This window comes from Streptosporangium sp. G12 (genome assembly GCF_052983175.1).
In genome coordinates this window covers 1-230686 of sequence record NZ_JBRIQO010000011.1, presented here as the reverse complement: position 1 = coordinate 230686, position 230686 = coordinate 1, and the positions used below count along the sequence as shown (strand labels likewise).

Below are 230686 nucleotides of genomic sequence, written 5' to 3'. Positions count from 1 at the left end.
CACCTTGGTCAGGCACATCGGCGAGGAGAAGGCGGCTGCCGTCCTCCTGCCCGAATCGGTCCTGAACAGCCGCAGCGACATGCTGAAGGCGCCTTCACGGACCGGTACGTATAACGGGACTTCCGACATTGCTTCCTCCTGGTGAGAACTCGTACGAAAATGACGTTATCTCCCTTTCAGTGGATTTCGGTGTGATCTCTACGTGATTCAGACGGGGATGCCGGAAGCGGTGACGCCACGTTGACGCGCGGCGCGCCGCTGCCCGGGGCGTGCGGGAGGGCATCGCCTCCGGTCGGGGCCCGTTCGGGAGACGGTTCGCTGCTCCTGCTGCGCCCCTGCTGCGCCCCTGCTGCGCCCCTGCTGCGCCGCCGGCCGTTCCGCTGTCCCGCCCGCGGCCCCTGCCGTTCTGCCGGGCCGGGCGACCCGGTGCGGGATATGTCGCGCACCGGGCCCGGCGCGGTGGGCGGAGCGGGGTGGGCGGGGAATCCTCGTGCCCGTCGTCGGTGGTGTGGAACCGTACAGGGGTGCTCGCGGACCGGAAGACGCGTAGAGCTATAAAGCGATAAAATGTGAATCGTTGATATTTTTCCCGAACATCCGGACAGCGTGCGTTCCGGGACTACGAGGACCTTTCTTTCTCCGGTTCCTTGTCGTCGCGCCACGGGTGTTCCGGCCGCGGAGGCTTGGCGTAACGCGGACGGAGCCCAAGGGCGGCTGTCGACGCCGGCTGTTTTTCGTCGGATCCCCTCGGCGGTTCCCCCGTCGGGGACTTCTTTGTTCCTTGGTCGAACCCGGCGGTCCAGGACGAGCCCGCGACCTGTGCCGCCAGGCCGGAACGGGGTCGGTGCGACCGGCCGGTTCCCGTGGTCGGAATGCCCGCGGACCGGAAAAGGAATGACCGGGGAGAAGGAGATCGACTTTAGGTCCCCTTTGCTGATGAATGGCTTTATGGCGAAAGGAGGTGGCGTCCATGTTGATGTCAGTGGAAACGTTGACCTTGTCTGGCGAGAAACCAATATTCAGGATCATCGATGGGATCGGCGCCCACTGCTAGTGTTTCGCCCAACCGGCGGATTCGCCCAACCGGCGATGTGCGCCTATCGGGATAAGTCGCGTTTCTCTGCTTGAGCCGGGTTGATTCTGGTTAAAGGGGGTGTCTCATTTCTGGTCTGGATGGTGACGACTCCGAATTCCGGATGGGCGCGGGAAACGTCAGGACCGGTCTCTCGCCGTCCTCGAAGATCGAGTCGACCTACAACGAGCTCACGGCGCTGGTGGGCGGGATCGCGGGGCCCGACCGGCACCACGGCTTCCAGGGGGGTTCCCAGGACGTCGCGCCGATCCTGGAGGCCACGGAGCGGATGACCGACTTCGTGGTGGCCAGGCTGGGGGTGGGGCAGGGCTCCCGGGTGCTGGACGTGGGCTGTGGCAACGGCCGCCCGGCCGTGCGCCTGGCCCGGACCCTGGGCGCGCGGGTCGTGGCGATCGACATCGACCGGGAGGCACTGCGCGAAGGAGCCGAGCACGCCGAGGCGCAGGGCGTGGCGGAGATGGTGCGGTTCCGGCACGTCGACGCGATGGACCTGCCGTTCGCCGACGCCTCGTTCGACGCGGTGCTGGCCCTCGAGGTCACCCCGAACCTGGACGTCGCGGCCCTCTACCGGAGCATCGCCAGGGTCCTGCGCCCGGGGGGCCGCCTGGTGGTCGAGACGCCTTACCCGCGGGTTGCGATGACCGAGAAGGTCCGCGAGCGCGTCGGCCCCCACCTGGCCATGCCGAACGCCGTGTCGCTCGACGCGCCGGAAGACCACCTGTCGGCGGCGCGGCGGGCCGGGATGGCCGCCACGGAGCTCGTCGACATCACCGAGGACGTGCGTGACTCCTTCTCCCGGCTCGCGCGCGGGCCGCGGGAGCGCAGGGCGCGGCCGGAGGCCGGACGCGGGACGCCCGGCGCCGGGCGGCCACCCGCCGCCTTCACCGCGTGGGCGGACGCCGCCGAGATCGGCGGGGTGGTCATGACCTTCACCAGGATGGAGCACTGACATGACGGATGTGACGGTCATCGGGACCGGGGTGGTCGGTTCCGCGATCGTACGGGCCTGCGTCGACTCGGGCCTGGAGGTCTCGGTCTGGAACCGTACGCCGGAACGCTCGGAGAGGCTCGCGGGACGGGACGTCCACCTCCACGCGACGGCCGCCGAAGCGATCGAGGCCTCCCCGATCGTGCTGCTGTGCCTTCTCGACTACGAGATCACCCACGCGGTCCTCGACGAGACCGCGGCCGATCTCTCCGGCAGGCTCGTCGTCCAGCACGCCAGCGGCATCCCCGACGACGTCGCCCCCCTGCGGAAGCGGGTGGAGGCCGCGGGAGGCAGATACCTGGAGGCCGCGATCCTCAACTACCCGGACGCCATCGGCACCGAAGACTGCTTCACCGTCTACGGCGGGGCGGCCGAGGACTTCAAGGAGCTGGCGGGCGTGACCGAGGCGCTGTCCGGCAAGCAGGTGCGCCTGGGCCCCGACCCCGGCTACGCCAAGGCCTACCACGTCGTCTCCAGCGCCTTCTACTACGCCTTCGTCAACGGTTTCCTCGAATGCTCGGCCATCGCGGAGAGCATGGGAGTCCCCCTCAACGACTTCGCGGAGTCCGTGCCGCTCTACGACCCCGGTTTCCAGAACACGATCGGCGTCGGCCTCGGTCTCATCGCGCGCCGTGACTACACCTTCGAGCAGGCTCCGCTCACCTCGCACCTGGGCGTTCTCAACAACCTGGCGGACATCGCGGAGCGGGCCGGGATCGACCAGTCCTACCTCGGTGTGATGCGCGAGCGCGTGCTGAGGGCGATGGAGCAGGGCTACCGGCGCGAGCACGTGGCGGTGCTCACCGAACAGTTCCGCAGCCGCCGAGCGGCCTTCCATGACCGCTGAGGGGAAACATGCACGGTTTTGAACCGGTCGACGGCGAGCCACCTGACGGTCCTGATGGCCTCCGCGGTTCCGACGGCCCCAATGGCTCCGGCGACTCCGACGGCCTCGGCGGCCCTGACGGCCTCGGCGGCCCTGACGGCCTCGACGGCTCCGGCGAGGACGGTGGGACCGGCGGCGTCGCGAGACCAGGTTCCCCGAGGCCGGGCACTCCCGGTCCCGGCCTTCCCGACCCGGCCGTCCCCGGCCCCGGAATCCCCGGCCCTGGAGTTCCGGGTCCCGGCGCCCCCGGCCCCGGAGGTCCTGATCCCGGTCCCCGGGGTCCCGGCATGCCCGATCCCGGCGCTCCCGATCTCGGGATTCCGGGTACCGGCACCGCGGCCGCCGGCATCGCCTGCCGCTTCCCCGCGCCCGTCCCCGCCGTCCGTACGGGTGGCGACGTGGTGTTCATGTTCCCCGGCGGGGCGGCGCGGTATCCCGGGATGGGCCGTGAGCTCTACCGCGACGAACCGGTCTTCCGCACGGCCGTGGACGAGTGCCTGGACCTGCTGCCCGGCCGCTCCGCCGAGCGGCTGCACGCCCTGTGGGCGGACGCGGCACCGGCCCTCCCGGACGAGGCCGGCGAGACCGGTGTGTCCCCGGACGGGGCGGCGGGGGAGGAGACCGGGAAGGCCGATCCCTCGCCGGCGCCGGCCGTGTTCGTCATGGAGATCGCACTCGCCCGGCTCCTCATGACGCGGGGGGTGAGCCCTTCCCTGCTGATCGGCAACGGCCTCGGTGAGTACGCCGCGGCCTGTGTCGCGGGCGTCATGTCGCTGCGCGACGCCCTGGCCGTCGTGGCCAGGCGCGGAGAGCTCCTGGCAACCCTGCGCGACGGGGCGATGCTGGCGGTTCCGGCCTCCGAGCGGGAGGTCGAGCCCTTCCTCGGGGAAGGAGTGTGCCTGTCGGCGGTCAACGGTCCGGCGTCCTGCGTGCTCGCCGGTCCCGCCGCCCACGTCGCCGAGGTCAGGGAACTCCTGGACCGGCGCGGGATCGCCTGCCGCCTCCTGCCGCTCAGCACCGCCGCGCACTCGGCCCTGGTCGACCCCGTGATCGACGAGTTCCGCGACTTCCTCGACGGCGTCCCGCTGCGCCGCCCCTCGCTGCGCCTCGTGTCCGGCGTGACGGGGACCGGCGACGCCGACTTCGCCGACCCCGGGTACTGGGTCACCCATCTGCGGGCGACGGTCCGCTTCGACGCCGGACTCGGCCACGTCCTGGCCGGCGGTCCGAAGATCCTTGTCGAGGTGGGGCCGGGCACGACCCTGACCACGCTGGCCAGGGCGCGAGCGGGTACGGACTCCGTCGTCGTCAACGTGACCCGCCATCCGGCGGAGGAGCGAACCGACGGGGAGGTCCTGCTCGGCGCGCTGGCCCGGCTGCGGGAGGCGGGCGTCGAGGTCGACCTGCCCTCCTCGCGGCCGGAGCGGCGGCTCGGGCCGCCCGCGCCGCCCCACCCCTTCGCGCCGGCCGCCGTTCACCCGCCGGACCGGCCGACCGTCGCTCACCCGCCGGACCGGCCGCGCGTCACGGATCCCGCCGTCACCGGGCGGGAACGTTCGTCCGTCGGTCTGTACGGGATCACCTGGAAACGGGCCGTGAAGGTGCCCCCGGCCGATTTTGGCCCCACCGTGCGGGAACACCGCTGGATCCTGCTCTCCGACTCGTCACCCCTCGCCGAGGCGGTCACCGCGAGGCTGGAGGAGTACGGGGCCATGACCGTCGTCGTCACCCCGGGGCGCGCGTTCCACCACGCGGCCCGGGACCGGATCACGATCGACCCCCGGTGCGGGGAGGACTACGAGCAGCTCCTGAAGACGGTGGAGGGTGACGCGGAGGGGCCGTCGCGGATCGTCTGCCTCTGGGGAGCGTCACTGCCCGCACAGGTCTGCCCGCCGCTGGGCCACGTCGCCGGCCTGGCCCGTGCCCTGAGCGGCCGGCCGGAGACCGATCTCTGCCTCGTCACCCGGGGAGCCCTGGAGATCACCGGAGGCGAGCGGCTCGACCCGCGGGCGGCCCTCACGGTCGGAGCCGCCGGGCCGCTCCGCCACGAGCTGACCGGCACACGCGTCCGGCTCGTGGACCTGGACCCCGGCGACGACGGAGACCACGGGATCCGGGCCGCGGAGCTCCTGGCCGAGCTCTGCCGCCCGCCGCACGAGGACCCGGTCGGCCTGAGGGCGGGGCACCGCTGGCTGCGCGGGTTCGAGCCGCTGGACGTGGCGCCCGGCACGTACGGGAGTCCCTCGGTGCGCCGGGGCGGGACCTACGTGATCACCGGGGGGACGGGCGGGATCGGGCTGCGGCTGGCCGGACACCTCGCGGCCGTCCACTCGGCGCGGCTCGTCCTGATCGGACGTGAGGCGCCCGGGACGTTCCCGTCGTACGGCCCCGGCTCCGGTGGCGGGGAGGGTGCGGCGCTGAGGGCCCTTCTCGCGGAGCGGGGGGACGACCTGCTGGTGCGCGGTGCCGACGTCGCCGACGCCCGGCGTCTCAGGGAGGTCCTCGAAGAGGCACGGTCGCGGTTCGGCGAGATCCACGGGGTGATCCACGCCGCGGGCGTGCCGGGGGAGGGCATGGCGGAGTTCCTGACCGAGGACGGCATCGCCGCCGCCCTGCGGGCCAAGACCGAGGGGACCGCCACCCTGGTCTCGGTCCTGCGGGAGGTGGGCGCGCTTCCCGATTTCGTGGTGCTGTTCTCCTCGCTGGCGTCGTTCTCCGGGGCTCCCGGGCTCGCCTGCCACGGGGCCGCCGACGCCTTCCTCGACACGTTCGCCCTCGGCGCGCGGCGCGACGGCGGAGGCGTACCGGTGCTGTCGATCAACTGGGACCGGTGGAACGGCGTGGGAACGGCCCGTGACACGGAACGCCGCCACCGTGAGCTCACCGGGGAGGGCCTCACCGGAGGGCTGAGCCCCGAGGAGGGGCCGGCGTTCTTCGAGAGGTGCCTGGCCGTCCTTTCGCTGGGTCAGGTCGTCGTCTCCTCCCGCCCGCCGGGGGACACGGACCCCGCCCGGCGGGCCCCGGCGCCGGATGCCCGGTCACGGCCCCTCCGCCCGCGTCACCTCGCCGCGACCCCCACGGCGGGCGGGGAGTCTCGCGCGCACGGAGACGCGACCCCCCGGGCCGGGGGCGAGGGAGAACCGGAGGCGGCCGGCCCGTACGCGACCCCCGGAAGGAACGACCTCCCGTGACCGAGACGATCCCGGCCGACTCCCGCGTGTGGCTGCGCAGGGAGTGCTCGCTCGCCGAGCCTCGCGCGCGCCTCGTCTGCTTCCCCCACGCCGGGGGTGCCCCGATGTCCTACCGCGGGTGGCAGGACCGGTTGCCCGCCGATGTCGAGCTCTCCGCCGTGTGCTATCCCGGCAGGCAGAACCGCGTCAGCGAGCGGCCGATCGACCGGATGGAGACGCTCGTCGACCACGTCTGCCGGGCACTGGTCACCCTGGCGGACCGGCCGCTCGCCCTGTTCGGGCACGGCATGGGCGCCGTGGTCGCGTACGAGGTCGCGGTCAGGCTCGCCGGACGGTACCGGATCTCCCCGGCGGCGCTGCTGGTGTCCGCGCACGCGGCGCCGCACCTGTGCGCGGACGACGCGAGGAGGATCCCCGTCGGCGACTGCCGGCTCGCCGAGCAGGCCGCCGCCGCGAATCCGATGCTCCTGCGCCTCCCGGAGCTGATGGACCTGGCGATGATCGCGTTGCGGGCCGACCACGATCTCCTGCACGCCTACCGGCCCGCGTTCACCCCGCAGGTCACCGCTCCGATCATCGGCTACCTGGGGACGGACGATCCGCACGTGAGCCACGGGGAGATGCGTGCCTGGAGCCGCGTCGCGGGCTCCGGGTTCGAGCTGCGGACCTTCCCCGGGAGCCCCTTCTGCTCGATGGACGCGGAGGCGGCACTCGTCGCCGACATCGCGGAGCGCCTCGCCGGCGTCGGGGACGTCGACCAGGCGTGCCGTGAGGACTCACCCGCTTCCTCACGGCACGTGTGAGGTTCCCGGCACGCATGGAAGAGATGTCACGATCGTGATCGGCGACAGCCCGGCAGCGGGCGGTGGGACCGGAGGCGGGTCCCCCGACGTCGGTCATCCGGGTGTGCCGCCGGAACGGGCTCCTTGATCGAGGAGGGCGTCGACCATCTGCTGGAGCTGCGTACGCCCGGTGGGACCGAGGGCGCGGCCGAGGGCGTCGGCGAGTTTTTCGAAGGGGTCGACCACCGGCAGCTCCCTCACCCGCTCGGCGAGTTCGTCGACCGTCCACAGGCCGTCCTTGTGGACGTGCGCACCAGGCGACCATCCGTGGTTGACCGTGACCGATCCGCCTCGGATGGAGAGCACCTGACCGGTGAGCGGACACGCCGCGGTGGCCAGGTAGGCGGCGACGGGCGCGTTGGTGGAGGGGTGCAGCGGGTCGAACCGTCCTGCCGGCGGCTCCTCGCGCATGCCGGGGACCTGGAGGGTGAGCCGGGTGCGTGCCATGGAGGGCGAGACGCAGTTGACCCGCACGCCGTACCGGCCGAGTTCGAGAGCTCCGACGATGGTCATGGCCGCGACTCCGGCGTTCCCGGCGGCGTAGGAGGCCTGCGTGGGCAGCGGGTTGAGCAGGCCCGAGCCCGAGGAGGTGTTGACGACGGCACGGTCGACGCGGTCGCCGGCCTCGAACCGTTCGCGCCAGTGACGGGCCGCCCAGCGAGTGACCGCGAACGTGCCTTTCAGCTTCACGGCGACGACGTCGTCGAACTCCTCCTCGGTCAGGTCGGCCATTCCGCGGTTCCGTTCGATGGTCGCGTTGTTGACGACGACGTGGAGGTCACCGAAGGCCCGCAGGGCCGCGTTCACCATGCGCCGGGCGCCGTGCCAGTCGGCGACGCTGTCGGTGTTGGCGACCGCCTGCCCGCCGCGGGCGATGATCTCCTCGACCACCGCGGCCGCCACGTCGCCGTCGCCACCCGTGCCGTCGACGGCGACGCCGGGGTCGTTGACGACGACCCTGGCACCCTCGGACGCGAAGAACAACGCCTCTTCTCGCCCGATGCCGCGCCCGCCGCCGGTGATGAGGACGACGCGTCCGTCCAGACTCCCCACGTGCTCCACTCCCTCTCAATCAATACACTCGATGCATTAATACATTGCATGAAGCAATGCATGGAATGCAATAGGCTGGGGTCATGACGGAGAGCCCGGGGTTGCGGGAGCGCAAGAAGCGGCGCACACGGCAGGCGCTGATCGAGGCGGCGGTCCGCCTGTTCGAGCAGAAGGGGTTCGAACACGTCACGGTGGCCGAGATCGCCGAGGCCGCGGAGGTGTCCACCCGTACGTTCTTCCTCCACTTCCAGACGAAGGAGGATGTGCTCTTCGCCAACGCCGACGTGCGGATCGATCTGGCGCTGCAGGCGGTCGCCGAGCGCGGCGCCGAGGAGCGATTTCCCGGCGTTCTCGCGCGGGCGATGGAACAGATGATCGCCAACAGCTGGGACAGCGATCTGACCAGCGGGCTCGCGGCGCTCCGGGTCCGCCTGGCCGAGTCGGCGCCGGTGTTGCGGGCGCGGTTGTTGCAGGGGTATGTCACCGCGCAGACCGAGCTGGCCCGGGCGCTGCACCAGGCGTATCCGGACGAGCTGGACCCGATTGCCGCCGCTGCCCTGGTGGGCGCGATGGTCGGCGCGGTGAGCGCGGCGACACTGGCCAGCCTTCGGCGCGGCGACTCGCCCGAAGGGGTGCGGAACGCGATGCGGCAGGCCGTGGACCTGGTCGTGTGCTGCCGTCACCGGGCGAGCTGAGGCGCCGTCGCCCGGCCCTCCCTTCGCGTTCGCCGGTCACGCCGAAGCACGTCGCCCTGGAAACTGTCGGTGCCCGTTGTCAGAGTCACAAGGGTCAGCGGCAACGTTCCACCCTCGTCCCCCGGAGGTGCGCGATGGCACGGCGACGGACACCCGCCAAGGCGGTACGACGGCGGGCGTCCGGCGGGCGGAGGCCGCGCCGGCGCGAGGGCGACGGCGACCGGTCGCTGTGGGCGATCGCGGCCGTGGCCTTCTTCGTGGCCGCCGTGTGGCTCGCCGACGTCGTCGTCGCCAACTGGCCGCTGGTGATCGGCGGTACGGTCGTGCTGATCGCGGGTCTGGCAGGGGCGCTCCTGCTCCGCCATCGGGCGATCGAGGCCCGGGAGCGGGAATGGCTGGAGGACAACGCGCGCCTCGAACGCGTCGACCGCATGACCGGTGACCGGTTCGAAGCCCTCGTCGAGACCCTGCTGCGGCGCGAGGGCTTCCGCGGGGTGCGCAGGATCGGCGGCAGCGGTGACGGCGGCGTCGACGTCGTCGCGACCGCGCCCGGCGGCGAACGCTTCGTCATCCAGTGCAAGCGCTGGGGCGCCTCGGTGGGCTCACCCCAGATCCGCGACCTTCTCGGCGCGCTCCACGCCTATCCCGGCCACCGCGGCGTGCTCGTCACCTCGTCGACCTTCACGGCTCCGGCCAGGGAGTGCGCGGCGGGCACCGACCTGACGCTGATCGATCGCGCGCTGCTCGCCGCCTGGTTCACCGGGTCCTTCGCCCTCGCTCCGCGGGCACGCCGCGGGGCCGGTCGGCGGTTCCTGCCGGGACGCCGTCCCGCGATGCCCCGTCCGGACGGCGATACGGGCCTGGAGGGAGCGCTCGGCGACGAACCGGCCTGACGACCGGGCCGTCCGCCGGTGCGCGCCGGTGCATGCCGGGGCACCGCGGAGTATGTCGGTGCATTGCGGGGCCGGAGGACGCCGGGAGACGGCGACCGGCGAGTCTCCCGGCGAGCCGGTGCCGGACCCCGGGCTCGTTCGGCCGGAGGCGGCTCACGATCCCGTGATGTCGAGGGCCTTTTCGAAGGCGGCGTGGGCCTCCGGGGTGAACAGGACGAACCGCAGGTCCGTCACCTTTGTCGGAGTGGCCCGTACGGTGCCGACGGCGATGCGGGCGGCGTCGTCCATCGGCCAGCCGTAGACTCCCGCCGACACGGCGGGAAAGGCGACGCTGGTGGCGCCGAGTTCGTCGGCGACGCGGAGGGATTCGCGGTAGCAGGAGGCCAGCAGGTGCGTGCGGTCCTCGGTGCGGGAGTGGACGGGGCCGACGGTGTGGATGACCCAGCGGGCCGGGAGGTCTCCCGCGGTGGTGGCCACGGCCTGCCCGGTGGGGAGTCCCTTGCCGTACCGGGAGGCGCGCAGGTCTCGGCATTCGGCGAGGACGGCGGGGCCGCCGCGCCGGTGGATGGCCCCGTCGACCCCGCCGCCGCCCAGGAGCGAGGAGTTGGCGGCGTTGACGACGGCGTCGACGTCCTGCGTGGTGATGTCCCCCTGGACCAGCGTGATCCTCATGAGCCATGGCCTTCCTCGGCGGTTCGTCTTCTCGTATCGGGTCCTTCCCCGGTTTCCCGTGCTCTGACGTGTTCCCCGGCGTTCCGCCCCGGACCCGCGGCGGTTCCGCTCCTCGCCGTTCCGGGACGCCGCAGCCGTGCCACGTGACGGGTCGCTTCACCGGTCTGGCCGTACGCCGGGAGCGCGTCACCCGCGCCTGAGCCGTGATCGCCCCCGCCGCCCGCCGCCCGCCGCCGGAAGACCGGAAAACCGGAGAGGAACCGATTTCCGGAGGCGGCGGGCGGTGGGGGCCGTCTCAGACGCGGGTCAGGACACGGTGCCCGGGGTGCGGCTCGCGCCGGGAGCCCGCGTGGCCGGTGCTCACGTTCCCGCCGGGGGCGGGCCTTCCGCCCGGCGCGCGGTGAGCAGCAACCGTCCGGCACCGATCTCGAAGGGCGAGCCGTCAGGCCCGCCGAACCGTTCGACGCCGGTGAACCCGCCGTCGGTGAGGATCTGGCCCAGGTGGGCGCTGGTGTAGACGTGGTGGATCGCGGTGACCTCGAGCTCCTCCGCACCCCGGGTGAAGTGGTATCCACTGATCAGGCGGCTGCGGGCGACGTCGTACCCTGTCGTCGCCGTGACGGTGATGTCGCCCGTCCGCATCCGGCGTGGTTCACCCAGGTAGCCGGGCAGGACGGACTCGGCCGTCGCATTGAAGTCGACCACCAGCCCTCCGCCCGGCCGGACCGCGTCCGCCAGGGCGGCGACGAACTCGCGGGTTTCCTCGGGTTCGAGGTAGCCGAAGCTGTTGCCCATGCAGACGGCGGCGTCGAACGAGCCGTCACGCGGGATGTCCCGCATGTCGGCGATGCCGAGATCGACGTCGAGCCCGGCGTCGGCGGCGGCCCGCCGGGCGTACCCGACGGCCTCGGCCGAGATGTCCACGCCGGTCAGGCGGTGGCCACGCGCGGCGAGGGCCAGCGTGTGCCTGCCGCTGCCGCAGGGCACGTCGAGGATGCGGGCCCGGGGGCGCAGGCCGAGGTGACGTTCGACGAAGTCGACGTCCGCCTCGGTGGATTCCGGCGTCGCCGCGCGCCGCCAGAACTCGTTGGGAAGTTCGGTGAAGAAGTTCGCGTACCAGGTGGATGAGGTGTCGTGTGACATGGAAGAGCTCCAATGGTGTCGTGCGTCAACATGATCGCGACATCACCGGGGCACCACGGGAGAAGGTCGATCGCCACTCGGACGCCACTCGGGCGTCTCAGGCGTCGGTCTCGGTCGTCACCGCGCCGGAACGGCCGGTGCGATGCGGTGGCCCGGTGTCAGATCCCGGGCAGCCATGGCTTCCTCCACGTTCGTCGCCGGACCTCGCCCGGCGGATTTCCGTCAACGCTAACAGAGCAGACCGTCTCGCACCGCTGGGTTTTCCGCCGCGGCCGGTCAGCCCGCCGCCCCGCGACCGCCGTCGGGGATGTCGGGGATGTCGGGGATGCCGGGGGTGCCGGGGGTGTCGGGGGCGTCCCGCACGTTGTTCGCCATCGTCGCGAGCACTCGCTCGAAGGCGGCGACGTCCTCCTCGTCCAGGTCCGCGCGCAGCCGCCGGTCGAAGGCCGTCGCCGCCTCCCGTAGCCGGTGGAACAGGGCCTCTCCCTCCTGCGTGAACTCCACCATGTGGGCGCGCCGGTTGGCCGGGTCGCGGCGGCGGGTGAGCAGGCCCGTGCTCTCCATCGCGTTGAGGTGGTGGGTCAGCGTGGCCCCCTGGATGCCGACCGCGTCGGCGAGCTCGCGCTGGTTGCCCAGCCGGCGGGTCTTGAGGGAGATGAGGATCAGCCACACCGGCAACGACCCGCCCGCCGCGGCCAGCGTTTCGTCGAAGGCGCGGCTGACGGACTTGGCGGTACGGGTCAGGTGCAGGCCGATCGGCGGCCTGAAGGGCGGCGGCATTGGCCCACGGTAACATCGCGCTCTAATCATTTGACGTCTAATTATTAGACATCTATCTTTTGGCGGGACGGGCCGCCGGGGCGCGGCCGTCCACCTCGCCCATCACGCCTCGCCCCTCGCCCCTTGCCGGGAGCACGCGAGGGCCTTTTCCACGGGGAGCACGCCATGACCGCCACGACACACCCGACCGGAGACCGCCCGCTCGACGGCAGGGTCGCGCTCGTCGCCGGAGCCAGCCGCGGGATCGGCGCCGTCACCGCGCGGGCCTTCGCCCGTGCCGGTGCCGCCGTCGTGCTGGGAGCCCGCGACGAGCGGGCGGTGGAATCCGTCGCCGAGTCCATCCGCGCCGAGGGAGGCCGGGCGCTGGCGGTGCCCGTCGACGTCGGTGACGCCGCGTCGTCCGAGCGGCTCGTCCGGCACGCGCTGGACACGTTCGGCCGCCTGGACGCCGCCTTCAACAACGCCACCGACGGGCCCCTGCCCGCGCCACTGGCCGACATCGACCCCGACGACTTCGACCGGGGGATCCGCACCAACGTCCGGGGCACGTTCCTCGGGATGAAGTACCAGGTCCAGGCGATGCTCGGCTCGGGCGGCGGCGCGATCGTCAACATGGCGTCCATCGCCGGGATGCGGGGCACCGCCAATCTCGCCGCCTACGTGGCCGGCAAGGCGGGGATCATCGGCCTGACCCAGGTCGCCGCGCTCGACTACGCCGACCAGGGGATCCGGGTCAACGTCGTGGCCCCGGGGCCGATCCTCACCCACCACCTCAGGGCCGCGGGCGAGGAGGCCCAGCGCATGGCCGGTCTCGCCACCCCCATGCGCCGCGTCGGCCGGGCCGAGGAGGTCGCCGACGCCGTCGTGTGGCTCTGCTCCGACCGGGCGTCCTTCATCACCGGGGTGGTCCTGCCCGTCGACGGCGGCCAGTACGCCGGCAACAAGCCCCCGCGGATGTACCGCGAGGGCCGGCCCGCGCAGCCTCAGAGCCCGTGATCCGGTGCGCGGGCCGGGGGATCACCGCTCCAGCAGCTCGACCGTGCCGCGCTCGCCGTCGACCCTGATCCGGTCGCCGTCGCGCAGGCGCATGGTCGCGTTGCCGGTACCGACCACGGCCGGGATGCCGAGCTCGCGGGCGACGATCGAGGCGTGTGACAGGGGGGCGCCCATGTCGGTCACCACGGCGGCGGCGCGGGGGAACATCGGCGTCCAGCCGATGTTGGTCAGCGTCGTCACGAGGATCTCGCCGGGGGCGAGCCTGTCGCCGTCCTCGGGACCCGCGATGACGCGGACCACGCCCTCGACGACGCCCGGCGCTCCGGGGAAGCCGGTCACGGTGTCGCTCACCGGGGCGCCGCCACCCCTGGCGTCGAAGATGTCCCCGCGCCGTCCGGGATCGGCGGCCCATCGCTCCGGGTCGAACCGGCCGACGATCAGCGTGGGATAGGCGGGCAGGGCCGCGTACCGCTCGTACGTCGCCCGCCGGACCGCCACCTTCTCCGCCGGTACGTCGTCGCCGCGCAGGACGGCGAGGATCTCCTGGATCGACAGGAAGAACAGGTCGTCACCGTGGCCGGTGAGCTCCCCGGCCCGCAGGACGAAGGAGCGCAACGCCCAGAAGGCGCGAATCACCTCCGAGCGGGCCGACTCCCGGTCACGGACGATCGCGTTCCACCTCGCCACCCGCAGGCGGGTTTTAGCCGCCTTGCGGGGGTAACGCTCCTCGAAGCGCCTCCAGGCCGCCTCACGCGCCTCCCGCTGGTGGTCGAGCAGCGCGCCGGTGTGCCCGCCGCTCTCGGAAACGGCCGCGAGCTGCGCGTCGATCCACCGCGGGTCCTCGCCGGGCCGGGGGATGGAGACCTCGAACTCGTGCGCGCCCCGGTGCCCGTAGAGGCGGGCGAACGTCTCCCTGTCGATCTCCTTCGCGGCGAGCTTCTCCAGGCCGACGATCGTCCCGAGGCTGGCGAGTTCCCCGTCGGCGTTGGCGCCGGTGAGTATGGCCTCGGCGTCCCTCTCGCCCACCATCTCGCGCAGCCTGGCGCGGGTCATGACCAGGGTGTTGCCGCCCTGTCGCCCGGCGGCCTCCAGGGTCTGGCAGGCCTCGACGAAGTACGGGAGCAGCTCGGCCTCCCACAGCCCGGCCAGCTCGCCCGTGGTCGCGGTCGCGGCGATCCGCCCGCGCAGTTCCTCGCATCGCCGCCGCGCCGTGGCGAGGAAACCGGGCATCCTTTCCGCGTTGGCCGCGATCCGCCTGCGCAGGGTGAAGGCGAGCGGCAGCACGCTTCTGATGATCTGCCGGCGTGAGGCGGGAAGCAGCGGTACGTCCAGGTCACGCGGCAGCCTGCCGAAGACCTGCTCGACCGCGCCGAGCCGCCTGCGCATGCCCAGAGCGCGCGCCACCGAGAACACGACGCTCAGGTTCATGTAGAAGCGGCCGCCGATGTTGCCGACCATGGTGAAGCCCGGCAGCGCCGACGTCGACATCGCCTCCCCGATGAAGATCTGGACGAGTGACCACGTGGACGGCGTCATCACGTCGGGGATGGCCTCGCCGAGGTTGGCGCCGGTCCACAGGTAGTCGCCGGTCAGGCTGTCGTTCCACTCCTCGACCCGCTGCCTGAGCCGGGTGATCGGGCGGGCCTGCACGATGAGGAACGTCCCCTCGCGCCTGACCCACTCCACGTCCATGGGCGTCCCGTACAGTTCCTCGATCTCCGTCGCGAGCCGCGCGAGCCGGGTGACCTGGGCCGGGTCGAGTACGGGCCGGTGGCGCAGGTCCTCGGGCACGGGTGCCTCACGCGTGCCGCCGGGGGTGCGCACCGTCATGACGGTCTTGTCGCCGACGTGTTCCTCGACGATGTCGCCGATGCCGCTGTTCTCGTCGTGCTCGTCGTCCTCGTCTTTTCCGCCGCCGGTTCTGGCGACGATGACGGTGTCGGGTGTCACCTGCCCGCCGACGACGGCCTCGCCCAGGCCCCACGAGGCGTTGATCACGATCTGGTCGCGCGCGCCGGTGACCGGGTTCGCGGTGAACAGGACGCCCGCGGCGTCGGCGGCCACCAGTTCCTGGACCACCACGGCCAGCGTCACGTCGTCCTGCGGCACGCCGTTCGCGGCCCGGTAGGCGATGGCGCGCGCGGTCCACAGCGAGGCCCAGCAGCGCCGGACCGCGTCCAGCAGGCCGTCGCCCCGGATGTTGAGGTAGGTGTCCTGCTGTCCGGCGAACGACATGTCGGGGAGGTCCTCCGCGGTCGCCGACGAGCGTACGGCGACCGGCACGTCCTCGCCGAGCCTCGCGTGGGCCGCGCGGATCTCGGCGGCGGTCTCCGCCGGTATCTCCCGTTCCGAGAACAGTGCCGCGATCCGCGGCGACGCCTGCTCCGGGGGCATGCCGGAGACGGCCTCCATGATCTGCTCGTTGAGGCCGTCGCGCGAGACGAAGTCGCGGTAGGCGTCCGTGGTGACGTGGAAACCGCCGGGAACCGGCAGGCCCGCGCGGGCCAGCCGGGCCAGTGAGGCTCCCTTGCCGCCCGCCAGCGCGAGGTCGGCCGCTTCGTCGTCCAGGGGGAGGGTCTTCACCGCGTGTTCTCCTCGAACTTCTCTGACTTCTCGAACTTCCCGGACTCCCCGGACCTCCCGTTCTTCTCGAGGCCCAGGGAGACGCGCAGTTTTCGTTGCGCGGCCTCCACGGTGGCGTCGACGTACTCCAGGGTGGCCCGCGTCACCACCCGGGTGACGCCGGCGGGGAGCGGGCCCGCGTTCTCCGTCGCGCTGCCGCCGGCGTCGGCGATCAGCTCCGCCAGCCGCTCGTCGGACGGTCTGTACCCGCCCGGCATCATCGGCGAGACGAGCAGGAACCCGTACAGGACGGAGACGAGCATGGTCACGTGCTCGGCGGGCGACAGGTCGCTCCGCAGCGCGCCGTGTTCCCGCAGCGTGCCGAGGTAGGCCTGGAAGTCGCCGCCCAGCTCGGCGCCGGCCGCGCCGTCCCGCTTCTGGCGCGTGAGCCTGCCCAGCACCTCCGAGTCGCCCAGGATGCTCGCCCGCATCAGGGGCCTGCCGAGAACCTCCGAGGCGAGCGACCTGAGCAGGTCGCGGAGGGTGGCCGGGCCGTCCCCGAGCCGCCGCCGCACCTCGGTGATCATCTCGACCCGCTCACGGCGCACCAGCGCGGCGAACAACTCCTCGCGCGTCTTCCAGTGCAGGTAGATCGTGCCCTTGGCGACCCCGGTCCGCCGGGCGATGTCCTCGACGGTGGTCTTGTCGTACCCCCAGCGCAGGACGAGGTCGGCGGCGGTGTCCAGGATGCGGTGCGCCCGTGCGAGCCGGTGCGAGGCGTCCTGTGGCGGTCGACCCGCCTTCCTGCCCTCCGGCTTCATGGTCCCCACCATTTCCCGTAAATTTGACCAAATGTCCTCATTTGGTCATTTAATTAATACCACACCGCCGGGGAGGTGGCGGTACGGGGACGGGGTGTGAGGCGGGGCGTGGAAGCGGTGTCCGGGGTACGTCCGGGGCGTGCCGGTGAGCGGGGGCGGCGGGTGTGTCCGGGGGTGCGGAAGCGATGCCGGTGAGCGGTGCCCGGGGTGCTTTTCAGGGTGCGTGGAGGCGTGAAGGGCTACGTCCGGGGGCGGCGCGCGGGCAGGTCGAACCAGACGCCGGTCCCGATCTGCCCGGTGCCGCACAGCCGCGTCCAGTGCGCCCCGCAGCGGCCCGCGGTGAACTCGTCGACGATCCGCAGCCCCCGCCCGCCGAGCTCCAGATCGTCCACGCGGCCGGGCGCGGTGAACGGGCGGTGCAACAGGCGTTCGATCAGCGGGACCCCGCCGCCGGCGTCGGCCACCTCGGCCCTGATCGGCAGATCGCCGTCGTGCAGAATCCGAAGTTCGTACGGGCCCGGGGCGTAGCTGCTGGCGTTGGTGGCCAGCTCGGCGACCACGACCTCCATCTCGGCCACCTCGTGGGCGGCGAAAGGCGGCCGGGACAGCAGGTCGCGCAGCAGCTCGCGGGCGCGGCGGGCGGCGTTGCCCTGGGGAAGGCGCCAGGCGGTCATCCGGAAGCGGCCGCGGATTCCACCGTGCACGCCGAACTCCAGAGCCTGAGCGTGCTCGATGAGCATCGTCGCTCCTATCGCGTAGGGCACCAGGGACACGGTGCCGCCGGGGCTTTCCGGCCGCTCGCTGGTCTGAATTACCCATGGTGCGGGACAAGACCGATATACGGAGAGTCGCAGGGCCAATACTGTCCGCAGATCGGTCCGGTGATAGGCGAGACCGATCACCTTGCATGATCGGTCGTACCGATACGGCTTCGGCGGTGCCGGGTCGCCGGTTACCTTGGCGTCAGGGAACCCGTCAAGGCAACCCGTCAGGGGAATTCGGCCGGGAAGGTCGGCATGAACGTCAGCAGTGGGAACGCGCAGGAAATCGACCCCGCGCTCTGGGAACGCCCGCAGATGCGCCAGGCTCTGGCCGTCCGCGACATGGCCACCGTATACCGGTTACTCCAGCGGATCGGGGTCTCCCAGCGTCACATCGCCGCCCTCACGGCCCAGTCCCAGTCGGAGATCTCCGAAATCCTCAAGGGCCGCCAGGTGATGGCGTACGAGGTGCTCGGCCGGATCGCCGACGGTCTGGGAATCCCGCGCGGCTACATGGGGCTGGCCTACGACGCCTCCTCCGCGGCGCTGGCCGGTACGGCGGCGGACGACCACCGCGACGACCCCGGGGAGGACGAGCAGGTGCGCCGCCTCCTCGCGCACGCCGCGCAGGTGACCATCGGCGCGACGGTCGGGGACGCCGAGGAGTGGGCCGAGCCGCTGACGCCCACGGAGACCCCCGTCCCGTACCGCATCGGCATGGCCGACGTCGAGCAGATCGAGGCGGTGACCCGCACGCTGCGCGCCCTGGACTACCGGCACGGGGGCGGTGTCTGCCGCGACGCGGTGGTGGCGCAGCTGACCTGGTCGCAGCGGCTGCTGCGGGCCGCGTGCCCGGAGTCGGTCACCCTGCGGCTGCACCAGGCGCTGGCCGACCAGCACAACCTCGCGGGCTGGACCTCCTTCGACGTCGGCCTGTACGGGGCGGCCAGAGGTCACCTGGCCCGCGCGCTGGAGCAGGCCAAGTACGCGAGGAACTCCTCGCTCGCGGCCAACGTCCTTTACCGGATGGGACGTGTCCACCTCCACTGCGACCGCATCCTGGACGCGCTGCGGTTCTTCCAGCTCGGGCAGATCTGCGCGCAGGACGCCAGCTGCGAGCGGACCGTGGCGATGCTCTTCGCCAACGAGGCGTGGGCCTACGCGCTGCTGGGCGACAGCGACCTCGCCCTCAAGTCGATCAACAGGGCGAGTGACGAGCTGGCCCGCGCCCGCGACCGCGAGTCACCCGCCTGGGTGAGCTTCTTCGGCACCGCCGACCTCGACGCCACGAGCGGCATGGTCCACGCCGACCTCGCCGTGACCCATCTCGACAGTCACCTCGGCATCGCCGAGCGGTTCCTCACCGACGCGCTCGGGCAGCGCGATCCGAGCATGGCCAGAAGCAGGGCCTTCGAGCTGACGGCCCTCGCGACGGTGCAGCTCAGAGCCGGTGACATGACCTCGGGGCTCGCCAACGGCGACGAGGCCGTCACCCTGGCGACCGAGATCCGTTCGGTGAGGATCAGCGACCGCCTCGCGCCGCTGCAGGCCGTCGCCATGATGCGGGCGCACAGCGGCGACGCGCAGGACCTCGCCCGGCGGATCTCGGCGGTGCGCGCCGCATGACGATGACCACCGACCACGCCGGCGGGCTCACCCGCGACCGGCTCCACTCGCTGCTGGCGTCGGTCTGCGCCCGGGCGGGGCTCGTGCCCGGTGACGCCGAGCTGATCAAGTTCACCAACAACGCCGTCTTCCGCCTGCGGCGGGCGTCCGTCGTGGTGCGGGTCGCCGGTTCCTCGGCCGCCCGCTCCCGCGTGCCGACGGTGGTGCGGGTCGCCCGCTGGCTGGCCGACCACGACTTCCCCGCGGTGCGGCTGCTGCCCGGCTGCGAGCAGCCGCTCCAGGTGGAGGGCCACCTGGTCACCCTGTGGGAGAACACCCCCGAGGTGGGGCCGCGCCCCGGCGGCGGTGACCTGGCCGCCATGCTCAGGCGGCTTCACACGCTCGCGGACCCGCCGGTGGACCTGCCGGAGTGGGCCCCGATGACCGAGGTCCGCCAGCGGCTCGACGAGCCGGAGGACCTGCCCCCGGGCGACCACGCCTTCCTGCTCGACGAGTGCGACGAGATCGAGGAGCGGCTCGCCGCACTCGACTACGTGCTCCCCGCCGGGGTCATCCACGGCGACGTGTTCATGGGCAACGTCATCGCCGGTCCCGCGGGGCCGGTGCTGTGCGACTTCGACAGCACGGCGATCGGCCCGCGCGAGTGGGACCTGGCTCCCGTCGCGGTCGGACGCCTGCGGATGGACTATCCCTGGGACGAGCACACGCCGCTCGCCGAGGGCTACGGCTTCGACGTCACCCGCTGGCCGGGTTTCCCGGTGCTGCGCCGCCTCCGCGAGCTGAAGCTGGTCACCAGCGTCGTGCCCGTCCTGCGCAGCAACCCGGGCATCCGGCCGCAGTGGGAACACCGCATGCGCAGCTTCAGGTCCCGCGACCAGACGGTCAGGTGGCAGCCGTACCGGTGACCGGTGAACGGGCCCGGCGGAAACCGCGAACGGCCCCGGGGACACCGGGGCCGTCGCCGGCCGGAGGATTCCGGGATGTGGTCCGGGGGGACGGCAAGCGGTGGCAGGTTGTCGGGAAGCGACACCCGGTCAACGTTCGGGGTGGTCCCCACGGGGGACATAGGGGCTGAACTCCCGACCGTCGCTCGGAGGACATCGCATGCTCAGGATCGGCAAGCTCACCTCTTCGGACCGCCCTCAATGGGAAACCCTGTTCCGCGGCTACAACGACTTCTACGAGCGCACGCTCACGCCCCAACTGTACGACCGTGCCTGGGACGAGTTCCGGGAGGACATCCGGATGCACGCCCTCGGCGCGAAGCTCAACGGCGAGCTGGTCGGCATCGCGCACTTCCTCATCCACTCCAGCACCACGGCGCTGGACGTGTGCTACCTGCAGGACCTGTTCACCGCACCGCAGGCCCGGGGCAAGGGGGCGGGGCGGGCACTGATCGATGAAGTGACCGAGTGGGCACGCGCCCGCGACTGCAGCAGGGTCTACTGGTCCACCCAGGAGACGAACACCGCCGCCCGGCGGCTCTACGACAAGGTCGGCGTGAACAGGGGGTTCATCCTCTACCAGATCGACCTCTAGCCATCGGGCGGAACAGCCGGAATCGCTTCCCGGCCGGCGTCCTGGTGATCCGGTGGGGCCGACCAGGTGACCCGGGCCGGCGACCGGACCCGGACCGGTGCCGCTGGGGCACCGGTCACCGGTCTCACGCGGAGATGCGGTCGGTGCTGTCGGATCGTCGGTGGTCGTGGGCTTGCTTGAGCTCGGTGTTGATGCGCAGGGCCTCGGCGAGCTGGTCCTCCAGGATGATGATGCGGCAGGCCGCCTCCAGCGCGGTGCCCTGGTCGACCAGTTCGCGAGCGCGGGCGGCCAGGCGTAGCTGGTAGCGCGAGTAGCGGCGGTGGCCGCCCTCGGAGCGCTGCGGCTCGATCAGCTTGGCGGTGCCCAGGCTGCGCAGGAACGCCGGGGTGACGCCGACCATCTCGGCGGCCCGGCCCATGCTGTAGGCGGGGTAGTCCTCGTCGTCGAACCGGTGACCGGAGACGTCACCCGGGGTGGCGGGGAGCCCGTCGGCTCTGCCCGCGATGTCGGCCTCGCCGGCCGGTTCAGCCTTGTCGGCGGTGTCGCGGAGCCTGGGCTCCGAGCGGACGGCCGACGCCAACGGTGTTCGATCCATACAACCTTCCCGAAATGCCGACAGGGGCCCCGGCGCCTTGATGCGCCGGGGCCCACGAGGTTCAACACCATCTATCGGCCCTGGGGCCGATCCGTTTCTTCCGCACCGGCCGCCCGATGGGGACGGGGATGCGGGGATCGCGTGTGCGTGACCGTAGACCACCTTCCAATCCGTGGGACTGCGGTACCCGTGCGGCGGAACATCAGCCGTCAACGGGCGATCCTGATGGCGTTCAACACTCCCTTCGCTATCTCTGCTTCTTCGACCTCATGCATCACTGATCACCGCAGCTGCGCGTCCACGGCCGGAACCCTTGACCTGCTGTGCCGGTCCCGGCACGTCCGACGTCGTACCTCGTTACCGCTGTGGCAGCGCGTCCACGGCCGGGACCCTTTCGCCTGCTACCGGTCCCGGCACGTCCGACCTTCTGCTCGTTCGCTGTTCGCCGCGGCTGCGCGTCCACGGCCGGGACCCTTCCGCTGCTTCGGCCCTGGCACGTCCGACGTTGGTGCTTTTTCCGTTACCGCTGTGGCAGCGCGTCCACGGCCGGGACCCTTTCGCCTGCTACCGGTCCTGGCACGTCCGACCCGCTGCCCCTCTTCACTGCTTCGTCTTTGTCGTCCAGCTGTCCACGCTCGTCCGGGCAGTTCGTCGTGATGCCTACGTCCTGCTCTGCCCTCGTGGAACCGTTCCTTGCGATGTCAGGAACTCTATCCCCACCACCCGCGGATGTCTACTTCAGTCACTACAGATTTTCGATACCGAGGAAGTGAGGGCTTGCACTCGCGCGCCGCCCGGGATGTCAGCTGCGGCCGACAGGGGTGGTGCCGAACATCAGGGTGCGCCGCCGGACGTCATAGAAGACGGTCCCGGCGCTGGACAACAGTTCTTGAAGATTGTCGGCGTCGTCGGGATCCAGCGTCAGCACCTCTTCCCAGGCCCCCTGGTCCAGGACGAGTTGCAAGGTGTAGCTGCCGGGCCGGCCCGGCTCGCCGGCGATCCAGCTGAACTGGTAGTGGCTGAGCTGGCGGACGACGATGCTGTCATCGGTGACGGGCTGGCTGGGTTCGGGAGCCATCGGCTTCTCCTGGAAACGTCGTTCACTGGACGGTTTTAGGGGGCGCCATGGCGTCGGGACAGAGCCTGCGTGGCCGGGCTCCCCACCTGGAAGATGCCCGATCACTCCGCTGTCACTCCGTACGGTGACGCCGCTCTCCTTCAAGATCTTCTCGGCGCGCTTTACCGATTCCGTGCGGTCGGGCAGTGTCGGCGAAGCTCCCTGTGGAAACGGTTTGCGGCCCGTCACCCCGGCCAGCATGCTGGACGTCATGCTGATCAGAGACGCGACGTCCGCCGACTGGCCGCTGATCTGGCCTTTCCTGCGTCGGATCGTGGCGGCCGGTGAGACCTTCACCTGGGATCGCGACGTCAGCGAGGAGCGCGCCCGTGCGATGTGGCTTCTCGAGCATCCGGGACGCACGGTCGTCGCCGTCGACACCGGTGGGACCGTCCTGGGCACGGCCAAGATGAATCCCAATCACATGGGGCCCGCCTCACACATCTCCAGTGCGAGCTTCATGGTCCACCCCGATCACGCCGGACGCGGCGTCGGGCGGGCGCTGGGCGAGCACGCCCTGGACTGGGCGCGCGCCGAGGGCTACCGGGCGATGCAGTTCAACGCCGTCGTGGAGACCAACACCCGGGCGGTGGGACTGTGGCGCTCACTCGGTTTCGAAGTGCTGGCGACCCTGCCGGAGGGCTTCGACCACCCGGTCAAGGGCTACGTCGGGCTGCACATCATGTACCGGTCCCTCTGAACGTACCGGCTCGCCTGAGGGCACCGGCCTCGCCGATCGCCGGTACGCCGGTCAGCCACCCCCCGCTCCGGGGCCGGCGGCCCGGCCGCGCCGCCGGCCGGCCGGGACGACGCCGAGACACGGCGCCTCGACGTCCTCGATCGTCTCGGCGCGCCCGCCCGCTCCGGAGGGAGACGATCGCTCGGCCGTCAGCTGGGCGAGCGCGAACAGCAGGAGCTCGCCGCTGCCCCAGTCGGCGCGGTCGCCGCGCCCCAGCTCCACGACCCGCCGCATGACCTCGGCGGGGGTGAGGCCCAGCGCGACGGCGACGTGTCTGGCGGCCTGCAGCAGCTCGTGGTCCCGGGCCCCCATCAGACCCTCCCGAGAGGGCCGCCGCCTCCGGGCGACGGGAGGATCGGAAGCGGCGGTGCCGCCGGGGCCCGATCATGGTGTGACTCGCGCATCTCTGTCTCCTCGGCTCCGCGTTCGGGGGCTGAGGACATGTTCTCCGACGGCGCACCGGCTGGTCCGGTCCTCCCGGTGGCCGATTCCGCGCTCCCCGGCCCCGCGGCCGCACGCGACGCCGGGACGCGGGCCCGCAGCCGCCCTCCCACGCGGGTCAGGACACCCGGGACGGCGGGGCGGTCCACGTGTCGCAGGCGGCGGGGGAGACCGCCCGAAAGCCGCGTTCGAACCAGCGGAGCCGGTTGGCGCCGGTGCCGTGGGTATGGTGGCTGCCCTCGTCGCCGCCGGCGCGGAGCGCGCCGGAAAGCGCCTCCCAGTCCTGTTCGGTACGGGGCAGCGAGCCTCGTACGCTGCCCAGGAACACGCCCGCCAGGCAGTCGGCCTGGAGCTCGTAGCGGCGGCCGAGTTCGGCCTGGCGGGGACGGTCGGCGCGGGCGAGGGTCTCGTAGCGGTCCCTGACGCCGGTGAGGCTCTGCAGGTGGTGGCCGTACTCGTGGGCCGCCACCTTGAGGGGGTACAGGTCGGTCCGGTTCTCGATCCAGTGGCCGGTGAGCGGGAAGACCAGCGTGGCCCGTTCGGTGCAGTAGAAGGCGTCCGCGTTGACGGGCCAGCGCACCCCGCACACGCGCCGCGCCGGTTCCTCGTAGAAGCGGACCGCCGGCCTGCGGAATCCCAGCCCGGCGCGGGCGAAGTGGGCGGACCACGAGGTGTTCAGGCACCCCAGGGCCGCCGTCAGGTACTCGCGCATCATCGGCACGCCCCTGTCGACGATGGGTGGTTCCCGGCAGGAGGTGGCCGCCAGCTTCCCGCTCGTCAGCAGCGGGCTCTTGGGCGGGGCGGCCCGCGCGACCCCGGACGGCAGGACGGTGAGGCACACGGTCACCAGGAGGACCCACCGGGTGAGGGCGGCGGCGTGGAGGCGCATGGTCGGACAGCATAGGACTCCCGGCGCCGGGCCGAGGCGGTGTCGAGCCGGGGCGGCACCGGGCCGCCCGGAGGTCACGACCTCCGCGAGGGGTGGTCGGCGATCCGGTCGAAGACCAGCCCGCTGGAGGCCTCGCCGCGACCGGTCCGCTTGGTCGCGCCGAGCCAGACATGCACCCGGCCTCGCCGGTCGCGGGTGCGCCGGTAGGTTCGCGTCACCCGGATGCCCGCCCGGGGCACCTCCTCCTCGTGGACGTGCAGGCCGGGTGCCCCCAGCAACCAGGTGCGCGGCCGCACCGCGGCGGGCGGGGCCGGGTCGCCGTCGAAGGTGCGGGGCATGGCGGCCCGCCGCAGCTGGATCTCGCGGTTGTCGCCGGGGCGGTGCATCGGGATCATCGGGATCCAGTTCTCCGGCACCGAGGTCATCACCTCGTACCGGACGTGGGTGCCCTCGGCCGGAGGCGGTGGCGTGGGAGAGTGCCCGTGACGGCGCTCGAAGTCGCGCAGCAGGAAGTCACGCAGCTCGTGGCCGGCCTCCGCCCCCGGCATGCCGCCCCCGGCGGGGGAGGGGACGGTCCTCTCGACGGCCCACACGAGGTTGGCCATCTCGTCGCGGACGAACACGACCTCGTCCAGGGGCGCGCTCTCCTGGAGGTGGTCGGCCGTGTCGAGGACGGTGAGATCGTGGCCGGCGACACCTCCAGCGCCGCCGGCCACGCTGGTCCTGAACAGTTTCCAGTCCTCGGACACGGCCGGTTCGATCCAGGTGCGCTCTCCGAACACGTCGGTCACGACGAGGCCGCGCACGCTCGCCACGGTGCCGACCGGAACGGTGAACGGGACGACGAACCAGTCGTTCGCGTAGACCAGCCCGAACTCGATGAGCATCAGCGTGCCCAGGTCGGTGGTGTCGGGCCGGATGCCGCCGAAGTTCGTGTCGCCGTCCTCGAAGGCCCACCAGCGGGTGTTCGGCATGCCGTTGAACGACGCGGCGGTGGGCAGCGTGGTGAGCACGTGCCGGGTCGTCGCCGTCTCGTCGTCGCCCGGGTTCGGCGGGGTGGGGGCGGCGTCGAGGGTGTGCCAGTCGATCCGGCCGTGGAAGTACTCCTCGGCGACCAGGCCGGCCGGGGTGTCACGGGTTCCGGCGTCGGCGTGGAAGCCGTACTCCATCCGTTCCGGCCGCCAGGCGGAGACCTCCCCGGGCCGGCTGATCAGACGGTCGAACCAGGCCGCGAAGCGCACGCCGAGCGCGTCGACCTCGGGCTCGGCGCCGGCGACCCCGTCGATTCCGGTCGAGGCGGGGGTGCCGGACACGATCGACAGGTAGAGGGCGGCGCCGTCCATCAGCCGGTTCGCGGCGGCCCGGTGGGCGGACCAGACCGGGGGGTGGGCGCAGATCCCGGTGTCCCGCACGGGGTCGGGCCGGGGCACGGGGTAGGCGGCCCGGTAGGCACCGGCCGCGGCCGGGCGTACCGTGGCGAGCAGCTTCAACCAGTACCTGCCCATCAGTAGGCGCAGGTCGAGCGGGGTGTCGACGGGCAGGGGCAGCCGTTCCACCTGCGCCTGGGGCGGCAGGTCGGAGACCGTCCTGTCGGCGCCGGGGGCGCGGAACGCCCGTACCGGCGTGGTGTCGACGCGCACCTTCGCCTGGATGGGGGAGCCGGCGTCCTCGCCGCGCAGCTCGCCGACCTGCCACTGGCGGGTCAGCATCCAGAGCGCGTCGCGCACCTCCGCCCGCAGCGCGCGGTCGAAGGCGCGGGTGCGGGGCCGTCCCTCGAGCCGGTTCCAGAACGTCACGCCGGGCTTGCGGCGGGAGGCGATCACCGAGCCGAGTTGCGGGGTGATGTACTTCTCTGTCATGACGGGGCCCTTACGTCGGCGAGCACGTTGTTGAGTGCGAGGTCGGCGGCGATGGTGAGCTGCCTGACCTGACTGGCCATCAGGGTCGTCGGCAGGAAGGACGCGTAGGGGAGCTCACCGATGTGACGCGGTTCCAGCGCCCGCAGTTTGGCCAGGTCCACGGTGTCGCACACGGCGTCGACCAGGTCGTCCCACTGCCACGCGCCGCGGGTCAGGGCCGGCGTGACGAGCAGCATCGCCTGCGGCGCCTCGGTGCCGGGCCGGTCGCTGTGGAAGGCGATGCCGCTCTCCGCGGTGGCCGACGGGATCGTCTCGGTCCACTCGTCGAGCAGCAGGCCCCGCTGGGGCGCGCCCGGCACGACGCCGGACGGCAGGTGGGCGGTGTAGAGCAGCCGGTCGGAGTCGACCACCTGGTCCGGCCGGATGTCGAGGCCGAGCCAGCCTTCGCCGGTGACCGGCGGCAGCTGCAGCGCGTCGAGTTCCGGTTCGGGCCCGCCGAACGCGCCGGCCAGCAGTTGCAGCCGCTCCCAGTCGTGCAGCCGTTCCCGGACCCGCGCGGCCGAGTGCAGCCAGGTGTCCACCGGGAAGTCCACGTCGAGGTGGGCGAACGGTGTCCCGGAGCGGCTCGCCGCCAGCGCCGCCGAGACCTGGGCGGCGTGCCGGCTCTCCAGGGCGAACTCGGCGACGAGCCGGCACTCGTCGCCGAGCAGTGCCCTGGCCGCCTCCTGCAGCGCCGCCACCCGTTCGGCCGGTGAGTCGGTGCCGTCGTGCCGTTCGAACGCGGTTCCGGCCGCCGCCAGCCGCCGGTCGGTCTCGGCCAGCACGACGTCGAGCACCGACCGGGTGTCGGCGAGCAGCCGGGCCAGCCGGTCCTCGGCCGGTGCCAGATCGGGTACGGCCAGGTCGACCGGCGCGGCCGGGGGGAGGGCCATGATGTCGGCGCGCAGGCCCGACACCGTCGTCCGGGTGGTGGCCGCCACGGCCCGGTAGCGGTCCCCGGCCGCGCTCAGGTCGGCGACGGGGCCCGCCCGCAGGGCGGTCGCGTAGGCGGCCGGGGTGGCCGGCCGGGGCCGGATCGGCGTGGTGGAGACGGCCGCCTCGGCCCGGCCCAGGTGCAGGAACCGCTCCTCGTCCGACCCCTCCGCCGGCACCGCCAGGTAGCGGGCGAACTCCTCGGCGAACCGGTCCAGCCGGTCGCCGCAGCGCCCGGCGGTCTCGGCGCACGCCGCCAGCAGGTCCGCGTACGCCAGCCCGAGGGCCTCGTGGGCGAAGTCCCACCCGGCCTGGGGCAGCCCGAACAGGGCCGCGCGCGCGAGCGCGTCCACCGCGGACTCCACCTGGCCGTCCACGTCGGCGACCTGGCCGGGGGTGGCCAGGGCGTCCGCGACCGCGGCCAGTTCCGACCGCACCATCCGCAGCTCGGAGTCCACCGCGCCGACCCGCTTGCGGTCGACGAACGGCGCGGGCTCGTCGCCGGCGCGGGCGTCGACGGTGAGCCGCAGGTCGTTGCCGGTCAGCGGGCGTGACAGGGTCACCAGCCGGCGGGCCGCCCGCAGCAGGGGCAGGAGTTCGAACACGCTGACCCGGCCGGGGGCCGCCTCCTGGTGGTCGACGGTGACGGGCCGGTCGGGGCGAGGGTCGAAGGTCGCCCGGACGAACCGGCGCACCCGGGCGTCCAGCTCGGACAGGGCCTCGACGCGCCCGATCGCCACCAGGTCGGCGGGCTGCAGTCCGAGCGAGGCGAGGGTGACCTCGCGGGTCGTCTCGGTCCCGTCGCCGGCCGAGCGGAAGGTGACCGTGCAGCCGACCTCGTCGAGCGGGGGCAGCACCCCGGCGAGCCAGGCGTCGACCGAGGGCTCGATCCGGGCGCGCGGTGTCGAGCCGGTTCCCGGCGTCGTCGCGGGCGGCAGGTGCAGCGCCACCCGGTGGGTGAGGGTCACGCCGCTCGACGGCGTGCGCACGATGTCGGGCTCGGCGGGGCTCGTCCCCTTGGCGTAGGCGTCGTAGGTGCTCGCCACGCGGTCGTGGTTTCCCATCACGGCCTGGTAGACGCCCTCGGCCAGGGCCAGGTCGGCGACCGCGTCGTGGGTGTCGAGCAGTCGGTGCGCCTCGGCGTCGATCGCGGCCGCCTGGGCCGGGGTCGCCGCGGGCAGGTCCGCGACCCCGAACGGGTAGCCGCTCGCGGTGCGCAGCCGGTCCACCAGGGCCAGGCCGTCCAGCACGTTGCCGGCCTCGACCGCCTCGATCGGCACGTCACCGGCGGTACGGGTGGACGCCATCCGGTCGGCCCGCAGCGGGAACGCCTTGCGCAGCGGCGGGATGAAGGCGTCGACCTCGGCCGTGCCGTACCGGTCGTGCAGGCCCCGCTCGAACCGGTGACCGAGCAGGTCGCTCAGGCTCTGCCCGTCCCGGACCCCGTTGACCAGCGCCAGCGCGGCGCGTACCCGGGCGGAGGACAGGTCGACCGCGGGCCCCTCGCCCGGCGCCACGCCCGACAGGTAGCCGTTGCGCAGCACCGCGGCGGCGACCGCGTGGTTGAGCGAGGGGGTGTGCACGAAGCCCTGGTTGGCCGGGTCGAGTGTCAGCGGCCCGCCCCGGAAGTCGGCGGCGACGTCCTCGTCCTCCGGCTCGAAGCCGAGGCGCCCGGAGCGGCCGGGGCGCAGGTCCTCGACCAGGCCGTAGGCGCCCAGGTGCAGGCCGGTGGGCCGCTGCTCGCGCATCCGGGTGAGCTGGAGGTCGACCAGGCCGAGCAGCCACGCGTCGAGGCGGTAGGAGCAGATGTCGACGTGGTCGGCGAAGGCCCGTTCCAGCCGGGCGGTGGGCGCGTTCTCCAGCCGCGCCAGCGCGTCGAGCTGGGCGGCCAGCTCCGCGCTCTGCGGCGAGCCGATCGTCATCGCGATGTGGTCGCCGACCCGCCGGGTCGGGCTCCCGGTGATCGGCGGGGCGGTGGCGAACAGCGGCTGGTAGCGGCTCTCGCTCAGGGAGTTGCCCGAGGCGATGTGCAGGACGGGGTTGTCGGTCCTGGCGGCCCGTGCCTGCGCCGGCGTGTAGAGGCCGCCGGTCTCGTACAGCCGGACCGCGGCCTCGTGGTATCCCTGCTGCAGGGCGTGCCTGGCCAGGAGGTAGAGCAGTGACGCCGGCGGCCGGTCGCCGGCGAAGCCGTCCTGCTCGTAGAGCCGGTCCAGGCCGTTCCTCGCGGCCGACGCGAGCCAGGCGAGATAGTTGCGGCCGTCCGTGGTGGACGGCCGCAACGGCGCGGTCTCGGACGGTGGCAGCCCGTCCACCACCCCGCCGGTGAGCAGGTTCCGCCGGCCGGAGAACACCTGGTCGAGGATGGGCGGTACGGCGCCGTCGTACCCGTGGCGTCCCAGGAGATGGCGGGCGGCGACGCGTTGCGCGGCGGGCAGGACCTGCTGGATCGCCCCGGCGAGGTTCTGCAGGTTCAGCCGGTTGACCAGGGTGGTGAGGCTTTCCGCGTAGCGCTGCGACCACTCCACCGAGCCCGGGTGCAGCGCGAGCACGTCCAGGAGCGTCTGGTGCGGGTCGTCGGCCGGCCCGCCGAGGCGCGCGACCCGCTCGACCAGCGGCGTCCAGTCCCGGCGGACGGTGTCGAGCACCTGGTAGAGCGGCCCGGAGATCTTGTCCGCGCCGCTGTCGCGGTCCGGCCATTCCAGCCGGGAGAACGCGGTCGCGGGCAGGATGCCGTACGGCTGGGCGCCGAGGCGGATCGCCGGCACGGCGCCGCCGCCGAGCACGTGCCCGATGAGGAACTCGCCGACGCCGCCGGTGGCGCCGTCGTCGAACACCGGACCCATCATCGACCGCATCCAGTACCCGAAGGTGGCCGGCCACAGCAGCGTGTTCATGGCGCGGGCGGTGAGCCGGTCCGCCCCGGCGGCACCGCGGGTGTGGGCGAAGAAGTCGGCCGGCAGCCCGAGGTGTTCGGCCAGCCACTGCCCGTCCCGCTTCTCCTCGGGCCGGGGGGTGACCTCGTAGGCCGGCGCGCACAGGTCGTCGAAGGAGGCGTCGGGGTCGTCGCGGCGGCCGTGGCCCGAGACGGCGTCCTCGCCGTTGTTGGTGGGCGTGCCGTGGGCCACCAGGGCCACGCCGGTGCGGCTGTGGGCGTGCCGCTCCAGCAGGTCGCGCAGCAGGGCGGCGCCCTCCTCCGCGTCGGACCCGAGCCGCACGCCGAGCACCAGCAGCCGGTCGAACCCGCCCTCGGCCTGTTCCGGCGTGAGCGGGATCCGCAGGCCCATTCCCACCTCGACCGCCCGGTCGAAGTCCGACAGCCAGCGCAACCGGTCGGGCACGACCAGGTCGCCGTTCTCGTCGTGGTGCAGCTGGTCCTCGCCGGTGGCCGCGGGGTCCGGCCCGGCGAACAGCTCCTGGTCGACCTCGGCGCCGACCTCGACCAGCGGGTCCTCACCGGTGCGGAAGCCGACGACCACGAAACGCTGGGGCATCAGCAGCACCCGCGGCGCCTGGGACCAGGCGTTCTGCCTGGTGGTGACCTCGGGGAACTCCGGCGGCCCGGACAGGGCGGACGGGTCGAGGGGCCGGTGCGCGGCCCGCAGCCAGGTGGCCCGGCCCGAACCGTGCGCCGCGACCAGCCGCCGCCAGGCCGCCCGCCGCGGGGCCTCGTCCGGGCCGGCCTCGTGGACCTCGGTCCAGTAGCGCCGCACGTTGTCCACCTCCGACGGCGTCATCTCCGCGTCGAAGGTGGAGAGGTGGCAGTCGTCCGGGTACACGCGGACCAGGAGCGCGGGGTCCTCGGCGAACCTGGTCTCCAGGCGTACGGGCATCAGCAGGATCGGTGAGCCGTCGTCGAGGTCGCTGACACCCTCGCGAGGGTCGGTGGTGAACTGGCTCATGGGGATTCCTCGGAGGGTGTGTGGAGCATCTGCGCCGCGTGCACCCCGACCAGTACCGGGGCCTGGAAGAGGATGTAGGCGAGGTCGGCGGCGGTCATCGCCGGATCCCAGCCGACCTGGACGTCCTCGGCGTGCTGGACCGCCTCGGGGGGCCCGGCCGGCGCGGTGAGCGTCAGGGAGGCCGGGGCGGCGGCGAGGTCGAGGTGGCCGCCCGCGGGTCCGGGCCGGACCTCGGGCCAGGACAGGTCGTTCCACACCTCGCGGGGGGAACTCGGCTCGGTGTCCAGGCCGAACCGGGGCTCGCCCGGGCGTTCCTTGATGACGAAGTACCAGCCGGGATCGGCGTCGGGGGCGTCGCCGCCGATCGCCTCCTCCGCGGTGAGGTCGAACCCGAGGACGGTGATGTCCGGGTCGATCCTCGCGGCGTACCGTGGAGTGCGCACCGCGGCCGGATCGTCCGACAGCTGTCGCGGGCCGGTCTGGCCCGGCGCGGGCCACCGGGCCCGATGCGCGTAGACGACCGCGTTCGGGTAGCGCCTGAGCAGCTCGCCGCGGATCACCAGCACGAGCTCGTCCCGCCCGCCGCCGGTGTCGCGGTGGTCGTGGCTGCCCAGCGCGGAGGCGGGCGCCCACTCGTGCAGGGGCGGGATGTCCCGCAGCGACTCCCGCGCGTCGCCGGAGGCGGCGGCCATCGTGCCGCGCACGTCCCAGAACTGGCGGAACGGCGTGCCCCGCTGGTCGGTCGGGTACTCGCGCCAGAGCAGCTCGCGGGCGAACTCGTGGTTGGCCCCGGCCAGGTAGGACTCGACGAAGCGCTGGTCGGTCTCCAGCAGCGTCACCGTGTTGGGGGTGATCAGGCCGGCGTTCGGCAGGAACAGGTCGGCGCCCAGGTCCCGCAACGGCTCGTACATCGGCTGGTCGATCACCGGGTAGGCCATGGGCTCGACCAGCCCGGGGCCGATCTCGTCGCGGATCGCCTGGGGAATGTGGACGGTCGTCTCGATCCGGCGCGGGATGGTCACGTCGGGGCGCACCGCGTCCACCGCCGTCTGCGCCATGCCGTCGAGGTCGACCTCGTCCGGTTCCGGCGGGGTGCCCCTCTCCTCCGCCTCCTCGCGGAAGTCGAGGCTGTCCTCCAGCGCCTCCTTGAAGATGATCGCCTCCGGGCTGTCCTCGCCGCCCCGGCCGGGCGCGCCGGGCTCGGTGAGCGTGCCGACGGTGAAGCCGGAGGCGCCCGGCAGTCCCGCCAGCCACCCGGCGGTGAGGCCGGACTCCCCGACGGTGCCGGCCGCCCGGGGGTCGTCGACCAGCGTCGCGGCCACGTCGGCGGTGAGGACGCCGGGCGGCGGCGACTCCGGCGGCGCGGGGTCGACCTCGCCGGAGTTGACCCGGTCCAGCAGGCGCGCGGCCCGGTGATGGTCGTCGAACGGCAGCAGCCCGGCCACCCGGCCGCGCGGTCGCAGGACCCGCCGCAGCGGCGCCGAGAAGAGGGTCGGCGAGACGCGGGCGGTGGTCTGTGCCTGGCGCAGCGTCTCGCCCCCGGACAGGATCCGGCGGTGCAGCGGGGCGGTGAGGTGCAGCGCCCGCTGGGGCACCGGCACCGCGGAGGCCAGGTGCCGCTCGTGCCAGACCGTGCTCACCCGCAGGCCGAACTGGGCGTTGCGCACGCGCCGCCGGGCGGCCAGCACCTGGCCGATCTGGTCCCAGGCGGCCTGCGTGTAGCGCTCCTGGTTCTCCCGCACCACCCTGGCGCCGAGGCCGGCGGCGATCCGGAACCGGGGGTCGAGGTTCAGCCTCCGCACCCAGCCGTCGGCCGTCCCGTCGGTGCTCACCCGGGAGGTCAGCGCGTGCCACCGCCCGTACAGCGGGGGCGAGATCACCGGGTCCGCGCCGGCCTCGGTGCGGTAGTCGTCGGCCAGGTTGATCAGGCGGGCCAGGTCCTCCTGCAGCGGACTCGGGAACGGCTGGTCCCAGGACTCCCAGGGGTCGCCCGGCAGCGGGAGGTGGGGCGGCCGCAGCGCCCCGCCGAGGCGCAGCGTGCCGTCGAGCCCGGGCTTGTCGACGCCGCGCACGCCGGAACCGGGGTGCCGCACGTCGATGGCCCGGGTGCCGACCGCCGGGTCGACGGGGGCCGGGCGCAGCAGCCTGACCAGGGTCTCGAAGTCGCCCCTGGCGCCGGTCCTGAAGTACCAGCGGTGGTACACCGGGAACGACGAGGGCTGCGGTCGCGGGCCCTGGTCGGATGTCGACGCGGGCCACGCGGACATGGTGGCCGGGATGTCGCCGGGGTCGAGCCCCAGCCCGGCCCGGCGGCCGCCCTCGAACGTGGGCACCAGGAACGCGTGGTAGCCGGTGTCCGGCGCGAGCACGCGCGGGCACAGCAACCGGGAGCGGGCCAGGTCGGGATCGCCGGCCAGGGTGGCGGCGAGCCGGGCGGCCACCGCCGGGCCGTCGCCGGAGACGATCTCGCCGTCGTCGGCGCCGAGACCGCGGTCGACGTGCACGTGCGCCCAGGCCCACAACTGGTCGGCCCTGGGAAGCACGGCCAGGTCCAGGACGTCCACCCGGGGCAGCGGGGCGGCGCCGCCCGCCGGGCCGTCGCGGAACTCGTCCTCGGTCAGCACCAGCAGGGTGAGCCACGGCCGCAGCCGGCCGGCCGCCGGGGCCGCCGGGGTGTGGCGCCAGGGGAGGTCCTCGTCGTGGAAGTCCACGTGGGCGAGGAGGTTGGGCTCGGCGTTCGTGATCCAGGGGCGCGGCTCGGCCCGTACGATCGCGTTCGGGTCGATGCCCACGATGTCGGCCGGGCCGTACAGCGAGACCTGCCTGGTGACGGTCCGGTTCTGCACGGCCCCGCCGGGGGCGCGGCCGCTCGCGGTGAGCGAGACGGTCACCCGGGGGCGGAGCCGCACCGCCGGGTCGCCGTCGGCGGCGGTCACCTGGTTGGCCAGGCCCCGCCGCAGCCACGGCAGGAACGTGTAGGCGGGCGCGGTCATGGAACCACCTCGAAGCTCGGAATGACATGAACGGCGTCGGCCGCGGCCGGGTCGCCGGCGACCATCCCGGCTCTGAACTCGTGCGCGGCCGCGGCACTGGCGAAGGCCGGGGCGTGGGCGCGGTTGTCGGCCGTGTACGCCACGGTGTAGCTCTCGGCCGACACCGTGACCGCCTCCCCGGGCGGGCGCAGCAGGTCGCGGCCGGACCGCGACAGCGGGGAGCGCGCCACCGCGTTGTCACGCAGCAGGAAGGAGAACAGCTCCCCCTGGTAGGGGGTGAGGCGGCGTCGCCGCCTGGCGAAGGACCGGTCGTGCAGGATCTCCTCGTAGCGGACCACCCGCCTGGCCATCCCGCCGGTACGCAGGTCGGCGCCGGCCACGGCCAGGTCCACGCCGGAGCGCTGGGTCTCGAACGAGGGCCTGCTCAGCCTGTCCGCGTCGGACAGCTCCACGAACTGGGCCGGCGCGAACTCCTCGTGCGCGTCGGCCACCTTCACCAGGGGGCCGGTCGGGGTGAGCGTCAGGTGGTTCGCCCCGGTGGGCCGCTGGGTGCCCACCCTGTCGAGGGTGAGTCCCAGCGGCAGGGCCTTCTGCGAGACGCGCAGCACCCCGTTCGGGTGCAGCGTGATCCCGGCGGGTTCCCGTACGGTCACCGCCGTTCGCCCGCCCCCGGGGGTCACGGCGCTCCAGGCCTCGGGCCGCTCCAGCTCGGAGACCAGCGCGTCCAGCACGTCGATCAGCAGCTCCGGCTGGAACAGCGGGTCGCCGAAGGTGTGCTCGAACTCCACGTCCAGGTCCCAGAACAGCAGGGAGATCGCGCCGTGGCCCTTGAGGTGCCAGGGCGAGGGGCCGTCCAGGCTGCCCCGGATCTTCACCGAGAACAGGCCGGCGCCGAACGCCTTCACCGACATGGCGGCGGCGATCTCCACCTCCACGTGGAGCGGCAGGAGCCGCAGCAGCGCGTCGAAGGCGACGAAGCCGGTGACGCTGAACGCGGACACCCCGAAGTAGAGGTCCACCCGGGCGCCGAACTGGACCGTGTTGGAGGTGACCGCGAGGTATCCCTGCGCGGTCAGGCGGGCCACCGAGGTGTTGAGCAGGCTCATCGTCACCCGGCGCGGCGTCGGGAACGGCAGCGCGGGCGCCTCGAAGTTCGGATGGAACCCGCCGAGCGAGGCGACGAAGCCGGCGTCCTCGCCCCACGCGACGAGCAGCCCGAACTCCCCGTCGAGGGGGACGAAGGCGATCCTGGACTCGAACAGGGCGGCATGGAAGAACATCCGCCGTTTGCCGAACTCGATCGCGCCGGCGAACTGCGCCTGCAGGACCACGACCGGGGCGTCCTCGTGCGGCAGGGCCACTCGCAGCGCCCCCACCACCGCGACGTCGCCGGGGATCTCCACGATCACGCCCACGGTGAGGTGCATCAGCCGGGGCGTGCCCCAGGCCAGCTTCGCCATCGGGCCGACCAGGAACGTTCCAGGGCGGGCCGGGAAGTAGGCGCGCAGGTCGCTGATGATCTTCGGTGCGTTCGCCACCACGTCGTGGGGGAACATCAGCGACCCCAGCGAGCCCGAACGCACCCCCTCCATCAGGGCGGCCACGTTCATGCCCCGGTCGAGCCCGAGCAGCCCGCCCACCTCCAGCAGGGTGAACCCGAACCCGACCGGCAGCCCCTCGCCGAAGTCGGCGGTGAACAGCATCAGCAGGGAGAACGGCCGGGTGGTGAGGACGCCGAGGGCCTTCAGCGACAGGGCGTCGCCGAGGGCGAGGTCGAGCACGCCGGAGTACTCGCCGCGGTCGGTGTCGAACCGCAGGTAGCCGCCGCCGGAGGCGATGCCCGCGTCGACGGCCAGGCCCACGCCGGAGGGCGGCAGCGTGCCCGTCGAGAGGTCGATCGGGCCGAGGTTCCCGTCGAGGTCCGGCCGCGGCTCCAGGTTCACCGCGAGCCCTGCCCGGTCGACCAGCGCCCGCACCGGGCCCAGGGAGACGGCGAAGGTGGCGCCGAGGCAGACGGGCAGGCTGCCGCCGGACGGCATCGCGGAGATCGTCAGCGACCGCACCTCGACCGGGCCGATCCTGCGGTGCGCCGGGACCTGGATCTCCAGGTTGGAGGTGCCGCGGAACGCGAACCCGTCCCGGTGTGAGACCCCGATCGTCAGGTCGGTCTCGAAGGCGAACCCGTCCGAGGGCATGACGGCCGCGAGGAAACCGTCGGAGCCGTCCGGGACGAACACGAACTCCAGGCCCTTGAGTTCGAGCTCGACGTACGGATCCACGCCGCCCTCGGCGTCGACGCGCACGCCGCCCGCGCCGCCCAGGCCGCGCAGCCGCAACCGGGTGCGGTCCTCGGCGCCCAGCAGGACCCGCGGCGTGCCGGTGGCGCCGTCCAGCCTGACCTGGATCGAGCCGGTCGCGTGGGTGGGGGCCTCCTCCGACAGGAAACCGACGATCAGGTCCACGGGCTCGCCGGACCGTACCAGCAGGCCGACGCCGCCCTGAAGGTCGAGGTCGGCGCGCACCGTCGCGGTCAGGTCACCGCCGACCGGCAGGGCGGTGTCGAGCTCGCCGTCGAGGGCGGGCACGAGCGCGAGGCCGGGCCTGCCGGTCGCGGTGGCGGGCAGCGGCAGCAGCCGGACGCCGGCGGTTGTGACCGTCCCGTCCACGACCTGCTCCAGCAGGACGGCCTTGAGCCCGCGCGGTACGGCCCGCTCGATGGGCTGATCCTCCCCGGCGGGCAGTCCCAGCAGGCCGGTCGCCGTGGCGTCCTCCACCGGGCCGAACCTGACGTCGACACCCACCGACATGAGGAGGTCGTCCACGGCCGACAGGAAGGCGCTGTGGTCGAAGGTGTCCTCGCCCCAGCCGAACGCGTCGCGCAGCACCACCTCGGGGTCGCCGAGAGCCTGCGGGAGCCTCGCCAGGTCGAGTGTCGTCCCGCGGTGGGCGGGGCGGTCACCCTGCGCGGGCTCGCGGGTGGTGCGCAGGACGCCCAGGGCCCGCAGGGCGAAACCGACGCGTGGCCGGTGCCTGATCAGATAGGCGCCCACCAGGTGGTCGACGAGCTGGCGGGGGAACGTCTGGCCGAACCCGTCCTTCCGGAGGGAGGACGGGATGAGGTCGTCGGTGGCGAGGTCGCGGACGGCGCCGATGATCCGCCCGACGGCGGCCAGGGCGCGCGCCAGGTCGTCGGGCCGCGCGGCCGGGTTCACGGGCTCGGCCGGGCCGAACATCCTGCGCAGCGCCTCGTCCAGCACGTCGAGGTCGGTGCGCAGGTCGAGTAGGGGCTGCGGGACGTCGTCGACGACCCAGCCCAGCTCCCGCAGCAGGCCGCGCGCGGCTCTGGGCGACGACAGCGCCCGCGTGAGCGGTCGCAACGCGAGGGCCAGCTCGCACAGTACGCGGTCGAACGTGCTCGGCTCAGGCATGGGGCGTCCCCAACGAGTAGGTGAGGTCCAGAGTGCGGTGCAGGGAGGGATTCAGCCGGTTCACGATCAGCCACTGGCACACGAAGCAGAACTTGCCGTCGTCGCCGGACTGGTGCTGGTTGCGCATCTTGCAGGAGCCGGCCGGGCGGTAGATGCCCTGGGCGTATTTCAGCCCGCCCTCGTACACGCCGATCGTCTGGCTGGACGGGTTGGCCGGCGTGAAGGTGACCCTGCGACCGGGCGGGTTGCCCGGCGTGGAGGCGGAGATCTCTCTCGGCAGGTCGGGCCCGCTGTGGGGCCCGGGGCCGTTGGGGTCGTTCGCCACGTCGACGTTGAGCGGGCGCCCGGGCCGGCCCTCGGGATTCCGGAGGAAATCGAGCACGCGTCGTTCGGTGACGAACAGGGGCTCGTTTCTCGTGTTGCGTAACTGGCTGAGGAGGATGGAGTCCTTCCCGAAGGGGGTCGGGGGCCCGGTCAGGTCGATGGTCGCGGCCACCGGGTCGGGGCTGCTCCCCATGTGGAACTCCATCAGATTCCCGAACTCACCCGGGATCAACGGAATCTGGCCCATGCCGAGACTCAGGGCCCTCTGGAGAAGGACCGCGGGGTTCTCCAGGCGCACCCGCTCCCAGTGCGGGATGTCCTCCGGCGGCACGGTGACCCTGATGCCGTCGGGCAGCGGCTGCACGTCCCGTACCCGGGACGCGAACCTGATGCGTATCAGGCCCAGCCATTTCACCCTTTCGGGAAGGAAACGCCCGGGATTGGCGGGGTCAGCGATGGCTGTCCACGATGTGAGGTTGTCGAACCCGTCCCCCCCGACCGCGGGTGCCCGGCCGGCGTTCTCCTCGTACTCGTCGCCCAGCCTGAAACTGTGACCGAGCTCGTGGATCGCGAGGTCGCTCACGCTGGTCTTGTCGTAGGTGAGCGCCGACGCCCCCGTGCGCCGTCTCGTGTGAACGGAGGGGCTTCCGGAGGCGAACCCCGTCCGGTCCCGCGAGTTCAGGGTGAGGCAGGCGAGCCCGTGCTCGATGTTCTGCCCGCCGTGCATGAAGTCCTTGGCGATCACGATGATCAGCCCCCGGCTCAGTTTCAGGTTGACCCCGTCGGGGATCCACTCGGGCCCCACATGCCTGTGGGGTGGCAGCGACTCCGCGAGCCCGCGGACGAAGGTGCTCACCGAGGTGAGCGGGTTCTCCATGTTCTCGCCGTAGAGCTCCGGCGGATGCCGCCGGGGATCGAGCTGCATGTTGTGGGGCCCGCCGGTCTGATAGAAGGTGTAGAGCTTCCGGACGAACGCCGGCAGCAGTGCCTGGTCACCGTCCGCGCCGGGGTTGGGCACCGGGTGGTTGTCGGATTCGCGATCGGCCAGCCGCCGGCCGAGGTGGAGGCCGAAGAACGTGTCGTGGGCCTGGAGCGCGGCGGTGGACCCCTGAGCCCGCCATCTCTCCACCACGGGGGGATGCACCCTGGCGAGGTCGAGGCCGTCGAGGTGCTGGGTGCCCCAGTCGGTTCTCAGAGCTTCGACCGAGCGGTTCTCTCCCCGTTTCGGCAGACCCGCCAGGAGTGTCAACTGTGGCACCGTGTAGGCGTCCGCCGGTAAGCCCTTCATCTCGATCTGCAGCGGTACCGGCATGCCCTTGAGGTCGGAGTGGTCGACGACCCGGAAGCCGGGGGTGAGCAGGCCCTGGGTGGATCCGACGGGAGCCTTGTAGACGTTCATGCTCCTCATCAGCATGGGGAACGGCTCGTGGCGGGGCTTGATGAACATGTCCATGTAGACGTCCTCGACGATCTCGTCGAAGGCGATCTGGTCGGACGCGGTGAAGCCCTCGCCGAGGAACACCAGGTTGGGCGTGAGGAGGTGATCCCCGATCGGGTCGTGGACGACGGGTTCGAGGATGTCCCTGCGCCTGCGGTAGTCCACCACCCGTACCGGGAGCTGCCGCACCACGTTGAGGTAACTGCCGATCAGGTTGACCGGTTGGTCGCCGGTCTCCGCGATACCGCGCAGGCGCTGCAGCGGGTTCAGCTCGACCTTGCCCTCGTCGGACGACTCCAGCGCCACGTAGCCGTGCCCGGTGATGTCCCCGACCAGGTCGGTGCCGGTGTCGTCCGGGGTGAACCTGGCATAGATCGTCGGCTGCGCGTGGGCGACCGTGTCCACCGCCGTCGTGATCGAGTCGTTGCCGAACCACCAGTCGGTGATCGCCTGGTGCACCTGCAGCCGGCCGACGATCGAGCGGGTGTCGGCCGTGCACTGGAAGAGGTAGATCCCCGGTGTGGTGGCGACGACCCTGCCGTCCGGCTGGACGACGGGCAGGTTCTGATATCGCTGCCCCTCCGGTGCGTGGGGCGCGTAGAAGTCGAACCTCACGTCGGCGCCGGCGATCGGGACGAGGTCGTACGGCGACTGGAAGCCGGACATCGTGCGGCGGAAGACCTGGACGCCGAGCTCCGGGTCGTCGAGAGAGAGGTGCAGGTCGCAGTGCGGAAACAGGACAATGCCGGGAATCAACGCGTCCCCCGTGGAAGTCGGTCAGGCGCCGTCGTCCGGCAGAGCGTTCCGGACCGTGCCGCCCCGGGCCGGGGCCGACCTCGCGTCCGTTCGGAAGGCGTCCTGAATCGGTGGTGATGGTCACGCGAGCCAGACTCCGAAGTCCCCGATTCGAACCTCTGAGCACCGCGCGGAAGTGGTCAGGCAGCGCGTGCGCGCCCTCGCTGACGGCGATGAACCCCGTGAGCGCGCCGGCACCCTGACCCCGTGTCGATCCGTGACGGCCGGGCCGGCTGCCCTGCCGTACGCGGGAACACTGCCACCGGGCGCTGAAACGCGGCTGACGCGGCGCTGGAACGCGCCAGGCCCATCCGGTGTTCAACCCCCTCTCGGGCGGTTAGCCTGAATCCGTCTCGGCTCAGGCGGCGTACGGTCCGGGGGTGATGTGGCGATGACCGTCCCCGACGATCATGATCACGACGGTGGTCCGCGGCCCGTCCTGGTGCGGCTCCTCGGCCCGGTGGACGTCGTCGCGGGAGACGCCGTCCTGCCGGTCTCCGGGCTGCGCCGCAAGGCGGTGGCGGCCGTCCTGGCGCTGCGGGCCGGCGACGTGGTCGACGCCGGCCGGTTGATCGACGCGGTGTGGGACGGCAGGCCGCCCGCGACGGCGACGAACACCCTGCAGAGCCACATGTCCTACCTGCGCAGGCTGCTGGGGGTGCCCGGGGCGATCGTGGCCCGCCCGCCGGGGTACGTGCTCACCCCCGGCGCGGTGGACACGGACGTCCGGAGGGCCGAGGCCCTCGTCGAGCGGGGAAAGAGGGCGGCCGATCCCGCCGCGCGGGCGGCCACGCTCACGGCCGCCCTGGAACTGTGGCGCGGGCGCCCCCTGGAGGACGTGGCGGGACTGTCCTGGTTCAAGGAGCAGGCGGCCAGGCTGGAGCGGCTGCGCCACGGCGCGCGGCGGGGGCTGGCCGAGGCCAGGCTGGCGCTCGGCGAACACGCGGAGCTGGTGCCGGAGCTGGAGGGCCTGGTCGAGCCGCACCCCTACGACGAGGACCTGCACGGGTTGCTGATGGTCGCCCTGTACCGCAGCGGGCGGCAGACCGACGCGCTGGCGGTCTACCGCCGGTTACGCGACCGGCTGCTCGACGAGCTGGGCATCGACCCCACGCTCCCGCTCCGCGAACTGGAGACGGCGATCCTCCGGCAGGACCCCAGCCTCGACCTGCTCGCCCCGGGCCCGGCGGTCGCGTCCGGGGCACGAAGAGTGGAAGGGGTCGCGTCCGGGGCTCAGGGAGCTGAAGCGGCCGGGTCCGAGCCCTGGAGAGTCGAAGCGGTCGCGTTCAGGTCCCAGGGGGCCGGAAGCGTTCCCCCGGTGCCCGCCCTGGTGGAGCGGGCGGCGGAGACGCACCTCATCGACCGGATCCTGAACACCGCGATGATCGGGAGGCAGGGCGGCCTCCTGCTCTTGGCGGGACCGGCCGGGATCGGGAAGACGAGCCTGCTGGAGCACGCTCGGGCGCGGGCGGAGAAGCTGGGCTTCACGGTCGCCGGCGCCCGCGGCACCGACCTTGAGGTCGGATACGCCTGGGGCTGCGTCCGGCAGCTGTTCGAGCCGTTCGCCAGGGACCCCGCGGTGCCGACCCCGGCCGTCCTGCGACCGGCCGGCGCCGATCCGGCCACCCCGCAGGGCGAGTACTCGATCATCAACTCCCTCTTCTGGCTCGCCCACGACCTGGCGTCGCGCAACCCGCTCCTGATCGTGGTGGACGACCTGCACTGGAGCGACGCCGCCTCGGCCCAGTTCCTCGCCTACCTGGCCGCGCGGCTGGACGGGCTGCCCGCGGCGGTCGTAACCGGGCTGCGACCGGGCTCGGAACGCGTCGACCACATCGTCTCGGTCATCGCCGGCCTGCCCCTGGCCGTCACGGCCACGCTGACCCCGCTCACCCCCGGCGGCTGCGCCGAGCTGCTGGCCGGCCTCACCGCCGCCCCGCCCGACGAGGAACTCGTCCGGCGGTGCTACGACTCGACACGCGGGAACCCGTTTCTGGTACGCGAGCTCGGCCGCCAGCTGACCGCGCCGGGGGGCCGCGCACCCGCCCTGCTCCAGGGCTCGCCGAACATCGAGCGCTTCGTCGCCGGGCAGCTCCGCCACCTGCCCGCGCACGCCACGAGCGTGGCGCACGCCCTGGCCGTCCTCGGCGACGGCGCCGGTGCCCGCGCGCTAGGCGAGGTGGCCGGGCTCTCGTCGCGGGAGGCGCTCGACGCGGTGTCCTCGCTGGTCGTCAACGACCTGGTCACCTCGCACGGGGTGCCCGCGCGGTTCTCGTTCGGCCATCCGCTGATCCAGGCCGCCGTCTACTCAGGGATCAGGGCGAGCAGGCTGGCCGACCTCCACCTGCGTGCCGCCGGTGCCGCGATGGCCGGGCACGACCCGATCAGGGCGGCGACCCACCTGCTCCGGGTCCCTCCGGGCATGGGCGACCACGATGTCCCTCCCGGCATGGGCGATTACGATCCGACGGCGATCCTCGGCGAGGCCGTCGATCTCAGCCTGGCCCGCGGCTCGGTCGACGGCGCGGTCGCGTTCCTGCGCAGGCAGCTCGACGAGGCCCGCGCCGACCAGCGGCTAGGCGTGCTGACCCGGCTCGGCATGACCGAGGCGCTCGTGAACATGCCGCAGGCCGTCGAACGCCTCTCCGAGGTGCTCATCCTGGAACCCGACCCCGAGCGGCGCGCCGAGATCGCCTTCATCCTCGGCTGCACCACCTGGACGATCGGCCGGCCCAGGCAGGCGGCGCTGGCCTGCCAGTCCGTCCTCGGCGGGGAGAGCGACATCTCCGTCACCGCGCGCAGGGCGCTGCAGGCCTGCATCGGCATGGTGTCCTACGGAACGCCGTACGGCACCGACCTCGTCGCGTCGCTCGACGAGTTCGGCGCGCAGGAGCCCGACGCCTCCTTCGGCGGCCTCATGCTCGAATGCAGCCTCGCGCTCCACGACGCGATGCGGAACAGGCGCGAATCGGCCGAGCGGCGCGCCCTGCGGGCCGTCACCGGCGACCGCCTGATGGGGCAGCCGCTGGCGTTCCCCCTGCTGACGTGCGCGTGGTACGCGCTGAGCCCCTGCGACAACCCGCGACTCCTGACGTCCGTCGAGGCGATGCTGGAGTACAGCCGCGAGGCCGGCTCGCTGCGCGGGACCGCCCCCGCGTTCACCTACAGGTCAATGGTCATGCACGCCAAGGGCAACCTCGACGAGGCCGTCCACGACGGGCGGCTGGCCGTGGAGGCGGCCAGGAACGGCGGCCTCGGCCTCGGGCTGGTGTTCGTCGGGAACCCGTTCATCTCGGCCCTGCTGGCACGCGGCGACCTCGAAGAGGCGCGATCCGTCCTCAAGGAGATCAAGGCCGCCCACGGCCCCGAGCTCAACCACCACATCTACGCCAACGGCGAGATCGACCTACTCCTCACTCAGGGCGACATCCGGCGCGCGACGGAGATGACGCGGGCGACCAGGGACCACTGTCGCACCATGGGCATCACCAACCCGGAAATCCTCGACTGGCGCACGCCGCTCGTACGCTGCCTGCTCCTGCGGGGACAGCGGGAGGAGGCGCACGCCGTCGCTCAGGACCTGCTCGCCGCCGCGGCCGGGTGGGGGACGCCCAGGGCGGTCGGCAGGGCCCTTAGGTCGGCCGCCGCCACCGTGACCGGGCCGGGAAGGCTCGACATGCTGGCGGAGTCGGTCCGGCTGCTCGAAGCGACCGACGCCCGCCTCGAACACGCCACCTCTCTGTACCGGCTCGGCGAGGCCCTGCGACGCTCCGGCCGCCTCCAGGACGCGGGCTCCCGGCTGAAGGCGGCCCTGGAACTCGCCGACCTGTGCGGCGCCCGGCCCCTCCGCCAGGCCGTGCTGGCCGCCCAGGCGGAGACCCGTTAGTCCCGGCCTTGTGCGCCTGCCCCGGCGGCCGGGCCGGTCGTGGCAGGCCCGTCCGGTCCTTCCGGATGGCGCGTGCCGCGGACCGCCGTCACCCGGTGCGGCGGTATCTGCCCGGGGCGATGCCGTACCGGCGTTTGAACGCGCCGGCGAAGGCGAACTCCGAGGTGTAGCCGACCCTGGCCGCGACGGCGTGCAGCGGCGCGTCGGACTCCTGGAGGAGCCGGGCGGCGGCGGTCATCCGCCACCAGGTCAGGTAGGTCAGCGGCGGCTGGCCGAGCAGGGCGGTGAAGCGGCGGGCGAACGGCGTCCTCGGGGACGCTGGCGTGGAACCGCGGGGCGTCCGGCCCGGTCAGCTCGTCCGGGTCGCAGGCGGCGGCGTCGGCGGGTTCGCCGTCCAGCTCGCCAAGTACGCCGGTGCGCACGTCATCGCCACAGCCGGTCCGCGCAGTACCGAGGCGGTCCGCCGGTTCGGCGCCGACCAGATCGTCGACTACACGGCCACGCCCGTCGCCGGCGCGCTGGGCGAACCGGTCGACGTGGTCCTCAACCTCGTCGCGGTGGACGCGGGGCAGGCCGCGGCATTGATACCGCTGGTCCGGCCGTCCGGCGTCCTCGTGTCCATCACCGTCCCGGTCGAGGTGCCGGCCGACTCCCCGGTGACCGCGACGCACTTCGTGGTCCGCAACGACACGAGCCACCTCGCCGCCCTGGTCAAGCTCGTCGACGCCGGAGCCGTCCACGTCGACGTCTCCGCGTCCCGCCCGCTCGCCGACCTGGCCTCGGTACACCGCGACGCCGAGTCCGGCCGGCACGCTCGGCGGCCGAAACAATCGGGGGCACCTTCACCTCGCGTGACGTCGAAGAGCCTGTATCACCGGAGCGGTCTGGACCAGGTCAGCGACCGGGGATGGCGGATGTTCCACCGAATCAGCCCGGCCGTAGCAGTTCGACGAGTTCCGGGGCGATGCCCGGGAATTTCCGGTCTGTGGTGAGCAGCGCGTCGGCCTTCGCCCCACGGGCGGTCGCGATGATGAGGGCGTCCGGTACCCGAATCGTCAAATCCGCGGCCCTGAGCAGGGCGGCGCTCTCGGCCGTCGCCTCGTCCACCCCGACGATCCGATCGATGACGGTGGCACGGAACGCCTCGAGCATCCTCTCGGCCGCGACACCCTTGCGGACCGCACCCACCCGCAGCTCGCCCCAGGTGATCACAGAGATGGCGAACGAGGCCATCTTGTCCTCCCAGCGGCGAACGGCGTCGCGGGCCTGGCCGTGCAGTGCGTCGTCGGGATCGAGCAGGCCGACGATGACATTGGTGTCGAGCATCACGGTCGGCACCCGTCATCCCCAGCTCTCGCGGCTCGCCTCGACGTCCACGGCTTCGGTGAAGCCTGGGATGGTGCCGACCACCCCGTCGAGACGGCTGCGGTGCCGCCGGATGATGATCTGACCGTCATCTTCGGTGATGTCGACCGAGTCTCCCGCGTGAAGACCGAGCTTGCGCAACACCGCCGCAGGCAGGGTCACCTGGTTCTTGCTGGAGATGCGCGCCGGCCCCGTACGCCTGGCACGCGTCCTCTTGTCATGCTCCATAACCTTTACCTTAACCGTCATGGGTAAAGGTTAAACTGTGTCACTCAAAGCGCGTGAGTGATTCCATAAAGTCACCGACCCTTCGCCGGCGTTTGCCGACTCGTCAAACGCGCTCCACGCGAGCTACCGGATTCAACTCTGCCGGTGGGGACGATCCCGGGTCCTTGGCGAACGTGGCTGTTGGCGAAGCGCACCTCTCAAGGAACGGCTGGTATCCGCCGAAGGATTCAGGCAGTGTCCCTGCCGATTTGAAGTCCGATTTCACCTGAAATCAGCGGCAGTTTCGGCGATACCTGCATAGGCTCGTGGGGTGGCGCTTTCCGATCTTCGACGTGAGATGGTGCTCGCCGCCATCGACGAGTTCGACAAGCTGGGCCGCGACGCTTTTCTCGAGAAGTACGGCTACCGGCCCGCCCTCGGCTACTTCCTCCTTCACGGCGGCAGGCGGTACGACTCCAAGGCGATCGCCGGAGTCGCTCACCGCGGAGTCGGGGGCAGGCCCCTGCGCCCTGACGAGTTCTCCGGCGGGAACGCCACCGTCGCCCGGGTGCTCGGCGGCCTGGGCTTCGAGGTGACGAAACCGGGGCAGGCTGCCAAGGTGTCCTCCGTCGAAGACCTCCTGCGGAAGGTCGAGTCGCTCAAGCCCGCCGTGTCTCCCGCGACCGGTGCGCAGAAAAGGCATCAGCCGTTGACCCTGCTCTGGGTGATCGGCCGCGCGGCCCAGGGCAAGCCACGCCTGCGGCGGTGGGAGAGCACCTACCGCGAACTCGGGCGGCTCATCGAGGAGTTCGGTCTTGAGGAGGACCGGCCCAACCCGGAGTTCCCCGTGCTGTGGCTTCACCATCACGGCCTCTGGGATCTGCCCGGCCACACCGACGTACCGGCCGCCAGTGGTCGGCACGCGCAGAAGTGGATGAAAGAGCACCAGCCGGACAGCGGCCTGCGGCCGTGGGCGCATGAGATCATCACCGACCGGGAGGACATCCGGGCCCGGATCGTCGTGAGGCTGCTCAGCGCGTACTTCCACGGCGTCGACCACCACAGGCTTCTCACCAGGGTCGGACTGGACGCGGCGTCCTCTCCACCCAGCCGTCGCGAGGCCGTCGTGGAGCGCGTCATCCGCGACTCCCCGCTCGCCGAGCAGATCAAGCGCGCTCACGGCTTCCACTGCCAGATCTGCGGCGACCGTCTCGCTCTCCACCGGGGCTTCTACGCCGAGGGAGCCCACATCCGCCCGCTCGGAAAGCCGCACAACGGCCCCGACGAGCCCGGCAACCTGCTCTGCCTCTGCCCCAACCACCACGTCCTGTTCGACCGAGGGATGATCACCATCCAGGCCGACCTCACGACGACGGACACGGCATCCGGTGTCTCGCTCGGCCATCTCCGAGTCATCCAGGGCCACGGGATCAGCCGGGATCACCTCGACTACCACCGGCAGGTCATCGCAAAGCAGAGCTGAGCCCGGGTTCTTCCTTCCCGCGCCGAGCCGGAGGCGATGGGCACCCACGACTCACCGGTTCGCGCCGCTCTGGTTGGAACACCCTGAGGAAGTCGGCGGGGGCTCTGTCCTGTGCGAACGACTGAGGGGGGTCGGCTCTTCCCGGCTCGGCCGCCGCTAGTCGCACGAGTCGCAGGCGCCGGTCGACGGAAGCTGCACGAAACAGCGGGGACAGAGCCGGGGAGGACTCTCGGTGCGTACGCGTCGACGCTCGACGGCGGCCTGATACAGCGGGGCGAGAGCGGGAACGCCGCCATCGGCGGGCAGGGCCGCACCGAAGCGCCGGTAGCACTCCAGCCGGGCACGAGCGGCGTGCTGCTCGCGATCCGAAACGCTGTCCGCCGCCGGCTCTCCGGCAACCTCGAGAACCTCCTTGTAGCCCTCGCCCACCATGCCGTCGTCGGTGTGCACCACCAGGGCGGTGAGTTGCGGGTCGCCGCGGCGATGAGCTTCCCGGACCACCTTGCTCAGAACGGTTCCGATCCAGTTGTGGAGCAGGGTCCTGGTGCGGATGCCCGTGCTCTCCTGGATCTTCTCGGCGAGCTCCTTGTAGGTGATGACCGCGTGATACGTGCGCGCCACACCGACGAGCAGGGGATAGGCCTCACGGGTCCAGATCTCCCGGGCCTCCGCCGCCGTCACGGGAGTGCCGTCAGACACGCGCCAGTAGCCATGTTGCGACATGCGTGGTTCTCCGAAGTTCACCGTACGTCCAGTCGTCCGGCGTCATCCTTCCGCACGCCGCGCGCGTACGTCATGAACTTGCCCGAGCTGTCATTGACACCGGCCGCGTGGCGCGGGCCATCAAAGCTTTCTACGTGCAGGTCGGGCGTTGCCGCTTCATGAGGGGTGGGAGGCCGGCGTCCCGGACGGGAGTGGGCATGGAGTCCGTGGACGCCGGCCTTTTGTACGGTCCACGCCCGGTACGGGGGAGCCGTTGGCGTGGACCGGCTCCGAGGTCAGGGAGATCGGGGGACGATCCCGTCTGCTCGGAGGTCGGGGCGTTCAGGGGTGCCGGTGCCGCTGGGTGGGGAGGTCGAACCAGACGACGGTGCCGAGCCGGCCGGTGCCGCACAGGCGGGTCCACTGGGTGCCGCAGCGTCCGTGGGTGAGTTCGGCGACGATGCGCAGGCCCCGGCCGCCGAGTTCGAGATCGTCGATCCGCTCGGGGACGGGCAGGGGGCGGTGCAGGAGGTGGTCGATGAGAGTGGTTCCGGCTCCGGCGTCGACGACCTCAGTGCGGACGGGCAGGCCGTGGTCGTGCAGGAGGCGTAGTTCGTAGGGGCCCGGGGCGTAGCGGGTGGCGTTGGTGACCAGCTCGGAGACCACGATTTCCAGCTCGTCGAGCACGTCGGGATCCAGGGGCAGTTTGGCCAGCCGGTCGCGGAACAGTTCCCGGGCGCGCCGGGCCGCGTTGCCAGGAGGCAGGCACCAGGCGGTCATCCGGAAGCGTTTGCGTGGTCTGTCGTACTCGCCGGTATCCGGAACGTGCTCGATGAGCATCGTTGCTCCTAACGGATGGGACTGGGGGCAGCCCTGCGAGCAGGTCGGCAGATGCTCTGCGGGCTCGCTTGGGTTTCACCCCGGTGAGGAAGCCTGAGGTCAACGGTGCTTTCGGGATCGGCGGCGCACAGGGGACGTCTCCGCGAAGACATACAGACAAAGCCGACGATCACGCCTTTCTGTGACTGTTTAAACACTCACCGCTGTCACGCCTCGATAATGCAGCGAAGGCCACCCTTCAGGCAAGTCATTCCTATAAGAAAGTCTTTCCTCCAGGGAGGATGGCATTTCCTTGCCCCGTCCTGAGCACTACGCTCCCCACGAGGAAGGAGGTGACCATGCCCGTCGAACCCACGCCGCGACGCCGACGCCTGGGCGCGGAACTCAGACGCATCCGTGAGGCCCTCGGCTGGACCCAGGAGGAGGCGGCAGGCCACCTCGGCTACCAGTCCCTCTCGACGGTCAGCAAGATCGAAAACGGACTGCAGGGGCTCAGGATCCAGCAGCTTCCGCACTTCTTCGAGGTCTTCGGCATCACCGACACCGCTCTGAAAGAAGAACTTCGCGACCTCGTACGCAGAGCCGGTGAAGCCGACTGGTGGCAGCGCTACGAAGGCGTGGTCGACGACCCGCTCGGCGACTATCTCTCCCAGGTGGAGAGCGCCGACGCCCTGTTCGTCTTCAACCCCCTCGCCGTCCACGGCCTTCTCCAGACCCCGGACTACGCCCGCGCGGTGACCGAGGGCAGCAGAGTCTGGAAGACGCCGGAGGACATTGACCGCTTTGTGGCACTGCGGCTGGAGCATCAGCGCACCATGCTGGAGCGCCGACCTCCACTGAAGATCTGGGTCGTGCTTCCAGAGGGCCTGCTGCGTCAGGAAGTCGGCGGACGGGCCTGCATGCGTGCCCAGATCGAGCACCTGACACATCTCGCCCGCACCAACCCCGCCGTCACGATCCAGGTCCTGCCGTTCTCCGCCGGAGCCCACGCGGGAATGGACGGCCCGTTCATGCTCATGTCGTTTCCCACTGGTCGCGACCTTGTGTGCATCGAGTCCCTGCGCGCCTCCCTGCACCTGAACGACCCCGAGACCGTCGAGCTCTACCGCACCACCAGCGACCTGCTGAAGTCCGACGCACTCTCCCCGAAGGCATCGATACCGCTCCTCACCGCGATCGCCAAGGACCCCTCATGAACAAGACCACCCTCGACCCCGACTGGATCGAAACCCAGCTTCGCGACGTCTGCTGGCACACCAGCAGCCTTAGCAGTGGCGGCACCAACTGCGTCCAAATCGCCTTCCTGGACCAGGGCATCGTGGCCCTGCGCGACTCCAAGAACCCGGAGAAAGCTCCGCACCTGTTCACCGACGCCGAGTACGACGCCTTCACCGGAGGCATCGAACGCGGGGAACTCCGACGTCCTTGAACGTGACCGGTCGTTGCCCGTGATCCGGCGTTCTAACCGCGAGAAGGGCTCCAGCCGGAGAAGCCCTCGACGGCCGGCCCCTCACCGTGGACGGGCGTGTCAGAGAAGGTCGCGTACGTGTTGGATGAACGTGAACCACTGGCCCGGCCGGGTTCCTTTGTACCCGTTGTGCTCCAAGGCCAACTTCAGGGTCTTCTTGAGTGGGTGCGGTGACCGCATGATGGCTTCGTTTCGCTGAGCCAGCCTGGTCATTTCCGCTGGAGCAGGTGGCCGGTTGCTCTTCTGGCCGTTGCACCACGCGTGTGTGGGGGCCAGGTTCCAGACCGCGTCCAGGTCCGGTGCCGCGCCCCCGCCTCCGGGGCGGAGAAGCCTCATGAACGAGTAAGGGAACACGTGGTCGACGGCGATGACGTCGATGCCCGGGGTGATGGGTTCCGCGCAGATCATGCAGAGACCCTGCTGGAAGCCGATGACCGCGTCCGTGACGCCGGTGACCGATCGGCGGCGCCGCCTGTCGGTGATCTGCAGGGTGGTCATGTCCACGGCGACACCCTCATCGATCAGGCTGCGGCCGATCCCGGCGGCGAAGGACGTCTCCACGATGCTCCAGCGGGCTGACAGCTCGCCCCGCAGGGTCGGAGCCTGCTCTGACCGGGCGATATCGCTGAGTTCCTTGCTCAGCCGGACGACCTGTTCGTGGGAACGGCCCGTCACCTCGTAGAAGCGGTGCGGCACCTCCGCTCCTTCGCCACGCAGGTTGTGGAACTTCCGCATCACCATCCTGGGCATGGAGTCGACAGCCGCCGCCAGTAGTTCTTCGGTGGGGCTCCCGAGCCTGAGTGACTCCGCGGCCTCTCGCTCGGCCACCGAGAGGAAGTCCTTCTCTCCCCGTTCGCCCTTCTGGGATACCTGTGGCGCCTGGCCGAGATGCCGTACCAGCCCCATCGCGTACGGCGCCGCCAGATCCCGGAGCAGGAGCTCCGACCGGCCTTCGGCTGCGGCGTCCAGGAGGGCGGCACCGAGGGCGAACTTGTAGGTACGGCTGTTCGCCCCTATCAGCACGGCCATGCGCCACGAGGAGCGTGGGCTCCGCTCCCAGTGAGAGAAATCCATCCGCCGCCGCCCTTGGTGTGTATTTGCCGAAATACAGGCTATTTTCACCGCTCGTGTAGGGAAGCGCGCACGGAGGAGGAGGCCGGTAGTCTCTGGGCTTTCCGAAGGAAGCCGTACGTGCGCGAAGGGGCGGTCTGAGGTGGGGAAACTCGTGCGGGACAGGATTCCGGAGATCATTCGTGAGGGTGGCGGGGAACCGGCGGTGACCGTTCTCGGGGACGCCGAGTATCGCGAGGCTCTGCTGGAGAAGCTGTTCGAGGAGGCGGCGGAACTGCGCGAGGCTCCGGCGGCCGGGGTGGCGGAGGAGATCGCCGACGTGCTCGAAGTGCTACGGGCCGTCGCCCATGTCCACGGATACGAGTGGTGGGACATCGAGAAGGTCGCGGAGGTCAAACGCGCCGAGCGGGGTGCGTTCTCCGGGCGGATCCACCTCGGGTGAAGGGTGAGCCGGGGGCGGGAAACGGGGCGCCGGGGCTGGGCTGTCACCTGCCCGGCGGGGTGGTTCGCAACACGTAGTGGGCGTCGGGGAGGTTCTCCTCGTTGTCGCCGCCGTCTCCCAGCGCCACCAGGGCGAAGCCGTGCCGTTCGTAGAAGCGGCGGGCGCCGGTGTTCTGCTGGAACACGTGCAGGTCGAGCGGGCCGGGCCGTACCTTCCTGGTCTGGGCGAGCAGGGCCGAGCCGATGCCGTGGCCCTGGGCCTCCGGCGCGACGTACAGGTGTTCCAGCCACCGGTCGTCCAGTGCGGCGAACCCGGCGACCTGGCCGTGTCGTTCGGCCACCCATGTCTCGTGGTGGGCGACCACGACTCCGGCGATCCAGGCCCTGGTCTCCCTGTCGGTGTGCAGGCGCGGCAGGTAGGTCATCTGACCACGCGCGGCCAGGAAGACGTCCGCGATCCGCTCCACGTCGCCGTGCCATGCCCGGCGTACGAGGGGCAGCGCGTCGTGTGCCATGAGTTCGGCCATCTTGTGCAGCCGAAGGAAACAGGGGAACGCCTCGGAGACGGGCGAACGGTGATCGAACCGTACGGCACGCAGGTCGGCCAGGCAGGACCGCAGGATGTCCCGATGGCCGGGATGCAGGGCTCCGCGCCGGCGCAGGTAGGTCTGTACACAGTCCGCGACGGTCGAGCCCAGCGTGACCAGGGATGGTACCTCCGGAAAGGGCAGCCGCTGGTGCTGGGTCCACAGGGTCTGGACCGTTCGGTGCATGGCCTCGTGTGCGTCAGGGCCCGGCCAGCGCCAGCCGTGCCGGTATCGGTACTCGCCGGCGGACAGTGTGCGGCGATCGCGTTTCTCGCTCGTACGGCGCAGCGCGAACGCCGCCATCTCCGCCAGCCGGGCTTTCCGGCTGGTCTCCAGGATGTCCAGCGCGCGGAGCAGGGCGGTCTCGTCCTTCCGTAACCGTCCGGCGCGGCTGTTGAGGTAGTCCCAGGTCGCGTTGTATCCAACGGGCATGTATCGCTCGACCGCGCATCTGAGGGAGACGTAGCGCAGGCCGTACGGCAGATCCTGGTTCCGGACCTGGCGCGCGTAGGTACCGAAGCTCATGATGCCGCTCGGACGACTTCGCGGGCGTTCACCTTCTCGAACATCGTCATACAGTGACATGTTTGGATATGAACGAACCATCGGATATCGCGGCACCCTTTGATGTCAGCCCAGGCCGAGCGGCTGGCGTGGCCGTAGGGCGCGGGCGCGCAGCGCGGCCTCGTCGGGTGGCCGGTGCGGCAGCGGGAAGGCGCCGAGTACGGGGACGATGGGCTCACGCGGCTGTGCGGCGGTGGCCCGGCATGGTTCGGCTCTGCTGGTCGCGCGGCCGGGTCCGGGTCTCCAGGCGTTGGCCCACGGTCAGCCGGTGGCGATCGCGTCGAAGCGTGACGCGTCGGTGGCGTGTCCCCAGCGGCGGCACTCCCAGGCCAGGCGCCGGGCGCGGAGTCGTAGCGCGATGGGGGCGCGGTCGGCGGAACGTGGGTGGCCTGCCGATCGAACTCCCCTCCCGAGCGGGGCGTCGGCGCGCAGGACCTCCTCGGCGGACGAGGGGTCACCGGTCAACACCCGAAGGAGAGCGCGGCGCACGTAGCCGAAGTCGTCGTCGGGACAGCGCGCGATGTGCTCCTCGGTCGCCGCGCGCGCGTCGTCCAGCCGACCCTGCGTCAGAAGCAACTCGACGCGCAGGGCGGCGGGAGGAGGCCGAGCAACCGCCGGTCAACGCTCCAGCCGGTCTCGTCACGCACGGTGTCCTCGATCCGCTCACCCAGCACCTCGCGCAGCGAAACCTCCAGCCAGTCGTGGTACCACGCGCCGAACGACTCGGCCTGCGGGGCGAGCGCCTCGCCGGCGCATGTCCAGTCGCCCCAAAAATGGGTGGCCGGCGAGAGCGGCGTGCTTCTACGCTCGACAACCATGACCTTCGAGTGGGCTCCGCTGACCAAGGACGACGTCGGGGCGTGGGCGGAGCTGCTGGTGGCGATCGGCGAGGTGGACCAGGTCGGGGGGAGGGAGACCGCGGACGCCCTCGCCGAGGATCTCGCCAACCCGCTGCTCGACCCCGTCGAGGGCACGCTGGGGGCGTGGGAGTCCGGCCGGCTGGTCGCGTACGGGATGACCATGTCCCGGTCCGCGGCCGAGCCGATCCATCAGATGAGCCTGTGGGGTGGGGTGCACCCGGAGTACCGGCGCAGGGGGCTGGGGGGCCGTCTGCTGGAGTGGGCGATCGGCAACACCCCCGTGCTGCACGAGCGCCGCTTTCCCGGGCAGCCGCTCGAACTCCACATCGAGGTGGACAGCCGCAACGAGGGCCTGCGGGCGCTGGTCGCCAGGGCGGGGATGAAGCCGGTCCGGTGGTTCTACGAGATGAACCTCGACCTGGGCGCCGAACTGCCGGAGGTCTCGCCGCCGGAGGGGGTGGAGGTCATCACCTACCGGGACGATCTGGAGGATGCCGCCAGAGAGGTGCGCAACCGCTCGTTCGTCGACCACTGGGGGAGTGTCCAGCACACCCCGGAGTCCTGGCGGAGCACCATCGTCGGGGTGCGGGCGTTCCGGCCGGAGGGGTCCTTCGTCGCGCTGGACGCGTCGGGGGAGTGCGTGGGCATCCTGCTCACCCACTACTTCGAGGCCGACACCGCGGCGACCGGGGTCCGTGAGGCGTGGATCCAGATCATCGGCACCCTGCGCGAGTGGCGGGGGCGCGGGGTGGCGAGCGCGCTGCTCGCGCACGCGCTGGGCGAGTTCCGCGCGCAGGGGTACGACACGGCGGGGCTGGAGGTGGACGCGGACAACCCGACCGGGGCCCTCGGCCTCTACACCCGTGCCGGGTTCGAGATCGCGCGCCGTGCGGCCTACCACGGGCTCCCGCTGGTTCCCTCGACGGCGTGACGACCGCCGTCGAGGAACGTCCGGTGGACCGGTGGCGTCCGGTGGACCGGTGGCCAGGTGGATCGGGGACGCCGGGGGCCGAACGTCCCGGCGGACGGTGGCGCCGGCGAGGCCGCGTCAGTGCCTGCGCTTCCTGCCGCGGCCACTGGGGCGGCCGCGCGAGCCCGGTGCCGGGCCGGGCACGAGGCGGAGCCGGGCGCTCCTGGCAAGCATCGGCTCGTACACCAGCACGCGCAGTTCCTCCAGGGCCGCTCTCGCGGGATGCCCCGAGTCCAGCACCTCCGCGACGAACTCGGACGCGTTCCTGCCCGCCGACTCGCGGAGCTGCTCCACGACGGCCTCGGGACCGCCCAGCTCCAGCAGAATGATCAAACTCTCGGCGAGGAGCAGCGGGTGCTCGTCGGCGGTGAGATCCTCGGGGCTCAGCTCTCCCGCCTCCAGGAGTGCGGTCAGGACGAGGGGTCCCAGCGCCGAGTCGCGCCGGAGCCTCGCCTGCGTCGACCGGCCGTCGGGGAGCGCCTCCACCAGGGTGGAGAGCATGGCGGAGGCGCGGGTACGGAAGGGGCAGGCGCGTACGGCCTCCAGAAGCGGCTCGACGTCACCTCCGTGCGCCGCCAGCCAGCCCTCGAGCTCTGCCGTGGCCGTCTCCCGGGTGTAGTGCTGGGCGAGCACCCCCAGCAGTTCGCCCGGCTCGGCGTCCGCCAGCTCCCCGAGCAGCGGGGCGTCCCGCCCGTCGGCGAGCAGCCGCTCCCGTACGGCTCGGATGCCCAGGGGCGTCAGCCGTACCAGCGGGCCCGGCTCCGCCAGGCGCGACAGGAGCCGGGCGCACGCCTCGGGCGGCAGCGGCAGGTCGTCCTCGGTGAGCTCGCCGATCCCCTCGACGATGCCGGGACGCAGGTCGCTGGAGTACAGCTCGTCGGCCATGCCGTGGCTCGTCTCGACGGCACCGAGGCGGGAGAGGGCGTCGAGCACCGCGAGCAGGTCCTTGTCGACCTGACGGCGCCAGACGTCCTGACGGACACCGTTCTCCTCGGGGTCGAGGAGGAAGTACGCCTGGCAGGCCAGCCATACGGTCTCCTGCAGCCGGGCCACGGGGATCGGGGCCGGCAGGCTGTACATCGTGTTCAGCACGTCGGGCAGCAGCTCGTCGAACGCCGTGACGAACATCGAGGGGCGAGACCACCCGGAGGTGGGCGCGCAGATCGCGGCGCCCAGCTCGAAGGCCGCCTCGAACGCGCGCCCCCACAGCTTCTCGGGGTCGCGCAGGAGCGGGGCGGCCTTGGCCACCGGGACCAGGCGCTCCTTGCGCACCCGCACCAGGCCCGCCTTCTTCGCCCACGCGAGCAGGAGGCTCACCCGGGGCAGCTCGGCGGAGCCGCGCACCCGAAGGTCCCGCTCCCCGGTGCCCAGCAGCTCCGCCAGCTCGCGGGCGTCGGCCGGCCGCAGGTTTCCGGTCTTGGTGAGGGGCCGCCCGTCCGTCCCTACCCAGCCGGGCAGGGCGGCCAGCTGCCGTACGATCTCGCTCCGGGCGGCCTCGGCGGCGAGTTCGGCGGCGGGAGGGAGGGCGACGGGACACTGGGGGAAGGCTCGCTCGTCGTCGGGTCCCTCACCGGCGAACTCGGCCTCGAGAAGCCTGTCGAGCACGTCGGCGTCGAACCGTATCCGGCCCGCGTCGACATCGCGCCGGAATCCGGCCACGGCCCTTTCGTCGTCGAGGACGACGCCGTTGTCGAGGGCGGTCTGCGTCCAGAACTTCCCGACGCCCTGCCGGGCCGGGTCGGCCAGCGCCGCCGGATACTCCGCCGCGGCCTCGGCCACGGCCGCCTCCAGCTCCGCGAGGGAGGCGCCCCGAGGGTCGCGCAGGCCGGACGCGGTGAGGTAGCGCAGGAGCGTCAGCAGGCTTTCCGGCGCGGTGTCGAGGACCTCCCGCTCGGCCACGAGGTGCCGGGGAATCCATTCCAGGAGGAAACGCCGCACCTGTCGCGCGTCCCAGCAGGCCAGCCGCCCGTCACGGCTGTGGTGCCGCGCGTTCAGAGCCGCCGCCAGCATCGCCTCGTCGGCCCGCGTGCCGTGCTCGCCCGCCCAGGCGAGGCAGCGGCGAATCAGCAGGCCCTTCGCCGACTCGAACTTCTCGGTCTCCTCCGGATCGAAAAGCGTTCGCACCGTGAACCCCCACGCTCATATCGCCGGACCAGGTCGAACTGCTCTTTCCCGGCCGCTCTCGCCGTCCGTGTCATGTCCCGGCCGTCCCTTTCCGCAGGGACGGCGTGTGCGGGTCGGCGGCCAGGAGCTCGTTGAGGACGGGCTCCTCCTCGACACGCACGGATCCATCGTGACAGCAGCGCCGTCGGCGCGGGGGCTGACCGAGCCCGTAGGGGCGTCACGAATCCCGTCGCTCGCGCCCTATCTTTCGCACCTTCACCTCTGTGTTCTATAGTTCTTTGGAATATTGGCTCAAAGGGATGGAGCGTGCGATGTCGTACCCGGAGGCGCTTTACCTGGGCGAGGCGGGCGAGAGCAGCGGGAGCTTCCGGCCGGCGAGCGCGGGTCCGGATCTGACGATCGGCGGGACGGCGGTGCACTATCTGGGCACCGGTGCCTCGACGGGCGGGCAGTTCGGCCTGTACCGCTGGGAGATGGGGCCGAAGCCGTCCGGTCCGGCGCCCCATTTCCACCGGACGATCTCCGAGTCCTTCTTCGTCCTGTCCGGGACGGTGCGGCTGTTCGACGGGCGGAGCCAGATCGACGCGACGGAGGGTGACTTCCTGCACGTCCCGGCGGGCGGGGTGCACAGCTTCCGCAACGAGTCAGGCGAGCCGGCCTCGATGCTCCTGCTCTTCGCCCCCGGGGCACCGCGCGAGGCGTACTTCGAGGAACTCGGCGCGATCGTGGCCGAGGGACGTCGGCTCAGCGACGCGGAGTGGACGGATCTCTACCTCCGCCACGACCAGTACATGGTCTGACGTCATGGCGGAGTTTCGCGAGGAACCGATCTACCGGCAGCTGGCGCGGATCGGGAAGACGCTGGCCAGCCCGGTGCGGCTCAGGCTGCTCGACGTGCTCGACCAGCGGGAACGCACCGTCGAGCAGCTGTCCGAGGCGGCCGGCGTCCCGCTGAAGAACACCTCGGCCCAGCTGCAGCAGCTCCGCGCCGCCCACCTGGTGACGAGCCGCAGGGACGGTACGCGGATCTACTACCGGCTGGCCGACGAGCGGGTCTCCCGGTTCCTGGGCGAGCTGCAGGACTTCGCCGGGGAAAGGCTCGCCGACCTGCGGGAGGCGGTGTCCGAACACCTCGGCGACCTCGCGGCGCTGGAGCCGGTGACCGCCGGCGAGCTCGCGGCGCGTGTCGCCGACCCCGGATCCGGCATCGTGATCGTCGACGTCCGTCCCGCGGCCGACCACGCCCGCGGTCATGTGCCGGGGGCGCTGTCGGTGCCCCTGGCCGAGCTGCGCGATCGTCTCGACGAGCTCCCCCGGGACGCCGAGATCGTGGCCTACTGCGGCGGACCCTACTGCGCGGTCTCTCCGGAGGCCGTGCGGCTGCTGCGCGAGCGAGGTTTTCACGCGCGCCCGCTGGACGGCGGGCTCGTTCGCTGGCGGCGTACGGGCAACCGGCTGCAGGCCGGTTCCACCCCCGTGACCCTGTGACGAGTCGGTGGACCTGCGACAAGGCCACGGACTCGTCGCAGGTCCCGGCTCCGTGACGGGTCCGCGGCCGAATTGTCGGAGTGGATCACTACTGTTCGCGGCATGTCCACCCCCCACCCGCACGCTGCCTCGCCGGCCGGGACGAAGGTCCCCGTTCCCGGCGAACTCCCTCCCACCTCCCGCCGCGAAGAGCCCGGCCGCCGCGAAGAGGCCGGCGCATGACCGCCTGGGAGGAGATCCGCGGGCTCATCGACCGCCGGGACGCCGACGCCGTCGCGGCCCGGATCGCCGGGCTGGACGAGGAGGCGCGCAAGGAGGTCGCCGGCCGTCTTCCCGGACACCTGAAGACGCTGCGCGGCCGGCGCGAATCCTGGGAGGGGCTCGACGACCACGCCGAGGCGCTCCGCGCCGCCGGGGCCGGGGTCCTTCCCGGGGCGGCCGCCGTGGCGACCTGGCTGAACCGCCGGGACTTCACCTCCCGCTGGAGCCCGCCGTACGAGGACACCGAGCGGATCATGACGATTCTCGCGGCCCGGCCGGCGGAGTGGCGGGCCGACCTGGCGGGGCGGCTCGTGCTGAGGCTCCGGACATGGGAGGACCGCGGCCTGGAACTGGCGCTCGCCCTGCTCCGCGCGACCGGGACCGAGGTGCCGGACCACGACCCGGTGGTCGCCGGATGGGCGAGCGCGGCCGGCGCCCTGCCCGCTCCGCACGAGGATCCGCTCTTCGACGTCATGCTTCCCCGCCTCTTCGAGGCCCAGGGCGTGGGGCGGGTCCTGCAGTGGGAGAGCGATCCGGCCCGGTCGCTGCTGGGTGCCCTGCGCACCCTGGCCGCCCGGGACGTGACGAGACGGCGGGAGCTGCTCCAGGGATGCGTCAGGCGGTTCCTGCTGGGGGGTTCGGTGACGGAACTGCGGTTCTTCGTCCGCCTGCACGAGGCCCTGGAGCCCGCGCCGCACGAGATCGAGCCGCAGGCCCGTGACTACCTGCGGCTGCTGCCCGCGGCCCCCGGGCCGGTCGCCGAGCTGGCGCTGCGGCACCTGCGCGGGCTCGACGGGCTCGACCCCCTCGACCTGCTGGAGGGCTGGGAGTCGGTGCTCTTCCGGCCCGAGCGCAAGCTCGTCCGCGCCGGGCTCACCTGGCTGGACCAGCGGGTACGGCTCTCGCCCGGCCTCGCGACCTCGATCGCCGGACCGCTGGCGCTCGCGCTCGCCGCAGACTCCGCCGAGCTGCAGGAAAGGGCGCTGACGTTCGCGATCAAGCACGCGGACCTGATGGGCGACGAGGGCCGTGCCGTCATCCGCGGCGCGCTCGGCGCGCTCCCGCCCGACCTCGGACGGCGTGCCTTCGCGGTCTTCGGCGGCGAGGAGCCGGCCGGGACCGGACCGCGGGACGGGTTCGATCCGCCCGCGCTCCCTCGGCCCGACGCCCCGCGGCGGATGCCGGAACCGATCGGTTCCGTGGCCGAGATGGTGCCCCTGCTGGACGACTCCGGCGACTGGCAGGCGTGGGAGCGGCTGCTCGCCGGTTTCGTCATCCTCGTGCATCAGGATCGGGAGGGTACGGCCGCCGCGTTCAAGCCCAGCCTGATCGGAAGGTACGAGTACCTGTACGGAGAAAACGACTACTGGGACCGGGCCGAGCGCTGGAAGCGGGTCGACCACTGGCTGATCGGCGCCGTGTACTCCCTCATCGGCATCGCGCCGGAGCGGGGCATCTGGAAGACCAGGCTCCCCAGCACCCGGTATCTCTGCCCGCCGCACCTGCTCCTGCTGCACCGGGCCGCCGAGATCCAGAGGGCCGTGGAGGAGGACGTCGTCCCGCCCCTGCTGCTGGCCACCCCCACCCTCACGACCGGGCACGTGGAGGCGGCCGAGCTGGTGACGAGGCTGGAGGTCATCGAGGCCGCCGGGGCGAAGCCGCTCGCCGCGGACCTGCAGCAGGCGCTCCTGCGGCTGCCGAGAGAGCGGGACGGGGAGGCGGCCGAACGCGCCGGCCGGCTCTCCTCGGCGGCCGGTCGCCTGGTCGCCCGATGGCTGTCCGGCGCCCGGCTCGCCGACCCGGTGGTGGAGATGGGCTGGGCCCACTCGGAATACGGGCATGGGGAGGCGAAGCCCGTCCCGTCGCTGCGCGCGCCGGCCACCGGGCTGCCCCTCGTCGACCGGATGTTCGTCGACCCCCCGCGGTATGGCGACAGAGTCCAGCCGAGCTGGTGGCCGTCGATGTTCCCGTCCCACCGCGAGGTGGCCGCCGCCTACCTGTCACATTGGCTCCGGCACGACCAGTGGCACCACATGGCGGTACGACCGGGCCAGCTGCGCGAGCTCGCCCGGCTCGACGGGCCGCCGGGAGCCGCCGTGGCGCTCGTCCTCGCCCGCCTGCTGGGAAACCCGGACACGCCGGAGGCCGTCGACATCCTGCTGACGATGGCGGGTCGCGGTGACCTGCCGGCCGCCGAACTCGGCGGGCAGGCGGCGGCGCTGGTCGGATACGACCAGATCAAGCTCGTCCACCTGACGGCGGCCCTGGAGTCGGCGGCCCGCCAGGGCGCCCACGAGGAGGTGTGGACGGCGGTCGCCGCGGCGTTGCCGTCGCTCCTGCCCCGGGCCGGTGACCGGCCGCGCCACGGGCTGACCGGGTTCGTGGAGCTGGCCGCCACCACGGCGGCGTGGTGTCGCGCCCGCGGGGCGATCCCCGAGATCGAGGCCATGGCGGCGCGCAGGGGATCGAGCGGCCTGCTCCGTGAGGCGCGCCGCCTGCACGGGCTGTTGACGGCGAAGGAAGGCTGACCATGCGCTCGAAGTACGACGAGGAGCGCCGCCTGCGGCTGGCGATCGGCGACCTGGTCCGTGCCGCCGCGCCTCCCGGCTGGAGCGACGCCACGGTCCGTTGCGGCCAGGTCGGGGGATTCACCCGCGTCGTCGTGGACTGCGACGGGGCAGAGGTCGGCGTTCAGGGGCTGGAGGAGCAGGTCCGGCGACTCCGCGAGCTGGCCTATCGCGACGGCGAGGGCACGTGGTTCTCCTGCGAGCTGCGCTTCACGCCGGGGAGCAGGTCGTACCGGGGACACGTGGACGCCGAGGGGTTTCCCTTCCCCGACGGCACGGACATCCCCGACCTCGCGCCGCTGGAGGAACTGGCGGTGTTTCCCCGCGACACCGTTCCCGGCTGGCTGCGGGACGCCCTCCCGACCGAGGTCCCGACGGGGCTCCGCGAGCCCGAGGACTCCTGGCCTCACTTCGGCGATTCAGGCGTGCCACCGGATCCCGAGCCGGTCGTCTCCGGGGAGCCGGCCTACACGCCGATCGAGCACATGGTCGTCCGCGGTTCCGGATTCGGCGAGGAGCGCGAAGGGCCCACCGTCTTCCTGTACGGGGAGACCGGTGGCGGTGGTGACCACCTCCTCTTCCTCGGCGGAAAAGGTGGGGGAGAGCAGCCTTACTGGGTGGCCCGCGAGGGCATGCGGGGCACCGGGGGCGGCATCACCGCCTGCGTGCTCGACGACCGGCGCCTCGTCCTGCACCTCACCCCCAGGGCGGCGGACGACATGGAGACCGAGACCGTCCTCACCGTCGACCTGAACCTGACGCCCGCCGAGACGGAGCGGCTGCGGACCGTTCTCGGCGAGGTGTTCCACGGTGGATCGTCCGCCTGGATGCCCTCGCTCACCGGTTTCTGAGGTACCGGCCGGGCGCCTGTGCGGCGGAACGGGCGGGGTGTCCTCGAACGTGCCCGGCGGGCACCGGTCCTCTACCTCCGGTGCCTGCTCACCATCCCCGCCGCGAGGGGGGCGTTCGCGAAGTCGCCGGCCGCCACGCGGGCCGCGACGGTGCGGCGTACGAGGCGGTCGGCCAGGGAGGGGGCGTGCCTGCCGACCATCATCTCGACGCGCCCCCGGACGGTGGTCGCCACGTCGCGCGGGGCGCGGCGGGCGGTGACGGCGCGGACGATCGCGTCGACCACGCCCTCCACGGGTTCCGGCCTGGACACCGCGTCCAGGGACAGTCCCGCCTGCCGCGTACTGTCGTGGATCGGGCTGCGGACCATGCTCGGGTAGACCGTCGTCACGCCGACGTGCGTGCCGACCTCCAGCCGGAGCGCGTCGGCGTAGGCCGCGAGCGCGCGCTTGGAGACGCCGTACGCCGCCGCCAGCGGCAGTGGCAGGAGTGCCATCCGCGAGGCGATGAAGACCACCCGCCCGCGGGTGCGCACCAGGTGCGGCATGACCGTCGCCGTCACGCGCCAGGCGCCGAGGAGGTTCAGCCGCAGCTGCGCCTCGACCTCCTCGCCGGGAGCGAGCTCGGCCGGGGCGGGTCCGCCGCGCCCCGCGTTGTTGACCAGCAGGTCGATGCCGCCGAGCAGGGCCGCGGCCTCGGCCACCGCGGCGTCGACGGACTCCTGGGAGGTGATGTCGCACGCGATGATCGGGATGCCGGAGTCGTCGGGGCGGGCTGTGTCCACGATGTCCAGGCCGACCACGTGCGCGCCCCGGGCGGTGAACCGCGCGCTCATCGCCCTGCCGAAGGTGCCCGCCGCGCCGGTGACCAGGATCCGGCGCCCGGCCAGCGCGCGGGACGGGGCGGCGCGCAGCTCGCGGTCCATGACGCGGAGGTACTGGTCGACGTCGATCCGCATGTGGGGCCTGCGCCGCCCCCAGCGGCCGCGGGCGGCGTCGAGTTCGGCGAAGGCGATCCGCCGTGCGGTCCCGGGGTCGGGCAGCCGGTGGGTTCCCGCGCGTACGGCGGCCACGAGGCGGCTCTGCGCCTCGACGACGGGCAGCGCCGAGCCGGTCGACTGCATCAGCCCGACGTAGCTGATCGAGTCGTCGCCGATGGGAAAGACGTGGCGGTAGAGCAGCGCGCTCGCCGGGTCGGGCATCGTGGCGGCGTCCAGGAACGGTGTCACGGCCCGGTAGCCGGTGCACCAGACGATGTGGTCGACCTCGTCCACCTGGCCGTCGGCGAAATGGACCCGCGGGCCGTCCAGGCGCGCGACGCCCTGGCGGGCGAGCACCCTTCCCTCCGCGATCAGCCGGGGGACGGAGTCGCTCAGGGTGGGGTGGTCCTGGAGCACGCCCTCGCGGGGAGCGGGCAGGCGCGGCCCGGCGGGTCTCCTGTCGGCGACCCTGAGCACCGCCTGGGAGACCACCTGCCGCACCCGCCAGGGCAGCAGGGCCGCGAGGGCGCCGTTGAGCTGGTCGGAGGGGCGGCCCAGCAGCCGCTTGGGCAGCACCCAGACACCTCGCCTGGCCGACAGCAGCACGGCCGACGCGTGGCCGGCCAGCTCGGCGGCGATGTCCATCGCGGAGTTGCCGGTGCCCACGACGAGCACGCGCCTGCCGGCCAGTTCGGCGGGGGTGACGTAGTCGTGCGCGTGCGACTCGGTGCCGGTGAACGTCCCCGGGTACGGCGGCTCGGGGAGGCGGGGCTCGTGGTTGTGACCGTTGGCCACCACCAGGTGCTCCACCGTCTCGCGGTAGGGCCCCTCGGGGCCGGTCAGCTCCAGCTCCCAGCCGTCCCCGGTGCGCCGGGCCGATTCGAGCGTCGTGCCGAACCGGAAGTGCTCGCCGACCCCGAAGCGGTCGGCGTAGGAGCGCAGGTACTCGAGCATCTGGGCGCGGTCCGGGTAGTCGGGCCACTCGGCGGGCATCGGGAAGTCGGAGAACTCCGTGCGCGGCTTGCTCGTGTTGAGGCGAAGACCCTCGTAGGACGCGGTGTCGGCGTCCAGCCGCCACAGTCCGCCGAGGGAGGCGGCGCGCTCGACGCCGAGGACGGGCAGACCGGCCTCGACGAGGGCCTTGACCGCGGCTATGCCCGCCGCGCCGCCACCGACGACGGCGGTCACGCCACCACGACCCGGCGTTCCGCCGGCCGCTTCCCGGCCCGCTTCGCTTGCGCCCATCCGCTGCCTCCCATATTCCATCGGATGATGGAATTATCGGCCGTCGGAGGCGCCCGCGCCAGGGGCCGCGTGGAGCCGGTCGACGAAGCGGTGGGCGTAGGCGCGGAACTCACGCCTCTCGCGGTCCGCGGCCACCGCGTCGCCGCCGTGGGAGTTCAGGGCGCTCAGCGCGGTCACGTGGCCGTGGGCCGCCCAGACCAGGCTGCGCACGGTGACGTGCGGCGTCGGCTCGACGACGAGGCCGCGGGTGGCCGCCTCCAGCAGGGCGCGCTCGATCTCGCCGTAGATCGGCAGGGAGTACGCCTCGTCCAGGGACAGGTGGAGAGTGGGGTCCAGCCACCGCCGCAGCCACAGGAAGGTGGTCTGGGGATGCTCGTCGAGGAAGTCGACGAACGTGTCCACCAGGGCGTGCATCGCGCCCACGACGTCGCCAGGGGGGTCGGAGCGCACGGCGGCGAGGAAGGCGCGCACCGGCGGCGTGAGCGTCGCCTGCTCCAGCTCGAAGACGCGCGCGAAGCAGGCGTCGTACAGCGACGCCTTCGACGGGAAGTGGTGGTGCACGCTGGAGACGTCGATCCCGACCCGGGCGGCGATGTCGCGCATGGAGACACCGCCGGCCCCGTGCCGGGCGAAGAGGACCGTCGCCTCGGCGAGGATGCGGTCGGGCGTCGACGGCGCGGACGGCGCGGAACGGTCCCTGGGCGGGCGGCCCCTGCGGCGCGCCCGGGGCGCGGAGACGTCTTCCCCGCTCTCCTCGTTCTTCCTCATGCCGGACAGTCTGCCAGGATCGCCAGCCCTGACAATCCATCGGGAAATCGATTTACCTGGGCTGGGCGATCACAGGATCCGGGAGGACAGCGTGCTCCGGGGCGGCCCTCCCGAGTCCGGTGACCGCCGGTCCGGCGCGTCTCCCGCTCCCGGCCCGGTGGGGGCGCGTGTTCAGTCCGGCGCGGACGCGGCGGTGTCCGGTATGACGGCCGTGGACCTGATCTGATCGTGTGTGAGCGCGGTGCCGCTTTCGTGTTCGGCGGCGAAGCGCTCCTCGCCCAGCGCGTCACGGACCCGCGCGGTGATCCGGTCGATGTCGCCGCCCTCCACCCGGGTCAGGGGAACGGAGTTCGACGCGCGGGCCGCGGCGCCCGCGCCCAGGAGCCGGGCGGCGCGGTCGTGGTGTCCGGCGACGGCCAGGGCTCCGGCCAGGCCGTACACGGCGACCGTCATCTCCCGGGTCCCGCCGAGCCTGGCCGAGAGGTCCAGGGCCGAGAGGTGCAGGGTGAGGGCCGTCGCCGCGTCGCCGCGCTGCTCGGCGACGAAGCCGAGCTCGGCCACGATCATCGGCAGGTACGGCGGCGGCTCCTCGGCGCCGGGCGGGGTGCGGTCCAGCACGTCGCGCAGGTGGGTCTCCGCGATGTCGAGGCGGCCGGCCCTGCGCGCGGCGAAGGCCAGTCCCATCCGGGCGAAGACCTGCCCCGCCTGGTGGCCCTGCTCCACGTAGAGCCGCAGCGACCTCTCGCTCGACTCCGCCGCCCGCGCGTAGTCGCCGCGCTGCAGCGTGATCCAGCCCAGCCAGCCCAGCCGCCCGGCGAACTCCGTCCACAGCCCGAGTTCCTCGGCCAGGCGCATGCCGTCGCGCTGCAGCCGTTCGGCCCGGTCGAGGTCACCGGTCATCTCTGCCAGCGCGCCGAGCCAGCCGCCGGCCTCCAGCTGCCCCCAGCGCTCCCCGAGCTCGCCGAAGATCCGCGCGCTGCGCTCGCCGTCGCGCTCGAGCCCCTCCATGTCGCCGCGTACGTGCGCGAGCTTGGCCCGGAGCGCGAGGGCCGCGGCCGTTCCCCACCGGTCGCCGAGCGCCTCGAAGGAGGGGAGCGCCCGGTCCAGCAGGTCCGCGGCGGCGGACAGGTCGCCGAGGTCGAGCCCCGCGTAGGCGAGGATCCACCACGCCCTGGCACGCCCGCCGGGATCGTCCGCGTCCTCGTACGCCTCCAGGGCCGCCCGGCGGAGCTTCTCCCGGTCGGCGACCTCCACCTCACCCTGGAGGAACTCGACCGCGGTCTTCCAGGTGAGGGCCCTGGCCCGGAGCGCGGCGAACGAGCCGCCCCCGGAGCCGCCGGCGGTGTCCGGCTCAGGGTTCCCGGTCGTACCCGGTTCGCGGTCCCGGGGGACGGCGACCGGTGGTTCGCCGGCGACGGCCAGTGCCGCCGCCAGGGATCGGCGGGCCTCGGACAGCCGGCCGCGCAGGAACCAGTACCAGGCCATCGCGCCGGCGAGACGCAGCGCGCCGTCCGCGGCGCCGTTCCTGACGGCCGCGTTCAGCGCGGCGCGGAGGTTGGCGGCGTCGGCGTCGAGAAGCCGCAGCCAGCGCCGCTGGTCCGCCTCGTACAGGCGCGGCGCGGCTCGCTCGGCGAGGCCGGTGTAGTGGCGCAGGTGCCGCAGCCGCACCCGTTCGTACTCACCGGACCGCTGGAGACGCTCGACGCAGTACGCCGCCACCGATTCCAGCAACCGGTATCTCGGCCCGTCGGCACCGTCCACCATGACCACCAGCGACCGGTTCACCAGCCGCGCCACCAGGTCGAGCACGTCCGCGGCCGGAACGTCGTCCTGCGCGCAGACGGCCTCGGCGGCCTCCATGGTGCAGCCGTCGGCGTGCACGGCGAGGCGACGCAGGACGGCGCGCTCGGCGTCGGTCAGCAGATCCCAGCTCCAGTCGATCATCGCCGTCAGGGTCTGCTGGCGCGGCGGGACGCCCCGGTGCCCGGTGGCCAGCAGCCGGAACCGGTCGTCCAGGCGGGCGACGAGACCGTGCACCCCGAGGGCCGGCACCCTCGTCGCGGCCAGCTCCAGCGCCAGCGGGATGCCGTCCAGCCTGCGGCACAACGCCGCGACCGCCGGGGCGGTGTCCGCGTCGAGGGCGAATCCCCGGGCCCCCCGGGCCCCCCGGGTCGCTGCGGACGCGCGTGCCACGAACAGCCGTACGGAACCCGTCCGCTCCAGCGCGGGGATGTCGTCGGCGGTCCGGCCGGGGACCTCCAGTGGCGGGACGCTCCAGACCACCTCACCGGGCAGGGCGAGCGGCTCCTGGCTGGTCGCGAGGATCCGCAGCCCCGGGGCGGCGCGCAGCAGCAGCCCGGCCAGCTCGGCGACCGGCTCGACGACGTGCTCGCAGTTGTCCAGCACCAGCAGCAGCCGCCGGGGGCGCAGCGCCTCGGTGAGCCGGTCGGCGGCGGTCACCGGCCCCGCGGCGCCCGCGGTGTCCTGGACGTCCAGCACCGTCATGATCGTCTCGGCCAGCCGGTGGACCGCGTCCTCGTCGCCGGGGCGGTCGAGCGCGGCCAGCTCGACCAGCCAGACCCCGTCACGCACGCCGCCGGAGGGGACGTTGCCCGAGGAGGCGCCGCCCGAGGGGACACCGTCCGAGGAGGCGCCGGCGGAAGGGCGGGGGGCGGCGCCGGAGGGGGCCGCCTCCGGGCCGGTCAGGTGCCTGGCGACCTCGATCGCCAGGCGGGTCTTGCCCACGCCGCCGGGACCGGTGAGCGTCACCAGCCGCTCTGCCTCCACCAGGGCGCGGATCCCGGTGACGGCCTCCTCCCTGCCGATCAGGCTGGTGAGGGGCGCCGGGAGGTTGCCGCCGGGCCTGCCGGGGAGAACGCCGGGCGCGGCCAGCGCCGGATCCCGGGTGAGGACGGCCCGGTGCAGGGCGACCAGGTCGGTGCCCGGGTCCAGGCCCAGCTCGTCGGCGAGCAGCACGCGCAGTTCCTCGTAGCTGTCCAGCGCCTCGCTCTGCCGCCCGGACCGGTACAGGGCACGCATGTGGGCGGCGCGCAGCCGCTCCCTGAGGGGATGCGCCGCGAGCAGGTCGCCGAGTTCCCCGGCGAGCAGGACATGCTCGCCCAGCTCCAGCCGTACCTCCGCGCGGTCCTCCTGCGCGGTCAGCCGCCGCTCCTCCAGCCGCGCGATCGCGGGGCGCGCGAACGGCTCGTCACCGAAGTCGGCGAACGCGGGACCGCGCCACGACGCCAGCGCGTCGGCCAGCAGCGCGGCCCTGGCCGACGGGTCCCCGGCCAGGGCCGCCTCGTCGAGGAGGCGCAGGAAACCGGCGACGTCGGTGTCGGCCCTCATCACGTAGCCCGCGGGATGGCGGACGACCAGGTCCCGGCAGCCGGGTTCGGCGTCCTCCAGCACCCTGCGCAGCTGCGAGACCTTGGCCGACAGGGCGCCGGCCGGGTTGCCGGGCGGATCGTCGCCCCACAGGTCGTCGATCAGCCGGTCGGCGGGCACCGGACGCCCCTCGTGCACCAGGAGGTCGGCCAGCAGGGTGCGGACCTTCAGCCCGGGGATCGCCACCGGTTCGCCGGAGGTCGTCCACACGGCCAGTGGCCCAAGCACCCCGAAACGCATGAAGGCCACGATAACGTCGTGCGCTCGTCGTCATTACCGCGGATTCTCGCGCTCCCCGGTCCGGCCGTAAAACGACGGGAGCTTTTCCGTAAGAGGGGTGCGGCATCGTGGAACACGTCGAACCGGAGACGGACGCGAGGGAGGTACGGAGATGTCGCAGGACGACCGGCTGCGGCTGGCGGTCATCATCGGGAGCACCCGCGACGGCCGGTTCGGGCCCACCGTGGCGGGCTGGTTCACCGCCCGGGCCCGCAGGCGCGGCGATCTGGACGTCGACCTGATCGACCTGGCCGAGACCGGCCTGCCGCAGACCCTCAACGACCAGGAGGGGCCCGTCCCCGCCGAGGTGGCCGCCCTGGCACCGAGGCTGGCGGCCGCCGACGCCTTCGTCGTGGTCACCCCCGAGTACAACCGGAGCTTCCCGGCTCCGCTGAAGACCGCCATCGACTGGTACTACGAGGAGTGGCAGGCCAAGCCCGTCGCCTTCGTCGCCTACGGCAGGGACTCCGGCGGCCTGCACGCGGTCGACCAGCTCCGCCAGGTCTTCACCGAACTGCACGCCGTGGCCATCCGCGACGCCGTCACCCTTCCCCGCTACTGGGATCTCTTCGCCGCCGACGGCACCTGGCCCAGGGCCGGCGCGGAGTGCAACACCGCGGTGCGGACCACACTCGACCGGCTGACCTGGTGGGCCCGCGCCCTGCGCGACGCCCGGGCCAGGAACCCGTACGTCACCTGAGTCCCTTCCCCGCCCTCATCCGGACCATCCGGCCCCATCAACCCTCGACCACCACGAACGACACGGAGAAAACCATGCGCAAGATCATCGCCATGACCCACACCACGCTCGACGGCTACATCGACAACCCCCACCTGTGGTCCATGCCGTACTCGAACGAGGAGTCGGGAGCGTACGCCATGGACCTCACGCTCGGCTGCGACGCCCTGCTGCTGGGACGGGTCACCTACGTGGGCATGGCCCAGGCGTGGCCCGGCATGAGCAACCCCTACGCCGACCACGTGAACCGCATCGAGAAGTACGTGGTCTCCTCGACCCTGGAGAAGGCCGAGTGGGAGAACTCGACCATCATCCACGGTGACGACCTCGTCACCAAGGTGACCGAACTGAAGGGGCGGCCCGGCGGGAACATCATGATCTGGGGCTGTGGCCGGCTCACCGACGAGCTCATGGAGAACGGCCTGCTCGACGAGTACCGGCTCATGGTCTCCCCGGTCATCCTCGGCGAGGGGCAGCGGTTGTTCCGCGGGGAGAACGTCAAGGCGACCCTGGAGCTCGTGGACAACACGACGTTCGGCACCGGCCTCGTCGCCCTCGCCTACCGCCCGGTGAACGCGGCGGGCGGCCAGGCGAACGACGGCTGAGCGGCACGGCCGGGGTCCCGGGAGCGCGCGCCGCTCCCGGGACCCCGTGTTCCCGGGGTGCCCATCGCCCCACGATCTCGTCGCCTCCGGGGCGGGCGCGGACCGCTGTCGCCGAATGATGAATCGATCAAATGCACGGCCGCAAGAATTCAAGTCAATGCGTCGTCTTCTCCGGGCAATGTGATGCGAGCGTAGAACGGAACCCTGTTGTCTCGATGGAGGTTCCTGTGCTGTGGCGTTGGATGAGACACGCGATCGAGAACGACCCTCGAAAATTGTTCAGCCGACCCCCGGGGCGCGGGCGGTCCGTCCGTTCGCCCACGGCCGCGGTGGCCGTCGTGGCAGGGCTGGCGGTATGGGCGGCCACGGCCGTTCCGGTCGCGGCGACCGCGCAGCTTCAGAGGTTCGTCTATGTGGTCAACACGCAGTCGGACAGCGTGACGGTGATCGACGGCGCGACGAACGAGGTCACCGCCACCATCCCCGTCGGTCGCAATCCTCTCGAGGTGGCGATCTCCCCCAATGGCGCGCGCGCCTATGTGACCAGCCAGGGATCGGACACCGTTTCGGTGATCGACACCGCGACCGACAAAGTCATCGCCACCATCCCCGTCGAGGACCACCCGATGGGGGTCACGGTCTCCCCTCGCGGAACCCGTGTTTATGTGACCAACACGTGGTTGGGCGCCGTGATGGTGATCAACAGCGCGACCAACAAGGTCATCGCCACCGTCCCCGTCGGCCGGAATCCCTTCAGGATCGCGGTTATCCCCGACAGGGCCCGCGCCTATGTGACCAACCAGGGGTCCGGCACCGTGTCGGTGCTCGACACCGTGACCAACAAGGTCACCGCCACCATCCCCGTCGGAGACGGGCCTTTCGGGATGGCGGTCGTCCCCGGCAGGGCCCGCGCCTATGTGACCAACCAGGGGTCCGGCACCGTGTCGGTGCTCGACACCAGGACCGACAAGGTCACCGCCACCATCCCCGTCGGCCGGAATCCCTTCAGGGTCGCGGTCGCCTCCAGCCGCGCCCGTGCCTATGTGACCGATCTGAGTGCGGGCGTCGTGTCGGTGATCGACATCAGGACCGACAAGGTCACCGCCACCATCCCCGTCGGAGAAAGACCTTTCGGGATCGCGACCTCCACCGACGGCGCCCGCGCCTACGTGACCGATCTGAGTACGGGCGTCGTGTCGGTGATCGACACCATGACCGACAAGGTCACCGCCACCATCCCCGTCGGAGACGGGCCTTTCGGGGTCGCGACCGGATTCCGCCGGGTCCCGCGATCCTGATGACGGACGAGGTGAGCCGCCGGGAGCGATGCCGCCGGTCGCCGCACAGCCGATCACCCGTCTCTCGACGATCCGCTTCCCGCGGGCGGAGAGCTGTTTCCCCGGCCACGCTCTGACATGCCGCGCACGGCCGTCGCGGCCGGCACCGGAGGGCACCGGCTCCGGCGGGACGCGAGCCTTCCGGGAGCCGGTCCGGCGGCGAGTGCGACGCGAGCGCCCCCTCCCGCGGCCTCGAAGATCAGGACTGCGGGAGGGAGCGCTCATGGCCTCGAGGATCAGGGCTGTGGACCACGATCGCCTTCACCGGTCCAGTACGTCGGGATGCCACCCTGATCTCAGCTGTTTGACACAGAAAAGCGCTGTTTTTCCATGCGATCCCTGACTTTTCGCGATACGGGTTATCGCACGTTGTATGCCAGCGTATAGAGGCCGGAGCCACCGGAGGCGAACACGCGGTAGCGGTAGAAGCCGGCCGCGCCGGTGTACGTGATCTTCTCGTTGGGGGTCGATCCCTCGGAGGCGGCGACGGTGCCCCAACTCCGGCCGTTCCACTTCTGCAGGTAGAGGTCGAAGTCGGTGGTGTCGTTGGCGTTCAGGCAACCGGAGTGGACGGCGCCGGCGGTCGAGCGGTAGTAACGGCCGTTCGGCTGATAGGCGGACCTGTTCTCGCTCAGCGTGCCTTTGAAGGTGTTCGAGTAGCCGGTACAGATGTTCGCCCCCGCGTTCGGCGGGGCGGGTGAGGTGGGTGGGGCGGGTGAGGTGGGTGGGGTGGACGGGGTGACGGTGGTCAGCAGGGACAGACCGTAGGCGGCGAGGATCTCGCCGATCGGCTGGAAGTAGGTCACGCCACCCGAGGTGCAGTCCCCGGAGCCACCGGAGGTGACCCCCTGAGCCTGGTCGATGGAGATGAACGAGCCGCCGGAGTCGCCGGGCTCGGCACACACATTGGTCCGGGTCACCCCGGAGACGGTTCCCTGGGGGTAGGTGACGCTGGTGTAGAGCTGCTGGATGGTCCCGCAGTGCCAGCCGGTGGTCGAGCCGGACCGGCAGACCGAGGCTCCCTCGATGGCCGCCCTGGAACCGGAGACGCTCACCGTGCTGTTCGAGCCGTTGTCCACCGATGGTTTGAGGGTCCAGTTGTCGTTCACCGCGACCCAGGCGAAGTCCTTGCCCGGGAAGGTCGACCCCTGGAAGACCCCCAGCGGCGCCCGGTTGAAGCCGGTGGTGGCCTGCCCCTGGTTGCCGCAGTGGCCGGCGCTGACGAAGCCCTTCTGGGTCCCCTTGGTCACGGAGAACCCGACCGAGCAGCGGGACCCGACACCGACGTAGTAGGGGCTGCCGCCGAGCACGTCGTCAAGAAGCCGAGGGTTCTCGCCGGAGTGCACCGCCTGCACGACGCTCGTGCTCACACCGCTGGCCGCTATCTCATTCTCGGTGACCAAAGGATCCGAGGTAAGGATGACAATTCTGTTGCTCTTTGTATCGATATAACGCACTTTTTCATCGGCCGTGGACATCGCCGTGTTGGTTTTGTGCAGGGCCGCGTGAAGCTGCGAAAGCGACCGGGTGACCACCTCGCCCTGGGCGCCCTCGGCAATGATCTGAGGAAGATCGGCGGGATCGGTGGTGGCCACGGTAAGGATCTGCGCGTTGGTTCCGGCGAACCAGGAACCGCCGAAACGGTTACCGAGCCTTTTGCGGAGCCGCGCTTCGATCGGTGCCAGACGGGCTTCGTTGATCAGCCGGGCCCGGGCCTGCTCCTTGGTGATATGCAGATCGCGCTGAAGAGCCTCGACCATGCCCGGTGGTGGCAGTACCACGGCTGCGGGGTCTTCCGTCAAGGGCTGGGCGGCACTTGGAACGGCTGTCAGGGGAAGGGCGGTGATCGCCAGGACACATCCCATTATGGCGGTATGTCTGCGGGGCATCGGTCTCTCCTCGACCTCGGTTTCCGATAAGAGGGGGGAGAGTGCCTCGATCATGCGATGTGGGCAACGCCACCTTAATCCAACCGATGCCGGTCAGCGCCGTATAAGCCACAACCACGCGGAAGTGTCTATTTGTGAAGCCGGATTTTTCGGGACAGGCGGCTTATGGGATTAAACAATACGGCGAAATGAGATGAGAAGTGTTCGGTGAGCGTTTCCAAGCGCGGCCGGCGGTCAAGTGCCGAATACGGCCGTTGCCGGAAGTGGTCACGCGTCCCACCCCGGGTCCCGTAGCCGGCCACCGTGATCGGCTGTCACGGCGAGGCCGTGGTCGGTCGGGCGGTGTTCGACCGCCACCGCACCGGCTCGGCCGTCCGGGCGATCCGCGACGCCGCCCGCGCGATCACGATCGAGCCGCCCTGGGAGGCGGAGCGGACACAGGGCACCAGGCCGGGATCAACCACGGCCCAACCAGATCCAGCGGGACAGGGAGCCCCGGTTCGGAAGGGGTTTTTGATGTACATCCATGGGGTGGAGAGTCCCCTCATATAGTTGTGGGCCAATTGTCGGACTAGGAATTAATGGCGGGGATCGTGGGGGTTTGGGAGGGGACGGCGACCGTGCTCGCCGGCCGGTACCGGCTGGACGAGCCGATCGGCCGCGGCGGCACGGGCGAGGTCTGGCGCGGTTACGACCTGCGGCCGGGCTGGGCGGTGGCGGTCAAGATCCTGGCACCGGCGGTGGCCGACGCCGCGACGCGTGAGCGGTTCGCCCGGGAGGCGAGGACCGCCGCGCGCGTCGTCCATCCCAACGTGGTGACGGTGCTCGACACGGGCGAGCACGAGGGCCGCCCGTACCTGGTGATGGAGTTGCTGACCGGCAGGGACCTCGCCGCCGAGCTGGCCGGGCGGGGACCGCTGAGCGTGTCCGAGACGTGCCACCTGGCCGGGCAGGCCGCGCTCGGGCTGGACGCCGCGCACCGGGCCGGGGTCGTGCACCGCGACGTCAAGCCCGCGAACCTGCACCTGGGCGCGGCCGGCGCGCTCAAGGTCGTCGACTTCGGTACCGCCAGGGTCGCGACCGAGGCCGCGATGCGGCTGACCTCAGCGGGAAGCGTCATCGGCACGGCCGCCTACCTGTCTCCCGAGCAGATCCTCGGTGAGCCGGGAAACGCGGCCTCCGACATGTACGCGCTCGGCTGCGTCTGTTACGAGCTGCTGTGCGGGCGGCCCCCGTTCGCCGGCCCGGCCACGGAGGTGATCTCCCAGCACGTCCGCGACCGGCCGGACCCGCTCAGGCGGTACCGGCCCGACGTACCGGCGGAGCTGGAGAGGCTCGTCCTGGCCCTGCTGGAGAAGGATCCCGGCGCGCGGCCGACCGGGGGAGAGGTGGTCCGCCGGCTCGCCGCGACGGCCCGTCACGTGCCGGCCGCCCGCGACATCGCACCGCCGCCGCCGATGCCGACGTCCACGTACGAAACCGTGCCGCCGGCGGCCACGCCGGGACCGGTACCCACGTCGGCGTCCGTGTCCGCGTTTGTGTCCGGCGCCCTCTCCGCGCTCACGCGGGGGCGGTCGCCCGGACGGTCCGTCGCGATCGCGCTGGGCGTGGTGGCCGTGCCGGTGGCGGCGGCTCTCTGGGCACTGGTGCCATCGGACCCGGCGCGGCAGGCCGGCACGGCGGCACCGTCCGCGATCGCCGCGGTGGCGCCGTCCTCGGCACCGCCCGCGTCGCCGCCCCCCACACCGGCCGTCTCGCCGAGCGCGTCCGCGGCGCCGTCCCCGGCACCGGTGCGGCCGGCGGCGCGGGACTGGCAGGAACTCCTGCCGGCCTTCCACCGGGCGGTCACCGACCAGGAACGCGAGGGGAGGATCGACCGCAGGGTGGCCCGCGAGATCCGCGAGAGGATCGTCAAAGTGGCCCGTGCCCTCCAGAAGGGCGAGAACGAGAAGGCGCGTGACGAGCTGCGCAAGCTCGGCCGGGACCTGTCCGAGGCGCGGCGGAGGGGCAGGCTCGCCTCCGACGGGCCGCTCATCACCTTCCTGCGCGACTCCGGCTTCGTCTTCCAGCCGGACGACCGGGATCGCGAACCCCCTCGTCACCACTCCGAGGGAGACGACGAGGAGGACGGTGACGATGACGACTAGCTGGGACGCGGGCCGGTCGCCTCACGGCACGCGGCCACCGCCGGCCGGCGGCTCGCCGGGGGACGGCCGCCGTTCTCGGGGTACGGCTGAGGCATGACCAACGAAGCGAAGGACCCCCTGGTGGGGCTCGACCCGTTCGACCTGTTCGACGCCGAGGCGGAACGTCTCGACCGCTACTTCCCGGGACTCGGCGCGGAGGGCTGGGACCGCCCCTCGCGGGCGGCCGGCTGGTCGGTCCGGGACGTGCTCGGGCACCTGGCGGGAGAGGAGCTGTACAACCACGCCTGCCTGGACGACGACATCGACGGTTTCACCGCGATGCTCCGGCGTGAGGGCGTGGACGGTGGTTTCGACGGTTTCAACGAGTGGTGCGTGCGGAACCGCCGCGGCGTTCCCGTCGAGGAGGTGCTCCAGGAGTGGCGGCGCGAGAACGGGGACACGCGCGAGCGGATGCGCGCGCTCGGCCACGACGCCTCGCTGCGGACCTTCGCCGGGCCGTACCCGGTGGGGCTGCAGGCCTTCCACTACGCCTCCGAGTACGCCACCCACGCCGACGACGTCGGCGCGCCGGTCACGGAGGACGAGGCGGAGGAGCGGGCCTGGTGGCGGGCTCGGGTGGGTGCGTTCGTGCTCGCCGAGCAGGACTCGAAGGCCGAGGTCGAGCTGACCGCCGACGGGGTCTGGGTGCACGCGTACGGGGCGAGCGAGCTGCTGCCGGCCCCGGTGTTCGTGGAGGCGACGGTCGGCCGCCTGCCGGACGGCCATCCCCTCGACCGCAGGCTCAAGGCCGCCCTGCGCTGCCTGGCCTGAGCGGGGCCGCCCGTCCGGGCGGCTCCCCGCCGTGCTCTTGTCCGGGGCGGCTCCCCGCCGCCCTCTCGCTCAGTCGCCGGTGGATCCTCGCCCGCCGGAACGGCCCTCCTGGCCCTGACCCTGGCCCTGGCCCTGGCCGCCGCCCTCGCCCTCGCCCCGGCCCCTCTTCCCGTCCTTGCGGCGCATCCGGTGCAGGGTGCCCGCGTGCGCGCGCTCCTCCGGGTGGCTGCGCACCCTCCGCAGGCTGGTGATGACGGTGACCAGCAGCACCAGGAAGATGACTCCGAGGGAGACCGGGGTCGGGACCTCGGGGAAGGACTTCGAGACGTCCTCGTGCAGGAACGACAGGATGAGCTTGAGGCCGATGAAGCCGAGGATGACCGCCAGGCCGATCGACAGGTAGACCAGGCGTTCCAGCAGGCCCTCGATCAGGAAGTACAGGGCACGCAGCCCCAGCAGCGCGAAGGCGTTGGCGGCGAAGACGATGAGCGGATGCTTGGTGACGCCGAAGACGGCGGGAATGGAGTCGAGGGCGAACAGCAGGTCGGTGCTCCCGATGGCGAGGAAGACCACGAACAGCGGGGTGACCACCCGCCTGCCGTCCTCGTGGGCGACGAGCTTGCCGCCGTGCATGTCGTCGCTGACCGGGAGCACCTTGCCCGCGCGCCGGATCAGCGGGTTGTTCTCGACGTCGGGGTCCTGGTTCCGGTGCCGGATGAGCTGGACCGCCGTCCAGATCAGCAGCAGGCCGAAGATCAGGAACGTGAAGGAGAAGAGGGCGATCGCCGCCGCGCCGACCGCGATGAGGACGGCGCGCAGCACCAGGGCGGTGGCGATGCCGAAGAGCAGCACCTTCTGCTGGTGCTCCTCGGGTACCGAGAACCGCGCCATGATGATGACGAAGACGAAGAGGTTGTCGACGGAGAGGCTCTTCTCCACCATCCATCCGGCGAAGTACTCCGTCGCCAGTCCCGGCCCGGCCAGCCACCACAGGACCAGGCCGAAGGCGATGGCCACGCCGATGTAGAAGACCGTCCAGGCGGTGGCCTCGCGCATGCCCACGGCGTGCGGCCGGCGCGCCGCCACCACGAAGTCGAGGGCGAGCAGCACCACCACCAGCGCGATGACCGCGATCCACATGCCCACCGAGTCGATCGCCATCCGCGTCCTCTCTCACCGCCCGAGATCACTCGCTTTACCCGGGGCGAGGACCTCCACACCCGGTGACCACCGAAGGGATCCACGGCCACCGACGGGTCCGCCCCCTGCCCGCCGGGGTGTCCGGCGGGCAGGGGGCGGAGGGGACGAATCCGGTGGGACGGGTCAGCGGGCCGCGCCCGCGCGGCGCTTGGTCCACACGTCGAGGGCGACGGCGGCGAGCAGGACCAGGCCCTTGAAGAGCAGGACCTGCTCGCTGGGCGCGCCGATCAGGGACATGCCGTTGTTGATCACGGCCATGATGAGACCGCCGGTGAGCGCGCCGACCACCTTGCCGACGCCGCCCTGGACGGCGGCGCCGCCGATGAACGCGGCCGCGATGGCGTCCAGCTCGAAGCTGTTGCCCGCCGTCGGCCCCGCCTGGTTCAGCCGCCCGGCGAAGATGATCCCGGCGACCGCGGAGAGCACGCCCATGTTGACGAAGAGCCAGAACGTGACGGACTTGACCTTGATGCCCGACAGGCTCGCCGCGTGCAGGTTGCCGCCGATGGCGTAGATGTGGCGGCCGAAGACGGCGCGGTTGGTCATGAGCGTGTAGCCCAGGACGAGGATCGCGAGGAGCACCAGCACCCAGGGCAGGTTCTTGAACCTGGCCAGCTGCACGATGATGACCATCACCACCGCGGAGGCGGCAGCGATCTTCAGGAAGAACAGCGGCAGCGCGTCGACCTTCTGCCGGTAGCCCAGCCGCGCCTGGCGGGCCCGCCACTGCGTGCCGGCGATCCCGGCCACCGCGGCCAGGCCGATGAGCAGCGTCAGCACGTCGGCGCCGCCGAGCGGGCCGAGGCCGATGTTGCCGAAGAAGCCGGGCACGAAACCGTTGGCGATGGTCCGCACCTCGTCGGGGAAGGGACCGATGCCCTGGTTGCCGAGCACGGTAAGGGTGAGCGCCCTGAAGATCAGCATTCCGGCCAGGGTCACGATGAACGCCGGGATGCCGAAGTAGGCGATCCAGTAACCCTGCCAGGCCCCGATCAGCGCGCCGACGATCAGCGTGACGAGGAGGGCCAGCGGCCAGGCCACGTCCATGTCGACCATCAGCACGGCCGCTATCGCGCCCGTGACCGCGACCACCGAGCCCACCGACAGGTCGATGTGCCCGGCGATGATGATCAGGATCATGCCGATCGCGAGAATCAGGATGTAGGAGTTCTGCACCATGATGTTCGAGATGTTCTGCGGGCTGAGCAGCCTGCCGTCGGTCAGGACGGAGAACAGCACGATGACCAGTGCGAAGGCGATGTAGATGCCGCTCTGCCGCAGGTTGAAGGAGAAACGGCCCCCCGGCGCCTTCGCGGGCACCGCCAGGAGGTCGCCGCCGCCCGGTGGCGGTGCTCCGGTCTTTCCTGCGGGTTCGGCGACTCCGTGCGCCGGGACCTGGCCGCTGCTCATCGTGCTCCCTACTCCTTTTCCTTGGTCATGAACTGCATGAGCCGCTCCGGGGTGGCCTCCGCCCGGGGGACCTCACCGGTGATGCGACCGGCCGACATGGCGTAGATGCGGTCGCACACGCCGAGCAGCTCGGGAAGCTCCGAGGAGATGACCAAGATGGCCTTGCCCTGGTCGGCGAGCTGGTTGATGATCGAGTAGATCTCGTACTTGGCACCCACGTCGATGCCCCGGGTGGGCTCGTCGAGGATCAGCACGTCCGCGTCGGTGAAGATCCACTTCGACAGCACCACCTTCTGCTGGTTGCCGCCGCTGAGCTTCCCGGTGACCGACAGCACGCTGGGAGCCTTGATGTTCATGCTCTCGCGGAAGCCGTCGGCGACCTGGTACTCCTTGTTGTCGTCGACCCAGCCGCGCTTCGCCAGCTTCCCCAGCGCCGCGGCCGAGACGTTCCGCTTGATGTCCTCGATCAGGTTGAGCCCGTACCGCTTGCGGTCCTCGGTGGCGTACGCGATGCCGTGGTCGATCGCCTCGCCGACCGTGCGGAGCTGGATCTCCCGCCCGTCCTTGTAGACGCGGCCGGAGATGCCGACCCCGTAGCTGCGGCCGAACACGCTCATCGCCAGCTCGGTGCGCCCGGCGCCCATCAGGCCGGCCAGGCCGACGATCTCGCCGCGGCGCAGCGTCAGGTTGGCGCCGGAGACGACGGCGCGGCCGTGCTGGCTCGGGCTGTGCACGGTCCAGTCCTCGATCCGCAGCGCCTCCTCGCCGATCTTCGGCTCGTGCGGCGGGTAGCGGTTCTCGAGGTCGCGGCCGACCATGCCCGAGATGATGCGGTCCTCGGAGACCTGGTCGTTCCTCATGTCCAGGGTCTCGATCGTCCGGCCGTCGCGCAGGATCGTGGTCGAGTCGGCGATGGCCCGGATCTCGTTCAGCTTGTGGGAGATGATCACCGAGGTGATGCCCTCCTCGCGCAGCCCGCGCAGCAGGTCGAGCAGGTGCGCGGAGTCCTCGTCGTTGAGCGACGCGGTCGGCTCGTCGAGGATGAGCAGCCTGACCTTCTTGGAGAGCGCCTTCGCGATCTCCACCAGCTGCTGCTTGCCCACCCCGATGTCCATCGAGGCCGTCACCGGGTTCTCCCGCAGCCCGACCCGCTCCAGCAGCTCGGCGGCCTCGGCGTTCGTCCGGTTCCAGTCGATCAGGCCGCGGCTGGTCCGCTCGTTGCCGAGGAAGATGTTCTCGGCGATCGACAGGTACGGGCTGAGCGCCAGCTCCTGGTGAATGATCACGATGCCGCGCTTCTCGCTGTCCCTGATGTCGGAGAAGCGGCACGGTTCGCCGTCGAAGAGGATCTCGCCGTCGTACGAGCCGTGCGGGTACACGCCGGACAGCACCTTCATCAGCGTCGACTTACCGGCGCCGTTCTCCCCGCAGATCGCGTGTATCTCGCCTCGCCGTACCACCAGGTTGACGTCCTGCAGGGCTTTGACGCCCGGGAACGTCTTGGTGATGCCACGCATCCGAAGTATGTCGTCGGTCATGCCGTCCGCCTCCGCACTGCCTTTCCGCTCCGTGGGCACCGGGCCGGCGGCGGCTGGGACGCCGCCGGCCCGGTGTCATCCGTCATGACACCGACACCGCTACTTGAGCTGGTCCTCGGTGTAGTAGCCGGAGTCGACGAGGACCTTCTTGTAGTTGTCCTTGTACACGATCACGGGGTCGAGCAGGTTCGACGGGACGACCTTCTCGCCGTTGTCGTAGTCCTTGGTGTTGTTCACCTCGGGCTTGCCGCCCTTGAGCACGGCGTCGGCCATCTCGACGGTGACGGCGGCCAGCTCGCGGGTGTCCTTGTAGATCGTCGCGTACTGCTCGCCCGCGATGATCGACTTGACCGAGGCGGCCTCGGCGTCCTGGCCGGTCACGACCGGGTACGGCTGGTCGGCGGTGCCGTAGCCGCTGCTCTTCAGCGCCGACAGGATGCCGATGGACAGGCCGTCGTACGGGGAGAGGACGCCCTGGACCTTGGTGTTGCCGGAGTAGGCCTTGGTGATCAGGTCCTCCATGCGCTTCTGCGCGGTGGCCGGGTCCCAGCGCAGGATCGCGACGGTCTTGAAGTCGGTCTCGCCGCTCTTGACGACGAGGGTCTTCTTGTCGATGTACGGCTTCAGGGTGTCCATCGCGCCGTTGTAGAAGAAGGTGGCGTTGTTGTCGTCCGGGGAGCCGGCGAAGATCTCGATGTTGAACGGGCCCTTGGCGTCGCCCTCGGAGCCGTCCTCCTTCTTCAGCCCCAGGCCGACCAGCAGCGAGGTCGCCTGCTGCACGCCCACCTTGTAGTTGTCGAAGGTGGCGTAGTAGTCGACGTTCGGCGAGTTGCGGATGAGCCGGTCGTAGGCGATGACCGGGATCTTCTTGTCGGCCGCCTCCTGGAGCTGCGTGGTGATGGCGGTGCCGTCGATCGAGGCGATGATCAGCAGCTTGGCGCCACTGGTGATCTGGTTCTCGATCTGGTTGACCTGCGTGGGGATGTCGTTCTCCGCGTACTGCAGGTCGACCTTGTAGCCCAGCTTCTCCAGGGCGCTCTTGACGTTGTTGCCGTCGTGGATCCAGCGCTCGGAGGACTTGGTGGGCATGGTGACGCCGACGAGGGTGTCGGCGGGTGCCGCGGAGGCCGCTCCCGACGCGCCCTGGTCGACGGTCTTGACGCTGGAGCCACAGGCCGTCACTCCCATGGCGAGAGCCAGGCTCACCGCGGCGGTGGCCAGCTTCGCGAACTTCATCGAATACCTCCAGTGTGGGAGCCCGTCCGGGCCCGGGGGCGGGCCGGGAGGGCGGTGGGACGCGGTGCGTCCCGGGAGTAGAGGGTGCCGTGGCGGCGCGTCCCGGCTTCCGGAGTGCCACCACCGGGGCGCGTCCCGTCCGAGCCGCGCTCACGGCGACACCGGAACGGGCCGGGACGCGGCCCGCTCCGGTGTCCGTGAGCGTGTTGGTGAACGTGACCGTGAGCGTCTTCACGGACGTCGTCGTGAGCCTCGCTGCGAGCGCTCACACCAGCGGCGTCAGACCGGGTGGTGGTCCGTCCGGCTGTGTGACGAGCTATCAAATGCCCGAGTCGGCCGACTGTCAACCCCCGGGCAGTCAGGAGTTCTCGCACCATGGAGACCTTCTCGCAGGAGATGTGAACGCTAACAAGAGAGTACGCGCCAGTTAAGGGCGTGATGACGGCAACGTCAAGTGGGCGTTAACGGATGATCTCTGAGTAATAAGAACGTAATCTCGGGGGTGCTTGACGAGAGGCATTGTTAGCGCTCACAGTCTGTCCCAAGCCATCCTGAAGGAGCCGACCCTTGAGCCCGAGTCTCGAACGACGTCCGCCGGTGATGGCGGACGTCGCCACGAGGGCCGGCGTGTCACACCAGACGGTCTCGCGCGTGCTCAACGATCATCCCAATGTCCGCGCCGAGACCCGGGCCCGGGTGCTGGAGGCGATCAACGAGCTCGGCTACCGGCGCAACATGGTCGCCCGCGCCCTGGTCACGAGACACACGCGCACCCTCGGGGTGGTCAGCTTCGACACGACCCTGTACGGGCCCGCGAGCACGGTCTACGGGATCGAGCAGGCGGCCAGGGCGGCAGGATACTTCGTCAGCATGGTCAGCCTCAAGACCATCGACACCGCGGGCGTGCGCGACGCGCTCGGCTACCTGGCCGAGCAGTCCGTCGACGGGATAGTGGTGGTCGCGCCGCAGCGCTCGGCCGCCCCGGCGCTGGCCGACGTGCCCACCGACGTCCCCGTCGTGGCCGTCGAGGGCAGCCACGCGGGTGATGTGTCGGTGGTCAGCGTCGACCAGGTCGAGGGCGCCCGCCTGGCCACCCGGCACCTGCTCGACCTCGGCCACGAGACCGTGTGGCACGTCGCCGGCCCGTCGGACTGGCTGGAGGCCGACGGGCGGATCGAGGGCTGGAGCGAGGTGCTGACCGCCGCGGGCCGTCCGATCCCCGAGCTGCTGTCCGGAGACTGGAGCCCGCGCTCCGGCTACGAGGCCGGGCTGCGCCTGGCGGCGACGCCGGGCGTCACCGCGGTCTTCGTCGCCAACGACCAGATGGCGCTCGGGGCGCTGCGGGCCTTCGCCGAGCTGGGCGTGCGGGTGCCCGAGCAGATCAGCCTCGTGGGGTTCGACGACATCCCCGAGTCCGAGTTCTTCACCCCGCCGCTCACCACGATCAGGCAGGACTTCGGGGCGGTCGGGAAGCACAGCATCGAGGTCCTGCTCAGGCAGATGGAGGCGGGAGCGGAATGGTCCCACGAGCGACACGTCGTCCCGCCGCGGTTCGTGGCCAGGGCCAGCACCGCGCCGTTCCGCCCCTGAGTCCGCGTACCGTGGTGATGCCGTGCCCGAGGTCGCGGCCGGGTTCGGGCGCCTTTCCCGGCTCGGGTCCGTGCCGTCCCGGCGTGCCGCGCCGCGCCTGAACCCCGCGGATCCGGCGCGGTCGTCCGTGCCGGACCCCCCGTACCGAGGTCCCAACGTCCCGATGTCCTGGAGATGATGTGAACGCTAACAACGATCGTTACGTGGTCGGTGTCGACTTCGGTACGCTGTCGGGCCGCGCCGTGGTGGTCCGGGTCGGCGACGGTGCCGAGATGGGCGCCGCCGTGCACGAGTACGCCCACCGGGTGATCGAGGAACGGCTGCCGGGCACCGCCGTGCGCCTGGGCCCCGACTGGGCGCTGCAGTCGCCGGAGGACTGGCGGGAGGTGCTCCGCCAGGCGGTGCCCAAGGCGGTGGCGGCGGCCGGGATCTCCCCGTCGCAGGTCATCGGCCTGGGAACCGACTTCACCGCCTGCACCGTGCTGCCCGCCACCGCCGACGGCACCCCGCTGTGCGAGGTCGACGGGCTCGCCGACCGCCCGCACGCGTGGCCGAAGCTGTGGAAGCACCACGCGGCGCAGCCGCACGCCGACCGGATCAACGCCGTCGCCGCCCGCAGGGGAGAGGCGTGGCTGCCCCGTTACGGCGGGAAGATCTCCTCGGAGTGGGCGTTCGCCAAGGGCCTCCAGGTGCTGGAGGAGGACCCGGAGGTCTACGGCCGCGCGGAACGCTGGATCGAGGCCGCCGACTGGATCGTCTGGCAGCTCACCGGCGTGGAGACGCGCAACGTGTGCACGGCCGGGTACAAGGCCATCCGCCAGGACGGCCGTTACCCCTCCGCGGAGTTCCTCGCCGAGCTCAACCCCGCCTTCACCGGTTTCACCGCCAAGCTCGGCGGGGAGCCGTCCCCCTTGGGCGGCCTCGCCGGACGGCTGGACGCCCGCGCCGCCGCGTGGACGAAGCTGCCCGAGGGCATCGCGATCTCGATCGGCAACGTCGACGCCCACGTCACGGCCGCCGCCGCCGACGCCGTGCGGCCCGGCCAGATGGTCGCCATCATGGGCACCTCCACCTGCCACGTCATGTCCTCCGACGCCCTGGCCGAGGTACCCGGCATGTGCGGCGTGGTGCGTGACGGCATCGTGCCCGGCCTGTGGGGGTACGAGGCGGGCCAGTCGGGTGTCGGCGACATCTTCGGATGGTTCGTCGAGACCTCGGTGCCGGGCTCCTACGAGCGCGAGGCGGAGGAGCGCGGGCTCACGGTGCACGAGCTCCTCACCGAGCGCGCCGCCGCGCAGCGGGTCGGGCAGCACGGCCTGGTGGCGCTCGACTGGCACAACGGCAACCGTTCGGTGCTGGTCGACCACAACCTCTCCGCCGTGGTCGTCGGCCAGACGCTCGCGACGAGGCCCGAGGACACCTACCGGGCGCTGATCGAGGCCACCGCGTTCGGCGCCCGCACGATCGTGGAGACCTTCGAGAGCTCCGGGGTGCCGGTGACCGAGTTCGTCGCCGCGGGGGGCCTGATCAAGAACCACTTCCTGATGCAGGTCTACGCCGACGTACTGCGCCGCCCGATCTCGGTGATCGGCTCCGAGCAGGGGTGTGCCCTGGGGTCGGCCATCCACGCCGCGGTCGCCGCCGGGGCCTATCCCGACATCACCTCGGCCTCGGCCGCGATGGGCGGGCGCGGCGAGGCCGTCTACGTCCCCGACGCCGGGCGCGCGGACACCTATGACCGGCTGTACGCCGAGTACCGCCGCCTGCACGACCACTTCGCCGACGGGGAGATGCTGCACGGCTTGCGGGCCCTGCGCAACCAGGCCGGCGAGAACGAGAAGAACACGTCGACGAACAAGGAGGACGCGTGACCGGGCGCGAGGAACATCTGAACGGGCGGGCGCTGCCCCCGCCCCCGCGCGTGGCCGGGCATCCGGCACCGCGCGTGACCGGGCACCCGGGCTCGCACCGGACGGGGGCGGCCGGATGAGCGCCGTCGTCAGGAAGCTGCGGGAGACGGTGTCCGCGCTCCACCAGGAACTGGTCCGCTACAACCTCGTCGCCTGGACGGCAGGGAACGTCTCCGGCCGGGTCCCCGGCGAGGACCTCTTCGTCATCAAGCCGTCCGGGGTGATGTACGAGAACCTCACCCCGGAGTCGATCGTGGTGTGCGACCTGGACGGCGAGCTGGTCGAGGGCGAGCTGGCGCCGTCCAGCGACACCGCCGCGCACGCGTACGTCTACCGGACGATGCCGCGGGTGGGCGGGGTGGTGCACACCCACTCCACGTACGCCTCCGCCTGGGCGGCGCGGGGCGAGGCCATCCCGTGCGTGCTGACGGCGATGGCCGACGAGTTCGGCGGCGAGATCCCGGTGGGGCCGTTCGCGCTGATCGGCGGGGACGACATCGGCAAGGGAATCGTCGCCACCCTGGAGGGCCACCGCTCCCCGGCGGTCCTGATGCGCAACCACGGCGTCTTCACCATCGGCGCGGACGCCCGCGCCGCCGTCAAGGCGGCGGTGATGTGCGAGGACGTCGCCCGCACCGTGCACGTGGCCCGTCAGCTGGGCGAGCCGCTGTCCATCGCGCAGCCCGACATCGACAGTTTGTACGACCGCTACCAGAACGTCTACGGGCAAAGGAGTCCGCGGTGACCCTCCACGAGCGAGAGATCTGGTTCCTCACCGGAAGCCAGGGCCTGTACGGAGAGGACACGCTGGCCCAGGTGGCGGAGCAGTCCCAGAAAATCGCCGAGCAGCTTGACGAGACGCTGGCGTTCCGGGTGGTGTGGAAGCCCGTGCTCACCGACGCCGCGTCGATCCGCCGGGTCTGCCTGGAGGCCAACGCCTCGGACGCCTGCGTCGGGGTGATCGCCTGGATGCACACCTTCTCCCCGGCCAAGATGTGGATCGCCGGGCTGGACGCGCTGCGCACGCCGCTGCTGCACCTGCACACCCAGGCCAACGTGGCGCTGCCGTGGAGCTCCATCGACATGGACTTCATGAACCTCAACCAGGCCGCGCACGGCGACCGCGAGTTCGGTTACATCCAGTCCCGGCTGGGCGTCGCGCGCAAGACCGTCGCCGGGCACGTGAGCGACCCGGCGGTGGCGGCGCGCGTCGGCGCCTGGGCGCGGGCCGCGGCCGGGCGCGCCGAGCTGAGCTCGCTGCGGCTGGCCCGCTTCGGCGACAACATGCGCGACGTGGCGGTCACCGAGGGCGACAAGGTGGAGGCGCAGCTGCGCTTCGGCGTCTCGGTCAACACCTACGGCGTCAACGACCTGGTCGCCGCCGTCGACGCCGCGGCGGACGCCGACGTGGACGTCCTGATCTCCGAGTACGAGGACACCTACAAGGTCGCCCCCGAGCTGCGCGCCGGAGGCGAGCGCCACGACTCGCTGCGCTACGCCGCCCGCATCGAGCTGGGGCTGCGCCACTTCCTCACCGAGGGGGGCTTCGGCGCGTTCACCACCAACTTCGAGGACCTCGGCGGGCTGCGGCAGCTGCCGGGGCTCGCGGTGCAGCGGCTGATGGCCGACGGCTACGGCTTCGGCGGCGAGGGCGACTGGAAGACCTCGGTGATGGTGCGCACCCTGAAGGTGATGTCGGCCGGTCTCTCCGGCGGCACCTCCTTCATGGAGGACTACACCTACCACCTGACCCCCGGCCAGGAGGTCATCCTGGGCGCGCACATGCTGGAGGTCTGCCCGACGATCGCCGCCGGGGTGCCCTCGTGCGAGATCCACCCGCTGAGCATCGGCGGGCGCGAGGATCCCGTCCGGCTGGTCTTCGACGCGGAGCCGGGTCCCGCCGTGGTGATCGGCCTGTCCGACATGGGGGACCGGTTCAGGCTGGTGGCCAACGAGATCGACGTGGTCGCCCCCGCCGAGCCGCTGCCCAGCCTGCCCGTCGCCCGCGCGGTGTGGAGGCCCCGCCCGAACCTGAGCACCTCCGCCGAGGCGTGGCTGACCGCCGGGGGCCCGCACCACACGGTCCTGTCGTCGGCGCTGACCACCGAGGAGCTCACCGACCTCTCCGAGATGCTCGGTGTCGAGCTCCTGGTCATCGACGCGGACACCACCGCCCGCCAGTTCGCCAAGGAGATCCGCTGGAACCAGGCCTACTACCACCTGGCGCGCGGTTTCTGATCCGCCGGACCCCGCCCGTCCACCACCCGTTCCCGCCGGCCCCCGGTGCCCTGCCGCTCGGAGGGCGCCGGAGGACGTGCCGTCGCAGGCGGCCCGCCGTGCGCGGCCTGCCGTACGCGGCTCGTCGTACGTGACGTGCCGTACGTGGCTCGTCGCGGGCGGCGGGAAGGGCGGGGTCCGCGTGCACACCGGAGCACTACGGGCGGATTCGGTGGCCGTCGTCCAGCAGGCGGGAGAGCACGCCGAGGGTGGCCGCGCCCGCCGCGACGCCGCTGAGCAGGGAGAGCGGCCAGGGGGACCCGGCCACCAGGGCGAGCGCGCAGGCCAGCGTCGCGATCACCGCCGTGGCGGCCACGACGAGCAGTACAGGTACGGAGAACATCGGCTCACTCCCGCAGGGGGCGCCGCCGGGGTTCCGGCGGCACTGTGGTCGAGGACCGGCTCCGGTGGAACCCGTACTCGCCCCGATACGTCCTGCCCATCCTGAGCGCGGTAATCACGAACCGGGCAAATCCTTACTCGTCCTGATACGTCCCGCGCATCCTGGGCGCGGTGCTCATGAACCGGGCGAACCCGCGCTCGTCCCGACGGCCCCGGCGCGTCCCGCCCGTCCCGGGCGCGGTGATCACGAACCGGACGTGCCGCGACCGGCAGGGCCGGGTGGTGCGGGGCGCGGGTATGCCCGGCCCCGCCGAGAGGGTAGGAAGCGCCGGTCACTTCTGGGCGTCGTCCGTGTGAAATTCAGTGAACACGACCACTCGAGTCGACCTTCCATTTGCCGGTTCACCTGGATGAACACGAGTTTTTCGTGTGAACAAAAACCGGTCCCTTGTTCACCAAACTCAGGTCTGATAGAACAAACGGCACATGTAGGTCGGGTGGGCCGTCAGTGCCGCGATCCGCCCACCTCGCGGCCTATCCCTCATGGCCCCTGGAGGACTGCGATGCCCGGTTTGCCTCACCCCCACGGCCCGGTGTCCCCCGCGCTGTCCCGTCGCTCGATCCTGCACCTCGGGGGTGGGGTCGCCCTCCTCTTCGCGACCGGGTGCGCCGCGGGTACCAAGGCGGGCGGCTCGGACACCCCGGCGGCGAGCGCGGCCCCCGGCGGGAGCGCCGCCCCGGCCGCCTCGGCGCTGCGGATCGCGGTGGGCAGCTACCTGAGCAGCTGGGACCAGGACTTCGTCGGATTCGACCTGACCGCGCTGATGCTCTACAAGAACGTCTTCCCCTACATGGTCGACTACGGGGTCACCTCGGTCGGCGGCGGCCGGATCCTCGACACCGAGGCCGTCGCCCCGGCCTTCGCCGAGTCCTTCGAGCCCGACGCCGGCAACAAGGTCTGGACCCTCAAGCTGCGCAAGGGCGTGAAGTTCGCCAGCGGCAACGAGATGACCGCCAGGGACGTCAAGTGGTCCAAGGACCGCGCCTTCGCCGCGAAGGCCAACGTCGCCGGGATCTACCGGCTGATCGGGCTCACCGAGGCGGACCAGGTCGAGGTGGTCGACGACCACACCGTGACGTTCACCCAGGCGTTCCCCAGCGCCCTCACCCGGCAGATCCAGGCCATCTCGCTGTACGTCTTCGACTCCGAGGAGGCCAGGAAGCACGCCACCGACGACGACCCCTGGGCCAAGGAGTGGTTCGCCAAGAACCCCCCGAGCGGCGGCTACTTCAACGTCGGCAAGGCGGTCCAGGGCCAGGAGATCCTGCTCACCGCCAACACCGGCTATCCCGGCCCCGACGGCGCCAAGAGCCCCGAGATCAGGCTCACCGTGGTGCCCGCCGCCGCCAACCAGCGCCTCCAGCTGCAGAACGGCGACATCGACATCGCCTTCGGGATCGGCCAGCGCGACATCAAGGACCTCAAGACCACCCCGGGCATCAAGGTCATCTCCGCGCCGAGCAACAGCCAGGTCGCCATCCAGATGTCGGTGACCACCGCGCCCTTCGACGACCCCGCGGTCCGCAGGGCGCTCGCCCACGCCGTCCCGTACGAGCAGATCATCGCCAACGTCTACGGCGGCGACGCGCGGCCCGCCAGGAGCGTCGTCCCGCTGGACATGCCCGGCTACTCCGAGACCGGCTACCCCTACACCTACGACGTCGCCAAGGCCAGGGAGACGCTGGCCGGGGCGGGCAGGACCTCGGTCACCTCCGAGCTGGTCTTCCAGACCGACAGCGAGGAGCAGCAGCAGATCGCCGTCCTGGTGCAGAGCGAGGCCGGGAAGGCGGGCATCGAGCTGAAGCTCACCCCGCTCGACCCCGCCACGCTCGCCGAGCGCAGGGAGAGGAAGAACATCCCGCTGCAGATCACCGTGGGCCAGCTCTGGGTCAACGACGTGGAGTACATGCTCGGGACCAGCTTCACCAAGGGCGCCAGCCTCAACTACTCCAACTACGTCAACGACGAGATCGAGAAGATCTTCGAGGACTCCCACACCGTCGTCGACGAGGCGGAGCGCGCCAAGCTCTGGCTGCGCGTGCAGGAGATCCTGGCCGGGGACGTGCCGTGGGTCGTCGTCTGCCAGCCCGACTTCAACCTCCCCGTCAGGGAGTCGGTGGCGGGCTGGGTCCAGCCGATGGACGGTCTGGCCCGGCTGCGCTACCTGAGCGTCGCCGGGTAGTCCGTGCGCATCCTCCGGTTCCTCCTCAGACGGCTGCTCCAGCTCGTCCCGGTGCTCCTCGGGGTGGTCGTCCTGACCTTCCTCCTCGTCAGGGTCCTGCCGGGCGACCCGATCCGCACCATCCTCGGCCCCAACGCCACGGAGGCCGACGCCGCCGCCGCGCGGGCCAGGTTCGGGCTGGACCGGCCGTTGTGGCGGCAGTTCCTCGACTACGCCGGGGGGCTGTTCACCGGTGACTTCGGCACCTCCATCCAGAGCGGCGCCCCGGTGGGCTCGGAGATGGCCGTGCGCGTCGGGCCGACCATGGAACTCGTGGTGATCGCGCTGGCCGTGGCGCTGGTGCTGGCGACGGTGCTCGGCATCTGGTCGGCGCGCAACGCGGGCCGGTTCGGCGACCACACCGTCCGCGTCGCGGCGCTCGTCGGCAACTCGGTGCCGGAGTTCTGGCTCGGCCTGGTGCTGGTCCTCGTCGGCTACAGCGTCCTGGGCTGGTTCCCCGCGCCCAGCGGCCGGGTCGACCCCGGCACCGACCTCAGCCTCATCACCGGCGCCGACCTGCTCGACGCGGCGCTGACGGCCAACGGCCCCGCGTTCGTCTCGGCACTGGAACACCTCGTGCTGCCGGTGACCACGCTGGTGATCGTCATCGTCGCGCCGCTGCTGCGCAGCGTCCGGGCCTCCGCGCTGGAGGTGCTCGCCTCCGAGGCGTACGCGGCCGCCGCCGCGCACGGTCTCGGGGACCGGCTGCTGCTGCGCGGCTACCTGGTGCGGGCCGCGCTGGTGCGCCTCCCCGCGCTGGCGGCCCTGGTGTTCGGCTTCTCCATCGGCTCGACGGTCCTCGTGGAGTACGTCTTCTCCTGGCAGGGCTTCGGGCAGTGGGCGCTGCGCGGCCTGCTCTACCGGGACTACCCGGTGGTGCAGGCGTCGGTGCTCGTGATCGCGCTGTTCTACGTGGTGGTGTTCCTCGTCGCCGACGTCGTCCAGGCGGTCCTCGACCCGAGAGTGAGGATCTGATGCCGGACGCCGAACACGCCCCCGACGCCGGACGCGTACGGAAGCCCGATGACGCGCGTGCCCCGAGGACCGGGCGCGTCCGGGAGGGCGATGGGGACCGGCGCTTCGCGTCGTCCCTGATCACGGCCGGTTCCGCGATCCTGGTCCTGGTCGCCGTGGCGGTCGTGTTCGCGCCGGCGCTGACCGCGTGGGGCCCCGAGGAGATCGACCCCCTCGCCTCCCTCGCCCCGCCGGGCGGCGCCCACCTCCTGGGCACCGACCTCAACGGCATGGACGTGTGGAGCCGGGTCCTGCACGCGGCCAGGCTCGACGTCGGCATCGCGGTCGCCGCGGTCGCCCTGGCCGTGGTCGCGGGCAGTCTCGTCGGCCTGGTCGCCGGATACCGGGGCGGCCGGCCGGACGACGTGCTGATGCGAGTGCTCGACGTCTTCCAGGCGTTCCCCACCTTCATCCTGGCCCTGGCGGTGGCCGCGCTGCTCGGCGGCGGGACCGCCAACCTGGTCGCGGTGATCGCGCTGGTGAACGCGCCCGCGTACGCCCGGCTGGTGCGGGCCGAGGTGCGCTCCGTCAGGGAACTGCCCTTCGTGGAGGCGTCCCGCGCCTCCGGGGCCTCCTTCTGGGGGGTGCTCTGGCGGCACGTACTGCCCAACAGCCTCACGCCGGTGCGCGTCATCGCCCCGCTGAACTGCGGCTGGGCGATGCTCACGCTGGCCGGGCTGTCCTTCCTCGGCCTCGGCGTGCCGGTGCCCACCGCCGAATGGGGAGCCATGATCAGCCTCGGCACCGGGGACGTCGTCGCCGGCCGGTGGTGGACCTCGGTACCTCCCGGCCTCTTCCTGCTGATCTGCGTCCTGGGCTTCAGCCTCCTCGGTGAGGGCCTGCAGGAACGCGCCGACTCCACGAGGAGGTGACGGGCGATGACCCTCCTGTCGATCGAGGACCTCTCCGTCGTGATCCACCGCCCCGGACGCCGGGTCGCCGCGCTGAGCGGGGTGAACCTGAGCGTCGAGCCCGGCGAGGTGGTCGGCCTGGTCGGCGAGAGCGGCGGCGGCAAGAGCATGGTGGCCCGCTCGATCGTGGGCCTGCTGCCCGGCGGCTCCCGTACGGCCGGGCGGGTCCTGTTCGACGGCGCCGACGTGCTGACGATGGGCGCCGCCGAGCTGGAGTCCTTCCGGGGGCACGGCGCCGCGATCTGCTTCCAGAACCCGCGCGGCGCGCTCAGCCCCACCAGGACCGTCGGCCGCCAGCTCGTCGACCGGCTCGTCACCCACCGGGACCTGGCGCCCGCCCCCGCCAGGGAGGTCGCCGCCGAGCTGTTCGAGTCGGTCGGCATCCGCGGCCCGAGACGTCGCCTGGACGCCTACCCGCACGAGCTCTCCGGCGGCATGGCGCAGCGCGTCATGATCTCGCTGGCCACCGGGTGCGCCCCGGGCCTGCTGATCGCCGACGAGCCCACCACCGGGCTGGACGTGACCCTCACCAGGGAGATCCTCAACCGCTTCCGGCTCGCCGCGAACGCCGAGCGGCGCGGCGTCCTGCTGATCTCCCACGACCTCGCCTCCATCGCGGGGGTCTGCGACCGCGTCGTGGTGCTCTACGCCGGGACGGTGGTGGAGACCGGTCCGGGGCCGCAGGTGCTCGACGAGCCCGCCCACCCCTACACGCGGGCGCTGCTGCGCTCGGTGCCCGACATCGACGGGCGCCCGGTGACCGCCACCCCCGGCGCGATGCCGCTGCCGGTGGAGGCGCCGTCCTCCTGCCCGTTCGCGCCGCGCTGCGCGCACGTGACGGAGTTGTGCAGGACGGAGCTCCCGCTCGCCGAGGCACTGGCCTCCGACTGGAGCGCCGCCTGCTTCCACCCCCGCTCCGGGCCCCTCACCGAACCCGACGGCACGCCTCCGCCCGTGGACGCGCCTCCCCGGTCGTCTCTCACGGAGACCGCGCCCGTGGACGCGGAGCCGCCCGGCCGTACGGGGGCACCGCCCGTGCGTACGGTCGTCCCGCCCTGCGCGCGGGTGGGCTCCGGGGCGGGGGCCGCCTCCGCAGGGAGGACGGGAGCGGAGGTGCTGCGCGTCGAGGACGCGCACGTTTTCTACCGTGCCCGCTTCGGCGGCGGGGGCCACCACGCCCTGCGCGGGGTCAGCCTCCACGTCGCCGCGGGCGAGACCCTGGGCATCGTCGGGGAGAGCGGCTGCGGCAAGAGCACGCTGGCCAGGCTGGTGCTCGGGCTGGTGCCGCCCTCCCAGGGGCGGGTCGAGGTCGCCGGGCGGGTGCTGTCGGAGCTGCGCGGCCGGGAGCTGCGCCGCCTGCGCACCCGCGTCCAGCTGGTCTTCCAGGATCCCGTCGAATCGCTCAGCCCCCGGCGGACCGTGGCGGACGCGATCGGTGAGCCGCTGCGCGCCGCCGGGGTGCCCGCCTCCGAGCGGGCGTCACGCGTCGCCCGCGTCCTGGAGCGCATGGAACTGGACCCGTCGATCCTCGGGCGGCGCCCGCACGAGCTGTCCGGCGGGCAGGCGCAGCGCGCCGGCATCGCCCGCGCGCTCGTCGGCGACCCCGACCTGATCGTCTTCGACGAGCCGACCTCGGCGCTCGACGTCACCGTGCAGGCGCAGATCCTGAAGGTGATCGCCGAGGTGAGCGGCGACCGCTCGCGCGGCACGGTCTTCATCTCCCACGACCTGGCCACCGTCCGGGGGTTCTGCGACCGCGTCGCGGTTCTCTACCTGGGGCGGATCGTCGAGGAAGGGCCGGTGGAGGAGGTCTTCGGCAACCCGCTGCACCCCTACACCCGGGCACTGCTGGCCGGCGCCCCCAGCCTCGGCGCCGGGTACGGCGGCCCGCGGGTCGAGCTGACCAGGGACCTGGAGGAGGCGGACGCCGCCGCGGGTTGCGCCCTCGCGCCGCGCTGTCCCTTCGCGACCGGCGAGTGCCGGGAACAGGAGCAGGAACTCCGCCCGTACGACGCGAGCCTGGTCGCCTGCCGGCGCGCCGCCGAGATCCCCGCCCTGATCGAAAGGTGACAACCGCGATGCCCGACCTCAAGCACCTCCGGCTGGCCGTCGACATCGGCGGCACCTTCGTCGACGCGATGGAGCTGGACACGCGCACCCACGAGGTGCGCTTCAGGAAGGCCTCGACCACCCCGGCCCGCCCCTGGGAGGGCGTGCTGGACGCGGTCACCGCGCTCGGCACCGACCTGTCGCGGGTGGAACTGTTCATCCACGGCACCACCCTCGGCCTCAACGCCGTCCTGGAGCGGCGCGGCGAGCCCACCGGGATTCTCACCAACGACGGCTTCCGCGACATCTTCCTGATCGGCAGGGGCAACGTGCCCGCCGACCACATGTACGACTTCCAGTACGAGCGGCCCGAGAGCCTCGTACAGCGCCGCCACACCGCCGGGGTGCGGGGACGCCTCGACCACCGGGGCCGGGTGGTCGAGGAGCTCGACGCCGCCGGGGTGAGGGAGGCCGCACGGGTCCTCGTCGAGGAGCGGGGCGTGGTGTCGATCGCCGTCTGCTTCCTGCACTCCTTCCTCGACCCCTCCCACGAGCGGGAGGCCGCCCGGATCATCCGCGAGGCGTACCCGGACGTGACGGTCTCGGTCTCCACCGACATCGTCAGGGAGTACCGCGAGTACGAGCGGACCAGCACGACCGTCCTCGACGCCTACATCCGGCCGATCTTCGAGAGGTACGTGGACCGGCTGGAGCGCGGGCTGGCCGAGCGCGGGTTCGGCGGGCGATTCCTGATCATGCGGTCCGGCGGCGGTTCCATGACGTCGGCCGTGGCCAAGACCTCCCCGACGCACACCGTGCTGTCGGGCCCGGCGGGCGGCATCGTGGGCGCGGCGCACATCGCCGCCGCCCTCGGTCGCCGGGACCTTCTGACCTTCGACATCGGCGGTACCTCGCTGGACGCGTGCGTGATCGAGCACGGGTCCCCGGTGGCCGCCTACGAGGCGCAGCTGGAGCACTTCCCGCTGCTGATCCCCACCTACGACATCCGCACGATCGGCGCCGGAGGGGGCTCGATCGCGTGGCTGGAGCGGGGATTGCTGAAGGTGGGGCCGCAGAGCGCGGGTGCCGACCCCGGCCCGGTGTGTTACGGCCGGGGCGGCACCCGCCCCACTGTCACGGACGCGGCGGTCGTCCTCGGCTACGTGGACCCGGCCCGCTTCCTGGCCGGGGCGATGGAGCTGCGGGCCGACGCCGCCCGCGCGGCGCTCGACGAGCAGGTGGCCGGGCCGCTCGGGCTCGGCCCGGAGGCCGCGGCGGCGGGCGTCTTCGACGTGCTGCTGGCCAGGACCGTCGGCGCGGTCCGGCAGATCACGGTCGAGCGGGGACACGACCCCCGCGGCTTCTCGCTGCTCGCGTTCGGCGGGGCCGGGCCGCTGCTCGCCCCGCTGCTCGCGGCGGAGATGGGCATCGGCGAGGTCATCGTGCCGTTCGCCCCGTCGGGCTTCTCCGCCTGGGGCATGCTCAGCGCCGACATCGTCGACGACTTCTCCCGTACGGTGGCGGCCACCCTGGACGACGCCGACCTCGACGGGCTGGAGGCGGTGTTCAAGGGCGTCGAGGCCGAGGCGGTCGCCTCCCTGGAGGCGCAGCGGGTCCCGGCCGGGCGCATGGTCCTCGAGCGCCGGTTCGAGCTGCGTTACCTGGGGCAGGAGCACTCGCTCATCGTCACCGCGGGCCGCGACCTCGACCGGGACGCGATCAGGCGGGCGTTCGAGGAGACCCACGCGGCGCGGTACGGGCACGCCATGGACAACCGGGTGCAGATCCTCAACCTGAGGGTGCGCGGCGTCGGCCGTACCGACAGGCCCGAGCTGGTGGTGCGCCCGCCGGGCGACGGCGACGCGAGCCGGGCGCTGCTCGCCCGCAGGGACGCCTACGACTTCGGCACCCGCGCCACGGCCTCGTTCGCCGTCTACGACCGCGCGCTGCTGGAGCCCGGTGACGCGTTCGACGGGCCCGCCCTGGTCGACGAGGGCACCTCGACCACCGTGGTCCCCTCGGGACAGCGGGTCGAGGTCGAGGAGCACGGCTACCTGCTGGTACGGCTTGTGGAGGCGGAGTCATGACGGAGCGGCTGGACGGCGGGCGACAGGACGACGGGCACCCGGACGGCACGCGCACGGACGGCGCCCGGCCGGAAGGCGCCCGGCTGGACGGCGCGACCGCCGAGGTGGTGCGCAGCTACCTGCTCGCGGCGGCGGAGGAGATGCGGGCCACGCTGATCCGCACATCGTTCAACCCGGTCATCTACGAGGTCCACGACTTCGGGATGTCGATGTACGACGCGGACCTGCGGCTGATCGCCGAGGCCACCGGGCTCACCTTCTTCCTCGGCGCCAACGACTTCTCCCTGCGCAAGGGTGTGGAGTATGTGGGGCGGGAGAATCTGTGCCCGGGTGATGTGGTGTTGTTGAACTATCCGTACTGGAACGCGGCGCATTCCTATGACGCGACGTTGTTCTGTCCGGTGTTCGTGGGTGTTGATCTGGTGGGTTTCCTGTGTGTGCGGGCTCATTGGATGGATCTGGGGGCGAAGGATCCGGGGTATGTGCTGGATTCCACGGACATGCATCAGGAGGGGATTATCTTTCCGGGAACGAAGGTGTTCTCGGGGGGTGTGCCGAATCGGGAGATCATCGAGTTGATCCGGTTCAATTCGCGGATGCCGGATCTGGTGATCGGTGATCTGAACGCGCAGGTCGCCGCGCTGCGCACCGGCGAGCGCCGGTTCCTGGAGATCCTGGAGAAGTTCGGCCGTCCGACCGTGGACGCCGCGGTCCGGCGGATGGTCGAGGACGGCGAGGCGCGCACCCGCGCCGCCCTCGCCGAGCTGCCGCAGGGCTCGTGGACGGCGGTCGACTGGCTGGACGACGACGGGATCACCGAGGAACCGGTCCGCATGCAGGTCACCGTCACCATCGCCGACGGCACCTTCACCGTCGACTTCGCCGGTTCCGCGCCCGCCGTGCCCGGTCCCGTCAACATGCCGTTCGGCGCGACCATCGCGATCTGCAAGGTCGTCCTCAAGGCGCTCACCTCGCCCGACGAGCCGTCCAACTTCGGTACGACCGTTCCCCTGGAGGTGCGGGCCGAGCCGGGCACGCTCTTCCACGCCGTCTACCCGCAGCCGACGTTCACCCTCTGGACCGGCATCGTCGCGGTCGAGCTCATCCTGAAGGCGCTGGCGCAGGGGATGCCGGACCGGCTGCCGGCCTCCTCTGGGGGCGACGTGCCGGGGTTCATGATGGTCGGGATCCATCCGGAGACCGGGCAGATGTTCGCGGTCAGCAACAACGACCCGGTCGGCTGGGGTGCCACCCCCTCCCACGACGGCATGAACGCCGCCACCCACGTCTCGGGCAGTACGGGGCGCATCACCCCGATCGAGGTCCTGGAGGCCAGGACGGGGATGTTCTTCGAGCGGGTGGAGCTGCGGGAGGACTCCGGGGGTGCGGGGCGGTTCCGGGGCGGGGTGGGGCTGCGGCGTGACATCCGTTTCGTGGTGCCGGGGGAGTTCCTGTCGGTGATCAAGAAGACGCGGTCGCGGCCGTGGGCGCTGGAGGGCGGGCTGGAGCCCGAGCCCAACCAGGTGGTGGTCTTTCCCGGCACCGAGCGCGAGCAGCGGGTGAGCACGAAGCGGACCCGGGTGGAGGTCGGGGACCGGGTCACGGTGCTGACGGCCGGGGGCGGCGGGCACGGCGATCCGCGCGAGCGCGATCCGGAGCTCGTCCGCCGCGACGTCGCCGAGGGCTACGTCTCACCCGACGCAGCCCGCCGCACCTACGGGATCGACGATGTCTGAGCCCTTCGCCCTCGAAGACGTCGCACCCGTCGCCCCGGACGGGAGAAAGGCCGCCCCCGCCGGTGAGGGGCGCGTCCGGGTGGACGGCGCGAGGGTCGGGGTCGTGCGCAGCCGTCTCACCTCGGCCGCCGAGGAGATGCGGGCCACGCTCGTCCGTACCGCCTTCAACCCGGTCATCTACGAGGTCTTCGACATCGGGAGGGCCCGATGAACGGCGCGGTCAACGACGTGGTCCTCGTCAACTGCACCGTCACCGACGCCCGCGCCCGCGGTGTTCCCGGTGCGGCCCCGGGGAGCCGTACGGCGGCCGGAGCGGCGAGTGACGAGGGGCGGATCGCCGACGCGGCGGTGTGGATCCGGGGCGACCGGATCGCGGCCGTGGGCCCCCGCGAGGAGATCCTGGAGCGGACGGGCGACGCCCACCCGGTCGACCTCGACGGCGCGCACGTCACCCCCGGCCTGGTCAACATGCACACCCACCTGTCCCTGTCGCTCCCCGGCCGGGGAGGCGACAGCGTGAAGAACATGACGGCGCACGAGCTCGCCCTCTACATGGCCGACGGCGCCCGGCGCACCCTGCACTGCGGGGTCACCACGGTGCGGTGCGTGGCCGAGAAGGACCACGCCGACTTCGCGCTGCGCCGGGCGATCGAGTCGGGCCGGGCGATCGGCCCGCGCATCTTCACCGCCGGTCGCGCCCTGGTGTGCACCGGTGGCCACGGGCACGAGGGGAGCGACACCCTGGAGTGCGACGGCGCCGACGGGTTCCGGCGCGGGGTGCGCAGCCAGGTCAAGGCGGGCGCCGACCTCATCAAGATCATGATCTCGGGCGGGATCGCCGGGGAGCACGAGAGGATCGACACCCCGCAGCTGTTCTCCGACGAGCTGGCGGCGGCACTGCAGACCGCGCACGCCTGGGGCCGCAAGGTCACCGCGCACGCGGGCCCGGCGGCGGTGATCGCCGAGGCCGTCGAGCTGGGCCTCGACTGCGTGGAGCACGGCTACCAGCTCACCCCCGAGGTCGCGAAGAGGATGGCCGAACGCGGTACCTCCCTGGTGCCGACACTGCTCGTCACCCGCTGCAAGGAGTTCTTCGACGAGCTCGGGGTGCCGGAGTGGATGCAGTGCCGCTCGCTCGGTGCCGGACCCCGGCACCTGGAGAGCTACGCCATGGCCCTCGACGCGGGGGTGGACGTCCTGCTGGGCAGCGACATGCCGCCGTTCTGGGACTTCGAGGGGACCAACGCCTCGGTACGCGAGCTGGAGTGCATGTCCGAGGGCGGCCTCGGCCCGGCGGCGGCGCTCCACGCCGGCACGCTCGGCCCGGTGCGCTGGCTCGGCGCCGCCGCCGATCTCGGCACCGTCGAGGTCGGCAAGTACGCGGACCTCATCGCGATGGACGCGGACCCGCTCGCGGACACCTCGGCCTTCCGCGGGGTCCGCTGGGTGATGAAGGGCGGCCGGGTCGTCCGCGACGACCGGTCGGGATGGGAGAAACCATGAACACCGCCTCCGGCGCGGACGCCGGCCTGATCGCGGCGGGCATCGACGACATGTACGACGCGTTCCTCGCGGCCGACCGCCGCCGGTTCGACGGGCACCTGCACGACGAGGTGACCACCTGGGAGACGCACCTGCCGGGACCGCTGCGGACCCGGGCGGAACTCGACGCCTACCGCGACGGCCGGGACGGCTCGGGCGCCCGTCCCCGCCTCGACCGGCTGGCGGCCGAGGACAAGCGGATCGACGTGTGGGACGACACCGGCGTCGCCCGCTACGTGCTCGTCGCCGAACCGCCGGGCGGGCCCGCGCGGCGCAGCCGGGTGACCGACGTGCTGCGCCGCGTCGACGGCGACTGGCTCATCGTGCACCACCACTCCGAACTGCTCACATCGTGAACCGGAGGCCGGCCGCCCGCGCGGACGCCGAGCCGGAGGCGGTACCCCCACAGGCCGGGCCGCACGCCGTACGGCAGCGAGGATCACGGCCTGGACGGGCCGGGGGAGGAACCGGCATGGACGACATCGGTGGGAACGGCGACGGCGACGGCGACATGGAGCTGTACGACCTGCGGGTGGTGGTCGACCGCATCGAGGGCAGATCCGTCTGCGGGATGGAGGTGGGTGACTGCTTCACGCTGGAGAACAGCGCCCACCTGCGGCTCCCCGACGGCGAGCACTTCTGCGTCTACGCGCTCGCCTCGGTGCTGCCCTTCCTCGCCGCCAAGCAGCGCGACCTCGCCGAGGGCGACTGGCTGGAGCGGGACACCCTGTTCGCCTGCCCCGATCCCGAGGAGCGGCTGGTGATGCGGGTCGAGCGGGCCCGCCGCCGCCGGATGAACTCCGCCGACCTGACCTGAGGGGGCTCGCGATGACGACCGACCGAGGGGGACCGCGATGACCACCGCCGAGCCGGGGTTCGCGATGACCACCGCTGAGCCGGGGGTTCGCGATGAGCGCCGACCTGAGGGGGGCCGCGCCGGCCGCCGGGCCGGGGGTTCGCGATGACGGCCGCTGAGATCGGTCTCGGCCTGCAGAGCGACAAGCGGGCCGGTGACTACGCGCGGCTCGCGCGCCGCGCCGAGGAGCACGGCTTCGACGTGCTGAGCGTGTTCGGCGACCTGATGTACCAGCCGCCGATCTTCCCCCTGCTGGAGATGGCCGCCGCCACCGAGAGGGTGCGGCTCGGCGCGGCCTGTCTCAACCCGTACTCGACGGCACCGTACGAGATCGCCGGGCAGCTCGCCGCCCTCGACCTGGCCTCGCACGGCCGCGCCTACCTGGGCCTGGCGCGCGGCACCTGGCTCGGCGCGGTGGGCATCGCCCAGCCCAGGCCGCTGACCGCCCTGGCGGAGGCCGCCGAGGTGGTCTACCGGCTGCTGGCCGGTGACACCGGCGGGTACGAGGGGAAGATGTTCCGTCTCGCGCCCGGTACCCGGCCGCGCTACCCCGTGCACCGGGCCCGGCCGCCGTTGCTCCTCGGCGCCTGGGGCCCGCGAGGGGCGGCGCTGGCCGGGCGGGTCGCCGACGAGATCAAGGTGGGCGGCAGCGCGAACCCGGCGATGGTCGGGGTGATCCGCGAGCGGGTCGCGGCCGGGGCGGTGGCGGCCGGGCGCGACCCTCGCGAGATCGGCGTCGTCCTGGGCGCGGTGACCGTCGTGGACGCCGACGGCGCCGCGGCCCGCGCCAGGGCGCGCGCCGAGGTCGCCATGTACCTCGCGGTGGTCGCCGACCTCGATCCGACCGTGGAGATCCCCGCCGACCTGCTCGGCCGGGTCAAGGAGCTGGTCGGCGCGGGGAGGGACGAGGACGCCGGGCGGCTGATCCCCGGCGACCTGCTCGACCTGTTCGCCTTCTCCGGCACCCCGGAGCAGGTGGCCGCACAGGCCCAGGCCCTCCTCGACGCGGGCGCGCACCGGGTGGAGTTCGGTACGCCGCACGGTCTCACCGACGACGGCGGCGTGGAGCTGCTGGGCACAGAGGTGCTGCCGTCGCTGGACCTTTCCCCGAAGAAGGTGGCGACAACGCGTTAACCGAGCGTGAGACGCCGCCCTCCCTGGTGACGCTCCGTCATCTCGAAACCGGATGCCCGGAGAACCTTCCGTCCGCAAAGCGTGCGGCCGGAATCGTCGCGCGCCGCTAATTTCACCTCAGTTCAGTATGGGTGAACATGAGAGGGGAGAAGGAGATGACGTGACGAGTGAGCGCGCCGGAGGCCCGGCGATCGAGGTGTCGGCGTGACGGCCGCGAGGACGGGACGTCCCGGCGACCTCCGTGACCCACGTGGTGACCCGCGTGGCGACCCGGCCGGTGGCCCGCGCCGTGACCTGGGCGGACATGACGGTCCCGGCGGCTCCGGAAGCCCCGGAAGCCCCGGAGGCCTCGGCGAGCGGGAGGCGCTGGCCGCCGACGCCGAGCACGCCGAGCACACCGAGCACGCAGGGGGCGCAGGGGGCGCAGGGGGCGCAGGGGGCGCAGGGAAGCCGGTGTGCCGCCGCGCGGAGTTCCTCGTCCCGCCCGCCCCCGCCGCCTGCCGTTACCCCGAGGTCGCCTACTTCGCGGGCAACTCGCTCGGCCTCCAGCCCCGTGCCGCCCGCGCCGCGATCTCCGCCGAGCTGGACGACTGGGCCCTGCACGCGGTCGAGGGACACCACCGGGCGGCACATCCCTGGCTGCCCTACCACGCCGAGCTGCGCGAGGACGCCGCCGCCCTGGTGGGCGCGTTCCCCGACGAGACCGTGGTGATGAACTCCCTCACCGTCAACCTGCACCTGATGATGGCGACCTTCTACCGTCCGGCGGGCGAGCGCACCCGCATCGTCATCGAGGACCACGCCTTCTCCTCCGACAGCTACGCGGTGCGCAGCCAGGCCGTGCACCACGGCCTCGACCCCGACGAGACGGTGGTCCGCCTGCGCCCCCGCGAGGGTGAGGACTGCCTGCGCACCGAGGACATCACGGATTACCTGGCCCGCGAGGGACACCGGGTGGCGCTCGTGCTCCTCGGCGGGGTCAACTACCTGACCGGCGAGTTCCTCGACATCCCCGCCGTCACCGCCGCCGGGCACGCGGCCGGGTGCCTCGTCGGCTGGGACCTCGCGCACGCCGCGGGGAACGTGCCGCTCGCGCTGCACGACTGGGACGTGGACTTCGCGGCCTGGTGCTCGTACAAGTACCTCAACGCCGGTCCCGGCGCGGTCGCCGGCTGCTTCGTGCACCGGCGCCACGTGACCGACCCGGAACTGCCCCGGCTGGCCGGGTGGTGGAGCACCGAGCAGGCGACCCGCTTCGAGATGCGGCCCGAACTCGTCCCCGTCCCCACCGCCGACGCCTGGCAGATCTCCAACCCGCCGATCCTCGCCATGGCCCCGGTCCGGGTCTCGCTGCGGATGTTCGCCGAGACCGGCATGACGGCGCTGCGGGAGCGGAGCCTGGCGCTCACCGGCTATCTGGAACGGCTGCTCACCGAGGTGGCCCGCGACCGCCCGCTGGAGATCGTCACGCCCGCCGACCCGGCCAGGCGCGGAGCCCAGCTCTCCCTCCGGGTGACCGGGGGCGGCGCCGGCGCCGTCGGTGTCGCCGACCTGGCCGCCCGGCTGCACGAGGTCCACGGTGTCCTCGCCGACGTGCGGCGCCCGGACGTCATCCGGTTCGCCCCCGTGCCCATGTACTCCACGTTCCACGACTGCTGGCGGGCGGCCGACGCGCTCGCCGGGGAGGTGAGACCGGCATGAGTTCACCCGGCGAGGTCGCCGTGGTCGGCGCCGGGCTGGTCGGCTGCCTGACCGCCTGCTACCTGGCCCGCCGAGGCTACGAGGTCACCCTGTACGAGCGCAGGCCCGACCCGCGCGGGGCCGCCCCCGAGCGCGGGCGCTCGATCAACCTGGCGATCTCCGAGCGGGGGATCGACGCGCTGCGCCGGATCGGGCTGGACGAGACCGTGCTGAAGGCCGCGCTGCCGATGCCCGGCCGGATGACGCACGCCCCCGACGGCACGCTCGCCTTCCAGCCGTACAGCGCCGGAGGACGGCGGGCGATCAACTCCATCAGCCGCTCGGAGCTCAACCGCACCCTGCTGGACGCGGCCCTCGGCATGCCCGGGGTCCGTGCCCTCTTCGAGCACCGGCTGACCGGGCTCGACGTCGACTCGGGCCGGATGGACTTCGACACGCCCGGCGGTCCCGTCACCCGCGCCGCCCCGGTCGTGCTCGCCGCCGACGGCGCCTACAGCGCGGTACGGGGACGGCTGCAGTTCATTCCCGGCTTCGACTTCAGCCAGGAGTACCTCGACTACGGCTACAAGGAGCTGACGATCCCGGCGCGCGACGGCGGGTTCGCCCTCGATCCGGGCGCGCTGCACATCTGGCCGCGCGGCAAGGCCATGATGATCGCCCTGCCCAACCCGGACAGGTCCTTCACCTGCACGCTGTTCTGGCCCAAGTCGGGTCCGGGCAGCTTCGCGGAGCTGGACACCGCGGAGCGGTTCGAGGAGTTCTTCGCCGCCAACTACGCCGACGCCCGCGCCCTCATGCCCGATCTCGCCGGGGACTACGCCCACAACCCGATCGGGCACCTGGTCACCATGCGGGCCCGCCCCTGGCACGTGCGCGGCACCGCCGGAGCGGTGGTCGGCCTGCTCGGCGACGCGGCCCACGCCATCGTCCCCTTCTACGGCCAGGGCGCCAACTGCGGCTTCGAGGACTGCGTGGAGCTCGACCGCTGCCTGGAGGAGACCGGCGACGACTTCCCCCGGGCCCTCGCCATGTACGGGGCCCGCCGCAAGGAGCACACCGACACCATCGCCGAGCTCGCGCTGGAGAACTTCGTCGAGATGCGCGACAAGGTCGCCTCCCGGTCGTTCCTGCTGCGCAAGCGCGTCGAGCACGGACTGGAACGGCTGCTGCCCGGTTTCTACGTCTCCCGCTACGAGCTCGTGTCGTTCAGCACGGTGCCGTACGCCGAGATCCAGCGGCGCGTCTCCCGCCGGCGCGGGGCGGTCGCCGCCGGGGCGCTCGGCGCGCTGGCCGCGGTCGCGCTGGCGGGCCGCGCCCTGCGCCGTCACTGATCGCCCCGCGCCGTCATCGGCCGTTCGGCGCCGTCACCGATTCACCCCGCGCCGCCGCGGGCCGTCTCCGCCGTCCCGGCGGGTGGAGGTCAGAACAGCCGGGGGGTCACCACGGACACGACCGTGGTGACCCGGTCGGTGTCGTTGAACATGCTGTGCGGGACGGTCGACCTCAGGTGGACGCTGTCGCCCGGGTGCAGCCGGTGCTCGACGCCGTCGACCTCGTACAGGAGCTCGCCCTCCAGCACGAAGGCGAACTCCTCCCCGGCGTGACCGTAGGAGTTCTCGCGCTTGCCGCCGGGCGCGATGTGCACCAGCAGCGGTTCGAGCACCAGGTTCGGGCCCCTGGCCGAGAGCATGCGGTAGGTCTGCTGGCCCGAGATGTACTCGGTGGCGGCCGTCGCCGAGCGGGTGAGGGTGAAGTGGCTCGGCAGCTGGGAGGCCGGGGCGCGCTCCTCCTCGGTCTCCTCCTCGGGCGGCGCGTCGTTGAAGAACTCCGCCACGCTGCGGTCGAGCGCGGTGGCCACGCTGTTGAGCGCGGTCAGGCCGATGGAGGAGATACCCCTCTCGACCTGCGAGAGAAACCCGATCGAGAGCCCGGAGTGAGTGGCGAGACCGCGTAGTGTCAGACCGCGCTCCTTGCGGAACTGCCGCATCCGGGCTCCGACGGCGTCGTGGCGGTCCAGCTCCTCACCGCTGCGACGCTCCGATGTGCCCACCTACGGCTCCCTCCGTCAAGCGGCGTGACCGCCTGTTCGCTCTAGCTAAACATATTTCATAACAAGAGTCGTCCTGCGTCAAAAAGGAGTCGGAAATGGCAGACGGTGATGCCCGGCAGCTGTCCGGAGTGCCCTCGGCGCCCTGCGATCCGCCGGAGTTCCTGAGCGATGTCCCCGGTTCCTATCCGTGGCGGGTCCTTCATGAACGGCACCCCGCCCTGATCGAGAAGGTCCGGGCCGCCACGCCGTACGACATCCGGGTGAACCGGGCCCTCGACCTGCTGCTCGAGGAGATCGAGGGGGTCATCGAGCCGCTGGAGGGCTCCGCGCACGACCGCGACCTGTGGGAGAGCTGGGACCGGGGCCACATCGGGCGGCGGTGGGACGACGCGCCGTTCCTGTGGGCGGAGAGCTACTTCTACCGCAAGCTCCTGTCCGCGGTCGGCTACTTCGGCCCCGGCGCGTGGCAGGGCGTCGACCCGTTCGAACCCTTCAAGCAGGCCGAGCTGTTCGGCGAGGCCGTCGACGAGGAGTTGCGCGAGCTCGACGTCCTGGCCGCGCTGCCCCCCGCCGAGCTGGCCGAGACGCTGACCCTGAGGGCGCTGTGGGGGAACCGGGCCGACCTCGTGTTCCGGGTCGCGGCCGGTCCCGAGCTCGCCGGCCGCGAATCCGGGCTGGTGGCCGACGACAGCGCGCTCCTGTGGTCGCTGATCGGCGGCGAGGGGGCCGGCGTTCCCGGTGCCCTCGGTGTCCCCGATGACGAGGCCGGTCGCGCGGCGGCCGGTCACGGGGGTGTCGCGCGGATCTGCCTCGTCGCCGACAACGCCGGGAGCGAGCTGCTGCCCGACCTCGTCCTGATCGACCACCTGCTGCACGCCCGGGGAACGGGCGAGGTCGTCCTGCACGTCAAGCCGCTGCCGTACTACGTGTCCGACGCCACCCCGGCCGACGTCCTGGCCTGCCTGCGGCGCATGTCGGCCGCGGGCGGCGAGGCGGGGGAGGCCGCGGGACGGCTGCGGGCGGCGCTCGGATCGGGACGGCTGCTCGTCAGGGCGCACGCCTTCTCCTGCGCGCCCCTGCCCTACCGCGAGATGCCGGTCGGCATGCGGGAGGACTTCGCGTCCGCGTCACTGACGATCATGAAGGGTGACCTGAACTACCGCCGTCTGGTCGGCGACAGGGCCTGGCCGCACACCACCCCGTTCGCCGAGGCCACCGCGTACTTCCCCGGTCCGGTCGCGGCGCTGCGCACCCTGAAGTCGGAGGTCGCGGTCGGCCTGGACGGCGACGTGGTCAAGGCCCTGGAGGCCACCGGCCGCCCCTGGCTGACCACCGGCGCCCACGGGCTCATCCAGGTCAGGCCGTGACCACCGGGGTCAGCCGCCGGACCGGGGGACGATCGGGCCCTCGCTCGCCTGAACGAGGACGAAGCCCTCTCCCTGGAACGCGAGCTGCAGCGCCTCGCCGCTGCCTCGCCCGATCAGCGCCCCCGCCTTCATCGTGCGGTTGACGCCCACGTGCAACCCCGCGCTCCAGCACACCGCGGACTGGCCGTCGGCGAAGGTCGGCGCCCGGGACGCGTCGAGGAGCACGGGGGCGCCGTGCGCGGTGACCGCCACCCAGCCGGTACCCCTGAGCGTGGTGTTGAACAGGCCGCCGGCGGCGACGCCCGCGCCCTGGACGCGCTGGATGTCCCAGGTGAGCTGCGGGTCGAAGGCCAGCAGGTTGGTGCCGTTGACGGTGAGCGCCTCGTCCTCCAGGTAGAACAGGTGCACGTCGGTGGCGTTGTCGGCGAAGAAGATCACGCCCTGCCCGCGGACCCGCATCAGCGGCGCGCCCTCCCCGCTGACCATCTTCTTCAGGAAGCGGCCGACGCTCCCCGCACCCTCGTAGTCGAAGTCCATCTGCCCCTGGAAGGCGACCATCGCCCCCTGCCGGGCCAGCACCTCCCCGCCCAGCCGCACCCGCAGCATCTTGGCGTTCTGCAGGGCGAAATGGTCGGGGAGCCGGTCCTGGTCAAGGTTTTCGAAGAACGAGCTACGCACGGGAGATGCCTCTCAGCGTCGGGGCGTCACAGGGTGGACGCCGCATGGTGAACGACGAATCCGGCCGCGAGGGAGTTCCCGGCCCGCCGTTCCCGGGCGCCCTCAGTGGCTTCGCTTGAGCATCGCGTCCGCGAGCGCGTCGGCGGCCTCGCCGAGCCGGCGGCCCACCGCGTCGAGCCGCGACAGCAGCTCGCGCCTGCGCAGGGTGTCCATGTCCAGCGGCCCGGCGAACAGCTCGGCGAGCCGGGCCTGGTAGAGCTGGCGGACGCGGCTGCACGCCTTGCGCGTGGCCAGCACGGCCACGGTGACCGAGGCCGGGGCGTCGATCATCTTCAGCACGGCGCCCTCCAGCTCGTCGAGACCGTCGATCACCGCCTGCAGCGGTTCGGCCGCGAACCGCAGGTCCTCCGGCCCGAACAGGTCGATCTCGCGTACGTGGTCGCGCAGCTGGTCCAGCACGTCGTCGATCGAGCGGGAGAGCCTGAACAGGTCCTCCCTGTCGATCGGGGTCGCCAGCACCCGTCGCAGGAGCCGTACCAGCTCGGCCCTGGCCTCGTCCCCCTCGTGCTCCACGTCGGCCATCCGGGCACGCGCCGCCGACCGCTCGATCTCGCCGGACGCGACCGAGCGGGCCAGCTCGGCCCCCGCCCGCGCGATGGCGACCTGGTCCCGTACCAGCCCGACGATCCGCCGCCCCGACCGGCCGCGCAGGTCGTCCCAGGCGCGCGCGAACCTCCGGGTCCCGCCCTTGGCGCGCTTCATGTCAGTCTCAGCGCGAGACCGCCGAGACAGCCCAGCGCCATCGACGACGGCAGCGTGACCAGCCACGCCGTACCCACGTTCACGACACCCTGCCATCGCACTCTCCTCGCTCCCTCGCTCGTCGCCGCGCCGACCACCCCCGCGGTGATCGACTGGGTCATGCTCACCGGGCTTCCCAGGGCCGAACTGCCGAGGGCGGCGCCGGTGGCCGCGGCCTCGGCGGAGACGATGTGCAGCGGGCGGGTGATGACCACCCCGCGGCCCAGCCTGCCTCCGACGCGGACCAGGCTCGTCAGGGCACCGGCGAGGAAGATCGCCACCAGGGCGGCCATCCACACCGGCGGGACCTCGACGGGCCCCACCCCGCCGAGCCCGTCACGGCTCACCCCGATCGCCACGCTCACCACCGCGATCATCTTCTGGCCGTCGTTCACCGCGTACGCCACGCACTGGGCCGAGTAGGCGAGCAGGTGGGTGGTGAACACCAGCCGCGGCATGCGGCGGTGGGACGGCACGCGGTGCGACACGGCCCCCAGCAGGTAGCCCAGGGCCAGCCCGGCCAGGGGCGCGCCGGCCCCGATCGCCAGGACGGTGCCCAGGTCGCGCCACGACACGGGGAGCCCGGCGCCGAGTCCCGCGCCGCTGATGCCGCCGATCACCGCGAGGGTCAGGCTGGTCGGCAGGCCTCTGCCGGTCAGCACCGCGACCACCGCCACCGCGATCACCACTCCCACCAGGAACGCCGCCGCGCCGCCGCTCGTCCCGAGCCCGGCCAGCCGCTCGGTGAACGTGCGCGCGACCGTGACCCCCAGGAGGTACGGGACGGCGAAGAGCACGGACACCAGGAGCACGGCGACCGCCCAGCCGGGGGAGCGGGGGAACCTGAGCCCGAGGCCGATGATGGTGGCGCCGTCGTTGGCCCCGCTGGCCAGCACGAAGAGGATCGCCACGACGGCGAACGCCAGGGTCCATCCCATCAGCGGGGGGACCGCCGGTCGTGCCCCGCGCCCTCGTGGCGCTCGCGCGCCGGGTGGCTCGCCGTCACGCCTCTCCCTCGCCCCGGGCGGCGCGGGCGGTGTGGACGTACGAGACGTGGGCGGCGCGGGCGCACGAGGCATCGGTGTCGCGGAGGCGACGGCCGGTCGGCCCTCGGTGACGGCGCAGGGGGCCGGGAAAGCGCCGGTGACCACGGCTCGGGGAGCTCACACGCATTTATGACCCTTCATTTGGAAAGCTTCAGTTTTAGGTTAACAGAGGGTAAACAATCGGGGAATTGCCGCTGACGTACGGATGACATCCCGTGTTCGCCGTCGCTTGGCCGATCGGGCGCGCGCCGGGCGGGACGCGCGGGGGCGGGCCTCGCCGCGAGCGGCCGGGAGGGAGGTTGTTACGATCGGCCGGTGCCCGACCGGGGAGGTGGAGGGTGGGCGAGCGCCCGTACGTGCTGCTGAGCTGCGCGATGTCCGTCGACGGATACATCGACGACGGCACGCCGCACCGGCTCCTGCTCTCCAACGACGAGGACTTCGACCGGGTCGACGCGGTCCGCGCCACCTGCGACGCGATCCTGGTCGGGGCGGGCACCGTCCGCCGTGACGACCCCCGGCTTCTGGTCAGGTCGCCGGAGCGCGGGCGGGAGCGGGCCGCGCGCGGCCTGCCGCCCTCTCCGGCGAAGGTGACGCTGACCGCCACCGGGGACCTCGACCCGAACGCCGCCTTCTTCACCGCCGGTGACGCGGAGAAGATCGTGTACGCCGCGCCGGCGGCCGTGGCGAAGCTCGTCGGCCGTCTCGGCGGGGCCGCCGAGGTGGTCGACGCCGGTGCCCCGGATGACGGCGACGGCGGCGACGGCGGCGACACCGTCGATCTCGGCCGCGTCCTCTCGGACCTGCGCGGGCGGGGAGTGCGCCGCCTGATGGTCGAGGGCGGCACCTCCGTCCACACGCGCTTCCTGCGGGAGGACCTCGTGGACGAGCTCCACCTCGTCGTCGCCCCGTTCTTCGTCGGCGACCCCGCCGCCCCGCGTTTCGTGCTGGGAGGGGACTTCCCCCGCGACCGCCGCCGCAGGATGGACCTGGCGGAGGTCCGCAAGATGGGCGACGTCACCCTCCTGCGCTACCGGCTGGCCTGACATGCCGTCCACGGGGGAGGTCGGGATGGGCGACCACGACTGGCTGGAGCTGGCGTGCGACCTGGCGAGGTCGTGCCCGCCCTCGGAGACGGCCTTCTCGGTCGGTGCCGTGGTCGTCTCCGCCGGCGGAGAGGAGATCTCCCGGGGATACTCGCGGGAGGGCGGCGATCCCCACGTCCACGCGGAGGAGTCGGCGCTCGGCAAGATCTCCCCGGACGACCCCCGGCTGGCCGGTGCCACGGTCTACAGCAGCCTGGAGCCGTGCAGCGCGCGCAGGTCGCGTCCCAGGACCTGCACCCGCCTGATCCTGGACAGCGGCGTCCGGCGCGTGGTGATGGCCTGGCGCGAGCCGCTGGTCTTCGTCGACTGCCACGGGGCCGAGGAACTCGCGGCGGCCGGGGTGACCGTGGTGGAGATTCCCGAGCTGGCGGGCCGTGCCCGCGAGCCCAACGCCCACCTCCTCCCCGGCTGACCGGCTTTCGGGCACCCCGCCCCGTACGGCCCCCTGAACCCCGGCCTCCCGGCCTCCCGGCCATCTCGTCATCGGGTCATCCCGGCCGTCCGGTCGGCAGGGGGGGCGTCCGGTCCCGTTCGGGGGCGCTCGATCCCGCGGGGGAGATTCACCGTCGCGGTGAACCGACTCGTTACCCGGCCGGAGAACCAGCTAATCCTAGGAACGATTACTTATAGCGATAAAAGTAATCGCATAATCCTCTCAACTGCGCTTATATGCGATTTTTCGGTTTGTATGGCCGCTCCGCTCGGTAGTCATTAGATATCGAACGAGAGGCCGAGCACCATGAGATTTCTCGGGAAAAACGCGATATTTCATGATCCGTCGGCTGCCCCCGTGGTCCACGGGGAGACCACCGCCGTGGCCCGGCCCGGGGAGCGGTGATGACCGGCACCGTTCTCGTCGCCCGCGTGGACAACGCGGGTGACGTCCTGCTGGCGGGGCCCGCGATCCGCGCGGTGGCCGCGAGCGCGCGGGAGGTCGTGCTGCTGACCGGGCCGTACGGCCGGGCCGCCGCCGAGCTGCTGCCCGGGGTGTCGCGGGTGGTGGAGTGGCGCACGCCGTGGATCGACCCCGCCGCGCCGCCCGTGAACGGCCCGCACGTCCTGAGGCTGCTGCGGATCATCCGGGACGTGGCCCCCGAGCAGGCGCTGATCCTCACCTCGCGCCACCAGTCGCCGCTGCCGATGGCCCTGCTGTTCAGGCTCGCGGGTGCGTTGAGGATCGCCGCGATCTCCGCCGACTACCCCGGCTCGCTGCTCGACGTGCGGCACGTCGTCGACGAGGACGTGGACGTGCCGGAGCCCGAGCGCATGCTCGGGCTCGCCGGTGCGGCGGGATTCGAACTCCCCAAGGGAGATCCGGGCACCCTCGCCGTACGACGCCCGCTGCCCGACGCCGGCCACCTCACCGGGCCGCCCGGCTACGTGGTCCTGCACCCCGGGGTGTCGGCCCCGGCCAGGGCGTGGCCGGAGGAGAGCTGGTCACGCACGGTCCACGACCTGGTCCGCTCGGGCCGCAGGGTCGTCGTGACCGGCGGCCAGGACGAGCGGGCGCTCACCGCGCGGATCGCCTCCGGCGTCGGGCAGCACGGCCTGTCCCCCGGCCCCCTCTTCGCGGGCGGCTGGATGGGCGGTGGTCCCGTCCGCCTGCGCGGCTGGGAGGAGGCCGACGAGCCCGCCTTCACCGAGGGCTGGGTCGACGGGCAGTCCGTCGCGACGGGCGGCCGGGGCCCGGACGACCCCTCGGCCCCGCGCGGCGGGCGGCCGGGCGGGCATCCGGGAAGGTCCGTCGTCGACCTGGGCGGCAGGACGACCTTTCCCGAGCTCGCCGCGGTGCTCGAGGGAGCGTGCGCGGTGGTCGTCGCCGACGCCGGTCCCGCCCACCTCGCGGCCGCGGTCGGCACGCCGGTCGTCAGCCTGTTCGCCCCCGTGGTCCCCGCCGGGCGCTGGGCGCCGTACGGGGTGCCGACCGTGATCCTCGGCGACCGGCGGGCTCCCTGCGAGGGGACCCGGGCCGGCACCTGCCCGGTCCCCGGTCACCCCTGCCTGTCGTCGGTGCCGAGCACGCGGGTCGTCGAGGCGGTCGACCACCTGACGTTCGTGAAAGAGGCCGTGACATGAGGAGCGCCCCGACGTTCGCGAAAGAGGCAGTCACATGAGAGTCCCCCTGGTACCTGAGCACGCGAGCCCTCTCGAGACCGTCGGCGACACCGACACCGACACCGACACCGACGCCGGAGGGCGGAGCGTCGATGTCACGGGATCCGCGGAGGACCGGCCGCTCATGGTGGTGCTGCGCGGGCTGGGACTGGGGGACCTGCTCACCGCGGTCCCGGCGCTGCGCGCCCTGCGGCGCTCCCACCCCGGCCACCGGATCGTGCTGGCCGCGCCCTCCGCGCTGGCGCCCCTGGTGCCGCTGATCGGCGGGGTGGACGAGGTGTGCGACGTGTCGGGACCCGGTCACGTACCGCCGCTCGGCTGTCGCGTCGACGTCGCCGTCAACCTGCACGGGGGCGGCCCGCACAGCATCGCCGCGCTCCACCGCACCGGCCCGGCGCGGTTGCTCACCCACACGCACCCGGCCTTCCCCGACGCGTACGGACCGGACTGGCCGGGCGACGTGCACGAGGTGCGGCGCTGGTGCGACCTGCTCGGCTGGTACGGCATCGAGGCCGATCCCGCCGACCTGGAACTGGAGCGCCCCCGGCTCGGTGACGAGGGGCCGCGGCCGGTCGTCGTCCACCCGGGAGCCGCGTACCCGGCCAGGCGCTGGCCGCCGGAGCGGTTCGCGCTCGTGGCCGCGGAACTGCGGGACAACGGGCACGAGATCGTGATCACCGGGAGCGAGAAGGAGCGGGACCTCGCCGAGCGGGTGGCGCTGCTCGCCGGGCTGCCGTCCACGTCCGTGCTCGCCGGGCGCACCGGCCCGCTCGAACTGGCCGGGCTGATGGCGAGGGCCCGGCTGCTGATCTGCGGCGACACCGGGGTGGCCCATCTGGCGGCGGCCTTCGTCACTCCCTCCGTGGTGCTGTTCGGACCTGTCTCGCCCGCCCGGTGGGGGCCTCCCGAGACGGGGCCGCACACCGTCCTGTGGACTGGGGGTCTCGGCGACCCCTACGGGTACCAGCCCGATCCGGGGTTGCTGGAGATCGGTGTCTGGGATGTCCTGGATGCTGTGGCGCGGTTGACGGAGGTGGGTGTGCGGTGAACGGGCGGCGGGTCGTGGTGACCGGCGGGGCCGGGTTCGTGGGGTCGCATCTGTGCGAGCGCCTGGTGGCCGAAGGGGCGGAGGTGATCTGCCTGGACAACTTCCTGACCGGTTCGCCGCGTAACGTCGAGCATCTGGTGGGGTTGCCGGCCTTCCGGCTGGTGGAGTGTGACGTGACCGGCTTCGTGCACGTGCCGGGGGAGGTGGACCTGGTGTTGCACCTCGCCTCGGCGGCCTCACCGGTGGACTACCTGCGTCATCCGATCGAGACGTTGAAGGCGGGCAGCCTGGGCACGTTGCACGTTCTGGGGCTGGCCAGGCAGAAGGAGGCCCGGCTGGTGCTGGCCTCCACCAGCGAGGTCTACGGGGATCCGCTGGAGCATCCGCAGCGCGAGAGCTACTGGGGCAACGTCAACCCGGTCGGGCCGCGCAGTGTCTACGACGAGGCCAAGCGGTTCGCCGAGGCCCTGACCACCGCGTACCGCACCTGTCATGGCACCGACACCGCGATCGTGCGGATCTTCAACACCTACGGGCCCAGGATGCGGCCCTACGACGGCCGGGCCATCCCCACCTTCGTGCGTCAGGCGCTGCGCGGTGAGCCGATCACGGTGGCCGGCGACGGCGGGCAGACCAGGTCGGTGTGCTACGTCGACGACACGGTGGAGGGGATCGTGGCCCTGGCCCGCGGCGAGCTCACCGGCCCGGTCAACATCGGCAATCCCACAGAGCTGACCGTGCTGGCCCTGGCCGAGACGGTCCGCCACCTGACCGGCTCGGGATCACCGATCCGTTTCGTCGGCCGCCCCGACGACGACCCCGAGATCCGCCGCCCCGACATCTCCCTGGCCACCTCCGCGCTGGGCTGGCGACCGAGGATCGACGTCATCGAGGGGTTGCGCCGCACCATCACCTGGTTCACCCGGGAGCTCAGCGGGTCACAGGAGCTGATCCCCCGCTGAGAGTCCCCCTTCCCGCCGTACGCGGATCTTCACGCCGTACGCGGAGCGACGGTCAGGCGTGACCGTGATCATGGGCGTCGGCGCGGACGAGGCGCAGGAAGGCCTTGAGGCCGGTGATCACCTCGTGGTTGTCGGTGAGACCGTCCACCGTGTCCTCGAAACGCCGGGCGAGACCGGTGATCCGCCGTTCCAGGGCCTCGTCGCCGTTCCGCAGGTCGGCGCCGAGCGTCTCGGTGACGCCCCGGAGCCGCTCGGCCGCCTTCGTCAGCGCGGTCACCTCGGCGGCCAGGCCGTCCACCCGGGCGACAAGGGAGACGATGTCCTCGCGAGGGTGGCGAGCCTCGCTCATCAGCGTGGTGACCCGCTCGCGAAGGTGGGACAGGTAGGCGCCCGCAGGGCGGAAACCGGTGCTCAGCAGGTAGAACCCGGCGAAGTAGTAGCCCACCGAGGCGCCCGAGAAGTAGGTGATGACCGCCAGGAGCGCCGCCGAGACGACGTGGCCGCCGATGGCGAACCGGCGCATCCGCCGGGCGATCTCCAGGGCCTCGGCCTCGTGCCCCTCGGGCACCTCGATGCCGCGCTCCCTGGACACGTGGATCTCGTGGACCACCTGGCGCGCCCCGAAGTAGAGGTTCCACGGCAGGGTGAGGAGCACGATCAGCCAGATGAGGCTGATCGCGCCGAGCCCGAGCGACAGGAACGTGGAGAGCGGGACGCGGGCGTACACGAGCAGCCACGCCGCGACCACCGTGGCGACGAGCCCGACCAGGAAAATCCACCATTTCATGGGCTGAGCATCTCGGAGGTCAGGGAGTTCGGGGAGGGCGCGCGCACTCAGCCGCCCCTGAGCATTCCTACTCAGACGCGTCCCGGCGACGGCCGGTCCCGGAGCTGGACGGAGCTCCAGACGACCTCGCCGTCCACCCTGCCGCCGGTCGGTGCCAGGCCCGCGCGGCGGGCCACCGCCGAGGAGGCGGAGTGGTCGGGATGGATGGTGGCGACGATGGTGGCCGTGCCGTGGTCCCTGAGCCACGCGACGAGTGCGACCGCCGCCTCCCCGGCGATGCCGCGGCCCTGCCAGGGGGTTCCCACGACCCAGGCCACGGCCGCGCGGTCGCGGGTGACGGTCGCCTGGACGTAGCCGACCAGCCGGTCCGAGTCGCCGTCCGAGCCGTCGACAGGTCGGTTCGAGTCGTTGTCCGAGGAGCCGTGCGAGCCGCCGTCCGGGGCGTCGAGGCGGATCACCCAGTTGAGCCACGACTCCTCCCGGCCCGGTGGCGGGGTGGCGACCAGGCGGGCGTAGCGGTCGCGGAGTTGCCCGGGGGTCTCGGGCGCACCGCCGATGAAGGCGTGCAGGGCCGGATCGCCGAGCACCTCGGCCATCTCGGCCGCGTGGCGCACCGCCAGCGGCTCCAACGTGAGCCTGGCGGTTCTTACGGGTTCGGCGTCCATCGGTCGAACGAGTGTCCCACGAGCGCCGCTCGCCCGCCGTTCGCTCAACGGCACGACCGGCCGGAGGGCGCGAACGGGCACGGCCGGCCGGAGGACGGTCACGGGCACGGACCGGTCAGGCGGTGGGGACAGGCACGTACCGGTCAGACGGCAGGAACAGGCATGGAACAGTCAGACGGAAGGGGCGGGCACGGACCGGTCAGACGGTGGGAACGGACACGGACCGGTCGACGCTGCCGGGGGCGAGCACGTGCTCGATGACCATGACGGCGGCGCCGATCACGCCCGCGCGGTCGCCCAGCTCGCTGGCGGTGATCGTCAGGTGCTGGGTGGCGAGGGGCAGCGACCGGCTGTAGATGACCTCGCGGAGACCGGCGAGCACCTGCTCCCCGGCCTCGGAGATGTCGCCGCCGACGACTATCACCGAGGGGTTGAAGAAGTTGACGATCGAGGCGAGCACGTCGCCGACCTCGCGGCCCGCCTGCCGGATGAGCTGGACGGCGTGGGTGTTGCCGCCGCGTACGAGGCGGACCACGTCGCGGCTGTCCTCGGCCCGCACCCCGTCCGCGGACAGCTTGGCGGCCATGGCGGCGCCACTGGCGACGGCCTCCAGGCAGCCGACGTTGCCGCAGCGGCAGACGGTGTCCAGGGCCGAGGCCACCCGGATGTGCCCGATGTCGCCGGCCGCGCCCTGCGCGCCCCGGTGCAGGCGGCGGTCGCTGATGATGCCGCAGCCGATGCCGGTGCCGATCTTGACGAAGATGAGGTGGTCGGCCTCGGGGCGGGCTGCCCAGTGCTCGCCCAGCGCCATGATGTTCACGTCGTTGTCGACGAGAACGGGGGCGCCGAGGCGCGAGCCGAGCCACTCCGGGACGGGGAAACCGTCCCAGCCGGGCATTATCGGGGGATTGACCGGTCGTCCCGAGCTGTGCTCGACCGGGCCGGGCAGGCCGACGCCGATGCCGCAGATCTCGTCCGGGCGGTGGCCGGTCTCGGCGAGCATCTCCTCGAAGGTGCGCTGGAGCCAGCCGAGGGTCTCCTCGGGGCCGCGGTCTATCGACACCTCGGCCGCGCGCTCGGCGAGGACCGTGGTGCCGAGGTCGGTGACCGCCACCCGGGCGTGGGTGGCGCCGAGGTCGGCGGAGAGGACGACGCGGGCGGTGCGGTTGAACGTGAAGGCGATGGCCGGGCGGCCCCCCGAGGAGATGGCCTCCTCGGTCGGGATGATCCACTGCTGGCTCAGCAACGCGTCGAGACGCTGGGCCAGGGTGGATCTGGCCAGCCCGGTGAGCTGGACCAACTCGGCCCTCGTTCTGGCCTGACCGTCGCGCAGGATGTTCAGAAGCGCCCCTGCGCCGGCGATCGAACCGTTAGCTTCGCTAAGCATGCGCACAGTCAACACTCCTTGTTTCCGCCGCGTCAAAGCAACTTAGGTCCTCCACCTGTTCCATTATGCCAAATGGTGACGTGCTTTTGCTTGACCGTCGGCATAAGGGCGCTTTAGCATCCGGAATCATGGAGGAAATCGGGCGGTTACCGACGAATCAATTACTATCCGGTGTCGCCGGAACCGACTTTTCGGACATGTTTGCCCTACTTTTGACATCCCTGACGAGATTTACCGCCATCGCGTCTCACGCCGGGACGGTCACCCCATGATCCTGAGGATGCGTGGCATCGCCAAGAGTTTTCTCGGGGTTCGCGTACTGAGCGGGGTCGACCTGGACGTCGCCGCCGGAGAGGTGCACGCGGTCGTCGGGGAGAACGGCGCCGGCAAGTCCACGCTGATGAAGGTCCTCGCCGGGGTGCACGCACCGGACGAGGGCACTGTCGAGATCGACGGCGCCCAGGTCTCCTTCGCCCACCCGGTCGAGGCCCAGCGCGCCGGGGTCGCGATCATCTACCAGGAGTTCAACCTGCTGCCCGAGCGCAGCGTCGCCGAGAACGTCTTCCTGGGCCGCGAGCCCGTCCGGCGGGGGCTGGTCGACAGGGAGGCGATGGAGAGCGCCACCACCCGGCTGCTCCAGGAACTCGGCGAGACCTCCTTCACCTCCCGTGACCTGGTCCGCCACCTCTCCATCGCCCAGCAACAGGTCGTGGAGATCGTCAAGGCGCTCTCCCAGGACGCCCGGATCATCGTGATGGACGAGCCCACCGCGGCGCTGGCCGAACACGAGGTGGAACTGCTCTACCGGCTGGTGGCCCGCCTGCGGGAGCGGAAGATCGCCGTCCTCTACATCTCCCACCGGCTGAGAGAGGTCTTCGACCTGTCCACCCGGGTGACGGTGCTGAAGGACGGCGCGCTGGTCAGGACCGCCGACACCGCCGGGATGACCTCCGACGAGCTGGTCAGGTTGATGGTCGGCCGCGACCTCGGCACCTACTTCCCCGCCAGGGGCACGGAGCCGGGTGAGGTACGGCTCAGCGTGCGCGGCGGCGGCAACGCCGTGCTCGACGGGATCGACCTCGAACTGCGCGAACGCGAGATCCTCGGGGTGGCCGGCCTGCAGGGGTCGGGGCGCACCGAGCTGGCCAAGGCACTCTTCGGCGCCGAGCCGTTCACGCGCGGGACGATGAGCCCGCTGCGGCCGGTGTCGGTACGGCAGGCCGTGGCCGCCGGGATCGGCCTGGTGAACGAGGACCGCAAGGCCGAGGGGCTCGCGCTGCGCCAGTCCGTACGGGACAACGCCCTGCTGGTCTCCCGCTCGGTGCGCAGGATCGGCGACGGAAGCCGGATCGGCGGGACCGGCGGGACCGGCGTCCTCGAACTCCTGAAGGCGGTACGGCTCCATCCGCCCCGCCCCGACCAGGAGGTCCGCTACCTGTCCGGCGGCAACCAGCAGAAGGTCGTGCTGGCCAAGTGGATGACCGTGGCACCGAGGGTCCTGATCTTCGATGAGCCCACGCGCGGAGTCGACGTGGGAGCCAAGGCCGCCATCCACGACCTGATGCGCGGCCTGGCGGAGGACGGTATGGCGATCATGATGATCTCGTCCGAGCTTCCCGAGCTGATCGGCATGAGCGACCGCGTCATGGTGATGCGCGACGGCCGGGTCGCCGGGGCGCTCCCGGCGGGCTCCTCCGAGGAGGCCGTGATGCGCCTGGCCGCCGGCGAGGTGACGGCATGACCGGCCAGGTCCGGCCCGCGGCGGCGACCGGCACCGCCGGCTCCGCCGCCCCCGCCCCGCCGGAAGGAGGCGGACGGCGCCCCCTGGCGGGCCGCATCGGCTCGACCCAGGTCATCTACCTGGCCCTGGTCGGGGTCATGCTCGTCGGATGGGTGCTGGTGGCCTTCGACGGGGGGAACTTCCTCACGCTGGAGACCGTCGTCGGCATCCAGCAGCGCTCGGCCGCGCTGGGCATCGTCGCGGTGGGGCAGACTCTGGCGATCCTGGTCGGGTCGCTGGACCTGTCGGTCGCGTACCTGATCAGCCTCACCTCGCTCGTCGCGGCCGAGATCATGGCCGGGCAGGACGGCGGGATCGTCCCCGGCGTCGCGGCGGTGCTCGCGGTGAGCGCGCTGATCGGGCTGGTCAACGGCCTGGTCATCACCCGGCTGCACGTCCACGCCTTCATCGCGACCCTCGGCACGGCACTGATCGTCAAGGGGATCGTGGACCACCTCTACGACGGGCCCGCGGGCAGCGTGCCCGAGTCCTTCCAGCGGCTCGGCTACGACAGGATCGGGCCGGTCCCGGTCTCGGCGCTGCTCTGGGCCGCCGTCGCGGTCGCCGTCTGGTTCCTGCTGCGCCGCACGAGGCTCGGGTACCGGATCTACGCGGTCGGCGGGGACGAGGAGGTGGCCCGGCTGTCCGGGGTGCGGACCGGCAGGATCGTCGTCGCCGCGCACGTCCTGTGCTCGGTCTGCGCGGGCGTCGCCGGGCTGCTGCTGGCGAGCAGGCTCGGCGCGGGCGCGCCCACGGTCGGCACCGACGGCGGCTACGACCTGGAGTCGATCGCCGCGGTGGTCCTCGGCGGCACGGCCCTGGCCGGAGGCAGGGGCGGGGTCGTGGGGACGGTCGGCGGGGTGCTGCTGCTCGCCGTGCTCGACAGCGTCTTCAACCAGCTGGAGGTCAACGCGTTCTTCAAGGACGTGGTCCGCGGCGTGGTCATCGTCGCCGCCGTGGCCGTCTACGCCCGCCGTACCACCCGGAGGCGATCCCGATGAGAGCCCTCAGGTCCATGGGGCCGATCCTGGCCGTGCTCGCGGTGCTGCTGGTGCTGATCGCGCTGGTCAACCCGTTCTTCCTGGAGCCCGCAGGGTTCCTCGCCTTCCTCAAAAGGGCCGCGCCGCTGGTCATCCTGGCGGCCGGGCAGTACTTCGTGATCGTCTCCGGGGAGTTCGACCTGTCGGTCGGGTCGCTGGTCACAGTGCAGGTCGTGGTGGCCGCCCGGCTGATCGACGGCCAGGAGCAGGCGACCTGGCCGGTACTGGCCCTGCTGATCGTGATCGGGCTGCTGGTCGGGCTCGCCAACGGGGTTATCACCACCGGGCTGCGGGTGCCGTCGTTCATCACCACGCTCGGCATGATGCTCATCCTGTCCGGCGCGGTGTTCCTGTGGACCGGCGGCGCCCCGCGCGGCGCGCTGTCGGAGACGTTCAGGATGTTCGGCCGCAAGGACCTCGGCCCGGTGCCCTGGTCGGTGCTCATCCTCCTGGCCGCGGGCGCCGCGGCGATCCTCCTCATGCGCTCCGACTTCGGCAAGCGGCTCATCGCCACCGGCGACAACGAGCGCGCGGCCGGACTGTCCGGGGTCCGGGTCAACCGGACCCGGATCGCCGCCTTCGTCCTCTCCGGCCTGGCCGCGGCCGTCGCGGGCATCCTGCTCGGCGGCTTCGCGGGAGTCTCGGCCCAGGTCGGGCAGGGCCTGGAGTTCCAGGCCATCACGGCCGTCGTCCTCGGCGGCGTGGCGCTCGGCGGCGGACGCGGCTCCGTGGTCGCCGCGATGGCCGGCGCCTTCACCCTTGAGGCGCTGTTCACCCTGCTCAACCTGTACGGGATCTCGGGGGCCCTGGAATTCGCCGTCCAGGGCGTGATCATCATCGCCGCGGTCGCGGCGAGCGCCGTACGGCTTCCGTTCAGGCGCGCAGTACGCGTCTGAACGCACCCCAGAGAAAAGAAGGAGACCTTCATTGAACAGGCCTATATCGGTGCTCGTCGCGGGTGTCTCCGCGATGCTGCTCGCCGCGGGATGTGCCAGTGACAAGCCGGTGACTTCCAGTGCCGCCCCCGAGACGTCCGCGGCGGCCTCGTCCGCCGGGACGGCCGCGTCCCCCAACACCGGCGAGCAGTCGAAGTTCTTCGTCCAGGCCGACTACGACGCCCAGCTGGCCATGCGGACCCAGACCGCGGAGGGGCCCGCGGACAAGCCGTGGGAGCAGGCCATCGCCCCGGAGATGGTGGACACGGCCAAGTACAAGAAGGACGGGCCCTACAACCTGTGCTTCTCCAACGCCGCCGTGAACAACCCGTGGCGGCAGGTGGGCTGGAAGACCATGCAGGCCGAGGTGGCGCTGCACAAGGAGATCAAGAAGTTCACCGCCCTCGACGCGGAGGGCAAGGACGACAAGCAGATCTCCGACATCGCCGAGCTGGTCGGCAAGGGCTGTGACGCGCTGATCGTCTCGCCCAACACCACCGCCACCTTGACCCCGGCCGTCGAAGGCGCCTGTCCCAAGGTCCCGGTGATCGTGTTCGACCGCGGCGTGGACACCGACTGCCCGGTGACGTTCATCAACCCCATCGGCGGCTACGCCTTCGGCGCCGACGGCGCCGAGTTCCTGGTGGAGAAGGTGCCCGCCGGGGGCAAGGTCCTCGCGCTGCGGATCCTGCCGGGTGTCGACGTGCTGGAGACCCGCTGGTCGGCGGCGAAGGTCACCTTCGACAAGAGCCAGCTCGACGTGGTCGGGGTGGAGTTCACCGACGGCGACGCCGCCAAGACCAAGAGCATCGTGAGCGACTACATCCAGCGGCACGGCAAGATCGACGGGGTGTGGATGGACGCGGGCGCCACCGCTGTGGCGGCCGTCGAGGCGTTCGAGGACGCCGGGGTCCCGGTGCCGGCGATCGTCGGCGAGGACCAGCAGGACTTCCTGCAGAAGTGGAAGAGCGGCGGCCTCACGGCCATCGCGCCGACCTACCCCACCTACCAGTGGCGCACCCCGATCATCGCCGCACTGAAGATCCTCAAGGGCGAGGAGGTGCCCAAGACCTGGAAGCTGCCCCAGCCCAAGATCACTTCCGAGAACCTGGACAGCTACCTGCAGCCCAACATGCCGCCGCTGCACTACGCGCTCTGCGGCTGCGAGAAGCTGCCCGACTTCCCCGCCAACTGGGGCGGTAAGTAAGACAGATCCACCGGGTTCCGGGCACCACCGGGCGGCGGTGCCCGGAACCCGCCATGTGCGTGGGCTCACGACGAGCCCGCGCCGAACTCAGGGAAGGGGTTGCCGATGTTCCCCATCGGGGTCAACACGTGGGTGTGGGTCTCGCCGCTGACGGACGAGGATCTCGCCCGGCTGGCGCCGAAGGTGTCCGCCTGGGGGTTCGACACGATCGAGCTGCCGGTGGAGCAGGCCGACGACTGGGATCCCGCGCGGGCGGCCGAACTGCTGGGGAACCTCGGGCTGAAGGCCTCGGTGGTCCTCGTCATGCCGCCGGGCAGGGAGCTGGTCGGCACCGACGCGGGAACGGTCGCCGCCACCCAGCACTACCTGCGCGGGTGCGTGGACGCCGCGGTGGCGGTGGGCAGTCCGGTGATCGGGGGACCCGCCTACGCCTCGGTGGGGCGGACCTGGCGGATGTCGGACGAGGAGCGCAAGACCTGCTACGCCGAGCTGCGGGAGAACCTGACCCCGGTCGGCGAGTACGCGGCCGAGCGCGGGGTGACGGTCGCCGTCGAACCGCTCAACCGCTACGAGACCAGTCTGATCAACACCGTCGAGCAGGCCGTCGAGGCGGTCGGCGGGATCCCGGGCGTCGGCCTCGCGCTGGACGTCTACCACATGAACATCGAGGAGCGGGACCCGGCGGCGGCCGTGCGGCGGGCCGGTGACCTGGTCGCGCACGTGCAGGTCTGCGCCAATGACCGGGGCGCGCCCGGCGCCGACCACATGGACTGGCCCGCCCTCGCCGACGCCCTGCGCGCCGTGGACTACCGGGGCCCGCTCTGCATCGAGTCGTTCACCGCGCACAACCGGACGATCGCCACCGCCGCCTCGATCTGGCGTCCCCTCGCCGACACCCAGGACGCGCTCGCCACGGAGGGCCTGGCCTTCCTGCGCACCCTCTGACGGGCTCGGGCCCCGTCGTCGCCGGGGCCGTTCAGCGGCCGGCGTCCCCGCCGGGTGTGCCAGGAGCGCCGGGCACCCGCCGGGGGCGCCTGAAGAAGGCGGCCACCGCGTAGGGGTCGACCGGGTCGGCGAGCAGGGCGAGCATCTCCTCCCCGCGCTCAGGATCGACCTTGAACGGGTGGCCGAACACGTGCGGCCCCGTCCCGTCGCTCAGCACCCTGGTCAGCATCAGGTCCCCGGGCAGCGCCTGCCCGGACAGCAGCTCGTCGGTCAGCGTCACCCGCTCCCCGCCCTCGCCCCCGTCACCGGCGGCGGCCACGGTGATCTCCTCCCCGGACACGCCGAGGACCTCCCACAGCCGCAGCGGCGTCCGCCGCCAGGACTCCAGCAGCTCCACCTCGTCGTCGCGCAGCCACTCGGCCCGCGCGTCCAGGAACTCGCCGACGACGTCGTTCTCGAACAGCGCCAGGTCGGCCAGGGCGGGCTCGGCCACCCGGACGCTCAGCGCGATCAGATCCTCGATCAGCCGGTGACGGGCCGGGCGGTAGGCGTACGCGAGCAGCTGCCGGAACAGGTGCGCGGCCCGTTCGGGCAGCGGAGCGCCGGGGTCGGTGCGGCATGCGGCGTACTCGGCGGCGTCGCGCACGGCCGGTGCCATGCCGGGGGAGAGGGAGAGCACCTCGGAGATCAGCCCCGACGCCTCGAACGAGCGGCCCTCACCCTCGGCCGACCTCGCGATCAGCAGCAGCGCGGCCGGCTCGGTGCGGGGCAGGGCCTCGACCAGCGCCGGGCCGAGCGGCTCGCGTTCCACCTCGTCGGCGATCCTCTCGAGCACCACCTCCGACCGCGACAGGTAGGTGACGGCCTTGGAGAGGTCGGCGCCCTCGCCGTACGTCCGCAGCGCGCTGCGCACCAGGGCCAGCCTGATGATGTCCAGCGGCGCCAGGTCGGCGACCGACGCGGTGTCCCACGGCGCGCCCACGATGCCCACCCGGCCCTCGCGCAGCTCCAGCGAGGCGTTGCGCAGCAGCGGCGACAGCGGGGGCAGCGGATCGGCGAAGGTCTCGGGGGCCTTCATCAGCAGCTCCAGGACCACGACGTCGACCGGCACGCCGGGACTGGGCTCCAGCCCCTCGGCGAAGGCGCGCAGCGCGTCGAGCGCCTGCTCCCCGAACTCCTGGACGACCCGCACCGCCCGCTCGGCGGGGACGTCGTCCAGCTCGGTGACCGACAGCTCCAGGGTGCCGCCGCGCAGGCGCAGCGCGACCACCTGCTCGGGCTCCACCCCGTCGAGCCAGCCGTCGGGTCCGGTCAGGACGGGCTCGCCGGTGTCGAGCGAGGTGCGTATCCGGCCACCGCCCGCCAGCGGCACCCCCTCGCCGTCGGCCAGCCGGGCCCACAGCCGCAGGTCGTCGGAGGCGGGCAGCACCCCGCTCGCCAGCTCGGCCCGGGTGGCGAGATGCGTCAGCACCGCGCCCTCGCTCAGCATCAGAAGGTCGCTCATCGTCCCATTGTTCTCGACGTCCGGGCATGGCGATGCCGCCCTCCCCCACGAGGTCGCACGGGCTCGCGGGGGAGGGCGGCGGGAACGGCCGGTCCGCGGGGGCGGCGGACCGGCCAGGTCTCGGACCGCTCTCCCGGGGCCGCCGGGGACGGGCGGCCGTCCGGGGCTCGCCCTTCCGGCGTGTCCCGGGCCGCACGGAGCGTCCTCGGCCGGACCCGGTCGAGTCCGGCCAAGGAGTCCTGCGGCCTGGTCGGGCCGGGAGGGGAGAACCTTACGGCCTGGTCAGGCCGAGGGTGTAGGAGCCGGAGCCGCTGTAGGCGTGCACCCGTACGCGGTAGGTGCCCGCGGTGCCGCTGTAGGTGAAGGCCTCATCCGGGTTGGGGGTGGTCCCGCTGGCCACGGTCGTCCAGGTGGAGCCGCTCAGCTTCTGCAGGTAGGCGTCGTAGTCGGTGCCGTTGGGGCCGTCCAGGCAGACGCGGTGGACGCCCGCGCCGGCGCTGTAGCCGGAGGTGCCGGGCTGGTAGGCGTTGGCGTTGGACGTCAGCGAGCCGGTGTAGGAGTTCTGGTAGCCGCTGCAGCCGGTGGGCGGCGGGGTCCCGTTGGTCACCAGGGTGAGCCCGTACACCGAGAGGATCTCGTTGATCGGCTGGTGGTAGGTGGTGCCGCCGGAGGTGCAGTTGCCCGAGCCGCCGGAGGTGACGCCCTGGGCCTGGCTGCCGGAGATGTAGGAGCCGCCGGAGTCGCCGGGCTCGGCGCACACGGTGGTGCGGGTCAGGCCGGTGATGGTGCCCTCGGGGTAGGTGACGCTCGTGTTGTGCTGGCTGATGGTGCCGCAGCGGTACTGGGTGGTGGAGCCGGAGCGGCAGATGGAGCTGCCCACGACCTGCTGGGTGGAGCCGGTCACCGGAAGGATGCCCGCGCTGTAGCCGTTCACCACGCCGGTCGGGGTCCAGTTGGTGTTGACCGCGACCCACGCGTAGTCGTTGCCGGGGAAGGACGAGCCCTGGAAGGTGCCCTGGGCGACCCGGTTGTAGCCCTGGGTGGCGGTGCCCGGCGTGCCGCAGTGGCCGGCGGTGGCGAAACCGCCCTGGCTGCCGCGGGTGACCGAGAAGCCGACCGAGCAGCGGCCGCCCATGTAGAAGGCGTCGCCGCCGCGGACGTCGTAGAGGGGCCTGGGCCTCTCCTGCGAGGCCTCGACGCGGACCAGCGCCCTGTCCACGCCGCTGCCGTCCACGAACGCCTGCGCCTCGGCGACGTCACCGGCCAGCACGACGACGCTGTTGCTCGGCAGGTCGACGTACCAGGACGGGATCGACTTCGGCGCGGTGGCCACGAGCTGGTCGAGCCGCTCCTTGGCCGTGTCGAGCGTGGCCAGGGAGTTCTTGACGAGTTTGACCTCCGCGCCCGACTTCGCGAGCGAGGCGACCTTGGTGGAGTCGCTGGTGGCGATCACCAGGTCGGAGGTGGGACCGGTCACCCAGGATCCGGCGAAGGAGGCGCCGAGCCGCCCGCGGAGGGCGGGCTCGATCTTGGCGGCGGCCGCCTCGTTGATCAGCCTGGCCGCGGCCTGCTCGGCGGTGCCTCCGAGGTCGCGCCGGACGGCGTCGACCAGGCCCGGTGACGGCTTGGCGGTGGCCTGCACCAGTGTCCGGGCCTCGGCGAGGGTGTACGGGGCGGCGGGCTCGCCGGGTCCCTGGTGAGTGGCGGTGGCGGGGGTGGCCACCATCGCGACAGCGAGCGCGAAGCCCGCTGTCACGGCACTTCTGCGGAGCATGGGTTCTCTCCTCATGTGGGGGGGTGCCGCCAAAGTAACGGCGTACACATGAGGCGCGCCTCTACCAGATGTCTCCTATCGTCACGTTATGGAGAGGTGCCCAGCCCGGGGTTCCCGGCCAGCCACGCGGCGTATCGTCTGCTCCGCCCGATCGCGTCGGAATGCGCGGCCTTCGCGTGTTCGAGGATGGACGTCGCGATCGCGGCGCTGGACGCCTCCGGGTGCCAGCCGAGCAGCTGCCGCCAGCGCAGCGGAGCTCCCGCGAGCGGTACCAGCTTCAGCCCTTCGGCGGGCTGGAAGGTCGCCTGGCACAGCGCGGCGGCACGGCCGACCTTGGCCAGGTGCATGCAGGTGGCCACGTCGGTCTCGTAGATGGTCTTGGGAGTGAAGCCGGCGCGCGCGCAGGCCGTGGCGAAGCAGTCGCCGAAGCAGCTGTCGCCGGGGGTGACCGTCCACTGCTCGTCGGCCAGCTCCGCGAGCTCCACCTCCTCCCTGTCCACCAGCGGATGGTCCTCGTTGAGCAGTACGAAGACCGGGTCGGTGCCCACGGTCGACCACACCACCGGCCCCTCCACCGGCGGAGGGCTCTCCCCGCAGGCGCCGATGAACGCGAAGTCGATCCGGCCCAGCATCACCATGGCGGTGAGCTCTCTCGCGGACCAGGAGGTGTGGGTGCTCACCGGGGTGGACGGCCAGGCGGTGGCGAGGCGGTCCATCAGACCGCCGAGTATCGGTCCGTGGGTGGCGCCCAGCCGGTAGCTGGGGATGTCGGCGTTCGCGTTGGCGAATCGAAGTGCCTCCTCCTGGAGCTCGCGGGCCGCGGGCAGCAGCACCATCGCGCGTGACAGGACCAGCTGCCCCAGAGGCGTGGGCCTGGCGCCGTTGTGGTCGCGTTCGAAAAGAGCTCCCCCGAGAACCCGCTCTATCCGTTTGAGCTGCGCCGTCAGAGCGGGTTGGGCCAATCCGAGGTGGGTGGCGGCCTTGGTGACGCTACCGGCCTGTGCCACCGCGCGCACGATCTTGAGGTGTCGGAGCTCGAGATCCATACCGGGAACGTAAGGCCGGGACGTTATAGCTGCAATGCAAACATGTCATGAAATGTAACTCAATTTTGTCGAATCGTTCCAAAAGGGATTTTGGCTCTTTGATCGGGATGTTTATGGACATCCTTTAGCGCTTTCCCGGCCGTCTCGTCTAGAGAACTCCCACTGCACCTGGCCTCGGTCTGACGGTGGTGTCCGATATCCGAGATTCCTGGGATTCGGGCTTCGCCGATATTCCGGCCGCCGGAGCCGCCGGAGCCGCCGGAGCCGCCGGAGCCGCCGGAGCCGCCGGAGCCGCCGGTGTCCGGCACCCGTGTTCCCCGTGCGGGCGGGGACGCCGTCGCCTGATCATGTACCGGCGGAGGTCGCTCGCGCACTCCCCGCGCGGGTGAGGGACGCGTCGCCCGGTCGCGTACCGGCGGAGGCCGGTCGCGCGTTTCCCGCGCGGGTGAGGGACTCTGGCCGGGGGGCGGGGCCGAGGCTATGATCCGCTGATGGACGTAGCGGCGCTCACCCCCGCGCAGGCCCGTAAGCACTTCAGGGAGGGGCTGCGGGCACCCACCGCGGGGTGGTGCCGGGGCTGGACCCAGGCCAACCTGCTCGCCGTGCCCCGCGAGCTCGCCTACGACCTGCTCCTGTTCGCCCAGCGCAACCCCGTCGCCTGCCCCGTCCTGGACGTCGGCGACCCCGGCGCGGTGAGCACCGGCCTGTTCGGCGGCGACCTCCGCACCGACCTGCCCGCCTACCGCGTCTACGAGGACGGCAGGGCCGTGGCCGACGTCGACGACGCTCGCGACGTCTGGCGGGACGACCTGGTCGCCTTCCTGCTGGGCTGCAGCTTCACCTTCGAGGACGCCCTGCTGAGGGCCGGGGTGCCGGTGCGGCACATCGAGGCGGGGACGAACGTGCCCATGTACCTCACTTCGATCGCCTGCCGTCCCGCGGGATCGTTGAGCGGCCCGCTGGTCGTCTCGATGCGCCCGGTCCCCGCCTCCCTGGTCTCGGCCGCCGTACGGGTGACCGCGAGGTATCCGGCCGTGCACGGGGCGCCGATCCACGTCGGCGACCCGGGCGAGATCGGGATCGCCGATCTGGGCGTGCCCGACTTCGGCGACCCCGTCGAGGTGCGGGCGGGGGAGACGCCGGTCTTCTGGGCCTGCGGGGTGACGCCGCAGGCGGCCGTCATGGCGAGCGGGGTGTCCTTCGCTATCGGTCACCTGCCCGGCCACATGGCGATCACCGACGCCAGGGACGACCGCTTCCAGGTTCCGTGATCCCGCTCCCCGAAGCCCGTCTCCCGTCGTCGCGCGGCCGTCCGTGACGCCGTGCGCGGAGCCGGACGCCTCGGCTCGGCTCGGCTCGGCTCGGCGGGGCGTACCCGCGCGGCGACCGGCCGTGAGGTCACGCGCGGGAGACGTGCCGGGTCCGGGACGTGAGGTCCGGGGCACGAGGCTAGGGGCGGGCGGTCTCCCAGGAGGTGACGAGCCTGTCCAGCTGTGACGTGAGCGCGGGGGCGCCGGGCCGGTTGTCGATCTCGTCGTGGGGCACGACGGGTGGTTCGTCGACCCTGATGGCCCGCAGGTAGTCCTCGAAGCGGTCGAGCTTGCCCGCGTCCCTGGCGAGACCTCTGGCCTCCAGCCGGGAACGCAGCGTCGGACCGTCCGAGCGGATCCAGAGGAGACGTATGGGCGGCCCGCCCAGCCGTCCGGCCCAGCGTTCCCACGCCGCCGCGTCGTGCACCTGGGTGGTGAAGGGACCTTCCAGCATCACCGGGCAGCCGTGCGAACGGATCTGCCGGGCGACCTCGGTCAGCCCCTCGTACTCGTGACGCTTGACGTGCTCGTCGTACCAGGGGCCCTCGCGTTCCCCGTCGTCGCGGCCGTGGGCGCGAAGGGTGGCGGCGACGAAGCCGCCGTAGACGGTGTCCTTGTCGAGCAGCGCGGGAACCGGGTCGAGCAGCGCCAGCAGCGCCGCCGCGACGGTCGACTTCCCACCTCCCGGCGGCCCGCTCACCACCCACAGTGGTGCCACCCCGCTCACGCCGATCTCAGTCCTTCCAGACCCTGGCCACGCTCTCCTCGACGGCGGGCGCCTGGGCGAGACCGGCCTCGAAGGCGGGGCGCCACAGGCCCGGGTCGAGGACGTTGGCGCCGAACACGGTGACCGACGCCTCGTCGGGGACGACGTGGGCGATCGCGGCGTCACCCAGTTCGGCGAGCTCGGCCTTGAGCCGCGCCCTCGGCGAGGCGTGCGCCAGCGGTTCCAGGAGGACCACGGCGGAACTGCCCGCCGCCAGATCGGCGTTCGTGGCCGAGCGGACCCCGCCGTCCATGTAGCGGCGCCCGCCGATCTCCACCGGCGGGAACACGCACGGGACCGCGCAGCTGGACGCGACCGCCGACACCAGCGGCGCCCCCGAGCCGCGCTCCCAGACCACGAACTCGCCGGTCCCCGCGTCGACGGCGGTGATCAGCAGTCGGCGCTCCGGCCACTCCTTGACGGGCAGCCGGTTACCGATCGTCTCGATCCTGGCGCCGGTGTCCTTCACCGCGAGGGCCATCTCGCCGACCCGGCGCCGGGCCTCCTGGGGGTCCAGGGACGGGTCGTAGAGCAGGCTGAAGGCGGTCATGACCGCCTCCATGTCGACGGCGGAGACGGTCGCGACCTCCGTGTCCGCCTGGACGCCGACCGAGCTCTCCAGGTCGGCCTCGGTGGCGACGAGCGTCCCGACCACCGATCCGGCGGAGGTGCCGACGACCAGGTCCGCCCCTCCCAGCTCTATGCCCGCCCGGCGCAGACCGGTGATGATCCCGGCCTCCCAGGCGATGCCCGCCACGCCTCCGCCACCCAGCACCAGTGCTCTCGTCATGCGCCATTCTTACCTGATTCGCCCGCCCCGCAGGGGAAGCGCCCCCGGGTGCGGGGATTCAGACGTCGCGGCCCTTCATGCCCTCCTGGGCGGGGTCGACGCCCCAGGAGATGATCCGCCTGGGGTGGATGCGGATGATCTCCCGGCTGAAGTACGGGGAGGGCGGATCGTGGTCCTCGACGGCCTCGGCCTCGCCGCGGATCTCCACGCCCCTGACCCGCCAGGGGTCGGTGGAGGCGACGTCGTCCACCACGAAGGCCACCTGCGGGTTCGTCCGGACGTTGTGGAACTTCCTGGTGGTGCCCATCGCGCGGCCGTAGATGTCGACGACGCCGGTCTCGATGTCGACGCGGAACCCGGTCGGGCTGTTCTGCAGGGAGCCGCCGGGGCCCGTCGTGGCCAGGCGGCCCAGGCGCTGCTCCGCGAGATAGGCGAGTTCCGCCTTCGTGAATGTCATGCTCCCCCTCTTTCCGTCTCCGCGAATGTCATGCCCCCACCCTGCAACCTCAATATTGATTGAGGTCAAGTTAGACTGGCGCATGCCCAACAATCCGGAGATGACCGTCGGCCAGCTCTCCTCTCGCAGCGGGGTCGCGGTCTCCGCCCTCCACTTCTACGAGGCCAAGGGCTTGATCCGCAGCCGCCGCACCGCGGGCAACCAGCGTCGTTTCCCTCGCGACACGCTCCGCAGGATCGCCTTCATCAGGGTCTCCCAGCGGGTCGGGATCCCCCTCAAGACGATCCAGGAGGCGCTGTCCGCCCTCCCTGACGAGCGCACCCCCACCAGGGATGACTGGGCGAGACTCTCGACGATGTGGCAGTACGAGCTCGACGACCGCATCAAGCAGCTCGAACGGCTCCGGCACGGCCTGACCGACTGCATCGCCTGCGGCTGCCTCTCGCTGGACCGCTGCGCGCTGGCCAACCCCGGCGACGTGGCCGCCGCGCGGGGGCCCGGCTCGCGGTTGATGCTCCCTCCCCGGGAAGGCGGCGCTTCCTGCGGGGCGCAGTAGGCCGGGCCGCGGGACGCGGGAGGGGCCGGAACTCCGGGCCTTCCGTGCCGGTGGCCGAGGGTTTCACCGTGGCCCGCGACAGGTTTGTTAGTTGTCTGTTCAAACTATTGACGACCCGGGGTCCGGCATGTGAACCTCTGGGCGTTCATGCACGCACATCGTGGGCGGTCGAAGGTCAGGGTCCCGTCACCTGATCGTGCATGGCGGTTTGTCTGTTGCATTGCGAAGGGAAGCCGTACATGCGAAGAAGGCTGTTCAGCATGCTCGCCGCCGTGGCGGTGGCGTGCGCGTCGGTCGGCGCGGCCGTCGGGGGCGGGAGCGCCCAGGCGTCCGCGTCCGGTGCCGCGTCCGGTGCCGTGACCGGGACGGGAACCGTGGTGACCGGGGCCGGTTCGGCGGCCGCCGCCGAACCGTACGAGTGGAAGAACGTCAGGATCGACGGCGGCGGGTTCGTGCCGGGGATCATCTTCAACCAGAAGGAGAAGGACCTGATCTACGCCCGCACCGACATCGGCGGCGCGTATCGATGGGAGCAGTCGAGCAAGAGCTGGACCCCGCTGCTCGACTGGGTGGGCTGGGACAAGTGGGGATACAACGGCGTGGTCAGCCTGGCCACCGACCCGGTGGAGACCAACCGGGTCTACGTCGCCGCCGGGATGTACACCAACAGCTGGGACCCCAACAACGGGGCCATCCTGCGCTCCGCGGACAGGGGCGCGACCTGGCAGGCCACGCCGCTGCCGTTCAAGCTCGGCGGCAACATGCCCGGCCGGGGGATGGGCGAGCGGCTGGCCGTCGACCCCAACAGGAACAGCGTCGTCTACCTCGGCGCGCCCGAGGGCAACGGCCTGTGGCGCAGCACCGACAAGGGCGTGACCTGGGCCAAGGTCGCGAGCTTCCCCAACCCGGGGAACTACGCCGACAACCCCTCCGACCCCAACGGCTATACCAGCCACCGTCCGGGCGTGGTCTGGGTGACCTTCGACCCCAGCTCGGCAACCGCCGGCAACACCACGCAGAAGATCTACGTCGGCGTCGCCGACAAGCAGAACACCGTCTACAGCTCCTCCGACGGCGGGACCACCTGGAGCAGGGTGGCCGGGCAGCCCACCGGCTACATCGCGCACAAAGGCGTGCTCGACCACGTCAACCACACCCTCTACATCGCGACCAGCGACACCGCGGGCCCCTATGACGGCGCCAAGGGCGACGTGTGGAAGCTCGACACCGTCACCGGGGCCTGGACCCGGATCAGCCCGGTCCCGTCCAGTTCGGCCGACGACTACTTCGGCTACAGCGGCCTCACGATCGACCGGCAGAACCCCGGCACGATCATGGTCGCCACCCAGATCTCCTGGTGGCCGGACGTGATCTTCTTCAGGTCCACCGACTCCGGCGTGACCTGGACCCGCATCTGGGACTTCACCTCCTACCCGGAACGCAGTTTCCGCTACACGATGGACATCTCCTCCTCGCCGTGGCTGACCTTCGGGACCAACCCGCAGCCACCGGAGACGACGCCCAAGCTCGGCTGGATGACGGAGTCGCTGGAGATCGACCCGTTCGACGGCAACCGGATGATGTACGGCACCGGCGCCACCATCTACGGGACCGAGGATCTCAAGAAGTGGGACACCGGTGGCAAGCTCACCATCAAGCCCATGGTCAAGGGGCTCGAGGAGACCGCCGTCCTCGACCTGATCAGCCCGCCGTCCGGCGCGCCGCTGGTCAGCGCCCTGGGCGACCTCGGCGGCTTCCGGCACACCGACCTCGACGCCGTGCCGCCCATGCTGTTCACCTCGCCGGTCTTCACCTCGACGACCAGCCTCGACTACGCCGAGACCAACCCGGCCGTCATGGTCAGGGCGGGCAACTTCACCGACGCCGACCGGCCGAACGACAGCCACGCCGCGTTCTCCACCGACGGCGGCGCCACCTGGTTCCAGGGCACGGAACCCGGCGGGATCAACGAGGGCGGCACGATCGCCGCGGCGGCCGACGGCTCCCGGTTCGTCTGGGCGCCCAAGGGCGTGGGCGTGCACCACTCGGTCGGCTTCGGCAACACCTGGACCGCCTCCACCGGACTGCCGACGGGAGCCGTCGTCGAGTCCGACCGGGTGAACTCCAGTAAGTTCTACGGTTTCAGCGGCGGAAGGTTCTACGCCAGCACCAACGGCGGCGCCTCCTTCACGGCCACCGCCGCCACCGGGCTGCCCGCCGAGGGCAACGTCAAGTTCAAGGCCGTACCCGGCCGCGAGGGTGACATCTGGCTGGCCGGCCCCCCCAGTGAGACCGGCGCCGCCTCGGGCCTGTGGCACTCCACCAACGGCGGCGCGTCGTTCACCAAGCTGTCCGGCGTCACGAGCGCCGTCAACATCGGCTTCGGCAAGTCCGCCTCCGCCGGGGGCTACCAGGCGCTGTACGCCGTCGCCACGATCGGCGGCGTGACCGGCGTCTTCCGCTCCGACGACACCGGCGCGAGCTGGGTGAGGATCAACGACGACGAGCACCAGTACGGCAACGCGGGGGAGGCTCTCACCGGCGACCCGCGCGTCTACGGCCGCGTCTACCTCGGCACCAACGGCCGCGGCATCGTGTACGCCGACACCGGCGGGACCGTCCCGCCCGTCGACACCGTTCCGCCGACCAGGCCCGGCACTCCGGTGGCCTCGGCGATCACCTCGTCGGGGGCGACGCTGACCTGGACGGCTTCGACGGACGTCGTCGGGGTGAGCGGCTACGACGTCTACCGTGAGGCGGGGGCGACGGATGTGAAGGTCGGTTCGCCGACCTCGGCGTCGTTCGCGCTGACCGGGCTGGCCGCCGACACCTCGTACACCTTCTATGTGATCGCCCGCGACGCGGCGGGCAACAGCTCCACCGCCTCGGTCCCGGTGACCTTCAAGACCCTCACCGGACCCGTCACCGGCGGTTGCACCGCGACCTATCGGGTGGCCAACTCCTGGCCGACCGGCTTCCAGGGTGAGGTGACGGTGCGGAACACCGGAACCTCGGCGATCACCGGCTGGACGGTCAGGTGGTCGTTCCCGAACGGCCAGACGATCAGCCAGCTCTGGAGCGGCGTCCACACCCAGACCGGTGCCGACGTCACCGTGCGGAACGTGAACTGGAACGGCAACCTGGCCGCCAGTGCCTCCACGGTGTTCGGCTTCAACGCCTCCTGGACCGGCACCAACGGCGTTCCGTCCACCGTCACCTGCACCGCTACCTGAACAGTGGCCTGACAGCGGCCGGGTACCCCGGCCTCGACGGCCCGCACGGCCCCGCCGCGCCCCGAACGGGCGTGGCGGGGCCGTCGCGATGATCTCGTGGTTTCTCCGCCCGGAGGACCCCCTGCCCTCCCCCTTGAGGATGATCTGAGTACGTCAGCGGGTCCGGTCCGCCCAGCAGAGCCTATTGTGGAAGAAACGACTGTCCTGGGGAGAACATGACGATCTCAGATGGGGTGCGCGAGCCTCACGGCTCAGCCGGGCGGCTGTCTGAGACCGGCACCACCGGCGTGCGGGGCGAGGACGGCACCGCCGGCGTGCGGGGCGAGGACGGCACCGCCGGCGTGCGGGGCGAGACGGGCGGCCGAGGTGACGGCGGGATCGAGACGGGCGACGCCGACGCGCTGAAAGACGTCGCGGCCGAGCGGTCCGGCATCCACGGCCGGCTCGACGGGATCAGGTCCACCCGCGCGGGCCGCCTCACCCTGAAGATCGTCATCGGTGCCATCGGCGCCGTGCTGGTCATCGGCGGTCTGATCATGGTGCCCTTCCCCGGTCCCGGCTGGCTCGTCGTCTTCGCGGGACTGGCGGTGCTGGCCACCGAGTTCCACTGGGCCCACCGGCTGCTGGAGTTCGGCAAGCGGACCCTGTCGGCCTGGACGGCCTGGCTGGGCCGCCGGGGCTGGACGGTCAAGATCCTGGTCGTCCTCGCCGCCGCGGCGACCGCCACCGCCATCGTCTACTACGGCCTCAAACTCAGCTTCGACCTCGACCTGGTCGTCGAGGCCCAGAAGCTCCTCACCCGGTAGGCCGGTTCCGGTCCCGGCGGCTTCGCCTCGTACCTGATTCAGGGTGATTGCCCATCGGCGATGGCGATGGCGATACTTCGGCCGCCGATGTCGCCGTGTGTCCGGGAGGGAAACCGGCGCTCCCCGGAGTTTTACCCAGGTCCGCCCACCTCGTTATCTTTCCCGGATGTGACTCTCCGTAGTGTCTCCACGTCCGATCCGCAGGGACGGATCGGCAGAGACGAATAAGGAGAGTGACGTTCTATGCGCGCCCTGTCCTCGATGTTGGTCCTGGCGGCCGCCGGAGCCGTCGCACTGACCGGCACCCCCGCCCACGCCGACGACGTCAACCTGGCCGCGAGGGTCCAGCCCGGCGAGGAGGTGTTCCTCACGCCCGAGCTCGTTCCCGCGGCCCAGTACAACGGAAACGTGCTGGTCAAGCTCGACACCAACAGCGTGCCCGTCAAGGTCAAGATCGCTAACTGCCGTGGCAGGTACATCGGGACGGTGCCGATCGCCGCAAACGACCACGCCGCGTACGTCGCCGCCAGCACCTCCCCGCCCGCCCCGTGCATCCGTTACCGGGTGAAGAACATGGGCAACCAGACCGCCGCCATCACGGGCACCGGTTACTACTAGACCGGCCCGCCGGGGTGTGCGGGACGGGAACGGCTACCGAGGGCGTTCCCGTCCCGCGCACCCCGGTTTTTCTGTTTCCGGCCACTTGTCTCCGATGACCGCGTCTCCGGCCGGAGACCCTTCGGTGTCACGGGCGATCCCGGCCCGCGATCAGACCGGCGATTCCGTCCAGGATGCGTTCCAGGCCGAAGGTGAGGGCGTGGACGGGGTCGGCGACGGACTGGTAGGCCTCTCCGGCCGCCCGGCCCACGCGGGAGGCGAGGGGGAACCGGGCGGTGTCCATGATCTTGTCGAGGATCGGGGCGTTGGACAGCCACCACTCGACGTCGGTGATCCCGCTCTCCTCCTGGATGCGGGCCTGGTTGGCCTTGGCCCTGGCGGTGCTCTCCACGTGGCTGAGCACCAGGGCCAGGACGGAGTCCATCTCGACGTCCGACAGGCCGGTGCCCTCCAGCGGGCGCAGCTCGGCCTCGTACTTGAGTGACGCGTTCGGCCCCAGGGTGGAGCGGACGTCGATGATCTGCAGCAACCACGGGTTGCGCCGGTAGAGGTCCCAGTTGCGGGCCGCGATGAACTCCAGCCCGCCCCGCCACCCGCCGGGCTGCCGGGACGGGGCGTCCACGTCGTCGTAGAGCTCCCCGTACGCGGTGTCGATCATGAGGTCCACCAGCTCCCCCTTGCCGGGGACGTGGGTGTAGAGGGACATGGTCCCGACCTCCAGCCGCTCGGCGACGTGCCGCATGGAGACCGCGTCGAGCCCTTCGTCGTTGGCCAGTTCGATGGCCGCCAGGACGATCGAGCGCACCGTCAGCCCGGAACGCCCCGGCTTGCTGTGTGATCCCCACAGGAGCGCCAGGCTGCGTGCCGGGTCGGCGTCGGAAGCTTTCTTCGCACTCACAGGAACGGTCTCCAGATTTTCGTCGTTGGGACCACCGTAACTGAGCCGTACGATGTACGGTACGCTATACGCGATGGAGGCGCGACGGCGCCGGGCGGGAAGACAGGCGAAAGCAGGGGTGAAACGGGTGGCTGTGAGAGCGACGGAGTTCGCGATCGCCGCGCACGAGGTGCGCAAGAACTACGCCGGTGCCGTCGAGGGGACGGGTCTCAACGGGTTCGACCTGCGGGTGGCGGCCGGAACGGTCTGCGGCCTGCTCGGGCCCAACGGCGCGGGCAAGACGACGGCGATCCGGATCCTGTCCACGCTCCTGCGCCCCGACTCGGGCCGGGCGAGTGTCGCGGGGTTCGACGTCCGGACGCAGGCGCGGCAGGTACGCGAGCGGATCGGGCTGGTCGGCCAGTACGCCGCGGTCGACGAGGTCCTCAGCGGGCGGCAGAACCTGGTGATGTTCGGCAGGCTGAACCACTTCTCCGCCGCCAGGGCGCGCAGGCGGGCCGACGAGCTGCTGGAGCGCTTCTCGCTGGCCGGCACCGGGGGCAGGCCGGTCGGCAAGTACTCCGGCGGCATGCGCAGGCGGCTCGACCTGGCGGCGAGCCTCATCGTGGCGCCCCCGGTGCTCTTCGTGGACGAGCCCACGACCGGCCTCGACCCGGCCGCCCGCCAGGAGGTGTGGGCGGCCGTCCGCGACCTGGTCGGCTCCGGCACGACCGTGCTGCTCACCACCCAGTACCTGGAGGAGGCGGATCGGCTGGCCGACCGGATCACCATGCTGGGGGCGGGCCGGGTCGTCACCGAGGGCACCCCCGAGGAGCTGAAGGCCGCCATCGGCGGCGACTGGCTCGACCTCGTCCTCGCCGACCAGGCGGACGTGGCCGCGACGGAGGCGCTCGCGGCACGGGTCGCGTCCGGCGAGGTCCACGTGGACGCCGAGGCGCGCCGGGTCAGCGTCCCGGTCGCCGAGCGCACCCGGGCCCTCGTCACGATGGCCACCGCGCTCGGTGACGCCGGGATCGAACCGCTCGACGTCACGCTGCGCCGCCCCACGCTCGACGAGGTGTTCCTCCACCTGACGGGCGGCGGAGAAGGGGCCCGGCGGCTCCCGGCCACCCGTACGGAGGCGTCCGCTTGAGCGCCGCCCTCTTCCGCGCGGGCGCCCGCGCGGGCACGACGACCCCGATCCCCGGTACGGGAGGCATTCCCGTGAGCGCGACGACCCCGATCCCCGGTACGGAGGCATCCCCGTGAGCACGACGACCTCGACCCTGCCCGCCGGATCCCCGATGTCCCGGTTCGGCTGGGCGCTGGCCGACTCCTGGACCATCACCCTGCGCGACCTGAACCACTGGGTCCGCCGGCCGGGACCGGTCATCCTCGGATGGTTCTTCCCGATCATGATGGTGCTGATGTTCGGGGGGCTGTTCGGCGGCGCCATCGGCGTCCCCGGCGGAGACTACTTCGACTTCCTGATCCCCGGCATGTTCGCCATGACGATGCTCTTCGGCCTGGAGAGCACGATGATGGCGGTCACCACCGACGCGGCCAAGGGGGTGACCGACCGGTTCCGGTCGATGCCGATGAGCGCCTCCGCGGTCGTCATGGGCCGGGGGATCGCCGACATGCTCAACTCGGCCGTCGGGCTGACCGTGATGATCGTGACCGGGCTGCTGCTCGGGTGGCGCGCCGGAGGAGGACCGTCCGCGGCGCTGACCGCCGTGGGCCTGCTCCTGCTGTTGCGCTTCGCCCTGATCTGGGTGGGCATCTTCATCGGCCTCGTCGCGGGAGGGCCGGAGGTGGTGACGTCCGTGCAGATCCTGGTCTGGCCCGTCGGCTTCCTGTCCAGCGTGTTCGTCGACCCCAGCACCATGCCCGGCTGGCTCGGCGCGATCGCGGAGTGGAACCCGCTCTCGGCCACCGCCACGGCCGCCAGGCAGCTCTTCGACAACCCCGGCTGGGGCGGTGGGTCCTGGGTCACGCAGAACGCCACGCTCATGGCCGTGGTCTGGCCGCTGCTGCTGATCGCCGTCTTCCTGCCCCTGTCGACGCGTACGTTCCGCAGACTCGGTGGCTGACGGGCGCCCTCGCCGGTCGCCTGTCCCGGCTGGAGCGTGTTTCCCGCTGGATCACAGGGTTCACACGTTCGCCGGCGCGGGAGGACGCCCGGTGTTTTACATCGTGGTGACGGGATCCGAGGCGGACCGTAACCGACGGTGGTGAGCCTGGACGCATGAGTGAGACGGAACGGGAACGATCCGCCTCGGGGTGGACGCTCAACAGGGAATTGCTCAACGTCGGCGCGATCATCGTCGCCGCCGGTATAGCCCATCTGGTCATGGGCCTGATAGGACACGAGAAGTACGGGCCGTTCATGCTTCTGCTGCTCGGCGGGGTGCTCGTCGTGACGGCGCTCGGTCACCGGTTCTACGAGCACCGGCGGCACCGCGTCACCATGATCATGGAATGCGTGAGGTGCGGAAGCATGCCGGGAGGAGGCTCCTGACGCGGCGCGAGACGGTCGCGGGAAGGCGGAGGGAGATGAAGGCCTCCGCCTGGAGTGCCGACATGCCGATTCGCGGAAGGTCCCGCGCCGCGGGATAGACCAGGAAGCGGGGCTTCCACAGCGGCTGGAACTTCGCGTTGAACCGGTACAGCGACTCGATCTGGAACCACCTGGACAGGAAGACCAGGACGCCGTACCAGAGGCGGAGGATCGGGCCGGCGCCCAGCCGCTCGCCCCTGGCGAGCGCGGCGCGGAACAAGGCGAAATTGAGCGAGACCGTGCTCACACCGAGGGCCGGGGCCGCCTGCAGGGCCTTGACGATCAGCAGGTCGTTGAGGCCCGGGTCGGCCGCGTGGTCGCGACGCATCAGGTCGAGGGACATGCCGTCCGTTCCCCAGGGGACGAAGTGCAGGATGGCGCGGATGTCCCCGCCCGGCCCGGTCCCGCCGTCCTCGCCACCCACCGCGCCCTCGGATGTCTCGGCCTCCGAGGTGCTCCCGGCGGGACCGTGCGCCGTGACGGCGACGCATCCGGCGTCGGCGGGGTCGCCGAAACGGCCGAGCGCCATGGAGAAGCCCCGCTCGGTGTCCGTGCCGCGCCAGGAGTCGGCGGCGTGCCGGATCCGGTCCTTCTCCGCCTCGGTGAGGTCCCCGACCCGCCGTACGAGACAGGTGTAGCCCGCGCGATCCACCCGGTTCACCATCTGCCGGACGTTGCGCATGCTTCTTCCCTCGAGGGTGAAGGCGGCGACGTCGATGACGGCCTCGTCGCCGATCTCCAGGGCGGACAGGCGGCCCTCCCTGGTCCACACCTCGCCGCCCGTCTCGCTGCAGCCGATCACGGCGGGCACCCAGGCGTGCCGCCCCGCCTCCTCCATGAACCGCCTGATCGCGCCCGGCCACGCCTCGACGTCCCCTATGGGGTCGCCGCTGGCGAGCATGACCCCCGAGACCACGCGGTAGGCGATCACCGCCTTGCCCGTCGGGGAGAACACCACGCTCTTGTCGCGGCGCAGCGCGAAGTAGCCGAGCGAGTCACGGGCGCCGTGCCGGGCGAGCAGCTCGCGGACCGCCTCCTCCTGCTCGGGGTCCAGTTCGGCGACGGGCCGCTCCGGACGCAGGACGAGGTAGAGGGTCGTCACCGCGGTGAGCGCGCCGAGACCGAGGAGGGAGTAGTAGACCAGGTCGGCGGTTCGCTCCAAGGAGTAGCTGACCGGGCCCTCCATCCCGACGAGGCCGAGCAGCACGTGCTGGAGCCGTTCTCCGGCACCGGGGTCGCCGACGATCATCAGGGGGTGGGCGTTGACCACGGCCCAGCCGATGACGACGTCCAGGACGCCCAGGACGAGGAGGTTCCACAGCGCCCGCCAGCGGGTCCGGGGATCGGAGAGGGCGTCGAACTCGTGCCGGTTGATCACAAGCAGGACGAAGACCAGCGTGCTGAGGATGGCGGTGAAGGGGCGGTGCGCGTGCAGGAGCTCCACCAGGACGCTCAGCGGCAGGAGCACCACCACCGCCCGCCAGGCCCGTTTCTTCCTGCGCCGCAGGCCGTGGGCGAGCATGACGGTCAGGACGCCCAGGACGAGCGAGACCGCCTGGGCGAGCGAGGTGAACGTCCCGGGCAGGAACCCGGCGATCTCGCCGACCCGGCTCCTCCTGAACGCGGGCAGCACGGCCCTGACGATGTCCAGGATGCCGATCGTCATCGCCGCGTAACCGGCCGCGGTGGACACCCGGGAACGGGGTGCCCCTGACCGATCCCTCATGGGAGGACATTAATCGGTGATAGGGGCCGTAACGTGACCACACGGCTCACCGAGGCTCAATCCACCCCGCCCGGTGCCGGTGACTTTGCCTTGCGCGCCGCGGACCCTCCGCGAAAACGGCGGGGGACGGGCTGGAGCCCGACGCCGTAAAATCGCCGTTCGTTTTCGGTCTGCCCGCCGCGTCGGCCCCGGCTCGAAGGGAACTCCGGGTTCCGCGTCCCGGTGTCGCCGTTCTCCCGTAACGCTCGTCTTCCGGTGTCCCCTCACCCCGGCCGGTCTCTCTCACACCTGTTCTAACCGATTCGTTCTAGATCAAGATCTTGAGGGCTTTCCGGCTTAGGATTCCGCCGTGCCTGTGACTCCTGGGATCTACCGGCTGTTCGGTTGCCTCGCCGTCCTGGCCTCGGTGATCGTGCCGGTTCCGGCCGCCGCGCACGCCGCCGAGCCGGCAGCCGTCGCGTTCGCCGCCGCGCCCGTCGACATCGTGCTGCCCGGCACCCGGGTCACCGTCCGGGAGGATTCCAAGGACGCGCTCAGGGTGACCTCTTACTCCTTCGGCAAGATGACCTACCTGCGCAGGGGGGCCGGGTTCACCCGGCAGACCGCCTACCAGGAGATCACGGTCGCGCCGAAGGGGAAGAAGGCCCTCGCGGTGCCCACCTCCTACCAGAGCGGCTACGACTCGGTCGTCCTGCTCGACCTGGCGACCTCCAAGGGCACCAGGATCCGTACGGTGAGGAAGCCGCTCGTCGCGCACTACGCTCACTGGAACCGCAACGGCGGCAAGGCGGTGCTGACCGTCGAGAGGAAGAGCGGATCCGCGTGGGTGACCTCCGGGTTCGTGATCGTCGACGCGGTCGCGAAGACCGCCAGGACGGTGACCGTGGCCGATGTCGACAAGGCCGCGAGGTTCCGGTGGAGCTCCGACGGCGTCGACGTCGTGGCCGAACACTCGGGTGGCACCCGCTTCTACGGGCAGGACGGCGCGATCCGCCGCACCCTGGCCAAGACCGGCAGGCCCGCCGGCGGGGAGGACGCCTTCACCCCCTCGGGGCGGGGCCTGATGACCTGGTGCCCGTCCAGCCACACCGAGCACGTCTGCGTCTGGGACCGCACCTCGGGCAAGCTCGCGGCCAAGGTGCCCGGCATCAAGCCGAAGGCCCTGTGGGGCTGGTGGGACGAGAAGCACTTCATCGCCGTCATCCCGGCCTCCGGCCACTACCAGGTGGTCCTGTCCACCCTCAAGGGCAAGACCACCCGGGTCCTGGCCGCCTTCTCCGCCGCCGACTGGTCCAACAAGCTCTATCTCGGCTACACCCGGAAATGACCCGCGCGGCCCACGGATCTCACCGGCCTCACAGATACAGGCCGGTGCCGTTGTCGGTCTGCGGGGTGGCGATGGCGTGCAGGTCACGCTCGCGCATGACCAGGTAGAGCTGGCCGTGGACCTCGACCTCGTACTGCTCCTCGGGGTTGAACAGGACCTTGTCGCCGACCTTGACCGCGCGGGCGTTCTGGCCCGCGCCGCAGACCTCACCCCAGACGAGGCGGTTGGCCATCTTCACCGTCGCCGGGATGACGATGCCCGCCGTGCTGCGCCGTTCCTCGGACTCCTGCTCGATCTTGACCATGACACGGTCGTGGAGCATCTGGATCTCGAACTTCGGGTCACCCACAGCATGAAGTTTATGGGAACCGCGGAGCCGAGCCCGCTCGTCCGCGGACTCGGATATGTCCGGGGGTACCGAGCGGGTCCGCGCGGGGGTCTTCGGCGGGACTCCAGGGGGGGTCCGGGCGGACCCGGGGACCGGGAGATCGGCGGGCGACAACACCGGTGATGGGGATTCGCCCGCCGAGTAGGATCCGGCGTTATGACGTCTCCCGAGCTCGTAAGCGGATTCCTCGACTGGTATCTGGCGGCGAATCCCGCCTACGCCAACCTCGCGGGCGCACAGGGGTACGACAGGACTCTCGGCGACTTCACCGAGTCCGGCATCCTCGCCAGGGAGCGGGAGGCGCGCCGCTGGCTGGAGCGGCTCCAGGAGGTTCGGGCGCCCGGGAGACCCGGGGGCACCGAGAGTCCCGAGAGTCCCGAGAGCGCCGGGGCCCCCGGAGGTTCCGAGGAGTCCGAGAGCTTCGAGGACGAGATCGACCGGGAGCTGGTCATCTCCACGCTGCGCGGCGGGCTCGCGTACGAGGCGTGGCCCGTCTGGCGGCGTGACCCGGCCGCCTACGTGGGGCCGATCTTCTCCTCGATGTTCGGGCCGTTCCTGCAGCGGCTGTCCACCGAGGTCGAGCTGGTGGACGCGGCCGTCGCGCGGCTGGCCGAGGTACCGGACGTCATCGCCGCCTGCCGGGCCAACCTCGATCCCGCCCTGGCGGCCCCGCTCCTGGTCGCGCGAGGGCTGGGCCAGTCGCGGACCGCCCGGCGCTTCCTCACCGAGACGGTCCCCGGCCAGGTCGCCGACGAGGCCCTGCGCGCCCGGCTGGCCGCAGCGGCCGAGCCCGCGGCGGCGGCCTTCGACGAGCTGGTGGGATTCCTCGAGGGGTTCCGGGCGACCGGCACCTGGCGGATGGGGGAGGAGCTCTACTCCACCCTGCTGCGCGAGAGGGAGATGCTCGGCTACGGTGCCGACGAGCTGCTCAAGCGGGGGCAGGCCGCCTACGACGAGCTGGACGCGCGGATGCGCGAGGTCGCCGCCAGGCTGGACGGCGGCTCCGGCGACTGGCACGCGGCCGTCACCGAGCTCCAGGACGACCACGCGCCGACGCTGGAGGACATGCGGGCCGAGTACGAGGCCGAGACGGAGCGGGCCAGGAGGTTCGTCCGCGAGCGCGACCTGGTGACCTTCGCGCGGGGAGAGGAGTGCCGGGTCGTCCCGTCGCCGGAGTTCCAGCGGCCCATCGTCGCCGTCGCCTCCTACATGTCGCCCCCGCCCCTGTCGACCTCCAGGATCGGGCACTTCTTCGTCCCGTTCACCCCGTCCTCGTTCACCGGGGAGCAGGTCCGCCAGCGGCTGCGTACCAACGCCAGGGCGCAGATGCCCTCCATCGCCGTCCACGAGGCCTACCCCGGCCACCACTGGCACCTGTCGTGGATGGCGGACAACCCCCGGCCCGCCCGCAAGCTGTTCCGCACCCCGTACCTCACCGAGGGCTGGGGCCTGTACGTCGAGAAGCTCATGCACGAGCAGGGCTACTTCACCACCCCGGCCCAGGAGCTCGCCCACCTCGACTTCCGGCTCTTCCGGGCGGCCCGCATCGTCGTCGACACCTCGCTGCACTGCGGCGACATGACGATCGAGCAGGCCGAGGAGTACATGACCACGAAATCGTCGCTCACCCCCGGCACGGCCAGGGGCGAGGTCGACCGCTACTGCGCGTGGCCCACCCAGGCGCCCTCCTACCTGACCGGGGCTCTGGAGATCGACCGCATCCGCGACGACTACCTGGCCGCGGGCCGCGGCGACCTGCGGGCCTTCCACGACACGCTGGCCGGCTCCGGCGGGCTCCCCCTGGGACTGGCCCGCCGGGTCGCGCTGGAGGGCTGACCCGCGGTCGCGCCTACGTATGGACGGGGGTGCGGCGGCGGGTCTCGGGGACGATCAGCGGGGTGCCGCTCTGCGGGTCATCGATGATCTCGCAGCGCAGCTCGAAGACCTCCTCCACCAGCGCGGCCGTGATGATCGAGGCGGGATCGCCCTCGGCGACGATCCGGCCGTCGCGCATCACGATCAGGTGGGTGGCGTAGCGGCAGGCCTGGTTCAGGTCGTGCAGCACGGCGACCAGGGTCCTGCCCCGCTCGTGCAGGTCGGCGCAGAGGTCGAGCACCTCGATCTGGTGGGCGATGTCCAGGAAGGTCGTCGGCTCGTCGAGCAGCAGGATCGGGGTCTCCTGGGCCAGCGCCATGGCCAGCCAGACACGCTGGCGCTGGCCGCCGGAGAGCTCGTCCACGCAGCGGTCCGCCAGATCGGTCACGTCGGTCGACCTCATGGCCGCCGCCACCGCGACCTCGTCCTCGCGGGACCACTGCCGCATCAGCCGCTGGTGCGGGTAGCGGCCCCGGCCCACCAGGTCGGCGACCGTGATGCCGTCGGGCACGATCGAGCTCTGCGGCAGCAGGCCCAGCCTGCGCGCCACCTCCTTGGACGGCAGTGAGGTGATCACGGCGTCGTCCAGGTGGACGGCCCCCGTGCGGGGTTTGAGCATGCGGGCCAGGGCGCGCAGCATGGTGGACTTGCCGCAGGCGTTGGGGCCGATGATCACGGTGAACGATCCGTCGGGGATCGTGACGTTCAGGTCGCTCGCCACCACGCGCTTGTCGTAGGAGAGCGTCAGTCCGGTGCCGTAGAGTCTCAACGTCGTTCCCTTCGCAGTAGAAACACCAGGTATATGCCGCCGATCGCGGCGGTCATGATTCCCACCGGCAGTTGCACCGGCGCGAAGACACGCTGGGCGGCCAGGTCGGCGCCCACCAGTAATGTGGCGCCCGTCAGCGCCGAGGTGACCAGGGTGACGCCGGGGGAGCGGGCGATCCGGCGGGCCAGCTGGGGCGCGGCCATCGCCACGAAGATCACGGGTCCGGCGGCGGCGGTGGCGACTCCGCACAGCAGCACGCCGACGACGATGGCCATCGCGCGCACCGGTTCGACGCGGATGCCCGCGGCCTTGGCCGCGTCGTCGCCCATCTCCATCATCCGCAGCGGGCGCGACAGCCAGGCGCAGACGGGCAGGAGCAGGACCAGCGCGTACGCGACCGGGATCGCGTGCTCCCAGCCGCGCCCGCTGAGGCTGCCGGTGATCCACGCCCCGGCGGTGGCGGCGTCGTTGATGTTGGCGCGGGTCAGCATGTACCAGTCGGCGGAGACCAGCAGCGCGCTGATCCCGATGCCGACCAGGATCAGCCGGTAGCCCTGCACCCCGCGCCGGAAGGCCAGGGCGTACACCACCAGCGCGGAGGCGACGCACCCGGCGAGCGAGGCTCCGGCGATCTGCCAGGCGGTGCCGCCCAGCACGACGGCGGCGATGCCCCCGGTGGAGGCCCCGGCGGTGAAGCCGATGAAGTCGGGGCTGCCGAGCGGGTTGCGGGTCAGGCTCTGGAAGATGGCCCCGCTCAGCCCGAACGCGGCGCCGACCAGCAGTCCGGTCACGACACGCGGCGCTCGCAGGCGGCCCACGATGAGCTCGGCGGCCGGAGGCCCCTGGCCGAACAGCGCGGCCACGATGTCGGGGATGGGAACGGTGAACTCGCCGACGGACAGCGCGACCAGGCTGACGAGCACTCCCAGGGCGGTGACGGCGGTCCCGGCGGCGAGGCCGCGCGGCGAGAGCCGCAGCGACCAGGAACCCAGGCGCAGCGCGGTGGGAAGGGCCTTGGGAGCGGCCTTCGGGGCGGTCGCCGGTGACGGGATGGTTCTCATAGGGCGGCGAGCCTCCGGCGGCGGGCGAGCAGGATGAACACCGGGGCGCCGACGACGGCGCACATGATGCCCACCTGCACCTCGGCGGGGGCGGCGATCACCCGGCCGAGGATGTCCGAGCCGAGCAGCACCACGGGGGCGAGCACGACGGTGTAGGGCAGGACCCAGCGCTGGTCGGGCCCCGTGAAGGCACGAACCGCGTGCGGCACGGCCAGCCCCATGAACCACAGGGGCCCGGCGGCGGCGGTGGCGGCCCCGCACAGCAGGGTGACGGCGATCGCGGTCAGCCCGCGCGTGCGGGCCACGCTCACGCCGAGCGCGCGCCCCGCCTCGTCGCCGAGCGCGAGGGCGTTGAGCGGCTTGGCGAGCAGCAGCCCGAGCACCAGCCCAGCCGCGAGGAACGGGGCGAGCCGTACCGCGACGTCGGCGCCGATCCCGGCGAGCGAGCCGGTGAGCCAGAACCGCATCCGGTCGAAGGTCGCGTTGTCGGTCCGCAGGATCGCCGAGGCCGCGGCGTTGAAGACCATGCCCAGCGCGACGCCGGCGAGCGTGAGCCGCACCGGCCCGCCGCCCGACCGCCCGGCGGAGCCGAGCGCGTAGGCCAGCGCGGCGGCGGCGGCCGCACCGGCGAACGCGAACCAGACGTAGAGGGAGGGGTCACCCACCCCGAGCAGCCCGATCGCGACCGTCACGCCGAACATGGCGCCCTGGTTGACGCCCAGCAGCCCGGGGTCGGCGAGCGGGTTGCGGGTGAGGCTCTGCATCAGCGCGCCGGCCAGTCCGAGCGCCGCGCCCACGCCGATGCCGATCAGGGTCCGCGGTACGCGCAGGTCCCTGATGACCGTGTGGTCCGCGGACCCGTCGGGCGCGAGCAGCGCGTCCAGCACCGTGGACAGCGGGACCGAGCGGGAGCCCACCGCGACGCTGACCATCGCCAGCAGCACCAGCGCGGCCAGCCCGGCCGCCAGCCCGGCCGCCAGCGCCACCGAGCGGCGTCTCGTCCCTCCCGCTCGCTCCGGACGCGTCACGTCCGGTTTCGCGACCGTGTCGGACGCGGCCGTGGCCACAGCGGCCCTGCTCACCGGGTACCCCTCTTCGTCGGTAATGATTAGGCAAGGCTAATCTAACGCATGAGTCATTTAGGTAAGCCTATCCTTTGGAGTCGGAAATGTCCCTACCTGTCCTGCCGCGGCGGGGATTCATGGCCGCGGGCCTCGGCCTCGTGTTCGTCCTGGCCGCGTGCGGCAGCGGTGCGGAGACGGCCGCGGCGCCGGGCGGCTCCCCGGCCGCCGCCTCCCCCGCGGCGGGCCCGTGGACTTTCACCGACGACCGTGGAAAGAAGATCGACACGCCCAGGCGCCCGGCCCGGGTCGTCGCCCAGGTCGGCGCCGCCGCGGCCCTCTGGGACTTCGGGATCCGCCCCGTCGCCGTCTTCGGGCCGCACAAGCTCAAGGACGGCACGAAGGACCCCCAGGTCGGCGACGTCGACATCACCAAGGTCGAGTCCATCGGCAACGCGTGGGACGAGTTCAACGTCGAGAAGTACATCTCGCTCCAGCCGGACCTGCTGGTCAGCGGCATGTACACCAAGGACGTCCTCTGGTACGTGCCGCAGAAGTCCACCTCCACCATCGAGCAGGTCGCGCCCACCCTCGGCGTCAGCCTGATCGGGGTGTCGGTGCCCAAGCTCATCGAGAGGTACGGGCAGGTCGCGGCCGCTCTCGGCGCCGACCTCGACGCCCCCGAGGTGACCGCGGCCAAGGCCAGGTTCGACGCCGCCTCCGCCGCGCTCGCCACCCCCGAGGCCAAGGGCCTGAAGATCCTGGTCATGGCGGGCGGGCCGGAGGCGATGTGGGTGGCCAACCCCGACGACCACGCGGACGTGCGCTACTTCAAGGAACTCGGCCTGGACCCGGTGGTGCCGGAGAAGGTCGACGACGGTGGCTTCTGGCAGACCCTGAGCTGGGAGAACGCGGACACCTACGACGCGGACGTGATCCTGGTGGACGCCCGCACCCAGTCGATGCGGCCCGAGGAGATGAAGAAGAAGCCGACCTTCGCCGCGCTGCCCGCGGTCAAGGCGGGGCAGGTCTACCAGTGGCACGCCGAGGAGCGCTACAGCTACCAGGGCTACGCCGACGTGCTGGAGCAGCTCCACGCCGACCTCGCCAAGGCCAAGAAGCTCTAGCCGGATCAGGCGTAGGTGCCGCGGACCTCGACGATGTCGGCCAGCGGGAACTCCAGGTAGTCGCCCGCCTCCTCGCACCACGCGTCGAGCACGCCGCTGCGCAGCTCGCCGTGGCTGATGGTGGCGGTCAGACCGTCGGTCAGCGTGATCGCCGCCCGTACGCCGCGGTCGACGACGAAGCCGAGCAGCGACTGCTGGGCGGTCGGCAGTCGGGAGGCCATCCGGCCGATGACCGCCCACGTCCTGCCGGCGGACTGGGAGGCCTCGCCCTCGGCGACGAGCAGGCGCTGGGCGTGCTCGTGCGGGTCGGGAGGTGGTTCCACCAGCGGGTACGAAGGCTGCTCGAACTCGGCCACCCGGCCCCCGGGAAGCAGGATCAGCCGCCCGTTCTGCGGTTCCTCGACGCGGGCCCTGCGGATGGTGATCTCACCGGTGTCCTCGATCGGCACCGGCGCGTAGCCGTTCTCCCGCAGCGCCGCCAGGGTCTTGTCGGCGGGCACCGAGCTGGCCAGCACGGTCGGGGCGAGCAGCCGCAGGCCCAGCCTGCCCAGCCGCCGGTGCCCGGCGATCTCGGCGAGCAGTGCCGGGTCGGAGGCCTGCACGATGCAGGCGACCGTGGTCACCGTGACCTCGCCGTGCCGCCTGGCCACGTCGTGTATCAGGTAGTCGAGGGGCTGCGGCACCGTGCCCACCTCCGCGAGGTCGGCCAGCAGGCCCTCGGCGGTGTAGCCGGAGTCCATGGCCCGGCGCACGCTGGCCGGGGTGAACCGCCACACCGAGGCCGCGCCCCGTGACTCGCGTTCCGCGGCCCGGTCGAGCAGCTCGGCGAGCTCCCCGGCGGGCGGGCCGGTCACCACGGCGGTGAGGTCGGCACCGAAGAGCGCGCTCCGCCGCACGCTGGCCAGCGCCCTGGTGGAGCACTCGACCAGCACGGGGTCGTTCTCCACGATGGGCGACGAGTCGTCGATCTCGTCGCCCGGGAAGGCGTCCAGTCCGGCCATCGCCCGGCCGAGGTCGGTGATCGTGTCGAGGGCGACCAGCCCGAGCATGCGGGCCTCCTCCAGTACCGCGGGGGCGCACTCGGCCAGCAGCGACTGGTCCAGCAGCGGGGCGTGCCAGTGCGCGGACCTGACCAGCCCCGCCCGGTCGGTGCACGCCGTGCTGGCGGGCAGCCGGGCCAGCACGCCGAGCAGCGCCCGCCGGGCGCGGGCGACCATGGCTCCGGCCGGATCGTCGCCGAGCACCGTGCCGTACTTGCCGTCGACCTTCCGCAGCGACGAGCGCTCCATCCGCCACCACGCCGACAGCAGCACCCTGAGCCTGGCGGCGGCGTCGTCCAGCCGCCAGCGGTCGAACTTCTCGGTGGGCACCAGCCCGCCGGCGGACTCGTCCCAGGCCAGCAGCCGGGCCACCGCGCAGACCTCGAGCAGCAGCCGGGTCTCGTCCTCGTCGCAGCCGGTGTCCTTGGCCACCCGCCGGACCTCGCGCACCCCGACCCCGCCCGCCTTGAGCAGCGGCAGCGGGAACTTCGCGGTGTTCTCCAGCATGGCGGCGCAGCGCTCCACCACGTGCGGGGCGGCCAGCGTCATCAGGTGGTCGACGGCCTCGGGGTCGACGGGCATGGTGGCGAGGTCGGGCGGGACGGGGGTGAAGGACGGGTGGTAGTCGGGGCCGCGCAGCGCGAGCGCCACCTCGCGGGGCATCTCGGCCACGTTCCAGCTGGGACGGAAGAGCAGCCCGTGGTCGGCCGCCCACTTCTCGGGGGCGCCGGGCACCACGAACCTGCCGCCGTCGACGTCGCGGACCGGGCCGTCCCAGGCGAACTCGTCCAGCAGCCGCCGCGCGCCCTCCGGGGCCCTCTCCAGCAGCGCGGTCACCCGCGCCGGGTCGGAGAGGATCTCGGTGACCCTGGTGACCGTGCGCCGCTTGGGGCCGTGCGGAAGGCCGAGTGTCCTGGCCAGCCCGCGCAGCGCGTCGGCGCTGACCGTCCAGGAGTTCAGATAGTGGGGGAGCGGCTCACCGAGCCCGCAGGGCGCCGCCCACCACCGGGCGACCCCCTCCGCCACCCGGATGCGGCCCTCGCCGTCCGGCCACGCCAGCGCGTGGTCGAACAGCAGGTCGAGCCAGGGCGACACCTCGGCCTCGGGCACGCCCATGAACCGGGCGACCGTCTCCGGCCCGGCCTGCTCGCCGAGGGCGAGTGACGCCTGCGCCACCTCCAGCGAGGGCAGCGGCAACCCGCGCATGACCTCCATCACCGCGAACCCGTTGCCCAGCCGCTGCGCCAGGGTGTCCAGGCGGCGCGGCCACGGTGGGGCGATGGCGTCCAGCCGGTTGGCCAGAACTCGGGCGAGCCGTTCTTCGTCGAGGGTTTTCAACCAGCCGAGCAGGTGATCGTCCATCTCGCAGCTCTCTCAGGAATCTCGCGCGGGGACTCTCCGTGAGCCATAAACATCCACGGTAATGCAGAGGGCATCTCTGACGGCATCTACCGCGCAGAATGCGATGCGTTATAGAGCTCTACGTCCGGTTCTGATCGGTCCCGGGGCCGCGAGGCGGGAGGGATGGCGGCCCCGGGACCGATCGGCGCCTCTGAAGGGGAAGGGGCGGCGCCGTCCGGAAGGGGTTCGGTGGAGGTCCTGGAAAAGCGGGAGAGGTCGCCGGGCCCTGGGAAGACCCGGGGACCCGGGGGTACGGGCGGGCCGGAGGGCGTTCCGCGGGCCGGCCGGGGGAAGGGGGCCGGTTCGGCGGATCGCCCGGGGAGGGGACCGCGGGCGGTGAGGGAACTACGGACGGGGACTACGGGCGGTCGAGGGGGCCGGGCTCCTCGGGAAGGCCCGTTCTGAGGACGGCCCACACGATCTTGCCGTACGGGGCCAGCGGTGCCCAGCCCCAGCGGAGGCTCAGCGACTCGACGATGTGCAGCCCGAGACCGCCGATGTCGAGGGGGGAGGGGTCGCGGAGCGCGGGGAAGCCGGCTCCCGGGTCGTTGAGCGTGCAGGCGACCAGCCCGCCGCGCCGGAGCAGGGAGAGTCGGATCGGCTCCCTGGCGCGTGACTCGGCCAGTCTCAGGCCGTGTCTGAAGGCGTTGGTGGCGAGCTCCGAGACCACCAGCTCCATGTTCTCGCTCAGCTCACCGAGGCTCCATCCGGTGAGGGTGCCCGTCGCGAAGCTGCGGGCGGAGTGGACGGACTCGGCGTGGGGCGGGAGCACGAAGGTGGCGCTGGCCATGGCTGCCGGGGATCCGGAGAGGAGATCGCGCGCGGAATCGGGCCACCAGCCGGCGGGGGGCCACCAGTCGAGCGCCGTCCATGACGTTGACGCTCGGGGGGGCGCGGTTTGGGCGGACTGCACAGCCGTCATCATGCTGCAAACTCCCGTGCAGGTGCAAGAGCGAATGCACGTGCATAAGGTCTGTGCAACCGCTACCGTTACCCATGATTAGGTGATTACGGACGAAAGGGGATCTTGGTCGTGGCCGAGGATTCTTAGGTCACGAAGTGACAGACTGTCGATCAGGAAAGCGAGCGAGGAGCACTACGTGTCCATGGATCCGCCCGGTACCGGTTCCACTGTCCGGCGCATCATGCTCGGAGCGAGCCTGCGCCGGCTGCGTGAGGAGAAGGGACTCTCCCGTGAGGCCGCGGGATTTCACATCCGCGCCTCCGAGTCCAAGATCAGCCGCATGGAACTCGGCCGCGTCGGTTTCAAGACACGTGACGTGGAAGACCTGCTCACCCTGTACGGCGTGCTCGACGACGCAGAACGGCGCGGCCTGCTGGAGATGGTCCGCGAGGCGAACACCCCGGGCTGGTGGCACAAGTACGGCGACCTGTTGCCGCACTGGTTCACCACCTACGTGGGGCTGGAGGAGGCGACGAACATGATCCGCACCTACGAGGTGCAGTTCATTCCCGGCCTGCTGCAGACGTCCGCCTACGCGCACACCGTGATCCGGCTGGGCTACCCGGACGTGCCGGAGGCGGAGATCGAGCGTCGTGTGCATATGCGCATGCAGCGGCAGGATCGCCTGACGAAGAAAGACGGCCCCCGGTTGTGGGCGGTTATCGACGAGGCGGCCCTGAGGCGTCCCATCGGAGGCAAGGAGATCATGCGTGAACAACTCCAGCACCTGCTGGAAGTGTCCTCGCTCCCCAACATCACCCTTCAGGTGATGCCCTTCCGATTCGGCATGCACGCGGCCGAGGGTGGTGCGTTCAGCATCTTGCGGTTTCCCGAGTCCGACCTGTCGGACGTCGTCTATGTCGAGCAGCTCTGGGGTGCCCTCTACCTGGATAAACGTGAGGATATCGATCCATATCTCACGGCCATGGAGCAGTTGTGCGTGGAAAGCACCACGCCCGGGGGCACCGCCGAGATCCTCGGCGACCTTCTCAGAGAGATGTAAATGAAGCAGACCTACAACGGCATGCCCGCCACTGACCTTGCCGGGGCCAGCTGGCGCAAGAGCCGCTACAGCAACTCGACGGGTAACTGCGTCGAACTGGCCGAACTGTCGGATGGCAGCATCGCGGTCCGTAATTCGCGTTTCCCCGAGGGGCCTGCCCTGATCTACACGCGAGATGAGATTCGCGCCCTGGTGCTCGGGGTGAAGGATGGGGAGTTCGACGGTTTAACGGTGTAACACCGTTTTTACATCAGGGCCGCCAGGTTAACCGTGGCGCGCCTGTGACGTAACCGGGGGAGTGGATCGGCACGGAAGAGTTTGAGATCACAGTGATTGGGGGCTCAAACCGTGCTCGACCAGATGACCTTGTATCCGGTTGCCGACGACGTGTTGTTCGCACCAGGCGGGCGCGTCGTGATCCGCACTTACGGCGTCGCCTCGGCGGCGACCGGGGAGGGTACGCCCACTCCGGTGTCCTACCGCACATGGGTCACCGGAGTGCGCGACCAGCCGCGTTACTGGCGTTGGGGTCACTTCGAGGACGCCTGCCACGGGCATCGCAAGGTCCTCGAATGGCTGACCGGCCGGGGCCCCCAGCCCGTCGAGCTCGCCGCCTGAACGAGATCTTCCTTCCGTACGGCGTGATCGCGCCCGGCCGGGACGCGAGGGCCGGGAGGCTTCCCACGGGCCCGGGGCGCGGGGCTCTCCTCTCGGCGCCCTGCCCGGCTCCGGTCGCTCCCCGGCCCCTCCTGGGTCAGACGGGGGCGTTCCAGGCGAGGACCACCGGCTCGCCGTGCTCGAAGCCGAGCCGGGAGTAGGTCCCCGTGTCCAGACGGAAGAGACGCCCGTCCCGCGGGGGCAGTCCGAGCCAGCGGGCGCACAGCACCCGCAGGTAGTGCCCGTGGGCGACCACGACCACGTCCCCCTCCACCGCCCTGGCGCGGGCGATCACCCGGTCGGCGCGGGCGCCGACCTGCTCCGCGCTCTCGCCGGGATGGCCGGAGTCGCCGGGGACGACACCGTCGCGCCACAGGTACCAGCCGGGACGGCTCTCGCGGATCGTGGCGGTGGTGACGCCCTCGTAGCCGCCGTAGTCCCATTCCCACAGGTCGGGCTCGGTCTCGGGGTTGCCGATCCCGGCCAGTTCGGCGGTGTCCCTCGCGCGCCTGGCCGGGCTCACCAGGGCCAGGTCGAACGTCCGGCCCGCGATCAGCGGGGCCAGCGCCCGCGCCTGGTCCTCGCCCTTGGCGGTCAGCGGCAGGTCGGTGAGCCCGGTGTGCCGGCCGTCCCGGCTCCACTCGGTCTCGCCGTGCCGCAACAGAGTCATCTGGTTCATCGTGGTTCCCATCATGCCGGTACGAATGGCTCGCCGGTGACCCGCCGGTGGCATATCGGTGGCCTGGCGGTGGCGTGTCGGTGGCGCGCCGGCGGCTGGGTGCGGAACACCCTCCGGGGCACACGATCACGGTGGGAGAGCGTGCGAAACTGGATCGGTGACGTTATCTGTGGGTCTGGTAGGCGCCGGACCGTGGGCCGAGATGGTGCACGCGCCGATGCTGGCGGCTGGTCCGAACACGCGTCTGGCGGGCGTGTGGGCCCGTCGTCCCGAGGCCGCGGCCAGGTTCGGCGCCCCGGTCTTCGAGCGGATCGAGGAACTCTTCGACAACTGCGAGGCGGTCGCGTTCTCGGTGCCGCCCGCGGTCCAGGCCGAGCTGGGGGTGCGTGCCGCCAAGGCGGGCAAGGCGCTGCTGCTGGAGAAGCCGCTCGCCGCCGACCTGGACGGAGCCCGGCGGCTGGCCGAGGCGGTCGCCGAGGCGGGCGTGGCCTCGCAGATGGTCCTCACCTGGCGTTACTCGCCCGCCACCCGTGCCTTCCTGGCCAGGGTCTCGGCCATCGAGCCGTTCGGCGGGAGGGCGGCCAACATCTCAGGGGCGATGCTCGGCGGAGCCTTCGCCACCTCCTGGCGGCTGGAGCGCGGCGCGATCCTCGACGTCGGCCCGCACATGATCGACATGCTGGACGTGGCGCTCGGCAGGGTCGTCGGGGTCCGGGCGCACGGCAACCCGCTGGGCTGGGTCGGCCTGCTGCTGGAGCACGAGACCGGCGCGGTCAGCGAGGCGTCGCTGTGCATGAGCGTGCCGGGGGAGAACCCGCCCTCCGACGTCGAGATCTACGGGCGTCTCGGCAGGGAGTCCCTGGACGGCACCCGGCTGGGCTCCGACGTCTTCTCCCTCATGCTCGCCGAGTTCGCGCTGACCGTACGGCGCGGTGGCGGCCATCCGCTGGACGCCGCGCACGGCCTGCGCCTGCAGGAGATCATCGCCGCCGCCGAGGAACAGCTCGGCTGAGGAGCGGCTCGGTTGAGGAGCGGCTCGGGCCGAGGACGGTTCGCCGCAGGACCCGGGCCGAGAACCCCCTGACCCCGGGGACCCTGGGGGGACCTCCGAGGGGATTGATACCGTTCGTCTGACGCGCAGCGTGAGCGAAGTCCGGTGTGAGCCCGGCGCTGTCCCGCAACTGTCATGGCCCCTCGGGGGTCGAGCCAGGTCGCCTCCGCCGCGTCGACGACGACCCTCGTGGAAAAGGGTGACCCGTCTCCTTCGGGTCCCTCGGTTCCGGCAACTGAAAGGACCTCGTGTGAGGCCCGTACGCAGCGCCCTCGCTGCCCTTACTGCCCCCGCTGCCCCCGCCGCCCTCGCCGGTGCCCTGCTCGCCGCGCTGACCCTCGCCGGATGCGGCCAGAGCACCTCCGCCTCGCCCCCCGCCACCTCCGCGAGCGCGGCGGCCACCCCCTCGGCGGCGGGATTCCCCGTCACCGTCGAGGCGGGTAACGGCCCCGTCGCCGTCGCCAGGAGGCCGGAGCGGATCGTCTCGCTCTCGCCCACCGCCACCGAGAGCCTGTTCGCGATCGGCGCCGGACCGCAGGTCGTGGCGGTGGACGACCAGTCCAACCATCCCGCGGAGGCGCCGAAGAGCGACCTGTCCGGTTTCAAGCCGAACGTGGAGGCGATCATCGCCAGGAAGCCCGACCTGGTCGTGGTCGCCAACGACGCCGACAGCGTCGTGGCCGCGCTGGGCAAGGTCGGCGTCCCCGTGCTGCTGGAGCCCACCGCCACCAAGCTCGACGAGGCCTACGACCAGATCACCGACCTCGGCGCCGCCACCGGCAACGGCGACAGGGCCGCGGAGCTCGTCGCCGGGATGAGGAAACAGCTCGACGAGATCACCGCCGCCGCGCCGAAGGACGCGAAGCTCACCTACTATCACGAGCTGGACACCACTCCCTATTCGGCCACCTCCACCACCTTCATCGGACAGATCTACGGGCTGTTCGGCATGACCAACATCGCCGACGAGGCTCCCGACGCGGCCGGCGGCTACCCCAAGCTCTCCGCCGAGTTCGTCGCCAAGGCCGACCCCGACCTCGTCTTCCTGGCCGACACCAAGTGCTGCGGCCAGTCCAGGGACACCCTCGCCAAGCGTCCCGGCTGGTCCAAGCTCTCCGCCGTCAAGAACGACCGGGTCGTCCTCCTCGACGACGACGTCGCCTCCCGCTGGGGGCCGCGCGTCATCGACCTCGCCAGGCAGATCGGCGACTCCGTCCAGAAGGTGGCGGCAGGCTGACCGGCGTCAAGAAGACAAGAAGAAACGAGAAATGCTCTCTCCCCGCCCCGAAGGACGAGGCATCCGTCCCGGGCACCCGGTGGGTCCCGGCGACGCGGCCTCCGGGTCGTCGTCCCCCGGCACGGGCAAAGACACCGGCACGGACACCGGCACCGGCACGGACACCGGTACCGGTGCGGTCTGGGAGGCCGGTGGCCAGGGCAGGCAGGCGGCACGGCTGAGCCCGCTGGTGACGCTCTCGGCCGTGGCCGTGCTCCTGGCGAGCATGTTCGCCGGGCTGCTGGTCGGCGCGGCGGGCATCGCGCCGCGCGGCGTGGCGCTCCAGTTGCTCGACTGGCTGCCGTTCGTCTCGGTGGACTCGGGGCTGGCCCCGGTCGAGCTGGGCCTGCTGACCGAGCTGCGGCTGCCCCGGGTCCTGCTCGCCGCGATCGTCGGCGGTCTGCTGGCCGTCGCCGGAGCCGGTTACCAGGGCGTCTTCCGCAACCCGCTCGCGGATCCCTACCTGCTGGGAGCCGCCGCGGGCGCGGGTCTGACGACCACGGCGGCGATCGTCTTCACCGGCGGCGACATCGAGGCGATCGGCATTCCCGCCGCGGCCTTCGCCGGGGCCGTCGGCGGCGTGCTGCTCGCCTACGCGCTGGGCAGCGCGGCGGGCCGGGGCGGCGGCACCGCCACGCTGGTCCTCGCGGGCGTCGCGGTCACGTCCTTCCTCACCGCGATCCAGACGTTCCTGCAGCAGCTCAGGGTGGAGGAACTCCAGCGCATCTACGCCTGGATCCTCGGCGACGTCGGCGGAGGCTGGGCCCAGGTCACGCTCGTCGCCCCGTACGCCGCCGTCTCGGTGGTGGTCATGCTGCTGCACGGCAGGCTCCTCGACGTGCTCTCGGTCGGCGACGACGAGGCGGTCACCCTCGGCCTGAACGCCGCCCGCGTCCGCCTCGTCGTCCTGCTCGCCGCCTCGCTGGCCACCGCGGCGGCCGTCGCGGTCAGCGGGCTGATCGGCTTCGTCGGCCTCGTCGTGCCGCACGTGGTCCGCCGCCTGGCCGGGGCGTCGTACCGGATCGTGCTGCCGATCTCGCTGATCGGCGGGGCCGCCTTCCTGATCCTCGCCGACCTGGTCGCCAGGACCGTGCTCGCCCCCGCCGAGCTGCCCATCGGGGTGGTGACCGCCTTCGTCGGCGCGCCGTTCTTCGTGGCCGTGCTGCGGGTGACCCGCCGGGTGGAGACGTGACGCCGCGCGCGAGCGGCGCGGGGAGGGCGCCGGCCCGCCCGTACGGTGCGCGCGCCACCGGGACCCGCGCGCCGCGCGAGGAGAAGCCGCGTGAAGTGGAGAAGGGGAGGGGAGACCGGTGAGCCACCTCGTGGTGAGGGACCTGTCGGTCGTGCTGGACCGGCGCGCGGTGCTGTCCGGCGTCGGCCTCGACGTACGGGACGGCGACTGGCTCGCCGTCATCGGCGCCAACGGCGCGGGCAAGTCCACGCTGCTGCGCGCCCTGGCGGGAGTGCTGCCCTTCGAGGGCGAGGTGCTCGTCGACGACGTGCCGCTCAGGAGTCTCAAGCCCAGGGAGCGAGCCAGGCTGCTGGCCTGCGCCCCGCAGTCCCCGGCGCTGCCGGCCGACATGACCGTGTTCGACTACGCCCTGCTCGGCCGCACCCCGTACATCCCCTATCTGGGCCGCGAGAGCCGCCACGACCGCGAGGTGACCGGGTCGGTGCTGGAGCGGCTGGACCTGTCCTCCCTCGCCGCGCGGCCGCTCGCCCACCTGTCCGGCGGCGAGCGCCAGCGCGTCGTGCTCGCCAGGGCGCTGGCCCAGCAGGCCCCGGTGCTCCTGCTCGACGAGCCCACCACGGCCCTCGACCTCGGCCACCAGCAGCAGGTGCTGGAACTCGTGGACCGGCTCCGGCTGGCCGACGGGCTGACCGTCGTCACGACCCTGCACGACCTGAGCCTCGCGGGTCAGTACGCCGACTCGATGATGCTGCTCTCGGGCGGCCGGGTGGCCGCCTCCGGCACCCCGGCCGAGGTGCTCACCGGGGAGCTGATCGGTGAGCACTTCGACGCCCGCGTCCGCGTCGCGGCCGGTCCCGGCGGCAGGCCCGAGGTCCACCTGGAGCGCCCTTGAGCGGGACCGTGACGCGCCGGAGGCGTTCGTGAGCGGGTTCGAGGTCCGCCCGGACGTCGACGAGCGGAGCCGGCCACACCGGGGGCCACACGGAGCGTCCCTGAGGCTGAGCCACCGCGACGAGGACGGCGCCCGGCTGGCCGCGCTGCTGTGGGAGTTCGGCCCCGGCTGGCGGGCGATCTCCTCGGCCATGGTCGGCGGCGGCATCGGCCCGGCCGCCTGGATGCTCAACGCGCAGGTGGTCGCCGGATACTCACGGATGGACCCGGTGGACCACCTGCTGGAGCTGGCCCCGCAGGGTCCGGGGGTCGGCATGCTCACCGCGGCGTCGGTCGACCACTTCACCCGGGCCCGCGACGGGGGAGCGGAGGCCGTGGCGACCGTCGGCCTGCGCGTCCCCACCTGGGCCGCCGCCCCGGAAGGCGCCGCCGACCCCGAGCTGGCCCCCATGTTCCTGCCGGGAACGGTCAACATCGCGGTCGCCGTACCGGTCGCCATGAGCGACGCCGCCCTGGTCAACGCGGTCATGACGGTGACCGAGGCCAAGACCCAGGCACTGCTGGAGGCCGGTTTCCCCTGCACCGGCACCGCCTCCGACGCCGTCTGCGTGGCCGTCCCCGAGCGTGTTCCCGGAGGCCCCGAGGAGCTCTTCGGCGGCCCCCGCTCCACCTGGGGCGCCCGCATCGCCCGCGCCGTGCACACCGCCGTCCTCCAGGGCGCCCACCGATGGGCGAACCGTGATGTGCCGACCGCCTGACCTCTCAGCCGAGGGGACGGGTTTTTCCAGCGGACCGATCTTCGTACGGTATACGTTGTCGCGCCGGGGGTCCGCTCAGGATTAGACTTTGCGTAACTGTCCGCGACGGGGCGTGGGCGTGACGATAGGCGTAAAACGGGATGGTCAAGACGGGGTGGCGATGCCCTGCTCATGGCCTTTCACTGGTGATGGCGGAAAAGAAAGTCAAGCCCTCGGGGCTGGACGGTTCACTTATTCACCCTCGTTTGCGACCCTGGTCCTATCCCCTGTAGGGAGTGGCGATGCGGCGGTTCGGTTCGGCGCTGGTGGTGTTCGGAGGGCTCTCCTTGGCGATCGCCGGGGTGACTCCCGCCCTGGCTCACGAGCACCCCAGTGGAATCACCGACCTGGTGACCCCCGCGGTGGTCAGGATCGAGGCGACGGCGAAGGTCGACATCACGTTGCTCGACCACATCGGCGAGCTGGTTCACGTGGAGCGTTCCTACGAGGTGCCGATCGGCAGCGGCACCGGCACCGTGATCAACCCCGACGGTGGCATGGTCACCCTCACCCGGGTGGTCAAGAGCGACCGCGACGTCCGGGTCTACGCCGCCAACAAGATCTTCGCCGCGCACCACAAGGTCAAGATCCCCGAGGACTTCGAGCGGCACAAGCTCAAGGACGACCGGCTCAACCACCACCTGCAGGAGTGTTACCCGCCCAAGCAGCCCACCGCCACCTGCATCATCGACGTCACCACCGAGATCACGGTCTTCCCCAACATCTCCTCCGCCGACAAGGAGGGGTTCAAGGCCGAGATCGTCCGTACCGGTGACAGGCCCGACAGCCCCGCGGTGCTGAGGCCCGTCGGCCGCGCCGACGGGAGCGCGGGCCTGCCCACCGCCCCGCTCGCCGGCGCGGTGCCCGCCAAGGAGGGGTCGCCGGTGGCGGTCGCGGGATTCACCGGGCGGCCCGCCGCGAACCTGCCGGAGACCGTCGACATCGCCCACCTGCGGGCGGGCGGCGCCGGAGAGGGCGGCCGGGAGTTCAAGGACCCGGAGAACAAGGTCAACGAGCCGGAGAAGCTGGGCGCCCTGGTCGACAAGGGCCTGCTCGGCGGCCCGGTGATCGAGGACAAGAAGGGTGAGGTCGTCGGCCTGCTGCTCGGCGGCGGCAAGGACGCCCGGATGATCGGCGTCCGCGAGGTCACCAAGGCCCTGGCCGAGGCGGACGTCGCGCCCGCCAGAGGTCCGATCGACGCCGCCTTCGAGCAGGCGCTGACCCGCTTCCACACCCACTACTACGGCGACGCCGTCCCCGCCTTCCAGCGCGTGCTCGAGCTCTACCCGGGCCACACCGTGGCGGCCGCGCACCTGAAGACGTCGCAGGCCAAGCGCGGCACCGCCGAGGACGAGGGCACCAAGAGGGCGGCCGCCTCCACCGACCTGCCCCGGGGGGGCCCGCCCCTGTGGCCGTTCCTCGTCGGCGGCGGCCTGCTGGTGCTGGCCGTGCTGACCACCGCGATCCTGCTCTGGCGTCGCGGGTCGCAGGACCCCGACCCCGAGCCCGAGCCGGGTCCGACCGCGGAGACCCGGCCCCCGGTCCCGACCTCGCCACCGATACCGATACCGACACCGCCGCGACCGGCCTTCGACGAGCAGGCCGACTCCACGGTCGTCGTCGGCCGCTCTTTCCCGGCGCTGCCCAAGATCTCCTCCACGCCCGGCCAGCCGGTGCTGGTGGCACGCGATCCGGGCCACAACACGGCTCCCGGCCACAACACGGGGCCGGGTGCCGCCACGGGGCCGGGAACGAAACCCGGCGACACGGTGGTGCAGAGATACTGCACGGGCTGCGGGATGCGGCTGGGCCCCGCCCACAGCTTCTGCGCCTACTGCGGCCAGCCGACCAAGACGTGATGTCCGTGAACGACAGGGCGCTGATCGGCCGGGAAGTGGCCGGCTACCAGATCGAGGACATCATCGGCAAGGGCGGCATGGCCGTCGTCTATCTCGCGATCGACCCCAGGCTCAACCGCCGGGTGGCACTGAAGATCCTCAATCCGCTTCTCGGCGAGGACGACCGGTTCCGCCAGCGCTTCGTGCTGGAGTCGCGCACGGTCGCGAGCATCGACCACCCCAACATCATCCCCATCTACGAGGCCGACAGCGCCGACGACGGCACCCTCTACATCGCGATGCGTTACGTCGACGGCCCCGACCTGCGCAAACTCTTCTACGACCGGGGGCCGATGCCGGTCAGCCAGGTCAGCCGGATCTTCGCCCAGGTGGCCGCCGCGCTCGACACCGCGCACGCCCACGACCTGGTCCACCGCGACGTCAAGCCCGCCAACATCCTGATCGCCGCCCACACCGAGGGCGACCACGCCTATCTCACCGACTTCGGCATCACCAAGCACCGCACCTCGATCTCCGGGCTGACCCAGACCAACCAGTTCATCGGCACCCCCCGATACATGTCGCCCGAGCAGATCAACAAGGAGCACATCGACGGCCGCTGCGACCAGTACGGCCTGGCCTGCGTGGTCTACGAGGCGCTGTCCGGGCGGCTGCCCTTCCAGCGTGACAACGAGATCGCCCTGCTCTGGGCGCATCTCGCCGAGACCCCCACGCCGCTCACCACGCTCCGTCCCGAGCTGCCGCTCGAGGTCGACGGCGTCATGATGCGGGCCCTGGCCAAGTCGCCCGAGCAGCGCTACGACACCTGCGGCCAGTTCATCGCCGACCTGCGCGACGCGATCAGCGGCGGCGGCCAGCCGTACCAGCTCGTGCAGGCTCCCTACGCCCCGACGGCACCGGCGGCGTCCAGGACGTCCGAGACGACCGAGGCGTCCGGCACGCGGAAGGCGCCGAAGAAGAAGTCCGCGGCCGGGGGGAAGGGCATCCTCATCGGCGCGGCCGTGGCGATCACGGCGATCGTCGCGCTGGTGGCGGTGCTCGCGACGTTCCTGCGCGGCGACGACACCTGGGTGGCGTACGAGGGCTCGTCCGCGGTGCCGGTCGCCTTCCAGTACCCCGGGACCTGGACCCTCGAGCCGCACGCCGACGTGTTCGTGGCGGTCTCGCCGAAGGTGGAGCAGTTCCGCGCGCTGTTCGCCACGCCCGTCACCGCCGACTGGGCCGCGGCGAACGAGATCATCAAGGACGCCCCCCAGGACGCCACCGGCTTCTACGCGCAGACGCTCGACACCCTCGACCCGCTCAGCGGCGCCAAGCAGCTGCAGGAGACGCTGCAGTCCTCGCTTCCCGGGACGGTCAGCGTCTTCTCCCAGGTCGTCCAGGTGAGCGTGGGCGGGCGAAACGCCTCGCGCCTGCAGGGGACGATCGCCGACCCGCAGCGCGGCGGCCAGCTCGAGTTCACCGGCTGGGTCGTCGAACGGCAGGACGAGCCCGCTCTCCTGATCTACTTCTGCTCCTCCGGCAGGTGTGACAACGCGGTCGCCAACCGGTTCGTGCGGAGTGTCTCGTTCCCGGCGTCCTGACCCGCTGACTTGTGTCCCACTTGTGAGCGGCTTGTCCGGGCGTTTTGTCCTATGGGCAAGACGGTCACCGGGCTTTAGTCTCCCCGCATGGCGGTTCTCCTTCCCCCTTCCCCGGCCCCCGCGGGTGCCGGTCGCCGGTCGCCCGACCCCGGAACGAGGTGTCCAGCCGCCTGACAAGGAGGAGCAGTGAACATCCGCGTCGTGATCGCCGACGACCAGGCGATGGTCCGCGCCGGGCTGAAACTCGTCGTGGAGAGCGAGCCAGGGCTGGAGGTGGTCGGTGAGGCCCCCGACGGGGTCGAGGCCCTCGCCGTGGTCCGCCGCACCAGGCCCGACGTCGTGCTGATGGACATCTCGATGCCGCGGATGGACGGCCTCACCGCCGCCAGGCAGCTGCTGGGCCGGCCCGACCCGCCGAAGGTCGTGATGCTGACGACCTTCGACACCGACGAGAACCTCTACGCCGCGCTCCGCGCCGGGACCAGCGGGTTCCTGCTCAAGGTCTCGCCGCCCGAGCAGCTCGTGGAGGCCATCCGGGTCGTCGTGGCCGGGGACGCCCTGCTCGACCCGGCCGTCACCACCCGCGTCATCGCCTCCTTCGCCGGACGCCACGACCCCGCGCCCCCGCCGCAGCTGGCCGACCTCACCCCGCGCGAGCTGGAGGTGCTGCGCTCCCTGGCGCGCGGCCTGACCAACGCCGAGATCGCCGGAAAGCTCTTCGTCGGTGAGGCCACGGTCAAGACCCACGTGGCGCGGGTGCTGATGAAGCTCCACCTGCGCGACCGGGCTCAGGCGGTGGTGTTCGCGTACGAGTCGGGTGTGGTCCGGCCGGGAGCGGCCGTCGGGTAGTACGAGATCCACTCCTCGCGGCTCATCCGGAGCATCCTCACCCCGACCCAGCCGACCGCGCCCGCCGTCGCGGCCCAGAACGGCACCGTCACGGGCCCGTACTCGGTCACCATCGAGCCTGCGGAGGACAGTACGGCGACGAGCGGCACCGCCCAGTGCGCGAACCCGGCCCGCCAGACCCCGATCAGCAGGACCGGCAGGCCGAAGATCGCGAAGAACAGCCACGGCATCTGGAAGCCGAAGACGACGCCGGGCAGGTCCAGCATCTCGCCGAGGATCCTCTGGCTCTCCGCGGGGGTGTGGTGCCGCCCGAGCCACCACTCCACCGGGTCGGTCATCAGCAGGGCCGACCCGTTGACGTAGCCGAGGATGGTCAGGGTGCCCGCGAGGTGCCCGAAGACCACGGCGCGGCGGCGCATCACGTGCAGCAGGCCGAAGACCGACAGGCCCGCCAGCAGGTAGGACCAGTGGTAGAGCACCGACTGCACCTGGGACAGCACGGGGTCGGCGCCGTAGCTGACCGCCTCGCGCTCGTCGCCCCAGGTTCCGGGGTCGACGAGGAGGGCGACGAGCTGGAGCAGCGGGGCGGCGATCAGCAACACGCCGGAGGCGACGCGCCGGAAGTCGGCTGAGTCCTTGAACATGGTTCTCCCTGCCTGTGCGGGACTGTGACGGCCTGTCAGCCAGGAAGGTAGGGGTGGGGCACCCGCGGCGTCGTCAACCGCGGGGTTGATCTGGGATCCCCCTGCTGGGGTAAGAAGGTCTCATCATGGGTCGATCAAGGATGTGAGTTGCGCGCCTCGAAGGCCCGGATCGCAGTTCGTGAACCCACGACCGGAAAGACGCGTGATGTTGCACGAGAAACTGAATTCGATCTACGACAGCGTCCTGCGCCGCAACCCGGGGGAGGCCGAGTTCCACCAGGCCGTCCGCGAGGTTCTGGAGAGCATCGGGCCGGTCCTCGGCAAGCACCCCGAGTACGCCGAATCCAAGATCATCGAGCGAATCTGCGAGCCGGAGCGGCAGATCATCTTCCGGGTGCCGTGGGAGGACGACCAGGGCGAGGTGCACATCAACCGCGGCTTCCGGGTCGAGTTCAACAGCGCCCTCGGGCCCTACAAGGGCGGACTGCGTTTCCATCCCTCGGTCTACCTGGGCATCGTCAAGTTCCTCGGCTTCGAGCAGATCTTCAAGAACGGACTGACCGGCCTGCCGATCGGCGGGGGCAAGGGCGGCTCGGACTTCGACCCCAAGGGCCGCTCCCAGCGCGAGATCATGCGCTTCTGCCAGAGCTTCATGACCGAGCTCTACCGGCACATCGGCGAGTACACCGACGTCCCCGCCGGGGACATCGGCGTCGGCCAGCGCGAGATCGGCTACCTGTTCGGCCAGTACAAGCGCATCACCAACCGGTACGAGTCCGCGGTGATCACCGGCAAGGGGATCGGCTACGGCGGCGCCCAGGTCCGCACCGAGGCGACCGGGTACGGCTGCGCGTTCTTCGTCGACGAGATGCTGAAGGCGCGCGGCACCTCCTTCGAGGGCAAGCGCGTCGTCGTCTCCGGCTCGGGCAACGTCGCCGTCTACGCGATCGAGAAGATGCAGCAGCTCGGTGGCACCGTGGTCGCCTGTTCCGACTCCTCGGGGTACGTCGTCGACGAGAAGGGCATCGACCTCGACCTGCTCAAGCAGGTCAAGCAGGTCGAGCGCCTGCGGATGGACGTCTACGCCGAGCGCCGCGGCGGCGTCGTGTCCTTCGTGCCGGGGCGGAGCATCTGGGAGGTGCCGTGCGAGGTGGCGATGCCGTCGGCCACCCAGAACGAGATCACCGGCAGGGACGCCGAATCCCTGGTGCGCGGCGGGTGTGTCGCGGTCGGCGAGGGCGCCAACATGCCCACCACGCCGGAGGGCATCCGGATCTTCCAGGAGGCGGGTGTCGCCTTCGGCCCGGGCAAGGCCGCCAACGCGGGCGGCGTGGCCACCAGCGCGCTGGAGATGCAGCAGAACGCCAGCCGCGACTCCTGGACCTTCGAGTTCTCCGAGCACCGCCTTCAGGAGATCATGAAGGACATCCACGGCCGCTGCCTGCAGAGCGCCGCCGAGTACGGCATGCCGGGCAACTACGTGGCCGGTGCCAACATCGACGGCTTCAAGCGCGTCGCCGACGCGATGCTCGCCCTCGGCCTGATCTGAGGCTGAGGCGCCCGTACCCGGTCACCGTCGAGCCGGCGGAGGAGAGGACGGCGACAAGCGGTGCCGCCCGGAGCGCGAACCCGGCCCGCCGGACCCGATCAGCGGGACCGGCGGGCCGGAGATCGCGCAGAACAGCCACGGCGCCGGGAGAGCGAATCAACGCCGTGGCCCTTGTCAGGGGGTGGGCAGGCCGCTGTCCAGCCGGCATCCGTCGGTGGTCCGCGTGTTGTCACAACGGTTGAGCTGGAGACTGTCCGCCACGTAGACGAAGGACTGGCCGTTCGGGCTCACCACCGACAGCTGCACGGTGGCCGCGCCGGCCGGTGCGATCGCCGAGACGTCGTGCTCCGCCCAATCAGAGGTCAGGGCGTGGAGCGAGCCGTCACTGTTCGAGATCAGCGCGTTCGACGCGTTGTACCAGGAGAGCCGCAGCTTGACGTCGCCGAAGGTGGCGGTCGTCAGCCGGACGAAGAACTTGTACCGTTGCCCCGGCGTCACCTGGGGCCTGCGAGTGACCGACAGGATCCCCTCGGCCCACGGCTGGACGTTCACGGTCAGGGACCGCCGGCCGTCGTAGTAGCGGGCCGACACCTGGTTGTCCGTTCCAGGCGGGGTGACCTGCAGCCATCCGCCGCCGGAGACGGTGAAGCCCGTGGGGTACCCGTAGGGCGCGTCCGCCTCGATCGTGCGTTCCTGCGCGGTCAGCAGGTCGTTGCTGTACCCCACGTCGCAGCAGACCGGCGGGGTGAGCATCGACCAGATGGCGAGGTTGGCCTTGCGAGGGTGCGGATAGGCGCTCGTGTAGAACGTGGCCGTGGTCTCGCTAGGGTCGTAGTAGTTGTTGAACTCCTGGTCCACCTGCCAGGTGTGCCACTGGGTGGACATGACGTCGGCGTCCTCATGGAGGACCGTCTCGGTGACCTTGGCGTGGTCGACGTCGAACAGGTGGATGAACTCGTGCAGCATGGTCGCGCTGTCCCACTCGTCGGTCGCCGCGACGCAGAGGATTTCGCAGAAGGCCTGCGCCGTCCCGTCGAAGTCCTCGAACACCATGTAGGTACGGTTGGTGTGGTCGTAACCCGCCGCCTCCAGATCGTCCTCGACGACGTCCGCGGCGGTCTCGCCGCCGATCACCCCGTTCTCGATCTTCTCCGGTACCACGAGGGCGCGTGCGTAGCCCGCGTAGCCGCCGGTGTCGTAGCCGGTCCGGCAGCTCAGGTTGACATGCTGGTCGTAGTTCGTGGACGTGTCCAGCGACCAGTCCACCCGGTCGACGATCTTGGCGATCTTCTCGACGAAGTCGTCGTAGCGGTTCCCGGACTCCTCGTGCCAGGCATAGATCACCTGGACCGCCGGGACACTTCCCGCGGCGTTCTTGGGGTCGGACAGTGTGGTGGCGCAGCCTCGCTTGGGAATGCCCGCGTCCGCCGGTTGCACGTAGGGGACATCGGGTTCGGTGCCGATGGGATTGAAGTCGGCGTGTGCCGTATCTGTCATCAGGAGGATAAACAGCACCGCGACCAGCACGGACGTCAATTTCTTGAGACATGCTAACAAAGGATTTTCCTCCAGTACTTTACCGTGCCGTGAGCCCGTGGATTCCCATGACAGGTTTCCTGGAATTCCGGGCACCACTTCAGGAGTGATCTTCGGCGGTATGCCGGTGAGCATGATTTGACTGGCCGCACCGGTTCTGAATGTGATCCTTGTCACTGAGCCGTGAAACTCGGCCAGGAATGGAGTTCGTATGAGTTCGGGTCCCGTCCCGTGTTCGACCGGCTCTGTGGGCGGCGGTGACGACAGGGTGAGCGAGGCCGGTAACCGCTGGTCCGACTGCCGAACCCCGGCCCAGGTCAACGGGGTTCGGGTGGGTCGGGCCGGAAACCGGTGGCTGGGTGCCGCCGGCTTTTACGAGCCTCGGATCTCATCCGAAGAGATGTGTCCTGAATGTATTCGGGCGATGACCGCCTCACGTCTTTGCCTGGGAATCATCGGTCTAGGCGAAGATAAACAACATCTGTTTCGGTCCGGTGTCGCAACGAGTCCCTCTTCTGTTACTGATCACCGGCAAAGTTTAGGCATCCGAAGTTGAAGGGCGGATGTCACGAAGGGATACGACTGCCGACGGCTGAGTGCCGTTCTCCAGGCCGGAGGTATGAAATATCCGGAAGATGACGATTTGATACGGCGGCTGTAGGTCAGGATTTCCGAGGGGCATGACCCGCGGGGCCCTCGTGGGCACGGGAACGGCCACCGGGATCATGATCGTTTGTAGCGACGAACGTGGAAACGGCGACCGTGGAGGCCACGGCGGCAACATCCGGCTCATCTCCGCACCGGGCGGTCCTGCTCGCCGGCTGTCGCGAGAGAGACCTCCCTCAGCACTCGCCCATCGCGGCACGCGTCTGCGACGGTGACATGGGCGGGACGGGCAGGGGATGGGCCGCGCCGGCGCGCAGGCCGTCGAGGGTGAGGGCCAGGTGCCGCCGCCAGACACCGGGAGCGACGCGGAACGTCGCGCGCACGGTCGCCGCGACCCCCCAGATCACGAACGCCATGTCGTCGAGCGCGACGTCGTCTCGCAGGTCGCCGGACTCCTGGGCGCGCTCGATGATCCGCCGCATCAGCGCGTACCCCGTGCCGGTGTCGGCCGTGGCGCCGCGTACGGCGAGATCGTTGTAGCCGAGGTCGGCGGCCTGCAGCTCGCACACGCCGGTGATGAACGCGACGAACCCCTCCCACGCGTCGTCCGTCGCGAGCGAGCGCGTGGCCAGGTCGGCGACCGTCGCCACCCGGTCCTCGAACACCGCCGCCACCAGCTCGGCACGCGTGGGGAAGCGGTTGTACAGCGTCCCGATGCTCACCCCCGCCGCACGCGCGATCTCCTCGAGCGGCACGTCGAGCCCCCGGTCGGCGAAGAGCCGCCTGGCCGCCAGGAGGAGGCGCTCGCGGTTGTGGAGGGCGTCCTTGCGCATACCGGGAATCCTGGCTTAAGTTGAGGTCAATCTCAACTTGAGGAAGGTCTCAACTTATGCGACGGACCATCGTGATCACCGGCGGCACGAGCGGCATCGGCAAGGCCCTCGCCCGGCACCACGCCGAACGGGGCGACCTGGTCGTCGCCGTGGGCAGCGGCGAGGCGGGCGGCCGGCGCCTGCTCGAGGACGTGCCCGCGGCGCGCTTCGTCCGGGCCGACCTCAGCTCCCTCCGGCAGACCCGCGACCTGATCGAGCGGCTCCGCGACGAGCACCCGGTGATCGACGCGCTGGTGCTCGGCGCCTTCAGGTACAACCTGGCGAGGGTCGAGACCGAGGAGGGGTTCGAGCACACCTTCGCCCTGTCCGTGATCAGCCGCTGGATGATGGCCGAGGGCCTGCGCGAACCCCTGGAGGGGGCACCGGCACCCGTGATCGTCAACCTGTGCGGCGTCGGGGGCATCCGCGCGGGACGGATCCACTGGGACGACCTGCAGTTCACCAGGGACTACCGGCCCTTCACCGCGACGATGCAGGGCGCCAGGGCCGGAGAGCTGCTGGCCTCGACCTACGACGGCGAGCGGACGAGCTACGTGCTCTACAACCCGCTGTTCGTGGCGACCGGGCTGTTCGAACCCTTCCGCCAGCCGGTACGCGGTCTCGTGCGGGTGATGTCGGCGTTGTTCGCCCAGCCGGTGGCCAGGGCCGTGCCGCCGATCGCCGCGCTCGTCGACCGGCCCCCGGCCGGGCCGCTCGCCGCCTACCGCAGGGGCAGGCCCATCGCGTTCACCGTCGACCGCGACCAGGCGCTGAGGTTCGAGAAGGCCGTGCGCGCGATGGTGGCGCCGTTCTCCGGATGATCGTCTCCGGACGCTCGGCGCCGTGCCGGGCGGTCGGGCCGCTGGGCGGCCGGGCGGGCGATCTCGGCAGGGCTTTCGATCGGCGGTGTGCCGGGCTGCCGGTCGGTCGCGGCAGGGCTCCTGATCGGCGGTGTGCCGGGCTGCCGGTCGGTCGCGGCAGGCCCCGCGCTCCGGGACCTGCCGGTCGGACGTGCGCTCAGCCCGCGCCGGGGACGACGGCGGTCTTCTCCTTGAAGTCGTAGCCGTTCTTCGCGGCGTTCTGCCGCAGGCTGTCGAAGGATTTCCTGCCGGCCTCGAGGTCGGCCTCGGTGGCGGTGCCGTTCTTCAACTTGTCGGTCAGGTTGCTGAAGCTGTCGGTGACCGCTTTGACGCCCTTGCACATTGTCGGGTTGGCCAGGGCGAAGCGCCTGGCGACCTTCAGTTCGTGAACGGTGAAGAGCCCGGCCAGGGCGGCCTTCGCGAAGGTCCGCTTCCGCTTCTCCGCTCCGGCCTTGAACCCACCGCTCCGCAACGGTTTGTAGATGTAGCGATAGAAGGCCCCCAGTGCGAGACCCGCGTGCAGCGCGAAGCGGGTCTTGGCGAACCTCTTGGTGTTGGCGCCGACCGGGCACTCGTCCTCGGTGTACTCCTGGGCGGTATCCGTCGCGGGGAGGTCGGCGGCGGGCGGAACGGCTACGGGCGGCGATGTCGCGACCACGACGGCCTCGGGTCTCACCGCGGCCGGCCTGTCGCCACCGCAGCCGCCGATCAGTGTCACGGCCAGTAGTGCCGCTGCCGGGACGACAACGGATCGGGCACTCCGTACAGGCATCTTCCCCCCTGGATGACGGTTACGGCGTCACCTTTCGCTCTCCTTGTACCCTTTGTGGTTGTCTCGACACGCTCTGTGAGACAGATGGCTCCCGTGGCAGGTCCACGACTCGTCCCGGGGGCGGGTCCCCGGATGTTCGTCCGATGGGCGTGGTCACCCCGGCGACGCCGGGCCGATCCGGCCGCCGCATCGTGTCCTCGTGGGGCGCGGTGTCTCGATGGCAAGTAATCACTTGTTTACTTATGGTCGTTTTGGACGCGAAAAAACAGGGTGCAGATTCACTTTCTTCGACTAGCCTCACCAATGCCCTTATGTCGCCTTTAATGCGGACATCGCCCTATTTGGCACTTCGTAGGCGGCGTATCTGGCATCCCCTCGTACGAAAGGCGACTGGTGCGGTACCGTCTTGCCCCCATTGCGGTGGCCACTGTTTTTTCCCTCCCGTTCATTTCCCTTTCCACTCCCGTACAGGCTCAGGTCAAGCCGTGCCACGGTCACGGCACGGACGGCGCGGTCCAGAGTCCTGTCGAGATCGACCGTTCGACGGCGTGCCCGGGCACCCGGCCCGCGCTCGCCGTCCATTACCCGCACAGCGTCGACGGGACGCTCCTGTTCCAGGACAAGCCCCCGCTGGAGGAGGCGAGCGAGCACGACGACGTCAGGTTCGTCGTCGGCGCCGGAGGTTCCCGGCCGTACATCACCTACGGCGGCCAGCGCTACAACCTGAACAACGTGCACTTCCACGGCCACGCCGAGCACAAGTTCGCCGGCCAGCCCTTCGCCCCCCTCGAGGCCCACTTCGTCCACGAGCGGGCGACCGGTCCGAAGGGCTACGTGGTCTTCTCGGTCCTCGTCGACGCCAAGTCCTTCCAGGGCCTGTCCCAGCACGACCGCCTGATCGCGTCGCCCCCCGCCATCGGCGAGTCCAGGAGCGTCCACGGCGTCGACCTCAGGGCCATGCTGCCCGAGAGGCACGCCACCTACCGCTACACCGGCTCCCTCACCACGCCGGACGAGACCGGCTCCTACTTCCAGCCGGTCAACTGGGTCGTCTTCGACCAGCACGCGAAGGCGCACCAGGACAACATCCAGTCCTACAGGTCACTGTGGGGCCCGGAGGGCAACCACCGGGAACTCCAGGAGAACAGCCCAGAGCCCAACATCTACTCGTACCACTGACGGCGCGCCGATCCGCGTCCCCGGTTCCGCGACCGTGATGAGCACGCCGATCGAGGTACGCCTCGGTCGGCGTGGTCGTTTGAGGGGGAAGAGGTCGCGTCCGCGAGGGCCCCGGTTCGCGTGCCGCCCGGTGGGGGATCACTCGTCGGACCGGCCGGACCAGCCGACGACGATGTTCTGGCCGAGCCAGCCGGTGACGGTGTCGACGTCCTCGGCGCTCAGGTGTTCGGCGAGGAGGCGCCGGAACTCGATCTCGCCGAGGGCCTCGCGCTGCTGTCTGAGCCAGAGCAGGCTGATGTTGATTCCGGGTATCTGAAGTTCGGCACGGATGAGCAGGCTATGCACAGTGAGGGCCACTGCCTCGGAGGCTCTGCCCGTTTCGGTGTACAGCGCACCGATCTGGCTGTAGTTGCCGGCCATGCCTGCCCGGTTGCCGAGCTCCTCGTGGATGGTGAGGGAGCGGCGGTAGTACTCCAGTGCCCGCTCATGCTCTCCTCGCTCCTGGGCGATGATGCCGAGGTGGTGGTAGCCGCCCGCCATGCCTGCCCGGTTGCCGAGTTTCTCGTGGATGGTGAGGGAGCGGCGGTAGTGCTCCAGTGCCCGCTCGCGCTCTCCTCGCTCCTGAGCGATCATCCCGAGGTGGTGGTAGCCGTTGGCCATGCCTGCCTCGTCGCCGAGTTCCTCTTTGATGGTGAGGGAGCGATGGTAGTGCTCCAGTGCCCGCTCGTACTCCCTCCGCTCCTGGGCGATCATGCCAAGCTGGTGGTAGCCGCTCGCCATGCCCGCGCGGTCGCCGAGCTCTTCGTCGATGGACAGGGAGCGGCGGTAGTGCTCCAGTGCCCGCTCATGCTCTCCTCGCTCCTGGGCGACGATGCCGAGCTGGTGATAGCCACGGGCCATGCCCGCGCGGTCGCCGAGTTTCTCGTTGATGGTCAGGGAGCGGCGGTAGTGCCGCAACGCCCGCTCATAGTCTCCTCGCCTGTGGGCGATGATGCCGAGCTGGTGCAAGCCGACGGCCTGCTGCCGGCTCTCGGCCGCGAACCACGACAGGGTCTCGTGATGGAGCTGCTCCTCCCAGCTCCACGCTCCCAAGGTATGCAACCGCTTACACACCCAATCCGTCACCACCGCGGCACTGTTCAGATCACCCGCGGCATACCAATGGAAGCGCGCCTCCAGCATGTCCGTCAGGTCCTGCTGCGGGCTCTGCGGCCGGGTCCGGGTTCGCCAGTGCCAGAACCGGGCCGCTGCCTCGTGCGCCTGCCCTACCTCGGCCACCAACCCGGCCAGCGTGGTCGCCGTCCACCGGTGCACCACGAACGACCGCTCCCCGTCGGAGTCACCGGACCCCGCACCCGGCGCCAGCAACCCCAACCCCGCCAACACCTCCAACGCCTCCTCCACCCCCTCGGGCTCGATCACCGGTGGAACCCGGGAGCGCGCCACGTCCTGCCGCGCCTCCTCCTCCGCCGACCCCGGATCCTCCAACCCCGCCCGCGGATTCCTCTCCCGTGCCCGCCGCACCAGCTCATCCGGTCGATCCGGCTGCTCCGGGTCCCCCGCAACCGGGGTCGAGACCGGCCAGGCCACCCCCACCCGATCCACCGCCACCCGGAACACCGACGCCCCCACCAGGACCTCGCGCGAGAAATCGTCCAGCAGCCCCACCAGCTCACCCAGCAACGTGTCATCCACCGCCAGCGTCACCGCCTCCGCCAACGCCGCATCCAAGTCGCCTGACCCGGCGGCACGCAACCACACCCCAGGATGGGAGATGCCGCGCCGGTCGAGGAGGTCCTCCAGGCGTTCGCGGACGTCGTCGAAGCGGGCTTCCCCGCCTCGGAGCAGAGCGTCCAGATATTCCAGTGTCCGAGGGTGACCGCCCACGCTGGCCCAGGCCCGTTGCCGGTCGGCGACCGGCAGCGCGTCCAGTCCTGGTAGGCGCCACATCAGCTTGCGGGCCTCGGCCCAGGACAGCGGGCCGAGATGGTGGGTGTGCAGACGGCGTTCGGCGCGTTTGGGGAGGGGGAAGGGGTAGCGGCTGGTGATCAGCAGCTTGTGCCTGCCACGCAGACGGATCCAGGCGGCCAGGAATCCGGCCAGCTCCTCGTTGACGACCTTCCACCCGGTGCCGTCGTGTGCCAGGTTGTCCTCGAAGTTGTCCAGCAACAGGGTCATCGGCACCTGGACGAGGAGCTGCCCGAGTGCCTGGAGCCGGTCGCTCCATTCGTGCTGCGGCTGCCGTACCAGGCCCGCGAGGTGACGGGTCCGCTCGTCGGTGAAGGCTGCCGGCAGGGTGCTGCCGATCTCCTCAAGGAGCTGGTCGGGACCGGTCTGGCCGACCGCCGAGACCACCGGGCCCGCGTCTGGCCCCAGGTCGCGCAGCAGCTCGGCGGCCAGGCTGCTCTTGCCGACCCCGCCGATGCCGTGCAGCAGTACGCCGGGACCGTCGCCGCGCAGGGCGTCCAGGGCCGTGCGGATCTCCGAGCGGCGGCCGACGAACTCGCCGACCTTGCGCAATGGCACCCCGTCGGCGAATCGAGGCTCGGCCGGGGTGGGGATCTCCTCGAACCCTCCGGCTGCGTCGTACAGCGACATCGAGGGGCCGCGCAGGAACAGTGCCGGGGTGGCCCACTCCACGAGTGACGCGCCCAGGCTGCCCGGAGGCAGCCGCCGGCGTTCCTCCTCCAGCCGCCGCCGCGCGTCACAGAACGCGGGCAGCACCTCGGGGACGTCCCGGACCGCCAGCTCGTAGTAGAGCTGCCCGGCCAGGGCCGTGGCGTACGGGTCGGTGACCGAGGCGGTCATCGCCAGCACGCTGGGCACCCCGGCCGCCGTCAGCCCGCGCGCCAGCCCGCCCAGCGCGGTCTTCTCCGGCGTCTCGGTGGTCGTGACCGTGGGCGTACGGCCCTCCGGAGAATCCAGGGCGGTGGAGCAGCCGGACAGCACCAGCAGCGGCACCCCGCGATCCGCAGGCAGCCCGTCCCGGACGAAGCGGTTCGTGGACACCCGGTCGGCGCGTCCGGCCGTGTCCTCCAGCAGCAGCACCCCGGGTTCGGCGTGGCAGGAGATGTGCAGCACGTGGAAGCGCTCCTGGAGCAGCGCCTTCCTGATGCCCGCGAGCGTTCCCCGGTTGAGGATGCGCACGTACGCCCCGGGACGGTCCCGGCCACCCCTGCGGGCACGTTCCACCGAGTCGAGGATCTTGGCGAGCTCCGCCTCCAGGTCCAGCACCGCCCCGCCGCCGGGCCCCTCGGGGGCGGCCATCACGACCAGGATCCGCAGCGGGCCCGAGATCGTGATGGAGGGAGTCGTATCGGCCGGAACGTGCCGGTAGAGCCGCACCCGGGGATGCAGCGCCAGCGGCTCGACCATCCCCGGCACCGTCAGCGTCTCCCACGGCAGGTCCGCCAGCTCCTCGGCGACCTCCAGGCCGAGCCGGAGCGTCGCTCCCAGCGCGTGCGCCCCGGCCAGCTCGGCGGCCAGCGCCTCCCCGGCGGCCCCGGTGAGGTACGCGTGCCCGAGCTCCCGGCCGCACTCGGCCAGCAGCGCCCCGACCCCGCCGGAGCCGTCAGGACCTCGCGTGATGTGGTCGCCGCGCTCGCGAGCGGACCCCAGCCGCCAGACCAGCTCGTCCAGCCTCGGACTCCGGGCCGGGGAGTGGGCCGCCCGCGCCGGGCTCCCGGCGGCCGGCGCCAGGCGCGGCGTCCCATCCGGTGCGTCCTGCTTTACGGACTCGTGCGACGAGGTCCGGAGCGTGACCTCGTCCGGGGAGATCCGGAGCGTGCAGCGCCGGGGCTTCTCCGGGCGTACCCCGCTGCCCGGCCTGACGGCGGGGCCCGGCGCCACCTCCGGCACCCGCCCGCGCAGCGCCCGGACCAGCTCGTCCAGCCGCCGGTCGTGGTCGTGTCCGTCCACCGAGGACAGGTCCACGTGAAACCGGTCGGCCGCGAACTCAGGCAGCTCGACGTCCTCGATCAGCACCGGGATGAACCGCCGCCCACCCTCGACGGAGCGCCGGATCAGCGAGGCGTACGCCAGGCGCACCCAGGGGTCGGTCAGGGAGGCCCGGCTGAAGACCAGGATCCCGTGGGTCGCGTCCCGGATCGCCTTCTCGATCACCTCGACGACGATCGCGCCGGGAGACCTGAGCACCTCCCCGTAGGTGACCTCCAGGCCCTCCGCGCGCAGCCGGTCGGCGAGCCAGCGGACCCACTCGGCGTCCTGCGGGGCGTGGGAGACGTACGCGTCGCTCACGGTGCCCTCCGGACGGCTTTCGCGATCTCGTCCACCCGCCGGTCGAAGACCGTGTCGGAAACGCCGCGCAGGTCGCTGTAGAAGCGGATCTTGACGAATTCCGGCAGATCCTGAGTCTTCACGTCTTTGACGAGGACCGGGATGAGCAACCGCCCGTCGTACATGGACCGCTGGAGCAACACGTGGTACTCGTTCTTCACCGGGCCGCTCGTCATCGACGCGGGACTGAAGACGAGCAGCCCGTGCGCCGAGTTCCTGATCGCCTCCTCCACCTCGTGGAAGATGATCGAAGCGGGCCCGACGACCAGCTTGTCGTAGACCACCCGGATGCCGCGCCGTTCCAGCCGCTCGGCCAGGTCGGTGACGATGTCGGCGTCGTCGTGCGAATAGGAGACAAACACATCGTAAGTCGTCACTGTGCCACCGCTTCCGGGGGAGGACGCCGGGGAGATCGGGGTGCGGGAGGCGCGCTTTCCGGGGGATTTCTTTCGTACGGAAACCCAGGCGAAGTAGGCGCCCGCGATGCCCGCCACAGCACCGATCACGGCGACCGCCAGATCCGCGATATCCATGCGATCAGGCTATGGCGCGAAATGTTTCCCTGGCCGGGAGTAGCAATAAATGACCAACTGTCCGTCTATCCGCAAACGGAGGAACACACCGACATTAAGTCCGCGGGGGTCATGTGAGCGAACCGGCGGCGGAGGCGTACGACGTCTTCATCGTGCGCGCCCAGGCCGACCTGGACACGGGGGAGTGCGAGCGGGGGCCGGAGCGCCACCGCCGATCCCTGACCGTCAACGAGGAACCCGGTGACCGGGCCGGGCACGGCTCGTGGCCACAGCCGGATCGGTGCGTTGCGCACCGAGACGGGCGGAGCCGCTGAGACTGTGGTCTTCGTCACGCGCGGCCTGCCCGTTCGCATCGGACTTCAGGCATCCAAGATCACCGTTGACCTGAACCGGCTCGGACGGCGGCGCGCGATCCTCGGCGAGACAGGGCTCGGGCGCCTCCTCACCGAACATCTGAGCGCTGAGGCCGTCGACACCGTCGTCGGCCGGCTCGACCGGTCCGCCGCCTGACCCCGCTGCGGGACCTCGATCTTTTACCCTCCTCGCTCCATAAGGGATGCGTCAAAACGGGCATAGATTGTGTATATTTTCCGTTACCCAATCTCATCTGAAGGAGGATTTATCGTGTCAGCTTTCCCGCGCGTACTGTTCGATGAGGCACACAGCGAGTCGTGGACCATCCGGCGGGATGTGGCCGAGACGATGAATCCCGGCCATCCCGACGACAGCAGCTACGCGCGCGCGGCCGGGCTGCTGCGCGGGCTGGGGCACTCCGTGGACGCGCACGTCGAGGGCCCGCTCACCCCGGGCCTGCTGAGCGCGCGGGACGTGCTGGTGATCGCGCACCCCTCCGGTGACCGGTGGGAGCACACCACCGGGCTCGGCAGCCCGGTCCTCCCCGTCGAGGAACTCGACGCGATCGAGGAGTACGTCCGCGACGGCGGCGGGCTGGTCGTGCTGGCCGAGTACGAGCAGGAGAAGTACGGCAGCAACCTCACAGAGCTGCTCGCGCGCTTCGGCGTGGGCGTCGAGCACACCCTCGTCCGGGATCCCGGGAACGCCCACAACGGCGTGGCCTCCTGGGTCCTGGGCACTCCCCGGGACACCTCGGAAAACGGGCAGGACCTGCTCGCCGGGGCCCGTCGCGCCTGCTTCTACCGGTCGGGCGTGCTCACCGCCCCCGACCACGCGGCCGTCCTGTTCACCACCTCGCCCACCGCGACCCCCGCGAACCGCCCGCTGGCGGTGGCCGTACGGCACGGCGAGGGCCGCGTCGTGGTGGTCGCCGACTCCGACCTGTTCGGTGACGACTCGATCGGCGACTACGACCACGCCGCGCTCTGGGGCAACCTCGTCACCTGGGCCGCCCGCGTCCCCGCCGCCAAGAGCCCGGCGGTCGCCGGGGACTCGGTGACCGGCGACTCCGAGGCCCGCGCCGAGTTCCAGAAGCTCAAGGACGCCGTCGAGGCCCTCAGGCCGCTGCAGGTCAAGGACGGCTCGGTCCCGGAGGAGGGCGACAGGCCGCGGGCCGCCGAGCTGGTCTCCGCGATCGCCGGGCACGTCGAGCGGCTCGCGCCGCGCTTCCCGCACGACGCCGCCTACCTGGCCGCCGTCGTCGCAGACCTCCGCAAGTGGGCAGACCAGGGGCTGGGCGTCCCCGACTTCCTCGACGCGCTCGACGCCTTCCACCCCGACACCCAGCGGGTGGACGGGCTGGAGCACCTGGTCGTCTTCCCGATGTACACCCAGAACGGCACCACCTTCCGCCACCTCGAGGCCGTGTGGATCCGCACGATCTGGCCCGAGTGGCTGGCCGAGCTGGAGCGGAACGGCTACGACAACCCGATGTTCGTGCCGATCGCCTTCGAGGACTTCACCTCCGGCTACGACACCAACTCCGCGGTGCTCTTCCCCGAGACCGTCGCGGTCCGCGAGACCCCGGCCCGCTTCACCTGGGGCGGGATCTTCGCCGACCGGGAGGCCGCGAGGTTCCGCGCGGTGAGCGGGGCCGCTGCGGCCACGCTGAAGCTCGCGCTGCCGCCGGACGCGGCCAGGCTGATCGCGTCGCAGGAGCTGGCCCAGGACACCTTCGTGCTCTGGGACCTGATCCACGACCGCACCCACAGCCACGGCGACCTGCCGTTCGACCCTTTCATGATCAAGCAGCGGATGCCGTACTGGCTCTACTCCCTCGAGGAGCTGCGCTGCGACCTGACCGCGTTCGGCGAGGCCGTGAAGCTGGAGAAGGAGGGCGTGCCGCACGCCCGCTACGTCCAGCTGGCGATCCTGTTCGACCGGCTGTTCCGCTTCCCGATCACCGGTGACCGGGTCCGCAACTACGACGGCCTGGGCGGGCAGCTGCTCTTCTCGTACCTGCACCGCAACGACGTCGTCCGGTGGACCGACAACCGGCTGAGCGTCGACTGGGACCGGCTCGCCGAGGGCGTCGCGGACCTGCGGGGCGAGGTCGAGAAGCTCTACCGGGACGGCATCGACCGCTCCAAGCTCGCCCACTGGCTCGCCGCCCACCAGCTGGTCGCCGCCTACGTCGAGCCGAACCCCGCCTCGGTCTGGGCCCGCGGGGTCGGCGCCCTGCCCGTCGAAGGATTCCCCAAGGCGGTGGTGGACGCGGTGCTGCCCGACGAGTTCCCCCTGAGCATGTTCTACGAGGCCCTGCGCCGTAAGCTCGGCGATGTCGTCGACTCCACGAAGGGCATCCGAGCATGATCATCCTTGTCACCGGTGCGGGCGGCCCCGCGGGCCGGGCCGTCGTCCGCAGGTTCACCGGCGAGGGTCACACGGTGATCGGCGTCGACAAGAGCGGAGCCGAGGGGTCCCTGGCGGTCGACCTGCTCGACGCCGACGCCGTCGCGAGGCTCGCGGCGGACGTGCGGGCCGAGCACGGCAGGGTGGACGGGATCGTGCACCTGGTCGGCGGCTGGCGCGGGTCCAAGACCTTCGCCGAGACGTCGCTGGACGACTGGGCGCTCCTGCACGACCTGCTGGTCCGTACTCTCCAGCACGTCACGCTCGCCTTCGAGCCGCTGCTCAAGGCGAGCGAGCGCGGCCGGTTCGCCATCGTCTCCGCGAAGGCGGCCGAGCGTCCCACCCAGGGCAACGCGGCGTACGGCACGGCCAAGGCCGCCTCCGAGGCGTGGACCCTGGCCTTCGCCGACGCCCTGGAGGGCACCGGCTCCACCGCGAACATCCTGGTCGTGAAGGCGCTCGTGCACGAGGGCATGCGCGCGGCGAGCCCCGAGCGGACGTTCCCCGGCTTCACCGACGTCGACGACCTCGCCGAGGCGATCGACGCCCTGTGGAGCACCGACGCCAACGGCACCCGGATCGACCTCACCGCCACACAGGAGGGGAAGACCGCGTGACGGACGCCATCCGCAGGCACGACCCGCTGGTGAAGGGCTTCGCCAGCGACAACTACGCCGGGGTCCACCCGGAGATCCTCCAGGCGATCGCGCTCGCCAACGGGGGCCACCAGACCGCGTACGGCGACGACGTCTACACCGCCGCGCTGCAGGAGGTCTTCAGGAAGCACTTCGGCCCCGCCGCGCAGGCGTGGCCGATGTTCAACGGCACCGGCGCCAACGTGGTCGCGCTCCGCTCGATGACCGCCCACTGGGAGGCGGTGGTCTGCGCGGAGTCGGCGCACATCCACACCGACGAGGGCGGCGCCCCCGAGCGGTCGGCCGGGCTCAAGCTGCTGCCGGTCGCCACCCCGGACGGCAAGCTCACGCCCGAGCTGATCGACAGGCAGGCGTGGGGCTTCGGCGACGAACACCGGGCACAGCCCAGGGTGGTGTCGATCACCCAGACCACCGAGCTGGGCACGCTCTACACGCCGGAGGAGATCGGGGCGATCTGCGACCACGCCCACGACCTCGGCATGGTCGTCCACCTCGACGGCGCCCGCGCGACCAACGCCGCCGCCGCGCTGGACGTGCCGCTGCGCGCGTTCACCACCGACGTGGGCGTGGACGTGCTGTCCTTCGGCGGCACCAAGGCCGGTCTGATGTTCGGCGAGGCCGTCGTGGTGCTCAACCCCGATGCCGTGCGCGGCCTGCGCTACCTGCGCAAGAGCGCCATGCAGCTCGCCTCCAAGATGCGGTTCGTCTCGGTGCAGTTCGAGGCGCTGCTCGCGGGCGACCTGTGGCTGCGCAACGCCCGCAACGCCAACGCGATGGCCCTGCGGCTCGCCGACGCCGTGCGGGACGTGCCCGGGGTGGAGGTCCCGCGTCCCGTGCAGGCCAACGCGGTCTTCGCGATCCTGCCCAGGGACGTGACCGAGCGCCTGCAGAAGCGCTTCCGGTTCTACACCTGGAACGAGGCCACCGGCGAGGTCCGCTGGATGACCGCGTTCGACACCACCGAGGCCGACGTGGACGCCTTTGCCGCCGCGGTGGCGCAGGAGTTAGACTCGCCGGCATGAGCAAGCACAGTCTGGGTCTGTGGCGGGCCGTCGAGAGGCGGATCCGCTAGCCAGTCCCGACTGCGCACCAAACGGCCGCCGTTCACCGGCGGTCGTTTTCGCGTTCCGGGCGCGTTGCCGTACAACCGGTATGCGGCGGTCCTCTTCTCACCAGGAGTGACCATGACAAAGCGCGTCTTCTCCGCCTTCAAACCCACCGGCCGTCTCACGCTGGGCAACCTCCTCGGCGCGATCATGCCCGCGGTACGGCTCCAGGACGAGGCCGACTGCGTCTACGCCGTCGCGGACCTGCACGCCCTGACGATCAAGCACGACCCGGAGCGGTTGCGCGCCCGCACCCGCGAGGCCGCGACCCTGCTGCTCGCCTGCGGCCTGGACCGCTCTCTCGTCTACGTCCAGTCGCGGGTGCCCGCGCACACCGAGCTGGCCTACCTGCTGGAGAGCACGGCGTACTTCGGCGAGATGCGGCGCATGATCCAGTTCAGGGAGAAATCCGCCCGGCAGGAGGAGGTGCGGCTCTCGCTGCTCACCTATCCCGCGCTGATGGCCGCCGACATCCTGCTGCACCGGGCGGACGCCGTGCCCGTGGGGGAGGACCAGCGCCAGCACGTGGAGCTGACCCGGGACCTGGCCCTGCGGTTCAACCGGCTGTACGGCGAGGTCTTCACGGTGCCCGAGGCCGTGCGCCCGCAGGTCGCCGCCAGGGTGATGGACCTGAGCGCGCCCACCTCGAAGATGGGCAAGTCGGATGGTTCGCCCGCCGGGACGATCTACCTGCTCGACCCGCCCGCCGACCTGCGGCGCAAGGTCATGCGCGCGGTGACCGACTCCGGCACCGAGGTCGCGTACGACCCCGCGGGAAAGCCCGGCGTCTCCAACCTGCTCACCGTCCTCGCGGCCTGCTCGGACCGGCCGGTCGAGTCGCTCTCGTACGGGTCGTACGGCGCGCTCAAACGGGACACGGCCGAGGCGGTGGTGGAGACGCTGCGGCCCGTCCAGGAGCGCCACGCCGAGTTGTCGGCCGACCAGGCCGAGCTGTCGCGGCTCCTGGAGGGCGGGGCGGCGCTGGCCGTCGAGCGCACCGGCGGGCTGCTGGCCGAGGCGCGTGAGGCCATCGGCCTGGCGTGAGGGCCTGGCGTGAGGGCCCGGCGTGGGGGTGCCCGCACCGGGCCTCAGTTCTTGTGACCCGTCTCGTGCTCGTACGCGGTCAGCTGCTGTTCGAGGGCCTTCATCAGCTCGAACACCTGGCTCGGGGGAATGCGGATCCGGCTGACGATCCGGGTCGGCACGCTCACGAAGTGCTGCCCGGAGGAGGGGTCGTTGGCCAGCTGGGGCGGCCTGGTGATCACCGCGAAATCCAGGACAAATCCATCCTGGGTATGCCATACAGAGGCGAAGTTGGCGTACTGCCCCATTTCCACCTCGGCGGAGATGCTCACCTCCAGGCGGTTCTCCGGCTCGTCGTTCACCATTCTCTTTCCTCCGGCCAGGTTGGCTCCATGCTGCCCTGGCCGGAGACCGGCCGCACAGGGACGCGCCGACGCCATTAAAGGATGGAAGGCAGCCGCTGGGCGCCGCGCTGCCGCAACATGTCGGTCATCAACTCGATCTCGCCCGTCTGACCGTCGACGATGTGCTGTGCCATGGTGGCCACCTCTTCGCGGTCGGACAGTTTCAGCAGACCCCTGCCCATCTGCACGCCGCCCTCGTGATGACGGATCATGAGTTGCAGGAAGAGGATCTCCTGGTCCTTGCCTGTGGCCTCGCGGAGCTTTTCGAGCTCGTCCTCACTTGCCATACCGGGCATCGCGGCGGGAGCGTCCGGTGTTACAGCGTGACCGCCGCCGTGACCGGCCATCCACGCCATGGAGGGGCGCTCGCTCGACTGGTTCAGGCCCCACTGCTGCAGCCAGCCGATGAACATGCCGCGCTGGGCCGTCTGGGTGACGATGATGTCGTAGGCCAGCCGCCGGAGCGTGTCGTCCGCGCTCCCGTCCCTGGCGATGAAGGCCATCTCGACGGCCTGGGCGTGATGAACGGACATGTCGCGAGCGAAGCCCGCCTCCGGCGAGGCGTCGGTCGGGGTGGACGTCCTTCCCACCACCAGCAGCAACGCGACCGCCGCGACCAGGCAGCCGAGCAGCACTCCGGCCGCCACGCCACGCCTGGACCTCGTGCCATCTTTACCGGGGATTTCCATTACCTGCCCAGAGTACCCACTGTCGAGAAACGTCGCTGTATCAGGCGTTGTCATCCCCTTATTCTCCACATACGCCGGTAGGGCATAGGGTGACCCGAAGTTGTTTGCGGCTGGAGGGTTGATGACCAAGGAAAAGGCGCAGGCGAGGCGTGAGCACCTCACCCGTATGCGTGAGGAGCAGAAGCGCAAGGAGCGCAGGGCCGCGTTCCTGATGTGGGGTGCCGGAGGTGCCGTCGTCGTTCTGCTCGTAGCGGTGGTCGCCTTCTACATGGTCAACGAGCGGGCCACGAACTCGCTGGACAACGTCGTCACCGCGAAGTACGCGGGTAGCCAGCACACCCAGACCAAGGTGACGTACAAGGAAACTCCGCCGATGGGCGGTGAGCACAACCCGGCCTGGCAGAACTGCGGCATCTACGACCAGCCGATCAACAACGAGAACGCCGTTCACGCCATGGAGCACGGCGCCGTGTGGATCACCTACCGGCCGGACCTCCCCAAGGCCGAGGTGGACACGCTGAGGGAACTGGCCTCCAAGGAGTACATGCTCCTGAGTCCGTACCCGGGCCTGCCCTCCAAGGTCGTGGCCAGCTCCTGGAACCACCAGCTCAAGCTGGACAGCGCGAACGACGGGCGCCTGCCCAAGTTCATCCAGAAGTACAAGAACGGCCCGGACACCCCCGAGCTCGGCGCGTCCTGCAGCGGCGGCGTGGGCACCACCACCGCCGAGGCGCCCATCCCGGAGACCGCGCCCAGCCAGAGCCCGTCGGCCGCCCCCGACGCGTCCGCGGCTCCCAGCGACGCCCCGGCCACCGACGCGCCCGCCACGGACGCTCCGGCTCCCAGCGGCACCCCGGCGCCCTGATCCGGCCGGTACAGCCGGTACGGACGCCGGTGACGCCGTCCTGACGAGGCGTCCCGGCCGCTAGGCCCGCAGGATCCGTTCCAGGGGCACCGCCTCCAGCCCGTGAGCCTCGGCCACGGGCCGGTTGGTCAGGTGCCCCCCGTGCGTGTTCAGGCCCAGCGCCAGCGCCGGGTCGCTCCGCAGGGCCTCCCGCCAGCCCAGGTGGGCGATCGCGAGCGCGTAGGGGACGGTCACGTTGGTGAGCGCGTACGTCGAGGTGTGCGGTACCGCGCCCGGCATGTTGGCCACGCAGTAGAACACCGAGTCGTGCACCCGGTAGGTCGGCTCGGCGTGGGTGGTGGGCCGGGAGTCCTCGAAGCAGCCGCCCTGGTCGATGGAGATGTCCACCAGGACCGATCCCGGCCTCATCCGTGAGACCAGCTGGTTGTCGACCAGCTTGGGCGCCCTCGCGCCCGGTACCAGCACCGCGCCGATGACCAGGTCCGCGTTCAGCACCGCCCGCTCGATCTCGTACGTGGTGGAGGCGATGGTCTTGCAGTGGCCCTTGTAGATCACGTCCGCCTGGCGGAGCCTGTCGATGTCGCGGTCCAGCAGCAGCACCTCCGCCTGCATGCCCAGCGCGATGACCGCGGCGTTCATGCCGGAGACCCCGGCGCCGATCACGACCACGCTGGCCGCGTGCACGCCCGACACCCCGCCCATCAGCACGCCGCGCCCGCCGCCCTGGCGCATCAGGTGGTACGCCCCCACCTGGGGGGCGAGCCGCCCGGCCACCTCCGACATGGGAGCCAGCAGGGGCAGGAAGCCGTTCGCGTTCTGCACGGTCTCGTAGGCGATGCCGGTGACCCCGGCGTCGAGCAGGGCGCGGGTGCACGCGGGCGAGGCGGCCAGGTGCAGGTAGGTGAAGAGCACCTGGCCCTTGCGCATCCGGTGGTACTCCTCGGGAACCGGCTCCTTGACCTTCAGGACCAGGTCTCCCGCGGCCCACACGTCGTCGGCCGAGTCGAGGATGGTCGCGCCGGCGCTCTGGAAGTCGGCGTCGGGAATGGAAGATCCCGTCCCGGCGTCTTTCTCGACGAAGACCTGATGGCCGTGCCGGACGAACTCGTGGGCCCCGGCGGGGGTCAGCGCCACGCGGTACTCGTGGTTCTTGACCTCACGGGGAACGGAGATCTTCACGGCTCCTCCAAGGGTGGGCGCGTGTCCTCTTCTTCACTGTGCGTTCCCCGAAAGGGGGCGGTCACGCACGGGGTGGCAGGAATGGGGTCGAGGTCGATGACATTCCGTCAGCGGTCGTCGACGTTCGGTCTCCCGGGAGTCGTCGCGACGTGCGGGGTTACCGGCTCCCCGCGCCGATCGGTAGGCTCGCCGCGAACAGATGCGAGGAATACGGGGATATGACGATGGGGATGCACGCGGGGCAGGGTGGGCCGCCCGTACCGCAGGGACCTCCAGCCGGGCCTGACGACCCCTCTGACGAGCCGTGGTCCTCCTCCGGCTCCTATGACGCCTTCACCCCGCCGGGCCGCCCTGGCGCCTCGCCCGGACGCCACGCCCGCGGTGCGGGGAAATCGGACGACGGCCCCCCTGCCGCCCCTGCCGCCCCCGCCGGCCCCGGCGGTCCGGCCGGCTTCGACGAGCCGGGTCGCGGCGATCGGGGTTTCGGCGGCCCCGTTCCCGGCCCTGGCGGCTCCTCCTTCGACGCCTTCGGCGGCGCCGGCTCCGGTCCCGGCGGTTCCTCCTTCGACGCCTTCGGCGGCCCCGTTCAGGGCCCCGGTCCCGGTGGTTCCGGCCTCCACGCCTTCGGCGGTCCCGGTGCCGGGTCCGGTGGTTCTGACTTCGACGCCTTCGGCGGTCCCGGTGCCGGGTCCGGTGGTTCTGACTTCGACGCCTTCGGCGGTCCCGGTGCCGGGTCCGGTGGTTCTGACTTCGACGCCTTCGGCGGTCCCGGTGCCGGGTCCGGTGGTTCTGACTTCGACGCCTTCGGCGGTCCCGGTGCCGGGTCCGGTGGTTCTGACTTCGATGCTTTCGGCGCCAGAGGTTCCGGCTCCGAGGCTTTCGGCGCCGGTGGTGCGGGGCTCGGCGATCCCGGCCCCGACCCCCTGGGCCCCGGGGGTACGAGGATCGGCGATCCGGCCTTCGGGGGGACCCCCCTCGGCGGGCGGGGCTCCGGCGGTCCGGGGGGCTCGGTTCCCGAGGGCCCGGGTGGCCCCGATGCCGACACCCTGGCGCTCGCCGAGGGGCAGGCGCCCACCGGCCAGGGACCGGGCGAGCCGGGAGCGGGCGGGCCCGGGGCGGGGGTTCCCGGGAGCGGCGGGCGGCGGGCCGGGGAGTCGCCGGACGGGACGCCCGGGGAGCCCAGGGCGAGCCGGGTCACCACCGCGATCCTGGTGACCGTCCTGGTCGTCGTCGTGCTGATCACCGGAGTGCTCGGCACCATCGCGGTGCTCATGACCCGCAACCCCGACATGCCGCTCGGTGCCACGCCGCCCAAGCGGCTCGCGACCCCCCTCCACTTCGCCCCGGTGATCGAGGCGAAGCCCGGAGCCTGCACGGTTCCGGAGACCTATCCCGACGACCTCGGGCAGACCTGCTACTCGGTCGCCGCCGGGGTCAACGTGAACGCCGTACGGAAGATCGAGGCGATCCAGGAGAAGAGCGGCGCCTACTCGGTCAGGATCGCGTTCGCGCCCGCCTTCCGCGAGCAGATCAACGACCTGACCGCGGAGGCGGTCAACGAGGACGACCCGGTCAGGCAGCAGATCGCGATCGTCGTGGGACAGAAGGTGGTGGCGGCCCCCCGGGTCGCCCAGGCGATCACCGACGACAGCCTGAGCATCGCCGGGTCCTTCACCAAGGAGCAGGCGGACGCGATGGTCGTCAGACTGCTCGGCTCGGGGGCCGTCGCCCCGCAGCCGACGGGCGGCACGCAGCCGAGCGCGTCGGTCTTCACCCCGTCGGACGGCCCGGCCGCGACCCCTCCGGCCAACCAGCCCGTGACCCCTCCGGCCAACCAGCCCGTGACCCCCCCGGCGAACCAGCCCGTGACCCCGCCGGCCACCGGCCCGGCCACCACGAACACCGCCGGGGCCGACGCGAACCGCCCGGCGGACACCACCGGGGACACCTCGCAGAACGCGTCCGGCGAGGGCGTCGACCGCAGGTTCTCCAGCTGCAAGGCCGCGACGGAGAACGGATACGGCCCCTACACCCGGGACATCCACGAGGAGTACCAGTGGTACATCGACGGGGACAAGGACGGCGTCGTCTGCGAGCAGGAGGACGCCGGCTGACCCCGGCCGGCGCGATGCCTCCGGGTCCCCTCCTTCACGGAGGGAGTCACCCCTCCAGGGCGATGTCATGGGGGCGGATGGGCACCCGGGGCAGCCGCAGGCCGGTGGCGGCCCGTACGGCGGCGGCCACCGCGGGGGTGGAGGAGAGCGTGGGCGGCTCGCCCGCGCCGCGCAGGCCGTAGGGGGCGTTCGGGTCGGGATTCTCCATGATCGACAGCCGCATGGGCGGCATGTCGAGGATGGTGGGGATCAGGTAGTCGGTGAACGACGGGTTGAGCACCAGCCCGTCGCGGACCTGGATCTCCTCCATCAGCGCCAGCCCCAGCCCCTGGGCCGAGCCGCCGTGGATCTGCCCCTCCAGCGCCAGCGGGTTCATGATCTTGCCCACGTCCTGGACGGCCGCCAGCTCCACCACCTTGACCAGTCCCAGCTCCACGTCCACGTCCACCACGGCCCGGTGGACGCACAGGGCGAGCTGGGTGTGCGAGTCGCCCTGCCCGGTGACCGGGTTCAGGGGGAAGGTGGGCCGGTGCCGGTACTCCCTCGTCTCCTCCACCGCCCCGGCCCGCTCCAGCGCCTCCACCAGCGACGACCCGTCGCTCGTCAGCTTCGCCAGCCGCTCCCGCACGGCCTCGCAGGCCGCCCTCACCGCGCCGCCGGTGACGTAGGACTGGCGCGACGCCGACGAGGACCCGGCAGAGCCGACCGACGTGTCGGCCTGCGCGACCGTCACCGCGTCGATCCCCAGCTCGGTCCTGGCGATCTGCTCCTGGACCATCAGCAGGCCCTGCCCCACCTCGGCCGCCGCCGTGTGCACCAGGACATGCGGCTCGCCGCCGATCAGCTCCACCCTCACCCTGGCGGTCGAGTGGTCGTCGAAGCCCTCGGAGAAGCAGATGTTCTTGATGCCCACGCCGTACCCGACACCGCGCCGCACCCCCTCGCCGTGGGTGGTCTGCGAGACTCCGCCCGGCATGTTCCGCAGATCCGGGACACCCGGAACATCCGAGGCGTCCGGCGGGGCGGGCAGCGGCATCGCGGCGAGTTCCCTGAGCATCTCGGCCAGCGGCGCGGGTGAGTCGATCACCTGCCCGGTGGCCAGCACCGACCCCTGGGAGACGGCGTTGCGGACCCTGACCTCGACCGGGGAGATCCCGCACGCCTCGGCCAGCCTGTCCATCTGCGACTCGTACGCGTAACAGGCCTGGACCGCGCCGAAGCCGCGCATCGCGCCGCAGGGCGGGTTGTTGGTGTAGACGCCGTAGGCGTCGATCCACACGTTGTCCACCTCGTACGGGCCCACCCCCAGGGAGGCCGCGTTGCCGACCACGGCGGGAGAGGTGGAGCAGTAGGCGCCGCCGTCCAGCAGGATCTCCGCCCTGACGTACAGCAGCCCGCCGTCGCGGGTGGCGCCGTGCTCGTAGCGCATCCGGGCCGGATGGCGGTGGACATGGCCGTAGAAGGACTCCTCACGGTTGTAGACGATCTTCACGGGACGGCCGGTGCGCAGGGCCAGCATGCACGCGTGGACCTGCATGGACAGGTCCTCGCGGGCGCCGAACGCCCCGCCCACCCCGGCCAGCGAGAGCCGTACCTTCTCCTCGGGCAGCCCCAGGCACGGCGCGATCTGCTCCCGGTCGGCGTGCAGCCACTGGGTGGCGATGTACAGGTCCACCCCGCCGTCCTCGGCCGGTACGGCCAGCCCGGACTCGGGGCCGAGGAAGGCCTGGTCCTGCATGCCGACCTCGTACTCGCCGGTGACGACCACGGGGGCCTCGAACGAGGAGCCGACCCGGATCGGCTGGTGGCGCAGCACGTTGCCGCTCTCGTGGACCGAGGGGCAGGAGGCGTCGAAGGCGGCCCGGCGCGGATCGGTGACGGCCTCGCGGACCTCGTACTCCACGACGACGGCCTCGGCCGCCCGCCGGGCGCGCTCGGGATGGTCGGCCGCGACCAACGCGACCGGCTCGCCCTGGTAGCGGACCTGGTCGACGGCGAGCACCGGCTGGTCCCGGTGGTCCAGGCCGTAGAACTTCGCGCCCGGCACGTCCTCGTGGGTGAGGACCGCGTACACGCCGGGCATGGCCAGCGCGGGGCCGATGTCGATCGAGCGGATCCACGCCGACGGGTGCGGGCTGCGGAGGGTGACCCCCCAGATCATGTCCGCCAGGTACAGGTCGGACGAGTAGGCGAACTCGCCCGTCACCTTCAGCGTCCCGTCGGGACGCAGGACGCTCTCGCCGACGCCGCGATGCCGCCGTGTTTCGATGCCGCTCATTCCAGCAGTACATCAGCCGGGTCCGGGGGAGGACATGGCAGGCACGACGGAACGCGGGGGGTGACCGTTGGCGAATCTTGCGGTTGTGCCGGCCGCCGTGCCGGGCCGCTCGTGTCCGGCGGTCGTGCCGGGCCGCGCACGTGTGCCCGGCTGCGCGGTACCCGGAGAAGCGTCGCGCGTGTGCCCGCCTGCGGGGTCAGAGAAGCTCAGAGAAGCTCGGGGAAGCTCAGAGAAGCATCGCCTGGCCCATGAGCGTGATCGGCTTTTCCCGGGAGCCCAGGATGGCCGCCTCCTCCACCAGCGCCTGCTTCTCCACCTCCTCGTTTCCCACCTCCCTGGCCATCGCGAGGGAGCGCGCCAGGTAGGCCGAGGCGTGTTCCGTCTCACCGAGGAGCCGGAGGGATCGGGCCATGCCGAGGAACAGGTACGGTTCGGCGACGTTCAGCCGCACGACGCGCGCACAGTCGAGGGCGGCCTCGAAGGACGCTCTGGCGGACTCGGCGTCCCCCAGGTTGAGGTAGAGGTCCCCGAACCTGTTGTGCACGGAGGACTCCTGGTAGACGTTGCCGCTCACCCGGCACTTGAGCAGGGCTTCCTCCAGTGCCGCCCGTGCCTGTCCGAACCGGCGCAGGCCGTTGTACCCCGCGCCGATCATGGTGAGCGCGTAGGCCTCGCCCGACCCGTGCCCGATCGCGTTCGCGATCTTCCGTTGCTTCCTGGCGCAGTCGATGGCCTTCTGGTAGCGGTCGAGCTCGAGGTAGTTCATGGCGAGACTGCCCAGCGCCTTCTGCTCCCCGTGAGAGTCGGACAGCCGGCGGCACAGGATCAGTTGCCGCTGGAAGTGGGGCACGGCCTCCTCCGGGCGGTTGACCGTGTTCCTCAGGATGCCCTCCACGTGGTGCGCGTTCGCCTCGAGGCCGCGATCGTCCAGCCGCCGCCCGATCGCGAGAATCTGCGGGCTGATCGCGAGAAGCCAGGGGAGGAGAGCGGCGTGGTGGAGATGCCAGAACAGCGCGAGGACCAGGGCGACACCGAGACGGGCGGTCCGCTCCCGGGGGGCGGATATCGCCTGGGAGACGGCGGACAGGAGATTGGCCTGTTCCCGGTCCAGCCACTCGCGGGCCTCCTCGTCGGAGGCGAGGGGGAGGGGGGCGGCGCTGAGATCGACGTCCGTCGAGGCCGGGCGGGGGTAGCGGCCCAGTTTCATGGCCAGGCGGGTGGTCCCGACGTACGAGCTCAGCGCCCGGTCCAGTGCGGCGTCGCGGTCGGCCTCCGGCTCCTCCTGCGCGGCCCGCTCCTTGGCGAACAGCCGCACGAGGTCGTGCAGCCGGTATCTTCCCGGCTCGTCCATCTCCGAGAGATGCGCGTCGACCAGCCGTTCCATGGCCTGCTCCGCCGTCTCCACCGGGACGTCCAGCAGGGCGCCGACGATGTGCGCCGTCACGTCGGCCGTCTGCAGCACGCCGAGCGCGCGCAGCGCGCGGGCGGCCGTCCGGTCGAGGAGGTGGTCGCTGCCGGCGAGCATGTCGTAGCTGACCGCCAGGCTGGACCTCACCGCGAGATCACCCGCCGCCAGCTCCCGCAACCGCCCGTGCTCGTCGTCCAGCCGGACCACCAGATCGGTCACGTTCCAGCGCGGCCGGTTCGCCAGCCGGGCTCCCGCGATGCCGACGGCCAGCGGCAGGCCTCCGCACAGATCGATCAGGCGCCTCGTGGCCCGGGCGTCCTCGGCGACCCGCTCCGCCCCGATCAGCTTCGCGAGCATCGCGGAGGACTCGGTCCGCCGCATCCCGGAGATCGGCACGCGGGCGCAGTCGTCGAGCAGGGTGAAGCTCTCCCGGCTGGTCGTCAGGATCGCGTTGCCCATCGGCACGGACAGCAGCGGGCGGATCTGGGCCAGATCGGCGGCGTCGTCCAGCACGATGAGCATCTCGCGGCCGTCGAGCTCGCCGCGCCACAGCGCCGCGGCCTCGTCGACGTCCGCGGGGATGGCGTGCGGGGGCATGCCGAGGTCGCGCAGGAACCTGTTGATCACCTCGGCCGGTTCGAGCCGCTTCATGCCCGGTGTCGCCCCGCGCAGGTTCGCGTACAGCTGCCCGTCGGGAAAACGGTCGCGTACCAGGTGCGCGGTCCGGATGGCCAGGGTCGACTTGCCGGATCCGGGTGCTCCGGTGATCGCGACGACGTGGTGCGGCGGGCCACCGTCCCAGGGGGAGAGCAGTCCTCTCAGCCGTACGAGTTCCTCCGCGCGTCCGACGAAGTCGACGGGGTCACGTGGCAACTGGTGAGCCGTCTTCGTCCTCGGGGCTGTGCGGCGCCGCGAACTCGAGGATCCTCGCTCACCGGCCTGCGGCTTCGTGGAGCCTCCGGAGCCGGCGTTCCGGGAGCTCTCGCGGTTCCCGGAGCCCTGGGGAGAGGGGACGGGCGTCGGGGCGGGGGCGGCGACCGGCTCCGGGGCGGTGGGAGGAGCCGAGGGCAGGTCGAGCAGCGGGTCGGCGCGCAGGATCAGCTCGTGACACCTGCGCAGACTCTCGTGCGGCTGGATGCCGAACTCCTCCGCGAGCAGGCGCCGGGTCTCCTGATAGACCCTCAGCGCCTCCACCTGCCGGCCGCAGCGGTAGAGCGCGATCATGTACAGCTCGCGGAGCCGCTCACGCAGCGGGTGTTCGGAGGTCAGGAGCACCAGCCGGGCGGCGGCCTCCTGGGGACGCCCGAGCAGGAGCAGCAGGTCCGTGTGCAACTCCAGCGCGGTCAGGCGCAGCTCGCCCAGCCTGTGCCGCTCGAGCTCGGCGGACGGGCCGGGAACGCCGCTCAGGCAGGTGCCGCGCCACAGTCCCACGGCCCTGTCCAGAGACCGCAGGGCGGTCTCGTACGCGTTGTCCGCGTGCGCCTTCCGCGCCAGGTCGAGACACTGTTCGAACACCAGGGCGTCCACCTGCTCGGGTGCGAGCCGCAACGAGTATCCGCCCGAGACGGAGGCCAGCACCCTCGAAGGCCTGCGCGGATCCCGGTCCGGGTCCAGGGTCCTGCGCAGTCCGGACACGTAGGTGTAGACGCTCTGTTCCGCGGTCTTCGGCGGGCTCTCCCCCCACACCCCGTCGATCAGCTTCTCCTTGGTGACGACCTGACCGGCATTGATCGCCAGGACGCAGAGGACGGCCTGTCGCCTGGGTTCTCCCAGCTCGAGCCGCTGTGAGCCCCTCCGGCCGGTCACGGGCCCAAGAATGTCAATGCCGAGCTTTTCCACCGGGAGGTTCTCCCCGACGGGAGCGGTGGTGCGCGTCTCGTCCATCAGACCTCCACGCGGTCGGGCATGGCGCAGCGAAGTCGTGAGGAAGACACTATCCGACGGGTTCGCGACGCAGGATTTCCCGCGAACCACCTAGACGATCCCCGCTTTGGCGATCCGGACCCCCGCCTGGAGCCTGCTCTGCGCCCCGATCCGCTCCATCGCGTTGGCCATGTGACGGCGTACGGTGCGGGAGGTGAGCCCGAGCTGGCGGCCGATCACCTCGTCCGTCATGCCCTCCGCGGCCATTCTCAGAACGGTCTTCTCCTGCTCCGTCAGCGAGAACGGCGCCTTCCACTCCCGGGGCCGCCGCTCGGCACGTGACCAGACGTGCTCGAACAGGTCTCCCAGCAACGAGACCAGCACGGGGGCGCGCACCACGGCCATCCGGGAGGCGTGGCCCGTCAAGGCGATGTGATCGTCGATCACCAGGAATCTCTCGGAGATCAGCGGGTCGATCCTCAGCTCCACGGACGCGGGGAGACCGGCCGTCTCGTACGGCGAATCGACCACGATCCTCGTCCGCACCCCCGGCGGGATGACGGCGGAATCGAAAATCTGGAGGAACGCGGTGTTCCTCGCCGGCTCAGGAAGGAACATGACGATCGTCCGCCGTGCGGACGAGCAGAGGGTCTCGGCGTCGTACCGGACCTGGGACCGCTCTCCCGCGGAGGGAGAGGCGGGTAAGGAGTGGGTCATGTGCCGCTCGCGAACCGTGCCGGACCGGACGCGTCCGTGTTCCTCCCGGCGCACGTCGCCGCCGGACCGCGCCGCGACGGGTCTCCGAGACGTCCCACACCGGGAAGGAGCCGTTCCACGCGGGGGAAGCGGGGGAAGAGGTGGAGAACCGCACGCGCGGGGAAGCGGTCGTCACCGTCGTACGCGCGTGAGGGGGAGCCGCCCATCGATGGTCCCTCCATCCTGTCGTCCGGGCCGGTGGGGCGGGGGAGGCGCCAGGAGAAGGCCCTCTCGGGCCGGGCCCGGGGAAACGGACCCCGTCACCGGTCCCCGCCGGATCTTTCCGGAGTTCTCGCCGCTTTACTGTCGCAGGTGATCCTAGAGATCACCTAGAGACGCTCGCGGCGTCGGGCGCGGGAGGCCGGAACTCAGGGAGGACGAGGCGGCCGCGGGTGCACGGGCGGAGCGTGTTCACGGGGTTTCCCGGAGTATGGATCATGTTTCCCGTCCTTGGGGACAGGCCGCTTTCCCGGTTTTTCACGGATCCGCATGGCCGAATACCTTCTTCGTGCCCATGACAAACCGGCCGCCCGCCTTCTGGGAATCCGGCTGACCGCTTTAGGACATCGACTTGATGATGGATTATTTCAATATATTTTCAGGGTAATAACCGGTTCGAAAAGTGAAGGCGCCCGGGGAGGCGGCCGGTGACACGGGGACCGCCGCGCCGACCGGCCTGCGGACCGGTCGGCGACGGGGTGAATGGAAACGGTATGACGCTGACGAGAGGGGCCGAGGGGCCGTCATCGGCACCCTTGACCCGGGCCGGGTGGCCCGTGAGCCGTGACCTGCGATGAAGCCGTACGTATGTAATGCGAACCATACGCGGGTGTTCCGCCGGCCGGGATCCCCCGCGAAAAACAACGATCTTCGCGGAAGGGTTCGGATCCCGGCTCGGCCGCGATCGGTGGCACCGAATCTCGGGGCGAGGACGCCCCGATCTTCAAATGGGTCCCGTTCTCGTTGGAGCGTGCATGACGAACGCCTGCACGCTCACTCCGGTGCGAGGACACCGGTTCCGCCGTATGGAGCGGCTCGCTGGCTGAAAGCTCTCCACGCGGGCGGTGGGTCGTTTCGTTCCTTGTCTTTCGGACTGGCTGAGCCTTCGCTCAGCCGCCGTGTCCCCAGCCCAGGCTGGCCTGGGCAACGCCCGCCTGCAAAGAATACTGACCGTGGTCCTTCGTGGGGGCAGACGAATCAGCACTCTCGGTCGTAACATTGCCGGTGACGGCAAAAGCGGCCGCAAACAGCATGGCGAGGGCAGACAAGGCAAGACGTCGGCGCACGGGGAGACTCCTGTCGTAGGTTCTGCTGCTCAAATGATATCTTTCAAGGGGTAACGTGACTGGTCAAGACTTGGTGGGGCAGCGCATCAAAACCGTCCGTCGGCAACGTGGTCTTTCCCAGGCGCAGCTCGCTCATCCCGAACTGTCGGACAGTTACGTCTCTCTCATCGAGAGTGGCAAGCGTACTCCGACACCCGCGGTGCTGGAGCTTCTCGCCGAAAAACTCGACTGCTCCTTGACCTATCTGATCAACGGCGTCACGGCCGAGCAGATGCAGGAGATCGAGCTCGCGCTGAACTACGCGAAGATGGCCCTGGACAACGGCGAGGTCGTCGAGGCCCGCACCCGCTACGCCGAGCTTCTCGCCGACAGCGGACTGGCGGGCCTGCCCCAGCTGCGGCAGGACGTCGAGTACGGCCTGGCCCTCGCGACCGAGGCCTGCGGCGATCTGGACCAGGCGATCGTCCTGCTCAACGGGCTCCGCGAGAACGACACGGCGACCACGAACCCCGAGCGTCACGTCGCGGTCGCCGTCGTGCTCTCGCGCTGCTACCGCGAGAAGGGAGACCTGGCCCGGGCGATGCAGGTCCCCGAGCAGATCCTCATCGGCGCGGTCCGTCCCGCCTGGACCGACGGCCTCATGAGGCTGGGCATCCAGCTCCTCGCCGCCTACATCGACCGCGGCGACCTGCTCAGGGCCCGCCAGTTCGCCGCCGAGCTGATCGCCGCCGCCGAGCTCCTGGCCAGCCCGCTGGCGCTCACCCTGGCACACTGGGAAGCCGCGATCGTCGCCATCGAGACCGGTCACGCCGACGAGGCGGTCACGCACGCCGAGCGCGCCCTGGCCATCCAGTCCGAGTACGGCGACCCGTGGCGGCTGGCCCGGCTGCGCAACGACTACGCCCAGGTCATGCTGATCGCCCGGCCCATGGAGGCCAAGACCTGGCGCGACGTGCTGCTGAAGGTGGAGAAGGAACTGGCGGAGAGTTCCGCCAGCTCGATCGACAAGATGCGCTGCGCGATGAACCTCGTCCGGGTGGATCTGCTGCTCGCCGAGCCCGAGCGGGCCGAGGAGCGCATGCGCTTCATCTGCGACCTGCTCGACGGCATGCCCAAGGCCCTGCAGGCGGAGGCCCGCCTGCTGCACGGCGAGACCCTCGCGGCGCTGGGCCTGCAGGCGGAGGCCTCGCGGGAGCTGTTCGCCGGGGCCGAATGCCTGGAGCAGGCGCCGGAGACCCACTTCACCGCCCAGGCCTGGCTCACCGCGGCCCGGGTCCTGGAGCGGATCGACAAGCCGGACCGGAGCGTCGACGCCTACAAGCGGGCGATGGCCTGCGTCGGGCTGTAGATCGGGGCGGCGAGGGCGACCCGCCCGAGGCCGTAGACCGGACAGGGGGGTCGAGACCGCGTGGTCGCGTCGGTAGCCTTGTGGTTGCCATGAAGACTTCCCCTGTCGCGGTCGCCCTCGCGCTTCTCGTCGCCCTCGTTCTCGGCACGGCTTTCGCCTCGCCCGCCCTCGCCCATGACCGGCTCAAGAGCAGCGACCCGGCCAAGGGCGCGAAGGTCGAGAACCTGGAGGAGGTGAAGCTGACGTTCAGCGCCACGGTGCGCTTCCCGAACGTCATCGTCCGCTCCGGGGACGAGAACCACCAGGACGGCAAGGCCGTCGCAGACGGCTCCGTGGTGACCCAGAAGGTCAAGGGAGATCTCCCTCCCGGCGAGTACGTCATCGCCTACCGCGTCACCTCCTCCGACGGTCATCCGATCGAGGGGGAGATCCCCTTCACCCTGCTCGGCTCCGCGGGCCCCTCCCCGTCGCCGTCCTCGCCGTCCTCGGAGACCCTGTCGTCCCCGGACCCCGCCGAGAGCACGGCCACCGGGGGCGGCCCCGCCGCGAGCACACCGGCCGCCACGCTCGGCCCGGCCGCGGCGGGAGAGTCCGAGGACGCCGGCTCCTCGGGGGGCGTGCCCGGCTGGATGTGGATCGTCGTCGGCGGCCTGACCGGCATCGGCATCGGCCTGTTCTTCAGCATGCGAGGCAGGAAGCAGCCATGAGCAAGACCGCGCGGGCCGCGCAGGCGGCACAGGTCGAGGCGCCGCGGAACGACCGGGTCGTGAGGCTCGCCCTGGTGGGCGCGGGGGCGGCCGTCGCCGCCCTGGTGATCGCCATGATCGCCGGAGGCGTCGCGAGCCCGCGCATCATTCCCGGCCTGCCCGACCAGGGCGCGTTCACCCGCTGGGGACTGCCGCTGGCGAAGCTGACGATGGACGCGGCGGGCGTGCTCACCGTCGGCGCGCTCCTGGCCGCCGCGATCCTGCTCCCCAACGACAAGGGCCTGCTGGGCAAATCCGCTCTCGGCTACGTCAAGGCCGCCTCCTGGATCGCCCTCGTCTGGGCCGGGGCCGCCGCCGCCACGATGGTGTTCAGCCTCTCGGAGGCGTTCGGGATGCCGGTGGCCGACGTGCTCGGCGGCGACGAGCTCACCAGCTTCGCCAGCCAGGTCTCCCAGGGCATCTCGCTGACCCTGGTCGTGCTGTTCTCGGTCGCGATCGCGCTCTTCGCCCGTGGGGCGATCACCGCCGGCACGGCCGGCGGCCTGCTGGTCCTCGCCCTGGCGACCATGCTCCCGCCCGCGCTGACCGGCCACTCCTCCTCCTCGCCCAACCACGACCTGGCGACCACCGGTGTCGCCGTCCACCTGGTCGTCCTCGCGCTCTGGGTGGGCGGCCTCGGCATGCTCTGCGCGCACGCGCTGCGCCGCCAGCCGCATCTGGAGATCGCCGTCGCCCGCTTCTCGGCCCTGGCGCTGTGGTGCTTCGTCGGGGTGGGGCTGTCCGGCCTCTTCAGCGTCCTGGCCAGGCTCAGCGCGGTCTCCGAGCTGTTCACCTCCGCCTACGGCCTGCTGCTGGTGGCCAAGACCGTCGCGTTCGCGCTGCTCGGCGCCGTCGGCTGGTGGCACCGCAGGCGGACCCTGCCGCTGCTCGCGGCGGGCGGATCCGGTACGTTCCTCCGCTTCGCCGCCGGCGAGATCGTCGTCATGTTCGCGGCCGTCGGGCTGGCCGTCGCGCTGTCCCGCACCGCGCCGCCCCCGGCGGTCCTGCCCGTCGACAGGGCCTTCGACGTGCTCGGCTACACCATGCCGCCGGAGATCTCGCTGGCCAACCTGGCCACGCTGTGGTGGTTCGACCTGTTCTCCGGCACGCTCGTCGCCCTGCTGGCCGGTCTCTACCTCGCCGGTGTCGTACGACTCGCCCGGCGCGGCGACTCCTGGTCCAAGGGCCGCACGGCCGCCTGGTTCACCGGCGTGCTGATCCTGCTGATCGCCACCCAGAGCGGTGTCGCCCGCTACGCCAAGGTGCTGTTCAGCGCGCACATGGCCGAGCACATGACGCTGTCGATGATGGTGCCGATCTTCCTCGTGCTCGGCGCGCCCGTCACCCTGGCGCTGCGCGCCCTGCGCCCCGCCGCCCGCAGGGGCGACCGGGGGCCCAGGGAGTGGCTGACGACGATCCTGCACAGCAGGTTCGTCCGCGTCATCGCCCATCCGGCGATCGCCACCGCGATCTTCATCGTCTCCACCTACGCGCTGTACTTCACGCCGCTGTTCGCCGCCGCGATGGAGGAGCACCTCGGCCACATCGTGATGACGGTGCACTTCCTGCTCAGCGGGTGCCTGTTCTTCTGGGTGATCATCGGGGTCGATCCCGCCCCATACCGGCTGCCGCACGTGGCCCGGCTCATCCTGCTGTTCGTGACCATGCCGTTCCACGCGTTCTTCGGCATCGCGCTGATGAGCATGACCACCGTGCTGGCCTCCGACTGGTACGACCAGCTCGGCCGCACCTGGGGCGCGTCCGCGATCGAGGACCAGCAGACCGGCGGCGCCATCGCCTGGGGGTTCGGTGAGATCCCGACCCTCATCGTGCTCCTCGCGCTGGCCTTCCAGTGGTGGCGCCACGACGACCGCGGGGCCCGCCGCGCCGACCGTCGCGCCGACGCCGCCGCGGCCCGCCATGGCGGCAGTGGTGATGCCCAGCTCGACGCCTACAATGATTACCTGGCCAAACTCAACAGGCGCGACGGCGCGGAGTAGCCGGACGGCTACGCCCTTCTATCTTCGAGCTCTCTCCTGGACACCTCCCGGTAGCCTGTATTCCAGGGGGCTCGTGCTCACCGCAGCGGGTGCAGCGCTTTTTTTCACCGCGCGCCACGCCCAGTCACACATCCGGTCGGGGGGCCGGTGGCTGCAATGTGCATCAGGAAGGTTGAGCTGTGTCCGAGGAAGTGCGCGTACGTGAGGGCCGCAGCCGGAGCCTGGCCCAGGCGCTCGAAGAGCATCTCACCGAATGGGCCGAGCGCACCGGGGTCGCCGTCGAGATCTGGGCACTGCCCGCCCAGGACGTTCCGCCCGGGGTCGCCAGAGCCGTGCTGGCCGCGCTCGGGGAGGCGTTGTCCAACGTCGAGCGGCACAGCGGTGCCCGTGTCGTCTCCGTCGCCGTCACCTTCGGGCGTGGCGGCCTGCGCATGACGGTGAGTGACAACGGCATCGGCTTCTTCGGGGAGGCGAAGGGCCGGGGTGTCGCCGCCATGCGCGCCCATTTCGAACAGCTCGGCGGTTCGTGCAGTGTCAACGGCGTTCCCGGCGAGGGAACCACCGTCACCTGCGTGGTGCCCTGCCAGGACTAGCCCGGATCGGGCGCCCACCTGCGGGAGGGGGCTCGCAAGGCTGGGAGATCTCGATGTTCTCCCAGTTCGGAGGTGTGTGGCCGCGGAGCGGACCGGCGGCTCAGGGGAGTGTCAGGATCTCGTGGCCGGTCTCGGTCACCAGGATGGTGTGCTCGAACTGGGCGGTCCGCATGCGGTCCTTGGTGACGGCGGTCCAGCCGTCGGGCCAGATGTCGTAGTCGATGGTGCCGAGCGTCAGCATGGGCTCGATCGTGAACGTCATGCCCGGCTCCAGCGTGACCGCCAGTGACGGGTCGTCGTAGTGGGGCACGATCAGGCCCGAGTGGAACGTGGTGCCGATGCCGTGGCCGGTGAAGTCGCGGACCACCCCGTAGCCGAACCGCTTGGCGTAGGCCTCGATCACGCGGCCGGCCACGTTGAGCTGGCGGCCGGGGGCGATGGCCTTGATGGCCCGGTTGGTGGCCTCGCGGGTGCGCTCGACCAGCAGGCGTGACTCCTCGTCCACGTCGCCGACCAGGAAGGTGGCGTCGGTGTCGCCGTGCACGCCGCCGATGAAGGCGGTGATGTCGATGTTGACGATGTCGCCGTCGCGCAGCACGGTGTCGTCCGGGATGCCGTGACAGATCACCTCGTTGATCGAGGTGCACAGCGACTTGGGATACCCGCGGTAGCCGAGCGTGCTGGGATACGCGCCGCGGTCGCAGAGGAACTCGTGGCCGATCCGGTCGAGCTCGTCGGTGGTGACGCCGGGTGCCACGTGCCTGCCGACCTCTTCGAGCGCCTGGGCCGCCAGCCTGCCCGCGACCCGCATCCGTTCGATGATCTCGGGGGTCTTGACGTCGGACTCCCCGGTCTTCGGGGATTTCTTCCCGACGTACTCCGGCCGCTGGATGTGAGAGGGCACCTTGCGGATGGGAGAGATCCGCCCGGGCTGGAGCAGTGTCGTCATGGTCCCCCAGTCTAGTTGTGCTTCCCACTGGGCAGTATTGCCGCATGAGTGATCAATGGTGGTTCTGCCTGACGCACATGGCCGTCGAGCCCGACGACGGGTGCCCGAACAAGGACCGGATGGGACCGTACCCGACCCGTGACGCGGCGGCCGCCGCGCTGAAGACCGCGGCCGACAGGAACGAGGAGTGGAAGAAGAACGACCGCGCCTGGGACGGGGACGACTGAGGTCGTCGGCCTGTCGTCGGCTGGTCGCCGGCCGGCCGCTAGCCGTCCACGACGGCGTACGCGCGGACGGGGAAGGTCCCCAGGCCGGCCAGCAGCGGTGGTGCGGCGTGGAGGCGGAACCCGCTACCGGGCAGCGCGGCCAGCCCCGTCATGTGCTCCACGATCGGGATGCCCGCTCCGAGCAGCAGCGTGTGCGCGGGACGTTCACCGCGGGGCGGGGTGTCGTCGATGTTGAGGCTGTCGATGCCGACGAGCGCGGGTCCCCGCTCCGCGAGCCAGCGGGCCGCCTCCGGTTCGAGGTAGGGGTGGCCGTGGAAGTACGTCTCGGTGCCGAAGTGCCGGTCCCAGCCGGTGTGCAGGAGTACGGCCCTGCCGCGCACGTCCAGCCCCGCGAACCGGTCGAGCCCCACGGAGGGCGCCCCCTCGGCCCGTACGACCAGGCCGGGCAGGTCGGCGAGCGACTCCAGCGGCATCCCCGACAGGTCGGGCCCCTGCGGGTAGCGGTGGTAGGGGGTGTCGAGGTAGGTGCCGGTGTTGGCGACCAGCTCGACGCTGCCGATGTGGAACTCCGTGCCCGGGGCGTAGACCTCCCGCGAGGCCTCCCGGCTCAGGTGCACGCCCAGGCGGGGGCCGGGGACGCCGGGGTAGGTGATCATCCCCTCGGTGATGCGGTGGCTCAGCTCGACCAGCCGGGTCACGGGGTGCTCACCTTCTTCCGTGAGAAGCTCATGACCCCATGATTTCCACCCCGCTCGTTAAAGGGCAAATAAAGTTTTCTTAATATCCACGTAAGCTGAGCTGCATGGATATCGACCCCCGGAGGCTGCGGGTGCTCCACGAGGTCGCCCGTCGTGGCGGCGTCATGCGCGCGGCGGAGGCGCTCCACCTGACGGCCTCGGCGGTCTCGCAGCAGCTCGCGCTCCTGGAGCGGGAGGTCGGGCTCTCCCTCATCGACAGGTCGCAGCGCCGGGTCGCCCTCACTCCCGCGGGCAGGGTCCTCGCCGGATACGCCGAGCGCGTCGAGGAGGAGCTGGGCGAGGCCAGGCGGGAGCTGATCCGCTTCACCGAGCGGCTGGCCGGGCCGGTGGCGATCGCCGCGTTCCCCACGGTCATCCGGCACCTGCTGGTGCCCGCGCTGGGCAGGCTGGCCGAGCGCCACCCCCGGATCACGCCGCACATCCGGGAACTGTACGGGCCGCCCGCGCTGCAGGAGCTCCGCCTCGGCGGGGTCGACCTCGCCCTCACCGAGGAGGACGCCGACAAGGCCGGCGAGACCGTCGCGGCGCGGCAGTCCATCGTCTCCCACCCCCTCTACGTGGACGAGTACCGGATCGTGGCCCCGCCGGGCTGGGCGGAGGTCCCGCGCCAGGTCGCGGACCTGGCGGGGGTGCCGTGGATCGCCGGGCCGCCCGACCAGGCCTGCGGCCACGCCCTGGAGCGGCTCGCCGCCCTGCACGGATTCACCCCGCGCCGGGTGCACATGATCCAGGAGTTCCCGCCCACGCTCGCCCTGGTCGCGGCGGGGCACGGGGTGGCGATCGTGCCGTCGCTGGCCCTGCTCGACGTCCCGGACGGCGAGGTCGTCGTCACGGGCATCCCCAACGTGGGCGCCAGGAAGCTGGACGCGGTGACCCGCCTCGGCCGTACCCGCTCGGGTGAGCCCGACCCGGTGCAGGCCGTGGTCATCGCGGCGCTCAGGGACGCGGCAGAGGAGCTGTCGGGACGGCTCGGAGCGCGCTGGAACGCCTCCTAGCCGTGTCTCGGCCGGCGAGGGCCGGTCGGCGAGGGCCGGCCGGCGCTCCGAGGGCCTAGTCGGTGACCCGCGGGCCGCTGATCCGCTCCAGCAGCCTGGCCAGGCGGTCGCGCGGGCCGGGACGACGGGCGACCTCGCCCGCGGCCATGCTCACCAGGTGCTGGGCTCCGTCGAAGGAGAACGGCGCCCGCTCGGGGACCGTCAGCGCGTCGTGGGCCAGACCCGTCAGATCCGGGTCGCCGCCGTCCAGGGCCAGGATCGTCGTACCGGTCCTGCGGGCGTCGCTCACCCGTTCCAGCAGGGCCTCGGGGGCGCGTTCCTCGGCCACCACGAACAGCGTCTCGCCCCGCCCGGCCCGCTCGATCCGCTCCAGCCCGACCCGCAGGTGCTCGGGCGCTCCCGGGGCGGGCGCCCAGCGGACCAGCGTCGGGGTGAGCTGGGGCATCCCGGAGAACCTGGCCTCGTCGCTCAGGTGCGCGGTCAGGTGCCAGGGTTCCTCCTGAGGCGTACCGACCACCAGCAGCCCGCCGGGGGAGCGCGTCGCGCGGAGGGCGAGGCCCAGCTCGCGGGTCCGCTCGACCCAGCCGGTCGAGGCCAGGATTTCACGCAGCAGCGTCACCGACCCAGCGTCCATCGCACCATCGTGCCCCAGACACCCCGCGCCGATCCCGGAAACGCGACCCTGAGATGATCTGGACAGGCGATATGGTCGATGGAGTCCGGCCCTGAGCGACCGGGGACGATGAGGAGCGGCGAGTGAGCAGTGACATTCCGGACGTGAGCAAGATCTCGATCGGGATCCTGGGCGGGACCGGCGACCAGGGCAAGGGCCTGGCCCGGCGGTTCGCCCTCGCCGGGCACACCGTGCTGATCGGCTCGCGGAGCGCGGAACGGGCTCAGGCGGCGGCGGAGAGCATCGGCGGATCGGTGCGCGGCGCGGACAACCCGGCCGTGGCGGCCGAGGCCGACGTGGTGATCGTGGCCATTCCCTGGGACGGGCACCGCTCAACGCTGGAGTCCCTCCGCTCCGAGCTGGCAGGGAAGATCGTCGTCGACTGCGTCAACCCGCTCGGGTTCGACAAGCAGGGCGCCTACGCGCTCGCGGTCGAGGAGGGCAGCGCCGCCCAGCAGGCGGCCGCCGTCCTGCCCGACAGCCGCGTGGTCGCCGCCTTCCACCACGTCTCGGCCGTCCTGCTGCTGGATCCCGAGGTCGAGGAGATCGCCCTGGACGTGCTCGTGGCGGGTGACGACCGCGAGGCCACCGACACCGTCCAGGCGCTGGCGGGCCGGATTCCCGGCGCGCGCGGCGTGTACGCCGGCCGCCTGCGCAACGCCCACCAGATCGAGGCGCTGACCGCCAACCTCATCTCGATCAACCGCCGCTACAAGGCCCACGCGGGCCTGCGCGTCACCGACGTCTAGCGGGGCGGCGTTCCGGCCCGCGACGAGCGGGCCTCCGTCCGTGGTCGTCGCCTCACCGGCCGGCCGCGCGGTTCGGTGCCCCGTGGAGTGGCCCCGGGAACGCTTTGGTGGCCGGTCGCGTGGGTGCGGGGGCGGTGAGGGATTCAGGCTCGGCCGGTGACCGATCGGCCGGATCCGATCCCCGAGGCGGGCCAATCTTGCCTGATTGGATCTGACAAATAGCTAGTTAACCGGACATTCTTGACGCATGACTGATTTTCGTCCGGAGACCCGCACCGTCCACCTGCCCCAGCCGCCCCTGAACGGCAGCCGTCCCATCACGGTGCCGCTCTACCAGACCTCCGGGTTCGTCTTCGACGACCCGGCCGTTTTCGCCGACGGGATGGGCCGTCCGGACGGAGCCTTCGTCTACGGGCGGCTGTCGAACCCGACGGTCCGCTCCCTGGAGGAGGCCGTCGCCGGGCTGGAGGGCGGCGTCGGCGCCGTGGCCACCGGCTCCGGGATGGGAGCCGTCAACTCCGTACTGCTCGGGCTGCTCGAGCCCGGCGACCACCTGATCGCGCAGAAGCCGCTCTACGGCGGCACCGCCGCGATGATCAACGACCTGGTGGCGCGGTTCCGGATCTCGGTCTCCTACGTCCCCGAGGACGACCCGGCGGCGCTGCGCGAGGCCGTGCGGCCGGAGACCAGGCTGGTCTACCTGGAGACCATCGCCAACCCGGTGACCCAGGTCGCCGACCTGCCGGGCATGTGCGCCGCGGCCCGTGAGGCCGGACTGGTCTCGGTTGTCGACAACACCTTCGCCTCCCCGATCCTGTGCAGGCCGATCGAGCACGGCGCCGACATCGTGGTGCACTCCACGACCAAATACCTGAGCGGGCACACCGACGTGCTCGGCGGAATCGCCGTCTTCGCCTCCGACGAGCTGTACCGCAAGGTGTGGTCCTTCTCCACCAAGCTGGGCGCCACCGCGGACCCGTTCGCCGCCTGGCTCACCCTGCGCGGCATCCAGACGCTGCCGCTGCGGATGGAGCGCCACTGCTCCAACACCCGCGAGCTGGCCACCCGCCTGAACGCCCACCCCGCCGTCTCCGTCGTGCACTGGCCGGGACTGCCCTCGCACCCCTCGTACGAGCTGGCGGCCAAGCTCCTGCCCGACTTCGGGGGGGTCTTCTCCTTCGACCTGGCGGGCGGGCGGGAGGCGGGGGAGCGGTTCATGAGCTCGGTGAAGCTGGCCCTGCTGGCCCCGTCCCTCGGCGGCGTCGAGACCCTCATCCTGCACCCCGCGACCACCTCCCACCGCTCCCTGACGGCCGAGGAGCTCGCCCGGCACGGGATCGGCGAGGGCACCGTGCGGGTGGCGGTCGGCATCGAGCACGTCGAGGACCTGTGGGCCGACTTCGAGCAGGCGCTCTCCTGACGCCTCCTGACGCCTCCTGAGGCCGCCGGGAGCACGGCCCGCGCCGTCTCCTACACTGCGGCGCGGGGCCGCCCGCAGGACCGGGCGGCCGCCTCCGGATCGCTTTGCAGGGAGGGAGCGCGCGTGAGCGTGTCGATCGAGGACGTGGAGCGGGCCGCCGGGCGCATCGCCGGGCATGTCCTGCGTACACCGGTGGTCGAGGTGTCGCCGGGGTTGTTCCTGAAGCTGGAGGGACTGCAGCACTCGGGGTCGTTCAAGGCGCGCGGAGGCTTCAACCGCGCCCTGGCCTCGGAGAGGATCCCCGAGGCCGGGCTGATCGCGGCGAGCGGGGGCAACCACGGCCTGGCGGTGGCGTACGTGGCGCGCAGCCTCGGCGTCCAGGCGGAGATCTTCGTACCGACGGTGTCCAGCCCGGTGAAGGTCGCCGGGCTGCGCGCGCTGGGCGCGCGGGTGACCCAGATCGGCGCCGTCTACGCCGACGCGTACGAGGCCTCGGTCAAGCGCGCGTCCGAGACCGGAGCCCTGGACATCCACGCCTACGACCAGGCGGAGGTGGTCGCGGGGCAGGGCACGGTCGGCCTGGAGATCCTGGAACAGACCGGGGGTGTCGACACGGTCGTCGTCGCGGTCGGCGGCGGCGGGCTCGTCGCCGGGATCACCGTCGCCCTCGGCGGCCGGGCCCGCGTGGTCGCCGTCGAGCCCGAGCTCATCCCGACCCTGCACCGGGCCCTGGAGGCCGGCGGGCCGGTCGGCGTCGAGGTCTCGGGGGTGGGGGCCGACGCCCTGGGCGCCAGCCGGGCGGGCGAGATCGCCTGCGAGATCACGAGCGCGGCGGGGGTGCGAAGCCTCCTGGTCTCCGACGAGGCCATCGTCGAGGCGCGGCGCGAGCTGTGGCGGGGACACAGGATCGCCGCCGAGCACGCGGGCGCCGCGGCGTACGCGGCCCTGCTGTCCGGCGCCTACACCCCGGCCCCCGGCGAGCGGGTGGCCGTCGTCGTGTGCGGCGCCAACACCGACCCCGCCACGCTCGTCTGACCTCTCGTACGTTCCGTACGAGAGGGACGCCCCGGTGCCGCCAGGTTCTCCTGGGGCGCCGGGGCGGCTCAGCGGTGGTCACCGGTTCCGCGGCGCCCGGGGGCGGCGCGGTCCCGGCCGGTCAGCGGTAGCTGTGCTCGGCGGCGGGGAAGGCGCCGGTCGACACCTCGTCGGCGAAGCTGCGCACGGCCCTGTCCATCTCGTGGGCCAGGTCGAAGTACTTCTTGACGAACTTGGCGGGGCTTGCGGTCAGGCCCATCAGGTCCTGCCAGACGAGGACCTGCGCGTCGGTGCCGGGCCCGGCACCGATGCCGATCGTGGGGATCGACAGGGACGCGGTGACCCGCTCGGCCAGATCGGTGGGAACGCACTCCAGGACCACCGAGAACGCCCCGGCGTACTCCAGGTCCTTGGCGTCGGCCATCAGCTCGTCGCCCGACTGGCCGCGGCCCTGCACGCGGTAGCCGCCGAGCGCGTTGACCGACTGGGGGGTCAGGCCCAGGTGGGCCATCACCGGGATGCCTGCCGAGACCAGGGCCTCGACCTGGGGAAGCACCCGCCGCCCGCCCTCGAGCTTGACCGCGTGGGCCCCGGCCTCCTTCATGAATCGGGCGGCCGTCTCCAGGGCCTGCTGGGGAGATGACTGGTAGGAACCGAACGGCAGGTCGGCCACGACCATCGCGCGGGAGGAACCGCGGACCACGGCCGCCGTCAGGGGCATGAGATCGTCCACCGACACGGGCAGTGTCGAGTCGTACCCGTACACGACCATGGCGGCCGAATCGCCGACGAGCAGCACGGGGATGCCGGCCTCGTCGAAGACCCTGGCGGTCATCGCGTCGTACGCGGTGACCATCGGCCACCGCTCGCCGCGCTCCTTGGCGGCGGCGACGTCGCGTACGGTGATCCTTCGTCCAGCCTGGCCGCCGTACAGAGAGGTCGGCCGGTTGGTGACGGAAGAGGACATGGGACCTCCAGTGAAGTCTCGAGGCGCCCCTGTGGCGTCCCCGGACGTTTTCGATGATTGCACGCGTACGACAGGTTCAACAGACCCGATCGACGTGGTAATCCAATGGGCAGGTGTGGGTGGTATGTGACACGTTCATCCTTTTGGTGCCGTAACGGAGGGTGAGGACGCGCGCGTCCGGACGATACTCCGTGGCGAACACGCCGGTGCCGCGCGGGCGGGCGCGGCGGGCGCGCGTTCAGGGCGGTGGCGGGCGGTGCGCGGTGCGTCGGGGGTGTCCGGCGGGCGGTGCGCGGCGCCTCGGCGCGGTAATCCAGTGGCGGAAGTGTCAGGGGCGTACGGCACAATGCTCGCGGAGGTAAGTAATCACAATGGCTTTCGAACCTTACCGCCGCCTGCTGGCGATCCCGGGCGTGCGGTCGTTGCTGCTGGTGGGACTGGTCGCCCGCATCCCCTCGACCGCGGTCGCCATCACGCTGACGATGCACGTCGTCGACTCCAGCGGGCTCGGGCTCGGCTTCGCCGCGGCCGGTCTGGTGACCATGGCGAGCACGGTGGGGATGGCGGTCGGCTCGCCGCTGGCCGGAAGGTTCGTCGACAGCCACGGCCTGCGTCCGGTGCTGGTGGTGACCACGCTCGCCCAGCTCGCCTTCTGGTCCACCGCGTGGGCGATGCCGTTCCCCCTGCTGCTCGCGGCCTCGGTGCCCGCGGGCCTGCTCAGCCTTCCGGTGTTCAGCGTGATCAGGCAGTGCCTCACGGCGCTGGTCCCGGTCGACCGGCGCAGGATGGGCTTCTCCCTCGACTCCATGATCGTGGAACTCTCCTACATGGCCGGTCCCGCCCTGGCGGTCGCGGGGGTGACCATCCTCGGCAGCGTGCCCACCATGGGCCTCGTCGCGGCCGGTCTGGTCGCCTCGGGGGTGGCGCTGATCGCGCTGAACCCGCCCGTCCGCTCGGAGGAGGAACTCCAGGAGGTGGCGGGGAAGGTCTCGCGGCGCCAGTGGCTCACCCCGGGCATGCTCGGGCTCCTCGGTACGGTCGTCGCGGCGACCTTCGTGCTGGCCGCCACCGAGCTGTCCCTGGTGGCGACGATGAAGCAGGGCGGCGACACCGCCTGGATCGGGCTGGCGATCGGCCTGTGGTGCGCCTACTCGCTGATGGGCGGCTTCGTGTACGGCATGCTGCCCCGAGGGGTGTCGCCGCTGATCCTGATCGGCGCCATGGGTGTGCTCACCATCCCGGTCGGGCTGGTCGGCGGTGACTGGCACTGGCTGGTCCTGGCCCTGCTGCCGGCCGGGGTGCTGTGCGCCCCCGCGCTGTCCTCCACGATCGAGACCGTGACCCGCTGGGTGCCCGCCGGGGCCCGTGGCGAGGCGATGGGCCTGCACGGCACGGCGTTGCTGATCGGCGCCGGCTCCGCGGCGCCCATCGCGGGCGTGATCATCGACGGTCCCGGTCCCGGCTGGGCCTTCGCCGCCGCCGGGCTGGTCGGTGTGCTGATGGTGCTGGTCGCCCTGCCGTTCTGGCGGCGCACCGCGGCCGTGGCCGACGAACCTGTCCCGGTGGCCGCCTGACCTCGGCCGTACCCGATTCCGGGCTGTCGCCGGCGCGGGGGCGGCACCGCTCCAGCCGTACCCGGTCGGGGCTGTCGCCGATCCCGGCCGCCGCCCGTCCCGGTGCGTCACCTCGGGGGGCGCACCCTGAGATCGGGATATTTCACGACAAATATGAAACGATACGGTTGCGTATCGTAATGATCAACGCTACGGTGGTGTTTCGAAACTTAAGCGTATCGAATACGGGGCCTTCGTGGAACAACAGCTCGGTCACCCGCGGCGGTGGCAGATCCTGGGAGTGCTGGTCTTCAGCCTCCTGGCGGTCGTGCTCGACAACACCATCCTCAACGTCGCACTCAAGACGATCGCCGACCCCGTGGAGGGCCTGGGTGCCACCCAGAGCCAGCTGGAATGGGCGATCAACTCCTACACGCTCGTGTTCGCGGGCCTGCTGTTCACCTTCGGGGTGATCGGCGATCGCACCGGGCGCAAGCGCATGCTCATGGTCGGCATGGTGCTCTTCGGCCTGGCCTCGCTGGCCAGCGCCTACGCCCAGGACCCCATGCAGCTGATCGTCGCCCGCGCGTTCATGGGCATCGGCGGTGCCGCGATCATGCCGGCCACGCTGGCGATCATCTCCAACGTCTTTCCCCCGCAGGAGCGCGGCAAGGCGATCGGCGTCTGGGCCGGCGGGGTGGGCCTGGCCGTGGCGATCGGCCCGATCACCGGCGGCCTGCTCATCGAGCACTTCTGGTGGGGCTCGGTCTTCCTGGTCAACCTGCCGATCGTGCTGGTCAGCATGGTGCTCATCAGCCTGGTCGTGCCCGAGTCGCGTGATCCCAAGCCCTCCAGGCTCGACCCGGTCGGCGTGGTCCTCTCCATCATCGGCCTCGTCGCCGTCACCTACGGCATCATCCGGGGCGGGGAACTGGCCACGATCGCCAGCGCCGAGGTGCTCGTACCGACCATCCTCGGCATCGTCGTGCTCGCCGCCTTCGTCTGGTACGAGCGCCGTATCGACCACCCGGCCTTCGACGTCAGCTACTTCCGCGACCCGCGCTTCGCCACCGCGGTCGGCATGATCGGCATCGTGTTCTTCGCGATGATGGGCGCGATGTTCTTCCTGGTCTTCTACCTGCAGATCGTGCTGGGATTCAGCGCGCTGCAGGCCGGCGCCCTGATGATCCCCTTCGCCGCCGCACAGCTGATCTTCGCGCCGCTGAGCCAGCAGATGGCCGTGCGCTTCGGGGGCAAGCTGAGCGCCACCGTCAGCATGGTCGTCGTGGCCGCCGCGCTGGCCTCCTACGCGCTGATGGACCAGCACACCCCGGTCGTCCTGCTGGAGATCGTGTTCTTCGTCCAGGGCGCGGCGATGGCCAACATCATGCCCCCGGCGACCACCGCGATCATGGAGGCGCTTCCCAGGGAGAAGGCCGGCGTCGGCTCGGCCATGAGCAACACGGTCCGCCAGGTGGCCGGAGCGCTCGGCGTCGCGCTTCTCGGCTCGCTGCTCTCGGCCACCTACCGCGACCAGATCGCCCCGGCCTTGACGGGCCTGCCCGACCAGCTCAGGCACCTGGCGGGCGAGTCGCTGACCGGCACGCTGGGCGTGGCCCAGGGCCTCGGCGCCCGGGGCGCGGCGCTGATCGAACCGGCCAAGCTCGCCTTCGTCGAGGGCATGCACATCACCGCCCTCGTCTCCGCGGTCATCGCGCTGCTCGGAGCCCTGGTGGTGTTCAGGTGGCTGCCCGGCAAGTCCTCCGGGGCCGCTGCCGTCCCCGAGGAGATCAGCCCAGGTAAGGAACCGGCGGTAGTGTAGGAGCGCTATGACGACCACCGACGAGATTCAGGCGGCAGGGGCCCAGATGCCCCGTCCCGCGGGCCGTCCCCGCAGTGCCAGGGCGGAGAAGGCCATCATCGACGCGACCCTCGACCTGGTCGCGGAGAGCGTGGGTCTCTCCGAGCTGTCGATCGAGGCGATCGCGGCTCGCGCGGGGGTCGGCAAGACCACGATCTACCGGCGCTGGTCGAACAAGGAGGATCTGCTCGTCGACGCGCTGTCCACGCTCAAGACGCCGCTGCCCCCGGTCGCGGGCGTCTCGGTCCGCGAGGATCTCGTCGTCTACGCGCGGGTGTTCCTGCGCGACGCGTGCGACGCGCGCAACCGCTGCGTGATGAACATCGCGATGAACGAGGCCGAGCGGCACCCCCGTCTGGTGGAGCGCATCCGCCAGGCGACCATCGAGCCGCGCAGGGCGGCGATCACCGCCCTGCTGCGGCGCGGCGTCGCCACCGGCGAACTGCGGGCCGGCCTCGACGTCCCCCTCGCGATGGCGAACCTGGTCGGCACCGTCGTGTGGTACATCCGCACCGAGGGCGTCGACGACTACGCCGCGTCCTCCGACCTGGCCGAACGGATCGTCGACCACCTCCTGGCGGGCCTCGGCCCCTGAGGCTTCCCCGTACGGCTGTCCGGGGGACCTCTCGTACGGGTGGCGTCGTGGATGTCGTGACGAAAAACCCCGGCGGTTAACCGCCGGGGTTTCGGTGTCTTGAGCGCTTCGCGACCGAAAGCGGGTGTCAGTCGCCGAGGTGGTCGAACTCGCCGAGCTTCACGCCCGCGATGAAGACGTCCCATTCGGCCCGGGTGAAGAAGAGCTTCGGCCCGCCGGGGTTCTTGGAGTCGCGCAGCACGTGCAGCGTGCCGAGGTCCGCCTTGTATCCGGTGCGAGGAGCGTCGACGACCGCCACCTCGACGCACTCGCCGCCGCTGGAGCCGCTCAGGGAAGATTTGCGCCAGGTCGCGCCGGTCAGGTCTGCTGCCATTCCGTCATCACCTTCGCTATGAGGTCGGCGCTCGCCCGCGCGGGCAGGGCCGCCGAGCGGACCGCTTCGTACCGCCTGCAGATCGCCGCCACGTCGCGTGGATGGTCCGTGACGTGCCCTACGGCGGCGGACTCCACGAATACACTATCCAGGCTGCCCTCGACGCTCGCAATGAAGAATCCCCCTTCCAGACCCGCGATCGCACCGCCGGTCACGTAGGCGCCTCTGGGGACGACCTGGATGGAGATGTTCCTGTGCTCGGACGCGGCCAGAAGCGCGGCGAGCTGGTCGCGCATGATGTCCGGACCCCCGACACCCCGGTGCAGGATTCCCTCGTCGAGCACGGTCCACAGCGGCGGAGGGTTGTCGCGCGCCAGTAGTTTCTGGCGCTCCAGGCGGGCGGTCAGGAGCTCCTGCACCCGCTCGTCGGTCGCTCCGGGGTAGGCCTCCAGGATCGTACGGGCGTAGTCGGGGGTCTGGAGAAGGCCGGGGACCAATAACGGATGCCAGCCCCGCAGGGTGTGAGCCTGCCGTTCGATGTCCACCCAGGGCCGGAAGCGTGACGGGAGAACGCCGTAGGTCAGCATCGGCCAGATCCGGTTGAGTGCGCCGTCGGCGTTGAGCGCCCGGTCGCACCGCTCGGTGAAATCGAGTGACGGGTTGCGCTTGGCCCTCTCGACCATGCTGACCAGGCCGGTCGAATAGGCGATCTGCTGGGCCAGCTGGTCCTGTGACAATCCGGCCTGATCGCGCAGGCGGCGAAGCTCGGAGGCGAAGAAGGCGAGCGGGCTGGCCTCACCGTCCGGTTCCCACGGGGCGGGCATCGCGGGCTCCTTTCTCGCGCCGGGGCCACTGAGGGGCCGGCGCGTGCTTCGTCATCAGATCACTACGAAAAGTAATGGCCCGCTGCCGCAACAGGAAGCGCGTATCCGAAACGCGGTGAAAAGTACTTTGGGTCCGCAGCCAGGGGTCTCGCTGGATGCATATTTCCCCGGTGGCCGCCAGTCTTTTCTTATCAACATCTTCATTTGTTGAGAATCCGCGATAATCTGTTGAGGCTTTGTTGTTCTGGCGTCTGTGCCCCGAGGAGGCCGGGTCGAATGGCGGAGTTTGTCGGCATTGATCCGGCAGGGGCGCGGCGGCTCATCACCTCCATGGACGACGCCGTGCAGCGCGTTCAGAAGCTGAGGCCCTCGCTGTCGGCCTCCATCGCCGAGGCCGGCACCGACTGGCCCGCCGGGCCGGGCGCCGAGGTGCTCGATGGTGTCGGGCGCTTCCTTGACGAGACGCGGCGAGATCTGACCTGGCGGACCCAGACGATCGAGCGCGTCGAGGGCGCCACTTCACAAGGAGGCCTCAGGGCGGCGGAGTTCGCGTTCGGCGACGCGGTGGAGGCCCGGACCGCCGGGACCCTCGCCGGAAAACGAACCCTGACGGCATGGCAGGCGTACCAGAAGGACCCCAGCGTCCAGAACTGGAAGAAGGTCCAGGAGGCGCTTGGGGAAGGGCAGGACCGTCGACGCCGCCTACTCGGCGGGGTTGCTGACCACACTGGGCGCAGGCACTTTCGCGGGCATCTTCGCCGCGGTGAGCGCGAGAAACCAGAACGACGCGCGCGGCTACAGTCCCGCCAACCTGGCGAAGGCGAAGAAGGACCTGGGCCCGCTGGCCGAGGCGTTCGCCTCAACGGACGCGGCGGGCACCCTTCCCAGGGATCTGCGCGACCGCGCGTTGGGGGATCTGCCCATCGCGGACATGGCCGCTCTCCTCGGCCTGGCTCGCCAGTCGCGGGAATTCGTCTTGGCGGCCGGAGCCAAGTTGCTCCAATACGGCGGCTCGCGGGTGGACGGGAAAGACTGGAACGTCTATTGGCTGGTCAAGGCGTTGAGCGGGGATGCGGGGGCGACCCAGCGATTTCTGGCCTCGGCCGAGAACGCGGCATTGCTGTTGCGGTCCGAGGTAATGAACGGCCTCGACGGCACGGACTTCGAGCAACTACTGGCCACTGCTCTGGACGGGGCTTTGGCTCCGGGCGCGGGGGACGTCACCCTCCGTCGTGACGTCTGGCTTAACATCATCGATCTCTACAGCAGGAAGAACTTCTGGCCCGCGCTGTCCACCCCATCTCCGGTCGGCCGGGTGCTCGCCACACACATATCGCGGTATTTTCCCGAACTCATCGATGTCTGGAACCAGAAAAACGATGTCGTGGACGTCTCTGCGAGCGAAGAGTGGAAAGGAATCTCTCCTGAAAGAATTGCGATGTTCTTTGGAGGTCTGCTGCAGAGCCCTGAAACGTTACCTCTGCTTAAGAGCGGTTATGGCAGGTTTCTGTTGGGTCTGGATCTGGGTAAGGAGCATCCCTTCGGTGATGCCTCAACGGAGAGTGATCGGCAGGAACAGCGTGGTCGCTTCTATGAGAAAGCGCTCGCATCGGGGGCCCTGGCGTCGATACTGTTCAGCGGTTTGCATGAGGCCGATCTTTCGGCAGACGAAACCGATAAGATAATCACAGAGCTTCTGGTCCTTCCGCTGGATGTCCTGACCGCAGGGGCAAGTGGCGAACTTATTGGCGGCACAGCGAATGAGCTGTTGTTTGGCAAGGTGACCGACATAGCCCAGAAAAATCCATTGAAAGACTTCATCGAAGACTTCTTGGATGGTGACAGGGCGGGGGACGCCTCGGGCTTTTTCGACGCCCTTGTTGATGCCCAGGTGTCCGCTTTTAATGTTTCTCGCCAATTCCATGGCAATCCTGCTATCAGTGGTTCTGACCTTGACCAACTTAGAGCGGTATTCTCCGGTCAGTTGACTCCGGTCCTGAAGGCCGCCCTCAAGGCTCGTGGAGGGTAGGAGAGTGGAACCGGCCGAACTGATGCGAAAGGTTGAAGCAAAGGAAACGCTGGCTGATAGGTTCGATGCTTACGTAAAGAATCTCGAAGTGCTCCTGGACCGCATCAAGACCGGTACGGTCGGTGATGGTCCGATCTGGACAGGATCCGCCGCTCAGCGTTTTGACAATGACCTCGTTCGAAAGCGATCAGAGCTCGATCGTCTTGCAGATCAATGTCGGAGTGCCGCACGCAATCTACGAGAGGTCGCGTCGCAGCTCCGGGAACAAGCCCGCCTACCGAATGCCCCGCTCTAATGGGCTGGGGGCTGCTAAACAGTCGGTTTTCCCGATGATCTCCACATTGGGATCGGAAGCTTGCAGGAGAATGATAAGGGTAATTCCTGGATCTGTCTTTCTCAATATCGAAACACTTCGGCCAGGCTGTGACCAGCTAGCGTTTCGATCTATTTCGTAACCGATCTGTTGTAACTTGTCGCGTAAGGGCCGCCCAAGCAGGTCGGCTCGCTCGGCAGGGGTGGCCTGGACACCTTCACCGAAGTTGCCACTGATTTGATATGAGCGAATAGCGGTATCATTATTCGAGCAGTTTGAGAAATTATCGTTCCCTTTTCCGGTATTGTCGACGATTTTTTTGTTCGCCGTCGGATGGAAGGGTGCGAGTTTACTCACGTCCTGGGCGAGCACCTGGGCGGCCTCGTCGAGGCTGGGGCCGCCGGTGCTGCAACCGACGGCCAGAAGCAGTATCAGGGCACATCCCGCGACATGACGCACCCTGTCGACTGTACTGATCGTTTCCCCGGCGGGGGAGCCCGGCGTCCGGAAACGGTCCGGGGGTCAGGTGGTGGTCTCGCGCCAGCGGTTGGTGATGGGGAGGCGGCGGTCGCGGCCGAAGTTCTTGGGGGTGATCTTCGGGCCCGGAGGATACTGGCGGCGCTTGTACTCGGCCAGGTCGACCAGGCGGATCACCCGGGTGACCAGGGCCGGGTCGTGTCCGGCGGCGACGAGCTCGGCTGAGCCCATGTCCTTCTCGACGTAGTCGTCCAGCAGCCTGTCCAGGATGTCGTACTCGGGCAGGGAGTCGGTGTCGCGCTGGTCGGGGCGGAGCTCCGCGCTGGGCTCCTTCTCGATCGAGCTCTCCGGGATCGGCGGCACCGCGAACCCGTGCAGGAACTCGCCCGACCGGCCCGCCTGGGCGTTGCGCCAGCGCGCCAGCTCCCAGACCAGGGTCTTGAGCACGTCCTTGATGGGGGCGAAGCCGCCCGCCGAGTCGCCGTAGAGGGTGGAGTAGCCGGTGGCCAGCTCGCTCTTGTTGCCGGTGGTGAGGACGAGATGGCCGTGCTCGTTGGACAGGCCCATCAGGATCATGCCGCGCACCCGGGCCTGGAGGTTCTCCGCGGCCAGGCCGGAGAGCTCGATCTCCTTCTCGAAGCCGCTGACGATGTCGGCGATCGGCACGGTCCTGGCGTTGATCCCCTGCCGGTCGACCAGCTCCTGGGCGTCGCTCACCGAGTGGTCCGAGGAGTAGCGGGAGGGCATGAGCACCACGTGCACCCGGTCGGGGCCGATGGCGTCGGAGGCGATCGTGGCGGTCAGCGCCGAGTCGATGCCGCCGGACAGGCCGAGGACGACCGACTGGAAGCCGTTCTTGGCGACGTAGTCGCGGACCGCGAGGACCAGTGCCGAGTAGACCTCGGCGGTGTCGTCGAGGTGCTCGGCGATCGTGGGGGCCTGCGGCTCGTACGGCTCGACGGGGTGGGCCGACAGCTCCAGCCGCTCCACCGTGATCACGGTGCCGTCGCCGGCGTCCACCTGGAAGGTGCCGAGCCCTCCGTACCTGGCCTCGGGCAGTTCCAGGTCGGTGATCAGCAGCTCCTCGGAGAAGCGCGCCGCGCGCGCGACCAGCTCGCCGGAGGCGGAGACGACCACCGAGTCCCCGTCGAAGACCAGCTCGTCCTGGCCGCCGACCTGGTTGACGTAGGCGAGGGCGCATCCGGCCTCGCGGGCGCGCCTGGCCACCAGGGCCAGGCGTACGTCGTCCTTCTCCTTCTCGTACGGGGAGGCGTTCGGCACCACGAGCAGCCCGGCTCCGGCCTCGGCCACCACCGCGACGGGGCCGCCCTCCTGCCAGAGGTCCTCGCAGACCGCGATCGCCACGTCGACGCCGTGCAACCGGAAGATCGGCAGGCGGTCGCCGCGGACGAAGTAGCGGTACTCGTCGAAGACGCCGTAGTTCGGCAGGTGGTGCTTGGCGGTCTTGACGACCACCCGGCCCCGGTGCAGCAGAGCGGCCGCGTCGAGCGGGGCGCCCTTGGGCTGGCCGACGCGCGGGGCGAGCTTCGCGCGGTCCACGTAGCCGACGACCACGGGGATCTCGCCGAGCCCCGCCTCGTCCAGCCTTCGCGCGGCCTCCTCGATCGCGGCGATCGACGCCTCCACGAACGAGGTGCGCAGCACGAGGTCCTCGACGGGGTACCCGGTCAGGAACATCTCGGTGAAGACGACCAGGTGCGCGCCGCGGTCGGCGGCTCGGCGGGTCCACTCGACGAGCCTGTCCGTGTTGGCGGCCAGGTCACCGACGGCGGGATTGCTCTGGGCCAGGGCGATGCGGAGTTGAGCCACGTGGCCATCCTATTGGGGCGTGCCCGGAGCCCGCCGTGCAGGTGATCTCGCCCCGGCCGCCGATGGACGCGCGGACGCCAAGAGGTGACCCCTGCCGTCGCCGGGTTCCCCGGTCAGGCCTCCTCCGGGGACCTCGGCCCACTTCCCGGTCCTTTCCCGGTACCCGGCGCCGGACTCGCGGAGGCCCACCGTGCTTCGGTGTGCCCGGGGTCCTGGTTCCGCCGTTCAGCAGAAGCGGGCGTATCCGGCGTCGTAGCCGTCCAGCCACCCTCTGTCGTAGTCGCTGGGCCGCCCGATGTAGCTGCGTGACGTGGCCCTGCGGCAGTCCCGTGCGGCGGCCCGGTAGCCGTCCCGATATCCCCGCCAGTAGTCCCTCGGGTTTTCCGCCGATGGGGCCGGATCAGTCATGGTCCCTTTCTGCGGGGTGTTCGCCGTCACGCCCGGCTCGGGATCCGGCGTGGCCGAGGCCTGTGAGAACGAGGTGGGTCCGAGGGTGAGTGCGGCGAGGAGCGCCGCCCCGAGCACCGTCAGCTGTCGCTTGCCGTACATGCCTTCTCCTTTGATCGAGCCGCGAGCAGAGCTCGCTCGACGGCCGTGATTAGGGGGAAAGATATAAGGCAAGCCGTTCGGACTAAAGGACCGAACTGCCCACTTTCTTATTTTCAGGGTAAGTTAAGAAGGATTTGATTTTGCCTATTTTTGTTTATTTTGGCAATTTTCGAGAAAGTATGGTTTCTCGCTGGACATGAGCATTCGTCGACGGGTGGACCCTAAAGGCTCGGCGAGATCCGGGTGTGGCGGCCCGCCGTGATCGGTGCGGCCGGGATCGGCAGCACGGCCTCCACGACCGTCCCGCCGCCCGGGGCCGCCTCGATCACGCAGGTACCGCCCAGCTCGGCGGCCCGCTCACGCATGGAGAGCAGCCCGACCCCCGAGCGCGGTCCCGAGGGCAGCCCGCGCCCGTCGTCCTGGACGCGTACCACCAGCGACTCCCCGCGCCGCAACGAGATCACCGCGGAGCCGGCCCCCGCGTGCTTGCGGACGTTGGTCAGCCCCTCCTGCGCGATGCGGTACGCGGCCACCTCGGCCGCCGCGGGCAGATCCGACAGGTCGCCCTCGGTCTCCACCGCGACCCGCGGCGTGCCCTCCTGCGCCAGGGCACGTACGGCCCCCGCCAGGCCGAGCTCGTCGAGGGTGGGCGGGCGCAGGCCGTACACCAGTTCCCTGATCTCCTCGCTGACCGCGTCCATGCCGCCGCGCAGGTCGAGCAGGAGCCTGTCCGCCGAGGCGGGGGCGGTGCGCAGGCTGATCCTGGCCATGTTGATCGACATGGCCATGTCGGTCAGCGCGTGGCCGAGCCCGTCGTGCAGGTCCCTGCGCAGGCGGCGGCGTTCCTCCTCGCGGGCGGTGAGGATGCGCTCCCGGGAGCGCTGCAGGTCGGCGGTCATCCGCACGGCGTGCGCCACGTCGGCGACGTACGGGACGGCCGCCGCGACCAGCCGGCCGTTGTGCGCGGCGGCGAACCTGCGGGGGCCGGGGGAGCCGAGGAGCAGCCGCCCGACCGGCTCGCCGTGCCAGACCAGCGGTACCCGGCGCGGCGCCGGGCCCAGCAGGCCGACCTGGACCTGCCTGGCACCGGGCTCGTAGACCTCGACGGCGACGCCGGTGACGCTCAGCCCGTCCTTGACCACGGCGGCGACGGCGGCGAGCGCGTTGGCCGGCTCGGTCTCGCGGACCTCTCTGGCCAGGCGCTCGGCGAGCGCCTGCGGGTCGCCGTGCGTGCCGTACATGAGCCGGTCGACCAGGCTCCTGAGCCGGTGCCGGAGCGGCTGGAAGACGACCCCGGCGAGCAGGGCCGCCACCAGGCCGCCGATCCGGTCGTATCCCGACAGTGCGAGCCCGGCGACCGCGCCGACCGCGTACATGGCGCTGACCGCGGCGATCAGCCCGGCGGCGACGAAGGCGCGGCTCACCACCGTGTCGATGCCGTAGAGCTGGTAGCGCAGCACCGAGAAGACGATGGCCCCCGGGATCAGCCCGGTCCAGATCGTCCCGGCCAGCCACCAGGCCGGACCGGCGAGCAGGAAGGCGACGTAGACGGCGAAGGCGAAGACCGGCCAGGCGATCTGGCGGCGCAGCTCGGGGCCCGCCCGCCGGAAGCGCAGCACCAGGGAGACCAGCGCCAGGACCGCGAGGACCGAGATCAGGACGGCGGTGACCCCGCGCGCCGCCATGTTGTGGGGGGCGAGGAAGTCCACCGCGAGCGGGTTGGGGATGACCCGCGGCCAGGGGTAGAGCGCCGGGTCGGGGTCCGGGCGGGTGAGGTTCAGCAGCATGTCCACCGAGAACACGACCACGCCGGCCGCCGCCAGCGGCCACCACCGCCGCGAGGGCAGCCGGCCGTCGGGGGAGTACAGCGGGAACAGGATCGCCAGCAGGAACCCGCCGGCCGCCTTTCCCGTGATCATGCTCAGGCGGAGGTACCCGGCGGACTCCATGTCGCCCGCCGCGGCGAAGGTGAACATCGCCGCCTCGGAGAAGGAGTTGACCGCGCACATCAGGCCACCCGCGCACATCAGCCACGCGGTGGCCGGACGCGAGCGGTGCGCCAGCAGGAAGGCCCCCACCACGGGGAACGTCAGTCCCGCCGCCAGGTCGGGCGTGGCCGGCTCCTGTGGTTGCCACCCGGGCGGCAGGTCGAGACGCAGCACGAGGCCGATCACGGTGAGTCCGACCGACAGGAGCGCCGTGGAGAGGGCGGCGAGCCGCAGCGGGGAGCGCAGCAGCCCGCGTGCGAGCGAGGTGGCGGGCCAGGCGGGGGCGTCCTCGGTCACGGTGCCGGCCACGGTGACCGCGTCGACGACCCGCCTGGGCACGCCACCGGTGCCGTCGAGCACCCGGCCGCGGTCGCGGTGCCGCAGGGACACGGCTATCTGCCCACGTCGCCGGGGTTGACCAGCCCGGACTCGTACGCGGTGACGACGAGCTGGGCCCGGTCGAACAGCCCGAGATGGTCGAGCAGCTTGACCACCGACTGCGAGACCGACCGCTCGGGGACCGCCAGGGTCGCCGCGATCTGCCGGTTGGTCAGCCCCCGGGCGACCAGCTTCATCAGGTCGAGTTCCGTGTCGCCGAGACCGGCGAGGCCGGGTGGCGCCGACGGGTCGGTGCGCCCGGCGAAGGCCGCGATCAGGCGGGTGGTGACGGCGGGGTCGATCAGCGCGTCACCGGCCTGCGCGGCCCGCATCGCGGTGATGAGCTGCTCGGGCGCCGACGTCTTGAGGACGAACCCGCTCACCCCGGCCCGCAGCGCCGCGTAGAGGTTGTCGTCCGTGCCGAACGTGGTCATCATCACGACCTTCGGCGGCGCCGCGTCGGCCAGGATCCTGCGCGCGGCGGTCAGCCCGTCCAGCCTGGGCATCTGGATGTCCATCAGCACCAGGTCGGGGGAGGTCTCCCTGACCACCGTGATCGCCTGCTCGCCGTTCTCGGCCTCCCCGACCAGCTCGAAACCGGGTTCGCTGTCCAGCACCACGCGCAGGCCGGTGCGGACCAGCGCCTGGTCGTCCACCACCACGACCCGCAGCCCCGGCAGCGCCCGCTTCTCGGCGGGCGTCACGCGCGCCGCCGCCGCCGGTTCCGCGGCCCGTACCGGCTCCGCGGGCGGATGGAGATGGACGGCCTGGGCCAGCATGTCGGACTCCAGACGTTGCAGGGTGGCGCCCAGGTCGAGGCCGAGCTCGTCGCGGAGCATCATCCTGGCGCGCCGGAGCGCGCCCAGCGCGTCCCCCTGCCTGCCGTTGCGGTACAGGGCCAGCGCGAGCAGCCGCCAGGCCTCCTCCCGCAGCGGATGCGCCGAGGCGTGCGCCTCCAGGTCGGCGACCAGGGCGCCGGAGTGTCCCAGCAGCAGCCCCGCGTCGGCCCGGCGCTCGACCGCGATCAGCCGCAGCTCCTCCAGCCTGCCCGCCTCGCTCACCGCCCACGGCAGGTCGGAGAACTCGGCCAGGGCCGGGCCGCGCCAGAGGGCGAGGGCCGCCTCCAGGCGCTCCCACACCTCGGCGGGCTCGCCGCTCGTCTTGACCGCGCTCTCGAAACTCCAGGTGTCCACCTGGCCGGGCGAGGCGCGCAGCGCGTACCCCGGCGGGGCGGAGACCAGGACCTCGGCCTCCTCCCGTGGCGCGCGGCCGGGTTCCAGGGCGCGCCGCAGCCGCGACACGTATCCCTGGATGGTCGACAGGGCCTGGGCGGGAGGCTCACCGGGCCACAGCTCGTCGATGAGCATGGCCACCGGGACGGCGCGGCCACCGGCCACGAGGAGCCGGGCCAGCACCGCCATCTGGCGCTGGCCACCGAGGTCGAGTGATGTCTCACCATGAAGGGCCTGGAACGGGCCAAGAGCACGAAATGTCAGCATTGCAGGCGCAAGGGTAGGGCTACCTGAACCAACGTCATAGGGCAATACTCACCATCGTTCGCGAGCCGTAAGAAATCATCGGTGGTCAGATCTTCACATTCAAGTTCACCGGGAGTATCGCCTCGACCACGGTGCCCCCCTCGGGAGGCGTCGTGATCACGCATGTCCCGCCCAGTTCGGCGGCGCGCTCGCGCATCGACGCCAGCCCGACCCCTGAGCGACGCCCGGCGGGGACGCCGATCCCGTCGTCGCGCACCCGGACGCTCAGGCCGTTCTCGCCCCGCTCCAGCGACACCCGCACCGTCGCGGCCCCGGCGTGCTTGCGCGCGTTCGTCAGCGCCTCCTGCGCGATCCGGTACGCCGCGACCTCGGTCGCGGCGGGCAGGCCCGGCAGCTCGCCCCTGACCTCCACGGCGACGTCGGGGCCCGCCATCTCCGCCACGGCCCCGGCCAGGCCGAGGTCGTCCAGCGCCGGCGGCCGCAGGCCGTACACCAGGTGCCTGATGTCGTCGGTGACGCTGTCCATGCCGGAACGCAGCTCGCCGAGCATGCGCTCGGCCGTCTCGGGGGAGGCGCGCAGGGAGAGCCTGGCCGCGTTGATGGACATCGCCATCCCGCTGAGCGACTGGCCGAGACCGTCGTGCAGGTCGCGGCGGAGACGACGGCGCTCCTCCTCGCGGGTGGTGACGATCCGCTCCCGGGAGCGCCGCAGCGCGCCGACCAGCCGGACCGCGTGGGCGGCGTCGGCCACGTACGGCGTGAGCGCGGTGATGACCCGCTCGTTGTGCGCGGCCGGCAGGCGCCGGGCGCCCGGCGGGCCGATGAGCAGGCGGCCGACGGGCTCGCCGTGCCAGACCAGCAGGATGTCGCGCGCCACCTCCTCCAGCGTCCCCACCGTCGACTCCTCGGGCCAGCCGCCCTGGAAGCGCACGCCCGTGCCGGTGACCGCCAGGCCGTCGCGCAGCACGTCCAGGGCCGCGGCCAGTCCCCCCGCGGGATCGGTGCGCTGGAGCCTGCGCCCGAGCTCGGCGGCGAGCGCCACCGGGTCGCCCCTGCCGCCGTACAGGAGGCGGTCGGCGCCGCGCTGGAGCAGCCGCCGCATCGGGTGGAAGAACGCCCCCGCGCAGAGCGCGGCGACCAGGCCGCCGATCCGGTCCACGTCCGACAGGAACAGGCTGGAGGCGGCGCCCACCGCCACGTACACCCCGCCGATCACGCCGACCAGGCCCGCGCCGACCAGCGTCCTGGTGATGAGCGTGTCGATTCCGTAGAGGCGGTGCCGCAGCACCGAGAAGGTGATCGCGACCGGGACCAGCGGGATCGTGAACGACGCCAGCCACCACACCGGGTTGCCGACCACCCAGGGGACGATCACGGTGGCGAGCGCGACCAGCGTCCAGAGGATCTGCCCGCGCTCCTCGTGACCGGCCCGCCGGAACCGGGCGGCCAGCGAGGCGAAGGCCAGGATCATCATCGCGTTGGTGAGCATGTCCAGCGAGAACCGCAGGAGGTGGGGGGAGGAACCCACGGGCCGCTGTCCGAGGAGGGGCATCAGGTCCGTGACGAGCACGTCGGCCGCCAGGACGGCGACGGAGCCCCAGACCAGGGCCCGCCAGCGCGGGGAGGGCAGTTTCCCGTCCGGATAGAGCAGCGGCAGCAGCACGACCAGGAAGAGGATGGTCAGCTTCCAGCTCACCCCGGCGATCGCCCAGATCGCCTTCGGCAGGACCATCCACTCTCGCGTGGTGTCCAGGAGCGCGAGGTTCACCGTGAGGCTGTTCAGCGCGGAGCACAGCCCGCCCAGGCAGAGCAGCCAGCCGATGACCAGCCGGGGCCGCTGGAACACCAGGAGCGCACCGAGGATGGGGAACACGGCGCCGGCCACGTCCTCGGGCGCGAACGGCAGCGGTGTGTAGGAAGGCTGCGGGAGCTGCGCCGTGACCCAGATGTTGACGCACTCCATCGCCACGGACGCGGCGGCGGCGAGCACCGCCGTGATCCGCCTCTGGACGGGCGTCACCCTCGGGATTCCCCGGTACAGCCCGCGCATGATGGTTTAGGCCCTTCATTCGTGCTTAAAGGGACCTTAACCGGCGCAGACCGCAATTTAATCAACGAGCGATCAACGCGGGTCGGATCTCGTACGGCGCCTCGGATCCGGTTCGCCCGCCGGTCCCCGCCCCCGCCCGGGCACGTACGCGCGGGTGGGGGCGGCCGGTCACCGGGTCACGGCACGTCGTACCGGCTGGACTCCAGGAGCCATTCCAGCTGGGCCCTCGGCGCCGTGAGGAAGGCGCACGCGACCTTGCTGACGTCCCTGGCCTGGCCGGTCGAGAACCCGAAACGGTCGAACAGCGCCGGCAGCCGCCGTGCGGAGGTCCGCAGGTCCTCGGCTCGGGCGGCGATCCGGTCGTTCACCCAGGCGACGGCTCCGGTGTCGGAGAGGCCGAACGCGGTCGCGGCGACCGTCACGTAGTTGTGCACGTCGCCGTTGGCCCGTTCCTTGTGGTGCGAGGCGACGTCGTTGCACCAGGCGGTGACGTCGTTGCAGGCGTCCACCAGCGTCCGCCAGGTCGTGCTCTCGCGCAGTCCCGCGGGTACCTCCACCCCCAGGCAGGGCTCCACCAGGTCGAACAGGTAGGGGCCGGCGGTGCCCCGCCGCAGCCGCGGGTACTCGGCGGGGGAGGGCACGCGGCCCGCGCAGCGGTTCTCGGCCTCGGTACGGCAGGCCTCGCCCTGCGCCGCCAGCCCCGCCAGGAACCGGTGCCGCCAGCGGGTGCTCATCCGCCCGGTGGTGGCCTTCCAGAGGTCGCCGAAGGCAAGCTCGACGGGCGAGGAGGCGTGCGCGGGCGCGCGTGCGACGAGGTCGAGCCGCGCGAAGGTGGCTCCGACGATCTCGGCCGCGCGCCCGGCGGGCTTCTCGTCCCACTCGTCGTCGAAGTGGAACAGCCAGGTCAGCCATTTGGCGAACAGCAGCGCCGACTCCACGCCGAATCCGCAGAAGGCGCGGCCGGCCATCCGCTCGAATCCGGCGCCGGAGGGAGGTTCGAGCCCGGCCTCGCGGGCCCAGGCGGCCAGCTCGGTGCCGATCAGGTCGACCGAGGGGTGCATCGGGCACGGTGCCGACATCACCGGCACGAGCTCGGTGAGGGGCAGCAGCAGCGCCGCGGCCACTCCCGAGGGCCGCGGCGGCCCCGGGTGGCCCGGTGTTCCGGAGGGCGCGGCGGACGAGGGGGACGAAGAGGAGGAAGGGGACAGGGAAAGTGACATGGAGTGCGACAAGGGCTGTGGGTGGGGTCGGGAACGGGTGAGGGGATCGCCGAACGTCGGGGTGAGCGCCACTACAGCGGACCGAACAGCCAGTTGCCGGCCACTTCCGGATCGGCGCTCGTGTAGAACTGCCGGGTCGCCTCGACCAGCTCGCCCACGGACACGACGCCGTCGCCGTCGCCGTCGAGCCGCTCGAAGGTGGCCCGCACGTCCTCGCGCGCGGTGCCGAACGCGGCCATCATGGTCCAGAACTCGTCCGGCCCCACGGCCCCGTCGCCGTCGGTGTCGCACAGGCCGGCCACCGCCTCGGCGGCGGGCGCGAACACCGCGTCGAAGTGGTCGCCCTCGATGAACGCGGAGGTCATGCCCGCGCGGAACTCCTCGGACGAGATGGCGCCGTCGCCGTCGGTGTCGATCTCCGCGGCCAGGGTCCGCCAGATCCCCTCGAAGCCCTGGGCGAGCCTGTGACCGGCCGGGGAGGTCGGCGACTCGCCGAAGCCGACGAGGATCCGGGCACCGAGGCCGAGAAGGTCCTCGCGCTCGATCGATCCGCTGCCGTCGACGTCCATGTGCCCGAAGGCACGGTCGAGCTTGTGATTGAGGAGCATGGTGCTCATCGTTACTCCAGCATTACTTGTCGAAATCGAACCGTTACCCTAAGTGACGATAGCGAGGTGTTTCCAGGAGCCACTCCAGGTAAGCCCGAGGGATGGTCAAGAAAGCGCATGCCACCCGCGTCACCTCACGGGAGGCGGCGAAGCCCAGGTCGTGCCGCTCCGTGAGCGCGGGGATCGCGCGGGCGGCCGTCCACAGCTCCTCCATGCGGGTGGCGACACTGTCGATGATCCACTCTTCCGCCTCCCGATTGGAGCGTTCCAAAAAAACGGTGCCCGCATGGCCGCGTCCGGCCACCGCCTCCTCGCACCGGGCGGCCACGTTGCCGCTCGCCTCGACGAGCGCCCGCCACTGCGGGCTCCGCCACACCGGGGCCGGCACCTCCACCCCCAGGCACGGTTCCACCAGGTCGAACAGGTAGCGGCCGAAGGCGTCCCCGCCCGGCTCCGCGGGTGTCCCCGAGGAGCAGGGCTCCGCGGGTGCCCCGGAGGAGCGCGGCTTCGCGGGTGTCCCGGGGGAGAGGGCCGCGGCTGGCTCGCGCGGGAGGATCGCCTCGCGCTGGGCGGCCAGCCCGGCCGTGAACCGCTCGCGCCACGCGCCGCTCATCCTCGGCGCGCACGCCGCCCAGAGGCCGGAGAAGGCCCGCTCCAGCGGCGCCGGCCCCGGCTCGCCGCCCGCGGCCACGGCGAGGACCGGGGTGAGGGCCTCGGGGGCCTGGCGCAGGCGCGACATCCAGGTCAGCCAGCGGGCCAGCGGCGTGACCGCGCCGGTTTCGCAACGGGCGAACGCCCGCCCGGCCAGCCGGGAGGCGGCGGGGTCGGGGTCCAGCCCGGCCGCGCGCGCCCAGTCGGCCGCCGCGGCCTCGACCAGGTGTATCGACGGATGGACGGGGCAGGGCATCACCAGTGCCGCGAGGCGTTCGGTGAGCCTGGCCGGTGGTGAGATCGCGTGCGGTGGTCCGTGAACTTCGGTACGCGTCATCGTTTCCCCCCGGATCGAACTTCCAGCGGCTCCGGTCGCACACTGTAGGAGGAGAGGGAGGCCGCCACGCGGAGGCGCGACGGGCCGGATGCCACATCTCACCGTTCTTCCTCGTAACGTGTGCGAAACACTGAGAGGGCAAACTGGGAGACCACTAGGCGTGTTGCAGCACGTCGGCAATGAAGGAGAAGCCTTGGACCGCCAGCAGGAGTTCGTTCTCCGTACCCTTGAGGAGCGCGACATCCGGTTCATCCGGCTGTGGTTCACCGACGTGCTCGGGTTCCTGAAGTCGGTGGCCATCGCCCCGGCCGAACTCGAAGGGGCCTTCGCCGAGGGCATCGGCTTCGACGGCTCGGCCATCGAGGGCTTCGCCCGGGTCTACGAGTCGGACATGCTCGCCAAGCCCGACCCGTCGACCTTCCAGATCCTTCCCTGGCGCAGCGAGACGCCGGGCGCGGCCCGCATGTTCTGCGACATCCTCATGCCGGACGGCTCGCCCTCGCACGCCGACCCGCGCTGGGTGCTCAAGCGCACCCTGGCGAAGGCCTCGGATATGGGCTTCAGCTTCTACACCCACCCGGAGATCGAGTTCTTCCTGCTGAAGAGCCGGCCGGAGGGCGGCGAGCGGCCCGAGCCGATCGACGGCGGCGGCTACTTCGACCACACGCCGCACAGCTCGGGACACGACTTCCGGCGCAACGCGATCATGATGCTGGAGTCGATGGGCATCTCCGTCGAGTACAGCCACCACGAGGGCGGCCCCGGCCAGCAGGAGATCGACCTGCGCTACGCCGACGCGCTCACCACCGCCGACAACATCATGACCTTCCGCCTGGTCATGAAGGAGGTCGCGCTGGAGCAGGGCATCTGGGCGAGCTTCATGCCCAAGCCCTTCACCGAGCACCCCGGCTCCGGCATGCACACCCACATGTCGCTCTTCGAGGGCGACCGCAACGCCTTCTACGAGCCCGGCGCCGACTACCAGCTCTCCAAGATCGGGCGGTCCTTCATCGGCGGCCTGCTCACGCACGCCGCCGAGATCACCGCGGTCTGCAACCAGTGGGTCAACTCCTACAAGCGGCTGTGGGGCGGCGCCGAGGCGATCGCCGGAGCGGGCGGCGAGGCCCCGAGCTACGTCTCCTGGGGCCACAACAACCGCTCCGCCCTGGTCCGGGTGCCGATGTACAAGCCGCACAAGGGCGGCTCGACCCGCATCGAGTTCCGCTCGCTCGACTCCGCCTGCAACCCGTACCTCGCCTTCGCCGTGATCCTCGCGGCCGGTTTGAAGGGCATCGAGGAGGGGTACGAGATGCCCCCCGGCGCCGAGGACGACGTGTGGGCGCTGACCTCGGCCGAGCGCAGGGCGCTGGGCATCCAGCCGCTGCCCCAGTCGCTGGACGAGGCCATCGCGGTCATGGAGCGCAGCGAGCTCGTCGCCGAGACCCTCGGCGAGCACGTCTTCGACTACTTCCTGCGCAACAAGCGCGCCGAGTGGAACGACTACCGCCGCCAGGTGACGGAGTTCGAGCTGGGGCGCTACCTGCCGGTCCTGTAATCCCGGGTCAGATTGATTCTTACACCGTAAAGGGGGCGGGGTCGGACGGCGACGAGCCGTCCGACCCCGCCCCCTGTCGATTCCGGTGGCAGGAGGCTCCGTAGGAGAGGAAGTCCTGCGGCGGCAGAGGGAGAAACCCTCGGCGGAATGACAAGATCCCGCCCTCTCCGGAGGGCGGGGGCGGTGACCCGGGCCCCGCGGCGAGGAATCGCCCCGGCGAGGTACTCCGGGACCGCCCGCCGAACGTCATACCGGCGTTACCCGCAGCTAATGAGGTCGTCATCGAGCCCGAGTTGGCTGTATGTACAAGCAGTCCGGTAAAATCGGTCGGTCCGATTAACGTGATTTCTGAGGATTGATCGCCATAAAGGCGACAGGAGGTGCGGCATGACGACGACGTCCGAGCTGCAGACCGTGCTGACCGTTCCGGCGCGTTTCCGTGGTCCCGAGGGCTCCGCGAACGGCGGCTGGATCGCGGGTACGGTCTCGGAGGCGTTGCACGGCGCCCGGCACGACTCGGCCGTCGAGGTCACGCTGCACGCACCCACCCCGCTGGACACCGAGCTGTCCCTGGGCCACCTCGCCAACACCGCGACCCTCACCCACGGTGAGAAGCTCCTCGTCGAGGCCATCACGGTCGCCGAGGAGTTCGACGTCCCGGCCTTCGTGCCCTTCAACGAGGCCGCGAAGGCCGAGGGCGGCTTCGCCGGTCTCGTCGGGCACGCCTTCCCCGGCTGCTTCGCGTGCGGCCTGCGCGATCCCGGCGACGGCCTGCGGATCTTCCCCGGCCCGGTGCCCGGCACCGACCTGGTCGCCGCCGGCTGGCGGGTCCCGATGACCATCACCGACGCGGACGGCACCGTCCCCGACGCGATCCTGTGGGCCGCCCTCGACTGCCCCACCGGCTGGGCGCACTTCGGGCCCGGTGAGTTCGCCCTGCTGGGCCGCCTGACCGCGCGGATCCACCGCCGGATCTACCCCGGCGGCACCTACTCCGTCGTCGCCCGAGCCACCGGCCGCGAGGGCCGCAAGCTCTTCGGCGAGAGCGCCGTCTACGAGACCGACGGCACCCTGGTCGCCTCGGCCAAGGCCACCTGGATCACTCCCGCCCAGGCCGGCTGACCCGCGCCCGGTCCGGCCGGCTCCCGCCGGAAGCTCGGTGGGAGCCGCCGGAGGGCTCAGCGGGAGAGGTGCTCGGCGATCAGCGAGGCGCAGCGGTCGTCGAAGAGGATCGTGTAGTGGTTGCAGTCGTCGACGACCTCGTCCTCCAGCGCGGGCAGCCGCCTGGCCCACACGGCGGCCAGCTCGTCGGGCAGCATGCCGACCGGCTGGTTCAGCAACCCCCGCGGGGCGCGCAGCAGCGACAGGGGCGAGGTGATCGCGCGCAGCGCCGCGCCGACCGTCTCGCCCTCGGTGAGCATCCACCGGCCGTCCTCGCGGACCGGTTCCCGCCGCACCCGTGAGCGCACCGCCCCCTCGGGCCCCGACGCGTCGTAGCGGACGTACTCCTCCGCCTCCTCCGTCCACGCCTCGGCGAAGGCGGGGTGGGCCTTGAAGAAGTCCAGGTACGCGCCGACGCTCGGGAAGGTCTGGTCCAGCCGGGCGAGGGCCGGGCCGAGCGTGGCCTCCAGGACCGCGTCGGGGTCGGCGCCGGGGGGCGGCGGCAGCGGGAGCCCGCCGTCGATCAGCACCACCCTGGCGTAGTCGTGTCCCGCGGCGGCGAGGGCCGCGACGTAGGCGCCCATCGAGTGACCGGTGAGCACGATGCCGGACTCGGCGCCCACGGAGCGGGCGACGAGGTTCACGTCCTCGGCGTGCGCGGCCAGGCCGTACGGGCCGGGGAGCCCGGCGCTGTGGCCGCGGCCCCGCAGGTCCATCGCGACCAGCGACCACTCGGCGGGGAGCCGGCGGGTGACGCCGGCCCAGGCCATCAGCGAGGCGGTGATGCCGTGCACCGCCACGATCACGCGGGGCCCGGTGCCGAAGCGGGCGACACGCAGCGCGCCGCCGGGGACCTCGACATCACTGAGGACGGGGTTCATCGGTTCTCCTTGGACGTGACTCCTCCGCTCCCTGAAGGGAGCGGCTTCTCGTTAAGCCGCTTGCGCGACGTCGCGAAGGGCAAGCCCTGCCCTCAAGATGTTGATCGCCGCGTTCACGTCGGCGTGCGCCGTATGAGCGCACCGCTGACAGTGGAACCCGGCTTGGGTGAGGCGGTTCTCCTTCGCGACGTGGCCGCAGGCGGCGCACGTGCGGGAGGTGTTTCGGGGGTTCACTGCGATCAGCTCTCGACCGGCGCTTTCAGCCTTGTCCGCGAGGATTCGCAGGAACACCCCCCAACCCGCGTCCAGGAGGCTGCGGTTCAGGCCGGACTTTTGCGTGACGTTCCGGCCGGGTGTCTCCACGGTGCCGGACGCCGAGCGGGTCATGTTGGCGATCCGCAGGTCTTCGTGGGCGATGACGTCGTAGTCACGAACCAGGTGCAGAGCCGCCTTGTGCGCGCCGTCGAGGCGTTGGCGGCGGACCTTGCCGTGCAGGGCGGCGATCCGGGCCACAGCCTTGCGGCGCCGCTTCGAGCCGCGCTTGGTGCGGGCGAGGTCCCGCTGCGCGACGGCGAGGCGGTCTGCGGACGCCGCCAGGTGGCGCGGGTTGTCCAGGTGGTCTCCGTCGGAGGTGGTGACCAACGACGCCACCCCCAGGTCGATGCCGACGACCGCGCCGGTCGCGGGAAGCGGTTCGGC

General features: G+C 71.4%; 192 protein-coding genes and 1 pseudogene (1 of these 193 cut by a window edge). 104 read left to right on the top strand and 89 right to left on the bottom strand.

Going from position 1 to position 230686, the window contains the following annotated elements; all coding sequences use genetic code 11:
• On the bottom strand, positions 1-129 hold the 5' end (the start) of the coding sequence (locus tag ACVCAG_RS18805) for an SAV_915 family protein (protein ID WP_440084262.1). It extends 135 nt beyond the left edge of the window; the window shows 129 of its 264 coding nt (coding positions 1-129); its start codon is at positions 127-129; its stop codon lies off the left edge, out of view.
• 1067 nt (positions 130-1196) lie between these two features.
• Between ACVCAG_RS18805 and ACVCAG_RS18800 the strand changes: the two genes are divergently transcribed.
• The 4 genes from ACVCAG_RS18800 (at position 1197) to ACVCAG_RS18785 (ending at position 6961) form a co-directional block, all read left to right on the top strand.
• Entirely contained in the window at positions 1197-2042 is an 846-nt protein-coding gene (locus ACVCAG_RS18800) for a methyltransferase domain-containing protein (RefSeq protein ID WP_440084263.1), read from the top strand.
• A gap of 1 nt (position 2043) precedes the next feature.
• Positions 2044-2928 (top strand): NAD(P)-binding domain-containing protein, encoded by an 885-nt coding sequence (locus ACVCAG_RS18795; RefSeq protein ID WP_440084264.1) that lies wholly within the window; start codon positions 2044-2046, stop codon positions 2926-2928.
• Between the two features lie 326 nt (positions 2929-3254).
• Positions 3255-6158 (top strand): SDR family NAD(P)-dependent oxidoreductase, encoded by a 2904-nt coding sequence (locus ACVCAG_RS18790; RefSeq protein WP_447190076.1) that lies wholly within the window; start codon positions 3255-3257, stop codon positions 6156-6158.
• On the top strand, positions 6155-6961 hold the full coding sequence (locus ACVCAG_RS18785) for a thioesterase domain-containing protein (RefSeq protein ID WP_440084266.1): 807 nt from the start codon (positions 6155-6157) through the stop codon (positions 6959-6961). Before ACVCAG_RS18790 ends, ACVCAG_RS18785 begins: the two co-directional genes overlap by 4 nt.
• A gap of 93 nt (positions 6962-7054) precedes the next feature.
• Here ACVCAG_RS18785 and ACVCAG_RS18780 read toward each other — a convergent pair whose 3' ends face one another.
• Positions 7055-8053, bottom strand: a complete 999-nt coding sequence (locus tag ACVCAG_RS18780; RefSeq protein WP_440084267.1) for an SDR family NAD(P)-dependent oxidoreductase — start codon at positions 8051-8053, stop codon at positions 7055-7057.
• 83 nt (positions 8054-8136) lie between these two features.
• Between ACVCAG_RS18780 and ACVCAG_RS18775 the strand changes: the two genes are divergently transcribed.
• Together ACVCAG_RS18775 and ACVCAG_RS18770 are read left to right on the top strand one after the other, a co-directional pair.
• Complete coding sequence (locus tag ACVCAG_RS18775; protein WP_440084268.1) at positions 8137-8748, top strand: TetR family transcriptional regulator; 612 nt, start codon at positions 8137-8139, stop codon at positions 8746-8748.
• Between the two features lie 134 nt (positions 8749-8882).
• The gene (locus ACVCAG_RS18770; protein ID WP_440084269.1) at positions 8883-9641 is read left to right on the top strand and encodes a restriction endonuclease; all 759 of its coding nucleotides are present in this window, start codon (positions 8883-8885) and stop codon (positions 9639-9641) included.
• A 153-nt stretch (positions 9642-9794) separates the two neighbouring features.
• On the opposite strand, the gene ACVCAG_RS18765 is transcribed toward ACVCAG_RS18770, so the two are convergent.
• From ACVCAG_RS18765 to ACVCAG_RS18755, 3 genes are all read right to left on the bottom strand, one after another.
• Positions 9795-10313: an O-acetyl-ADP-ribose deacetylase gene (locus ACVCAG_RS18765; protein ID WP_440084270.1), complete on the bottom strand. Its 519-nt coding sequence runs from the start codon at positions 10311-10313 to the stop codon at positions 9795-9797.
• 360 nt (positions 10314-10673) lie between these two features.
• Positions 10674-11456 (bottom strand): methyltransferase domain-containing protein, encoded by a 783-nt coding sequence (locus ACVCAG_RS18760; protein ID WP_440084271.1) that lies wholly within the window; start codon positions 11454-11456, stop codon positions 10674-10676.
• Positions 11457-11732: 276 nt separating this feature from the next.
• A complete protein-coding gene (locus ACVCAG_RS18755; RefSeq protein ID WP_440084272.1) occupies positions 11733-12236 on the bottom strand; it encodes a MarR family transcriptional regulator in 504 nt (167 codons plus the stop codon).
• Positions 12237-12401: 165 nt separating this feature from the next.
• Between ACVCAG_RS18755 and ACVCAG_RS18750 the strand changes: the two genes are divergently transcribed.
• Positions 12402-13232 (top strand): glucose 1-dehydrogenase, encoded by an 831-nt coding sequence (locus tag ACVCAG_RS18750; RefSeq protein ID WP_440084273.1) that lies wholly within the window; start codon positions 12402-12404, stop codon positions 13230-13232.
• Positions 13233-13253: 21 nt separating this feature from the next.
• On the opposite strand, the gene ACVCAG_RS18745 is transcribed toward ACVCAG_RS18750, so the two are convergent.
• The 3 genes from ACVCAG_RS18745 to ACVCAG_RS18735 form a co-directional block, all read right to left on the bottom strand.
• Positions 13254-15815 carry a PEP/pyruvate-binding domain-containing protein gene (locus tag ACVCAG_RS18745; RefSeq protein WP_440084274.1) on the bottom strand — a complete coding sequence of 854 codons (2562 nt, stop codon included), beginning with the start codon at positions 15813-15815 and terminating at the stop codon, positions 13254-13256.
• Entirely contained in the window at positions 15812-16615 is an 804-nt protein-coding gene (locus tag ACVCAG_RS18740; protein WP_447190075.1) for a TetR/AcrR family transcriptional regulator, read from the bottom strand. Before ACVCAG_RS18740 ends, ACVCAG_RS18745 begins: the two co-directional genes overlap by 4 nt.
• 239 nt (positions 16616-16854) lie before the next feature.
• On the bottom strand, positions 16855-17355 hold the full coding sequence (locus tag ACVCAG_RS18735) for an ATP-binding protein (RefSeq protein ID WP_440084276.1): 501 nt from the start codon (positions 17353-17355) through the stop codon (positions 16855-16857).
• A 276-nt stretch (positions 17356-17631) separates the two neighbouring features.
• On the opposite strand from ACVCAG_RS18735, the gene ACVCAG_RS18730 reads away from it, so the two are divergent.
• From ACVCAG_RS18730 to ACVCAG_RS18720, 3 genes are all read left to right on the top strand, one after another.
• Positions 17632-19002 (top strand): helix-turn-helix domain-containing protein, encoded by a 1371-nt coding sequence (locus tag ACVCAG_RS18730; protein ID WP_440084277.1) that lies wholly within the window; start codon positions 17632-17634, stop codon positions 19000-19002.
• Complete coding sequence (locus tag ACVCAG_RS18725) at positions 18999-19907, top strand: phosphotransferase (protein WP_440084278.1); 909 nt, start codon at positions 18999-19001, stop codon at positions 19905-19907. Before ACVCAG_RS18730 ends, ACVCAG_RS18725 begins: the two co-directional genes overlap by 4 nt.
• Before the next feature lie 199 nt (positions 19908-20106).
• The gene (locus ACVCAG_RS18720; RefSeq protein WP_440084279.1) at positions 20107-20541 is read left to right on the top strand and encodes a GNAT family N-acetyltransferase; all 435 of its coding nucleotides are present in this window, start codon (positions 20107-20109) and stop codon (positions 20539-20541) included.
• 124 nt (positions 20542-20665) lie between these two features.
• Here ACVCAG_RS18720 and ACVCAG_RS18715 read toward each other — a convergent pair whose 3' ends face one another.
• Complete coding sequence (locus ACVCAG_RS18715; RefSeq protein WP_440084437.1) at positions 20666-20959, bottom strand: MerR family transcriptional regulator; 294 nt, start codon at positions 20957-20959, stop codon at positions 20666-20668.
• Between the two features lie 979 nt (positions 20960-21938).
• Positions 21939-22466 carry a hypothetical protein gene (locus ACVCAG_RS18710; RefSeq protein WP_440084280.1) on the bottom strand — a complete coding sequence of 176 codons (528 nt, stop codon included), beginning with the start codon at positions 22464-22466 and terminating at the stop codon, positions 21939-21941.
• On the opposite strand from ACVCAG_RS18710, the gene ACVCAG_RS18705 reads away from it, so the two are divergent.
• Positions 22465-22953 (top strand): GNAT family N-acetyltransferase, encoded by a 489-nt coding sequence (locus tag ACVCAG_RS18705; RefSeq protein WP_440084281.1) that lies wholly within the window; start codon positions 22465-22467, stop codon positions 22951-22953. The genes ACVCAG_RS18710 and ACVCAG_RS18705 overlap by 2 nt on opposite strands.
• A gap of 51 nt (positions 22954-23004) precedes the next feature.
• Here ACVCAG_RS18705 and ACVCAG_RS18700 read toward each other — a convergent pair whose 3' ends face one another.
• The 7 genes from ACVCAG_RS18700 to ACVCAG_RS18670 form a co-directional block, all read right to left on the bottom strand.
• Positions 23005-23304 (bottom strand): hypothetical protein, encoded by a 300-nt coding sequence (locus tag ACVCAG_RS18700; protein ID WP_440084282.1) that lies wholly within the window; start codon positions 23302-23304, stop codon positions 23005-23007.
• Between the two features lie 247 nt (positions 23305-23551).
• The gene (locus tag ACVCAG_RS18695; RefSeq protein ID WP_440084283.1) at positions 23552-24322 is read right to left on the bottom strand and encodes a neutral zinc metallopeptidase; all 771 of its coding nucleotides are present in this window, start codon (positions 24320-24322) and stop codon (positions 23552-23554) included.
• Between the two features lie 74 nt (positions 24323-24396).
• A complete protein-coding gene (locus ACVCAG_RS18690; protein WP_440084284.1) occupies positions 24397-26181 on the bottom strand; it encodes a hypothetical protein in 1785 nt (594 codons plus the stop codon).
• Positions 26178-31052: a hypothetical protein gene (locus ACVCAG_RS18685; protein ID WP_440084285.1), complete on the bottom strand. Its 4875-nt coding sequence runs from the start codon at positions 31050-31052 to the stop codon at positions 26178-26180. Before ACVCAG_RS18685 ends, ACVCAG_RS18690 begins: the two co-directional genes overlap by 4 nt.
• Positions 31049-34045, bottom strand: coding sequence for a hypothetical protein (locus ACVCAG_RS18680; protein WP_447190074.1), 2997 nt, complete (start codon positions 34043-34045; stop codon positions 31049-31051). Before ACVCAG_RS18680 ends, ACVCAG_RS18685 begins: the two co-directional genes overlap by 4 nt.
• Complete coding sequence (locus ACVCAG_RS18675) at positions 34042-37473, bottom strand: DUF6603 domain-containing protein (RefSeq protein WP_447190073.1); 3432 nt, start codon at positions 37471-37473, stop codon at positions 34042-34044. Before ACVCAG_RS18675 ends, ACVCAG_RS18680 begins: the two co-directional genes overlap by 4 nt.
• Positions 37466-39991: a hypothetical protein gene (locus ACVCAG_RS18670; protein ID WP_447190072.1), complete on the bottom strand. Its 2526-nt coding sequence runs from the start codon at positions 39989-39991 to the stop codon at positions 37466-37468. The genes ACVCAG_RS18675 and ACVCAG_RS18670 overlap by 8 nt, the downstream gene beginning before the upstream one ends.
• A gap of 430 nt (positions 39992-40421) precedes the next feature.
• Here ACVCAG_RS18670 and ACVCAG_RS18665 point away from each other — a divergent pair, with 430 nt between their 5' ends.
• The gene (locus tag ACVCAG_RS18665; protein WP_440084289.1) at positions 40422-43916 is read left to right on the top strand and encodes a BTAD domain-containing putative transcriptional regulator; all 3495 of its coding nucleotides are present in this window, start codon (positions 40422-40424) and stop codon (positions 43914-43916) included.
• Positions 43917-44004: 88 nt separating this feature from the next.
• On the opposite strand, the pseudogene ACVCAG_RS18660 reads toward ACVCAG_RS18665, so the two are convergent.
• Positions 44005-44226, bottom strand: a pseudogene (locus ACVCAG_RS18660) (helix-turn-helix transcriptional regulator); the annotation flags it as partial.
• A gap of 13 nt (positions 44227-44239) precedes the next feature.
• Between ACVCAG_RS18660 and ACVCAG_RS18655 the strand changes: the two are divergent.
• Entirely contained in the window at positions 44240-44908 is a 669-nt protein-coding gene (locus ACVCAG_RS18655) for a zinc-binding dehydrogenase (protein ID WP_440084290.1), read from the top strand.
• On the opposite strand, the gene ACVCAG_RS18650 is transcribed toward ACVCAG_RS18655, so the two are convergent.
• Both ACVCAG_RS18650 and ACVCAG_RS18645 read right to left on the bottom strand, forming a co-directional pair.
• The gene (locus ACVCAG_RS18650) at positions 44844-45254 is read right to left on the bottom strand and encodes a PIN domain-containing protein (protein ID WP_440084291.1); all 411 of its coding nucleotides are present in this window, start codon (positions 45252-45254) and stop codon (positions 44844-44846) included. The two genes, ACVCAG_RS18655 and ACVCAG_RS18650, sit on opposite strands and share 65 nt — an antisense overlap.
• Before the next feature lie 3 nt (positions 45255-45257).
• Complete coding sequence (locus ACVCAG_RS18645) at positions 45258-45509, bottom strand: AbrB/MazE/SpoVT family DNA-binding domain-containing protein (RefSeq protein ID WP_440084292.1); 252 nt, start codon at positions 45507-45509, stop codon at positions 45258-45260.
• A 310-nt stretch (positions 45510-45819) separates the two neighbouring features.
• Here ACVCAG_RS18645 and ACVCAG_RS18640 point away from each other — a divergent pair, with 310 nt between their 5' ends.
• Positions 45820-46971 carry an HNH endonuclease gene (locus tag ACVCAG_RS18640; RefSeq protein WP_440084293.1) on the top strand — a complete coding sequence of 384 codons (1152 nt, stop codon included), beginning with the start codon at positions 45820-45822 and terminating at the stop codon, positions 46969-46971.
• A 156-nt stretch (positions 46972-47127) separates the two neighbouring features.
• Here ACVCAG_RS18640 and ACVCAG_RS18635 read toward each other — a convergent pair whose 3' ends face one another.
• Positions 47128-47670, bottom strand: a complete 543-nt coding sequence (locus ACVCAG_RS18635; RefSeq protein ID WP_440084294.1) for a hypothetical protein — start codon at positions 47668-47670, stop codon at positions 47128-47130.
• A 345-nt stretch (positions 47671-48015) separates the two neighbouring features.
• Positions 48016-48513 carry an ATP-binding protein gene (locus ACVCAG_RS18630; RefSeq protein ID WP_440084295.1) on the bottom strand — a complete coding sequence of 166 codons (498 nt, stop codon included), beginning with the start codon at positions 48511-48513 and terminating at the stop codon, positions 48016-48018.
• Positions 48514-48851: 338 nt separating this feature from the next.
• Here ACVCAG_RS18630 and ACVCAG_RS18625 point away from each other — a divergent pair, with 338 nt between their 5' ends.
• Together ACVCAG_RS18625 and ACVCAG_RS18620 are read left to right on the top strand one after the other, a co-directional pair.
• On the top strand, positions 48852-49709 hold the full coding sequence (locus ACVCAG_RS18625; RefSeq protein WP_440084296.1) for a Scr1 family TA system antitoxin-like transcriptional regulator: 858 nt from the start codon (positions 48852-48854) through the stop codon (positions 49707-49709).
• Entirely contained in the window at positions 49706-49942 is a 237-nt protein-coding gene (locus ACVCAG_RS18620) for a DUF397 domain-containing protein (protein ID WP_440084297.1), read from the top strand. Before ACVCAG_RS18625 ends, ACVCAG_RS18620 begins: the two co-directional genes overlap by 4 nt.
• Positions 49943-50041: 99 nt before the next feature.
• Here ACVCAG_RS18620 and ACVCAG_RS18615 read toward each other — a convergent pair whose 3' ends face one another.
• Entirely contained in the window at positions 50042-51010 is a 969-nt protein-coding gene (locus ACVCAG_RS18615) for a hypothetical protein (protein WP_440084298.1), read from the bottom strand.
• A gap of 247 nt (positions 51011-51257) precedes the next feature.
• Here ACVCAG_RS18615 and ACVCAG_RS18610 point away from each other — a divergent pair, with 247 nt between their 5' ends.
• Positions 51258-51494: a nucleoside triphosphate pyrophosphohydrolase gene (locus ACVCAG_RS18610; RefSeq protein WP_440084299.1), complete on the top strand. Its 237-nt coding sequence runs from the start codon at positions 51258-51260 to the stop codon at positions 51492-51494.
• A gap of 43 nt (positions 51495-51537) precedes the next feature.
• Here the strand turns inward: ACVCAG_RS18610 and ACVCAG_RS18605 are convergent, their stop codons facing one another.
• The 3 genes from ACVCAG_RS18605 to ACVCAG_RS18595 form a co-directional block, all read right to left on the bottom strand.
• Positions 51538-52605, bottom strand: a complete 1068-nt coding sequence (locus ACVCAG_RS18605; protein WP_440084300.1) for a GNAT family N-acetyltransferase — start codon at positions 52603-52605, stop codon at positions 51538-51540.
• 300 nt (positions 52606-52905) lie between these two features.
• Positions 52906-53220, bottom strand: coding sequence for a hypothetical protein (locus ACVCAG_RS18600; protein ID WP_440084301.1), 315 nt, complete (start codon positions 53218-53220; stop codon positions 52906-52908).
• Positions 53211-53462 (bottom strand): hypothetical protein, encoded by a 252-nt coding sequence (locus ACVCAG_RS18595; protein ID WP_440084302.1) that lies wholly within the window; start codon positions 53460-53462, stop codon positions 53211-53213. Before ACVCAG_RS18595 ends, ACVCAG_RS18600 begins: the two co-directional genes overlap by 10 nt.
• Between ACVCAG_RS18595 and ACVCAG_RS18590 the strand changes: the two genes are divergently transcribed.
• On the top strand, positions 53461-54435 hold the full coding sequence (locus ACVCAG_RS18590) for a GNAT family N-acetyltransferase (protein ID WP_440084303.1): 975 nt from the start codon (positions 53461-53463) through the stop codon (positions 54433-54435). The two genes, ACVCAG_RS18595 and ACVCAG_RS18590, sit on opposite strands and share 2 nt — an antisense overlap.
• A 117-nt stretch (positions 54436-54552) precedes the next feature.
• Here the strand turns inward: ACVCAG_RS18590 and ACVCAG_RS18585 are convergent, their stop codons facing one another.
• Entirely contained in the window at positions 54553-56598 is a 2046-nt protein-coding gene (locus ACVCAG_RS18585) for a hypothetical protein (protein ID WP_440084304.1), read from the bottom strand.
• A 311-nt stretch (positions 56599-56909) separates the two neighbouring features.
• Between ACVCAG_RS18585 and ACVCAG_RS18580 the strand changes: the two genes are divergently transcribed.
• The 4 genes from ACVCAG_RS18580 to ACVCAG_RS18565 all read left to right on the top strand — a co-directional run bounded on the left by ACVCAG_RS18580 (position 56910) and on the right by ACVCAG_RS18565 (position 61765).
• Positions 56910-57398, top strand: coding sequence for a cupin domain-containing protein (locus ACVCAG_RS18580; protein ID WP_440084305.1), 489 nt, complete (start codon positions 56910-56912; stop codon positions 57396-57398).
• 4 nt (positions 57399-57402) lie between these two features.
• Positions 57403-58086 carry a metalloregulator ArsR/SmtB family transcription factor gene (locus tag ACVCAG_RS18575; RefSeq protein WP_440084306.1) on the top strand — a complete coding sequence of 228 codons (684 nt, stop codon included), beginning with the start codon at positions 57403-57405 and terminating at the stop codon, positions 58084-58086.
• Positions 58087-58304: 218 nt separating this feature from the next.
• Positions 58305-60875 (top strand): DUF7824 domain-containing protein, encoded by a 2571-nt coding sequence (locus ACVCAG_RS18570; protein WP_440084307.1) that lies wholly within the window; start codon positions 58305-58307, stop codon positions 60873-60875.
• Positions 60876-60877: 2 nt separating this feature from the next.
• Positions 60878-61765: a hypothetical protein gene (locus ACVCAG_RS18565; RefSeq protein ID WP_440084308.1), complete on the top strand. Its 888-nt coding sequence runs from the start codon at positions 60878-60880 to the stop codon at positions 61763-61765.
• A 71-nt stretch (positions 61766-61836) separates the two neighbouring features.
• Here ACVCAG_RS18565 and ACVCAG_RS18560 read toward each other — a convergent pair whose 3' ends face one another.
• The 3 genes from ACVCAG_RS18560 to ACVCAG_RS18550 form a co-directional block, all read right to left on the bottom strand.
• The gene (locus tag ACVCAG_RS18560) at positions 61837-63930 is read right to left on the bottom strand and encodes an SDR family NAD(P)-dependent oxidoreductase (protein WP_440084309.1); all 2094 of its coding nucleotides are present in this window, start codon (positions 63928-63930) and stop codon (positions 61837-61839) included.
• A 90-nt stretch (positions 63931-64020) separates the two neighbouring features.
• Positions 64021-64755, bottom strand: coding sequence for a TetR family transcriptional regulator (locus tag ACVCAG_RS18555; RefSeq protein WP_440084310.1), 735 nt, complete (start codon positions 64753-64755; stop codon positions 64021-64023).
• A 171-nt stretch (positions 64756-64926) separates the two neighbouring features.
• Positions 64927-68382 carry a BTAD domain-containing putative transcriptional regulator gene (locus tag ACVCAG_RS18550; protein ID WP_440084311.1) on the bottom strand — a complete coding sequence of 1152 codons (3456 nt, stop codon included), beginning with the start codon at positions 68380-68382 and terminating at the stop codon, positions 64927-64929.
• Positions 68383-68533: 151 nt separating this feature from the next.
• Between ACVCAG_RS18550 and ACVCAG_RS18545 the strand changes: the two genes are divergently transcribed.
• The 3 genes from ACVCAG_RS18545 (at position 68534) to ACVCAG_RS18535 (ending at position 71063) form a co-directional block, all read left to right on the top strand.
• Complete coding sequence (locus ACVCAG_RS18545; RefSeq protein WP_440084312.1) at positions 68534-69121, top strand: NAD(P)H-dependent oxidoreductase; 588 nt, start codon at positions 68534-68536, stop codon at positions 69119-69121.
• Positions 69122-69195: 74 nt separating this feature from the next.
• Positions 69196-69765: a dihydrofolate reductase family protein gene (locus ACVCAG_RS18540; protein ID WP_440084313.1), complete on the top strand. Its 570-nt coding sequence runs from the start codon at positions 69196-69198 to the stop codon at positions 69763-69765.
• A 131-nt stretch (positions 69766-69896) separates the two neighbouring features.
• A complete protein-coding gene (locus tag ACVCAG_RS18535; RefSeq protein WP_447190071.1) occupies positions 69897-71063 on the top strand; it encodes a beta-propeller fold lactonase family protein in 1167 nt (388 codons plus the stop codon).
• Between the two features lie 398 nt (positions 71064-71461).
• Here the strand turns inward: ACVCAG_RS18535 and ACVCAG_RS18530 are convergent, their stop codons facing one another.
• The gene (locus tag ACVCAG_RS18530; RefSeq protein ID WP_447190070.1) at positions 71462-72472 is read right to left on the bottom strand and encodes a S1 family peptidase; all 1011 of its coding nucleotides are present in this window, start codon (positions 72470-72472) and stop codon (positions 71462-71464) included.
• A gap of 135 nt (positions 72473-72607) precedes the next feature.
• Between ACVCAG_RS18530 and ACVCAG_RS18525 the strand changes: the two genes are divergently transcribed.
• The gene (locus tag ACVCAG_RS18525; protein WP_440084316.1) at positions 72608-73021 is read left to right on the top strand and encodes a hypothetical protein; all 414 of its coding nucleotides are present in this window, start codon (positions 72608-72610) and stop codon (positions 73019-73021) included.
• 284 nt (positions 73022-73305) lie between these two features.
• On the opposite strand, the gene ACVCAG_RS18520 is transcribed toward ACVCAG_RS18525, so the two are convergent.
• Positions 73306-73455, bottom strand: a complete 150-nt coding sequence (locus ACVCAG_RS18520) for a hypothetical protein (RefSeq protein ID WP_440084317.1) — start codon at positions 73453-73455, stop codon at positions 73306-73308.
• Between the two features lie 129 nt (positions 73456-73584).
• On the opposite strand from ACVCAG_RS18520, the gene ACVCAG_RS18515 reads away from it, so the two are divergent.
• Together ACVCAG_RS18515 and ACVCAG_RS18510 are read left to right on the top strand one after the other, a co-directional pair.
• Positions 73585-75138, top strand: coding sequence for a protein kinase domain-containing protein (locus ACVCAG_RS18515; protein WP_440084318.1), 1554 nt, complete (start codon positions 73585-73587; stop codon positions 75136-75138).
• Positions 75139-75231: 93 nt separating this feature from the next.
• Positions 75232-75948, top strand: a complete 717-nt coding sequence (locus ACVCAG_RS18510; protein WP_440084319.1) for a maleylpyruvate isomerase N-terminal domain-containing protein — start codon at positions 75232-75234, stop codon at positions 75946-75948.
• Between the two features lie 69 nt (positions 75949-76017).
• On the opposite strand, the gene ACVCAG_RS18505 is transcribed toward ACVCAG_RS18510, so the two are convergent.
• The 4 genes from ACVCAG_RS18505 to chvE form a co-directional block, all read right to left on the bottom strand.
• Complete coding sequence (locus ACVCAG_RS18505; protein WP_440084320.1) at positions 76018-77109, bottom strand: TerC/Alx family metal homeostasis membrane protein; 1092 nt, start codon at positions 77107-77109, stop codon at positions 76018-76020.
• Between the two features lie 162 nt (positions 77110-77271).
• Positions 77272-78558 carry a multiple monosaccharide ABC transporter permease gene (gene mmsB / locus ACVCAG_RS18500; RefSeq protein ID WP_440084321.1) on the bottom strand — a complete coding sequence of 429 codons (1287 nt, stop codon included), beginning with the start codon at positions 78556-78558 and terminating at the stop codon, positions 77272-77274.
• A gap of 8 nt (positions 78559-78566) precedes the next feature.
• The gene (mmsA, locus tag ACVCAG_RS18495; protein WP_440084322.1) at positions 78567-80096 is read right to left on the bottom strand and encodes a multiple monosaccharide ABC transporter ATP-binding protein; all 1530 of its coding nucleotides are present in this window, start codon (positions 80094-80096) and stop codon (positions 78567-78569) included.
• A 99-nt stretch (positions 80097-80195) separates the two neighbouring features.
• Complete coding sequence (gene chvE / locus ACVCAG_RS18490; protein ID WP_440084323.1) at positions 80196-81332, bottom strand: multiple monosaccharide ABC transporter substrate-binding protein; 1137 nt, start codon at positions 81330-81332, stop codon at positions 80196-80198.
• A 600-nt stretch (positions 81333-81932) separates the two neighbouring features.
• On the opposite strand from chvE, the gene ACVCAG_RS18485 reads away from it, so the two are divergent.
• The 4 genes from ACVCAG_RS18485 (at position 81933) to araA (ending at position 87070) form a co-directional block, all read left to right on the top strand.
• The gene (locus ACVCAG_RS18485) at positions 81933-82922 is read left to right on the top strand and encodes a substrate-binding domain-containing protein (protein WP_440084438.1); all 990 of its coding nucleotides are present in this window, start codon (positions 81933-81935) and stop codon (positions 82920-82922) included.
• 179 nt (positions 82923-83101) lie between these two features.
• Positions 83102-84793, top strand: coding sequence for a ribulokinase (gene araB / locus ACVCAG_RS18480; RefSeq protein ID WP_440084324.1), 1692 nt, complete (start codon positions 83102-83104; stop codon positions 84791-84793).
• Positions 84794-84908: 115 nt separating this feature from the next.
• The gene (locus tag ACVCAG_RS18475) at positions 84909-85577 is read left to right on the top strand and encodes an L-ribulose-5-phosphate 4-epimerase (protein WP_440084325.1); all 669 of its coding nucleotides are present in this window, start codon (positions 84909-84911) and stop codon (positions 85575-85577) included.
• Entirely contained in the window at positions 85574-87070 is a 1497-nt protein-coding gene (araA, locus tag ACVCAG_RS18470) for an L-arabinose isomerase (protein WP_447190069.1), read from the top strand. The genes ACVCAG_RS18475 and araA overlap by 4 nt, the downstream gene beginning before the upstream one ends.
• A 196-nt stretch (positions 87071-87266) precedes the next feature.
• On the opposite strand, the gene ACVCAG_RS18465 is transcribed toward araA, so the two are convergent.
• Positions 87267-87452, bottom strand: coding sequence for a hypothetical protein (locus tag ACVCAG_RS18465; protein WP_440084327.1), 186 nt, complete (start codon positions 87450-87452; stop codon positions 87267-87269).
• Positions 87453-88014: 562 nt separating this feature from the next.
• On the opposite strand from ACVCAG_RS18465, the gene ACVCAG_RS18460 reads away from it, so the two are divergent.
• From ACVCAG_RS18460 to ACVCAG_RS18400, 13 genes are all read left to right on the top strand, one after another.
• Positions 88015-89694, top strand: a complete 1680-nt coding sequence (locus ACVCAG_RS18460; RefSeq protein WP_447190068.1) for an ABC transporter substrate-binding protein — start codon at positions 88015-88017, stop codon at positions 89692-89694.
• 3 nt (positions 89695-89697) lie between these two features.
• A complete protein-coding gene (locus ACVCAG_RS18455; RefSeq protein ID WP_440084329.1) occupies positions 89698-90708 on the top strand; it encodes an ABC transporter permease subunit in 1011 nt (336 codons plus the stop codon).
• A complete protein-coding gene (locus tag ACVCAG_RS18450) occupies positions 90708-91619 on the top strand; it encodes an ABC transporter permease subunit (RefSeq protein WP_440084330.1) in 912 nt (303 codons plus the stop codon). The genes ACVCAG_RS18455 and ACVCAG_RS18450 overlap by 1 nt, the downstream gene beginning before the upstream one ends.
• 6 nt (positions 91620-91625) lie before the next feature.
• Positions 91626-93728, top strand: coding sequence for a dipeptide ABC transporter ATP-binding protein (locus ACVCAG_RS18445; RefSeq protein ID WP_440084331.1), 2103 nt, complete (start codon positions 91626-91628; stop codon positions 93726-93728).
• Positions 93729-93736: 8 nt separating this feature from the next.
• Positions 93737-95794, top strand: coding sequence for a hydantoinase/oxoprolinase family protein (locus tag ACVCAG_RS18440; RefSeq protein ID WP_440084332.1), 2058 nt, complete (start codon positions 93737-93739; stop codon positions 95792-95794).
• A complete protein-coding gene (locus ACVCAG_RS18435) occupies positions 95791-97530 on the top strand; it encodes a hydantoinase B/oxoprolinase family protein (RefSeq protein WP_440084333.1) in 1740 nt (579 codons plus the stop codon). The genes ACVCAG_RS18440 and ACVCAG_RS18435 overlap by 4 nt, the downstream gene beginning before the upstream one ends.
• Positions 97523-97741, top strand: coding sequence for a hydantoinase B/oxoprolinase family protein (locus ACVCAG_RS18430; protein WP_440084334.1), 219 nt, complete (start codon positions 97523-97525; stop codon positions 97739-97741). The genes ACVCAG_RS18435 and ACVCAG_RS18430 overlap by 8 nt, the downstream gene beginning before the upstream one ends.
• Positions 97738-99033, top strand: coding sequence for an amidohydrolase family protein (locus ACVCAG_RS18425; RefSeq protein ID WP_440084335.1), 1296 nt, complete (start codon positions 97738-97740; stop codon positions 99031-99033). The genes ACVCAG_RS18430 and ACVCAG_RS18425 overlap by 4 nt, the downstream gene beginning before the upstream one ends.
• Positions 99030-99428 (top strand): DUF4440 domain-containing protein, encoded by a 399-nt coding sequence (locus tag ACVCAG_RS18420; protein ID WP_440084336.1) that lies wholly within the window; start codon positions 99030-99032, stop codon positions 99426-99428. Before ACVCAG_RS18425 ends, ACVCAG_RS18420 begins: the two co-directional genes overlap by 4 nt.
• A 116-nt stretch (positions 99429-99544) precedes the next feature.
• Positions 99545-99889 (top strand): TIGR04076 family protein, encoded by a 345-nt coding sequence (locus ACVCAG_RS18415; RefSeq protein ID WP_440084337.1) that lies wholly within the window; start codon positions 99545-99547, stop codon positions 99887-99889.
• A 144-nt stretch (positions 99890-100033) separates the two neighbouring features.
• Positions 100034-101062: an LLM class flavin-dependent oxidoreductase gene (locus ACVCAG_RS18410; protein ID WP_440084338.1), complete on the top strand. Its 1029-nt coding sequence runs from the start codon at positions 100034-100036 to the stop codon at positions 101060-101062.
• A 204-nt stretch (positions 101063-101266) separates the two neighbouring features.
• Positions 101267-102763: a kynureninase gene (gene kynU / locus ACVCAG_RS18405; RefSeq protein WP_447190067.1), complete on the top strand. Its 1497-nt coding sequence runs from the start codon at positions 101267-101269 to the stop codon at positions 102761-102763.
• Positions 102760-104094 (top strand): FAD-dependent oxidoreductase, encoded by a 1335-nt coding sequence (locus tag ACVCAG_RS18400; RefSeq protein ID WP_440084340.1) that lies wholly within the window; start codon positions 102760-102762, stop codon positions 104092-104094. The genes kynU and ACVCAG_RS18400 overlap by 4 nt, the downstream gene beginning before the upstream one ends.
• A gap of 89 nt (positions 104095-104183) precedes the next feature.
• On the opposite strand, the gene ACVCAG_RS18395 is transcribed toward ACVCAG_RS18400, so the two are convergent.
• Positions 104184-104813 (bottom strand): cupin domain-containing protein, encoded by a 630-nt coding sequence (locus ACVCAG_RS18395; RefSeq protein ID WP_440084341.1) that lies wholly within the window; start codon positions 104811-104813, stop codon positions 104184-104186.
• A 95-nt stretch (positions 104814-104908) separates the two neighbouring features.
• On the opposite strand from ACVCAG_RS18395, the gene ACVCAG_RS18390 reads away from it, so the two are divergent.
• A complete protein-coding gene (locus ACVCAG_RS18390; RefSeq protein WP_440084342.1) occupies positions 104909-106180 on the top strand; it encodes an ARMT1-like domain-containing protein in 1272 nt (423 codons plus the stop codon).
• Positions 106181-106189: 9 nt separating this feature from the next.
• Here ACVCAG_RS18390 and ACVCAG_RS18385 read toward each other — a convergent pair whose 3' ends face one another.
• The 3 genes from ACVCAG_RS18385 to ACVCAG_RS18375 all read right to left on the bottom strand — a co-directional run bounded on the left by ACVCAG_RS18385 (position 106190) and on the right by ACVCAG_RS18375 (position 108597).
• The gene (locus tag ACVCAG_RS18385) at positions 106190-106858 is read right to left on the bottom strand and encodes an AIM24 family protein (protein WP_440084343.1); all 669 of its coding nucleotides are present in this window, start codon (positions 106856-106858) and stop codon (positions 106190-106192) included.
• A 102-nt stretch (positions 106859-106960) separates the two neighbouring features.
• Positions 106961-107620, bottom strand: a complete 660-nt coding sequence (locus ACVCAG_RS18380) for a DUF47 domain-containing protein (RefSeq protein WP_447190066.1) — start codon at positions 107618-107620, stop codon at positions 106961-106963.
• On the bottom strand, positions 107617-108597 hold the full coding sequence (locus tag ACVCAG_RS18375) for an inorganic phosphate transporter (RefSeq protein ID WP_447190065.1): 981 nt from the start codon (positions 108595-108597) through the stop codon (positions 107617-107619). The genes ACVCAG_RS18380 and ACVCAG_RS18375 overlap by 4 nt, the downstream gene beginning before the upstream one ends.
• Before the next feature lie 446 nt (positions 108598-109043).
• On the opposite strand from ACVCAG_RS18375, the gene ACVCAG_RS18370 reads away from it, so the two are divergent.
• The 5 genes from ACVCAG_RS18370 to ACVCAG_RS18350 all read left to right on the top strand — a co-directional run bounded on the left by ACVCAG_RS18370 (position 109044) and on the right by ACVCAG_RS18350 (position 113936).
• Positions 109044-109751: a RibD family protein gene (locus ACVCAG_RS18370; protein WP_447190064.1), complete on the top strand. Its 708-nt coding sequence runs from the start codon at positions 109044-109046 to the stop codon at positions 109749-109751.
• A gap of 25 nt (positions 109752-109776) precedes the next feature.
• Positions 109777-110223 (top strand): dCMP deaminase, encoded by a 447-nt coding sequence (locus ACVCAG_RS18365; protein WP_440084347.1) that lies wholly within the window; start codon positions 109777-109779, stop codon positions 110221-110223.
• Between the two features lie 425 nt (positions 110224-110648).
• Positions 110649-111887 carry a glycosyltransferase family 9 protein gene (locus ACVCAG_RS18360; RefSeq protein ID WP_447190063.1) on the top strand — a complete coding sequence of 413 codons (1239 nt, stop codon included), beginning with the start codon at positions 110649-110651 and terminating at the stop codon, positions 111885-111887.
• Between the two features lie 34 nt (positions 111888-111921).
• Positions 111922-112974, top strand: coding sequence for a glycosyltransferase family 9 protein (locus ACVCAG_RS18355; RefSeq protein WP_447190062.1), 1053 nt, complete (start codon positions 111922-111924; stop codon positions 112972-112974).
• The gene (locus ACVCAG_RS18350) at positions 112971-113936 is read left to right on the top strand and encodes a UDP-glucuronic acid decarboxylase family protein (RefSeq protein WP_447190061.1); all 966 of its coding nucleotides are present in this window, start codon (positions 112971-112973) and stop codon (positions 113934-113936) included. Before ACVCAG_RS18355 ends, ACVCAG_RS18350 begins: the two co-directional genes overlap by 4 nt.
• 52 nt (positions 113937-113988) lie before the next feature.
• Here ACVCAG_RS18350 and ACVCAG_RS18345 read toward each other — a convergent pair whose 3' ends face one another.
• The 3 genes from ACVCAG_RS18345 to ACVCAG_RS18335 form a co-directional block, all read right to left on the bottom strand.
• Positions 113989-114723: a hypothetical protein gene (locus ACVCAG_RS18345; protein WP_447190060.1), complete on the bottom strand. Its 735-nt coding sequence runs from the start codon at positions 114721-114723 to the stop codon at positions 113989-113991.
• A 71-nt stretch (positions 114724-114794) separates the two neighbouring features.
• A complete protein-coding gene (locus tag ACVCAG_RS18340; protein ID WP_440084352.1) occupies positions 114795-115388 on the bottom strand; it encodes a GNAT family N-acetyltransferase in 594 nt (197 codons plus the stop codon).
• Positions 115389-115587: 199 nt separating this feature from the next.
• Positions 115588-116775: an ROK family protein gene (locus ACVCAG_RS18335; RefSeq protein ID WP_440084353.1), complete on the bottom strand. Its 1188-nt coding sequence runs from the start codon at positions 116773-116775 to the stop codon at positions 115588-115590.
• A 268-nt stretch (positions 116776-117043) separates the two neighbouring features.
• Here ACVCAG_RS18335 and ACVCAG_RS18330 point away from each other — a divergent pair, with 268 nt between their 5' ends.
• From ACVCAG_RS18330 to ACVCAG_RS18310, 5 genes are all read left to right on the top strand, one after another.
• A complete protein-coding gene (locus ACVCAG_RS18330) occupies positions 117044-118516 on the top strand; it encodes a sugar ABC transporter ATP-binding protein (protein ID WP_447190059.1) in 1473 nt (490 codons plus the stop codon).
• The gene (locus ACVCAG_RS18325; protein WP_440084355.1) at positions 118513-119556 is read left to right on the top strand and encodes an ABC transporter permease subunit; all 1044 of its coding nucleotides are present in this window, start codon (positions 118513-118515) and stop codon (positions 119554-119556) included. The genes ACVCAG_RS18330 and ACVCAG_RS18325 overlap by 4 nt, the downstream gene beginning before the upstream one ends.
• On the top strand, positions 119553-120491 hold the full coding sequence (locus ACVCAG_RS18320) for an ABC transporter permease subunit (RefSeq protein WP_440084356.1): 939 nt from the start codon (positions 119553-119555) through the stop codon (positions 120489-120491). Before ACVCAG_RS18325 ends, ACVCAG_RS18320 begins: the two co-directional genes overlap by 4 nt.
• A gap of 31 nt (positions 120492-120522) precedes the next feature.
• On the top strand, positions 120523-121737 hold the full coding sequence (locus ACVCAG_RS18315; protein ID WP_440084357.1) for a substrate-binding domain-containing protein: 1215 nt from the start codon (positions 120523-120525) through the stop codon (positions 121735-121737).
• Between the two features lie 105 nt (positions 121738-121842).
• A complete protein-coding gene (locus tag ACVCAG_RS18310) occupies positions 121843-122682 on the top strand; it encodes a TIM barrel protein (RefSeq protein ID WP_440084358.1) in 840 nt (279 codons plus the stop codon).
• A gap of 31 nt (positions 122683-122713) precedes the next feature.
• On the opposite strand, the gene ACVCAG_RS18305 is transcribed toward ACVCAG_RS18310, so the two are convergent.
• The 3 genes from ACVCAG_RS18305 to ACVCAG_RS18295 form a co-directional block, all read right to left on the bottom strand.
• Positions 122714-124186 carry a hypothetical protein gene (locus ACVCAG_RS18305; RefSeq protein WP_440084359.1) on the bottom strand — a complete coding sequence of 491 codons (1473 nt, stop codon included), beginning with the start codon at positions 124184-124186 and terminating at the stop codon, positions 122714-122716.
• A gap of 271 nt (positions 124187-124457) precedes the next feature.
• Positions 124458-125960 carry an alpha-lytic protease prodomain-containing protein gene (locus ACVCAG_RS18300; protein WP_440084360.1) on the bottom strand — a complete coding sequence of 501 codons (1503 nt, stop codon included), beginning with the start codon at positions 125958-125960 and terminating at the stop codon, positions 124458-124460.
• A gap of 86 nt (positions 125961-126046) precedes the next feature.
• Positions 126047-127006, bottom strand: coding sequence for a LysR substrate-binding domain-containing protein (locus ACVCAG_RS18295; protein ID WP_440084361.1), 960 nt, complete (start codon positions 127004-127006; stop codon positions 126047-126049).
• A gap of 491 nt (positions 127007-127497) precedes the next feature.
• Between ACVCAG_RS18295 and ACVCAG_RS18290 the strand changes: the two genes are divergently transcribed.
• The gene (locus ACVCAG_RS18290; protein WP_440084362.1) at positions 127498-128277 is read left to right on the top strand and encodes a putative hydro-lyase; all 780 of its coding nucleotides are present in this window, start codon (positions 127498-127500) and stop codon (positions 128275-128277) included.
• A gap of 178 nt (positions 128278-128455) precedes the next feature.
• Here ACVCAG_RS18290 and ACVCAG_RS18285 read toward each other — a convergent pair whose 3' ends face one another.
• From ACVCAG_RS18285 to ACVCAG_RS18275, 3 genes are read right to left on the bottom strand one after another with little or no spacing between them, the layout of a single operon-like run.
• Complete coding sequence (locus ACVCAG_RS18285) at positions 128456-129043, bottom strand: AAA family ATPase (protein ID WP_440084363.1); 588 nt, start codon at positions 129041-129043, stop codon at positions 128456-128458.
• A 7-nt stretch (positions 129044-129050) separates the two neighbouring features.
• Positions 129051-129872: a patatin-like phospholipase family protein gene (locus ACVCAG_RS18280; RefSeq protein WP_440084364.1), complete on the bottom strand. Its 822-nt coding sequence runs from the start codon at positions 129870-129872 to the stop codon at positions 129051-129053.
• Positions 129873-129930: 58 nt separating this feature from the next.
• Positions 129931-130329: a PPOX class F420-dependent oxidoreductase gene (locus ACVCAG_RS18275; RefSeq protein ID WP_362676909.1), complete on the bottom strand. Its 399-nt coding sequence runs from the start codon at positions 130327-130329 to the stop codon at positions 129931-129933.
• Positions 130330-130411: 82 nt separating this feature from the next.
• Between ACVCAG_RS18275 and soxR the strand changes: the two genes are divergently transcribed.
• The 4 genes from soxR to ACVCAG_RS18255 all read left to right on the top strand — a co-directional run bounded on the left by soxR (position 130412) and on the right by ACVCAG_RS18255 (position 135542).
• On the top strand, positions 130412-130885 hold the full coding sequence (soxR, locus tag ACVCAG_RS18270) for a redox-sensitive transcriptional activator SoxR (RefSeq protein WP_440084365.1): 474 nt from the start codon (positions 130412-130414) through the stop codon (positions 130883-130885).
• A gap of 239 nt (positions 130886-131124) precedes the next feature.
• Entirely contained in the window at positions 131125-134118 is a 2994-nt protein-coding gene (locus tag ACVCAG_RS18265; protein WP_440084366.1) for a cellulose binding domain-containing protein, read from the top strand.
• Positions 134119-134333: 215 nt separating this feature from the next.
• Positions 134334-134924: a TIGR02611 family protein gene (locus ACVCAG_RS18260; protein ID WP_440084367.1), complete on the top strand. Its 591-nt coding sequence runs from the start codon at positions 134334-134336 to the stop codon at positions 134922-134924.
• A gap of 243 nt (positions 134925-135167) precedes the next feature.
• A complete protein-coding gene (locus ACVCAG_RS18255; RefSeq protein WP_440065412.1) occupies positions 135168-135542 on the top strand; it encodes a hypothetical protein in 375 nt (124 codons plus the stop codon).
• A 127-nt stretch (positions 135543-135669) separates the two neighbouring features.
• Here the strand turns inward: ACVCAG_RS18255 and ACVCAG_RS18250 are convergent, their stop codons facing one another.
• Positions 135670-136440, bottom strand: coding sequence for a TetR/AcrR family transcriptional regulator C-terminal domain-containing protein (locus ACVCAG_RS18250; RefSeq protein WP_440084368.1), 771 nt, complete (start codon positions 136438-136440; stop codon positions 135670-135672).
• A gap of 127 nt (positions 136441-136567) precedes the next feature.
• Between ACVCAG_RS18250 and ACVCAG_RS18245 the strand changes: the two genes are divergently transcribed.
• The 3 genes from ACVCAG_RS18245 to ACVCAG_RS18235 all read left to right on the top strand — a co-directional run bounded on the left by ACVCAG_RS18245 (position 136568) and on the right by ACVCAG_RS18235 (position 138940).
• Positions 136568-137572, top strand: a complete 1005-nt coding sequence (locus tag ACVCAG_RS18245; protein ID WP_440084369.1) for an ATP-binding cassette domain-containing protein — start codon at positions 136568-136570, stop codon at positions 137570-137572.
• Positions 137573-137723: 151 nt separating this feature from the next.
• Positions 137724-138512 (top strand): ABC transporter permease, encoded by a 789-nt coding sequence (locus ACVCAG_RS18240; RefSeq protein ID WP_440084439.1) that lies wholly within the window; start codon positions 137724-137726, stop codon positions 138510-138512.
• Positions 138513-138667: 155 nt separating this feature from the next.
• Positions 138668-138940, top strand: coding sequence for a hypothetical protein (locus tag ACVCAG_RS18235; RefSeq protein WP_440065405.1), 273 nt, complete (start codon positions 138668-138670; stop codon positions 138938-138940).
• Here the strand turns inward: ACVCAG_RS18235 and ACVCAG_RS18230 are convergent.
• Entirely contained in the window at positions 138894-140705 is a 1812-nt protein-coding gene (locus ACVCAG_RS18230; protein WP_440084370.1) for a phosphatidylglycerol lysyltransferase domain-containing protein, read from the bottom strand. The genes ACVCAG_RS18235 and ACVCAG_RS18230 overlap by 47 nt on opposite strands.
• A 349-nt stretch (positions 140706-141054) precedes the next feature.
• Between ACVCAG_RS18230 and ACVCAG_RS18225 the strand changes: the two genes are divergently transcribed.
• The gene (locus tag ACVCAG_RS18225; RefSeq protein WP_440084371.1) at positions 141055-142032 is read left to right on the top strand and encodes a hypothetical protein; all 978 of its coding nucleotides are present in this window, start codon (positions 141055-141057) and stop codon (positions 142030-142032) included.
• Positions 142033-142060: 28 nt separating this feature from the next.
• On the opposite strand, the gene ACVCAG_RS18220 is transcribed toward ACVCAG_RS18225, so the two are convergent.
• On the bottom strand, positions 142061-142381 hold the full coding sequence (locus ACVCAG_RS18220; RefSeq protein WP_329092552.1) for a GroES family chaperonin: 321 nt from the start codon (positions 142379-142381) through the stop codon (positions 142061-142063).
• A gap of 195 nt (positions 142382-142576) precedes the next feature.
• On the opposite strand from ACVCAG_RS18220, the gene ACVCAG_RS18215 reads away from it, so the two are divergent.
• On the top strand, positions 142577-144256 hold the full coding sequence (locus tag ACVCAG_RS18215; RefSeq protein WP_440084372.1) for a DUF885 domain-containing protein: 1680 nt from the start codon (positions 142577-142579) through the stop codon (positions 144254-144256).
• Positions 144257-144269: 13 nt separating this feature from the next.
• Here ACVCAG_RS18215 and ACVCAG_RS18210 read toward each other — a convergent pair whose 3' ends face one another.
• The 3 genes from ACVCAG_RS18210 to ACVCAG_RS18200 are packed head-to-tail and all read right to left on the bottom strand — an operon-like array spanning position 144270 to position 147207.
• Positions 144270-145064, bottom strand: coding sequence for an ATP-binding cassette domain-containing protein (locus tag ACVCAG_RS18210; protein ID WP_440084373.1), 795 nt, complete (start codon positions 145062-145064; stop codon positions 144270-144272).
• Complete coding sequence (locus tag ACVCAG_RS18205; RefSeq protein WP_440084374.1) at positions 145061-146125, bottom strand: iron chelate uptake ABC transporter family permease subunit; 1065 nt, start codon at positions 146123-146125, stop codon at positions 145061-145063. Before ACVCAG_RS18205 ends, ACVCAG_RS18210 begins: the two co-directional genes overlap by 4 nt.
• Positions 146122-147207, bottom strand: coding sequence for an iron chelate uptake ABC transporter family permease subunit (locus ACVCAG_RS18200; RefSeq protein ID WP_440084375.1), 1086 nt, complete (start codon positions 147205-147207; stop codon positions 146122-146124). The genes ACVCAG_RS18205 and ACVCAG_RS18200 overlap by 4 nt, the downstream gene beginning before the upstream one ends.
• Positions 147208-147293: 86 nt before the next feature.
• On the opposite strand from ACVCAG_RS18200, the gene ACVCAG_RS18195 reads away from it, so the two are divergent.
• On the top strand, positions 147294-148313 hold the full coding sequence (locus ACVCAG_RS18195) for an ABC transporter substrate-binding protein (RefSeq protein WP_440084376.1): 1020 nt from the start codon (positions 147294-147296) through the stop codon (positions 148311-148313).
• 5 nt (positions 148314-148318) lie between these two features.
• On the opposite strand, the gene ACVCAG_RS18190 is transcribed toward ACVCAG_RS18195, so the two are convergent.
• Both ACVCAG_RS18190 and ACVCAG_RS18185 read right to left on the bottom strand, forming a co-directional pair.
• Positions 148319-150715 carry a helicase-associated domain-containing protein gene (locus tag ACVCAG_RS18190; protein WP_440084377.1) on the bottom strand — a complete coding sequence of 799 codons (2397 nt, stop codon included), beginning with the start codon at positions 150713-150715 and terminating at the stop codon, positions 148319-148321.
• Between the two features lie 397 nt (positions 150716-151112).
• Positions 151113-151544 (bottom strand): ATP-binding protein, encoded by a 432-nt coding sequence (locus tag ACVCAG_RS18185; protein WP_362836125.1) that lies wholly within the window; start codon positions 151542-151544, stop codon positions 151113-151115.
• Between the two features lie 316 nt (positions 151545-151860).
• On the opposite strand from ACVCAG_RS18185, the gene ACVCAG_RS18180 reads away from it, so the two are divergent.
• From ACVCAG_RS18180 to ACVCAG_RS18170, 3 genes are all read left to right on the top strand, one after another.
• Positions 151861-152721 (top strand): Scr1 family TA system antitoxin-like transcriptional regulator, encoded by an 861-nt coding sequence (locus ACVCAG_RS18180; protein ID WP_440084440.1) that lies wholly within the window; start codon positions 151861-151863, stop codon positions 152719-152721.
• A complete protein-coding gene (locus tag ACVCAG_RS18175) occupies positions 152722-152958 on the top strand; it encodes a DUF397 domain-containing protein (RefSeq protein ID WP_344749145.1) in 237 nt (78 codons plus the stop codon).
• A 150-nt stretch (positions 152959-153108) separates the two neighbouring features.
• Positions 153109-153339, top strand: coding sequence for a hypothetical protein (locus ACVCAG_RS18170; protein ID WP_447190058.1), 231 nt, complete (start codon positions 153109-153111; stop codon positions 153337-153339).
• 136 nt (positions 153340-153475) lie between these two features.
• Here the strand turns inward: ACVCAG_RS18170 and ACVCAG_RS18165 are convergent, their stop codons facing one another.
• Positions 153476-154057, bottom strand: a complete 582-nt coding sequence (locus tag ACVCAG_RS18165; protein WP_440084378.1) for a histidine phosphatase family protein — start codon at positions 154055-154057, stop codon at positions 153476-153478.
• Between the two features lie 157 nt (positions 154058-154214).
• On the opposite strand from ACVCAG_RS18165, the gene ACVCAG_RS18160 reads away from it, so the two are divergent.
• The 8 genes from ACVCAG_RS18160 to ACVCAG_RS18125 all read left to right on the top strand — a co-directional run bounded on the left by ACVCAG_RS18160 (position 154215) and on the right by ACVCAG_RS18125 (position 163555).
• Positions 154215-155069: a Gfo/Idh/MocA family protein gene (locus ACVCAG_RS18160; protein ID WP_362676871.1), complete on the top strand. Its 855-nt coding sequence runs from the start codon at positions 154215-154217 to the stop codon at positions 155067-155069.
• Positions 155070-155358: 289 nt separating this feature from the next.
• Complete coding sequence (locus tag ACVCAG_RS18155) at positions 155359-156345, top strand: helical backbone metal receptor (protein ID WP_440084379.1); 987 nt, start codon at positions 155359-155361, stop codon at positions 156343-156345.
• Positions 156346-156610: 265 nt separating this feature from the next.
• The gene (locus ACVCAG_RS18150) at positions 156611-157576 is read left to right on the top strand and encodes a FecCD family ABC transporter permease (RefSeq protein WP_447190094.1); all 966 of its coding nucleotides are present in this window, start codon (positions 156611-156613) and stop codon (positions 157574-157576) included.
• A 118-nt stretch (positions 157577-157694) separates the two neighbouring features.
• Positions 157695-158468 carry an ATP-binding cassette domain-containing protein gene (locus tag ACVCAG_RS18145; protein WP_440084381.1) on the top strand — a complete coding sequence of 258 codons (774 nt, stop codon included), beginning with the start codon at positions 157695-157697 and terminating at the stop codon, positions 158466-158468.
• Positions 158469-158568: 100 nt separating this feature from the next.
• Complete coding sequence (locus ACVCAG_RS18140) at positions 158569-159225, top strand: adenosylcobinamide amidohydrolase (protein WP_447190093.1); 657 nt, start codon at positions 158569-158571, stop codon at positions 159223-159225.
• Between the two features lie 281 nt (positions 159226-159506).
• Complete coding sequence (locus tag ACVCAG_RS18135) at positions 159507-161123, top strand: hypothetical protein (protein WP_440084382.1); 1617 nt, start codon at positions 159507-159509, stop codon at positions 161121-161123.
• Positions 161123-162706, top strand: a complete 1584-nt coding sequence (locus tag ACVCAG_RS18130) for a protein kinase domain-containing protein (RefSeq protein ID WP_440084383.1) — start codon at positions 161123-161125, stop codon at positions 162704-162706. Before ACVCAG_RS18135 ends, ACVCAG_RS18130 begins: the two co-directional genes overlap by 1 nt.
• A gap of 186 nt (positions 162707-162892) precedes the next feature.
• Positions 162893-163555 carry a response regulator gene (locus tag ACVCAG_RS18125; RefSeq protein WP_440084384.1) on the top strand — a complete coding sequence of 221 codons (663 nt, stop codon included), beginning with the start codon at positions 162893-162895 and terminating at the stop codon, positions 163553-163555.
• Here ACVCAG_RS18125 and ACVCAG_RS18120 read toward each other — a convergent pair.
• The gene (locus ACVCAG_RS18120; RefSeq protein WP_440084385.1) at positions 163495-164199 is read right to left on the bottom strand and encodes a hypothetical protein; all 705 of its coding nucleotides are present in this window, start codon (positions 164197-164199) and stop codon (positions 163495-163497) included. The genes ACVCAG_RS18125 and ACVCAG_RS18120 overlap by 61 nt on opposite strands.
• Positions 164200-164404: 205 nt before the next feature.
• Here ACVCAG_RS18120 and gdhA point away from each other — a divergent pair, with 205 nt between their 5' ends.
• Positions 164405-165748: an NADP-specific glutamate dehydrogenase gene (gene gdhA / locus ACVCAG_RS18115; RefSeq protein WP_440084386.1), complete on the top strand. Its 1344-nt coding sequence runs from the start codon at positions 164405-164407 to the stop codon at positions 165746-165748.
• A gap of 174 nt (positions 165749-165922) precedes the next feature.
• Here the strand turns inward: gdhA and ACVCAG_RS18110 are convergent, their stop codons facing one another.
• On the bottom strand, positions 165923-167245 hold the full coding sequence (locus ACVCAG_RS18110) for a hypothetical protein (protein ID WP_447190057.1): 1323 nt from the start codon (positions 167243-167245) through the stop codon (positions 165923-165925).
• An 881-nt stretch (positions 167246-168126) separates the two neighbouring features.
• Entirely contained in the window at positions 168127-168723 is a 597-nt protein-coding gene (locus ACVCAG_RS18105) for a TetR family transcriptional regulator (RefSeq protein WP_440084388.1), read from the bottom strand.
• Between the two features lie 56 nt (positions 168724-168779).
• Here ACVCAG_RS18105 and ACVCAG_RS18100 point away from each other — a divergent pair, with 56 nt between their 5' ends.
• A complete protein-coding gene (locus tag ACVCAG_RS18100; protein ID WP_440084389.1) occupies positions 168780-169583 on the top strand; it encodes an SDR family NAD(P)-dependent oxidoreductase in 804 nt (267 codons plus the stop codon).
• 196 nt (positions 169584-169779) lie between these two features.
• On the opposite strand, the gene ACVCAG_RS18095 is transcribed toward ACVCAG_RS18100, so the two are convergent.
• Entirely contained in the window at positions 169780-170340 is a 561-nt protein-coding gene (locus ACVCAG_RS18095) for a hypothetical protein (RefSeq protein ID WP_440084390.1), read from the bottom strand.
• A 474-nt stretch (positions 170341-170814) separates the two neighbouring features.
• Here ACVCAG_RS18095 and ACVCAG_RS18090 point away from each other — a divergent pair, with 474 nt between their 5' ends.
• Entirely contained in the window at positions 170815-171573 is a 759-nt protein-coding gene (locus tag ACVCAG_RS18090; RefSeq protein ID WP_440084391.1) for a carbonic anhydrase family protein, read from the top strand.
• Between the two features lie 138 nt (positions 171574-171711).
• Here the strand turns inward: ACVCAG_RS18090 and ACVCAG_RS18085 are convergent, their stop codons facing one another.
• Both ACVCAG_RS18085 and ACVCAG_RS18080 read right to left on the bottom strand, forming a co-directional pair.
• Complete coding sequence (locus tag ACVCAG_RS18085; RefSeq protein ID WP_447190056.1) at positions 171712-175830, bottom strand: tetratricopeptide repeat protein; 4119 nt, start codon at positions 175828-175830, stop codon at positions 171712-171714.
• Complete coding sequence (locus ACVCAG_RS18080; protein ID WP_440084393.1) at positions 175827-176402, bottom strand: TIR domain-containing protein; 576 nt, start codon at positions 176400-176402, stop codon at positions 175827-175829. The genes ACVCAG_RS18085 and ACVCAG_RS18080 overlap by 4 nt, the downstream gene beginning before the upstream one ends.
• Before the next feature lie 113 nt (positions 176403-176515).
• On the opposite strand from ACVCAG_RS18080, the gene ACVCAG_RS18075 reads away from it, so the two are divergent.
• From ACVCAG_RS18075 to trpS, 6 genes are all read left to right on the top strand, one after another.
• Entirely contained in the window at positions 176516-176716 is a 201-nt protein-coding gene (locus ACVCAG_RS18075) for a hypothetical protein (RefSeq protein ID WP_447190055.1), read from the top strand.
• A gap of 4 nt (positions 176717-176720) precedes the next feature.
• Positions 176721-176912, top strand: a complete 192-nt coding sequence (locus ACVCAG_RS18070) for a hypothetical protein (protein WP_447190054.1) — start codon at positions 176721-176723, stop codon at positions 176910-176912.
• Between the two features lie 114 nt (positions 176913-177026).
• Positions 177027-179129: a DUF6421 family protein gene (locus ACVCAG_RS18065; protein ID WP_440084395.1), complete on the top strand. Its 2103-nt coding sequence runs from the start codon at positions 177027-177029 to the stop codon at positions 179127-179129.
• Positions 179126-179785: an SDR family NAD(P)-dependent oxidoreductase gene (locus tag ACVCAG_RS18060; protein WP_440084396.1), complete on the top strand. Its 660-nt coding sequence runs from the start codon at positions 179126-179128 to the stop codon at positions 179783-179785. Before ACVCAG_RS18065 ends, ACVCAG_RS18060 begins: the two co-directional genes overlap by 4 nt.
• Positions 179782-180846 carry a beta-eliminating lyase-related protein gene (locus ACVCAG_RS18055; RefSeq protein WP_440084397.1) on the top strand — a complete coding sequence of 355 codons (1065 nt, stop codon included), beginning with the start codon at positions 179782-179784 and terminating at the stop codon, positions 180844-180846. Before ACVCAG_RS18060 ends, ACVCAG_RS18055 begins: the two co-directional genes overlap by 4 nt.
• Before the next feature lie 162 nt (positions 180847-181008).
• Positions 181009-181974 (top strand): tryptophan--tRNA ligase, encoded by a 966-nt coding sequence (gene trpS, locus ACVCAG_RS18050; protein ID WP_440084398.1) that lies wholly within the window; start codon positions 181009-181011, stop codon positions 181972-181974.
• Positions 181975-182018: 44 nt separating this feature from the next.
• Here trpS and ACVCAG_RS18045 read toward each other — a convergent pair whose 3' ends face one another.
• Entirely contained in the window at positions 182019-182318 is a 300-nt protein-coding gene (locus ACVCAG_RS18045; RefSeq protein ID WP_329092600.1) for a DUF3467 domain-containing protein, read from the bottom strand.
• 74 nt (positions 182319-182392) lie between these two features.
• Entirely contained in the window at positions 182393-183004 is a 612-nt protein-coding gene (locus ACVCAG_RS18040; RefSeq protein ID WP_440084399.1) for a DUF305 domain-containing protein, read from the bottom strand.
• A gap of 163 nt (positions 183005-183167) precedes the next feature.
• Between ACVCAG_RS18040 and ACVCAG_RS18035 the strand changes: the two genes are divergently transcribed.
• Positions 183168-183911 carry a DUF3105 domain-containing protein gene (locus tag ACVCAG_RS18035; RefSeq protein ID WP_447190053.1) on the top strand — a complete coding sequence of 248 codons (744 nt, stop codon included), beginning with the start codon at positions 183168-183170 and terminating at the stop codon, positions 183909-183911.
• 60 nt (positions 183912-183971) lie between these two features.
• Here the strand turns inward: ACVCAG_RS18035 and ald are convergent, their stop codons facing one another.
• Positions 183972-185090: an alanine dehydrogenase gene (gene ald, locus ACVCAG_RS18030; RefSeq protein WP_440084401.1), complete on the bottom strand. Its 1119-nt coding sequence runs from the start codon at positions 185088-185090 to the stop codon at positions 183972-183974.
• Between the two features lie 218 nt (positions 185091-185308).
• On the opposite strand from ald, the gene ACVCAG_RS18025 reads away from it, so the two are divergent.
• A complete protein-coding gene (locus tag ACVCAG_RS18025) occupies positions 185309-187204 on the top strand; it encodes an excalibur calcium-binding domain-containing protein (protein WP_447190052.1) in 1896 nt (631 codons plus the stop codon).
• Between the two features lie 46 nt (positions 187205-187250).
• Here ACVCAG_RS18025 and ACVCAG_RS18020 read toward each other — a convergent pair whose 3' ends face one another.
• The 4 genes from ACVCAG_RS18020 to ACVCAG_RS18005 all read right to left on the bottom strand — a co-directional run bounded on the left by ACVCAG_RS18020 (position 187251) and on the right by ACVCAG_RS18005 (position 194795).
• A complete protein-coding gene (locus tag ACVCAG_RS18020; RefSeq protein WP_447190051.1) occupies positions 187251-189482 on the bottom strand; it encodes a xanthine dehydrogenase family protein molybdopterin-binding subunit in 2232 nt (743 codons plus the stop codon).
• 226 nt (positions 189483-189708) lie between these two features.
• On the bottom strand, positions 189709-192774 hold the full coding sequence (locus tag ACVCAG_RS18015; protein ID WP_447190050.1) for an AfsR/SARP family transcriptional regulator: 3066 nt from the start codon (positions 192772-192774) through the stop codon (positions 189709-189711).
• A 90-nt stretch (positions 192775-192864) separates the two neighbouring features.
• Positions 192865-193470: a LuxR C-terminal-related transcriptional regulator gene (locus ACVCAG_RS18010; protein ID WP_440084405.1), complete on the bottom strand. Its 606-nt coding sequence runs from the start codon at positions 193468-193470 to the stop codon at positions 192865-192867.
• A gap of 1148 nt (positions 193471-194618) precedes the next feature.
• On the bottom strand, positions 194619-194795 hold the full coding sequence (locus tag ACVCAG_RS18005) for a hypothetical protein (RefSeq protein WP_440084406.1): 177 nt from the start codon (positions 194793-194795) through the stop codon (positions 194619-194621).
• A 55-nt stretch (positions 194796-194850) separates the two neighbouring features.
• Here ACVCAG_RS18005 and ACVCAG_RS18000 point away from each other — a divergent pair, with 55 nt between their 5' ends.
• The 4 genes from ACVCAG_RS18000 to ACVCAG_RS17985 all read left to right on the top strand — a co-directional run bounded on the left by ACVCAG_RS18000 (position 194851) and on the right by ACVCAG_RS17985 (position 199482).
• Entirely contained in the window at positions 194851-196143 is a 1293-nt protein-coding gene (locus ACVCAG_RS18000; protein WP_447190049.1) for a helix-turn-helix domain-containing protein, read from the top strand.
• A gap of 89 nt (positions 196144-196232) precedes the next feature.
• Positions 196233-196850 (top strand): copper resistance protein CopC, encoded by a 618-nt coding sequence (locus tag ACVCAG_RS17995; protein WP_440084407.1) that lies wholly within the window; start codon positions 196233-196235, stop codon positions 196848-196850.
• The gene (locus tag ACVCAG_RS17990) at positions 196847-198889 is read left to right on the top strand and encodes a cytochrome c oxidase assembly protein (protein WP_440084408.1); all 2043 of its coding nucleotides are present in this window, start codon (positions 196847-196849) and stop codon (positions 198887-198889) included. Before ACVCAG_RS17995 ends, ACVCAG_RS17990 begins: the two co-directional genes overlap by 4 nt.
• A gap of 179 nt (positions 198890-199068) precedes the next feature.
• A complete protein-coding gene (locus tag ACVCAG_RS17985) occupies positions 199069-199482 on the top strand; it encodes an ATP-binding protein (RefSeq protein ID WP_440084409.1) in 414 nt (137 codons plus the stop codon).
• Positions 199483-199582: 100 nt separating this feature from the next.
• Here the strand turns inward: ACVCAG_RS17985 and map are convergent, their stop codons facing one another.
• The gene (gene map / locus ACVCAG_RS17980; protein ID WP_440084410.1) at positions 199583-200431 is read right to left on the bottom strand and encodes a type I methionyl aminopeptidase; all 849 of its coding nucleotides are present in this window, start codon (positions 200429-200431) and stop codon (positions 199583-199585) included.
• A gap of 44 nt (positions 200432-200475) precedes the next feature.
• On the opposite strand from map, the gene ACVCAG_RS17975 reads away from it, so the two are divergent.
• Positions 200476-200658: a hypothetical protein gene (locus ACVCAG_RS17975; protein WP_440065341.1), complete on the top strand. Its 183-nt coding sequence runs from the start codon at positions 200476-200478 to the stop codon at positions 200656-200658.
• Positions 200659-200696: 38 nt separating this feature from the next.
• Here the strand turns inward: ACVCAG_RS17975 and ACVCAG_RS17970 are convergent, their stop codons facing one another.
• Entirely contained in the window at positions 200697-201356 is a 660-nt protein-coding gene (locus tag ACVCAG_RS17970; protein ID WP_440084411.1) for a cyclase family protein, read from the bottom strand.
• A gap of 104 nt (positions 201357-201460) precedes the next feature.
• Here ACVCAG_RS17970 and ACVCAG_RS17965 point away from each other — a divergent pair, with 104 nt between their 5' ends.
• Positions 201461-202411 (top strand): LysR substrate-binding domain-containing protein, encoded by a 951-nt coding sequence (locus ACVCAG_RS17965; RefSeq protein WP_440084412.1) that lies wholly within the window; start codon positions 201461-201463, stop codon positions 202409-202411.
• A 55-nt stretch (positions 202412-202466) separates the two neighbouring features.
• On the opposite strand, the gene ACVCAG_RS17960 is transcribed toward ACVCAG_RS17965, so the two are convergent.
• Positions 202467-203045: a hypothetical protein gene (locus ACVCAG_RS17960; protein ID WP_440084413.1), complete on the bottom strand. Its 579-nt coding sequence runs from the start codon at positions 203043-203045 to the stop codon at positions 202467-202469.
• 122 nt (positions 203046-203167) lie between these two features.
• On the opposite strand from ACVCAG_RS17960, the gene npdG reads away from it, so the two are divergent.
• The 3 genes from npdG to ACVCAG_RS17945 all read left to right on the top strand — a co-directional run bounded on the left by npdG (position 203168) and on the right by ACVCAG_RS17945 (position 206288).
• The gene (npdG, locus tag ACVCAG_RS17955; protein WP_440084414.1) at positions 203168-203833 is read left to right on the top strand and encodes an NADPH-dependent F420 reductase; all 666 of its coding nucleotides are present in this window, start codon (positions 203168-203170) and stop codon (positions 203831-203833) included.
• 247 nt (positions 203834-204080) lie between these two features.
• Positions 204081-205253: a PLP-dependent transferase gene (locus ACVCAG_RS17950; RefSeq protein WP_440084415.1), complete on the top strand. Its 1173-nt coding sequence runs from the start codon at positions 204081-204083 to the stop codon at positions 205251-205253.
• A 123-nt stretch (positions 205254-205376) separates the two neighbouring features.
• Positions 205377-206288 carry a threonine/serine dehydratase gene (locus ACVCAG_RS17945; RefSeq protein WP_440084416.1) on the top strand — a complete coding sequence of 304 codons (912 nt, stop codon included), beginning with the start codon at positions 205377-205379 and terminating at the stop codon, positions 206286-206288.
• A 121-nt stretch (positions 206289-206409) separates the two neighbouring features.
• On the opposite strand, the gene panB is transcribed toward ACVCAG_RS17945, so the two are convergent.
• Positions 206410-207255 carry a 3-methyl-2-oxobutanoate hydroxymethyltransferase gene (gene panB, locus ACVCAG_RS17940; RefSeq protein ID WP_440084417.1) on the bottom strand — a complete coding sequence of 282 codons (846 nt, stop codon included), beginning with the start codon at positions 207253-207255 and terminating at the stop codon, positions 206410-206412.
• A 371-nt stretch (positions 207256-207626) separates the two neighbouring features.
• Between panB and ACVCAG_RS17935 the strand changes: the two genes are divergently transcribed.
• The 3 genes from ACVCAG_RS17935 (at position 207627) to ACVCAG_RS17925 (ending at position 211264) form a co-directional block, all read left to right on the top strand.
• Positions 207627-208829, top strand: a complete 1203-nt coding sequence (locus ACVCAG_RS17935) for an MFS transporter (RefSeq protein WP_440084418.1) — start codon at positions 207627-207629, stop codon at positions 208827-208829.
• A 235-nt stretch (positions 208830-209064) separates the two neighbouring features.
• Positions 209065-210630 (top strand): DHA2 family efflux MFS transporter permease subunit, encoded by a 1566-nt coding sequence (locus ACVCAG_RS17930; RefSeq protein ID WP_440084419.1) that lies wholly within the window; start codon positions 209065-209067, stop codon positions 210628-210630.
• Between the two features lie 7 nt (positions 210631-210637).
• Positions 210638-211264: a TetR/AcrR family transcriptional regulator C-terminal ligand-binding domain-containing protein gene (locus ACVCAG_RS17925; protein ID WP_440084420.1), complete on the top strand. Its 627-nt coding sequence runs from the start codon at positions 210638-210640 to the stop codon at positions 211262-211264.
• A gap of 127 nt (positions 211265-211391) precedes the next feature.
• Here ACVCAG_RS17925 and ACVCAG_RS17920 read toward each other — a convergent pair whose 3' ends face one another.
• Together ACVCAG_RS17920 and ACVCAG_RS17915 are read right to left on the bottom strand one after the other, a co-directional pair.
• A complete protein-coding gene (locus tag ACVCAG_RS17920; protein ID WP_440084421.1) occupies positions 211392-211637 on the bottom strand; it encodes a DUF397 domain-containing protein in 246 nt (81 codons plus the stop codon).
• Positions 211622-212461 carry a Scr1 family TA system antitoxin-like transcriptional regulator gene (locus tag ACVCAG_RS17915; protein WP_440084422.1) on the bottom strand — a complete coding sequence of 280 codons (840 nt, stop codon included), beginning with the start codon at positions 212459-212461 and terminating at the stop codon, positions 211622-211624. Before ACVCAG_RS17915 ends, ACVCAG_RS17920 begins: the two co-directional genes overlap by 16 nt.
• A 715-nt stretch (positions 212462-213176) precedes the next feature.
• Here ACVCAG_RS17915 and ACVCAG_RS17910 point away from each other — a divergent pair.
• Positions 213177-214490 (top strand): hypothetical protein, encoded by a 1314-nt coding sequence (locus ACVCAG_RS17910; RefSeq protein ID WP_440084423.1) that lies wholly within the window; start codon positions 213177-213179, stop codon positions 214488-214490.
• 274 nt (positions 214491-214764) lie between these two features.
• Here ACVCAG_RS17910 and ACVCAG_RS17905 read toward each other — a convergent pair whose 3' ends face one another.
• The 9 genes from ACVCAG_RS17905 to ACVCAG_RS17865 all read right to left on the bottom strand — a co-directional run bounded on the left by ACVCAG_RS17905 (position 214765) and on the right by ACVCAG_RS17865 (position 226390).
• A complete protein-coding gene (locus ACVCAG_RS17905; protein ID WP_440084424.1) occupies positions 214765-215262 on the bottom strand; it encodes a hypothetical protein in 498 nt (165 codons plus the stop codon).
• 63 nt (positions 215263-215325) lie between these two features.
• Complete coding sequence (locus ACVCAG_RS17900) at positions 215326-217110, bottom strand: NAD+ synthase (RefSeq protein WP_440084425.1); 1785 nt, start codon at positions 217108-217110, stop codon at positions 215326-215328.
• Between the two features lie 225 nt (positions 217111-217335).
• Positions 217336-217659 (bottom strand): hypothetical protein, encoded by a 324-nt coding sequence (locus ACVCAG_RS17895; RefSeq protein ID WP_440084426.1) that lies wholly within the window; start codon positions 217657-217659, stop codon positions 217336-217338.
• A 221-nt stretch (positions 217660-217880) separates the two neighbouring features.
• A complete protein-coding gene (locus ACVCAG_RS17890; protein ID WP_440084427.1) occupies positions 217881-220037 on the bottom strand; it encodes a histidine kinase in 2157 nt (718 codons plus the stop codon).
• A gap of 2 nt (positions 220038-220039) precedes the next feature.
• Positions 220040-221524 (bottom strand): BTAD domain-containing putative transcriptional regulator, encoded by a 1485-nt coding sequence (locus ACVCAG_RS17885; RefSeq protein WP_440084428.1) that lies wholly within the window; start codon positions 221522-221524, stop codon positions 220040-220042.
• Between the two features lie 85 nt (positions 221525-221609).
• Positions 221610-223544 carry a histidine kinase gene (locus tag ACVCAG_RS17880; protein WP_440084429.1) on the bottom strand — a complete coding sequence of 645 codons (1935 nt, stop codon included), beginning with the start codon at positions 223542-223544 and terminating at the stop codon, positions 221610-221612.
• Positions 223545-223750: 206 nt separating this feature from the next.
• Positions 223751-224698 (bottom strand): terpene synthase family protein, encoded by a 948-nt coding sequence (locus ACVCAG_RS17875; protein ID WP_440084430.1) that lies wholly within the window; start codon positions 224696-224698, stop codon positions 223751-223753.
• Between the two features lie 167 nt (positions 224699-224865).
• Entirely contained in the window at positions 224866-225411 is a 546-nt protein-coding gene (locus ACVCAG_RS17870) for an EF-hand domain-containing protein (RefSeq protein ID WP_440065317.1), read from the bottom strand.
• A gap of 34 nt (positions 225412-225445) precedes the next feature.
• A complete protein-coding gene (locus tag ACVCAG_RS17865) occupies positions 225446-226390 on the bottom strand; it encodes a hypothetical protein (RefSeq protein ID WP_440084431.1) in 945 nt (314 codons plus the stop codon).
• A gap of 193 nt (positions 226391-226583) precedes the next feature.
• Here ACVCAG_RS17865 and glnA point away from each other — a divergent pair, with 193 nt between their 5' ends.
• Both glnA and ACVCAG_RS17855 read left to right on the top strand, forming a co-directional pair.
• Positions 226584-227945 (top strand): type I glutamate--ammonia ligase, encoded by a 1362-nt coding sequence (gene glnA / locus ACVCAG_RS17860; protein ID WP_440084432.1) that lies wholly within the window; start codon positions 226584-226586, stop codon positions 227943-227945.
• Positions 227946-228332: 387 nt separating this feature from the next.
• A complete protein-coding gene (locus ACVCAG_RS17855) occupies positions 228333-229067 on the top strand; it encodes a PaaI family thioesterase (protein WP_440084433.1) in 735 nt (244 codons plus the stop codon).
• 56 nt (positions 229068-229123) lie between these two features.
• Here the strand turns inward: ACVCAG_RS17855 and ACVCAG_RS17850 are convergent, their stop codons facing one another.
• Together ACVCAG_RS17850 and ACVCAG_RS17845 are read right to left on the bottom strand one after the other, a co-directional pair.
• On the bottom strand, positions 229124-229987 hold the full coding sequence (locus ACVCAG_RS17850; protein WP_440084434.1) for an alpha/beta fold hydrolase: 864 nt from the start codon (positions 229985-229987) through the stop codon (positions 229124-229126).
• Between the two features lie 51 nt (positions 229988-230038).
• Positions 230039-230686 (bottom strand): RNA-guided endonuclease InsQ/TnpB family protein (locus ACVCAG_RS17845; protein WP_447190048.1); only part of this gene is annotated, 648 nt, incomplete at its 5' end.

Coding starts and splice junctions, on each gene's coding strand:
- ACVCAG_RS18730 (WP_440084277.1), top strand. CDS start 17,632: ATGAACGTCAGCAGTGGGAACGCGCAGGAAATCGACCCCGCGCTCTGG.
- ACVCAG_RS18790 (WP_447190076.1), top strand. CDS start 3,255: ATGCCCGATCCCGGCGCTCCCGATCTCGGGATTCCGGGTACCGGCACC.
- ACVCAG_RS18025 (WP_447190052.1), top strand. CDS start 185,309: ATGACGATGGGGATGCACGCGGGGCAGGGTGGGCCGCCCGTACCGCAG.
- ACVCAG_RS18205 (WP_440084374.1), bottom strand. CDS start 146,125: ATGAGAACCATCCCGTCACCGGCGACCGCCCCGAAGGCCGCTCCCAAG.
- ACVCAG_RS17915 (WP_440084422.1), bottom strand. CDS start 212,461: ATGCCCGCCCCGTGGGAACCGGACGGTGAGGCCAGCCCGCTCGCCTTC.
- ACVCAG_RS18625 (WP_440084296.1), top strand. CDS start 48,852: ATGCCCGTCGAACCCACGCCGCGACGCCGACGCCTGGGCGCGGAACTC.
- ACVCAG_RS18120 (WP_440084385.1), bottom strand. CDS start 164,199: ATGTTCAAGGACTCAGCCGACTTCCGGCGCGTCGCCTCCGGCGTGTTG.
- ACVCAG_RS18295 (WP_440084361.1), bottom strand. CDS start 127,006: ATGGATCTCGAGCTCCGACACCTCAAGATCGTGCGCGCGGTGGCACAG.
- ACVCAG_RS18045 (WP_329092600.1), bottom strand. CDS start 182,318: ATGGTGAACGACGAGCCGGAGAACCGCCTGGAGGTGAGCATCTCCGCC.
- ACVCAG_RS18345 (WP_447190060.1), bottom strand. CDS start 114,723: ATGAAATGGTGGATTTTCCTGGTCGGGCTCGTCGCCACGGTGGTCGCG.
- ACVCAG_RS18110 (WP_447190057.1), bottom strand. CDS start 167,245: ATGACAGATACGGCACACGCCGACTTCAATCCCATCGGCACCGAACCC.
- ACVCAG_RS17965 (WP_440084412.1), top strand. CDS start 201,461: ATGGATATCGACCCCCGGAGGCTGCGGGTGCTCCACGAGGTCGCCCGT.
- gdhA (WP_440084386.1), top strand. CDS start 164,405: ATGTTGCACGAGAAACTGAATTCGATCTACGACAGCGTCCTGCGCCGC.
- ACVCAG_RS18555 (WP_440084310.1), bottom strand. CDS start 64,755: ATGAGGAAGAACGAGGAGAGCGGGGAAGACGTCTCCGCGCCCCGGGCG.
- ACVCAG_RS18570 (WP_440084307.1), top strand. CDS start 58,305: ATGACCGCCTGGGAGGAGATCCGCGGGCTCATCGACCGCCGGGACGCC.
- ACVCAG_RS18415 (WP_440084337.1), top strand. CDS start 99,545: ATGGACGACATCGGTGGGAACGGCGACGGCGACGGCGACATGGAGCTG.
- ACVCAG_RS18320 (WP_440084356.1), top strand. CDS start 119,553: ATGAGAGCCCTCAGGTCCATGGGGCCGATCCTGGCCGTGCTCGCGGTG.
- trpS (WP_440084398.1), top strand. CDS start 181,009: ATGACAAAGCGCGTCTTCTCCGCCTTCAAACCCACCGGCCGTCTCACG.
- ACVCAG_RS17885 (WP_440084428.1), bottom strand. CDS start 221,524: ATGCTGACATTTCGTGCTCTTGGCCCGTTCCAGGCCCTTCATGGTGAG.
- ACVCAG_RS18535 (WP_447190071.1), top strand. CDS start 69,897: ATGCACGGCCGCAAGAATTCAAGTCAATGCGTCGTCTTCTCCGGGCAA.
- ACVCAG_RS18710 (WP_440084280.1), bottom strand. CDS start 22,466: ATGACGTCCAGCATGCTGGCCGGGGTGACGGGCCGCAAACCGTTTCCA.
- ACVCAG_RS18380 (WP_447190066.1), bottom strand. CDS start 107,620: ATGAAGCGCGCCAAGGGCGGGACCCGGAGGTTCGCGCGCGCCTGGGAC.
- ACVCAG_RS18185 (WP_362836125.1), bottom strand. CDS start 151,544: ATGGCCAGCGCCACCTTCGTGCTCCCGCCCCACGCCGAGTCCGTCCAC.
- ACVCAG_RS18735 (WP_440084276.1), bottom strand. CDS start 17,355: ATGCTCATCGAGCACGCTCAGGCTCTGGAGTTCGGCGTGCACGGTGGA.
- ACVCAG_RS18580 (WP_440084305.1), top strand. CDS start 56,910: ATGTCGTACCCGGAGGCGCTTTACCTGGGCGAGGCGGGCGAGAGCAGC.
- ACVCAG_RS18130 (WP_440084383.1), top strand. CDS start 161,123: ATGTCCGTGAACGACAGGGCGCTGATCGGCCGGGAAGTGGCCGGCTAC.
- ACVCAG_RS17925 (WP_440084420.1), top strand. CDS start 210,638: ATGACGACCACCGACGAGATTCAGGCGGCAGGGGCCCAGATGCCCCGT.
- ACVCAG_RS17990 (WP_440084408.1), top strand. CDS start 196,847: ATGAGCAAGACCGCGCGGGCCGCGCAGGCGGCACAGGTCGAGGCGCCG.
- ACVCAG_RS17960 (WP_440084413.1), bottom strand. CDS start 203,045: ATGGACGCTGGGTCGGTGACGCTGCTGCGTGAAATCCTGGCCTCGACC.
- ACVCAG_RS18595 (WP_440084302.1), bottom strand. CDS start 53,462: ATGGTTGTCGAGCGTAGAAGCACGCCGCTCTCGCCGGCCACCCATTTT.
- ACVCAG_RS18255 (WP_440065412.1), top strand. CDS start 135,168: ATGCGCGCCCTGTCCTCGATGTTGGTCCTGGCGGCCGCCGGAGCCGTC.
- ACVCAG_RS17870 (WP_440065317.1), bottom strand. CDS start 225,411: ATGAGCACCATGCTCCTCAATCACAAGCTCGACCGTGCCTTCGGGCAC.
- ACVCAG_RS18390 (WP_440084342.1), top strand. CDS start 104,909: ATGGCAGACGGTGATGCCCGGCAGCTGTCCGGAGTGCCCTCGGCGCCC.
- ACVCAG_RS17850 (WP_440084434.1), bottom strand. CDS start 229,987: ATGAACCCCGTCCTCAGTGATGTCGAGGTCCCCGGCGGCGCGCTGCGT.
- ACVCAG_RS18260 (WP_440084367.1), top strand. CDS start 134,334: ATGACGATCTCAGATGGGGTGCGCGAGCCTCACGGCTCAGCCGGGCGG.
- ACVCAG_RS18770 (WP_440084269.1), top strand. CDS start 8,883: ATGGCACGGCGACGGACACCCGCCAAGGCGGTACGACGGCGGGCGTCC.
- ACVCAG_RS18675 (WP_447190073.1), bottom strand. CDS start 37,473: ATGCCTGAGCCGAGCACGTTCGACCGCGTACTGTGCGAGCTGGCCCTC.
- ACVCAG_RS18425 (WP_440084335.1), top strand. CDS start 97,738: ATGAACGGCGCGGTCAACGACGTGGTCCTCGTCAACTGCACCGTCACC.
- ACVCAG_RS17865 (WP_440084431.1), bottom strand. CDS start 226,390: ATGACGCGTACCGAAGTTCACGGACCACCGCACGCGATCTCACCACCG.
- ACVCAG_RS18420 (WP_440084336.1), top strand. CDS start 99,030: ATGAACACCGCCTCCGGCGCGGACGCCGGCCTGATCGCGGCGGGCATC.
- ACVCAG_RS18695 (WP_440084283.1), bottom strand. CDS start 24,322: ATGCGCCTCCACGCCGCCGCCCTCACCCGGTGGGTCCTCCTGGTGACC.
- ACVCAG_RS18665 (WP_440084289.1), top strand. CDS start 40,422: ATGACCGTCCCCGACGATCATGATCACGACGGTGGTCCGCGGCCCGTC.
- ACVCAG_RS18445 (WP_440084331.1), top strand. CDS start 91,626: ATGACCCTCCTGTCGATCGAGGACCTCTCCGTCGTGATCCACCGCCCC.
- ACVCAG_RS18510 (WP_440084319.1), top strand. CDS start 75,232: ATGACCAACGAAGCGAAGGACCCCCTGGTGGGGCTCGACCCGTTCGAC.
- ACVCAG_RS18100 (WP_440084389.1), top strand. CDS start 168,780: ATGCGACGGACCATCGTGATCACCGGCGGCACGAGCGGCATCGGCAAG.
- ACVCAG_RS18715 (WP_440084437.1), bottom strand. CDS start 20,959: ATGGGCCGGGCCGCCGAGATGGTCGGCGTCACCCCGGCGTTCCTGCGC.
- ACVCAG_RS18290 (WP_440084362.1), top strand. CDS start 127,498: ATGGACGTAGCGGCGCTCACCCCCGCGCAGGCCCGTAAGCACTTCAGG.
- ACVCAG_RS18565 (WP_440084308.1), top strand. CDS start 60,878: ATGCGCTCGAAGTACGACGAGGAGCGCCGCCTGCGGCTGGCGATCGGC.
- map (WP_440084410.1), bottom strand. CDS start 200,431: ATGACGACACTGCTCCAGCCCGGGCGGATCTCTCCCATCCGCAAGGTG.
- ACVCAG_RS18540 (WP_440084313.1), top strand. CDS start 69,196: ATGCGCAAGATCATCGCCATGACCCACACCACGCTCGACGGCTACATC.
- ACVCAG_RS18325 (WP_440084355.1), top strand. CDS start 118,513: ATGACCGGCCAGGTCCGGCCCGCGGCGGCGACCGGCACCGCCGGCTCC.
- ACVCAG_RS18775 (WP_440084268.1), top strand. CDS start 8,137: ATGACGGAGAGCCCGGGGTTGCGGGAGCGCAAGAAGCGGCGCACACGG.
- ACVCAG_RS18700 (WP_440084282.1), bottom strand. CDS start 23,304: ATGGGGGCCCGGGACCACGAGCTGCTGCAGGCCGCCAGACACGTCGCC.
- ACVCAG_RS18215 (WP_440084372.1), top strand. CDS start 142,577: ATGACGTCTCCCGAGCTCGTAAGCGGATTCCTCGACTGGTATCTGGCG.
- ACVCAG_RS18690 (WP_440084284.1), bottom strand. CDS start 26,181: ATGACAGAGAAGTACATCACCCCGCAACTCGGCTCGGTGATCGCCTCC.
- ACVCAG_RS18360 (WP_447190063.1), top strand. CDS start 110,649: ATGACCGGCACCGTTCTCGTCGCCCGCGTGGACAACGCGGGTGACGTC.
- ACVCAG_RS18545 (WP_440084312.1), top strand. CDS start 68,534: ATGTCGCAGGACGACCGGCTGCGGCTGGCGGTCATCATCGGGAGCACC.
- ACVCAG_RS18150 (WP_447190094.1), top strand. CDS start 156,611: ATGTTCGCCGGGCTGCTGGTCGGCGCGGCGGGCATCGCGCCGCGCGGC.
- ACVCAG_RS18235 (WP_440065405.1), top strand. CDS start 138,668: ATGAGTGAGACGGAACGGGAACGATCCGCCTCGGGGTGGACGCTCAAC.
- ACVCAG_RS18195 (WP_440084376.1), top strand. CDS start 147,294: ATGTCCCTACCTGTCCTGCCGCGGCGGGGATTCATGGCCGCGGGCCTC.
- panB (WP_440084417.1), bottom strand. CDS start 207,255: ATGTCCTCTTCCGTCACCAACCGGCCGACCTCTCTGTACGGCGGCCAG.
- ACVCAG_RS18550 (WP_440084311.1), bottom strand. CDS start 68,382: ATGCGTTTCGGGGTGCTTGGGCCACTGGCCGTGTGGACGACCTCCGGC.
- ACVCAG_RS18305 (WP_440084359.1), bottom strand. CDS start 124,186: ATGAGCGACCTTCTGATGCTGAGCGAGGGCGCGGTGCTGACGCATCTC.
- ACVCAG_RS17935 (WP_440084418.1), top strand. CDS start 207,627: ATGGCTTTCGAACCTTACCGCCGCCTGCTGGCGATCCCGGGCGTGCGG.
- ACVCAG_RS18465 (WP_440084327.1), bottom strand. CDS start 87,452: ATGTTCTCCGTACCTGTACTGCTCGTCGTGGCCGCCACGGCGGTGATC.
- ACVCAG_RS18175 (WP_344749145.1), top strand. CDS start 152,722: ATGAAGCAGACCTACAACGGCATGCCCGCCACTGACCTTGCCGGGGCC.
- ACVCAG_RS18035 (WP_447190053.1), top strand. CDS start 183,168: ATGACCAAGGAAAAGGCGCAGGCGAGGCGTGAGCACCTCACCCGTATG.
- ACVCAG_RS18335 (WP_440084353.1), bottom strand. CDS start 116,775: ATGCTTAGCGAAGCTAACGGTTCGATCGCCGGCGCAGGGGCGCTTCTG.
- ACVCAG_RS18080 (WP_440084393.1), bottom strand. CDS start 176,402: ATGGATATCGCGGATCTGGCGGTCGCCGTGATCGGTGCTGTGGCGGGC.
- chvE (WP_440084323.1), bottom strand. CDS start 81,332: ATGAAGTTCGCGAAGCTGGCCACCGCCGCGGTGAGCCTGGCTCTCGCC.
- ACVCAG_RS18440 (WP_440084332.1), top strand. CDS start 93,737: ATGCCCGACCTCAAGCACCTCCGGCTGGCCGTCGACATCGGCGGCACC.
- ACVCAG_RS18430 (WP_440084334.1), top strand. CDS start 97,523: ATGTCTGAGCCCTTCGCCCTCGAAGACGTCGCACCCGTCGCCCCGGAC.
- ACVCAG_RS18240 (WP_440084439.1), top strand. CDS start 137,724: ATGTCCCGGTTCGGCTGGGCGCTGGCCGACTCCTGGACCATCACCCTG.
- ACVCAG_RS18340 (WP_440084352.1), bottom strand. CDS start 115,388: ATGGACGCCGAACCCGTAAGAACCGCCAGGCTCACGTTGGAGCCGCTG.
- ACVCAG_RS18605 (WP_440084300.1), bottom strand. CDS start 52,605: ATGAGCTTCGGTACCTACGCGCGCCAGGTCCGGAACCAGGATCTGCCG.
- ACVCAG_RS18705 (WP_440084281.1), top strand. CDS start 22,465: ATGCTGATCAGAGACGCGACGTCCGCCGACTGGCCGCTGATCTGGCCT.
- ACVCAG_RS18300 (WP_440084360.1), bottom strand. CDS start 125,960: ATGCTCCGCAGAAGTGCCGTGACAGCGGGCTTCGCGCTCGCTGTCGCG.
- ACVCAG_RS17920 (WP_440084421.1), bottom strand. CDS start 211,637: ATGGCAGCAGACCTGACCGGCGCGACCTGGCGCAAATCTTCCCTGAGC.
- ACVCAG_RS17950 (WP_440084415.1), top strand. CDS start 204,081: ATGACTGATTTTCGTCCGGAGACCCGCACCGTCCACCTGCCCCAGCCG.
- ACVCAG_RS18725 (WP_440084278.1), top strand. CDS start 18,999: ATGACGATGACCACCGACCACGCCGGCGGGCTCACCCGCGACCGGCTC.
- ACVCAG_RS18755 (WP_440084272.1), bottom strand. CDS start 12,236: ATGCCGCCGCCCTTCAGGCCGCCGATCGGCCTGCACCTGACCCGTACC.
- ACVCAG_RS18450 (WP_440084330.1), top strand. CDS start 90,708: ATGCCGGACGCCGAACACGCCCCCGACGCCGGACGCGTACGGAAGCCC.
- ACVCAG_RS18010 (WP_440084405.1), bottom strand. CDS start 193,470: ATGACCCACTCCTTACCCGCCTCTCCCTCCGCGGGAGAGCGGTCCCAG.
- ACVCAG_RS18230 (WP_440084370.1), bottom strand. CDS start 140,705: ATGAGGGATCGGTCAGGGGCACCCCGTTCCCGGGTGTCCACCGCGGCC.
- ACVCAG_RS18685 (WP_440084285.1), bottom strand. CDS start 31,052: ATGAGCCAGTTCACCACCGACCCTCGCGAGGGTGTCAGCGACCTCGAC.
- ACVCAG_RS18355 (WP_447190062.1), top strand. CDS start 111,922: ATGAGAGTCCCCCTGGTACCTGAGCACGCGAGCCCTCTCGAGACCGTC.
- soxR (WP_440084365.1), top strand. CDS start 130,412: ATGCCCAACAATCCGGAGATGACCGTCGGCCAGCTCTCCTCTCGCAGC.
- ACVCAG_RS18015 (WP_447190050.1), bottom strand. CDS start 192,774: ATGGACGAGACGCGCACCACCGCTCCCGTCGGGGAGAACCTCCCGGTG.
- ACVCAG_RS18740 (WP_447190075.1), bottom strand. CDS start 16,615: ATGAAGCCGGAGGGCAGGAAGGCGGGTCGACCGCCACAGGACGCCTCG.
- ACVCAG_RS18330 (WP_447190059.1), top strand. CDS start 117,044: ATGATCCTGAGGATGCGTGGCATCGCCAAGAGTTTTCTCGGGGTTCGC.
- ACVCAG_RS18280 (WP_440084364.1), bottom strand. CDS start 129,872: ATGACGAGAGCACTGGTGCTGGGTGGCGGAGGCGTGGCGGGCATCGCC.
- ACVCAG_RS18460 (WP_447190068.1), top strand. CDS start 88,015: ATGCCCGGTTTGCCTCACCCCCACGGCCCGGTGTCCCCCGCGCTGTCC.
- ACVCAG_RS18750 (WP_440084273.1), top strand. CDS start 12,402: ATGACCGCCACGACACACCCGACCGGAGACCGCCCGCTCGACGGCAGG.
- ACVCAG_RS18800 (WP_440084263.1), top strand. CDS start 1,197: ATGGGCGCGGGAAACGTCAGGACCGGTCTCTCGCCGTCCTCGAAGATC.
- ACVCAG_RS18060 (WP_440084396.1), top strand. CDS start 179,126: ATGATCATCCTTGTCACCGGTGCGGGCGGCCCCGCGGGCCGGGCCGTC.
- ACVCAG_RS17975 (WP_440065341.1), top strand. CDS start 200,476: ATGAGTGATCAATGGTGGTTCTGCCTGACGCACATGGCCGTCGAGCCC.
- ACVCAG_RS18645 (WP_440084292.1), bottom strand. CDS start 45,509: ATGGAGCATGACAAGAGGACGCGTGCCAGGCGTACGGGGCCGGCGCGC.
- ACVCAG_RS18180 (WP_440084440.1), top strand. CDS start 151,861: ATGGATCCGCCCGGTACCGGTTCCACTGTCCGGCGCATCATGCTCGGA.
- ACVCAG_RS18760 (WP_440084271.1), bottom strand. CDS start 11,456: ATGTCACACGACACCTCATCCACCTGGTACGCGAACTTCTTCACCGAA.
- ACVCAG_RS17855 (WP_440084433.1), top strand. CDS start 228,333: ATGACGACGACGTCCGAGCTGCAGACCGTGCTGACCGTTCCGGCGCGT.
- ACVCAG_RS18165 (WP_440084378.1), bottom strand. CDS start 154,057: ATGAACCAGATGACTCTGTTGCGGCACGGCGAGACCGAGTGGAGCCGG.
- ACVCAG_RS18310 (WP_440084358.1), top strand. CDS start 121,843: ATGTTCCCCATCGGGGTCAACACGTGGGTGTGGGTCTCGCCGCTGACG.
- ACVCAG_RS18435 (WP_440084333.1), top strand. CDS start 95,791: ATGACGGAGCGGCTGGACGGCGGGCGACAGGACGACGGGCACCCGGAC.
- ACVCAG_RS18630 (WP_440084295.1), bottom strand. CDS start 48,513: ATGCTCATCGAGCACGTTCCGGATACCGGCGAGTACGACAGACCACGC.
- ACVCAG_RS18410 (WP_440084338.1), top strand. CDS start 100,034: ATGACGGCCGCTGAGATCGGTCTCGGCCTGCAGAGCGACAAGCGGGCC.
- ACVCAG_RS17895 (WP_440084426.1), bottom strand. CDS start 217,659: ATGTACGGCAAGCGACAGCTGACGGTGCTCGGGGCGGCGCTCCTCGCC.
- ACVCAG_RS18475 (WP_440084325.1), top strand. CDS start 84,909: ATGAGCGCCGTCGTCAGGAAGCTGCGGGAGACGGTGTCCGCGCTCCAC.
- ACVCAG_RS18720 (WP_440084279.1), top strand. CDS start 20,107: ATGCTCAGGATCGGCAAGCTCACCTCTTCGGACCGCCCTCAATGGGAA.
- ACVCAG_RS18680 (WP_447190074.1), bottom strand. CDS start 34,045: ATGACCGCGCCCGCCTACACGTTCCTGCCGTGGCTGCGGCGGGGCCTG.
- ACVCAG_RS18620 (WP_440084297.1), top strand. CDS start 49,706: ATGAACAAGACCACCCTCGACCCCGACTGGATCGAAACCCAGCTTCGC.
- ACVCAG_RS18190 (WP_440084377.1), bottom strand. CDS start 150,715: ATGGACGATCACCTGCTCGGCTGGTTGAAAACCCTCGACGAAGAACGG.
- ACVCAG_RS18400 (WP_440084340.1), top strand. CDS start 102,760: ATGAGTTCACCCGGCGAGGTCGCCGTGGTCGGCGCCGGGCTGGTCGGC.
- ACVCAG_RS18505 (WP_440084320.1), bottom strand. CDS start 77,109: ATGGCGATCGACTCGGTGGGCATGTGGATCGCGGTCATCGCGCTGGTG.
- ACVCAG_RS18615 (WP_440084298.1), bottom strand. CDS start 51,010: ATGGCCGTGCTGATAGGGGCGAACAGCCGTACCTACAAGTTCGCCCTC.
- ACVCAG_RS18795 (WP_440084264.1), top strand. CDS start 2,044: ATGACGGATGTGACGGTCATCGGGACCGGGGTGGTCGGTTCCGCGATC.
- ACVCAG_RS18375 (WP_447190065.1), bottom strand. CDS start 108,597: ATGGGATGGACCCTGGCGTTCGCCGTCGTGGCGATCCTCTTCGTGCTG.
- ACVCAG_RS18105 (WP_440084388.1), bottom strand. CDS start 168,723: ATGCGCAAGGACGCCCTCCACAACCGCGAGCGCCTCCTCCTGGCGGCC.
- ACVCAG_RS18575 (WP_440084306.1), top strand. CDS start 57,403: ATGGCGGAGTTTCGCGAGGAACCGATCTACCGGCAGCTGGCGCGGATC.
- ACVCAG_RS18765 (WP_440084270.1), bottom strand. CDS start 10,313: ATGAGGATCACGCTGGTCCAGGGGGACATCACCACGCAGGACGTCGAC.
- ACVCAG_RS18275 (WP_362676909.1), bottom strand. CDS start 130,329: ATGACATTCACGAAGGCGGAACTCGCCTATCTCGCGGAGCAGCGCCTG.
- ACVCAG_RS18020 (WP_447190051.1), bottom strand. CDS start 189,482: ATGAGCGGCATCGAAACACGGCGGCATCGCGGCGTCGGCGAGAGCGTC.
- ACVCAG_RS18485 (WP_440084438.1), top strand. CDS start 81,933: ATGGCGGACGTCGCCACGAGGGCCGGCGTGTCACACCAGACGGTCTCG.
- mmsA (WP_440084322.1), bottom strand. CDS start 80,096: ATGACCGACGACATACTTCGGATGCGTGGCATCACCAAGACGTTCCCG.
- ACVCAG_RS18265 (WP_440084366.1), top strand. CDS start 131,125: ATGCGAAGAAGGCTGTTCAGCATGCTCGCCGCCGTGGCGGTGGCGTGC.
- ACVCAG_RS17995 (WP_440084407.1), top strand. CDS start 196,233: ATGAAGACTTCCCCTGTCGCGGTCGCCCTCGCGCTTCTCGTCGCCCTC.
- ACVCAG_RS18590 (WP_440084303.1), top strand. CDS start 53,461: ATGACCTTCGAGTGGGCTCCGCTGACCAAGGACGACGTCGGGGCGTGG.
- mmsB (WP_440084321.1), bottom strand. CDS start 78,558: ATGAGCAGCGGCCAGGTCCCGGCGCACGGAGTCGCCGAACCCGCAGGA.
- ACVCAG_RS18135 (WP_440084382.1), top strand. CDS start 159,507: ATGCGGCGGTTCGGTTCGGCGCTGGTGGTGTTCGGAGGGCTCTCCTTG.
- ACVCAG_RS18365 (WP_440084347.1), top strand. CDS start 109,777: ATGGGCGACCACGACTGGCTGGAGCTGGCGTGCGACCTGGCGAGGTCG.